This is a genomic window from Litoreibacter roseus (genome assembly GCF_009811795.1).
In the GTDB taxonomy this organism is placed as follows: domain Bacteria; phylum Pseudomonadota; class Alphaproteobacteria; order Rhodobacterales; family Rhodobacteraceae; genus Litoreibacter; species Litoreibacter roseus.
In genome coordinates, this window is the sequence record NZ_BLJE01000006.1 from 1 (window position 1) to 216,870 (window position 216,870).

Consider the following 216,870-nt stretch of genomic DNA (forward strand, 5'->3'; position numbering starts at 1 on the left):
CAACGACAATCCAAACAGGTGGTGGAACAACGATCGCGGTTTGCCGGATCGTGTTGAGTGATCCATCTAGATGTCCCGAAAGGGGAAACTGGAGCACGTGCAGCGAACTCATGCTTTGTCCCGCACACCGGACAATGAGCTTGGTGAATGCTGCGACGGCGGCTCCGCGAGACGAAGCTGCCTCTCGCTGCGCCATGCGCCAACAGCTTCACGGGGCCGTTGATTGCTCAGTTCGTAGAGCGCCTCGCAAATTCATCCAGGTTAGGGGAGCCTTGTCTGGCTTCTTCATCAACCTCCCTTTGCATACTAAACCCTCGAATGGTTGGAGGCTGACTTGCCCGAGCCTGAGTCTCCGGTTGGTAGATCGAAAAAATGTGGCATAGCGTTGGCTCTGCTACTCGGCGCAGATGGATGTCAAAGCCGCCCATTCATCCTCGGTGAGGATCGGGTCGTCGGAGAATTCCTTACTTTCGCTTGCGGCCAGTGCGGCTTCGATCCTTCCGTCGTGTGCCGGATGGGTGTGCAGATAGGTCAGGATGCCGGATTGTTCGAGCGTCATCGACTGCATGAGGGTGAAGGCTTCGGCCAGGTTTATAGGGCTGATCCCTGCCTCAGTCAGAATCTCGTGGGCGAATGCGTCAGCTTCCCGTTCCGATTGCCGCCCGAACGAGGAAGCTTGGAGGTTGCTGGTGAAATCCGCGACGACCTGTCCACCTGGGAACGTAGCTAATAGCAGGTCGCCTATCCCGGTCGAGGCTGCGTTGCGCAGGGCGATCGCGGTCATGTGCTTTGCATAGACGTGTCCGACCTCGTGCGCCATGATCGCAGCGAACTGCGCAGGCGTCTCGGTCGCGTCGAACAGCCCCTGATAGACCAGAATGCGGCCTGCAGGGAAGGCGACTGCGTTGGTACTGCGGTTGTCGGTCACTTTGACGTCCAGCTCGAACGGAAGTTCGAAATTGCCGAAAACTCGTACAAAGACCTTGTCCAGCGCGGCGTCCCCTTTGGGCGTCGAGCAGAAACGCATCGGCGCTTCCTGCCTGGCGCTAATGTTGGCGATCCACTTGTCATAAGGTAGATCGGCGATGCGCCTTTCTGCCTCGGCTGACATTATGCCAGCAAGGGAGCGAGACAGATACGGCAGCAGGACCGTTGCGGAAACGGCAACGGCCACGCTGGCTGCGGCTAACCACCCGACATATCGCAACGGGTTGGCAAGCGCAGGGCGCGCATGCAGGTTCGGACATGCCCGTCGCACCGCGGCGACAAGGGCGGAATCGGTCACATGAAGTCGTGCGGCGTCGTCTCGGATGCTGCTGAGCAAAAGCGCGTCTTTGGCACCAGCCTTGCTTTGTGACCGGATATCGGCCAAGGGCCATTCCGCGCGAGGAACGCCATTGACTGAAATCGACAAGCTGTCGGTCTCGATTCTGGCTTGTGCTTCTTGGCTGACAGCCGTCTTTCCATTGAAATAGAACACACTCATATCCCCATCCCCATATCCAGCGCCTCAAACAACCCGCTCGCGCCGGTCTGTGCCTCACCCTCACGCTGTGCAACCCGTGCCATCAACTCGGTGTTCTCCAAGATCACGCTGTCAGCAAAGAGCCGGGTCATCGGCACAAGGACAAAGACGTGGTTTAGGATGCTCCAGACCAGATAGATTACGGCAGTGGTCAAAAAGATAGTGCTCAGAACAATCCACTGGACGGCATTATTGGTAACGAAGTCCATGTATTCCGAGAACTTGAGCCCTGCGAACCCTTGAGTGAAACCATTTGTCACGGCTGCAACTGCAAGCGCCCAGAACAGAAAGACAATCGTGTTTCCGATCATGAACGTGCGAACGATTTTTGCCGTTGGTGGTGCGGCTGCGATCTTCATGTCGCCAGCCTGCTTGCGGTTCATCAGTTCCCGGAAGCTTTCAGCGCGGAAGTAAAGAAAGCCAGCCAGCGCAATCGGGATCGTGCCCCAAAGCCCATACAGAATATGTGGATCCGCAAGGCGGCCCAGCGCGATCACCAGGACCGATGCCACAATGCCGATGAAGAAGTATCGCACATGAGGGAGCAGCATTCTCCAATCGCCGCCTTGTTCCAAATTGACCGAGCCATACCAGGTCCGGTCGGTGAGGTATCTCTCGCGCTGAAAAACCATCCATGGCAGCAGCAGACCCAACGTCGCTACGCTGGCCGCAAGACCCGCAAGCGAGCGCCAAACGAATCCACCGGCCCCGTCTTCCAGCGCGAACCGAATGCCGCGCCAGCGTGTTCGAGAACAGAGATAGGCCCGCGCGCGATATTGCGCATAGAAGGCGAGCGGTAAGAGACCGATGGCTGAGACAATCGCACCGCCATGTTCGGAGTAAACCAGGCTGAAGCTCAGATACATCAAGATGACGTTGACCACGCAGATGTAGAACGCCAGAAATGCAACCGCCATCATGAAACCCAGAAACTTCTCGCTCCCCAGCCCGGTATATTCCAGCGGTTGATCGCCGATCCGGACCGACGACCAGTACCAGCGCCGCAGCCGTGTCTTCATCCACGACTTGTAGAGGCCGGCGGTGAACAACGTTAGCAACGCAGTGATCGACACCTCCTTTGCGAGTTCGGCGCGATTACCGCTGAATTTCACCTTGTATGATGTGTTTTCCAAATGTGCTCCTGCATTCATGTCGGTCCGTTCCAGGCTCTGCTTTACGTCTTAGCTGGCCGCGGTCTTCTGGTCCGCCCGAACGTTGAAGAAGATGGTATATAGCGTTGGCACAACGATCAGGGTCAGGATCGTGGCGAAACTGAGCCCGCAGATGATGACGACCGCGAGGGATTGAAAGAACGGGTCCCACAGCAACGGGATCACACCCAGAACTGTTGTTAGAACACCAAGCGCGACGGGCCTGACCCGGCTGACGGCGGCGTCCACGATAGCCTGCATCGGTCTTTTGCCATCCGCGATCTGGCTGTCGGTCTCGTCGATCAAGACAATCGCGTTTTTGATCAACATGCCTGTCAGTGACAGGATGCCAAGGATGGCCATGAATTCCAGCGCGGTCTGTGTGACGACCAGACCCCATACGACGCCGATCAAAGCAAGGGGCACGGTCAGCCAGATGATCAGCGGCTGGCGTACCGCGTTGAACAGCAGAATGACGACGACGATCATCGCGCCAAAGCCGATGGGCATCGTTGTTGCCAGACCTGCATTCGCTTCCCGGCTGTTGCCGAATTCGCCTTTCCATTCCATCGAATAGCCGGGCGGAAGATCGATCGCCTCGATGGGCGCGCGCACGGCATTGAAGAGATCACCCGAAAGCACATCCGGAGCGTTGTCCGATTGGGCGGTAATGGCTAGCGCCCGGTCGATCCGGCGCAGATTGCCGGCCTCAAAGACCAGCTGAAAATCATCGACGACCTGCGAGATCGGGACATAGCTGCCTGTCACCTGCGAAAAGACCTGGATGTCCCGCAATCCAGCGATGTTGTTGCGGTCCACTTCGAACGGGCGCATCACGACGTTCATCAATTCGTCGCCCTCGCGGTAGACGCCGATCGAAGTGCCGGTCAAATGAGCATAGATCGCGTTCGATATCTCGCCCTGGGTCAGACCCAGCCGGCGGGCGTTTTCGGTGTTTATGAGCGGGCGCATCACTTTGACCTGCTCGCGCCAGTCATTCTTGATCGCGACTGCACCTGCCTGCGCCATTATGGCCTCAGCTGTGCCCGACAATTCGCGCAAGACCGCCGGATTGGGGCCAAAGAACCGTGCCTCGATCTTTGATCCGCCCCCGGGGCCGAGGACGAATTGCCAAACCTTGGAGTTCGAGTCCGGATAGGTCTCGTCAATCCAATTCTGGATTGCCGGGCGCAGATCCGCGATGCTTTGATAGGTATCCACATCCACCAGGATTTGCCCATAGCCGGGGTTCCGATCTTCGGCGGCATAGATCAGCATGAATCTAGTATGGCCGCCGCCCACGACCGTGTTGGTGCCCGTCACCCCGTTCAGCCCGCGAATGTGCTCGGATAGCTCCAGCAGGTCCCGCTCAGTCCGTGCGATGTAAGTGCCTTCCGGCAGGAAGTAGTCCACGACGAACTGCGCCCGAGTCGAGGCGGGGAAAAACCCGGCTGGCACCAAACTGAACCCCAAAACAGCAGATGCGAACAACGCGACCACCAGCGCGACGGTCAAATACCGGACCCGGATCGCGGTGTGCAAAAGGTTGCGATAGCCATTGAGGACGGCGTTTTCCTTGGGCGACTGGCCCTCGCCGGGTTTCAACAGCAGCGTGCAGAAATACGGTGTCAGCCAGATCGCCACTAGCCAAGAGAACAGCAGCGCAATCGTGATCGTATAGAACAGACTGCCGGCATATTCGCCTGTGGAGTCGGGCGAAAATCCGATGGGCGAGAAGGCCAGAAAGCCAACAATGGTGCCGCCCAGAAGCGGCCATTTGGTTTGGTTGACAACAGCGACAGTTGCCTTTGCCGTCTGCTCGCCCCGTTGGACTCGTACCAAGGTGCCCTCGACCACGACGATGGCGTTGTCGACCAGCATCCCAAGCGCGATGATCAAGGCGCCTAGCGAGATACGCTGCATGTCCAGTCCGAAAATATACATGCCGAACAGCGTGCCTGAAACGGTCACCAACAAGATCCCGCCCATCAGCAGCCCCGACCGCAGGCCCATGAAGATCAGAAGTGTGCCGACGACGATGACCAAAGCCAGAACGACATTCATTACGAAGTCGTTGACCGAAGCCTTCACGCTGGCCGACTGATCCGAGATCGGCAGGATGTCTATCCCGATGGGCCGATCCACGGTCAGCGCGTCCATGCGCGCCTTCACGGCGTCGCCCATTGCGACGACATTACCGCCTAAAACGTTCGAGATGCCGATGCCAATTGCCGGTTCTCCATCGCGAAAGAGTAGGTTGGTTGCCGGTTCTCTCAGACCTCGCGAGACGGTCGCAATATCCGATAATCGAAACGATGCTCCGGTCTGGGCGCTGGATATGACAAGGTTTTCGATGGCCGCAGTCGATCCAATCGCCCCCTGTGCGCGTACCGCAATCCGGGTGTCGCCCACGGCCAGCGATCCGCCCGCCGTGACAAGGTTTTGGCCTTCCAGAACGTCGGCGATCTGAGCGGGCTGAAGGCGCAGCTTGATCAGACGCGCGGGCGAGTATTCCACATATATGACTTCATCCTGAACGCCCGTCAGCACGACTTTCGAAACACCATCGATCAGCACCAGTTCACGTTGCAATTGCTTGGCGTAGTTATGCAATTCGGGTAGGGAAAAACCTTCGCCGGTGATCGCGAAATAAAGCGCATAGACATCACCGAAATCGTCATATATTTGCGGGGGCTGGGCATTCGGCGGTAACTGACTCGCACTGTCGTCAATCTTGGCACGCATCTGGGCAAAGCGCTGATAAAGCTGGGGAAAATCTGGAGCCGATGAGATGGTGAATTCAACCGTCACTGTGCTCAGGCCGGGGGAAGAGACGGATTTGATCTCTTTCACGCCCTGTAGCTGCTGCAACGCGCCTTCGATTGTGTCGCTGACCTCATTGGCCACTTCCTCGGCACTGGCGCCCGGGTAAGGTGTGATGATCTGTGCCTGGCGGATGATGAATTCCGGATCCTCGAACCGGGGCAGCGCTGTATAAGCGAACACGCCGGCGGCTAGAATAAGAACAGTGGCCAACGCCGAGATCAGACGTTTTTCCAGCGCAAATCGTGCAAAATCCACGCGCTCAGCCCTCGACTTCGTTGATCGGCCGGATGACCATGCCGTCCTGCAGGCGGGTCACGCCCGCACTGACCACTGTATCGCCGGCCTCAACGCCTGCGGAGACCTGCACATCGCTGCCCTGCACATCGCCCAATGTAACGGGGGTCTTTGCCACTGCGCCGCTGGCCGTATCGACGACCCAGACAAACGGCGCGCCATCGGCATCGGCGTCAACGGCACTCAGCGGGATTTTCGTCACCATCACTTGATCGTTCGTTGCCGTGGCGATGACGTTGCCCACCATGCCCGGCAAGATGTTTGCCCCTTCCGGCAAGGTAACCGCGACGCGCCCGCGATAGGTCTGTGTGGCGGAGTCGGCCTGGGTCGAGAATTCGACCAACTCGGCGTGAAGGAGTTCGTCAGGCAAGGCAGTGAAACTGACGTGCGTATCGACATTCCCGGTGCCCGCAAACGACAGAACGTCGGGGCCGGGCACATCGAAGACCAGATTAACAACCGACAAACGCTGCAAAAGGACGACGTCCTGTCCCGCCTGAATGTTGGTAAAATTCTCCACTTCGCGCCGTGCGATGATGCCGTCAAAGGGAGCACGCAATGTCGCATCCTCCAGATTGTCGCGCGCGGTCTTTATCTGCGTTTCAAGCCCGCGAATGGCCGCCTCGGCCGCTTCGATGTCTTCCGCGCGCCCGCCTGAACGGCCAATCGACAGTTGCTGCAACGCGGCCTGCAACTGTGCTTCGGCGACGCGCTGCGCCGCCCTGTCTTGCTCGACGCGGGCTTCGGCGACAACGCCGCGCTCGGCCAGTCCTTCACTGCGCTGCGCCGCTTCCCGTGCTTGGTCGGCCTGGGCCTGCGCCGCGTCCACGTCCGCTTGAAACGCGGCAATTTCCTCGTCCCGGGCGCCGGTCCGCAGCGCGCTCAGCTCGGCGTTGGCCTGATCCAACTGGCTGGTCAGTTGGGTGATCTGCGCTTCGAAGTCTCGAGGGTCAAGACGCGCAATCACATCGCCGTCAGTCACGAAATCAGACGCCCGCACAGGCAGTTCGATAACCCGGCCTGAGACGCGGAACGATAGAACGGCCTGCTGTGACGGCTCGACAATGGCAGAGTATTGACGTCTGAGCGTGTCTTCTGCCGCCTCAACGATGACCACCTTGGCGGGGCGGGGCGGGGTGTCCTTACTTTGGCCCTGTGACGCGAAAGCGTACATGATCATGCAGCACGACAGGGTGCACCGTCTAAAAAGCATGCGTTTTGCCTCCGCTATGTCTTTTCCACTAAGGAGAATCTATGGCTTATTCGCACCGGTTGGTAAACATAGAGGGTGTTGGGCGATGACGCTGATAGGGCAGATAACATCGGGAACGCTGCTCCTGGTTCTGTGCGCCTTTGCCCATGTGGGCATTATCGTTGGCAGTGTTCCTTGGATCGCAAGACTGGCGCGCCTGGCGGATATGCGGGTGCCCAGAATCAAGGTCGCGCTGCTTATCGGGTTTGCGTTCGTGATGATTGTCTTTGCCCATACACTTCAGGTCTGGGTCTGGGCGGTCTCGTTGCTTTACCTTGACGCCTTGTCGGGGTTCGAAAACGCGCTCTATTTCTCGTTGGTCACCTATACGACGCTGGGCTATGGCGATGTCGTTCTGGCAAAAGAGATGCGTCTTCTGGGGGCGTTTGCGTCTGTCACGGGGCTTCTGACATTCGGGTTGAGCACCGCGTTTCTAGTCGCGCTGGTCACACGGGTCTTGCCGAATTCTCTGGGCGGGGATTGAGCACAATCAGGATTGTCCGCCGGACATGGAGCGTATATATCGTAGCCCGAAAAGTGGTTTCAACGGTCCGGCTCGGCGCACAGCTTCATAAAGGACCACGCTGATCACTACGGCTGATACCACCAGCAAGATATACGACAGAACGGCCGGGATTGCGATATCGCCAGCAAAGCAGCAACGACGTTGTGGACCGGATAATGCAGAATATAGTGTGAAACGGCATGCAAAATTGACCCCGTTGAGGGGGTGATCGGCGTCCAGAAGTGATCACCCTGATAATTCTGTTCAGATGCTTCCCAAAGGGATTGTTGCGTTAAGCGCCAACGTCGGCACATGATCGAGCTTCTGATTGAGGATCATGGGGACTTTTGCGTTAAATTGTTTGGCATCGAATTGCCGATGCATTCTGGCAGGTCTCATGCTGCCTCTTTGAACAGGCTGACCACAAAGCGCACTTCGCCCGCGACGCCCGCTTCCCTGCCGACAACATGCCCTCGCTTGATACTGCGAACAGCCTCGATCCCCTTGAGCGTGTCCTTTGCGGCGCTGAGCGATTTGAAGCCGCGCGCCGGCGTGACCAGTTTCTTGAGCGCGGCATGATCGCTTCTGATCCGGTTGTTCTTCCATTTGCGATCAACGTGCCGGATTTCCTCACCCGGGAACGACCAACGGTTCATCTCGCCAATGACCTTGGCGTAGCTATGAGCCTTGTCCGTGACGATCGTCATCGGCTGGTATAGCCGGGCGTTGTCGCACGCTTGTCGAAAGAACGCCCGGGCCGCTTTTGCATCACGCCGCGCAGTAAGACGAAAATCAATCAACCGGCCATGTTGGTCAACCGCTCGCCAAAGGTAGCGCCATCTGCCGCCGACCCGAACGTAGGTTTCGTCGACGTGCCAGATCAGGCTGCGGCAGGACTTGTGTTTGAATGAGCGTTTGGCGATCTCGGGTCCAAACTTTCGGACCCACCGGTAAATCGTCGCCGCATCGACATGAACGCCGCGCTCCTCGAGCAAATCTTTCACGTCGCGATAGGACAACGCGAACCGGCAGTACCAGCGAACGGCTTGCAAGATGATATCCTTTGGAAAACGGTGACCTTTGAACGGGTTCTTCGGTGCTGGCATGGCATGATCCTCTGTCAGATGCTCGATCATGTGCCGACGTTGGCGCTTAACTCAACAATCCCCGAAGAACGGTTTTACCGCACTCACCCAACCATCTGCCGCCATGGTCTGCAGACCGCCACCAAGCGAAGCCGTAAAGTCCATCTGGATTTCGTCCGTGAATACCGAGCGATGCAGGTCCCAATCCTGCATATCAAAGGCCAACCCGTAATTCGTAATGACCTGGCGGATTTCTTCGCGATCCAGAAGGTTTTGTAGTTTGGTTTCGGTGCTGCTGGCCGGTTCCGCGATCGGGGCTTGCTGTGCGGCGACAAAGGTTGGCAACATGGATGCGGCAACAAGTGTAGCAATGCGGTTCATTCTAACTCTCCTTGGGTGTTTGTTGAGCGATGCGGCGCGGCACAATTGGTGCCGCGCTGATCTATCCGTTTCGGCACATCACCGGGCCAGAAAGCCGCCGTTGATGAACAGGGTCTGCGCGGTCACCCACTGGCTGCTGTCAGAGGCCAGAAAATCAATCAGCGGGACGATGTCGGTGATTTCACCCAGCCGTCCGGCCACGCTCATGTTGCTGAGGTAGGCGGTTGATTGCTCGGTCTCTTCGCCGTGGAAGAATTCGGTATTGATCGGACCAGGAGCAACGACGTTCACCGTCACACCCCGGCTGCCGATTTCCTTCGCCAATGCACGGCTGAAGTCTTCCAGCGGAGCCTTGGACCCGGCATAGACGCCGTACATGCCCGTCGTGGCCCCCAGTAATGTTGTGCCCATGTTGATGATCCGGCCGCCGTCTTCGATGTGTTTGGCCGCTTGTTGCATCGCGAAGAATGCCGCCTTGGTGTTGATACCGAAGGCGCGGTCAAAGTCGGCTTCAGTGATCTCGGTAAAGGGCTTCTTGATGACGACGCCCGCATTGTTGATGACGATGTCGATGCGCCCGAATGCGTCCTTAGCGGCGGCAAAGATCGCGTCGACCGCTGATGCGTCGGACAGATCACCGCTGGTGATCAGGGCGCGCACCCCATGTTCCTGCACGAGGCGAGCCGTTTCTTCGGCGTCTGCTGCCGAGCTGGCTGCGTGGTGATGCACCACGATATCTGCGCCACGGGCCGCAAGGCTGAGCGCAAAGGCGCGGCCCATGTTGCGGGCAGAGCCGGTGATTAGTGCGACCTTACCGGTAAGGTCGCGACCGTAGTTTGCGGATGTGTTTGTTTCGGTTGTCATTTTCTTTCTCCATCTGGTTGGAGACAGGATCATGCCTGTCTTGCCGATGAAGATGGCGCGGCAGCCAATTTTCATGTAGACAGAGATTTGTCATTCACTGCATGCGAAAATCGCAATTTATGTTTGAGACAAATGAACAGCTTTTCCTGCGCGTCGTCGATGCGGGCACCCTCAAAGCCGCTGCGGAACAGATAAACGCCGATCCCTCAGCCGTGAGCCGCAAGATTGCCGCTCTGGAAGATCGACTGAGCGTCAAGCTGCTTCAACGCTCTACCAAGCGCTCAAGACCGACCGAGGAGGGTACTCAGTATTACGAGGGCATGCGGGCCTTGATCGAACAGCAATCAGCGCTTGAGGCCAGGATCGCGGGCACAGCGGACACGCCGACGGGCATGCTGCGTGTCACCGCACCCGTTGATTTCGGGGCCGAGTTTGTCGCGCCGGTCCTCAGTAAGCTTCAAGAGCAAGCACCGAACTTGAAAGTCGAGTTGCTACTCGGGAGCACGTTCTCGGATCTCTTGGAGCAAAACATCGATGTGGCGATCCGTATCGGACGTCTGCCGGACTCCAGCCTTATTGCGCGGCGGCTCGGATCCGTGCCACGGGTCATTGTCGCGTCAAACAGCTATGTGGAGGCCAATGGCATGCCGATGACACCTGCACAGGCAGAAAAGCACCGATTCATCATCTACCGGCCCGAACAGAACAATACGTCAATAAAGATGCGCCAGAACGGAAAACAGGTAACGATGCCTATGTCAGGCAACCTGACAGTGAACAGCGTGGCAGCCATTCGCAAGCTGATCTCAGCGGGCAAAGGTCTGCACTTGGGCCCAACATGGGTATTCAAAGACGGTCTGTCCGAAGGGTCAATTGTACGGGTCCTGCCTGAATATGAGTTGGAGGCCTTTCCGCTACACGCTGTCTATGTACCCTCGAATTATGTGCCAGCCAAAGTGAGGGCCTTCATTGATCTCATGAGGAGGTCCGTTCGGTCCAACACAGCAATTACTGACTGAGCCCAAATCCGTAACGTGCGGTGCGGCCCGAAAGCTGATTTTCAATAATACCAGCTGAACAGCGGCAAAGTCCCACGAACTGTGAATTCTCCATCCCTTGATTTCGCGGTTGCAACGAATGGCCGATCTGCTGCGCCGCACCGCAGCACGCCGACCGGTGGTTGAATGGCCGGTTTGGGCCGTCACCGATGGTCATTCGGAGCCTTGCATCATTCTTTAAAAATCGAGGGTTCGACCCGTCATAGCTGTAACTTGCCGCAACCGCAGCGGATGAATGTTCTGATCCATGCTCTGTTAATCAACCGTCAATTATTCTCGTTTGCTATTTCAAACGTGTTACCGCACCACCCGGGCCAGTCGATGTGGTGCTACCTTTCTGAGAAGGATTTTCTGAGGGTCGTATCGATGGGTTTCAAGAAGTAAGCGAGGACGGTCTGTTCGCCGGTTACAATCTCAGCGACCACAGTCATACCGGAGCGAAGAGCACGCACCTGTTTCTCTTGACCTATAACAGTCTGGTTCAGGCCAATAGCGGCACGAAAGTAGTGCTCACCCGTGACCTCATCAGTAATGGGTACGGGCGACAAGGATAGCAATTGCCCGGTGACCCTGCCAAATCGCCGCGGGTCAAACGTATCTACGCCGATAGACACAGGCTGAGCCATGTCGATATGTCCGATGTCATTGGCGGGAATGCGCGCCTCGACGACCAACCCCCTTTGAGCGGGAACAACTTCGAACAATGTCTCGCCAGGCTCAATTACTTCTCCCAGATTGGGGAAAGCGACAGATTGAACGACGCCGCTTTCGGGGGCCACGACTGACAAGTCGGCATGACGTGCGGTCGTTTCGGCCAGTGCTGCGGCCAGTTCCACCAATGCGTCACCCTTGCTTTGAATTTCGTCACGTGTCCGTTCCCGCAGGTCCAGGTGCGCTTGGTCCCGCTCAGCGGTCGTGCGCGCCAGTGCGCCACGCGCTTCGGCCAGTTCGACGCGCGCAGCGTTCGTCGCCACCTGAAGTGCATTCAGTTGCTCTTGTTCCACCTGAAATTGACGTTCGGTCATTAGGCCCTGTTCGCGTAGCGTGCGTGTTGTATCCATCTGCTTTGATTTGGCCGCGACACGCTGTTCATTGAATGCAAGTGCGGCGGCAAGGACGCTGATCGTTTCGGACTGCCGATCAATTGCAAGTGTCCTGACCGTCTGGTTTTGCACATGCAGGTCGAGCTGGTCGGCCGCACTGTCAAACCCACCGCTGCGCAGGACGTCGACACTGTTCGATGTGAGTGGCGCGCCGGAACTCAACACTGTTTTCAAAGCCCGCAGGTTTTCGAGGCGAAACCGTTCATGTTGTTCCTGCGCGCTCAGGGTCGCGATGTTGCGCAGGAGGTCAGGCTGTTTCAAATCAACCAAAGGGGTGCCTGCGGCCACAAGTTCCCCTTCCACCACATGAATGGCGTCGACAATGCCGCCTTCAAGGGTTTCAACCTGGCTGTAGTTGCCTTGTGGCAGGATTTCGCCAGGTGCGCGCGTCACGTTTGGCATGTTGGTATTGGCGGCCAAAACAATCAGCCCAATGAGCATTGCGCACAAGCTGAACGCGATACGCGCGGCGAGGCGCGGCTGGCGGATCAGCTCTTTTTGCTTTGCGCGGTCTATCGCACCTTTGGCGTGCGGAGGTCCTGTTCTACGTTTCATGACAAATCCTCAAGATTATTTAAAACAGCCATGACTTTTTTGAGCCCTTGTGCGCCCGTGTCATTCACCACAAGCCTTCCCTCATCAAGAAACAGAAAACGATCAGCAAGGTGCAGAAAGGATCGATCAGACGTGGCAATGTATAGGGTGCGCGCGCCTTTCACTTGTTCCACCCATACCTTGAAACCCTTGCGACCTTGATCGTTCAGACCTGCGGTTGGATCGGCAAAAAGATGGATCGGGGCAGACCGGGCGATACTGCGCGCAAGCGACAGCGCCTTGAGCCAATGCTCAGGCAGCGCGCTGGCCGCATCGTCGCGCAATCTGGTTTGGAGGCCCTCTGGCAACTCCTCAAAGTCGCCCTTGAGGCCGACATGCGCTAGGGCAGCTGTCATCTCCGCTTCGGACAGGATTGGGGTGCCGAGACGGAAGTTCTGTGCGACTGTGCCGTAGAAAAAAGCGCTGTTCTGGCGCGCTGACGTCACAGAACGCCGCAATTCGTCCCGCGCGAGTTGGCGCATATCAATGCCATCGATTTCAATTGTTCCAGCCTGAGGCACATAGAGCCCACCAATGAGGTCGAGCAGCGCTGTGCGGCTCGTCCCGGTTCCCATGACCACAACCAGTTCACCGGGTTTGCTGCCAAAGCTGACTTGGTTGAGTAAAGGACTCGTCAGTGGGTCGGGGCGGTATGTGACACCCGAAAACTGAATGGCACCCTCTAGAGTCATTTGATGTAAGGCCGCATGCCCCTGTTCAAACTCCTCAGTCAGGGCAAGCACACGGTCCGCTTGTTTCTGGCTTTTCAAGAACATCAGGATTTGAGGGATATTTGCATGTAGGGCGTGCAAAGGAGCGATGACCTTGGACACCAAGGCGATTACTGCGATCAACCCGCCGAAACTCAAATCGCCCGCCAGCACGGCCTGTGCGCTCAGCACAATTGCAGACACGGTCGCTAATGCCGTCGCGGTCTGCGCGAGCGACTGCATTGATGTCCGGAATTGATGCGCGCGGCCTGATGCCCGTTCAGACACTTCTGTCAAGGGCACACTGCGCAAGCGCCAGATCTCGGCCAGACCCAGATTTACAATTGCACTCTGGTGGTTGATTGCGTCCTGCAAGACCGCCTTGCTGGCCTCGGCTTCGGCGCTGGCCTTGGCATCCAGCCGCTTCTGTATGGGCAACGCCACACAGCTCAGAACAACGAAAAAAGCAATGACGCACAAGGTGAGCACGCCCACTGGAATACTGATATACATAAGGACCGCCAAAAAGATCAGTGCAAAAGGCAGGTCTAGAAGACCGCTCATGACTTGGCCCGTAAACACATCGCGCAGTGCTTCAAATTGGCGGAACCGCGACAGTTGCTGATTGACGCTAGACTTTTGCAGTTGCTGCAAAGGCAGCGCCATAAATTTGCGGAACAGAGCAACTGACAAAGACTGCTCAACCTCGCGTCCCACATAGGCAATGGCGGTGCTGCGCGCAGAGCGAAGGCTGAAATCTGTCGCTAGGATGACGCCCACCCCGATGGCCATCGACACCAGCAGATCAACCGAGCCCGCCGGGATGACGCGATCGTAAATCGCCATGATAAGCAGCGGGGTCAACAGGCCAAGCGCGTTGGTCAGAAACGAAGCGAGGATCAGCCATGGCAGCATGGGTCGTAGCGCGCCAAGCGTTTCGGACACATTTGTTGCGCGCCGGTCTACGCTTTGGCGCTGGTGTGGCTCAATCCGAAGGACCTGCACGATGCGGCGTGTGGCAGAGTGTGTTCGCCGACCTGACGGTTTAGCGCTTTCGATCAAAAGGCCACTGGCTGTCTGATCCAATGCGACGTAAACTGATCCCTTGTCCGGTATCACAAGTGCCGGACATTCAGCTTGTGTGATGTCCGTTTCGCGGCACCGCACCTCCGAAAAGGGAATGCGCATGTTGTTGAGCGTCTGGCGCAGTTCGGCCGGATGCAATTCTTGGGACATGTGCGGAAACGCTTCGAAGACAGTTACGTCATCACTGCGCCAGCCGCCCGCCAACAACACCGTTTGCAACAAAGCGTTCGCCTGTTGGATCGCGATGCCGGTCATGCTGCACCTGCTTCAAGTCTGCGTGCCGCCTGCGCATCGGCCCGTGCGTCTGCATCCCATGCGGCCAAATCCGCTTCATTTGCGGGTCCAATCGACAGAATATCGTCAGCGAGACGTTTCATGCGGGGGTCTAGGCTGGCCATCAATATGGTCGGGCGCGATGGCAGGCTGGCGAGGCACTTGCTGAGCGCTTCGCGTTCGGGTGTTTCCAAAAAACTGGTTGGCTCGTCCATCAGCAAGACCTTGGGTTGCAGTGCCAGCACGCGCACCAGCGCAATCAATTGCCGATTGACGCGGTCCAGTTCAAAAATATTGCTGGTGTTCAACTCGGTCAGATACCCGGCCGGTTGCCGGAAGATTCGCCGCTCCAGACCAAGCTGTCGTGCGAAGCACTTGGCCCGCTCGATCTGTTCGGCATCGCCAAAGGCACTGATATTGTCCAGCACAGTGCCTGTGAAGATCGCTGGCGCACGCTCCAGCACGACCAACGCAGATGCACCGCGTTCTGACAGCCGGTCGACAGCCATCAACTCGTCAATAAGAATGCTGCCGCCGTGGGGGGAGGCCTGACCTGTGATCGCATCAATCAGAGATGCCATGGCCCATTCTTGTTGCGGCTCGACCAAGACAGTTGATCCTGCCGGGATAACTTTGGAGATCGGCGCTGTGCTGCCAGCTTCGCCCAAAACAACTTCTCTCAAGACAATGTCGCCCCGCAAGGGTTGCACCGGACGCTCGGGCGTATGCGGGCTTTCCAAAGCGTCCATCTTTTCCAGCATGCGCCGCGACACAGAGATCATCTCTGATTGAACGCGCAGCGTAACAAGCCGCGTAAGCGGTTGGATGATCCGGCCATTCAGCATCATGCAGGCTGCCAGCTCAGCGATGCCAATGGATCGCTGAATAACCAGAAAGGCTCCGAACAAGCCAATGCCGGCAATCGACAATTGCGAAATGATTGATCCAAAGCTCTGTGCAAATCCTGAGAACAGAATCAGCTTGTGGCTGGTTTCAACTGTCTGACCCTGCAGCCTTTCGAACCGGCGGGTCATCTGCGGCTCCATCGTGTTCGATTTGACTGTCGCGATCTTGGACAACACGTCTGATAGGAACGAATAGCGCCGTTCATCCAACGCTTTGCGATTGTCAAAGATAGAGCCCTGCGCGGACTTCATGATGGCGGCAAAGACCAGCACCGCCAGAAGACATGCCAGCGGAACCATGACCAGCCACCCGCCAATCAGAGCAACCATTGCAAAGAATACGGCGGTGAATGGCAAATCTATCGCAAGCGCTTGGTTCTGGCCGGAAAAGTGGTCACGCAATCGGGTAACCGCCCCGTATCGCTCAAGGTGTAAGGCCGCGGGAATGTTGGCAAATTTGCGCACGTTGGCCGCGCTGACCCGATTGAGAAATCGCATATGGTTGTCAACCGCCGCCCGCTCTGCGGCTGCGTTCAGAACGACCGATCGTGACCAGCGCAATATAAATTCCAACCCTGTAGACGCGCACAGCAACAAGGTCAGCAGACTAAGTGTTTCATAAGACTGAAACGGGATAACGCGGTCAAAAATCAGCAAGATTGTCACGGGCGTCAGCAATGCAAGGGTATTGAGCGCCAAAGACGCTGCAATAATAGGACCATCTATGCGGAGGCCACCAACGCGACCTCTCCATGTGTCATTGAGCATGTTTGCAGAGCCACCTTAGAAACACCCTTCACTTGGCACGCTGATCATTGCTCGATGGTAAATTCTCAAAGAAAAGATCGACAGTATTTCAATCAATTGCTTCGGAATAAAGAAACGGATCGTCAACGATGTCCTGATAGCCCGAGATTCATTCAGAGTGAATATTTTAGTGAGGGTCGCCGTGATGAAACCATCTGACAACGTTTTTGGAGAAGGTCGCACCGAACAGGACAGGCCCGACGACAAAGAACAACTCGCGGATGCGTTTTCCAGAGCGACGACAGTGACGGAAGAGGATCAGACGCGTAGCGCCCTACACTATGGCAGCGAAGAAAACGGCACCCTCGGTCGCAGCGGACAACCCGGTGCCCGGTCCTCGGGGAACGAGCCATGGGGTCGCATTACACCCGACACTAAGAACAGTGAAGGAGATGGCGGGGACAGCTTCCCAGCCCGTCATCAGAGCAGCACCAACGATGGCTCAGAGCCAGGCGCGGCCCAACAAATTCCTACAGAGATTCCGGTTCAAATCGACGCTCCTGAACCCGCGCAAGAGCGTGGACAGCCTGAAAGTGTTACGCCTGCGGATAGTCTCGCAACGACGGGTTCGGACATAACTCAATCGGCACCAAATGCTCAAACCGGCGCATTGGGTTTCGTTTCCATTGAACAACCAGCTTCTGATCCACAACAGATCGACGATGCCGAAAACACTCCTAATCGCGCGCCTGAACAGATCGAGCTTTCCAACATGGCGGTGGCCGAGAATGCCAGTGGCGCTGTGGTCGGCACGCTGTCGGTCATTGATCCCGATGCGGATGATCAACACAGCTTTGACGTGTCCGATGATCGCTTTGAAGTCGTAGACGGCGCATTGCAGCTCAAGCCGGGGATCAGCCTTGATAACGAAGATGCCGCCCGGATCGAGGTCGAGGTCACCGTCACCGACAGCGCTGGCGCGTCCCTCACCCAGAGCTTTGCCCTTGAAGTTTTGGAAGTGCCAGATGTCTCGATCATGTCTGGCTTCGAAGCTGAGTATTTTGACGTTGACCACAGGTTGTCCGAGTTAAATGACATTGACTGGTCCGGCCCACCGACCCATCAGGAGGTGACATCGGAAATCAACTACACCAACGGGCGCGGCTCCTTTTGGGACGGTGGATCCACTGACACGTTTGGCGTAAAAATCTCAGGCAACGTCGAGGTTGAGGAGGCCGGAAGCTTTACTTTTTTGCTGGGCGGGGACGACGGGGCGATGCTTTTTGTCAACGGCGAGCCTGTTGTGAACAACGACGGATTGCACGGGTTCAGGACACGTACGGGCGAGATCGAACTCGAACCGGGCACCCACCACATCGAGGTCCGTTACTTCGAGAACTATGGCCGTGCTGGTCTGAAGCTGGAGTGGGAAGGCCCTGGGATTGACGGCCGCGAACTTGTGGCTTCACCTGATCAAGATGCTTTGCAAACGATTGGCGGGATCCCTTTGACTGTCGATCTGGATATTGATCAGGCCGCCTTAGGTCCCGAGGACACGGTCAAGCTTACAGCGCTTCCCGAAGGCACTGTTGTGTCAGCTGGCGACATATCGATCACGGTGGACGATGCGGGTGTGGCCGACCTCACAGGCTTGGACACGCACATCATGTCCATCACCCCATCGCCAGATTTTGTCGGACAGATTGACGCCGAAATTATTATCACCGTGCACGACGTATCCGGCCAGTCCGCAAGGTCCGCACATCCGCTGACCTTTGACGTCAACGAAGCCAACTTGAACGCTCCAGAGGCCACGATGGTTGGCGGCTTCAAGGCGAGCTACTTCGATGTCGATCACAGCTTGCGCGAGATCGCTGACATCGATTGGGACAGCGATCCAACCCATCAGGAATTTGTGCAGGACATCAATTATGTCAACGGCAAGGGGTCATTCTGGGCCGGCGGATCTACCGATACGTTCGGGGCAAAACTGGAAGGGCAGATTACTGTCAAAGAGGGGGGTGACTACACATTCTTTGCTGGCGGTGATGACGGTCTGATCGTTTACATCAATGGAGAACCGCTGATCAACAATGATGGGTTACACGGCTTTCGAACCCGCTCTGGCGAAATTGATCTGGAACCCGGCACATATGACATCGAAGTCCAATACTTTGAAAATTACGGCCATGCCGGACTGAAGCTGGAATGGGAAGGTCCCGATACAGAGGGGCGTCAGCTTGTCACCTCCGACCTCGATACCGCTGTTGACGAAAACGCTACACTCGAGGTCGGGCTTGATATCGGCGATGCCAGCGATGCGGCAATGATTTCAATCGACGGGCTTCCTGCCAATACAATTTTGCACATTGGGGACGTGTCCATCGTAACGGATGGGAAACCTGCAGACTTGACAGGTCTAGACGTGGAGGTGCTGGAAATTTCGCCTCCCCCAGGTTTTGAAGGTGTCATCGAAGGACACATTTCGCTGACCGACAAAGCGTTCAACGGGGCAGAAGTAAGCACACACACACCCTATTCGCTGACTGTTGGCGATGCTGAAATTGCTTCTGAACAGCAAAATCAGGATGACGATCTTTTGCAGCAAAGCGGCGCGAACCAACAGGGTTGGGACGCCGAGATGGACCAAAGTGCTGAGGGTTTTTTGGAGGGCGATGTGATGTCAGAAAGTGTGCCGCAACATTCAAGCGACGAGATCGCTGCAGTCAGCACTGATACCTATGAGCGGGTCGATTGGTAGCTATTACAGATCTGTCGTACTAAGGTGGCGCGTCACATTGGATTGGCAAGTCAAGACGTGGTGGGTTCGGCGGGCCATGTCGTGCGGGTTCTGACAGCCGCGATGTTCAAAGGGAGTGAGGTACCCAATATCGCAACCTCCGCCGCAATACTAATTGCGGGTCGTGCTACATTCGCTTGCTCTCATACACCGGCATTTCCTCCACCCAGATCCTTGAGTCCATCTGTGAATCACGCTGTGCTCGCTAACATCGCGGCTGTGCTTTTGATGCCTGTCGTTGGTAGGTTAAAGACCCACCCTGAACGGCGCTTTCTTGAGTGTACAAATCGAAGTTTTTGAGCGATGAATTCGCCACATCATACATTCCAACAAGTTCTGAGTCGCGGCAGAGAGCGTCTATAAACAGCGACATAGACGATCAGTGATTTTGACGATAGCCGGCATCCATGTCGGATGTTTAAATTACTGGTTTTGTCCGTAGACAGTCAGTTCGCTGGCACATCATTTCCGCACTGCAGCGAACGTCTCCTTCGGCGGGCCGCGCCGCAGCATAGCCGAGGGTAGGTCAATGGCAGCTATGGGCCGGGCTTGAATGCGGCCAGAGTCGCCTGCCGCATGGATGCTGCGGTTGCTCCGAGGTCGGCACAGAGCCCTCTTTACCTGATGCTGCACTTCGCACGAATGTCCGAATGGTGGGCATAACTCTACGTGCCCGATTTGATGCCTGAATTGAGAAGCCCCATCTCTATTGCCCAGTCTGAAACCACTTTGATATGGCCGAGATGGGGTGTTTCGTCTGCTTTCAATACCGAAAGGTAGTTATGAAGTATCTTCGAAGCTTCTTCATCATCCCCTCGGGCTGCCAAGATGCAGACCGCTAGAAGAGGCTTTGGTGTTTCAAAAAAGAAATGTGTGTTTTCTGATGTTGATAACGGCTTTCGGGCGTCAAATCTTCCACTTAGTGGCGTGACGTCTAATATGGGATCATAGCTTTCGAAGAGTGCTAACATCTCCAGCGCAGTGTTCAGATGTGGGATAATCAAGTCAAGATTAGCCGCAACCGTTCTAATGCTCTGATAGTTCTGGGGAAATTGTCCGCGAACTGCACAAAGGTAGTCCGGCACCCATTTCGGATCGATTACATTCTTTCGATAGAGTTCTGCTTCCGGAATGTAGCAACCAGCGTGAACGTAGAATTTGCCGTGATCGCATGAATAAGCCCCAACAGAGAAAATTGAAAGTTGGTGGATCAAGCCATTCTCCAGCCTCCGATTGAAGCCGTTGCGTCGTTTTTTATACCCAAGAGGTTTAAGGGTTTGCGCCATGAAGGCTGCTATTTTCTTTGTATCTTCTGCAAAAGAAGCTGGTTGATCGAAAAGGGTCAATTGCGCCTCTTTCATTCTAATCGCAGAGCTGACGTACTCTGCAACAGAGCATGCACTACTTGCCTATCCTTTGTAAAATTCGATCTTCCGAACCAGACATTGGCGCAGCCGCAGCGAAGGTCCGAAAAGTCCCGCAGACTGTCAGTTCGCTTGTGCTGAGATCTTGCAATCGTAGCGAACGGCTGGTTCGACGGGGCCGCGGCGCAGCATCTGATATCGTCAACGGACGGCGGCTTTGGGCCGTCCCCGCCTACCGAGAGCCGCAGACCGAGCTGATGCCGCGGCTGCTCCGATGACAGCAACGAGCCCCAGGAGGACTGTGAAATGGTGTTGCGCTTTCTTGTTGCTCAATTCCGCGATCTTGCAACAAGGTTTTGACACATTGCATCTTCAGGCGGACATGTTGGTTCGAAGCCATTCAATCTAAGAAGAAAAGCGATTACAGAGACTTACAAAACCTCACTATGCCACTCAGTATTGCGCAACCGGACGTTTTCGCACGGCCCACTATCTCAATAGGCTCCAGACCAAGCATTGCTGCTGTTCCGAGAGGTCACACCCGCCGCATTCGGCACGCTCAAGCCGTTTCAGACCGACGTGCCGCTAGCCTGCACCCATCTGATCGATCACTCCATGGTGCGTGCGCGTCCGGCCACCCGCACCGCCGCCCCGACCTTCGCGGTCAGCCTCACGTCAATCACCGAGGGCGCACCCATGTCCTCGCCCTGGCGGATCGTGAAGCGACCCCCGTGGGGCCATCCGAGGTCGCGCAAATAGCCCGCGAAGGCTGCCGCTGCCGCGCCGGTGGCGGGGTCCTCAAGTACACCGCCGGACGCGAAGGCGTTGCGGGCTGTGAAGGCCTGATCACCCTCGACATGGACCAGCATGATCGTCACCAATCCGTGCCGCCGCATGATGTCGCGCCCAGCACCCAGATCGTAGTCCATCGCCGCAAGCGTAACGCGGTTGCTCAGCGCGAGCACGACGTGGTCCGCGCCGCCGTGGATGCGCGCCGGGGGCAGGCGATCGTCCAGATCCGTCTCCGCCAGACCGAACAGGGCGAGCGCATCGTCACGCTCCTCGGCGGTCGCCGGGCGGCTACGGGTTGGCGGAGAAGTCAGGGTCGCCGCCATGCCCGTCGCAGTCGCCTCCGTATCGACACTGATGGCCGCGTCGTTCAGCGTTAGCCGATAAGTCCCGGGGCCGTACCGCTCTCCCAAGACCGCGCCGAGCGCAATGGTTGCGTGGCCGCAGAACGGCACCTCGGACTCGGGCGAGAAGTAGCGCACGCGCCAGTCGTCTGTGCCGTCGCCCTGCCGCGCGGCGAAGGCGGTCTCGGAATAGCCGACCTCGGCGGCGATGCGCGCCATCTCGGCCTCGGCGGCCGGTGCGTCAAGCAGGACGACGCCTGCCGGGTTCCCGCCCCGACCGTCTTGAGCGAAGGCGGCGATACGTTGGACGTCCATAGTCTATCCTTTCGTTTTCGGTTGACGAACAGCATAGGCGCCGTCGGTATGGCCGTACCGGCGATACTGAAGGCCGAGACGACAAATGGTCTTTCCTTCTGCCGGTCAAAGCGGCAACCTGCCAGCATGTCAAAGCCTCTCGATCAGATCGACCACGCGATCATCGCCGCGCTCGACGCCGACGGCCGCGCGAGCTTGGCGGAGATCGGGAAGCAGGTCGGCCTGTCCGGCCCGTCGGTCGGGGAACGGTTGCGCCGCCTACGCGACGACGGCGTGATCGAGGGGTTCGGCGTCCGCGTGGACCCGGACGCCCTCGGCTACACGCTGGAGGCCATCATACGGATCAAGCCGCGATCCCGGCAGATGCACCTGGTCGAGCAAATGATCCGCGACGAGCCGCGCTTCACCGCTTGCGACCGCGTGACAGGGGAGGATTGCTTCGTCGCCCGCCTCGCCCTCCTCAGCGTGGCGGAGCTGGACGCCATCCTGTTGCCTCTTCACGAGCGGGCGGAGACGCATACCGCCGTCGTCAAGTCATCCCTCCTTCGCGGCCGGATGCCCGAACTGGCGCCGCGGCGCCGGGACGAGGCTGCGCGATGACCTCAGATTCTGCTCCGCTCTTCCGACCGCTCGAACTGCCCTGTGGCGTGGTCCTTCCCAACCGGATCGCGAAGGCTGCCATGTCGGACTCACTTGGCGACGGGCGGGGCAATCCCACGGCGACGCAGATGCGGCTGTACGAGCGATGGGCCGCGGGCGGGATCGGGCTGTCGATCATCGGCGAGGTGCAAGGCGACCCGCGCCATGCCGAGAAGCCGGGCAACCTCGTCCTGGGCGACCTATCCGACCATACGGCCTTCCGCGAACTGGTCCGGCGGGGGTCGGCGGATGGCACGCACCTGTGGGCGCAGCTCGGCCATGCGGGGGCGATGACGCATCCGCCCATCGGCACGCCGAAGGGGCCGAGCGCGCTGGACCTGCCCGGCTTGACCAGCGTGGCGCTGACGGCGACGGAGATCGCGGCCCTTCCGGACGCCTTCGCGCGTACCGCCCAGCTGGCACGCGACCTGGGCTTCGGGGGCGTGGAGGTCCACGCCGCGCACGGCTTCCTGCTCAGCCAGTTCCTGTCCCCGCTCTTCAACCGCCGGACCGATGCCCATGGCGGCACCATTGCCAACCGGATGCGGCTATTGCTCGACGTAATCGCGGCCGTGCGGTCTGCCGTCGGAACGCGCTTTCCCATCGGCGTCAAGCTAAACGCGACGGACCAGTTGGAGGGCGGGCTGACGCCCGAGGACGCGCTGGAGGTGGTCGCCGCCCTCGACAGTGCGGGGATCGACCTGATCGACGTGAGCGGCGGCACCTACTTCCCCGGTGCGCGCGCCGTCTCCGACGCGGGCGGGTCGGGCGCCTACTTCCTCGACTTCGCGCAGGCCGCCCGGGACCGGACGGACGTGCCGCTGATGGTCACTGGCGGGTTCAAGACGCGCGCCGCCGCCATCGACGCCGTAACCGGCGGCGGTGCCGACGTAGTCGGCCTGGCCCGTGTCCTTGTGCTCGATCCTGACTTGCCCGAGCGGTGGCGCGGCGGTGGCGATTTCGACCCGATCTTCCCTCGCTTCCCCGATCCGCCTGAGGGTGGCATTACGGCTTGGTACACCATGCAGCTGACCGCGCTTGGGGAAGATCGTGAGGGGCCGGAGTGCGATTTGAGCGTAGCCATCGCTGCCTACGAGACGCGGGATACGGATCGCGTGACCCGGTGGAACGAACGATTCTCAGCAGTGCGGTAGGGCCGTTCCTAGAGTTCGTTTCACGAGTATGTCCATCCAGAACGACTTGTTGCGAAAACCAGCGAAATCGCGCGAGCGCCACGTAGTCTCTATCTCCCTGCCATGTCCGCGACGGCACCGCGCCGAGACAGCAACTTTGGGTTGGCGATGGCGAGGACAGACACGAGGATCAGCACGCAGCCGATGACTGCAGCGACGGTCGGAACTTCCGCGAAGACTGCGACGCCCACGATGATCCCGAACACTGGCTGTAGCGCGAGGAGGTTGTTCGTCACCACGCCTTTGAGCTGCGGGATGGCGTAGTTGGTGCCCAGGAGGAAACCGATATTCGCTAGCCCGGCGGCAAGACCGACACCGAGGAGGTAGATCGTGAGGCCCGGCACGCGTCCCGTCCAGAGGCACCACGCGGCGGCTGCGAGCGCCATGACAATTACGGCGACCATTAGCATCAGGAACGTCGTTTCGTAGTTCGTCAGGTGCGGCGATTGCCACTTCCGCGCGAGGATGCCCCAGGACATGAACAGCGTTGCCAGAAGCGCGCAGAGCATCGGCCAGTCAAGTATCAAACCAAGCGCGGCACCTGCGCCTGTCCCGGCCAGGATCGTCAGAGCCGCGCCGACGAAGGCGAGCGTCACGAACATCCCGTCCCGCACGGACATCCGCTCTCCGAACATCACCACACTCAGGACGGCGGGGGTTGGGAGGGCCATAATCACGGCAGCGGAAGCGTAATTGCCCTCCACGAACGCCACCGTTCCAAGAGAAATCGCGATCACGAACATCGCGACGGCGCGGGCGGCCGTCAGGCGAAGGTCCGATCTCGGCGCGGTGCGGAATTTACCGAAGTCGATGATCCGCCAGCACACACAAAGAAGGACAACCGCTCCTATCAGCGACCGAAGCGCGACCTGTTCAACAACGTTGAGGCCTGTGGCCAGCTCCCGCGCGAAGACACCCATGATCGAGCCAATAAACGCCGCGCCGCCCAGCGCGAGCATGGGGAGCGTCTTTGGCGGTTCGGGTGCTGTCTTTTCCACGGTAACCTCAATGTCGGATGCTGCCGAGGCGCAGGTTTCACCCTTGCGCTTGGCTTCAAAACCACTCATATAGTCACTTAGCGAAGTGTAAATGTAAAGCGGCGATTATCCGACTGCGCTATGCTCGCTTCGAACCACAGATGAGCAACTTCTAGATGTCAGATCAGATCGTCGCCGTAGATCGAGCCACCCAGATCAAAGCGCTGTCCAGCGAAGTACGGATGAAGGTGCTCCGACTTCTGGCCGATCCGAAAGGGAACTTCCCCGATCAATGGTCCGCTGACCCGGCCACGGAAGGTGTGTGCATGTCGCTGATAGCAGAGGCCATCGGGGTGGCCCAACCGACCGCCAGCCGCCATCTCGATATTCTGCGACAGGCCCGCTTCGTCACTGTCACCCGCATTGGAAAATGGGGGCATTGCAAGCGCGACGACGCGGCGATCCGCGACTACCTCACATGGGTTGAGGAGGAGTTGGAGCTTTAGGTTTTGAAGCTCCATTGGCGTTCCTTTTGTTTAAAGGATGCCGTTCGCTCTGCAATCTGTTGTACAAACCAGCGATTTGGCACCTCTGAGAATTGCTGGATTGCTATCCGTCCCTCGAACCAGCTTTGAATGCCCGGTCCGATGACGCTCGACGCGAAGGTAAGGTAGCCGTTCCTCAAGCGCGCAGGCCAAGTGTTGAAAAATGCTGGGTTAGCTCAGTGATCGGTTTTCCCGCTGGCTGTAAGTTCGAATGGATCAAGATCTCGGAAGTGCAGCCAATGGCTGGTTCGGTGGGCCGCATTGCAGCATGGCTGACGTGAGGTCAGTGGTGTGGGCCGAGTGCGCCGCTTCTGGCGCTCGTAGGCGACCGCCCCAGCGAGACTAGGAAAGTGTCTGTGGTTTCGCCTCGATCAGCATATCGTTGATCGCGCTCCGTCGAGTTTGTCGGTCAAGTGTGTAGGTGTTTCGCCTGAACTCGACCCCCTCAAGAAGAGCCTTCACGTAGCCTGACACTGTGTCGGCGGCCATGATCAAGGTCGAGTCGAGCGTGTGAACATACTTGCTCGTGACCGATCCCTTGGCATGACCGATCAGTGCGGCGATGGTAATTTCGGTAAAGCCAAGGTCGTTGGCGATACTGGCGAAGCTGTGCCGAAGGACGTGGGGCGTAACATCCCAAAGCGGCGTTTCCGAGAAGAGCTTCTTCCAACTCTGAGGGAAGTTCCCGACGGCGTTGTCGTCACCTTGGCCGGGAAAGACATAGGTCCCATCCCGTTTCAAACGTGCGGCCTCGAGATAGTCGACAACCGGAAGGCCAACTGGGCGCACGGAAGCGCCTTCTTTGCTGTCTTTCAGTCGCAGACAGCTTCCTTCAATGTCGACCTCGCTCCACCGCAGGCTAATGATCTCGCCTCGCCGGCAGCCGGTCAGCGCAATGAGACGTAGGATCTCGGCGTGGATGCCGTAGTGGTTGTCATATTGCACGTCCTTTAGCAGGCGACCCAACGTCCGATACTCTGCTTCACTCAATCGGCGGTCCCGAACCTTGTACCTAGGTTTCTTGAGGCCGTGCGTCGGGTTCTGGTCTATGATCCCGGCCTCTATCGCGTAGGTGAAGATGCCGCCGAGAAGTCCCATAGTGCGGATCGCGGTGCCGCGGCCGCCGCGCACGATCGCCTTGCCGCGTAGCTTCTCCGTTTTCATCACAACGCGCGTCTTGCCAGCAATGATGTCCTTCATCAGGTTGTTCATGTCTGGCTTGGTGATGTCCTTGATCCTACGCGTGCCGAGCAAAGGAATGATGTGCCGGCGAATGCGGCCTACGTCAGTTGCAACAGTCGTCGCTTTCTTGGGACGGCCACCTTTCCCAAGAACAAGACCGGCCTCCATGTCGGCGATATACTGCTCGCACAGTTCCCGAACGGTCGCCGCGCGACGTTCCTCCTCCCGCTCGGCTGCAGGATCCTCTCCCTGAGCGATCTGGCCAAGAAGCGCCTTCGCTTCCCGGCGTGCAGTCTCCGGCGTCCAGACGCCATGGAGTCCAATCGTGTAGCGTCGCGAGCGACCTTTGGCCCTGTACTGAACGAGGTAGCTTCGCTTTCCAGAAGGGTAGACACGAAGCCCGAAGCACGGCAGTTCATCATCCCAGATGACATGGCCTTTGCTTTTGGGGGCCACGGACTCGACAAATCGTTTGGTCAGTTTGCTCATGCTCCGTTCCTTCGAAGGCCCGATTTCACGTAAGCACAGCGCAAGCACGCGGGCGGAAATCAAGGCGTATTCTCGGATAGAGACGTCGGAGCGATGATTTGAAAAATCCAGTTTTTTCAGCCATCTAGCGTGCTCTGGCGTATCCTATCGCGCAATTAGGAAAGGTCATTTGACCAGCTCCGAAGGCAGAGGTCTCAGGTTCGAATCCTGATGGGTGCGCCAATCAGCCTAAAGATGGCAGACAACAGGCGGTGTTGTCGGGCGCTTTGGACAGTTCCAAAGTCCGGTGTCGTGAAAGATAAGCGCTGGCTAGATCGCACTCAGCGTATCGACGATAATGATGTTCATCCGGCGTTCGAACCTGCGAGATCGTTGAGTATCGGGCAATCGGGTCGGTCGTCGCCGTGACAGCGCGTCACAAGGGTCTCCAGCGTTGATTTAAGCGCCTCAAGTTCGTCGATCTTTTTGGCGATGCGCTGCAGATGGTCCGCGGCAACGGCCTTCACGTCGGCGCTTGCGCGATTTCGGTCTTCGTAAAGTGAAAGAAGGGTTCGACAGTCTTCAATCGAAAACCCAAGCGATCGTGACCGCCCGAGAAACGTTAGTTTATGCACATCCTGAGCGCTGAAATCACGGTATCCATTGCCACCACGCGCGGGCCTGACAAGATCAATATCTTCATAGTATCTGATCGTTTTCGGCGGCAGCCCACTGGCGCGCGACACTTCTCCGATATTCATACTCTCTTGCCCCCTAAATCGGGATGGACAAGTCCCGCCCACCGGAACGCTGGTAGCACATTATCCCTTGACCTTCCAGCGACTGGAATCTCCATATTGTGGTTTCTAGCCAATTTCAGCGACAAAGAGCGTCCCATGACCACGAAGCACCAGACTGCGAAATCGGTCACATTTCCCATAGAGGGGATGACCTGCGCCTCCTGCGTGGGTCGGGTGGAGCGTGCGTTAAAGGCGGTGCCCGGCGTTGTTGGGTCCAATGTGAATCTCGCGACCGCGCGCGCAGATGTTCATCTGGATAAGCCGGTCGACCAAGCCGCGCTTATCAGGGTGGTAGAGGATTTGGGGTATCGCGTACCTGACCAGACAATCATTTTTGCGGTGGAAGGGATGAATTGCGCCTCCTGCGTGGGTCGGGTGGAACGCGCATTGAAAGCCGTGCCCGGGGTTGCCGAAGCCAGCGTGAACCTCGCCGCAGAGCGGGCAACCGTTAGCACGATCACCGACGCAGCGGCTTTGATTTCGGCCCTCAAGGACATTGGCTACATCGCACGCGAGACCACGTCCGACATCTCACCGCAAGCGACGACGTCCGAAAAAACCGCCGAAGAGGTGCGCAAGCTCAGACGCAGTGTGATGATCGCCGCTGTTATGACTCTGCCTGTTTTTCTGCTGGAAATGGGCGCGCACCTTATACCCGGATTGCATACACTGATCATGACCACCATAGGCATGCAGGCCAATTGGTTGATCCAGTTAGCATTTACAACAATCGTGCTCTTTGGACCCGGGTTGCAATTCTACACCAAGGGTGTTCCGGCACTCTTTAAGGGTGCGCCTGATATGAACAGCCTCGTCGCGGTGGGAACCTCGGCGGCCTATCTGTTCTCAGTCGTGGCAACCTTCGCGCCGGGCCTGCTGCCGAAAGGCACGGTCAACGTCTATTTTGAAGCCGCCGCTGTCATCGTGACGCTGATCCTCGTCGGCCGTTGGATGGAAGCACGCGCAAAGGGGCGCACCTCAGACGCGATACGGCGTTTGGTCAACCTTCAGCCAAAAACAGCCCGCATCCGGCGCGATGGGACGGTCGTGGAGATATCTATCGCTGACGTTTTGATCGATGACATCCTAGAGGTTCGGCCGGGCGAGCGTTTGCCCGTAGACGGAGAAGTGATTGACGGGGCCAGTTACGTCGATGAGAGCATGATCAGCGGCGAGCCAATCCCTGTGGTCAAGAAGGTCGGCGCGACCGTGGTGGGCGGCACCATCAACCAGACCGGCAGTCTCGTCCTGCGCGCGACAGCCGTGGGCGCCGACACGATGCTTGCCCAGATCATCCGAATGGTTGAGGCGGCCCAAGGTTCCAAGCTGCCGATACAGGCGATGGTGGACAAGGTGACGATGTATTTTGTGCCCGTCGTCATCGCGCTCGCCGTACTGACATTCATCGTCTGGTTCGCCTTTGGGCCGGATCCGTCACTGACATTTGGTCTTGTGAACGCTGTTGCGGTTCTGATCATCGCGTGTCCCTGCGCAATGGGCCTTGCCACACCAACGTCTATCATGGTCGGCACGGGGCGGGGTGCCGAGATGGGCGTCCTGTTTCGCAAAGGTGAGGCGCTGCAACTGCTGAAAGAGGCCCGTGTTGTTGCGCTCGACAAGACCGGGACGTTGACCGAAGGCGCGCCGCGCCTGACTGACCTTGAAGTGATACATGGCTTTGAGCGCACGGACGTTCTTGCGCGCATCGCTGCGGTGGAAGCAAAGTCCGAGCATCCCATTGCTCGCGCCCTCGTCGCAGCGGCCCGTGACCAAGGTCTCGCCCTGCCGGATGTGACCGCATTTGAAAGCGTCACTGGCATGGGGGTCGCCGCCGCGGCAGGGGGGCTAAGGGTTGAGATCGGGGCGGACCGGTACATGAGCGAGCTTGGTCATGATATTTCGGCCTTTGCCAACACCGCCCGTCGGCTTGGGGATGAGGGCAAGTCGCCGCTCTATGCGGCTATCGATGGCAGGCTCGCGGCTATCATTGCCGTAGCAGACCCGATCAAGGAAACAACGCCCGCCGCGATCCGCGCGTTGCACGATCTGGGTTTGAAGGTTGCTGTGATCACGGGTGACAACCATCGCACGGCCGAGGCGATTGCCCAGCAGCTTGGCATTGACGAGGTCATCGCAGAGGTGCTGCCTGACGGCAAGGTGGCGGCGGTGAGGGCGCTCCGCGCGGCGCATGGACGCTTGGCCTTTGTGGGCGACGGGATCAATGACGCTCCGGCTCTTGCCGAAGCGGATGTCGGAGTGGCTATTGGGACGGGTACGGATGTGGCGATCGAGGCGGCAGATGTCGTACTGATGTCGGGCTCTCTCAGGGGCGTGCCGAACGCCATTGCACTATCGAAAGCGACACTCCGGAACATCAACCAAAACCTGTTCTGGGCGTTCGCCTACAACACGGCGTTGCTGCCCGTCGCGACGGGAATCCTGTACCCCGCATTTGGCCTTCTTTTATCACCGATCTTTGCAGCTGCCGCTATGGCGCTGAGCTCCGTGTTTGTTCTCAGCAACGCCTTACGGTTGCGAACATGGCACGCACCGATGCAAGACGAACGGCGTCCCGCCTCGCGAGGTCCGGCGTCAAGTGCCGTTCCTGCCGAATAGCGAATATGCGTCAGCGCCGCCATCTTTCTGGACCTCATGCCGCTGTTTCTTGTTCGTTGGGAATTTCCAACGACACGTCCCTACCGACGCGCGCCCAATGGGACATCTCCGCAAGCACGTCGGATGCGTGGTCCCGGACGCAGTCAATAGCGTCGCTTCCCAAAGCCAGCCGCAGCGGCGGCGTGTCCGCGGCAATTGCGGTGGCGATGGCGCGCGCGGCTTTCGCGGGATCACCGTTTTGCGCACCATGCATGCTGTAGGCGAACCGCCGGGTTGGTCCGACGATGCTTTGATAGGCCTCTGTCTCTGGCAGATGAACCATTGTGCCGGGTGCTGCGAAGTTTGTCCTGAACGCGCCGGGCTCGACAATCATGAGCTTCAGACCGAAAGGGGCAATTTCTTGAGCAAGCGCTTCGGACGCGCCCTCTAGTGCGAATTTAGAAGCGGAATACGCGCCAAACCCGGCAAATGACATTTGTCCGCCCATGGATGACATCATCACAATCGCGCCGGTGCGCTGCCTGCGCATAAGCGGAAGGGCGGTGCGGGTTACGGTCATGGCCGCGAAAAAATTGGTCTCCATTACGCGCCGCAGGCTCGCGTCGCTCGTTTCTTCGACCGCACCAACCATACCGAAGCCCGCGTTATTCACCAAAACGTCGATCCGGCTGAACCGATCCGCCACAGCTTGAACGGCATTTTCGACGTCTTCGACCTCTGTGACGTCAGCTGCAATCGCGACAACACGATCGGGCGCCTGAGCGACCAAGTCTTGCAGGCTTTCGGTGCGGCGGGCAATCCCGACAACGTTGTCCCCTTGTGTGACCACATATTCTGCGATGGCCCGACCAAATCCTGACGACGCGCCTGTGATGAACCATGTTTGTGCCATAGGAGTAAGCCTCTCAATTTATGCGTATGATCAGTTGCGTGAAGCCGCGCGCCCCATGGCTATGCAGACCGATATGCCGCCCCAGTTTACCAAGGGGCGGCATATGGAATGGGGTGAACCGGGTTAGCTGGCTTGATCTGAGGGGGCTGCGAAGTGGTCCGCAATCGTATCCGCAGCGCGGGTCACGTCCTCGGGATTGTCGTAGAAGTCGAACTGCGTGACCTCTTCCAGCATCTTCAGCGTGGCATCCCCGGTGAAACCTTCCAGAAAGGTGCGCACGCCTTGCGGGATAGCAGCGGCTTCCGAATGGACGATGGCCAGCGGTTGCGTGAGACGGTTGGGATTGTCGGCGGGATGATAGGTGAGCCAGCCTTCCCAGCCCGCGTTGTTCCACTGGTTGTCATAGGCCGGGATCGCCCCCCGCTGAGGATCGACATAGTATCCATCAAAGGGCATCAACACGCCTTCCGTGCCTGTCGGTCCGGCTGCCGGAATGATGTCACCACCGGCTGCTTCGGCAGCGCGACTGACGTCGATCAATCCGTTCACGCCGTCTTCGCCACCGTAGACGGCGTTCACGATCTCCTCGTTTTGCAACCATGGGGCGACGAGGCCGATGCGGTTCACCAAATCATTGCCCGCGACGGCATCCACCATGTAGCCAGCGGACGCGCAAATGCCGAGACCGTTGATCTGTGCCTGATCAACTTCGGGCAGCGTTGCGACGAATTCGAATGCGGCTTCGATGTCACTGATCTTGGCCTCGGGGCTTTCGACGAAGCGCGCATTTTGGGCCAGATCTCCGGACTTGCCCCAGCCGCGGAAATCAAAGGTGAAGGCGGCAAATCCACGCTCGACCATTTCCTCGGCATAGATGGCTGGCATCTGCTCTTCCACCGTCGTCCATGCGCCCGTTACGACAACTGTGGGCAGGGCAGAGCCATCATGACCTTCTGGCAGATAGAGCGTCCCGGACAATGTTGATCCTTCGTTTTCGAAGGTCACGGTGCGGGTTTCCATTTGAGCGATGGCCGCCGTTGAAGTCATCAACACCGCGGCAGTCGTGAGGGCTGTTATCTTCATTGATCTATCTCCCGATGAGTCCGTTGGGCGTGTTGCCCGATGACACAAGAGATACGGCGCCGCTGTCCCGATAACTTGAAGAGGCGTCCAGAGTTTTTGAATATTCTTGCTTTGAACTCTACGCACGCGCCCGATCAGCAACGTTATGGTGTGGGGTGGCTGCTTAGTCTTACGTGGTGGGCTGCAAGTTCGACCGATGTGCTGAAGGCGTGGTTCCCGTGAGTTGCTTGAACGTCCGCGTGAAATGCGCCTGGTCCGCGAACCCGCAATCAAGCGCTATCTCGCCCAATGACAGGGATTGGTCCTCCATGCGGCGCATGGCTTGCTCAACCCGGTAGGACAGCACAAATTGCATCGGAGATTTGCCCATCACCTCTTTGAAAACTCGACTGAAATGAGAACTCGACATGCCGACTTCAGCCGCCAGGTCATCCAGCACAATAGTGCGATCAATGTTGGCGCGCACAAAACCGAGCACCTTTTGATAATGGACCGATGTAAAGCGCGCCGACAAGGCGATCTCCTCGGGCCGACGCTGGCCGTACTTTTGCAGAAGCTTGACCAGGAAAACCCGCGCCATGGCTTCGAACATAACAGCCGAAGACATATCACCGGCCGCTATACTGTCGCGCAGCATTACGCCGGCGGCACATAAATCTGCATCTGAAAACTGCGGAAGATCCTCGAACTGCTTGTCGGACAGCAGCATCCCAAGCTCTCGCTCGGCAAAGCGTTGCACCTCCGCGGGTTCCAAGGTGACGACGATAACGTCTGATTGCGCAAACCAGCGCCAGCCCGACCGCACACCCGCTGGTGTGAAGATGATATCGTTTTTGCGGAACTCAAAGTCACGCAGTTCGCCATTGCGGCGATTTTGCACCCGATGAGGGTCCTCTTTCAAGTTGAGCAGAAGATGATGCTCGGCAAAAACATCCTCGGGCATTGAGTCTGGCGGGGCCTGAAAATACTGCACCGACATGAGGCGGGCTGCAGAGACGTGTTCGATACCTTCGCTGTCTATGAGCGGGAGGGACGGATAAATGTCTCTATAGCGCTGTGGCATGTTTGACGTAGATCCTTTGTATGGCAGGCTGAATGTAGGCGTTTTAGCCGTCGTTCATAGGTTTATCACTTTGTAGATCGAGAAGCCCCAAAAGCGAACGGTAACGCAGATGCCGAACCGGATCTGAATGCGACGGGTAATCATCGGACCCGCTACAACTGATACGTTGCGATTAGGTCAGACTCTGGCGGCTTCCTACGCTAACGCTGCCGTATCCCGGACGTTTTTACCGACCGTACGCAGGTGACCCGCACAATATGAACGCCTGAGTTTCTTTCGATGCACTCGGGGGCCAAGGCACTGCCATGCTACGGCAACATGGCATTCTTGAAAGCGTTGCTTGGTGCGGGAACGTTGGCGGTGGTGACTGGCTTTCTTGAGCGGTTTTCAAATAGTAAAAAGGGGCAGGCGCGGGCCTACCCCCTTTGATCTCTACATGCGCCGGCCGTCATCCGTTGATTGCTTCGATAATCGCCGTGGCGCTTTGCTCGGTATTGGCGGTGCCACCCAGATCTGCGGTCTTTGTCTCAGGCGCCTGCAACGTCGCTTCGATTGCGGCTTCAAGCGTCTTGGCCGCCTCGGTTTCACCCAGATGTTCCAGCATTATCGCGGCGGTCCAGACTGCGGCGACCGGGTTGGCAATGCCTTTGCCTGCAATATCAGGGGCCGAGCCGTGGACGGGTTCGAACATTGATGGGAACACTCCCTCGGGATTGATGTTCGCAGCTGGCGCAATCCCGATGGACCCGGCAACGGCAGGACCCAGATCAGACAGGATGTCGCCAAAAAGATTGGAGCCGACCACCACGTCGAACCAGTCCGGATGCTGAACGAAATGCGCCGTGAGAATGTCGATGTGGTACTGAGATGTCTCTATTTCGGGGTGACGCTTCCCGGCCGCTGCGAACCGTTCGTCCCAGAACGGCATCGTGTGAACGATCCCGTTGGACTTCGTGGCGGATGTCACGTGCTTGCGTTTGCGCTGTTTTGCGACCTTGAATGCGTAATCCATGATCCTGTCGGTGCCGCGCCGTGTGAACATAGCTTCCTGAACAGCCACCTCATTTTCAGTGCCGCGGTACAGCCTTCCGCCGATCTCGGAATACTCGCCTTCGACATTTTCTCGGACGACGATGAAGTCGATTTCTTCAGGTTTACGATTGGCCAAAGGGGACTGCACCCCTTTGAGCAAGCGGACCGGACGCACGTTCGCGTAGAGATCAAGCTCGCGTCTCAAAGGGATCAGTAGACCCCAGAGCGAGACATGGTCTTCCACCGTCGGCCATCCGACAGCGCCCAGATAGATCGCATCATGTTCCTTGACCTGAGCGATACCATCATCGGGCATCATCTGGCCTGTTTCCACGTAGCGTTCGCACGACCAGTCGAATTCTGTCCATGTCAGGCTGAACCCGTGCTTGGCTGCCGCAGCTTCTGCTGCGCGCTGACCAACGGGTATGACTTCCTTGCCGATGCCATCCCCGGGGATGGAGGCGATTTTGTAGGTTTTGCCGCTGGCCAAGTGCTTAATCCTTCGCGAAGAAACGGTTAAATTGGGTTATGATTTCGTCGGGCAGCTCTTCGGCCAGATAATGTCCGGCGGGCAGAGCCTCGCCCTGGACCTCACGGGCGCGCATCCGCCAGAGTGCAAGGCAGTCAAAATGTGCCTCGATTGCGCCATGGACACCCCACAGAGCCAAAACCGGGCATTTCAGCTTGAAATCGCCATCTTCATTGTCGTGCTTGATGTCGATCGTTGCGGCCGCGCGGTAATCTTCGCAACTGGCGTGGATCGTTTTGGGATTGCGGAACGCGGCAAGATAATCGTTCATCGCATGTTGGGTAAATGGCGTCAGTCCTGCCACCCCTGATCCGCATTTCTTCTTCCAGTACGCGTCCGGATCAGGCTCGATCATGCGCTCAGGGAAAGGCGCCTTCTGGATGAGGAAGAACCAGTGCCAATAGGCGCGCGCGAATGCATCGGTGGTATTCGCATACATTTCGCGGGTAGGGGCGATGTCGAGCACCGCCAGCTTTTCGACCCGATCCGAGAAATCAATCGCAAGACGGTGAGCAACCCGAGCGCCACGGTCATGGGCGCCAACATGGAATTTGAGAAACCCGCGACCCTCCATAAGGCTTGCCATATCCTTAGCCATAGCCCGTTTCGAATACGGCGCATGGTCGGATGTCGTCTCGGGCTTGGAAGATCGTCCATAACCTCGCAAATCAGCCGCGACTACCGTGAAGCTTTCGGCAAGCTTCGGGGCCACCTTGTGCCACATTGCGTGGGTCTGAGGATAGCCGTGCAGAAGCAGAAGGGGCGGGCCGTCGCCACCGATGACACCGTAGATTTGGGCTTCACCGCTGTCGTGGGTGAATGGATGGAAACCTTCAAACATATGCCCAGATAAGGTGTTCCAGTTGGGCTTGTCCAATCAGTTTAATTGAGACACATTTTTGATTAATCCGGGTGATCGGGCACACATTCGAGGAAATCCAGGGCCGGTTTCATACCCTCACCAGAGCGCCACGCGACGTGAACATCAACAAGCGGACAGGGCTCGCTGAGGGGAAGGTAAACGACATCATCGCGTTTGAATTGGCTGACCCATTCGGGGACCAGTGAGACACCCAGACCGGCCGCGACCATTGCAATGATCATGTGCCGTTCATTCGCCTCTTGCAGGATATGTGGTTCGATCCCGTTATCACGAAAATGCTTGTGAATAACGTCAAAGAGAATGGGCCTGTGGGACCGCGCGGGGATGACCAATGGCTGCCCCGCAATATCATGGAGCGATACGGAGCTTTCTTTTGCAAAGGGACTATCGCCCGGCAACGCAACGACGATCGGCTCGCTGAAGACCGCCCTCGACTCCAAATAGCTTTCCTTCGGCGGAATGCGCACGAAAGCGACATCCAGCGATCGGTTTGCAAGTGCATGAATTGCGGGCGCAGAAAGCATCTCAAAAATTTTGATTTCGGTCTGTGGATACCTACTTCTGAACCGGCGCACGACTTCAGGCAAAAGGCCGACAGTTGCCGAATCGACGCCGCCCACTTTCAGGAGGCCCATGCCATCGTCGCGCACGGATCGTGCCGCAGTTACGGCGGCATCTGCTTGCGCAAGGGTGGCTTTCGCCTCGGGCAGAAATGTCTCGCCCGCCCGTGTCAGGCTTACGCTTCGCGTTGTGCGCTCAAACAATTTGACGCCGAGGCGCTCTTCCAAGTTCTTGATCTGAGCAGATAACGCAGGTTGCGCCATATTCATTGCCTCAGCCGCGCGACCGAAGTGCAGTCCGTCTGCGACGGCAAGAAATATACGCAGCTGCTTAAGCTCCATGGCGGGTGTCTCCTTGTTTGAGATGTTTTATTTATAACAATTCCATCTCAATCAATTGAATTCGTCAGCGTTATGGTGGCGTCCGGGAGAAACATCAAAAAAATATTTAACTTGGAGGAGATCCACATGAAGAGATTCCTGACAGCCGTTGCGACGACCGCAGCTTTGGTCACCGCAACAACCAGCTTTGCCGCCGATTACCCAACCAAGCCAGTGACGTATATCATTCCCTACAACCCGGGCGGTGAGTCCGACGTGACGGCCCGCTTTCAAGAGGCATATTTCAGTGACGTCGCCGGGCAAGACGTAGTTATCCAGTACAAGCCAGGGGCAGGGGGCGCGACCGCGTGGGCCCAGCTGAATACGCTTGAAGCCGATGGCTACACCATCATGAACGTGAACTTCCCGCACGCGATCCTTCAGCCCGCGATCAAGGATGTCGGTTACCAAACTGAAGACGTTATCCCGGCGTATATCTTCCACTACACGCCAGACGCCATCGTCGTGCGTGCGGACAGCCCCTATCAGACCTTGCAGGACATGATCGACGACGCCAAGGCCAACCCTGGCTCGTTGACGTTCGGCGGATCCGGAACCAATTCGGCCAACCACTTGGCAGCCGTGCGGTTCGATCAGATGGCAGATGTCACATCGACCTACATCCCGTTCAAAGGATCGTCGCCCGCCATGGCAGCGCTTCTGGGAAATCAGATCAAGGCTGCGATGACTTATACGACTCAAGGTATCAAAGCGGGCGACCAGGTACGGGTTCTGGCCATTGCTACGGACGAGCGTGTGCCATCCTTCCCGGATGTTCCAACCTTCAAAGAACTTGGCTTTGACTATGTTGCCGGAGCCTATCGCGGCGTCACACTGCCAAAGGACACGCCCCAAGACGTTCGTCAGAAGGTTTCGGACATCATCGGCGAGATCAACGCAAATCCTGAGTTTCAGCAAAAGCTGATCGAGAACGGCTATGTTCTGGTAGACATACCCACCGATCAGATGGCTGACTGGATCGAAGAACGCCGCGCCGAGTATGCCGAAGGCATCGAAGCGCTCAAGGCAAACTGAAGATCTGAAGCTGAAGAGGAACGCTGATGTTAGAGTCGCTCTGGTCGGCCCTGTCGCCTTTCAATCTGACATTGGCGTTCTTCGGCGTCATCGCGGGAACTTTGATCGGGTCACTGCCCGGTCTTTCCGCGACGATGGCCGTCGCTGTTCTGGTGCCGTTTACCTTCGCGATGGATCCGGCCTCTGGCCTGATTGCGTTGGGGGCGGTTTATACAGGGGCCATCTACGGCGGAGCCTATTCCGCAATTTTGGTCAATACACCGGGAACACCCGCTGCCATTGCGACCGCAATGGACGGGTTTCCGATGGCCAAGCGCGGTGACGGTGATCTTGCGGTCACGCTGTCCTGCATAGGGTCTGTCATCGGTGGTCTCGTCGGCGCCCTTGCGCTGCTGTTTCTGGCGCCGCCGCTGTCGACCATTGCTCTGGCCTTTGGGCCCGTGGAATACTTCTGGCTCGCGATATTCGGACTTTCGCTGATCGCCACCCTATCCAAAGGAAATACATTAAAGGGGCTCATCGGCGGCGCGATCGGGCTTTTGCTTGCCTGCGTCGGATCCGCTGTCGTAGGTGGCGATGTGCGCTACACCTTTGGCCAAGTGCAGTTGCTGGGCGGGATACCGGTCATTCCGGCACTCATCGGGCTCTATTGCATCCCCGTGCTGATAAACCTCGTCGTCAAACCGGACGATCACTTGGAGCGTCGGACTGCGCAGGTCAAAGGTTTTCGCCTGCTTGAGGCACTTGGCTTGATGTGGCGCTCTAAAGTTAATGTTCTTCGCTCGTCTGTTCTCGGAACAGCCATTGGTATCTTGCCCGCGGCGGGCGGATCTGTGGCAGGCCTTGTCGCCTATTCTGAAGCCAAACGTACATCGAAGACGCCAGAAGAGTTCGGCAAAGGTGCAACGGACGGCATCATCGCGTCAGAGACGGCGAACTCCGCCACGGTCGGGGGTGGCTTCATTCCCACACTTGTTCTTGGTATTCCCGGAACGCCGCCCGACGCAATCATCCTTGGCGCGCTTTTGGTTCAGGGCATCCGGACCGGGCCGCAGCTTTTCACCCAGCAGGCTGATATTGTCTTCACCTTTGTGATGGGGCTTCTCATCGCTACAATCCTGATGCTTCCCGTGGGGCTTGTGATGGGGCGCTATGCGTTTAAGTTGATCATCAATATCCCGAAAACTGCCCTCACACCTGCGGTCGCCTTGCTGACTGTCATTGGCGCCTTCGCGATCGAGGTGAACACGGTACACGTTCTGATCATGATCATTCTTGGCATCATCAGTTGGCTCATCGCCCGGATCGGGTTTGAGGCATCGCCGATCGTCTTGGGTCTCATCTTAGGGCCAATCGCCGAGGCCGGGTTTGTCCAGGCGTGGTTGATCGGTGGCGCGCAGGGCAACATTCCCGCGATGTTCTTCACGCAACCCATATCGTTGGCCATCATTGCGATGACTGTTCTAACGCTTGTCACGCCCTTCATCGCGGAGCGACGAAAGCGGATGAAAGGGGTAAAAACATGAGCGGGCAGGGCGCATCACGATCCATAGCTCCAGATCTTGCCGGCGCGCTTCTGGCTGTCTGTCTCGGCGCCTATGCGATATACGAAACCAAGGATATGTCAGATCTAGGGGCGGTTTTCCCGACGGCGGCCGGCACGCTTTGCATTCTCGGTGGCGTTGCTCTTACGCTGCTGGCCTTCAAAAACAGATCAAGACCTTCGGATCTTACATTGGAACGTCCGGACTGGCCGCGAATGGTCGCCTTGTCCGTCGTTTTGCTGGCTTGGGCGGTTCTGCTGAAACCGTTGGGCTTCATCATCTCCTCCCTCGTGGGCATGACGGCGGTGGTTTGGCTGACGTGGCGGGGTGCGGCGACCGTCAAAGCCGTGGTTGTTCACGCGGTGGCGCTGGCGATCCTTATGGTAGGGTTCTACAGCCTGATGGTCTTCGTCCTGAGAATAGCGGTTCCCTGAGCCAGATCTGAAGGCGTCGGCCGTTCAGTAGAACATGCGGGCGACGAAACGGTTTGCGTTCACGCCACGCGATGATATCGATTTTCGCGGGGGCCGGGATACGGGCATCGGATACATCATGACTTCTTCTTTTCTTCGGCATGCGGCTGTCATCACGTCCGTGCTGGCGGTTGGTGGATGCTGGAGCACCCCGGAGCCGGTCGATCTGCTGTCGTTGGAATTTGGTCAGCCCGCCGATGAGGTGCTGGATCAAGAGCATGATCAGATCATCGCCATGACGGACACCCTTCAGGCGGCAGGTACCTTGAATTTGTTGGTCCGTCAGTCCGACCGCTTCACATTTGCCGGGGTCCCGCTGATCTACAAGGACGATCCAGACTACCTGGAAAACCCAGATATCATGTTCCTTTTCTACTCGGAGACGGTCATGGAAGAGATCGCACAGCGGATTGCATCCGGACTGGGTGGGGCCAGCTTTAGTATCAAAGCAAGGCCAGAGCAGCCGGTCAGTTTTGCGGAGCGTCTGAAAACCCTCGGCGCACTGGACGCTCTAATTGGCATCGCGGTGACTTATCACGACGAGGAGTTTCTAGCTCAGATTGACACCAATCTGTCTGAGCGTTTTGGCCAAGGCACGCCGATAGAACACATAGATGACGGGACTTTCTGGAAAGACGGTGGGCGCTACATCATGTTTGCCGCGGAATACGGTATACTCGGTATCTATCCCGACGCGCAGGCTTGGAACGGGTGTCTTTATGCGGGACCAATTGGCGTGGTTGATGTTGGCGGGTGTGACCGTGAGGGTCATGCGGCAGAGTGGCCGACCAACATGAGAAAACGGCCTGATCTATAGCGCGTTCACCGTTCTGTCTGTCTTGAAAAAGACCCGCAGGCGGGTCTGACAGGCATTGCTTAACTCAAGTGGGGGTTAACGACCCCAAGTCCGAACAGGACCGCAATCCATGTGAACAAAATTCGAGCCAGAGTATTTACCCACACCACCTGCAGAACAAGAAGCCGCCGCGCGGGCGATCTGACTGACGGAGCGGGAGTTCAGCCGAAGGTCAGCGGCCTGACCTTTCATATGAAGGGAATTCTTCGCAACACCGCGGGAGCGGGAGCGGAGCATCGCGTTTGTCTGAGGCGAGCGGTAGCCGGACAGAAGCAGATAAGGCTCATCAACGCCCATTAGGTTGTGAGCGGCCGCCATGATATCGATGGTGCGGGTGTCCATGCTGGTGGTGGAGTTCTGACGCCAATCGCGCATCAGGTGGTTTACCTCTTTCAACCCTTCACGAATGTACTCGCCTTCGATCCAGTAGACCATGTCGAGTTTTTCGCCAGTCCGTGCAGAGTGCATTTGTATGCGCCGGATATCGCCCGCACCGCGCAGAAATCCGAATACGCCGGAGTAGACCGGTGCGGCGGAGACTGCGGTTGCAGCGAATGCGCCCAGCACAGCACGACGCCCAATAGAAATAGAGGTAGAATTGCCCATTTGCCTGTCCCAAGTGTTGCTGCATTCGCAGCTATTGTTTCTTATCCCCGCAGAATTCTTATGACATGAGTTGATTCTCTGACCAACCCCACGTTGCGCGGATACCCTTAAAAAAACACAAAGTAGGCAAAAAATTGCGCACGGAACGGAACTTTTTAAGTGACGCTATTTCGACACAATCAAAACTCAGGACTTGCGGTGATTTTAAGGCAACGGCGTGAAAAAAAAGCCACATTCTTAGGGTTGTGATTAGACTTCCCAATCAGACCATTGAATGGGTATTGTCCATGTCTCCGTGTTCCGAGGTTTTTGATGACCAACAAGTTTAACCGTCGCTCTACTCTTCAATTGCTTGCCGCGGGCGCCGCATCCACCGCGCTTCCGTTTTTTGGGGCAGGGCGCGCGAATGCCGCCGTGACAGCTCTCAAACAGTCGATCGCGGAGCAGGCGGCGAAAGACAAAGGACTGGCGGAGTTTTATCGCGGGCGTGGATTTGAACCTATTTTTGTTGGCCGCAGCGATGGTCGGCGGCGCAATGCGCTTCTCAAAGCTTTCGCGTCCGCGCAAGACCATGGTCTTCCAGAGGCTCGCTATGGCGGCGGTGAACTGAAGGCGCTTTTCAAGAAACGCCTCGATGCGCGCAGCGCGGGTCAGGTCGAGATCATGGCGGCGCAGCGCATGTTACAGTACGCTGATGACATGAGGTCGGGCGCGATCAATCCACGCAAGGTTGACAGCACGATTGTTATTGACGTGGCTCGGTATGACCGCGCCTCGACGCTTGATGCATTTGCGGGTTCCAACCCTTCGTCTTTCCTCAAGAAATTGTCACCGCGGTCGCCTGAATACCTTCGCCTGCAGAAAGAAAAAATCCGGCTTGAAAAGCTGATTGGCCGTGGTGGATGGGGGCCAAAAGTTCAGGCAAAATCCCTGAAGCTTGGTCAAAGCGATGGCGCTGTTGTTCAACTGCGCAACAGGTTGATCGCCATGGGATACATGCGCCGATCCGCGTCCAAAACCTATGACGCGAAATTGCAGAATGGTGTTGCCCAGTTTCAGGTGAAGCACGGCCTGAACCCCGACGGAATAGCCGGCAAAGGCACGCTGGCCGAGATCAACAAGCAGGCGCCGGACCGACTGGCCCAGATCATCGTTGCGATGGAACGGCAGCGTTGGAACAATCGCGCGCTTGGCAAGAAATATGTCTGGGTCAACATCCCGGACTATCACGTGGACATCATGGAAAACGGGAAGTCCACGTTCCGCAGCCGCGTTGTTGTTGGCAAGAATACGTCTGATCGCCGGACACCGGAGTTTTCCGATACGATGGAGTTTATGGTCATCAATCCCAGCTGGTATGTGCCCCGGTCCATCGTGACCAAGGAATACCTGCCTTTGATGCAGAAAAATCCGAACGCGCAAAACCAATTGCAGATCATTGGATCCAACGGAAAGCCGGTATCACGTTCGGCTGTCAATTTCCGTCAGTATAATGAAAAAACCTTCCCTTACTCGATGAAGCAACCACCGTCGAAAGGGAATGCCTTGGGGCTTGTTAAGTTCATGTTCCCCAACAAGTATAACATCTATCTCCATGATACGCCTGCGAAAAAGCTATTTGGTCGCGAGACGCGGGCGTATTCACATGGCTGCGTTCGGGTTCACAAGCCGTTTGAATTCGCCTACGCGCTATTGTCGGCGCAGGAACGTGATCCGGAAAGTTTCTTCAAGAAGATGCTCGGCACCGGGAAAGAGCGTACGGTTAATCTTGCAAAGCCACTCCCCGTGCATCTGTCTTATTACACGGCTTGGGTCGATGCGAAGGGCCGGGCGAATTACCGGCGAGATGTCTACAACCGGGATGCGAAAATCTTTGCAGCACTGCAAGCTGCCGGGGTTTCGCTTCGCGCGGCTAAGGGCTAAGTCCTGTCTGAAAACCAAGCGCTCGGCCTGCGTGCCGGGTGATTTTTTGGATCAGGGGGCAACATGGCTGTCACATATACCGTCTCCGACATTGCCGCCGCGCTTTCCGCATCCGCTGTAGGCAACGGCGATATAGAAATATCGCGGATATCCGAACCCGCTACGGCTGACCGAGACGCCTTGGCGCTCGCTATGAATCCGAACTACGCCGAAGGTTTGAAGTCTGGACAAGCAAGGGCTGCCATCCTTTGGGATGGCGCAGATTGGCAATCTCTGAAGCTTGAGGCCGCGATTTACGTGCCACGGCCAAGATACGCGATGTCGGATTTGACACGCATGATGGACCCTGGTCCGGACATTGCAAAGGGTATCCATCCCAGCTCTATTGTTCATCAATCGGCAACAATAGGTGACGGGGCTGCCATCGCGCCCTTCGTGATGATCGGCGCGGATGTGAAGATCGGTGCGCGGGCCCGGATCGCATCTCATGTCAGTATTGCCGAAGGTGCCGTTATTGGTGACGACGCCATGATCATGAACGGTGTGCGCATTGGCGCGCGTGTTCAGATCGGAAATGACTTCATCGCACAACCTGGCGCGGTCTTGGGGGCAGATGGGTTTTCCTTTGTGACCCCGGAAAAGGGGGCCGTTGAAAATGTGCGGGATAGCCTTGGCGATCGCCAGGACGCAGTCGCGCAGGAATGGACCCGTATTCATTCGCTCGGGGCGTTGCGGATCGGGGATCGGGTTGAAATCGGGGCGAACGCCACCATCGACCGGGGTACGATCCGTGACACCTCCGTCGGAAGCGGCACAAAGATCGATAACCTCGTGCAGGTTGGCCATAACTGTCAGATCGGCGAAGATTGTCTGTTGTGTGGTCTGGTGGGCGTCGCGGGTTCGGTCAAGATCGGGAACCGGGTTGTGCTGGCGGGTAAGGTCGGGGTCAACGACAATATTTTCATCGGTGACGACGTGGTTGCCGGGGGTGGATCCAAGATCTTTACGAATGTTCCGGCGGGCCGCGTTGTTCTTGGACATCCGGCTGTGAAAATGGAAACGCAGATGGAAATTCAGAAGGCCGTGCGCCGCTTGCCCCGGCTTATGGCGCGTCTGAAGGATGGAAAATAGCCAGTAGCAAATCGCGCCACGCGGTCTTAAATGTGCCCCTGAGAGGAAGTTCGAGGGCGGGCCATGACCAAATCAACGAAAGAGCAGGTGGTCGACATCATCGCAGAGCAGGCCGTGTTGGAGCCGTCAGATGTGTCGATGGATCAAACGCTTGAGGATCTGGGGATCGACAGCTTGGGCCTTGTCGAAAGCATCTTTGCGATAGAGGAAGCGTTCGATATCCAAGTGCCTTTCAACGCAAACGAACCCGAAGACAGCACATTTGACATCTCCAGCGTCGCGACGATTGTAGATGCTGTCGAGAAGCTCGTGGCCGAGCAGAAAGGCTGACCCATGCGCAGGGTCGTTATCACCGGACAAGGGTCGATCAACGCGTTGGGTCGAACTGTTCCGGAAACGCTTGAGGCTTTCAAAGAGGGGCGTTGTGGGATCGCGGAGCTTGATATTCGCGATGTCGACAGGCTCGCCATCCGCATCGGCGGGCAGGTGCGAGAATACGATCCCCATGAGCAGTTCAACCGCCAGCAAATTGCGCTCTATGACAGGTTCACGCAATTCACGCTGATTGCTGCAGCCGAAGCGATCACCCAGTCGGGTTTGAGTTTTTCCGGCGAGTTGGCCGCGCAATCGGGCGTTGTCCTGGGCACCTCTGGTGGGGGTCTGAACACGCAGGACGAGAATTACCGCGCCGTGTACGAAGACGGGAAAAACCGCGTGCATCCGTTCGTTGTCCCGAAACTGATGAACAACGCCGCCGCCTCCCATGTGTCGATGGAGCACAACCTGAAGGGACCATCGTTTACGGTGGCCACCGCATGTGCCTCTTCCAATCATGCGATGGGCCAGGCCTTTAATCTGATCCGGTCGGGTATGAGCCGGGTGATGATAACGGGCGGATCAGAATCAATGCTGTGCTTCGGCGGGGTGAAAGCGTGGGAGGGTCTGCGGGTGATGTCGAAGGATGCGTGCCGCCCGTTCTCTGCAAATCGCAACGGGATGGTGCAGGGCGAGGGGGCCGCGATCTTCGTGTTTGAGGATTATGAGCATGCGAAAGCCCGTGGCGCGGAGATACTGGCGGAGGTCGTCGGTTTCGCGATGACATCTGACGCAGCGGATATTGTCATGCCCTCAAAACAAGGTGCCGCGCGGGCGATCACCGGGGCGATGAAGGACGCTAAGGTAAACCCGTCCGAGGTGGGTTATATCAATGCGCACGGGACCGGCACCGCAGCAAATGACAAGACCGAATGCGCCGCGGTGGCCGCTGCGTTTGGAGCAGACGCTGATCAGTTGATGATGTCCTCAACCAAGTCCATGCACGGGCACGTGATCGGTGGCACAGGCGCAATCGAGCTTCTGGCCTGCATCATGGCGTTGAAAGACGGGGTGATTGCACCGACGATTGGCTACGAAGAGCCCGACCCGGAATGTGCGCTTGATGTCGTGCCGAACGAGGCGCGGGATGCAAAGGTCGATGTGGTGCTGTCGAACGCGTTTGCGTTTGGGGGATTGAACGCCGTTCTGGCGTTGAGATCTGTCTAGCCTAGCCGCGAAGTGTTGTGTCGCGGGGTCTGAACTGCACCACGTTTGTCGCGCGCCGAAATGTCAGATGCTCGACCGTCACACGGCGAGGCACAATTGTCCGCTTGCTTACAAATTCGGGGGACGTCTGGCGCACAGTTGAAAAGATCGGCGTCTTCGCGTCCGGGGTATCGTGTTTCGAATGGTCCATTTTTTACTCCACAAAATCAGTGGGTTCATATCGTTCGAAAAACATGGCCTCTGCATGACCAAAGCATGTCGTATGGTAAAAAATCTATGAAGCGGTGGTTATACGGGCCGCATGAGCGCCACGCTCGCGATAGGGCGTCGTGTCGTAATGGGATCTGTAGCATTTCGAGAAGTGCGACGGAGAGGCAAAACCGCAGGCCAGCGCAACATTTATCACGCTCATATCCGTCTGCATCAGCAGGTTGCGGGCCTTTTGAAGCCGGATTTCCATATAGTACCGTTTGGGACTGCGGTTGAGATAGCGCCGAAACAACCGCTCAAGCTGGCGGGTCGACATGCCGACCTCCTTTGCCAGCAGGGATGGGCTGATCGGATCTTCGATATTAGTCTCCATGATCTGGATCACGCGGCTGAGTTTTGGATGCCTCACACCTATACGTGTCGGGATCGACAGGCGCTGCTGGTCCTGATCGGTGCGGATGGAGGAATAGATCAGTTGATCTGCGACAAGGCTTGCAAGATCCTCGCCGATATCGGTCGCGATGATCTTCAGCATGAGATCGATGGACGAGGTGCCACCGGCTGTGGTCATGCGATTGCCGTCAATCACGAAAACCGATTTGGTCAGTTCGACGTCATCGAACTCTTCCGCAAAACTGTCCTGATTTTCCCAATGAATTGTGGCGCGTTTGCCGTCCAGCAGACCCGCGCGCGCCATGGCGTAGCTGGCGGTGCACAGCCCACCGATGGTTGCCCCGCGGCGGGCCTCGCGTCGTAGCCAGTTCAGCAGCCGCTTCGTTGTCGCGTTCTGAACATCCATGCCACCGCATAGAACTATCGTGTCGTCGCGACCGACCTCCTCGAAGTCCATGTCCAGCTTATAGCTTATGCCTGCTGAACAGGTGGCGTAGTCGCCGCCCTCACCTGCAAGGGACCAAGTGTAAGTTTCACCACCAATCCGGTTCGCAATGCGCAACGCCTCTACTGCGCCAGCAAAGCACAGCATGGTGAAATCTTCCATCAATACGAACACGAAACGACGCGGTTTGACACCGGCACCGGTTCGTGCGGCCAGTCCATCGTTCAACGGCTTCTCCCTTAGTCCCTAAGTTGACCCTTGCGCAGGTTTTGCGCATTGGCAAGCCCAGTTCTGACAGGCTATAAGCGCGCTCTGAACGTATTTCCAAAATGTGATCTTCTAAGGGACGGAGCAGACAGATGGCGCAACTGGCAAACACCGACGGGACGACCCACAGCTGGAGCAAATCCAGCTGGCGGGCCAAGCCACGGGTTCAAATGCCTGATTATACCGATGAGGCGGCCTTGAACGCGGTCGAAGCGCAGCTGTCCAAGTATCCGCCCCTTGTCTTTGCAGGCGAAGCGCGCACTCTGAAAAAGTCGCTTGCTGCGGTGTCCCGTGGCGAAGCTTTTCTGCTGCAGGGGGGCGATTGCGCGGAAAGTTTTGCCCAGTTCTCGGCTGATACGATCCGCGACACCTTCAAGGTGATGTTGCAGATGGCGATGGTGCTGACGCATGGCGCTAAGGTTCCGGTCGTCAAGGTGGGTCGGATGGCAGGTCAGTTTGCGAAGCCACGCTCGGCCCCGACCGAGGTCAAAGATGGTCAGGAGTTGCCCAGCTATCGGGGCGACATCATCAATGAATTGGAGTTCACGCCCGAGGCGCGGATCCCCGATCCGAACAAGATGCTGCAGGCCTACACGCAGGCCGCGGCGACGCTGAACCTGCTGCGCGCATTTTCAACGGGAGGTTACGCGGACGTTCATCAGGTCCATGCATGGATGCTGGGCTTCACGGACAGCGAAGAGGCGGAGAAGTACCGCGCGATGGCAAATCGCATCGGCGACACGCTCGACTTCATGCGGGCGGCCGGGGTCAACCAAGACACGGCCCATACTCTGCAATCGGTGGATTTCTACACCAGCCACGAGTCGCTGTTGTTGGAATATGAAGAGGCGCTGTGCCGGATTGATACAACCTCCGGCCTGCCTATCGCGGGTTCAGGCCATATGATCTGGATCGGCGACCGGACTCGGCAGCCCGACGGTGCCCATGTGGAATTTGCTCGTGGCGTCCAGAACCCCATCGGTCTTAAATGTGGGCCGACGACCACTGCGGACGATCTGAAGGTTCTGATGGAGAAGCTGAACCCGAACAATGAAGAGGGGCGTCTGACACTGATTGCCCGATTTGGTGCGGGCAGCGTTGGCGAACATCTGCCGCGGCTTGTGAAGACGGTGCAGGACGAGGGTGCGAATGTGGTCTGGTCCTGTGATCCGATGCACGGCAATACCATCAAATCGGTGAGTGGATACAAGACGCGTCCGTTCGATTCCGTCCTGCGTGAAGTCCGGGAGTTCTTTGACGTCCACAAAGCGGAGGGCACCGTGCCGGGTGGTGTTCATTTCGAGATGACGGGACAGGATGTAACCGAATGTACCGGCGGCGTTCGTGCCGTCACGGACGAGGATTTGTCAGATCGGTATCACACGGCCTGCGACCCCCGGCTGAATGCAAGCCAAGCGCTTGAGCTGGCTTTCCTGGTGGCCGAGGAATTGGGCGATCGCGTAGCGGAAGCGCGCGCCGTAGGCTGAAAGTTCCAAGTTATAGAAAAGAAGAAGCCGGATCATCAGGTCCGGCTTCTTTTGGTTTTGACTATAATTTTAGATAACGGGGCTGCTAAATCTCGCGCAGGTCCGATTTGACCAACCGCAGAAACGGCTTGCCGTCCTCGGTCTTGGGCGCATCCGGCGGCCCTTTGTAGACGACGGGCTGTTCGCCGAAGCCCGCCAACTGTGGCTGACGCCCCGGCACCATGATCTCTTGCACGTTGCGCCCGGTGGTCAGCGATGTTGCCATTGTCTCGGTGATCCGGAAGCGGCGTGGAGGGACGCCAACATTTCCTTCCGTAGAGATACATCCGATCGCACGGTCCACCTGACCTTGATCGCTTTTCAGAGGAAGAAGCAACATTCGCGCGATCAACGGTGGTCCGCCGGGTGTGTCAGAGATCAATTGGTATTCATGCACTTCGGGTGCGTCGAATACGTTCTCAAGTCTTGCGGCAAAATCCGCTCGTGCGGCCGGTGCGATGAAGGACCGAAGTGGCATGCCGCGCACTTCCATTCCCATCAAATCGCTCAGATGCATCCCGGCCAGTCGAAACCGAACGGCGCCCGGTGCTGTTCGTTCTACGATGAAGCCACATTCCAGTGCCGATGCAATCGCTCGTGGATCGATCTCGGAGCGCAGGGGAACAAGTCGGCCGGCTCGCAGCTCTTGCCAGTAGTCCCTGAGCTCTTTGATCGGTGAATTCTGCATCTTCGCTTTACGGTTCCAGAGTGGCACGATCTCCGCCGTGTTCGTGGTGTTGTCCGTCATTTCTGCCTCACGCCTCAGTACAAGCCCCCACGACCTGTCCTTATATTGCCGCAGCGTTCAGGTATTGTTAACCTACACTGCAAATGGTTACGAATTTCTTAATCAGGGTATGACATATCTGCTTCCATTTTGGCAGTTACTAAAGTCTTAAAGGGTTAATCCATGGTCCAATCTATGACGGCCTTCGCGGCAGGTACCGGCAACGCAGAGGGCGCGAGTTGGACCATTGAGATGCGTGGCGTGAACGGGAAGGGTCTGGATATCCGGTTTAGGCTGCCCGAACGCATGCTATCTCACGAACAAGCATTGAAAGCGCGGCTTCAGAAGCTCGTGGCCCGCGGGACAATAAATGTCGGTATCCGCGTGGATCGCGCGGCAACCGGTGCCGCTATTGCCTTGGACGAAGATGTTGTCAAAGCCTATCTGTCCGCTGCTATTCAGATCAGATCACAGGCCAAGAACCTCGGCCTGAAGTTGGAGCCTTCGCGGGCTTCTGATTTTCTGGGCCTGCGCGGTGTTGTGATGTCCGGGGACGATGTGGCGGGCCTGCCCGAGGCGGATATCTTGCGAAGCTTTGACGAGGTCGCAGCCTCTTTCGTTGAGATGCGCGCGACAGAGGGCGCGGCCTTGCGCAATGTCCTGCTGGCTCAGTTGGAGACGCTCTCTGATCTGACCGTCAAGGCAAGCACATTGGCAGAGGCCCGCAAGGACCAGACAGCAGAGAACCTGAAAACCAATCTCGCCGCCGTCTTGCAGGGTGCGTCCGGGGCTGATCCGGATCGCGTGGCACAGGAACTTGCCCTTATTGCGGTGAAGTCCGATGTCACTGAAGAGATCGACCGTCTTGGCGCACATGTTGAGGCGACCCGAACTTTATTGGGCGAGGACGGCGCGATTGGCCGAAAGCTCGATTTCCTGATGCAGGAGTTCAACCGCGAGGCGAACACGCTCTGCGCCAAGTCCGGCTCGACCGAGCTGACCCGCGTGGGTCTTGACCTCAAAGCCATCATAGATCAGATGCGCGAGCAGGTTCAAAACGTGGAGTAGCCCATGCAAGCGCGCAGGCGGGGTATCTTGATCATTCTGTCCTCGCCATCAGGGGCCGGGAAGTCCACCTTGGCAGGCCGCTTGATGCGATGGGACGATGCGCTCAGCTTTTCGGTGTCTGCGACGACCCGCGACCCACGCCCGGGCGAAGAAGATGGTCGCGAATATTATTTCCAGGATCGCGCTACGTTTGAAGCGATGGCCGGGGCCGGTGAAATGCTGGAACATGCCGAGGTGTTTGGTCATCTCTACGGCTCACCCCGCGCGCCGGTGGAGGCTGCGATCAGCCAAGGCCGCGATGTGATTTTTGACATCGACTGGCAAGGCGGGCAGCAGATCAGAAACTCCGGTCTTGCCGAGGATGTGGTGTCGATCTTCATCTTGCCACCATCCATTGCGGAGCTTGAAAGCCGTTTGCGGTCCCGTGCACAGGACAGCGATGACGTAATTGCCAATCGCATGCGCAAGAGTCGCGACGAGATTAGCCACTGGGCCGAATACGACTACTGCCTCATCAATAGGGATCTAGATATCGCTGAACGTGAATTGCGCGCGATCCTGATTGCGGAGCGGCTCAAGCGATCCCGGCAGCCGGGTCTGATCCAACTGGTGCGCAATTTGAACTCGGAATTTGAGGAGCGGACCACATGACCCTTTACACACTTGATACCCTAGGGCCGGATTTGCCAGAGGGCGATGACTTCTGGATCGCACCGGACGCCAATGTGATCGGCAAAATCCGGGTGGAGACCGCTGTATCCATCTGGTTTGGCGCAACCCTGCGTGGTGATAATGAATGGATCACCTTGGGCGCTGGTACCAATGTTCAGGAAAACACTGTGATGCACACCGATATGGGCTTTCCGCTGACCATCGGCGCTGGATGCACGATCGGGCACAAGGCGATGCTTCATGGATGTACGATTGGCGAGAACAGTCTGATTGGCATGGGCGCGACCGTTCTCAATGGGGCTAGGATTGGCGCAAATTGTTTGATTGGCGCGGGTGCATTGATCACAGAAGGCAAGGACATTCCGGACGGAAGTATGGTGATCGGTGCCCCGGGAAAGGTGGTGCGTCAGTTGAGCGACGCCGAGATCAGTGGCCTGAAGGCGTCCGCATTGCACTATCAGGACAACATGCGGCGCTTCCGCGATGGGCTGGCTCTGCTCAAGCGTTAGTAGCGCAGCGAGACGGCGGTGTCGGAATGGCCAACCTGCGCGGTTTTCCCCGTGTCGTTCAAGGCGTCCCGAAGCAGGGCAAACTGCACTTGGCTGGAACGGACCGAGGCACCTTGATGGGGCCCTTGCACGACGGACCAGACCTCGGGATCAAATCGGATTTTAGTACCGTAGGCATGCAGATTCCACGTCCCACGATCTGACCCGATGGTCACGTCACCGCCCATGGGAAGTGACGCTTCAAGACACAGCAACCCCAGCATCGCAACTTTGGCCTCTGTGCGGGTCGGATCTGCCGTCATGTCCCAGCGGATCTTGATCCTCGTGTTGTTGTAGCAATCGCCCAGGAGTTTCATGACATCGGCCCGCGCCATGATCTGATTGCCCGTCGCAGCCCCGAAGGCGACCCGGAAGAACCTGATCCTCGCATTTGCAGCGGCAATGCTTTCTTCAATCAGTGTCAATTCGGGGGAGGATGCCGCGCCTGACATCGCCAGAAGCTCTAACCCATTGCTGATTGCGCCCAAAGGGCTGATAAGGTCATGACAGATGCGCGACCCCAAAAGTGCGGCGTTGTCGTTCAGATCATTTGTCATTCGGGATATTTCGAGGATTTGCTGCATGGCGAACGAATTGAACTCCTTGTTGGAACCGGGGATGCTGGTGCGCCATCCCGCTCAGCCGGACTGGGGCCTTGGACAAGTTCAATCCAACATTAATGGTAAAATAACCGTTAATTTTGAGCATAATGGAAAAGTCACAATCGATGGGGCACATGTGGCGCTTATGCTGGTATCCCAGTCATGACATGTAACGGGGAAAAAAATATCGTAAGAACCCCCATGTTGACGCCGCGCCAGATCACTGGCAACGGATTTCTGCAGTCCGCAACGTAACGACCTCATCGCGCTGAAAACTTTGTAACTCGACACCATGAACGACATCGCCAACCAGAACACCTCTCTGTCCGTCAGGTTAGCTGCCTCAGATTCGGATTTGCAGGGCGCATGGCGTTTGCGTTACACAGTTTTCTGCGAGGAGCTGGGCGGTGACGGGGCGCTTGTCGATCATGACGCACGGTTCGAGCGTGACGCATTCGATCAGTTTTTTGAACATTTGATCCTTGTGGACGCGCGCAAATCGGTGGACCGGCTGGAGCATGTGGTGGGCGTGTACCGCGTCATGGGTCTGGCACAGATGCAAAGGGCCGGGCGCTTTTACGGTGAGGATGAGTATGATCTGGACCCGCTAAAGGCCAGCGGTCGCAATCTGTTGGAACTCGGCAGATCGTGCGTTCATCAGGACTACAGAGGTGGGCTCGCCATGTATCACCTTTGGCAGGGCCTCGCGAATTACGTAGAAGACCACGAGATCGAGGTGCTGTTCGGCGTTGCCAGCTTCCACGGCACCGACCCGCAGGCCATCGCGCAACCGCTGGCCAATCTCTATCACGACCATCTGGCACCTGCCGATCTGCGCCCGCGGGCACGGGTGTATCAGCCGATGGATCTGGTGCCTGCGACAGACATCAACAAGCGGGCGGCAATGCGGGCGACGCCATCCCTGATAAAGGCCTATCTCAGACTGGGCGGTGTCGTTGGGGACGGCGCCTATATAGATCATGATTTCAATACCGTAGACGTCTGTCTTGTCATGGACACAGCGCGCCTGTCAGCCCGGCATCGCGAAATTTACACGAGGCCGCGTGCAGGATGAGCACTTGGGATGACGGCACCCGCCCGGCGCCGGTTCAGCTGGGACTGGGGGCGTGGGCACGTATCCTGAGGCGCGGCATTCCCTTGGCGCTGGTGGTTTTCGGCGGGCTGGGGTTGCTCTTGCTACTGAGGCTGATCGAACGTCCGCTTCATGGGCTCAACAGACCTTGGACACCCGCCATAACGCAGGCCGTCTGTCGAATGTCGTTGCGCATTCTCGGCCTTTCGCTGCATGTCACGGGCGCACCGATGACGTCACACGGGGCGATGGTCGCCAATCATGGCTCGTGGCTCGACATCTTCGTTTTGAATGCCCACGCGCCAATCTACTTCGTGTCAAAGTCCGAGGTCGCTGGCTGGCCTGGGATTGGCTGGCTCGCCCGCGCGACCGGAACCGTGTTTATCAATCGCGACCGGCGCGACGCCGAACAACAGAAACAGGTCTTGGAGACGCGGCTGACCGCCGGTCATCGACTTTTGTTTTTCCCGGAGGGAACCAGCAGTGACGGCGCGCGAATTTTACCCTTCAAATCAACGCTCTTCGCGGCGTTCCTAAGCGGTGGGGTGAAGCATGACATATCTGTGCAGCCGGTTACAGTAAGTTACACAAGCCCGCTGGAACAGGATGAACGGTTCTACGGCTGGTGGGGCGACATGGAGTTCGGCTCGCATATGCTCAAGGTGCTGGCGACCAAGCATCAGGGCCATGTTGAGGCGATCTATCATGAGCCGTTGAAGGTAGAGAACTATTCTGATCGCAAGACGCTTGCCCGGGCGGCGGAACGCGCAGTCCGAGAGGGGTTCTCGCCTAGTGGAGCGGTGCCAGAAGTGCTTTGAGTGCCGTTGACGGGTCGTCCGAAGACCAGATTTCTGGACCGACGGCGAAAAAATCCGTCACGCCTGCCAATTGTTCGACGATCTCTACGGTCAGCGCGCCTTCAGCCACCACGGGAAGCTCGATCATCTGGGACCACCATTCGAAGATATCGAACTCTGCGAGGGTTCCGTCGCCCAGACCAGTGTCCGTCATTGGCCCGAACGAAATGTAGTCGCATCCGATCTCACCCGCATTGAAGCCTTCATGGCGCGACGCGCCGCAGAAAGCGCCGATAACTGTATCCGCCCCAAGTTCTTTGCGGACGGCCCGAACCGAGCGGGCACCGTCTGTCAGGTGAACCCCGTCGAGCCCCAACCGCTCGACCAGCCGAAAATGTGTGTCGATAATCAACGGGATATCGCGGTTGTGGGCGTCTTCGCGGATCAGGTCCGCCGTGCGGCTGATTGTGTCCTCGTCCTTCGCGGCAAGGCTCAGGCGCAAGCAGGCGATGTCAGTGCTGTCCAGGACCCTGCCAAGTGCTGCGGGAAAACTGGATAGCTCCACCTCGGGCGGGGTGATCAGGTAAATCTGCGGCGTTTCCTGCTGCGGGTCGTCGGACATTGGGTCAGCCTCTTCTTGTTTCGCCCGTCTTAGCCAAGCCTGTGTCATGTCACAAGACCATTGCAGAGCGGTCAATCGCTGCCTAAACCGCCCAGCAATTGCCAATGAGGGAAGTCCACATGTCTGGAACCGATCACGCGCATCAGGACGACTGGACCGGCCCGCAGCCTGTGTTTGTGCTGGTAGAGCCGCAGATGGGTGAGAACATTGGGGCTGCAGCCCGCGCCATGTGGAATTTTGGACTGGAGCATATGCGGCTTGTTCACCCGCGGGACGGCTGGCCCAATCCGAAGGCCACAGCCATGGCATCCGGGGCGTCCCGGGTTCTCGACAGGCTGGGCGTCTTCGACACGACGGCCGAGGCGGTGGGCGATCTGAACTATGTCTTCGCCACGACGGCGCGGGCGCGGGACCTGACCAAGCCCGTGGTCACGCCCGAACGCGCCATGGAACAGGCGCGCGCGATGACCCGGGACGGAAAGCGCGTCGGCATTCTCTTTGGACCAGAGCGCGCCGGTCTGGAAAATGTCGATATCGCGCAGGCCAACGCGATCATCTCGGTCCCGGTCAATCCGGGGTTCGCCTCACTCAACCTTGCGCAATGTGTGCTGCTGACGGCCTATGAATGGCGCAGGCAGACCGGTGATGACGTACCTGAAGTGGTTGCGATGGCCAAAACCCAGTTCGCTACCCAGCTTGAGATGGACAAGCTCTACGAGCATTTTCTGGAACGTCTTGATACCGCCGGCTTCTTTTTCCCCGAAGCTAAGGCGGAGGGCATGAAAACCACCTTGCGCAATATGCTGTCTCGTATGCCGATGACTCAGTCTGACACGCAGATCTTTCACGGCATGCTGCGTCAGTTTGCGCGGTGGAAAGAACGGGGCGATTGACTTGTCCACACCCGCGTCCGGTCTTAGGTTGCGCGGAATAGTTTGAGGGCGGGTATGGCGAAGCAACGCAGCATTTTCGAAGAGGTCGAGACGGCGGAAAAACCGACCGTTCAAGCCGGTGCCATAGATCGCGCCAAGCGCACCGGTGCGCGTGGGGCGATCCGTGTCTGGCTGATGATCCTGTTTGCTCTGGTGGTGGTTATGATCGCTGTCGGCGGTCTGACCCGTCTGACGGATTCGGGCCTTTCGATCACCGAATGGGCGCCGGTCACGGGGGCAATCCCTCCGTTGTCTGCTGCCGACTGGGCGTCGGAGTTCGAGAAGTACCGTTTAATCCCGGAGTACCAGCTTCAGAACGCCGGTATGAGCCTTGAGGAATTCAAGGTGATCTACTGGTGGGAATGGGGCCATCGCCAATTGGGTCGCGTCATCGGGCTGGTCTGGGCCCTGGGCTTTCTTTGGTTTCTGCTGCGCAAACAGATTCCGGTGGGCTGGACAGGGCGGATGTTGCTTTTGGGCGGTCTTGGCGGCCTGCAGGGCGCGATCGGGTGGTGGATGGTGTCCTCTGGTCTGGAAGGCACGCGGCTCGATGTGGCGTCCTATCGCTTGGCGATCCATCTGGGGCTGGCCTTCGTGATCCTCGGTCTCATCGCGTGGTACGTGTTGAGGCTGGGCCGGTCCGAGGCTGATCTTTTACAGGCGCGACGTGCGGCTGAGCCGCGCCTGAAATCCATGGTGTCCGGCCTTTTGCATTTCAGCTATTTGCAGATTGTCGTGGGTGCGCTGGTCGCCGGTATAGACGCCGGGCGCACCTATACGGACTGGCCTTTGATGGGGGGGGAGTTGTTTCCTTCATTGGCCTTCCAACTCAGCCCGCTCTGGACGAATTTCTTTGAGAATGAAGCGCTTGTTCAGTTCAATCACCGGCTGCTGGGCTACATTCTACTGGCGTACGCCATTGCCGTTTGGCTCAAATCCCGAAAGTCGGCAAACACGTTCACGCGGGGGGCGTTCTCAGCAATGATGATGATGGTTCTGCTTCAGATGGTGCTGGGCATCGTGACTGTGATGTACGCGGCACCGTGGCAGATCGCGATCGTACATCAGTTCGGCGCCGTGGTTCTGGTCACGTTGATCCTGCGGGCCCGATTCCTGACGATGTATCCTGTCGCACAATCCGTGAGGGCCTGAGATGACTGCCTACGAGGAATTGATGGCGTTCGACCGGGTGACGCAGGCGTTATCGTCGGTTGCGGGCCGCACCGGCTGGGATCAGGAAACCGTCATGCCCGAAGGCGCGGCCGAGATGCGGTCCGAGGAAATGGCAGCACTTGAGGAGGTGCTGCACGCCCGGCGGACGAACCCGCGGATCGGGGAATGGCTCGAGAAAGCCGCACCCGAGACCGAAGAAAGGGAGGCCAATCTGCGCCATATCCGGCGGTCTTTCGAACGCGCGTCGAAGGTGCCCGCCCAGCTTGCGACTTCCATTGCGCGCCACACGTCCCGCGGGCAGGGGATCTGGGCGAAGGCACGGGCGGAGGATGATTTTGCGGCTTTCGCGCCCAGCCTGACAGAAATGATCGCGCTGAAGCGGGAGGAGGCCGGATATCTCGCGGATGGCGGCGATCTCTACGATGCGCTTCTGGACGGATACGAGCCGGATATGACAGGCGCCGAGTTGCAGGCGTTGTTTGACCGGATGCGTCCGCGTTTGGTTGATTTGCGCAAGCGGGCTCTTGATGCCGACGCCCCGCCCGCACTGGACCATGAATTTGACGAAGCCGGACAACTTGCGCTGTCGACACAGCTTGCGCTGGCCTTCGGTTACGATCTGCACACAGGCCGGATTGATAAGGCCGTGCATCCGTTCAGTTCCGGCTCTGGCACGGATGTCCGGATCACGACACGCACCAGTCTGCGTGATCCGTTCAACTGTTTTTATTCGACAATTCATGAGGTTGGCCACGCGTGTTATGAGCAGGGCATCAAGGACGTCTATGCGCTGACGCCGTTGGGATCTGGCGTGTCGATGGGGGTCCATGAAAGCCAGTCGCGCATTTATGAGAACCAACTTGGACGCAGTCGCGCCTTCACCGGGTGGCTGTTCGGTCAGATGAAGGATCAGTTCGGCGATTTCGGCGTCGCGGATGCCGAGACCTTTTATAAGATCGTTAATCGGGTCAGCTCGGGCTATATCCGCACCGAGGCGGATGAATTGCAATACAATCTCCATGTCATGCTGCGCTTTGATCTGGAACGCCAGTTGATCGCTGGCGACCTTGAGGTCACCGATCTTGAAGAGGCGTGGAACACGCGGTTCGCATCTGATTTCGGCTATGCGGTAGATAAGTCGTCAAACGGTGTTTTGCAGGACGTGCACTGGGCCTTTGGGTTGTTTGGCTACTTCCCCACCTATTCGCTGGGCAACGTTTACGCAGGGTGTCTCTATCAGGCGATGACAGCGGCTGTTCCTGATCTGGAGGGGGCGCTGGCCAAGGGGGATACCACCCCTGCGACGACGTGGCTGCGCGAGAACTTGCAGCAGTACGGTGGGCTCCGCGCACCGAGGGAAACGATTGAACACGCGGTCGGCGTACCGCCAACGGAAGAACCTTTGCTGACTTATCTGGAAGACAAGTTCGGTGATCTCTACAGCGTCTAGGCCGTTGCTTCCTTGGCTTTGTCCTTCGCCCAAGACCGCAGAGTGTCCATGTCGCCGTGGTTGAGTTTAGGAATGATGCGGTAACCACTGTTCACAAAGCAAAAAACCGCGAAGGCCAGAAGTCCGAGGCAACATGCCGTAACCATAAGCTGCCCGTAAACTTGCGTCGCCAGCATGTCGAAGACGTCACCCATGCCACCTGCATCACCTGCGTTCGCGCTGTAGGCCGCGCGGGCCAGAAACGCGCCGATCATCAGGACGACGAACCCTTGGGCCGCGATACCGGCCTCCAGAACAAGGTTCCAGTTCCGGGTGATTTCGCAGGAGCGTAGCGTTTTCTGATAATCCCGCGTGATTGCTTTCTTCAGATAGTAGCCGCCTGCGATGACCGTAACAATGCCAGCGGCGCCAAGGATCACCCAGCCCATTGGCATAGCGATCACCTGTGAAGCTATCTTTTCGATTGATCCACCGCCGTCACCTTTTTCGTCCACTGTGAAAGCCGCAATGGCTGCAACTGCGCCCAACCCCAAATGGATGGTACCGGTGGTGATCTGGCCCCCGCGCGCGATCAAGCCTTTGATGTCCGTGCCATAATCCTCAAGGTCATAAACCGCGCAAACCACGCGCCAGACGAAATACGCGGTCATTCCTAAGGCTATGAGCATTAGGACAGCGTCGCCCCAAAAACTTCGGCCGAGGGCGTCGAACACCTCACCGGGACCTTCGGCTTGCCGCCCGCGCCACAAGGCATAGAGCGAAAATCCAGCGACGGCGACATAGGCAATCCCACGCCCGGCGTAGCCTGCCCGCATACAGGGGATGGTCCAGTTGAGCCCGTCATTCGCCATCGCGATCACCTTTGGTTTGATTGGGGGTCAACGTGGCGCAGGGCAGTGGGTTCCGTCAGCGACCCTCTGGTCCATCATACTGGCGCTCAACCTTGGAGATGCGCAGAATATAATGATTGTACCAAGCGGATTTGCCCATCTGCTGGGCAATCAGGTGCTTGGCGTCGGCTTTCCAATCGAGAATATCGGCTTCCGTCTTCCAGTAGCTGACCGTGATCCCGAAACCGGTTTCGTCCCGTGTGGTTTCCATCCCGATGCAGCCGGGATGGGCTTGGGCCATCTCAGACATCTTGGCAGCCATTGCGGCATAGCCGTTGTCGCCTGATGTGCGTTGCGCTGTGAAAATCACCGCGTAGTAAGGCGGGTCTGGCAGGGCCGCGAACGGGGTATTGGTGTCACTCGGCGGCAAGGGTGATCACAGGCTCCATCCCCTCCAACGCCTCTTGCGACAGGTGGCATTTGATTTGATGCCCACCGGCCAGCATGCGTTGGGGCGGCACCTCTTTCTCACACAAGCCGCCTGGCACCTCGGACTTCCACCGGCACCGGGTCTGGAAAGGACAACCTGGTGGCGGGTTCATGGCAGAGGGCACGTCGCCTTCAAGCACGATATGTTTCTTGGCGATCCGCGTGTCAGCAATGGGCACCGCAGAGAGAAGTGCCTCGGTGTAAGGATGATAGGGCGGCGCAAAAACCTGATCTGTTGTTCCCAGTTCTACCACGTGGCCAAGGTACATTACCATAACGCGATCAGATAGATAGCGAACAATGCTCAAGTCGTGGCTGATGAAAAGCAGCGTCGTTTTGTTCTTGCGCTGGATCTCCATCAACAGGTCGGTCACGGCGGCTTGCACGGACACATCAAGGGCCGATACAGGTTCATCCGCCACCACAATTTTCGCGTCGCCAGCAAAGGCACGAGCGATGCCGACGCGTTGTTTCTGACCGCCGGAAAGTTGGCGGGGCATGCGACCTGCAAACTCCCGAGGAAGTTTAACAAGATCCAAAAGTTCGAGCATCCGCTGTTCGCGGGCGGCTTCGGTGTCGCCCACCCCAAAAATTTCTAACGCGCGGATGATCTGGCGGCCCACGGTCATGGACGGGTTCAGGGTGTCGAAGGGGTTCTGGAACACCATCTGAACATTAGAGATCGTCTTGGTGTCGCGTTCCTCGATTGGGACGTCTTGTATCTCGGAATTGTTAAGGATGATTTTACCATCCGTCGCGGTCTCCAACCCCATCAGGACCTTGGCGAAGGTCGACTTGCCGCAACCAGACTCGCCCACGATGGCCAGCGTCTCGCTTTCATGGGCCTCGAAGCTGAGTGTCTCATTGGCCTTGACCACCTTCTTGCTTCCGCCGCCAAAGAGCGCATTCGCCGCGACCTCGTAGTATTTCTTCAAATCCTCCATGCGAAGGACGACATCGCCGGGCTCTGACTTCTCGGTCTGGTCGCCCCCCAGAGGCAGCTTAGACCAGTCGATCTCGGTCGTGCGCAGGCAACGTGTGTCGTGACGGTCGTCGCCTTCGACACCGACCATCGGGATATCTTTTGCATCACAGCGACCCGCCTCGAAATAGTCGCAGCGCGGGCCAAAATTGCAGCCGTTGGGCCGTTCGTGGGGCAGGGGGAAATTGCCCGGAATGGCAATCAAAGGCTTGGAATTCTTGTCCGCACCGGGCAGAGGGATCGACCGGAACAGCGCCTGCGTATAGGGGTGGCGCATCTTGTCGAACACGTCGGTGATCGATCCGGTTTCGACCGTTTCACCGGAATACATGACGCTGATCCTGTCGCAGGTTTCCAGCACAAGTCCCAGATTATGCGAGATAAACAGCATCGAGGTGCCGTATTTCTTGCCCAGATCCTTGACCAGTTCGACCACCGCCGCCTCAACGGTTACGTCCAACGCAGTGGTGGGTTCATCAAGGATCAGAAGCGACGGCTTGGACATCAGCGCCATGGCAATCACGATGCGTTGCTGCTGGCCGCCGGACAACTGGTGCGGATAGCTTTTGAGAATACGTTCGGGGTCTGGCAGCTTCACGTCCGTCACGACTTCCAGTGCGCGGGCATAGGCCTCTTTCTCGGAGGTGCCGTAGTGTATCATCGGCACTTCCATCAGCTGCTTGCCGATCTTCATCGCCGGGTTCAGGGAGGCCATGGGTTCCTGATAGATCATCGCAATCTCAGAGCCGCGGATGTCGCGCAGCTCCTTGTCGCTCATCTCGTTCAGCTTGCGGCCCTTGAATTTGATGGAGCCGCCGACGATGCGTCCGTTGACGCCGAGGTCCTGCATGACGCCCAAGGCCACGGTGGATTTGCCGCAGCCGGATTCGCCCACCAAGCCCATCGCTTCGCCCGGTTGTACGGTGCAGGAGAAATCCATCACGGCCGGGATTTCCCTGAGGCGCGTGAAAAACGAGATGGAGAGGTTTTCGATCTCTAGGATCGGGCCGTCATAGGCTTGGTCATCCGCCATGGGCGCGACCTCCTTCGGTCAAGATATTCTTGTTTGAGGCATGGCCCGACACGGTTTCGGATTTGCGTCGGACTTTTATCGGACTTTCGTCGGACCGGTGATCCACGGTCTGCCGGTTCGCTACATCGCACGCGGTGCGTTTTTGGAAAAAACGCACCGTTAGTCCTTCAGGCTTTCTTCACGCAGACCGTCCGCCAAAAGGTTGAGCCCCAGAACAAGGCTCATCAAAGCGAGGGCCGGTGCGATGGCCGGGTGCGGGAAGATGCTGAGCAAGCGGCGGCCTGCGTTGATCGTGGTGCCCCAATCGGGGCTTTCCGAACTGAGACCCAGACCGAAGAAGCCCAATGTGCCCAGCAGGATGGTGGTGTAGCCGATGCGCAGGCAGAAATCGACGATCAGCGGTCCGCGTGCGTTAGGCAGAATTTCCCATAGCATGATGTACCACGGGCCTTCGCCGCGGGTCTGGCCCGCCGCCACATAGTCGCGGGTCTTGATGTCGAGAACGAGGCCTCGCACGATCCGGAAGACGGTGGGCGCATTCACGAAGACGACCGACACGAACACGATCAGGATTGCGGGATCGACCGAGACGACGCCCAGCGGGTCCGCGTCCCATGCCAGCCCCAGATAGAGCCAGCCGCCGACCACCAGCGTAACCGCCAGAAAAAGGTTCCGCTTGGCGGGCTGGGTAAAATAGCGCGAGTTCCAGAGGATCACCAAAAATACGATCGGGAACGCGAACAGCAGCGAGGCCATCATCGTCGGGATGGTCCAGCGATAGCTGCCGATGTCTATGCCCGCTTCCCGGATTTCCGGGGTGACCAGCAGGAAGAACAGAAGGATCACCGGAAAGGCCAGCACAAGATTGGCGATGAAGCTGAGGACGGTGTCCAAACGTCCGCCATAATAGCCCGCAGGCAGGCCCAGCGTGATGCCCACCATGAACGCGAACAGCGTGGCGGCCGGTGCGATGATCAGCACGACCTGACTGCCCTGGATGACGCGGGAAAACACGTCGCGGGCCAGATTGTCACCCCCCAGCAGGTAGTGGGGATAAGCGCCCTCGGGCGCACCGGCCAGCGGTGTTCCGGGGACCTTGTTTTTCATTCCCGAAACCTGGCTCAGTGGCTCGTGGGTCAGGATCAGGTCGAAGGCTGCGAAGAATGCGGCGAAGACCCAGAACATGACGAGCGCAAAGCCAACCATGCCGATGGGGCTGTCAAAGAGTTTGCCGTAAAGGCCCAGCTTGCGCTTGAAGGGGATAGAGATGGCGAAGGTCGCGGCCAGCGCAATCCAGACGGGGGTGAGGCGCGCGCCAATCTCGCCCAGAATGCCGCCGGTGCCGTAGGGCGTAACCACCCCGCTGAGAGGGTAGATCGCCACAACAACGACAAGCGCCATGAAAAGCAGATTGGTGATCTTGCCGGTGGTGTTGGCCAAGCCCGGTTTCATGGCCAGCGTGCCGTCGGGGTTGATCTCCACCCCCTCGGCGGGGGCCACGAAGGACAGGATGAAGGTTGCCAGCAAAGCAATCGCCAAAAGCGCGATCAGGCCGAAGAAGATTGGGTTGAGAACGCCGCCGAGCATGCCGGTCCAGGTTAGAGGATCCATCAGTTCAGCCTTTCTTTGGTGGTGCTGTCGGAGAAGACCGCCGTGCCGTTTGCGGCGTATCCGGTCTCGAAGACATGTGTCTGGGTCTCGGTGGTCCATGCGCAGGAAATCACAGTGCGCACGGTTGTGGCGTCCGTGGTCGCGGGATCAGGGGGCGTGGCTGTGCAATCGGTGCGGGCAAGTTCCAGATCGCTCTGGGCAACCCTGTGGGCCAGATAGGCACCGTAGCCTTGGTCCAGCAGATCCTGATCGCTGGGACGGTTGATTTGCCCTGCAAGCGCGAGGCCCGCGGCGAACCCTATGCCGAGATAGAGCAGCCTTGGCCATGTCACGATCCGGCGAAGTATGGAGCGCCCGGCCATCAGGAAATCCGGATCCGTGGGTTCAGGAACACGTAGCCGATGTCGGAGATCAGCTGCGTGACCAGCACCACGAAGACTGCGACGACGGAACAGCCCAGAAGCAGGTCGATGTCATTGTTCGAGGCCGCTTGCACCAGCGTCCAGCCGAAGCCTTTGTAGTTGAACAGCGTCTCGGTGATGACGACGCCCGTCAGCAGGTAAGGGAACTGCAACATGATGACGGTGAACGGTGCGATCAGCGCATTTCTGAGCGCGTGTTTCAGGACGATATTGCCGAAGCTGACCCCCTTCAGGCGGGCGGTGCGGATGTATTGCGCGGTCATGACTTCCGTCATGGAGGCGCGGGTCATCCGGGCGATATAGCCCACGCCGTAAAGCGCGATGGTCATGACGGGCAGGGTGAAGTTCGCGAAGGTCGCGTCCTCCATCGCTGACGTGGCCGAACCTTTGAACCATTTGAGCCCGAACGCCGAGGAGGCGAAGACCGCGATGAAGATCACGCCAGAGACGTATTCCGGCGTGGCCGAGGTCGCGATGGCGAAGGTGGACAGGCCTCGATCCGCCTTGGACCCCTCACGCATACCGGCAATGATGCCGATGATCAGCGCCAGCGGGATCATCACGGCGAAGGCGGCGGCGGCCAGCTTGCCGGTCAACGCCAGACGCTTGCCGATGATCTCGCCCGCTTCTTCCTTGAAGACTGTCGAAAAGCCCCAGTAGCCCTGAAGCACGCCGCAATAGCGCGCGGCCTCTTCGGGCGGGGTCTGGGGATCTATGCAGCGCCCGGTGATCTCGCCGGTTTCGGGATTTTCATAGCGAAAGCCGGGCAGCACCCCCAGCCATTGGCCGTAGCCTACAATCTGCGGCTCCAGATATCCCTCACGTTCCAGATAACGGGCGACGGCCTCGTCCGACATGCGGAAGTTGCCTTGGGTTTTCGCCAGCTTTTCGAGGTTGGGATAGAGCGTCGTCATGAAGAAGACGATGAAGGTCAGGCATAATGCGGTCAGCAGCATTACACCAATGCGGCGCAGAATGAAAAGTGCCATAGGGCCCCTTTTATGTGTCCATGTCGGGCTCTGCCGGTGCGCTGTTTTCAGCGTCTATAGAAACGGTTGGCAGAGGTTTGAAAGCGAAAGGGCCGCGCTGGTCGGCGCGGCCCTGACGGGATTTTGTTAAGCGGCGTAGCCGATCTTGTAGATCTGCGGCAGATACGCGATGTGCATGTCGCCGCCCACGATGCCTTCCTTGGAGTGGCGGTAAAGCGAGCGCCAGTAGGGCTGCAGTGTCACGCCTTCGTCGCGCATGATCGCCTGAAGCTTGGCCATCACTTCGCGACGCTTGTCGACATCCGCGATGGAGTTGGCTTCGGCGAGAAGGGCATCGAACTCTTCGTTGCTGAACGCGCTTTCGTTCCACGCTTCGCCGGAGCGATAGGCCAGGCCCAGGATCTGGGTGCCCAGCGGACGGTGATTCCAGTTGGTCGAGCTGAACGGATATTTGGTCCAGTCGTTCCAGAAGGTGGAGCCGGGGATGATCGTCCGCTTCACGTTGAAGCCTGCATCGCGCAACTGGGCGCCGACCGCGTCGGTCGTGTTCTTGCGCCAGTCATCGTCGATGGAGATGATCTCGAACTCGAAATCCGCCATTCCGGCCTCTTCCAGAAGAGCCATGGCACCCGCCGGATCGTGACCGATGCCTTCAAGCTCGGCGTATTCGGGGTGCATCGGGCCCACGTGGAAGTTGTGACCCACCTGACCGCGCCCGGCATAGCCCAGCTCAAGGCAGACAGCGTTGTCGCAGGCCATGGCGATGGCCCGGCGTACGCGCACGTCCGCATAGGGCTTCTTGCCGTCGACTTCCGCGTCCTGGTTCGGACGGATTGCGATGGTCGCACCGGAGGGCACTTCGGATTTGACCCAGCCCAGACCGTCGAAGACGTCGACGAAATCGCCAACGGTTTCGTAGATCATGTCGACCTCGTCGGCCTCGGCGGCGGCGGCCCATGCAGCAGGGTCTGTGCCGTAGTCGATGTATTCGATGCGGTCCAGATAGGCGCCTTTGCCCGCGGCATAGCCCCACCAGTCGAAGCCTTCGTTGCGCACGATCACGCCTTTGACACCAACCTCAAGGGACTCAGGCATATAAGGCCCGGTGCCGATGGCGTTGGACATCATCGCGTCCTGCGAAGGATCGAAGCTGGAATGCACAATGGCGGCCGGATAGTCGGACATGCCCGCGATCAGCGTGATATCCGGGCTTGGCAGGTTCAGTTTCAGGGTGTGGGTGTCCACAACCTCGATCGAACCTTCCACGGCTTTGTTGGTGTTGGCGTCGATCAGTGTGGCGAAGCGACCGGCCATCGAGTTGCCTTCGACATCCTTGTCGCACCAGCCTTCGATATTGCGCGCCACGTCCTCGGCGGTGAAATCGTCGCCGTTGTTCCACTTGACGCCCTGACGGACATTCAGCGTGTACTCGGTGGCGTTTTCGTTGATTTCCCAGCTTTCCAGCAGCATCGGTTCGAAGGAACCGTCGGAGTTGTACTCAACGAGATACTCCAGCCAGCCGGCGGTGAAATAGGCGATCTGCGTCCAGTCATAGGTGCGCGGATCTTTCAGAGCGCGGACTTCCATCTGCATGCGAAGCGTTCCGCCTTGCTGCGCGTGGCCTGCCGCGTGTGCGGGCGCTGTCGCGCCAATCAGGCCATAAGCTGCGGCGGTGGTGACGCCGAAGGCCGTGGTCCGGGCCAGAAATTCGCGGCGGTCAATTTTGCCCGCCTTGCATTCGTCCGCATACATCCGTGCCGCCGGATGAATCGGCGCTCCGGTTAGCGTGTCTTTCGTCATATCTTTCTCCCTGTAGACGTGGTGACGTCTTAATACTTAGTGCCAAACCGCTTGCGGTCCGGTATTTCCGAAGGGTCAGTTAGGTGTGTCCGGCGCCTCCCCTGCGCGCTGTGAACCCATGACGCATCATATCGCGCATGAGGTCAACGGCTGGAACCGTCATGCAAAGCAAAAAAAACGACACGTTCATAGTGCAAAAGCGACGTGTGGGGATTTACCTAGGGGAAGCTTCCACAACGCGGGCATTCGCCTTCCGGAAGTCCGTCGGGTTCTTTCCGGTCTGCGTTTGGAAGGCGCGCGTGAAGTATGCGGGGGAGCTGAAGCCCAGCTGTTCGGCGATTTCGCGCACGGTTGTGTTGGTGTGAACCAGCGCATCACAGGCCGCATTTATGACCCGTTCCGTCACAAGTGCAGAGGCCGGTTTTCCGACGCTGCCTTGGGTCAGCCGGGTCAGATGAGTGGGTGTGATCTGCATTTCCGCGGCAAAATCGCTGAGGCTTTTGCCGGTTTCCGGATCGTGGCCAACCACATGGCTGAACTGGCGCAGTGTCTTCTCGGATTTGCCTGCGGCCACGGGGGGCTGTTCTGCCAGAAGCCTGTCAAGCCAGACGCCTAACAGCATGACATGGGCCCGAAGTGCACGGTCTCGCCCGATTTGATCGGTTTTCGCGCCGATTTCACGCACGATGGCGTCGATCAGTGCGGAAATCTCCGTCTGGTGCTGCACAAGGTTGGAGCGCAGAACCGCAGTCTGTTGCGGCAGGGCGTCGCCCTCGCTGTCCGGCAGAGAGATCACCATCCCCTGCGGTTGGGCAAACATCTCGTAGCTGAAGAGCGTATGCGCAGGCAGGAAAACTGCCGTATGGGGACCGACGCCACGCATCTTGCAATCGACCATAAACCGGCCCTGACCGCGGGTGATCCAGAACAGGATCGGATGCGGCAACGTGCGGGCAGTGTCGCTGCGCCATGTCTCGCATCGCTGGAACGCGGCAAGCGTTTCAATACGCGGCAAGGTGGGCGAGGCCGTGAGGGTGGCGGGCATGTCGGGGTCCGTGGCAGTGCGTGGTTAACGTCATACTGATGAAATGGTGAAAATAGTCTTGTCAAATCGTGATGTCATAAAATCGTGAGTTTATGGCTGATTGCCGCTTATCCGCACCGCGTGCCAATTTTTCATACGCGCCCTGAACCACGTCCGCTGGCGCTTGGCATATTGTCGGGATGCGATGATCGCCCGCTCGCGCGCCGTGGCCAAATCGATCTGGCCATTCAGGAAGGCCATGAGCTCTGGCGCGCCGATGGCCTTGGCCGAGGGCAGCGTGGGATCCCAGCGATCCTGCATCGCGCGAACCTCGTCCAAAGCGCCTTTATCAAGCATATCGTCAAACCTGTGCGCAATGCGGGGCGTTAACCAGTCCTTGTCCGCGTCGATCACAATGGGGACGGCTGTCTCACACGGCAACAGCGGTGGCCGGGTGCTCGCTTGCCAGTCGGTGATGGTCCGCCCGGTGGCGCGCCAGACCTCCCACGCACGCTGCACGCGGGCGGGGTTGGCCGTGTCAATGCGCGCGCGGGTCTTATCGTCGAGTTCGTCCAGCATGTGATCATGGGGCAACGCGTCGGCCTCGGCGCGAATCTCTGGCGGGGTCGCGGGGATGTCGGCCAGCCCTTCGGTCAGGGCTGTCAGGTTCAGTCCGGTGCCCCCAACGATGATCGGTCTGTCCGAGGCGTGCAGAACGGGGGCGACGTCGCGCAGCCAGTGGCCGGTCGAGTAGGGCGCGTCCCATGGCACATGGCCGTAGAGCGTGTGGGGCGCGCGCGCCAGATCCTCGGCCGGGGGACGGGCGCTGAGGATGGTCCAGCAGTCGAACACCTGCAGCGCGTCTGCGTTGACGATCACGCCGCCTTGGTGCTCTGCGATCTCAAGGGCCAGCGCCGATTTGCCCGACGCCGTGGGGCCGGCGATCAGGACGGGCGTTTCCGGGGCAATCCGGGACAGAAGATCGGGCGGAAACATGGGTCGCGGAGCCTTTTGGCAAGCCGTGGGGCAGGACTCTGAAACACGGCGTTGAAACTCTGGCGCTTTTCCGACATTTTGCCGCCAATTTGCAACCCAGCCCCTTATCCCACCAGACCGGAGTATCGCCATGACCGAGACGACGCCAGAAAAGACGACCTACAGCCGCGTTCTGCTGAAGATTTCCGGAGAAGCGCTGATGGGCGATCAGGGCTTCGGACTGCATCCCCCTACGGTCGAGCGGATCGCGGCGGAGGTCAAATCGGTCCACGATCTGGGCGTGGAGATCTGCATGGTGATCGGGGGCGGCAACATCTTCCGCGGGCTTCAGGGCTCGGCCCAAGGGATGGAGCGGACGACGGCGGACTATATGGGTATGCTCGCAACAGTTATGAATGCGCTGGCGATGCAGGGCGCGCTGGAGGCGTTGGGCATCCACACACGGGTGATCTCGGCCATCACCATGAACGAGGTGGCGGAGCCCTACATCCGCAGGCGGGCGGTGCGACATCTGGAAAAGAAGCGGGTCTGTATCTTTGCCGCCGGGACGGGGAACCCCTATTTCACCACCGACACTGCTGCGGCGCTCAGGGCCAATGAAATGGCGTGCGAGGCGATCTTCATGGGCAAGCAGGTCGACGGGGTTTACGACAAGGATCCCAAGAAACACGACGACGCGGTGCGCTTCGATCACATCAGCTACGACGACGTTCTGGCCAAACGGTTGGGGGTCATGGACGCCTCGGCGATCGCGCTGTCACGGGACAATAATCTGCCCATCGTGGTCTTCTCGCTGGATGAGCCGGGCGGGTTCCGGGGCATTCTGGCGGGCGAGGGGACCTATACGGTCGTCAAGGACTGATCGCGCGCCTTCCCTGCAAGCTGAGAGTTTTCGCGCAAAGAATAACGCAGAGCGACTTTGAACGCTTTGCAGGATGGCGCGAATGTTCGCGGAGCAGTCTGAACGTTTGCGCCATTCGGATAAGCAAAGATCGGTTGAAGTAAAAGCGACAGTGTCTTGACTGACGCGCACACCGGGAACGGGTCTACAGTGTGCCTTCAAGATCCTTTGGGTACTTGCTGCCCAACAGTGCTGAAAGCGCGGTAACAAGCATGTGCCCCGTCGTCATCGGCGGGTCCGATTGCGTGCAGATCTGATCCTCGTTGTGAAGGATCACGAACCCGTGGATCAGGCTCCAAACGGCATTGATCCGCACGTCGAATTCTGGGGCACGCTGGGTCACATCAGGCAAGGTTGCACGGACAGCTTCCTCAAGAAGAAGATAGGCCCGACGCGACTGACTGGTCGGATCATGCGACTTCGGCGGTGCGGTGTCCTTGTCGAACATGACACGCAACATCACCGGATAAGCAACGCCAAACTTCAAATAGGCAATCGCCATATGACACAGGATGTCCGTCGGCGAAGGCGATGCGCCTGCCTTTGCGGCCTCAAGCGCATCTGACAACTCTCGGAAACCATCTGATCTGCATTCTGCCAAGAAGGCGCTCAGCGTCTTGAAGTGATGAACGGGGGCGGCGTGCGACACCCGCGCTTTCCGCGACAAAGCTCGCAATGAAAACCCGCGCAGACCATCGGCCTCAAGCATCTCGCGACCCGCTGCGATCAGCACGTTGCGAAGGTCTCCGTGATGATACGGAGCGCGCTTATCGGAGAGGTCTGACATCGACATACCGCATCTTACCATCAGACTTGTCATTGACAAGATGGGTTTGAGCCCCATAACTTGTCACTGCAAAGATAGAAGGAACTGATCGATGAAGTCTACGCTCACACTCGCCTGCGCCCTCGCGTCTCTCGCCGCAGAATCCCCCTCGACAGCTGAAACGACCCAAACCGATCTGATTGGTGTTTGGCAAACCGGCCTGTCCGAAGAACAGGCGCCCGGCGGTGGCCCGAGCGCCTATTTGCGGCAGACGACGATCTTCACGGAGACCCGGCAAGACATTCGCGCCGAGATTTTTGCCGACGCGGACGGCCAGATGCCGATATTCACATATGCGTCTTCCGGTCCCTACACGCCTGTCGGTGCCTCGGATATTGTCCCCGGTGCATTGAACCTGGAATTGGTCAACGAGACATCGGAGGTGACAATCTACATGGACGTTCCGGATTTGATGGCGGCCGTTGGCATGGGGGACTGCGATCTGATCCTCAATCAAGCAGTGGACGTCAGGGACTGTATCTCGGGCCCACCGTTTCTGGTGACGGACTGTACCGACCTGGATCTGGTGCTGGTGGATGAGGGCGGTTCACGTCTGCGATTTGGTGATCAGAGCGTCGACCGCTGCATCTCAAGACCGACAGAACTCGACGACGCGCAGTTCTTCAAGGTCGAGTAGATAAGTGGGCAATTATGCATACCTGATCGTGGGTCGGGCTCGAGTCTGACATACGAAGCTATGTGCTGAGCTTATCCATCCTATCCCGCCCGCTAAGGTCAGCAAAGCGGGACGAAGCATGGGTAATCGGGCTGACCGGGTTGATGGGTCAGGCTCTTGATAGAGTTGCAGGATGTTTCTGCAATTTGAGGAGAACGAAATGGATTACTATGCGGGTTTGGATGTGTCGTTGCGGTCGGTGGCTGTCTGTGTGGTTGACGCTGATGGCAAACACATCTTCGAGCGTTCTGTCGCTTGCGAGATTGAGGATATCTTGGTCTGCTTGCGTGATGTGCCCGCTGGTCAGTGTCGGGTTGGATTTGAGTCCGGTGCAATGAGCCAATATCTTTACTTTGGCCTGCAGGCCGCTGGCTTTGATGTTGTCTGTATGGAAGCACGACAAGTGAACGCCGCCCTTTCAGCCATGCGCAATAAGACCGACAAGACGGATGCGCGTGGGATTGCACAGGTGCTGCGGTCAGGATGGTACGGCAAGGTCTTTATCAAGAGCCGCGAAGCGCACGCGCTAAGAGCGCTCCTGAGCAGTCGCAAGGCGGTTCAGAAGAAATGCATCGACCTGGCCAATGAAGTTCGTGGCTTGTTCCGGGTCTTTGGCTTGCGCTTACCACCCCGTGTCGATCAGGGGTCATTCGATGAGCGGGTCCGTCCGTTGATCGAGGCAGACCCGGATTTGTCTCATGCACTTTTACCACTGCTAGATGCGCGGGCTGTGCTTTACAAAACCTATCGCGAGTTGGACCGCCGTGTGAAGCAGGCGGCAAGTCATGACGAGATCTGTCTGCGCTTCATGGCGATCCCCGGTGTCGGCCCGATTGCGGCCCTGACGTTCCGTGCGGCTGTCGATGATCCAGCGCGGTTTACCAGCTCTCGCACCGTTGCCGCTCACTTCGGCCTAACCCCGCGACGATATCAATCCGGGGAGATGGATAACCCAGGCCGCATCTCGAAGGCAGGCGACAGAGATGTACGTGCGACGCTCTATGCTGCGGCCAATGCGATGATGATGCGCTCTGTTGCGAGTTCCGAAATCAAGAGCTGGGGCCTACGCCTGATGCGCCGCAAAGGCCGCCGCCGTGCTCTGGTCGCCGTTGCCAGAAAGCTGGCCGTCATCATGCACCGCATGTGGGCTGACAACACCGAGTTCCGTCATGGGAAAATGGAGGGAATTGCATGACCTGATACCCCTTCCTGAAGCCAAAGACGGGATCGTCCCTCACCGGACGAGGTCTGTGCCCTCTCGGGCATCTGAACATGCCCTGCCTGGTAATAGATGACGCCGAAAAAGCTCACTGCGCAACTTGAAGCGCGAGACTAAGTGGGGCGCTCCATACCCAATCCGACACATGCATGCAGCGGTCCAACCGAACCGGACCATCAATGACTGCGAAGAGAAGTGTGACCCGGATGAGAGACAACAATCCCTACAGCACGGAAATGAAAAGATGAAATGAACTTGACCCAAACGCCCGATTAGAGAAGCGGGCTTTCAACCGGGCAAGGTCAATGGCTGCTTCTATGCGATACCCAAAAGTCTACGCCGCGAATGCAATCCATCGTCCGGCCACGAGCCCGGCACACCATAGGCAAATTGATAGCGAGGCGGTCACCGGACGCATGCTCTTGAACGCAGCGAACAGCGCGGCGTTTGCGCCTGCCAGTAGGATGAGAGCAAACTTGATCAGAACAGCGGGGTTTTCAGCGTAGCGAGTGGCTTGAACAGCAAACAACAGCACGCCCGTGGTTGCTGCTGCGCCGAAGCCAAGTAGCGCAATGCGGCTGAGCTTCACCACCGCATCGTCGGTCCTTTTCAACCTCATGACCCGCAAGTCGGCCAGGATGATCGGCGCGATCAGAAAGCTAATTGAAAGGATATGCATAGCCGAGATGAGCGGGTAGATTGGTCCGCCGACCCAATCCGCAAGTGCTGACGCCTCCAGCCATGCAAGCACAGGCGTCAGCTCAAGCACCCGGCATCCTCTGTCTGCATTCGTCCACGACGGACAATGGCCTCGCCGTCCGCCAGACGCAGCCACTGACCGCGCAATTGATGCGGGGGACGGCAGTTTTGATAGACGATGGTTTCGATCCTGCCGCCGACCCGGATGCGACCTTGAAGGTTGAAAAATAGACGGATCGGTGGGTACTCCACGTCGATGATCCGACCCAAGTCTTCGGCACGAACATCAAGAATATCGGCAAACTCTGCACCCTCCCGCAAATCAGTGGGAGGTCTGAGTTCCGCATCCACCCGCATTTCGATCACCGGGTGTGGACGGCGGAACGACGCATCGATGACGTCACCAGCGACATAGATCGGGCGTGCGCTGTCATAAGATCCAGTGAAACCATGGTGGGCCGGGCTGGGCCTTGGAAAAGCCGTAACCCCGATCAGCCCACCGGCGAATGCACGTCGTGTCAGTATAACGTGGTCTAACCAATTTGAGCGGCGCATTTTCGACCGTCAGTCGGTCAGGAACGCATCTAGCGCTGGCCGGAACACATCGGGTCGTTCCTGATACGCTGGATGTGTGGCACCGGGCACAACAAGCAAATGTGCAGACACCATTTGCCGTCGTGCTTCGTCCGCATCCGCCACTGAAATGAATGGATCGTTGTCCCCAACCGTCACGAGAACGGGGATGGCGATCTCTCCAATCCGACCCTCCGGATGCCCGTCGGCGCTGCTGTCTTTCCACATTGCGGCAGCCTGGGTCACCATGCGATCAAAGTCGCCATCGGGGTTCAATCGGTCATAGTCCTCGACGATGAAACGGAAATCCCCTGAGCCAAGCGACTCTCGGTTCCAGGTGTCGAATGTGCCCCACATCCCGCGGCCATTCTCTGCCGACCATCGCGCACCAATAGTTACCAGTTTCGAGACGCGCGGTGAAGGGCGAGCCGCCATCCGGTAGCCCGTGATCCCGCCATCCGAGAATCCAATCACAGGGCAGGTTTCAATCGCGAGGGCATCCAACACGGCGTGGGCATCATCTTCCTGTGCGGCGTAGGATAATGGGATGTCACCGAGGGACGATCTTCCCATCCCCCGCGTATCGACCAGCACAACCTGGTAACCGCTAGCAACGAGATGATCCCGCAGCCCGTCAAACCAGCCGGAATGACCAAGCCCTCCATGCAAGAGCAGGATTGGTGGGCCTTCCCCGTGCGTCTCGTAGTATATGTCGGAGCCCGCACGGGAAACGGTCGCTGTCTTCTGCGCCAGGGCCGTGCGCCCCGCCATAAGTGCCCCTGCGGTTGTCGCCACCCCGAGCGCTAGAAGGTTTCTGCGATTGAATTCCATCATTCACTCCTTCTTCAATCGGCCATCACATCATCGCGGCGTTGCGCGATCACATCGAGGAATGCGGGAGCGTCGATATTGGCAATGGGCAGACGACCCGTTGCGGGACGCCGAATGTCGAAGCTTTCCACATGCGCGATCAGGTCCGCATTCTCAGTCGGCGCGCCTTCGGTGTTGTAGAGCTGGAAGTTGGGGTAGATCGGGGCCACGCTGTCGTAGTCGGCATAGGCAGTGAGACCGACGTTCAGGACCAGCGGCAGGTCAGGGCGAATGATCTGCTCAACCACCTCCCAGTTTTCACCTTGTGGGCGGGTCAGCAACGTGAAGATTTCGCCATGGCGAGCAATACGCAGGTCGACCGGGCCGGTCGGCGCAGGAAGGATCTGCAGTGTCGATAGCGAATTGGTCGTTGTTTTCAGCTCGTAGTGTGGCTCACCGGCTGGGGCCGCCGTACCGATTGAAAAGAACAGCCAGTTTTCCTGCCCCGGTATCCATGTGGCAGCGGAAACCTCACGCGGCGCACGAATGAACAGCCCTGCAAGCGAGAAGGAGGTCTGCGGCAAGTCGGCCTGGGTGCCGGTCACCTCGATCCGCGTGGTTGCGATGAAATCACCGCTGATCTGGTGGTAGAGATGACCGGCTTGATTATCTTCGAACCAGCCAGAGGATACCGGTTGCAAGACAAGCCTGCCGCCCTCGACCCGCGGCTCTTGCCATTTGCGCGTAAAACCATCGGGCAGATGTTCCGACCAGGCATCGAGTGCCGAAGCGTCATCAAAGGTCGTGCTCAGGTCAGCGATGTCATCAGCCAACGACGCAGTCGCCGACGCGCAGAGAGTTGCGGCGAGCGCCGCCGCGGAAATTAACTTCATGGGAGTCTCCAATCATATAGAAAAGGAAGGGTTGGCCATTCGAACAGCCGCCCCGCCGCGGATCAGTTGTTCACGACAACAAGTGAGTGAGCGCCGGGTCCGGTCTCAACCGCGTAACCGGTCGGCACCAAGCGTGGAGCTTCGCCCACATCACGCTGCACCCGCCAGAACTCCAGCGCGCTCGCGCGCGGCTCCGGCCCTTCGTACTCAAATATACCAGCGACGACGTATCGGTCGGACGCATCGAACGCGACGCCCTCTGGCAAGATGCCCAGCATCTCCCAGTCACCGGCGTGCTCCATCAGGCCGGTGACTGCGTCAAACTCCACCAGTGTCAGGCTCGACAAGGAGTGGCCTGGCTCACCTTCAGGGATCCAGGTCTGGCCAAGATTGAGTGTCACAATCATCGTGCCGTCGTTGGAGAAGGCGATGCTTTCTGCATGTTGCGGTACGCTGACACCACCCATGCTGAAGTGCCGCGGTTCTGCATCTTCCGGCCCAGCAAGCCGGATAGAAGTTAGGGTTGATGGCGGTGCATAAGTGCCGTTCCGATCCGGCCCAAGATCAGGACCCCATCCCAAGTCATTGGTCACGAAATGCCGCCCATCTCGCGAAAACTTGCCGGACATTGGCCATTTGTTTGTGGCCACCGAGTTCCCCCACTGGGAGATCCCCGAAACGCTTCCGTTCTCGGTACGATCAACGCGATAAAACTGGACCTGATTGCGCAGGTTAAGCGTGACTGCGACGACATCTTCGGTGGGATGCCATTCGGCGTGATGTGGCAGTTGTCCTCCGTCGAACAGCTCGGGCATCTCGGATACGTTCTGAAGCGGGAATTGCTGCGCCTCGCCGAATTGGCCATCTGAAAAAGTCACAAAGGTCAGTGGGCTCCCTCGTGTCTTGGTCGCCAGCACGAGCGTCCGGCCATCCGGGCTGACAGAGACACCAAGGGGTCGGTTTCCGACTTCGACCTCATCAATCACCCGTGGGGCCGAAAGATCGCTTACATCAATCGCGCGCAAAGTCGTGCCAGGTTGCAGATCACGGATGGTGACATCGGCCTCTTCCTGAGGGGTCGCTGTCTCGGCCACAAAGATCGTATTTCCGTCGAGGCTATGCGCGATGGAGTAGACCGGATTGATGACCGAGTTGGATACTTCGATCCGCCCCGTTGGTTCGGTTGCAACCAAGGGTAACCCAATCAATGCCAGCTCGTCCGAGCCGCGCTTCTCACCAATCTGCCCGTCAATATAGGCATAGGCACGCATGTCCCCGTCCGAGATCGCGGCGATGTAGCGTCCCTCAAAATCGGGCGGCTGCTGCGCATAAGCAGGCAGTGCAAGAATGGCGCCTGCAATGCTGGCCGTAAGTGGGAAGCGGGTCATGGTGTCCTCCTTGACGAAATGAATATGCACGACAAGTTGGGTGATGAATGCGCCCCGACAATGTTGGTTTTCGATATGTTCTATAAGGAAAGGTTATAGATGTTTTCGGTGATGGATTATCGCTGTGTGGTCGCTTTGAGTGAGGAGAAGAGCTTCTCTCAGGCGTCCGAGGTCCTGGGCCTCTCGCAACCCGCGCTGACCGCGCGGCTCCGGCGTATTGAGGAAAACCTTGGTGTTCGCCTGTTCGAGCGTGGCAGGCGCGGAGCCGAGGCGACGCCGGCGGGTGATGCCTTCACCGAAGCCGCGCGGCGGATCATCGACATGGCTGATCGCTCAGTCGAGGTGGCACGGGATGCAGATCGCGGCCTTGGCCAACATCTGCGGATTGGAATGACCCAAATCGCCGCTGTTCAAGTTGTTGTTCCAATCCTGAAGGCGTTTCGGGAAGAGAACGCCTTTGCCCGTGTAAGATTGACCGAGAGCATATCTTCCACATTGGAAGCGCAGGTTGAACAGAACCTGATCGATGTCGCTTTCCTTCATCCGCCAATACATCAAGCTGGGCTTTCCGAACTCCCGCTTATGTCACAACGCCTTGTGAAATACGATGCGATGGCCTCGCCCCATGATCGGCCACCCACCATTCGATATACGCGGCGCGATGCACCTGTTTTGGTTGCAGAGCTTGATCGTCATGAGCCGGGTGGCGTCGAAGCGGATGCATTGGCGGAAGTGGATACAGCGATCGGCGCTATCGTGATGTCCCATGCAGGATACGGACCGTTCGTCGTACCTGAAGGTTTCCCCAGCCCATTCAAACGGATAGAGACTTGTCTGGAGGGCGCGCCACTCAAAACAGAGCTGGGGACGAGCATCGTTTGGCGCAGCCTCGATCGCCGTCCAATGGTGCGGGCACTGATCGAGATCTGCAGAAGGTCGTGAAGCTAGGGCACCCAGTTGAGGTCAACAAAACTGCCGTTGGTGAATTGTGCAGCATCTGTTGGAATGGGCTCTCTACGGACATTCTCCGCACCGCCGCACCTGCCAAACTCGATTGCTTCGGGCAGGCCAGATGGGAGGTGTTCTGACTGGTCCTGCATTGGCGTCCTCGGTCCATGCTGCACTGCGGCTTCACCGACTCGGTGAAATCGTGTAGGTTAACCTCGTTTAAGAGTGTTATTTTAGGAGGTCGACATGGACGCTGTCCGTACGCTTATTGCCCAAAACTCATTGATTGCATCGCGCTTGGGCGCAATCGAAAATCTTATTGTAAATCGCGGGATCGATCTTGGTCCGGTAACGGATCCTTCGCCGGATGGTGGGCTTGGTGGCATCGTCACCGGCGGGTTCGGCGGGATCCTGGGTGGGGGCATTGGTCCGATTGCGGACCCGTCGCCCATTGATCTGGGCAAGCTCAGCCGCGTGCAGCTTGAGACTCGGTTGGCCGATGTGGAGCTCACCCGCAAAAAGCTCGATGCGGTGGAAGGCATGTTCAAGGAAGCGCTCGACAAACTCTAGGGCGTCTCAGGCCCGTGGGGTTCCGACCCTGCGGGCCGTTTGTTTTATCAGTTTCAGTTTTAGAAAGGCGGGCTTATGTTTGATGCGCCGCACCCGAAGTCGTTGACGACGCTTTTTGTGGGATTTCAGGATCAGGACAATCTGGGGCTCCGATACCTCATGGGGGCAGCCAAGGCGGGCGGTCACCGGGTCGGGATCGAAACCTTTTCAACCGATGCCGACGCGTTGGTCGCCCGTGCGCTGAAAGAGCGGCCGGATTTCATCGGCTTCTCCCTGATTTTTCAATACATGACTGGCCAGTTCGCTGAGGTCATAGACGCTTTGCGCAAGGCGGGCGTCACGTCTCATATCGCGGTGGGCGGTCACTTCCCGAGCTTTGATTATGAGACCGTACTTTCTGTGGTTGAGGGTGCGGACAGCGTGATCCGGTTCGAGGGCGAGGCCACGCTGATGGATTTGCTCGACCGGTTGGGGCAGGGGCAGGACTGGCGCGATCTTCCCGGGCTGGTGGCGCGGCTGGAGGACGGCAGCCTCAAGGCCAACCCCTTGCGCAAGCAGATCATGGATCTTGATACGGTGCCATGGCCCGAGCGCGCCGATATCAGCTATGAGGCCGCGGATCAGCCAACGGCGGCGATCCTGGGATCGCGCGGGTGTCCCTGGAATTGTGACTTCTGCTCGATCCGTCCGTTCTATGAGGCGCAGGAGGGCAGCTTGCGGCGGCTGCGCAGCCCCGAGGACGTTATGGAAGAGATGCGCCATTTGTACCATGCGCGCGGTGTGGCGCTGTTTTTATTTCAGGACGATGATTTTCTGGCGACCGGAGCGCGGGCGCGCAAATGGGCCGGTACGCTGTCGGATCTGATTGTCGACAGTGACATTGGCGGGAAGGTCGCGTGGAAGATGTCGTGCCGGTCCGATGAGTTGCGGCCCGATATCATTGCCCGGATGCTGAATGGCGGTCTGACCCATGTCTATATGGGCGTGGAGAGCGGCGACGTTCAGGGGCTGAAGAACATGAAGAAGATGATGTCGCCGCAAAAACATATCGAGGCGGGGAACATGCTGCGCGCTGCGGGGCTGTCCTTTGATTTCGGTTTCATGCTGATGGATCCGTGGTCCGATATTCGCATGATCCGCTCCAACATCGCGTTTCTGGATGACTTCGTGGGGGACGGCTGGGCTGTGGCCGGGTTCTGCCGGATGCTGCCCTATTCCGGCACGCCGGTGGAGCGTAAGCTGAAGGCCGAGGGGCGCCTGACGGGAACGGGGTTTGAGCCGGATTACCGTTTCCTCGATCCCAAGCTTGATCGGTACTACGCTTGGCTGCTCGAGACGTTTCACACGCGCAATTTCACAAATCAGGGCCTTGCGCATTTGTTGCGGGGGATGATCTTCGAAAGCAGGCTGCAGTCGCCCCAGACCCGTTGGATGACCGAAGAGGAAACGCGCTGGCTGCAATACATCACCGCACGGGCGAACCAATCGGCGTTCGTGACGCTTGGGCAGGCGTTGGATTACATCGATCGCACGCCGCTGGACGAGATCGTGACCTATGGCGGCTTTTTAGGGGATCTGACTCAGCGCGAACTGGCAGAGCAGCACCACCTGACCCGGCAGCTTGAAGCCTTCTGGTCAGAGCCATCCCGCCAGATCCGCAGACGGGCGCGTCACGATGCGTGGCTGGGCGGCGGGTTCGAACGCAGTTGGACCCATGCGGAGCCCAGTTGGGAGACCCAAGGGATCGGCGTGCGCTGACAGGCGCCTGCACGCCATCTGCACAAAACGGCCGATGCGCGCGATAGATGATACTGGTATGCATCCGGAAACGCCGATATAGCCCTTGGGCAGGGACAAAAAGATAAGAGCATACGTAATGGCCGACGATTTCATGATTGATACCGACGACTTGCAGCGCCGGATGGATGGGGCCATGGCCTCACTGCGCAGCGAATTTGGCTCTCTGCGGACCGGGCGCGCCTCGGCCTCTATGCTGGAGCCGGTGATGGTGGATGCCTATGGCTCACCCACGCCGATTAACCAAGTGGGCACCGTGAATGTGCCCGAGCCGCGGATGGTGACCGTCAATGTCTGGGACAAGGGTCTTGTGGGCAAGGTCGAAAAAGCGATCCGCGAAAGCGGACTGGGGATCAACCCGCAACTCAATGGCACGATCATTATGTTGCCGATCCCCGAACTGAACGAAGAGCGTCGCCGCGAGCTGACCAAGGTCGCGGCGCAATACGCCGAAAGTGCCCGCATCGCGATCCGCAACGTGCGGCGCGACGGGATGGATCAGATCAAGAAGGCCAAGGCGGATGGGATGTCGGAAGACGACCAGAAGCTGTGGGAGGATGAAGTACAAGAAATGACCGACGCGCAGATCAAGGCCGTCGATCAGGCGCTTGAGACCAAACAAGCGGAAATCATGCAGGTCTGACGGCGCATCCGTTCGGACCCCCACACAAATGGCACCATGAGGCAGATCACATGAGCATAGCGACACTCCCAACGCCGAAATCCGGCGGGCTGGAAGGCGGTCCGAAACACGTTGCGATCATCATGGATGGCAATGGGCGCTGGGCGACCCATCGCGGAAAGCCCCGGCTGTTCGGACATCAGGCGGGCGCCAAACGCGTGCGGCAAGTGGTGAAATGTTGTCCTGATCTGGGGGTGAAGTACCTGACGATCTTTGCCTTCTCGACCGAGAACTGGAAGCGGACGCAGGCGGAGGTCTCAGGGCTGATGGCGCTCTTCCGGCGCTATATCCAGCGCGAGGCGAATTACCTGCATAAGATGGGTACCTGTGTGCGTTTTATCGGCGACCGTGACCGGCTGGATGACAAGCTGCAGGCGCTGATGGACTATCTGGAGCGTCTGACAGAGGGCAACGATGAGACGCATCTGACGATTGCCATCAACTACGGTTCTCGCGATGAGGTCACGCGCGCGTCCCAAAGGATGGCCGTCGAAGTGGCCGCGGGCCGTCTGGACCCGGCCGATGTGAACAGTGAAGTGCTGTCGCGCTTTCTGGACACCTGCGTGCTGCCCGATCCCGATCTGGTGATCCGCACCAGTGGCGAAGCCCGGATTTCCAACTTCCTGCTGTGGCAATCTGCTTATGCGGAATACGAATTTATCGACACCCACTGGCCTGATTTCACGCCGGATGTGTTCGAAGCCGTCGTGCGGCGCTATGGTCAACGCGACCGCCGCTTTGGTGCGGTCTCGACGGAGTAGCGTGATGCACGCAATCCAACTGCACAGGACACGCCCCCTTGGCGGGTGACGGCCACGTCCCCCGGACGGAAAAATGGGGGGATCTCGCGGTGCGTATGTCGTCAGGCGCGGCGATGGCTGTGGTCGGACTGATCACCATGTGGGTCGGCGGCCTGTGGTTTCTGGGGCTTCTGGCGCTGCTCTGTGGTGCCTTGGTTTGGGAGCTTGTGCGGATGCTGGGCGGCGGACCCCGGCGCGCGCTGATGCTGGCCGCTGGTGCGGGGACTGCGCTGTTGGCCGCGCGACTGCTGCCTGTGGGCGTCGGACTGCCGTTTATCTTGTTGCCCGCGATTGCGGGGATCGGTCTGCTGGAACGCAACCGGACGCTCTATCTTATCTTCACCTCGCTGATCGTGATTGCGGCCTATGGACTTGTCGTTCAGCGCGAGGATTTCGGCTTCATCTGGATGCTGTGGCTGGCGTTGATCGTGATTGCCACGGATGTGTTCGGCTACTTTGCTGGGCGCTTTCTGGGCGGGCCTAAGTTCTGGCCGCGCGTCAGTCCCAAAAAGACGTGGTCCGGCACCATTGCGGGCTGGATCGCGGCGGGCTGTGTTGGCGCGTACTTCCTGCGTATTCCTGGTGTGGGGCCTGAGGTAATTGGGATTTCCATCGCGATCTCCATGGCCTCCCAGATCGGCGATATCGGCGAAAGTGCGATGAAGCGGAAGATGGGTGTGAAAGACAGCTCCAACCTTATCCCGGGCCACGGGGGCGTCTTTGATCGCTTTGACGGGATGCTGGGTGCGTCCATCTTTCTGTTGCTGATCGAACAGCTTGTGGCGTTCCCGCCGCCTGTCGGATGAGCGCTGTGCGACGGGTTTCGGTTTTCGGGGCGACGGGGTCCATTGGCGAGAACACCGTCGATCTGATCGCGCGTGCGCCCGAGGCCTATAACGTCGTCGCGCTGACTGGCGGACGCAACGTCGCGCGGTTGGCCGAGCAGGCGAAGGTGTTGAACGCGGATCTTGCCGTGACAGCCTTTGAGGAGTGTTACGCAGATCTTGCCGCGCATCTTGAGGGGTCGGGCATTGAGGTGGCCGCAGGGCAGGCGGCCATCGCCGATGCGGCGGACAGGCCCACAGACTGGGCGATGTCGGCCATTGTGGGGGCGGCCGGTCTGGTGCCCGGCCTTCGCACTTTGCGCCACGGGGGCATTCTGGCGCTGGCAAACAAGGAATCTCTCGTGACCGCCGGTCCCTATCTTTTGGCGGAGGCCAAGCGCCACGGCGCCACGATCCTGCCGGTGGACAGTGAGCATTCTGCCGTCTTTCAGGCGCTGGTGGGCGAGGACAGCGCAGCGGTCGAGCGGGTGATCATCACCGCCTCCGGTGGCGCTTTTCGGGACTGGCCGTTGGAGCGCCTGAGTGAGGCAACCTTGGCGGAGGCCTGCTCTCACCCCAATTGGGATATGGGGCAGCGGATCACCATCGACAGCGCGAGCCTCTTTAACAAGGCGATGGAATTAATCGAGACGAAGGAGTTCTTCGGGTTCACTTCGGATCAGATCGAGACGGTGATTCATCCCGAAAGCCTGATCCACGCGCTCGTGGGGTTTCGCGACGGTGCGTTGATGGCCCATCTTGGACCCCACGACATGCGCCACGCCATAGGCTACGCGCTGCACTGGCCCGAGAGGGGACATGTGCCCGTGGACCGGCTTGATCTGGCGGCGATTGGGTCCCTGAATTTCCGCACCGCAGATCCCGAAAGATACCCGGCCTTAACCCTGGCACGCTACGTGATGGAGACAGGCGGGCTGTCCGGCGCCGCGTTCAACGCCGCGAAGGAAGCGGCCCTTGATGCGTTTATCGGCGGCAAGATCGGATTTTTGGATATGGCGCGACTGGTTGAGACTGTTTTGGAGCGGCTGGCGGGCGACAATAGCCTTAAATGTGACAAACTCACCCTTGATAGGGTGCTAGATATGGACCATGTCGCTAGAAAGATCGCGCAGACGATTGTAGACGGCGATCGCCTCAGGCAGTCCGGGGCAAGCTAGGCAGTAAGGGTTTAATGCATGGATATTCTGGCGCTGATGCCAACATTCGGTGGTTTTCTGGGCACCGTCGTGGCGTTTGTCGTGGCGCTCAGCATCATCGTGGCGATCCATGAATACGGTCACTATATCGTGGGCCGGTGGTGTGGCATCCATGCGGAAGTGTTCTCGCTGGGCTTCGGGCCGGTAATCTACAGCCGCGTCGACACGCGCGGTACGAAATGGCAACTGGCGCTGCTGCCTTTCGGTGGCTACGTGAAGTTCCTCGGCGATTCCGATGCTGCCAGTGGCAAGGATGGCGAAGCGATCCGCGAACTCAGCGATGCGGAGCGCAAGCGTACGATGCATGGCGCAGATCTGTGGCGCCGCGCGGCGGCGGTGGCAGCGGGTCCGATCTTCAATTTCATCCTGTCCATTCTGGTATTTGGCGCGATCTTCTTTTTCTCGGGCACGGCCACGGAAGAGCCCGTGATCGGCGAGGTCAAACCACACCCGGTCGACGTGTCCGCCTTTCAACCGGGTGACCGTATCCTGTCGATCAACGGCGTCGAGACGCCCGATCTGACCACATTTTATCAGGTTGCGCGCGCCATGACCCCGGCAGAGACGGTGGACTACACGGTCGAGCGGGACGGGGTGCGGGAAAGTTTCGAAGGCGTCTATCCGTTCCCACCCATTGTTGATGTTGTGCAGCCCCGGTCCGCTGCGATTGACAGCGGTATGCGTGTCGGCGACGTGATCGTTTCGATCGACGGGCAACCTGTTTACGCAATGACCCAGGTGCAGGACATCGTGCGGGAAGGTGCCGGTGCGACAATGCAGTTAAGCATCTGGCGCGATGGTGACATTTACGACGTCACGCTGACCCCGCGCCAACGGGATCTGCCCACGGATGGCGGGTTCGAGCAACGCTATCTTATCGGGTTTTCCGGCGGTCTCTTCTTTGAGCCTACGCGCGAAACCCTTGGCCCGTTCTCTGCCCTTTGGGGCGGCGTTGTTCAGACATGGGCCATCGCGATGAACAGCCTGTCGGGTCTTTGGCACATGATCACGGGCGCAATCTCGTCGTGCAACATGCAGGGGCCGATCGGCATCGCGCAAACGTCGGGCGATATGGCGTCGCAGGGCGCGCGGGAGTTCGTGTGGTTCGTGGCAGTACTGTCCACAGCCGTGGGCCTTCTGAACCTCTTCCCCATACCCGTTCTCGATGGCGGCCATCTGGTGTTTCACGCCTACGAGGCCGTCCGGGGCCGCCCACCCAGCGACCGTGCGCTGAATTATCTGATGACCGCGGGGCTGGCGCTGTTGCTGTCCTTGATGGTTTTTGCCCTGACGAACGACCTTTTTTGCACCTGAATTCGTCTCATTTCCGCCCAACTTGACCGTTAACCTATGTCAACAGACTTAGAGAAAGGGTTGAAACATGCGGATTATTCAAGAGGGCGTTGCTGGTCTCAAGCTGGTTGCCATGTTGAACTCGGACCGTATTTTGTGGCCCGCAGCCATTGCAACATCGCTGGTCGTCGGCCGCTATTTCGCAGGCCTCTGAGGCCACGACTGGCCCGTTAAACACCGTCTCTGCGAGGATTTTCGCGACCCTCGCTTTAGGCTTTTGTTCATTTTGACAATGCCTGACAGACGGTCTACCAAGACACCGAATTAAGTGTCATAGCGAGACCAGCACATATGAAGATCGCCCGCGCGACGCCGATGTTCGGCGACTTCTCCCGAACATTTCTGGTCATTCTGAATCTAAGTTTTGCCACAATGCTGATCGCTGCTCCAAGCGGTCCCGCGCAGGCGCAGACCTATCAAATCACAACGGTTGAAATAAACGGCAACGAGCGGATCGAGGATGCAACGATCCTCAGTTTCCTTGAACTGTCGCCCGGGCAGGGTACGACCGCTGCGCAACTCAACGACGCTTTCCAGCGCCTCCAGCGATCCGGTCTTTTCGAGACGGTTGAACTTGTCCCAGCGGGCAATCGGCTGATTGTAAACGTTGAGGAATTCCCAACGATCAACCGGGTTAATATCGAGGGCAACGAGCGGCTCAACGACGAGGCGTTGCTGACCGTCGTACAATCTCAATCCCGTCAGGTTTACAGCCCTTCGCGGGCGGAAGCGGACGCCGCACAAATCACAGACGCCTATGCCCAGTCAGGGCGGATCACAGCAACAGTACAGCCGCGGATCATCCCCCGTTCCAACAACCGTGTCGATCTGGTTTTTGAGGTCGCTGAAGGCGCCGTGGTTGAGGTTGATCGGGTCAGCTTCGTCGGCAACCGGGCTTATTCTGATCGCCGGTTGCGGCGTGTCATCGCCTCGAAACAGGCGGGCCTCTTCCGGGCGATCATTCGCAGCGATACATTCATCGCGGACAGGATCGCCTTTGATCGCCAGCTGTTGCGCGATTTTTATCTGTCGCGGGGCTATGTCGATTTTGAAGTTCTGAGTGCCACGCCTGAACTGACGCGCGAACGGGACGCATTTTTCATCACCTTCAATATTCAGGAAGGCCAGCAGTTCCGCTTTGGCGAGATCACGACGACCAGCGACCTGACCGAGGTCGATCCTGATGAGTTTCAGGAGGTCAACCGGATCCGTCCCGGCATGGTTTACTCACCCGAGGTGATTGAGACGATGATCACGCGGATGGAACGTCTGGCAGTTGAAAAGCGGCTGAATTTCATCCGTGTCGAACCGCGCATTACCCGCAACGACGCGGATCTGACCCTTGATCTCGAATTTGCCGTTATACGTGGCCCGCGCGTCTTCGTGGAGCGGATCGACATCGAGGGCAACGCGACCACGCTGGACCGGGTGATCCGTCGCCAATTCAGAACTGTGGAGGGGGATCCGTTTAACCCGCGTGCGATCCGCGATGCGGGCGAACGTATTCGTGCGCTGAACTTTTTCAGCACATCGGACGTCAACACCCGCGAAGGCAGCGCGCCAGATCAGGTAATCGTGGATGTGGATGTAGAAGAGGCACCAACCGGCTCGCTCGGATTTGGGGTCAGCTACGGTGCAGAGGCAGGTGCCTCCTTCAGCATCAACTTTTCAGAACGTAACTTTCTGGGTCGCGGCCAGCTTTTGTCATTCTCCATCGATACGGGATCGGACAATCAGGACACGAATCTGAGGTTCGTCGAACCTGCGTTTTTGGGCCGCGATCTGGCCCTTGGCCTTGCGGCGCGTTTCGAGACGACCGATGCGCAATTCGCGGATTTCGACACCGAAGAGATCTCGTTCTCTCCCTCTCTGGAATTTCCCGTCAGTGAAAATGGTCGGCTGCGGCTGTCCTACCGAATTGCGGAAGACACATTGTCGGATGCAGATGATGACCTATCACCTATCATTCGCCGGGATGTCGGGTCCCGCATCACGTCCGCTTTGGGTTACACGTATATTTACGACACGCGGGCAACGGGTCTGAACCCGAATGCGGGCGTGCTGTTCCGCTTTGGGCAGGAATTCGCGGGCGTCGGCGGCGGTCAGGAATACATCCGGACGACCGGTTTGGTCTTGGGCGAGCGCCGGGTGGCCCGCGAAGAGGTCACGCTGCGCGCGGCGTTTGAGTTTGGCGCGCAGGAGAGCCTGTCGGACAATAGCCGGATCACCGACCGCTTCTTCCTCGGGTCCCGCCGGATGCGGGGCTTTGACGGCGATGGCGTGGGCCCGCGCGATCTTGACAGCGAGGACAACGATGCATTGGGCGGCAACTATTTTGCTGTGGCCCGGTTCGAGGCGTTGTTCCCGGTCGGTCTGCCCGAGGAATACGGCATCACGGGCGGTGTGTTCCTTGATGTGGGCTCGGTCTGGGGGCTGGACGATGTCAACGGCACCGTGGGCGAGGATCAACCGGACGGGATCGTGGATGACGAGTTCAAGCTGCGGTCCACCATTGGTTTCTCGGTCTTGTGGGACACGGCCCTTGGTCCGCTTCGGTTCAACTTTTCCCGCGCTTTGATCAGCGAGGATTTCGACCGCGAGCGAAGTTTTGATCTGACGATCTCGACCCAATTCTAGGCGATGTGGCGCGCGGCCCTTCTTCTGATCCTCTTGCTGGCCCCAGCGCTTGGGGTCGCACAAGAAGCGACGCAGAGTCCGGTTCTGACCCTCGACCAGGAACGCTTGTTTGAATCCTCGGCATTCGGCCAGCGGGCCCTGGCGGACCTACAAAAAGCCCGCCAAGAATTGCGCGCCGAGAATGCACGCATTCAGGAAGATTTAATCACTGAGGAAGAGCGGCTGCGGGATGAGCGCCCGACCCTTGAGCCAGCGGCGTTTCAGAAGCTGGCCGCGGATTTTGACGAGCGCGTGACGGCGATACGGGCGGCGCAGGATGAGAAAGGCACGACCATTCTCGGCACGCTTGAGACCGAAAAGCAGCGGTTCTTTGAACTGGCCTTTCCAGTACTGTTCGAGCTGGTCGAGGAAACCGGCGCTGTGGCGATCCTGAACGATCAGGCGGTTATTTTTTCCGTCCGCCAGATCGATATCACCGAGGCCGCGATTGCGCGTGTCAACCAGCGCATCGGCGCCGCGCCGCGCCCGCTTGATCCCCGCCAAAGCCCGCGCCCGCGCCCGCAACCGGAGACAGAGCCCGCCGAGGCCGGTGCGCCTGCGCCACTGCCAATGCCGGACACCGAAAGCGAGAGCGATTGAGCCGTATGCTTGTGCCGTTCTGAGCGCACTGGTAGGCACAGCAAAACCTGACGTCGAGGACCATATGACCCAGACCACTGCAGACATCGATCTGATCAAACGTATCATTCCCCACCGCTACCCGTTTTTGCTGATCGACAAAGTCGTGGATATCGAGCTTGGCAAATCCGCCGTCGGCATCAAGAACGTGACGTATAACGAGCCGCACTTTCAGGGTCATTTTCCTGCGACACCCATCATGCCCGGTGTCATGATTGTTGAAGCGATGGCGCAGACGGCCAGTGTTATGGTTGCGCTGACCCTTGACCTTTTGGACAAGAACGCTCTGGTGTATTTCATGTCGATCGATAACTGCAAATTCCGCCGCAAAGTGGTGCCCGGTGATGTGCTGAAGCTGTCGCTGGAGGCAACGCGCGGCAAGGTGGGCTCCAAGGTGTGGAAGCTGCGCGGCGTGGCCACAGTGGATGGTCAGGTTGCGGCAGAGGCAGATATCTCCGCGATGATCGACGCACCCACGGAATGAGTGGACAGGTTCATCCCACAGCGCTGGTCGAAGAGGGCGCAGAGGTTGCTGAGACGGCGACGATCGGTCCATTCTGCGTGGTCGGACCTGAGGTCTCGATCGGCAGCGGCGTCAAGCTAAAATCCCACGTTGTTATCACAGGCAAGACCAGCATCGGTGAAGACACCGTCGTATTCCCGTTCGCGACGCTGGGCGAGATCCCGCAGGATCTGAAATTTGCCGGTGAAGAAACGCGTCTGGAGATCGGCGCGCGCAACCGGATTCGTGAGGGTGTCACCATGAACACCGGCACCGATGGCGGGGGCGGTCTGACCCGTGTGGGAGATGATTGCCTCTTCATGACGGGCGCGCACGTGGCCCACGACGCGTTCGTGGGCAATCAAGTTGTGGTGGCCAATCAGGCGGCGATTGCCGGGCACTGCATCATTGCGGACCGGGTTATCATCGGTGGGCTTTCGGGCATTCATCAGTTCGTGCGCGTGGGGCGCGGGGCCATCATTGGTGCTGTGACAATGGTGACGAACGATGTCATTCCCTATGGTCTGGTGCAGGCGCCGCGTGGTGATCTGGACGGGCTGAACTATGTGGGGCTCAAGCGGGCTGGGGTGTCGCGCGCGGATATCACAGCGCTGCGTGCGGCCTATCAGATGTTAAAGCAGGGCGACGGCGCGTTTCAGGATCGGGCCCGTCGGCTGGCCGACGAGACCGACAGCGATCTTGTGCGCGAAGTGACCGATTTCATTCTGTCGGACAGTGACCGTCATTTCCTGACGCCGAGATAGAGGATGACACTTGCGCTGATCGCCGGGGAAGGCCGCCTGCCCACCGCCTTGATGGCCGCACTTGATGCCTCAAGCACGTCCTTTTTGCTGTGCGAACTGGCGGGCCATCCTGCTGAGGCACGCGATGGACGTCCGATCCTACGGTTCCGGATCGAAAAGCTGGGCAGTTTTCTCAAGGATCTGAGATCGTCTGGCGTGGACCGCGTGTGTTTCGCAGGCCGGATCGGACGACCAAAGCTGGACCCGTCGCAGATTGATGCCGAGACGATGCCGCTGGTGCCACGCATGATGGTGGCGCTGCAGGCGGGCGATGACACGGCCCTGCGTGTGGTTTTGAAGTTCTTTGAGGAAGTCGGCATCGTGATCGTCGCCGCTCAGGACATTTTGCCCGCTCTGATGCCGGGCGAAAGCGTTCAGGGCACCAAGGCCCCCAGCGAAGCGGATGAGCGTGACGCGGAACGCGGCGCCGAGATCATCGCGGCGATGGGTGCGGTTGATTTGGGTCAGGCGTGCATTGTGGCAAACGGTCAGGCATTGGCGGTGGAGACTATCGGCGGCACCGATTGGATGATGCGCTCCTTGTTGCGGACGCCTGAGGGCGCGCTGACACAGGCCCCACCCAGCAGTTGGGACGACCCCTTGGGATACGCCGCGGACTGGTTGACGGGGCCGGTACAAGATCAACCGTCCAGACTGGAGCGCGATCCGGAATTGCCTGAGGGTGGCCTTCTGATCAAAGGGGCGAAGCCCGATCAGGACATGCGTGTCGATGTTCCAACCATCGGACCACAGACTTTCTTGCGGGCCGCTGAGGTCGGCCTGCGCGGGGTCGTCGTGAAGGCGAGGGAGGTTCTGATCTTGGATCAGGCGACCTGCGTCGAGATTGCGGATCGCCAGAATCTACTGTTCTGGGTGCGCAGTTGAAGCTTTACCTCATTGCGGGGGAGCCATCCGGCGACAGTCTTGGCGCAGCGTTGATGGCGGGTCTGAAGCAGCTCCGCCCGGATGTCACGTTTATCGGCATCGGGGGGCCTTTGATGCAGGCCGAGGGTCTGACCAGCCTGTTTCCCATGGACGAGCTCAGCGTGATGGGGCTGGCGGAGGTTCTACCGCGCCTGCGGCATTTGTTCCGGCGGCGCAATCAGGCGGTAGCTGACATCCTGAAGCAGATACCGGACGCGCTGATCACAATCGACAGTCCCGATTTCTGCCTGCGAGTGGCGCGCAAGGTCAAGGCGGCCTCAGATATCCCGACGGTCCATTATGTTGCGCCAACAGTCTGGGCATGGCGTCCGAAGCGTGCGGCCAAAATGGCGGGCGTCATCGACCATGTTCTGGCGCTCTTCCCGTTTGAGCCGCCCTACATGCAGGCCGCCGGGATGACGTGTGATTTCGTGGGCCATCCTATTGTGGCAGAGCCGGTGGCTGACGCGACTGATGCCACAGCGTTTCGTGCGACCCACAGCATCGGGGAGGCACCTCTGGTGATGATTTTACCCGGCTCCCGCGTGGGCGAGGTCGGGCGTCTGTCGGAGCGGTTCGGTGCGGCGTGGCAGATCGTACTCGGACGGCATCCCGACGCGCGCGTGGTTGTCCCCGCCGCAGGGCCGGTCTTCGACATCGTCCGCGAACAGACGGCGCGCTGGCCGGGGGACGTATTGGTTTTGGACCCGAATGCGGCAGAGGCCAAGGTGGCAAAGCGCGCGGCTTTCAAAGCGGCGGATGTCGCCTTGGCTGCGTCCGGCACTGTGTCGCTTGAACTGGCAGCCAGCGGCACGCCCATGGTTATCGCCTATGACATGAATTGGCTGTCGCGCAGGATGATCAAGCGGATGCTGCTGATTGATACGGTCACGCTGGTCAATCTGGTCTCGGAGACGCGCACAATTCCTGAATTTTTGGGCGATCGGTGCAGGCCCGACCTGATTGGCGGGACAATTGCGGATCTTTTGCAGGACGAGGCGGCGCGGGCCGCTCAGTTGCAGGCTTGTGCTGTGACGATGGAACGCTTGGGGCGGGGCGGCGACGCGCCGGGGCTGCGCGCGGCGCGATCGGTTCTGGATGTGATCTCAGCCGGTGAAGTCTGAAACGACCCCATCTGTCATTTGTACCAACTGATCGGGCGTCAACTCAACGATATGATTGGGCGTGCCTGCGGCGGCCCAGACGGTCTCGAATTCCAGCAGGCGGGGATCGATAAAGGCCCGGATTGGGGACAGATGTCCGACCGGGGACACGCCCCCGATTGCAAATCCCGTTTGCGCTCGGATCAGCGCCGCGTCCGCTTTGCCCAGTGCCTCCCCTGCAAGAGAGGACGCTTTGCCGGCGTCTACCTTATTGCCGCCTGCAGTGACGAAAAGGATCGCCTGCTCCGAGGTTTCGCCCCGAAAAATGATGGATTTTGCGATCTGATCGACGGTGCATCCGGCAAAATCTGCGGCCTGCTGGGCCGTGCGGGTCGAGGCGTCGGTCTCAACCACATTGGCGTCGATCCCGGCATCGGCGAGGGCGGCTTTCACACGTTTCAAACTCTTGCTCATGGGGTCTGGCTAACGCGACTGCAGGGGGGCGGCAAGTGCGATTGACCCGGTCCGCTGTCCCGCCCATTGTTGATGACATGGACTTTGCATCTGGGATCACGCGGGCGCCGCTGCCCTATACCGCCTCGCGGGGCGAGGACATGGTGGCGCTTTATCCCGATGCGTCCGAGGACTTTGCGGCGCTTGTTCGGGGGACCGGGGGGTGCAGCCCCTACCTCGCGTCGCTTTTGGAAAAGGAAGCGGACTGGTTGCGGGATCTTCCGCACCGGGACCCTGAAGCGATGAAGGATGAGGTGCTTCAGGGCATCAAGTATCTACAGGGTGGTGATCTGAAGCCGGGGCTGCGACAGGCGAAGCGACGTCTGGCGGCGCTGACGGCCTTGGCCGATCTGGGGGGTGTTTGGTCGCTGGAACAGGTGACCGGTGCCCTGACCGAGCTTGCGGACCGGGCGCTGCAGCGTGGTCTGACCCATCTGATCGAGGCTGAGATTGCCAAGGGAAAACTGCCGGGATTGACCGAAGATGACATCGCCGACGCAGGGGGTATGTGCATTCTGGCCATGGGCAAGATGGGCGCGGGGGAGTTGAATTATTCCAGCGATATCGACCTGATTTGCCTGTTTGACGAGACCCGGTTCAACTCCGACGATTACAGCACGGCGCGCGCAGCGTTCGTACGTGTGACCCGCGCATTGATGGCCTTGATGTCAACAGTCACAGAAGATGGTTACGTATTCCGGACCGATCTGCGCTTGCGCCCGGATGCCTCTGTCACGCCGGTCTGCATCGCGATGGAGGCGGCGGAGCGCTATTACGAAAGCGTCGGACGCACGTGGGAGCGGGCCGCCTTCATCAAGGCACGGCCGTGCGCGGGCGATATCGCTGCAGGTGCGGCGTTTCTCGACCGGCTGACGCCCTTTGTCTGGCGCAGGCATTTGGATTTCGCTGCTATTCAGGACGCTCATGATATGCGTTTGCGCATCCGGGACCACAAGGCGTTGAGCGATCAGATCACCTTGGAGGGCCATGACATGAAGCTCGGCCCCGGCGGCATTCGGGAGATCGAGTTTTTCACCCAGACGCGCCAGTTGATTGCGGGCGGGCGCGACACCGGGCTGCGTCAGCGCGAAACTATGCCCGGACTGTACGCGCTTGCGAATGCGGACTGGATCCCGGCGGACCTCGCCCAAGGCTTGTCGACGCAGTACCGCGCCCATCGGGAGGTTGAACACCGTTTGCAAATGCTCAATGACGCGCAAACCCATACACTGCCCACATCGGCCGACGGATTTGACAGGTTGGCTCGGTTTTCTGGTATGGCAGACACGGCGCGTTACCGGGCCGACCTGCTGGCGCGACTACACGATGTCGCCGAGAAGACGGAAGCGTTTTTTGAAGGTGACAGCCCCGGTCGGAACAACGCCACGGGGGAGACGGACACCTATCTCAGCAAGTGGCGGCAACTGCCCGCGCTGAGGTCGCCCCGTGCGGTCCAGATTTTCAGCCGTGTGTTTCCCAGCATCCTTTCGCAACTCAAGGGCGCGGCCCGCCCCGAAGAGGCGATTGCCGAGTTTGAGCAGTTCCTGTCTGGTCTGCCCGCGGGCGTTCAATTGTTTTCGTTGTTCGAGGCCAATCCAAAGCTCACGCAATTGATCGCAGATATCTGCGCGACGGCACCCGCCCTTGCTGCCTATCTGTCGCGCAACGCCGGCGTTCTTGATGCGGTGATCGGGGGCGGGTTCTTTGCGGCATGGCCCGGGCGCGCTGCGCTGACCGACGATCTGACTGGACAACTGGCGCAGGCGGGGGATTACGAGGCTCAGCTGGACACTGCGCGGCGCTGGCAGAAAGAGTGGCACTTCCGTATCGGCGTCCATCACCTGCGGGGCCTCACTAAGGCAGCGGAGGCGGGGACGCAGTACAGTGATCTGGCGAGGGCGGTCTTGGCCGCGCTTTTGCCTGTCGTGCTGGCCGAGTTCGCCCGCAAGCATGGGGCAGCGCCCGGGCGGGGCATGGCCGTGCTGGCCATGGGGTCCCTTGGTGCCGGTCGGCTGACGGCCCAGTCGGATCTGGACCTGATCGTGATCTATGATGCAGATGGGGTGGAGACGTCGGTAGGGCCGAAGCCGCTGGCCGCACGGGCCTATTATGCGCGCGCCACGCAAGCCCTGATCACCGCCCTTACGGCTGCGACGGCGGAGGGTAAGCTATATGATGTGGACATGCGGTTGCGGCCCTCGGGCCAAGCTGGGCCGGTTGCGACGTCCTTGGGTAGTTTTCGCACCTATCAGATGGAAGAGGCTTGGATCTGGGAACATCTTGCCCTGACACGGGGGCAGGCCGTCGCCGGTGATGCTGCCTTGCGCCAAGATATTGAGACGGTGCGCCATGATGTTCTGGGTGCGCCTCATGACAAGCACCGGATCGTGAAAGAGATGCAGGACATGCGCCAGCGACTGGCGGATGCGGGCCGCGATGGCGCGCCGTGGGACTGGAAGCTGGGGCCGGGCGGCGCGCAGGACATTGATCTTCTGGTGCAGGCCTTGGCGCTGGTTCATGGTGGTCTGTCGCGCGATGTTTTCACGCAAATCAGCGATGTGGCAGAGGCTCACTTGCTGTCACAAGATGATGCGGCTGTCCTGACCGAGGCTCGTGCGCTTTTCGCGGCGCTCGCTCAGGCGATGGCCCTTCTGGTGCGGGAGGCGCGCGCGATAGAGACCTTGGGTCGGGGCGCTCAGATGATGATCCTGCGTGAGACGGGCCAGACATCGGTCGAAGATCTGACAAATCACGCGGATGAATGTCGCAAAAACGCAAGGAAACTGATCGAAACGACCCTTGCGGCTTTGTCCTGACATGCTAGCTGCGGGGAAACGGGCTGCCAGGCGCAGCTTCAGCTGGAGTGTTTATGAGCGTTTCTGTGAGTGAGATCGATCCAAAAGGTCTGATGGCCGACGCCTACCAGATCGACGGGATCGGCATCAGCGAGTGTCGGACCATTTTTCTGGATTGGGCGCTTGGTGTTCCGGCGGGCCAAGATCCCCGCGCGGCAATCGAACAGCTGCTGGTGTTTTACGGCACCGATGCGCCGGATCACCCAATGACCGAAGTGTTGAAGGCCGGGTTGGCCGAGCAACCCGAAGCCCGCCGCCGGGGCGGTCGGGCTGCACGTTTGAGCGATCGGCAAGGCTGAGTTTCAGCCTCGCAGATCCGTTCAGTTTTCCAGAGCTTTTGTAACGGCTTCGAACCCGGCGGTGAACCCGCTAAGCGAGACCGTCAACTCGACCCGCTGATCAGGGGCCTGCGCGGGAACGACTGTGATCTTGCCTTCGCGCCCGCGCTTGAATGTCGCGATGTCCGCATCAGTAAAGCCCACGCGGGCAAAACATCCGATCTCGGTGCAGAATGTGAAAGGATAGACTTTGGCCTGACTGCCGTCCACGGACAGGCGCACCTGCTGGGTCAGTAGGGTTTGCAACGGTGTGACAATGGTCGCGCCTGCAACCAGCGTGTCTTCTGGTGGAAGGGCGAACAGGTTGATCTCGGCCACTGAATTGCCGTTCTGATCTTCAAGAAGCTGGTAAAGCTGGCATGGTTCCTGCTGGCCCTCGGGCGCACGGATACAGCGCAGTTCCCAATCGCCATGCGTGGACAATCTATAGGTCTGGCCGACCTCGATCTCGGCCGAGCCGGTCGATAATCCGTCTGCGCGTTCCGTCGTCTCTGCCGGAGCGGCGCCATCCGAAGCACCAGGCGCCTCTGTTTCAGAAGTCTCTGGGGTGGGGGCTTCTTCGGCCGGTGTTTCTTCGGTGGGTGTCTCGGTTGTGTCTTGAGAAAATGCCGGGGCGGCGGCCATCATCGCGGCGACAATCAGAACAGATTTCAAAAGATCAGACATCTCTTTTCCATTTCTTATATTGGCTCTCGGGATGATCTAGCACGAGCCCTTCAGGGTGTCAGTGCGAAAACGCATGGCGGACGTGGCATCGGCAGCTTTTGCAATGGACGCTTGTGGGGTCGTGATTGCCGGATCCATTGCGCGCTAAGGAGGCTATTCTGTCCCCTGAATTAGAAAAAGGGCTCACGACGTGAACCCTTTCTCAAATTATTATCTCCCCATCGGACTGGCCGACTTATGCAAGGACGCTAGGACACCGACCGTCCCCGGTCAACTAGGTTTCTCGACTTTAGTCGATATAGCTCAAGCTCACTGGATAAAGCCGGTCCTCCGGGCAATGTGCATGGGGATTGAGCAAAAAAGAGGCCGTGTCAGATGACACGGCCAGTCGACAGGGAGGAAGTCATGCGCCTCCATAGACCATGAAAAAGCGCGCAGGTTAGTTCTGGCATAGAAAGGTTAACAAGCTATTGTGCCACAAAAGAATACGGCGCGATGTGCTGGTGGAGGGACGAGCGATGACACAGACAGATCGGATTTTCGTGGGCGGCGGTGGTGAGGGCTATGGCGCCCCCCAAACCATGCTTCTCAAATATGCCAACCGCCATGGCCTGATCGCCGGGGCGACCGGGACCGGTAAAACGGTGACACTGCAAATTCTGGCGGAAAGCCTGTCGGCGCAGGGCGTGCCGGTGTTCATGTCGGACGTGAAAGGTGATTTGAGCGGGCTGGCCGAGGCTGGGTCACCCGATTTCAAGCTGCATGATGCCTTCATGGAGCGCGCCGCCAAGATTGGCTTTGACGATTACAGCTATTCGGCATTTCCGGTGACGTTCTGGGACCTGTACGGCGAGCAGGGCCACCCGGTGCGGACCACCGTTTCCGAGATGGGGCCGCTGCTTTTTGCGCGCCTTCTGGAATTGAGTGAAGCGCAGGAAGGTATCCTCAACATCGCCTTCCGCGTAGCCGATGAGGAGGGGCTGCCGCTGCTGGATCTCAAGGATCTCCAATCGCTTCTTGTCTGGATTGGGGAGAACGCCAAAAAACTAGCGCTGCGCTACGGGTTTGTGTCGTCACAGTCCGTCGGTGCCATTCAGCGCCGCCTGCTGGTGCTGGAAAACCAAGGCGCAAGCGAGTTCTTCGGGGAACCCGCCCTTGATCTTGAAGATATGTTCCTGACCGATGCGGACGGGCGCGGGCGGATTAATATTTTGGCGGCCAACAAACTGATGGGTGCACCTCGTCTTTATGCGACGTTCCTCTTGTGGCTTCTGAGCGAGTTGTTCGAAACCCTGCCCGAGATCGGTGATCCTGATAAGCCGAAGTTCGTCTTCTTCTTTGACGAGGCGCATCTGCTGTTTGACGGCGCGCCGAAAGCGTTGGTCGATAAGGTCGAGCAAGTGGCGCGTCTGATCCGTTCGAAGGGCGTTGGGGTTTACTTCATCACCCAGAACCCGGCCGATGTGCCGGAGGATATTCTGGGACAGTTGGGCAACCGCGTGCAGCATGCCTTACGCGCCTTCACGCGCCGGGATCAAAAAGACCTGCGGGCCGCTGCGGAAACCTATCGTGAGAACCCGCGGTTCGACGTGGAGGACGCGATCAAGGAGGTTGGCGTGGGCGAGGCTGTGACCTCTTTTCTGGAAGCGAAAGGTGCGCCGGGCGTGGTGGAACGCACGCTCATTCGCCCGCCATCTTCGCAGCTGGGCCCGTTGACCGAAATTGAACGAAAATCGGCGATGATGTCGTCCCCTGTGGCTGGCAAATACGAAGCAGAGGTTGATCGCGCATCGGCCTTTGAGATGCTGGCCAAGCGGGCGGACGATGCGGCGAAAGCGGCCGAAGAGGCTGAGCGCAAAGAACAGGACATGGAAGTGCGCGAGCGCGAGTACCAGACCGGGCGACGCTACTCTGGTAACCGGGTGGGGCGGTCGACAACAACCCGCAAACGGTCCCGGCGCGGCGACAGCGTGGGCGAGGCGTTCGCTAAATCCATGATGCGATCCATTGGAACCAAGGCCGGTACCGCAATTGTGCGCGGGGTGATGGGCAGCCTGTTCAAGGGGCGCTGACAGCGGGTGGGATGTGGACGCCTCCGGCGGGAGTACTTGAGCCAGAAAGAAAGGCGGCGCGCTCTAGTCAGGGCAGATGCGGGCCTCTGCTTTCACGGCATCCCAAAGCGCGTCCATCTCTTTTAGGTCTGAGTCCTCTGGCCGCTTGCCCATGTCTGATAGCTTCCGTTCCACCGCTTCGAACCGTGCGGTGAACTTGGCGTTGGTGGATCGCAACGCCTCTTCGGGGTCGATGTCCATATGGCGGGCGAGATTTGCCATGACGAAGAGCAGGTCACCGAATTCGTCCAGCATATCGGTCTTGGATTTGTTGTCGCGGGCCTCAACCAGTTCGCGCGTCTCCTCCTGCAGCTTGTCCAGCACCTCGTCGGTGCTGGGCCAGTCAAACCCCACTCGGGCGGCGCGTTTCTGGAGCTTCACCGCGCGGAGAAGTGCTGGCAGGTTCAGGGCAACACCGTCGAGGGTGCCCGCCTGGGCTTTCTTCGCCCGCTCGGCGGCCTTGATCTTTTCCCAATCGGCGGTTTGTTGATCCGCTGATTTGTCCCGGCTTTCGTCGCCGAATACATGGGGATGGCGGGCGACCATCTTGTCGCTGATCGCGTTGGCCACGCTGTCAAAGGTGAAATGGCCGGATTCGGCGCCGATCTGGGTGTGATAGACAGTCTGGAGAAGCAGATCGCCCAACTCCCCCTCCAGTTCGGACCAGTCATTGCGGGCGATTGCGTCGGCGACCTCATACGCCTCTTCGATGGTGTAGGGCGCGATGGTCTGGAAGGTCTGTTCTATGTCCCAAGGGCATCCCGATTGAGGGTCGCGCAGGCGCCGCATGATTTCCAGTAGGCGGGGCATTGGTTGGCTGGCGTCGTGAATGAGATCGGGCATTGAATGGCTCTGCGGTTGCTGCGAGTCTGCTCGCAGATAAGCACGAAGGATCGACCACATGCCAGTCATCAACCGGATTGCGGGCTTCGCCGCGGAAATGCAGGGCTGGCGCCATTGGCTCCACCGTAATCCCGAGCTGAAATTCGACTGTCACAAGACATCGGCGTTTGTGGTGGAGCGACTGCGGGAGTTCGGGATCACCGAAATACATGACGGCATCGCCGAAACCGGTGTAATCGCGATCATCGAGGGGTGCGGGGATGGGCCGACCATTGGCCTGCGAGCAGATATGGACGCGCTCCCCATCGACGAGGCGACGGGGTTAGACCATGCGTCTGAGACGCCCGGCGCGATGCATGCCTGCGGCCATGACGGGCACACGACAATGCTGTTGGGCGCGGCCAAGTATCTGGCGGAGACGCGCAATTTCGCGGGCCGGGTCGCGTTGATCTTTCAACCCGCTGAGGAAAACGGCGGCGGCGCTGGCGTCATGGTGGATGCTGGTGTTTTGGACCGGTTTAACATCGCCGAGGTCTATGCACTGCACAACATTCCCGGTCATCCGGAAGGGGCCTTCCACACAACGCCCGGGCCGATCATGGCGGCGGTCGATACGTTTCATATTCATATATCCGGCAAGGGCGGACATGCCGCCATGCCCCATGACACCCGGGACCCGGTTATGGCAGCGGTTGGCATCTGCACGGCGATCCAGACCATCGTGTCCCGCAATCACCACGCGTTGAACGACCTGGTCGTCTCTGTCACGCAGATCCACACGGGGAGCGCGGACAATGTCGTGCCGGATACCGCCTATATCTGCGGGACTGTGCGGACTTTTGACAAGGATGTGCAGGCAATGGTCAAGGACCGGCTGGCAGCCATTGTGGCGGGGCATGCGGCATCCTTTGGCGTCACCGCCGCACTTGATTACGAAGAGGGCTACCCGGCGACCGTCAATCACGACGCGCAGACCCGGTTCGCGGCAGAGGTGGCGCGGGATGTCGTGGGCCGCGAAAATGTGGACGCTGCGGCCGCCCGCCAGATGGGGGCGGAAGATTTTGCCTATATGCTGGAGGCGCGGCCCGGTGCGTATCTGTTCCTGGGGCAGGGCCCGGGCGCGGGACTGCATCACCCGGCCTACGACTTCAATGACGAGATCTCTGCCGTTGGGGCGTCGTTCTTTGCGCGTTTGGTCGAGCGGGCGCAGCCCCTGACTTAGTCCTCCGCCACGCGCCGGTAACTGCGGTTTCCGTAAAGCAATGGTGTGCCTGTCTTGGTGTCCACCTGTGCGACGCGGCCGATGATCACGTAGTGGGTCCCGATCTGTTCATGGGATTTCACTTCGCAGTCAAACGACACCAGCGCATCTACCATGCGCGGTGCGCCGGAGGGGCCCTTGTGAAAGACGGTGGCGTCGAACTTGTCGCCATTGGGGGCAGGATGGCGGCTGGCGAAGATGTTGGCGATGTCCTGCTGGTGCTCGTCCAACACGTTGATGCTGAAGCACCCGTTTTCCAGCAGTGGCTTTGCAGCGGACGAGTCGTGATGCAGGCACACCAGAACTGTCGGGGCCTCGCCATCCGCCGAGACGCTTGTCATGGCCGAGACGGTTGCGCCCGCCCGGCCTGCTGAGCCGTCCGTTGTGACGATGGAAACGGACGATACAAGCATGCTCATCGCGTCAAGGAATTGCGTTCTGATGGCCATGATCCGCCTGTTCCGCTGTTGTGCACCGGGAGAAGGTGAGGCGCCTTCATGCCCCGGCGGGCCGTCCTGCGCAAGCCTTGCAAATTGAAGCGCTGCCCCTCAGGGTGTCGCCATGAAGGACACCCCCAAGGACCTCGACCCACAGCAGTTGGATCGCCGACACCTGTTGCACCCCTGGACCCATTTTGACAGTTTTGCCGCCGACGGGGCGCTTATGCTGGACCGTGGCGAAGGTTGCTACGTCTGGGACACGGCAGATCGGCGATACCTGGATGCCGTGGGCGGGCTGTGGTGCACGAATATCGGACTGGGCCGCAAGGAGATGGCCGATGCGATTGCAGATCAGGCTCTGCGGCTTGCCTTCTCCAACACGTTCGTTGACATGGGCAACACGCCCTCGGCAAAACTTGCGGCGAAGTTGGCCGATCTTGCGCCGGGGGATCTGAACCGGGTGCATTTCACGACCGGTGGCTCGACCGCGATCGACAGTGCTTACCGGATGGTTGCGTTCTATCACCGGGTGATGGGGCGGCCCGAGAAGACCCATGTGATCGCACGCGACCAATCCTACCACGGCGCGACATATGCCAGCATCTCGATAGGCAAGCGTCCAGGCGACAAGGTGCCGGAGTTCGCTTACGCGCAGGACGGGATCCATCACGTTTCAGCCCCGGACACCTACCGGATGCCCGATGGCTTTGATGAAGCGGTACTGTCAGACCGGCTTGTGGCGGAGTTCGAGGCCAAGATCAAAGAGATCGGGACGGACAGGGTGGGCGCGTTTTTTGCCGAACCCATTCAAGCCTCCGGCGGGGTGGTGATGCCGCCCGACGGGTATCTCAAACGGATGGCTGACGTATGCCGGAAACACGACATTCTGTTCATCGCCGACGAGGTCGTGACCGGGTTCGGGCGGATTGGACATTGGTTCGCGTCAGAGGATGTATTTGACGTCACGCCGGATATCATCTGCTGCGCCAAGGGTCTTAGCTCGGGGTATCAGCCTATTGGTGCGGTGATCTTTTCCGACCGGATCTACAACGCCATGCAAGGGGATCGCTGGTACGCCTCGGGGTATACCTATGCCGGGCATCCTGTGGCGTGCGCGGCGGCATTGAAGAATATCGAAATCATCGAAGATGAGGACTTGCTGCACCGGGCCAAGCGGGTTGGCGGGTATCTGGAGGCGCGGCTTGGGGCGCTGTCCGACCTTCCGATGGTGGGTGACGTGCGGGGTCGGCGTTTGATGATGTGTGTGGAAAGCGTCGCGGACAAGGAAACCAAAACGCCTTTGCCGGACCATCTCGGCGTCGGCAAGCTGATCTCGAACGCGGCAGAGGCGCATGGATTGCTGGTGCGGCCCATCGGGGCGCTCAACGTGATATCACCCGCGCTTGTCATAACGGAGGCTGAAATTGATTTCATGGCTGAGACTCTGGAGGTGGCGATCCAGGAGGTGGCAGATGACCTGGTTCGGAATGGAGAAAGGATTGCGTGAATGGCGCTGAAAGACGCCGCGAATGATGTCGATAACGCACTGATACGGGATGGATATCGAGGGCTCTCCTACGAGAATGCCTTTGGTGGTGCGCTGAGTTTCATGCGCCGAACCTATACCAAGGATCTGACAGGCGTTGATCTGGCCGTCACAGGCGTTCCGTTTGATCAGGCGGTGACAAACCGCCCCGGCACCCGCCTTGGCCCCCGCGCCATTCGAGAGGCGTCGACATTGCAACCTTGCGATCCGCCATATGGGTGGGACATCAACCCGCTGACAGAGTTCAACATCGCCGACTACGGCGATCTGGCGTTCGATTATGCCAATGTCCCGGCGTTTCCAAAGGCCCTCACGGATCATATCTCGGGTATTCTGGACAAAGGGGCGGGGTCGCTTGTGCTGGGCGGCGATCATTACATCACCTTTCCGATCCTCAGGGCTTATGCGGCGAAGTTCGGCCCTGTGAGTCTTCTTCAGTTCGATGCCCATTCCGACACGTGGCCTGATGACGACATGGATCGCATAGACCACGGGACGATGTTCTATAAGGCCGTGAAGGAAGGCCTGATTGTCCCGGAACGCTCGGTTCAGGTGGGCATACGCACAACAAATGAGGTGGATCTGGGCGTGAATGTCATCGACGCCCGTGAAGTGCATGAAGCCGGGCCTGCGACTGTGGTCGAGAAGATCAGGGATATTCTGGGCGATGCGCCCACATATCTGACGTTTGATATTGATTGCCTCGATCCGGCATTTGCGCCGGGGACGGGAACGCCCGTTTGGGGCGGTCTGTCCAGTGGGCAGGCGGCGATCATCCTGCGCGATCTGGCGGGGATCAATGTGGTGGGCTGTGATGTCGTCGAGGTTTCGCCGCCCTATGATGCGGGCAATTGCACTGCGGTTGCGGCCGCCCACGTGGCGACGGAACTCATGTGCCTCTATTGCTACAACAAGCGGGCGCGGGCGTGATGCCCCATCAGCCTGTGTCCGGCAATGATCTGGCGCGTTTTGCAGGCGGCGGCACCTTCATGCGCTTGCCGCGGGTCGAGACGGCTGAGGGGCTGGATGTCGCGTTTCTGGGTGTGCCGATGGATCATGGCTCTAGCTGGCGGTCCGGCACACGCTTCGGGCCGCAACAGATCAGAAACGAAAGTGCGATGATCCGGCCTTACGGCGTTCAAACCGGCGCCGCGCCTTTTGATGTCCTGAACTGCGCCGATCTGGGTGATGTCGCGATCAATACCTTCAACCTGCGCGACAGCCTGAAAATGATTGAGGCTCGGTTTGACGAGGTGCTGGCCCATGATGTCACTCCAATCACCATGGGCGGGGATCATTCCATCACATTGCCGATCCTGCGGGCGATGGCCAAAAAGCATGGCCCCCTTGGTTTGGTTCATGTGGACGCCCATGCGGATGTGAATGATGAGATGTTTGGCGAGCGGGAAACCCACGGCACCGTCTTTCGCCGTGCCTACGAGGAGGGATTGTTGCGTCCCAAGGATGTCTGGCAGATCGGTTTGCGGGGCACAGGTTACACCGCTGAGGATTTCGATGAGCCGCGCGATTGGGGGTTCAATCTGGTCTTGGCGCAAGACCTCTGGCACCGCTCGACGGCACCCTTGGCCAAGCAAATCCGCGCGGCCATGGGGCCGGGGCCGGTTTATCTTTCATACGATATCGACAGTCTTGACCCTTCTATAGCGCCGGGGACCGGCACGCCCGAGATCGGCGGCCTCACGACACCACAAGCGATGGAGCTTGTCCGGGGACTGCGTGGGATCCCCCTCGTTGGCGCAGATATGGTCGAAGTGTCACCACCCTATGATCCGCATGGCAATACGGCGTTGACGGCAGCGAACCTGATCTACGAGATCCTCTCCGTCTTGCCGGGTGTGCCCTACAGGTAAGCTGCGGCATCACATCATGTCATAGCACACATATTTTTCTGGATCGGTGAGGGATCGCCCATTAGAAAGCCGCCCATCGGGCAAAAGCGCTTTTTACAGGGACCCGCAGGAGATATCTGAACCGTGAGACAGGCCGTCCGGGAAATCAGTTACGCGCATTCTGCCCAATCCAAATCGGGCCGCGCGCTTATCCGAGTGATGGAAAACGCGACAGGCCGTATCCGTCTGATCCGTCGGGCGCGGGGCTATGAAGACGAGGTGTCACGCGGGGCTAATTTCTGGCGCGTCATGACGGAAAGATATGGTCTGACACTCGACGTTGTCGGCGGGTCCTTGGCCAACATTCCGCAAACGGGGCCGCTTATCACGATTGCCAATCATCCCTACGGTATCCTCGATGGGTTGATGATGGGCCATATCCTGAGCCAGACCCGGGGCGATTTCAGAATTCTTGCCCATAGGGTTTTTCGCAAAGCGCAGGAGATCGAGAAGGTCATTCTGCCGATCAGCTTTGACGAGACGAAAGAGGCGGTGGCCCAAAACCTTGATACCCGGAAAACTGCGCTGTCCTACATGGCGGAGGGTGGCGCGATCGGAATCTTTCCCGGCGGAACCGTATCCACCTCGGCCACACCATTTGCGCAGCCCATGGATCCCGGATGGCGGACGTTTACATCGAAGCTGGTGTCCCGGTCGTCGGCACAGGTGGTGCCCATCTACTTTGACGGCAGCAATTCCCGCCTGTTCCAGCTTGCCAGCCACGCGCATCAAACGTTGCGCATGGCGCTTTTGATAAATGAGTTTCGCCGCAGAACCGACGAGCCGGTGCGCGTTGTTATCGGAGAACCGCTTGCCCGTGAAAAGCTGGAGCCTTTTGCCCGCGATCCCAAGGGGATGATGGACTTCCTGCGTAAGGCCACCTATGACCTCTCTCCACAGCCAGTGAAGTCGCTGGCCTACGGATATGAGTTCGAGGAAAAGCACCGATAGGGTCATGGCAGTTGGCATTTTTGACAGTGGATTGGGCGGGTTAACCGTCTTCAACCGGGTCGCGCAGCGGCTGCCGGACTTGCCGTTGTGCTACTTCGGTGACAATGCCCATGCGCCGTACGGCGTGCGGGATGCGGACGACATTTACGATCTGACCTGTAAGAGCGTGGAACGTCTGTGGGATGTGGGCTGCGATCTAGTCGTTTTGGCCTGCAACACCGCTTCGGCGGTGGCATTGCGCCGGATGCAGGAAAGCTGGGTGCCGCAGGACAAGCGTGTGTTGGGGGTCTTCGTGCCATTGATCGAAGCCATGACGGAACGGCAATGGGGCGATAACAGTCCGCCACGGGAAGTGGCGCTGAAGAACGTGGCGCTTTTTGCAACGCCGGCGACCGTATCGTCGCGTGCATTTCAGCGGGAACTGGCGTTTCGGGCCATCGGCGTCGATGTGGAGGCGCAGCCGTGCGCCGGTGTCGTGGACGCAATTGAGGCCGGCGACGAGGTGCTGGCCGAGGCCTTGGTTCGGTCCCATGTGGACGCGTTGAAACGGCGAATGCCGCATCCGCAGGCGGCTGTCTTGGGCAGCACGCATTATCCACTGATGGAAAAGACCTTTCAGGCGGCCTTGGGCCCTGATGTGAAAGTCTACAGCCAAGGCACGCTTGTGGCTGACAGTCTGGCCGATTACCTCGACCGGCATCCCAACATGCGGGGACCGGGTGAAGATACGGTTTTTCTGACCACGGGCGACGCGGCGCGTGTCTCCGACAGGGCCACCCAGTTTTTGCGACGAAAGATCGAGTTCCAGGCCGCGTGATTGCGGTGGCTCATTCAGTCTTCTAAACGTCTCAAAACTTCGCGGAGCTTTTTCCATGTCCAAGTCCATCGCCATCCTTGGTGCGTCCGGCTACACCGGCGCCGAGCTTGTCCGGCTCATTTCTACCCATCCTGATATGACCCTCACAGCCCTCAGCGCCGAACGTAAAGCGGGGCTCGCAATGGGCGATGTCTTCCCGCATCTGCGTCATCTGGATCTGCCGAAACTGGTTAAGATTGATGAAATTGATTTTTCGGATGTGGACTTGTGCTTCTGTGCCTTACCGCACAAAACATCGCAGGACGTGATCGCCAAGCTGCCGGAAAGCTTGAAGATTGTTGACCTTAGCGCTGATTTCCGGCTGCGCGATGCGGCTGCTTATGAGGCGTGGTACGGCAATCCGCATACGGCCTTGGCGCAACAACAGGAGGCCGTGTACGGTCTGACCGAGTTCTATCGCGAGCAGATCAAGACAGCCCGCCTTGTTGCTGGAACCGGCTGCAACGCGGCCACGGGCCAATATGCGCTGCGGCCCCTGATCGAAGCGGGCGCGATTGATCTGGACGAGATCATCATTGACCTGAAAACCGGGGTATCCGGGGCAGGGCGGGCGCTTAAGGAAAACCTGCTCCATGCGGAGGCATCCGAAGGGGCCGCGCCTTATGCCGTTGGCGGCACGCACCGTCATTTGGGTGAGTTCGACCAAGAGTTCTCTGCCATTGCCGGGCGGGAGGTGAAGGTTCAGTTCACGCCGCACCTTTTGCCGATGAACAGAGGGATTGTCGCGACGATCTATGTGAAGGGGGATCCGCAGATCGTCCATGACACGCTGTCGACTGCCTACGAGGACGAGCCGTTTCTGGAAATGCTGCCCTTTGGTTCGGTCCCGTCCACCCACCATACGCGCGGATCGAACTTCGCTCATCTTGGTGTGACGGCCGATCGGATTGACGGTCGGGCCATCATTGTGTGTGCCCTTGATAACCTCACGAAAGGCTCATCGGGACAGGCCTTACAAAACGCCAATCTGATGTTAGGTTTGGAAGAGACTGCGGGTCTAATGCTTGCGCCGCTTTTCCCATGAGGACGCGATGAAGGGTTTGAAGAAGAAACGTCGGATCCAGATCATTCTGGTGGCCGTGGTGGCACTGGCGGTGTCGACTGGTTTGATCGGTTACGCCATGCAGGACGGGATCAACTTTTTCCGCTCGCCCTCGCAAGTGGCGGAGGCGCCGCCAAGCCAGACCGAGACCTTCCGCATGGGCGGTCTGGTCGAGGAAGGCAGCCTGCGGGTGGAGCTTGACGACAGCATTGTCTTTAATGTGACTGACGGTGGCGCGACGATCCCCGTCAGCTACAAAGGTCAGCTGCCAGACCTGTTTGCAGAAGGGGAAGGTATGATCGGCACCGGAAAATACATCAACGGTGTCTTTCAAGCCCATGAAATTCTTGCGAAACACGATGAAACCTACATGCCCGTCGAAGTGATCGACGCGCTGAAAGAGCAAGGCATTTACCAGGCACCGAACGCATCGGATAGCTGATTTTAAGACAAGCCCGGCAGGTTTCCCGCGATAGAGCGGGAGAATGCCATGAAGACTGTTCAGGAAATTGCCGAAGAGATCGTGCGCCGCGAAGGCGGCTTTGTAAATGACATTGATGACCCGGGTGGGGCCACGAATTTCGGCGTCACCATCCACACGATGCGCAGGCTCGGCCTTGACCTGACAGGGGATGGGGAAGTCACGATCAGTGACGTGAAGCAGCTGTCCAAGGCCGATGCGGTCCGGATCTTTGTGGATCATTACTTTCACGACCCCCGTATCGATATGTTGCCCGAACCGCTGCACGCAACAGTGTTCGATATGTATGTCAACGCCGGGTCCAACGCGGTCCGCATCCTGCAGCAGCTTCTTCTTGATATGGGGTACGACATTGATGTGGACGGCGTGATCGGTCCGTTCACCGCCCGCACCTGCTACGCCGCAATGTCCGAAGGGGCCGATCACTTCGTTGATGCCTATGGCATCGCGCGGCGCAGCTATTATTACCGTCTCGCAGATCGGCGCCCGGCGTCCCGAAAATACGCCCGCAGCCGCAACGGCGGCAAAGGAGGCTGGATCAAGCGGGCGGAAGAGTTCATCTCGCATCACTATCATTTGTCCCAGTCGGCCCATCTCGAAAGGACGTCGGCATGGGGTTGATCCGCGCAATCTTCGGCGGCGGCGCGCAGTCCGTTGGAACCGCGATCACGAATGTCGCGGAGGTGTTCACGCCGAATGCAACGCGCCAAATGGAACTCGGGCACGAGCGCTATGTGGCTGCGTTGGACCAGCATGGGACCGAGTTTGAGCATGGTAGGCTGGGTCTCTTTGATCGTTTGATGAATGGGCTCAACCGTCTGCCGCGTCCGATGCTGGCCCTCGGAACGCTTGGCCTCTTTGTTTACGCGATGGTCGATCCCGCTGCATTTTCCGCACGGATGCAAGGACTTGCCTACGTGCCCGATCCGCTTTGGTGGCTTTTGGGAGCGATTGTCAGCTTCTATTTTGGTGCCCGTGAAATGTACTACCTGCGCGGTGGTACGGATAAGACACCCGCGCCGAAGGCCGCACCTAAGCGCCCAACAAAGCCGACAGCTGCGCCCGCTCGGAAACCTGCCCGTTCATCCGGGTCCGATAACCCGGCACTGACGGCGTGGCGGGCAGGCCGGAGCCACCAAAAAAAGTGACGTGACCCCGCGTTTCCCTTCCCTCCAAGGCAAGTGCGGGTATTCTTTGCGCAGAACAGCCAGAGGATACCCGGATCAATGCAGTACGAGACCATACGTCTGAGCGTCAGCGACAATGTCGCGCTGATCGAATTCACGCGCGCAGACGTGATGAACGCGTTGAACACCCAGATGCGCGCCGAGATCCTGCACGCCGTTAAGGCGGCGGAAGAACAGGCCCGCGTTTTGGTGATGACGGGAACGGGCAAGGCATTCTGCTCGGGCCAAGATCTGGGGGACCGTGTCAATGTCGCATCCATTGATCTGGAACGCACTTTGCGGGACGAATATGTCCCGATGCTTATGGCAATCTACAATTGTAAAATCCCTACGATCTCCGCCGTGAACGGCCCGGCTGCCGGGGCAGGGGCCAACCTTGCGCTCGCAGCTGACGTGGTCATTGCTGCGGAATCAGCGATGTTTTTGCAGGCCTTCACCCGGATCGGGCTAATCCCGGACGCCGGTGGTACCTATTTTCTTCCCCGTCAGGTCGGCCTGGCCAAGGCCATGGGCGCTGCGCTGTTTGCGGAGCCTATGACAGCAAAGGACGCCAGTGCGTGTGGTATGATCTGGGAGGCGATTGCCGACGACACGTTCGAGGCGCACTGGAAAGCGCGTGCCACCTATCTGGCGAACGGGCCAACGGCGGCTTACGCCCGGGTGAAGGAAGTGATGCGCTCAAGCTTTGAGAATGATCTCGAACGGCAGCTAATGCTTGAGGCCAAACTTCAGGGGGAGTGTGGCAAGACCCACGACTTCAAGGAAGGGGTCTTGGCCTTTTTGGAGAAGCGTAAGGCAAATTACGAGGGGCGGTAAGCGCCGCCCTTTGGTTCTTTGGACTGCGTTTTCTGGTCTTGAGCATCGGACGACGCGACGATTTCATTGGCGAACCGGTGATTTGTGTCGCGGTGTTCTGCCTCGTCCGCGCGGATCACGATGACAACCTCGCGCAATCTGGCATCGTCCGGAAGGTTCCAATAATCTTTCGCGATTTGTGGGGCTGGGACGTTCTCGACTTTGCCCGCATCAATTTGCTCAAGATATTGCGTGTAGCTGACGACAGCTTCTTCTTCCAAGTAGCCCACCACGCGGTGCGCGATGCGCGGCGCAAAAAGGTACAGAAAGAAATAGAAGTTATAGAAGATTGCCTGCGTGACCATGATCAAAATCCGCTCGAACCGGCTTGGTTCCGCGATGTGGATGAAGGTCATCAGGTGCATGCGCTCGTTGTCGGCCTCGTCGATCAATTCCTTGATCCAACCCTGGTCATCACGGATGTGCCGAATGGCTTTCAGGTGCTGAAGCAGACCCCCGACCATTCCGGGAACAGCGGCAACTGTCTCCAGAACCACGGCGCGGTGTCCGTACCGACCGGCAAAGAAACGATCCGCAAACACACGCAGAAACTTCACGAATTTCAGGGCGAATTTATCGCGCCAATCCTGAGGCTCGTGGTGTGTAATGTCAAATTCCTCGGTGCGCTCTTCCAAGCTTTTCATCTGCTCAATCTCCTTTCGCTAAAACGGAGATATGTCCAAACTTGACCGTTTCACTGCGACATTTCAGTCCGTGCAAGAAAAAAGCCGCCCTGCTGTGCAGCGCGGCTTTTCTATTTATATTTCGGTGTCTTAGCGGTCTTCGATGTCCACATAGTCCCGCAGCGTTTCACCTGTGTAGAGCTGACGGGGGCGACCGATCTTCATGGTCGGATCGCCAATCATCTCTTTCCATTGGGAAATCCAGCCAACGGTGCGGCTTAGCGCGAATATGGGTGTGAACATCGAAGTGGGGAAGCCCATTGCCTCAAGAATGATGCCGGAATAGAAATCGACATTCGGGAACAGCTTTTTCTCGGTGAAGTACGGGTCCGCGAGCGCGGCTGCTTCCAATTCCTTGGCAACCTGAAGCGTTGGATTGTTCTCGATCCCAAGTAAGTCCAGAACCTCATCGGCCGACTGCTTCATGACCTTCGCGCGGGGGTCGAAGTTCTTGTAGACCCGGTGCCCGAAGCCCATCAGACGGAAAGGGTCATCCTTGTCCTTGGCGCGGGCGATGAACTCTGGAATGCGGTCAACGGTGCCGATTTCCTGCAGCATTTCCAAGCAGGCCTGGTTTGCGCCGCCGTGTGCGGGCCCCCAGAGGCAGGCGATGCCTGCTGCGATGCAAGCGAATGGGTTCGCGCCGGAGGAGGAGGCAAGCCGCACGGTCGAGGTCGAGGCGTTTTGTTCATGGTCCGCGTGCAATGTGAAGATCCGGTCCATTGCGCGGGCCAGGATCGGGTTCACCTGATAATCCTCGGCAGGAACGGCAAAGCACATGCGCAGGAAATTCGACGCATAGTCGATATCATTGCGCGGATACACAAAAGGCTGCCCGATCGTATATTTGTAAGCCATCGCAGCAATTGTTGGCATCTTCGCAATCAACCGGATTGAGGCGACTTCACGCTGCCATGGATCGTGGATATCAGTCGAGTCGTGATAGAAGGCAGACATTGCCCCAACCACGCCGGTCATGACAGCCATTGGATGAGCATCGCGGCGGAAGCCACGGAAAAAGTTCATCATTTGCTCGTGGAGCATTGTGTGATTGGTTACACGGCTTTCGAAATCCTCAAGCTGGGCGGCAGACGGCAACTCGCCATAGAGCAGCAGATAACACACCTCAAGATAATGGGATTTCTCGGCAAGCTGGTCGATTGGGTAGCCCCGATGCAGCAACTCGCCCTTCCCACCATCGATAAATGTAATGGTGCTTTCGCACGCCGCGGTGGAGGTGAAGCCTGGATCGTAGGTGAAGACCTTGCCCTGTGCATAGAGCTTGGTGATGTCAATTACGTCAGGGCCCGCCGTGGGGGAATGGACGGGCAAGTCCAGTTCCACATCGCCGTAAATCAGTTTCGCGGTTTTTTCAGACATGGCGTGTCCCTTTCAAATGACAGGGCCACACGCGGTCGCGGGGCCCCTTTAAGCATGGCATAAGTGCCTGATCTCAGTGTTTTAAGACGCTCAGGCTTGCAGATCGCCCAAGCGCGCCAGTGTTTCTTCCCGTCCGATGACGAGCATCATGTCGAAGACGCTGGGTGAAACGGCCCGCCCTGATAGTGCAGCCCGCAGCGGTCCCGCAAGTTTGCCGAGCTTTAGATCTTTTGCTTGGGCAAACGCGGCGACAGCTTCCTCCAATCTGTCCCGCTCCCAGCTAGCATTTTGCAGGTGCGGCGTCAATTCCTTCAGTATACCAATGGATACCGGATCAAGGGCCTTTGCAGCCTTCTCATCGGGTGTAAATGGCCGTTCTCCCAAGACAAAATGAGCTTTTGCAAGCAAGTCGCCGAGCGTCTTGGCGCGATCTTTCAGACAGAAAAGCGCGGTCTTCAACGCAGATTGCTGCGTTGCAGAGAGTTTTGTGGCGTCGTTTTCCGCTACGTATGCGTCGATGTCGCGCATCAAAGTTGCATCATCGGCCATGGCAATCTGATTGCCGGAAATGCTTTCCATTTTCTTAAAGTCCAGGCGGGCAGGGGCCTTGCCGATTCCGTCGAAATCGAACCATTCGATGGCTTGCTCGGTGGTGAAGACCTCATCATCGCCATGGCTCCAGCCAAGACGTGACAGATAGTTGCGCAAGGCCGCGGGGGTGAATCCCATCGCCCGATATTCCTCGACGCCCAACGCCCCGTGACGCTTGGACAGCTTTTTGCCGTCTGGCCCGTGGATCAATGGGATATGGGCGAACACGGGGATGTCCCATTCCATCGCTTCATAAATCGTGATCTGTCGCGCGGCGTTGATCAGATGATCATCGCCCCGGATCACGTGGGTCACGCCCATATCGTGGTCGTCGACGACCACCGCCAGCATATAAGTTGGCGTTCCATCAGAGCGCAGCAGAACCATGTCGTCAAGCTCGGTATTTGCCACAATAACATCGCCTTGCACGGCGTCTTTGATGACCGTTTGACCCTCCTGCGGTGCTTTGATCCGGATCACATGCGGCGCATCGGGATGATCGGCTGCATCCGTGTTTCTCCACGGGGACCGAAAGAGGCTGGAGGTGCCGTCGGCGCGCGCCTTTTCACGGAATGCTGCGATCTCCTCCTGTGTCGAGAAGCATTTATAAGCGCGACCCTTATCCAGCAGCGCGTTTGCGACCTCTGCGTGGCGCGCCATGGCCTCATGTTGGCTGACCGCGTCGCCGTCCCAGTCCAGCCCCAGCCAACTCAGCCCGTCCAGAATGGCCTGCGTCGCTTCCTCGGTTGACCTTTCGCGATCCGTGTCTTCGATCCGCAACAGAAACTTACCGTCCCGACCGCGGGCGTAGAGCCAGTTGAACAGCGCCGTTCGCGCGCCGCCGATATGGAGAAAGCCCGTAGGCGATGGCGCAAAACGGGTCACAACGGGTGTCGTCATTGGGCAGCTTAACCTTTTGGAAACCAAGAGTGGGGATCAATGGAGTTCTACCTCTAGGCAAAGAAACCCATGGAAACAAGCCTCGCCCCTCCGGTCGCTCGCAGGCGGGTGACCTTGCCCCCTTTTGGCGACCTGCTGGCCCGCCAGCGGGGACATCTTTTCACGTGGACGCCTGTCATTTTCGGCGCCGGCATCGGGTGGTTCTTTACGCTGAAAATAGACCCTAACAAGGGAATAATGCTCAGCTTGGCGATCTGCGTCCTTGGGGTCTGGGTTTGTCGGATCCTCGCAGGGTCGTGGCTCGTACCGCTGGCGGCGGCAGTCACGATCGGGGCGTCCGGCTTTCTGCTGGTCACTTTGCGGGCGGAAAGCGTCGCGGCCCCAGTGTTGGAGTTCCGCTATTACGGCCCGATTGAAGGCCGCATTCTCAAGATCGACAAATCCGGATCCGACAAGCCCCGCTTGACGTTGGATCAGGTCGTATTGGATCGGATGGCGCCGGATCGGACACCTTACCGGGTCCGCGTCTCTTTGCATGGGGATCAGCCGTTTTTGACGCCCGAGCCAGGCATGACGGTCTTCATGACCGGCCACCTGGGCCCGCCTGCTGGGCCAGTTGAACCAGGTGGCTACGATTTCCAGCGTAAGGCGTGGTTTGATCGTCTGGGCGCCCTTGGGTACACGCGCAGTCCGGCGTTGGTCCTTGAGCCCGCCGTGCAGGACACGTTTTGGCTTAAGCTGACCGCGTTTCGGCAGGTGTTGTCCGATGTCATCAAGTCGAGGATGAGCGCGCGGGAGGGCCCGTTTGCTGCCGCTATTCTGACCGGTGATCGAACCGAGATAGATCCCGTCGCGCTGGAGGCCTTGAGGGCATCGAACCTTGCGCACCTTTTGGCGATCTCAGGTTTGCATATGGGGCTTTTAACGGGGGTCATCTATACGCTGGTGCGCTTCGGTCTTGCGCTGGTGCCGCGCTATGCCATGCGGTGGCACCCCAAGAAATGCGCGGCTCTGTGCGCGCTGATCACCGCGTTTCTCTACCTCGGAATATCGGGCGCGAATGTTGCCACGCAGCGCGCCTTTGTGATGGTTGCTGTCATGTTGATCGCGCTGTGTCTCGACCGCCGGGCTTTGACCCTGCGAGCCGTTTCGCTCGCTGCGCTTTTGGTGCTCGTGATCAAACCGGAAAGCCTGATCGGACCGGGCTTTCAGATGTCATTTGCCGCGACGACAGCACTGGTGGCTGTGTTCGCGTGGTTACGGGATGTGCAACTTATGCAGCGGTTTCCGAAATGGTCACGACCGGTCACCAGCCTGCTGCTGTCATCCGCCATCGCGGGGTTGGCCACGGCCCCCTTTGGTGCGGCGCATTTCAATCAGGTCGCGCATTACGGTCTGGTCGCAAACCTCCTGTCCGTACCGATCATGGGGATTGTGGTCATGCCTGCGGCTGTTCTGGCCTGCGTGCTTGCCGTTATCGGGTTGGAGGCCGTGGGGTTCTGGTTCGTCGAACTTGGGCTGAGGTGGATCTTGTGGGTCGCGGAAACGGTCAGCGGATGGGACGGTGCTGTGTCGAAGATCGTGGCACCTGATCCGGTCGTGTTGCCGGTCATTGCTTTTGGTGGGCTGGTGCTTTGCTTATGGCAGGGGCGATGGCGGTTGTCTGGCTTTGCCATCATCGCCGCAGGCTTTGTTGTGTGGGGACAGGCCCAGCGGCCTGATATTCTTGTCGCGGAGTCGGGCCGTCTCATCGGCATTCTGACGACAGATGGCCGCGCCTTGAACAAGCCCAAAGGCGATGGCTTCACGGCGAAAAACTGGTTGGAAAACGATGGCGATCCGGTCACGCAGGAAGAGGCCGCCGCGCGTGGGTTGTCCGAGGCCAATTTGGTCCGGTTTTCCGATCGCGATGTGTCAGTCGTGCTCGACGCAGCCAAGGATATATCACCCGAGAAGATGAGGGATTATTGCACTGATATGGATGTAATCGTTGTCGCACGCTTCGAAGGGAGCGCCTCTTGCGATATATTTACCGAAGAAAGTCTACGGCACAGCGGCAGCTTGGCTGTTCATATACGAGACACCGGATTTCGCGTTGAAACCACGCGGCATCGCCGCGGGGTACGGTATTGGACGGATCAAGACGCGCGGGCGCGACTGCTCAGTAAGAGCGAATGAGCCCAACCAGGCGACCTTGGACTTTCACCATGTGATCGGGCAGAACACGCGTCTCGTAAGCCGCGTTTGCGGGCTCCAGCGCGATGGAAGAGCCGTTTCGCCGGAACCGCTTCAATGTTGCTTCCTGACCTTCCACAAGCGCCACGACAATATCGCCGTTGTCCGCTGTGCTGGTTTCCCGAATGACGACGACGTCGCCATCGTTGATACCTGCCTCAATCATCGAGTCGCCCTTGACCTCAAGCGCATAGTGATGACCCTGACCCGTAAGCATTTGTCCCGGGACCGCCACATGGTGTGACACTTGGCTGATCGCTTCAATCGGCGTACCAGCTGCAATGCGGCCCATAACAGGCAGCTCAATTGCATGGATCGCCTGAACCGGCATGGCTGCCGCAGGTGGGTCAGTTTTGTCGCCTTCGATTACGGTAGGCCTGAAGCCCCCGTTGTTTTCCAAAGCGTCCGGCAACTTAATGATTTCCAAAGCCCGGGCCTTGTGAGCCAGCCTTTGAATAAAGCCGCGATCTTCAAGGGCAGTGATCAATCTGTGGATGCCGGATTTGGATCGGAGATCAAGCGCATCCTTCATTTCATCGAAAGACGGCGGAACCCCGTCGCGCTGCACGCGCTCATTGATGAATTTCAGCAAGTCGAGCTGTTTCTTTGTCAGCATTTTCCCGTGACCTCCTGTCGCGTAAATTGGCTGTGCCCGCGTGGACATGTTCGCAGATGTTCTACCCACGTTCCCGTTTTGTGTCAACAGGAGGCGTCAGAGACGGATGATATCCACAGCTTCACCTGCCTCACGGGCCGGATCATGGGGCGGTCTGATTAACAGAGCGTTAGCCCTGGCAAGGACAGTCAGGAGGGAGCTGTCCTGCCGTTCAAAAGGTTTCACTGTGTTGTCGCAATCGGACCAGATGGCGCGCATGTAGTGTTCCCGGCCCGCGTTGGCTGCGATGGGCTGACTAAGCGTTGCCCTATGCCGGGTGCGCGGACCGGCGGGCAGGCCCAGCATCTTATCGATCAGCGGGCGCAGGAAGATCTCACCGCACACCATGGACGAGACGGGATTGCCCGGAAGCCCCACCATCGCAGCTGTGCCCATCCGGCCTGCCAGCAGGGGCTTTCCGGGCCGCATCGCGACTTTGTAGAAAGCTCGCTCAAGCCCCATCTCTGCCGCGACATCGCCGACCAGATCGTGATCACCAACCGAAGCTCCACCAATGGTCACAATCAGGTCTGCGTCCGCTGCCATCTCCAGCACTGTCGTCAGAGACTGGACGGTGTCCTTCGCTATGGGCATCAAGCGGGCCGTGGCGCCGGCGTTTTCAAGCATCGCCTTCAGGCCGAACGTGTTCGATGCGATGATCTGATCGGCGCGTGGCGTCTCGCCGGGCATCACAAGCTCGTCCCCCGTCGCGATCAACGCCACGACGGGTTTCTTCGAAACCGACAACGCAGCAGATCCCATGGACGCCGCGAGGGCGATATCCGACGGGCTCAAGCGGCGCGGTGCATCAAGCGTGTCACCGGGTTTGAAGTCACCGCCAGCGGGCCGGATATGCGTGCCGCCCTCGGCAGCGCCGGTCATCGTGATTGTGTCACCTTCGCGCGCGACATCTTCCTGCAAAATGACCCGGGCCGTCCCTGGAGGGACGGGGGCGCCCGTAAAGATGCGCACAGCCTCGCTGTTTGCCACCGATCCGTCGAAGCCATGACCTGCAGCGGACGTTCCAACGACGTTGAATGTGTCCTCTATTTTCGGCGTGCGGTCTGCGATCGCGTAGCCGTCCATGGCGGATGCAGCAAAGGGTGGCTGTGCGTGCGCGGCGATGACAGGCTTTGCCAAGACACGGCCGGAGGCTTCTGCCAGCGAGACCGTTTCGGCTGGCATCGGAGTTGCAAGCGCCACCACCTTTTCCAAGGCTTCAGCGGTTGAGATCACGACCCCGCCTCGAACCGTCCTGATTTGCCACCATCTTTGAGGACAAGCTTGATATCGGTGATTTCCATGGTCTTTTCAGCGGCCTTCACCATGTCGTAGATTGTCAAAGCGGCGGTGCTGACGGCGGTCAGGGCCTCCATTTCAACGCCGGTCTGACCCGTGGTCTTCACAGTCGCTTCAATTCGAACGCCGGGCAGATCCGGGTCAGGGGCAAGCTCCACCGCGACTTTGGTGACGGGCAGGGGATGACACAACGGGATCAGCGCGGCCGTCTGCTTTGCGCCCATGATGCCTGCCAAACGCGCGACGCCCAGAACATCGCCCTTCTTTGCGCGCCCCTCGGATATAAGCGCGAGCGTTTCAGCCCGCATGCGGACGACGCCTTGGGCCACTGCGACCCGTGACGTGACGGCCTTGTCCGAGACATCGACCATATGGGCGTGGCCGTCGCTGTCGAAATGAGTGAGGTTCGCCATCTAAAACCCTACGACATTTGGTTTTTCGCTGAGAATGTGCCGCGTCGCGGCCGCCACATCAGCTTGCCGCATCAGGCTTTCGCCGATCAGAAAAGCCCGCGCGCCGTATTGCGCAAGATCCGACAAATCGCTGGGTTCAAACAAACCGCTTTCCGAGACGATCAATCTGTCCTCGGGCGCGCGCCGAGCCAGTTTTCGGGTGGTGTCCAAAGACACTTCGAAGGTGTTCAAATCGCGATTGTTGATGCCCAGAAGGGGCGAGGATAACTGCTCGGCCCGCCGCATCTCTGCCTCGTCGTGGATCTCGATCAACACATCCATGCCGTACTCTTTGGCTGCCGCTTCAAGATCGGCGGCCAGCGCATCTTCGACACAGGCCATGATAATGAGAATGCAATCGGCGCCGAGTGCGCGAGACTCCGCGACCTGGTAGGTGTCGAACAGAAAATCTTTGCGCAGAACCGGCAGGTCGACAGCTTCCCGGGCGGCTGTCAGAAACGCGTCATCCCCTTGAAAGGACGGCGTGTCTGTCAGAACGCTCAGACATGTCGCGCCGCCTTCCGCATAGGCCTTGGCCAGCGCGGGCACGTCAAAATCCTCGCGGATCAGCCCCTTCGACGGGCTCGCCTTCTTGATCTCTGCAATAAGACCATACTCAGCCCGTGCCGCGTTCGTGAGCTGTTCGGCAAATCCACGCGGTGCACTGGCCTCGGCTGCGCGGGCTTCAACCTCCTCTAAAGGACGCTCCGCCTTGCGGGCGGCGATCTCTTCCAGCTTGTAGGCTTTAATCTTCTCAAGAATATCTGACATTTCAGTTCCTTAGTGCGCGATATTCACGCGACACGTGTCATCCGGGCAAGTGCTTCGACTTTCGCCTTTGCCGTACCGCGATCAATGCTTTCCCGCGCCATTTCAACGCCCTCCGACAACTTGGCCGTCTTGCCAGCGATGACAAGGGCCGCGCTTGCATTCAAGAGAACAGCATCACGATAGGCGCCCGGCGCGCCATCCAACAAGGCGCGGAACGCGGCACCGTTTTCCTCGGGCGTTCCGCCCAGAATATCCTCGAATGGATGAGGAGTCAGGCCCGCATCTTCCGGGGCGATCTCTGTCTCCTCCAGCGTTCCATTGTGGAGCATCACGACCTTTGAGGGGGCTGAAATCGACAATTCGTCCGTGCCATCGCCGCCATGAACGAGCCATGCATGCGTGCTTCCCAGGGCCTTCAGCGTTTCGGCCATAGGGCGGATCAGATCTGGGGAAAACGCGCCGGTCAGTTGGCGTTTCACACCGGCTGGGTTCGTCAATGGACCCAGAATATTGAAGATCGTCCGTGTGCCCAGTTCAGCCCGTGTCGGCATAACATGGGCGATGGCTGGATGGTGCATCGGCGCCATCATGAAGCCGATGCCGACCTCAGCCAACGCCTGTTCGACAACAGGTGGTCCGACCATCACGTCGATGCCCATTTGCCCAAGCGCGTCTGCTGCGCCGGATTTAGAGCTAAGGTTACGATTGCCATGCTTGGCCACTGGCACATCGCACCCGGCCACGACAAAGGCCGTCGCGGTCGAGATGTTCAAGGTCCCTTTGCCATCGCCGCCCGTGCCCACGATATCCATCGCGCCGTCGGGTGCAGTAACGGCCTTGCATTTTGACCGCATCACGCTTGCAGCGGCCGCATATTCATCGACCGTTTCGCCTCGTGTGCGCAGCGCCATCAAAAATCCGCCGATCTGGCTTGGCGTCGCGTTGCCCGCAAAAAGCACTGAAAATGCTGTTTCCGCTTCGGATCGTGTCAGGGGACGATCTGCCGCAATTCCGATCAAGGGTTTGAGATCGTCGCTCATGCGGGGACTTTGACGTGATCGAGAAAGTTTTTGATCAAAGCATGACCGTGCTCTGATGCAATGCTTTCGGGATGGAACTGGACGCCGTGCATTTCCTTTTCGCGATGTCTCAAGCCCATGATCGTGCCGTCTTCAAGCTCGGCTGTAATCTCAAGAACGTCTGGAAGGGTGTCGCGGTCGACCACAAGAGAGTGATACCTCGTCGCTTCAAAAGGGGAGGGCAAGCCCTTGAAAACACTTTTTTCTTTGTGTTTGATTTGCCCCATCTTCCCGTGGACGATATCACCATGTTGAACAACCTTGCCGCCAAACGCTTCGCCGATGGCCTGGTGGCCTAGACAAACGCCCATCAGGGGGATATCCGCCTCTGCCGCAGCAAGGGTGAGGGCCACACATATTCCAGCTTGTGACGGATCACAGGGACCGGGGCTGAGAACAATGCCCTCAGGCTTCAGGGCCATGGCCTCCTGCACGTTGAGCGCATCGTTTCGCTCGACCCGGACATCGGCCCCAAGCTCGCCAAAGTAATGGACGAGGTTATACGTAAAACTGTCGTAATTATCTATCAGTAGAAGCATTTATCGTCTGATCCGTGACCCCATATTGGAAAAAGGTTTCGGCACCCTCATCCGCGCTGTATAAATGGTCAGAGCAGCGCACCGGGGTCAAGGCCCGCTTTGGCGGGAATATAAAAGAGTGCGAGGGAAGAATAAGAGAGGCCGAGCATGGGCAGAGGTTTGTTTTCAGGCGTTTTCTGGGGAAGTTGTGCAAGCGGATTGGTGCTTGCGATTTTATCACTCTACGTTCCACTTCCGGATGCAGCTTTGGAAGAGGCGGGCATCACGCCAATGCCGGACACTCCGGCGGAGCAGAGTGAAGTCGCGACAGAGGGTGACGAAGCCGTCGCGCCAGCGGAAGCCACATTAGCGCCAAGCACCACTGTGCCACAGGCTTTACCGGACGCTGCACGGTCGACCGAGGCGACGAATTCAGACGCGGCAGAACCATCCACTGCACCAGAGGGAAACGGCGCGGTTGAGGGTTTGCAGATGCTGCCTCAGACCGACAGTTCTGCGACAGATACGGATACGGATCGTCCGGTGAACAGCGTGTCTGAGGCGGTTGCTGCATTGAACGAAGCTGTGGCCGCGGAAGAAGCTCCAGAGGAGCAAATCGAAGAGATCACGCCGACGCTGGCCCCTCAGACGCCCGCAGTGATCGAAGAGGAGGCGGCTGTCACGGAATCTGAGCCTGCGGAACCTGAATTTTCCAACGTCGCGCCGACGATAGACCCGGTCGCACCTGCGGAATTCGCCGCGGCGCCCCAACCCACCGACACCCGCGGATTCATGATTATTGCGCCGCCCGTTGACAAAGCGCCGAACCTCAACGCCGCGCCGACACAAGTCAGCCCGCCTGCACGGACGGCAACCGCGCCGACCATCGATCCAAGTGCTGGTGAGCGGCCACAGGTTGCGATTTCCCTGACGCAGGAGGCGATCGCCCCGAAGGCAATCTCCCCAGAAGAGGCGAGCGAGGTTGAAGAACTGACCCAGTCGGTGCTTTCCGGCCTCAAAAGCCGTGAGCCCATTTTGTTGACCGAGACGCCGCCCGTTGCAGAAACGGACGTTGAACAGCCGCCGACGCCAACCGTACGCGAAATCGTGAGCACCGCACCGCAAGAGGACGAGGTGGGGGCAGAGGTCACGCGGCCTGAGACCACCCAGCCGGTGGAAGACGAACGCGAGGAAACCCAGATTGCTCAATTGACAACGGATCGCACGCCATCGGTGATCACCAATAGGCTCCCGTCGATCTCGGCGACCCCGACAGTTGTTCAGACTGAGGAAGAGCCGGTAGAGGCACCCGAAGCAACACCGGAAGAGACGCCAGTCCCGGAAGATGCTGACGTTGCAGCGCCCCTTGAGGAAACACGCGCATTTCAGGCTCACGCGGTGCCGACTGAAACGTCCGCAGAGGACGCGCTTATCGCGATTGTCTTGATTGATGCAGGGGAGGCGGGTGCGCCGGTTAAGGACATCCTTGCGCTTGATCTGCCGTTCACGATGGGCCTCTACCCGACAATGGCGGGCGCTACCGACGCGATGGCCGCCTACCGTGCGGCTGGCAAGGAAATCGTCGCAATTCCCAATGACCTTCCGCCAACAGCTTCGCCTGCGGATGTTGAGGTCGCGATTTCCGGTTACTTCGCAATTCTCGATGAAGCGATGGCTGTTATGGATCCGCTGGATGGGCGCATTCAAGGGGACCGCAATTTGCTGCGGCCCGTCCTTGGGGTGCTGTCATCCACCGGCCACGGGCTTTTGACCTATGATCGCGGGCTCAACACCGCGCAGCGCGAGGCGCTGCGGGAAAATGTCCCCGCCGCAACGGTCTCCCGGATACTCGACGCAGAGCTTGAAAGTGCCGACGCCATCAAACGCGCACTGGATCGCGCGGTGTTTGATGCCAATCAGGACGGGAGCGTCATTCTTGTTGCGCGCAATTTCCCGGAAACGATGAAGGCCATTTCAGACTGGAACGCAGCACGGGATGCGAGCGGACCGATCCTTGTGTCCGCGTCGACAATCATGGCCAAAAGCGTCGAGAACTAAGCCCTAATTGCTGCGGCCTGCGTTCAGGAACAGCGCGGCTTCTTTTGCGGCGGTTACAATGGCCTTGGACTTGTGAACCGTTTCTTCGAATTCGGCGTCCGGGTCGCTGTCATGCACGACGCCACCACCGGCCTGGATGTAGAGCTTCTCGTCCTTGATGACGGCAGTGCGCAGGGCGATACACATGTCCATATCCCCATTGGCCGAAAAATAGCCGCACCCGCCGCCATAGACGCCGCGTTTTTCGGGCTCTAGTTCGTCGATGATCTCCATCGCGCGGACCTTGGGCGCGCCTGATACGGTCCCGGCTGGCAAGCCAGACAACAGCGCTGACAACGCGTCTTGGTCGTCCGCCAACTCTCCCACGACGTTGGAGACGATGTGCATCACGTGGGAATAGCGCTCGATGATGAACTTTTCAGTGGGCCGGACGGTCCCGATCTTGGACACCCGCCCCGCATCGTTGCGCCCCAGATCAAGCAGCATCAGGTGCTCGGCGCATTCCTTTTCATCGGCTAGCAGATCGATCTCCAGCGCGCGGTCCTCATCGGCCGTCGCGCCCCTGTGCCGTGTGCCCGCAATCGGGCGGATTGTGACTTCTTTCCCAAAGACACGCACTAGAATTTCCGGACTGGCGCCGATGATTTGGAAGCCTTCGAAGTTGAAGTAGAACATGAAGGGCGACGGGTTGGTGCGCCGCAACGCCCGATAAAGAGAGAAGGGTGGCAGAGTGAACTTCTGCGTCCATCGCTGGGATGGGACGACTTGGAAAATGTCGCCCGCTTTGATGTAGTCTTTCGCCTTGGCCACGGCTTTGAGGTAGGCCGCGCGCGTGAAGTTTGATGTGGATTTTTCGTCCTTCGGTCCGTCTTCCGCAAAGTCGCGCGAGGCCGACGGGATGGCCCGGTCGAGGTCGCGCACGGCGTCCATAACCCGTTCTGCTGCCTGCGCGTAGGCCGCCTTCGCAGACAAGCCGGACCCGGCCCACGCAGGGCTGACCACAGTCACGTCGCCCTTCACACCATCGAGAACCACGATCACAGAGGGCCGGATCATCACGGCGTCGGGCAGTCCGATAGGGTCAGGGTTGATATCCGGCAGCCGCTCGACCAATCGGATCATGTCGTAGCCAAGATATCCGAAGAGACCGGCTGCAGCTGCGGGCAAGTCTGCGGGTATGTCAATTTTGCTCTCGGCAATCACCGCGCGCAGGGCCGACAACGGGTCGCCGTCGCAGGGGGAGAACGCGTCGCGGTCAAATCGCGCGTCACGGTTTATATCCGATGAGGTGCCGTTGCAGCGCCAGATCAGATCAGGCTTCAGTCCGATGATCGAGTAGCGCCCGCGCACCTCGCCGCCCGTGACGGATTCCAGAACAAAGCTGTCGGGCTGCCCGTCGGCCAATTTGAGCATCAGCGATACAGGCGTATCCAGATCGGCTGCGAGCCGGGTGTAAACCAGCTGATTTTTGCCGCCATCAAAGGCAGTCTCGAAACTTTGAAATGACGGCTCCAGCTTCATCGCGGTGCCGAACCCTCGGCCAGTTGGCGTTCGATCAGGGCAACGGCTGCCGCATCGATTGACACTTCGTGGCGCGCGCGGACGGCGTCCCCAAAGATCTGAAACACGTCTGATGCAAGGCTTTGGCTCGCCTGCTGATTGAACTGTGCCAAGAACCCTTGTGCCAGTGGATCATCCGGGTCCGGCTCGCCAATGTTCGTGAGGTTGACCAGTGCCACCTGCGTCTGATCAGCGGCGACCAGCGGTCCAGTGTCTGTGGCACCAAAGATAAGACTAACAAGGGTCGACGGCGCGCCAGCGAGGGTGGACATGCGGGAGGTCTCGGCTTCGACACGCGGCTCAAGGCCAAGATCCTCAAAGCTTTCCCCGGCCTCAAGCCGATCCACAAAGGAGGTCGCGAGCTCTTCCAAGCGGGTACGGGTTTGGGTTGTGTTCCACGCCTCCGCGACGTCATCACGGATCTCATCAAGGGGCGGTACGGTCGGTGGTACAATTTCATCAAGTCGCATAGCGAAGATGCTGCCGTCGCTGAGGCCGATCACTTCGGGGAAGTCGTCTTCCCGCGCCTGAGTGGCGGCGCGGCGGAACTCGGCGTAGCCTGAAATTCGCGCTGTGGAGTCCGCGCTATAGTCAATGGTTTCAACCTGCATGTCGGTTTCTGTGGCAAGTTCCTCAAGGGTCACGCCGCCGGCAAGAAGGTCGTCAATCGCCTCGACTTCGCCCTCAATGGCACGCCGTGCGCTGTCCAATGAGGTTTCTGCCAGTAACTCGTCCCGCACATCTTCAAACGACCGCGAGGTCGCTTCCAACACCGCGTTGACGCGGTAGAGCGCTGGACCAAAGGAGGTCTCGATCGGATCGGTCAGACCCGGTTCGGTCAGACCAAAAACCGCATCTGCAACCGGGCTCGCCAGATCCGAGCGGGCCACTTCCCCCTGATTGACGTCATTCAGCGTCAGGCCCCGTTCTTCAACCAAGACTTCAAATGTTGTCTCACCCGCCTCAATCCGGGCCTTTGCGTCAGCCGCGGCTTCGACATCAGAGAACCCCAACCGTTCCACCAACCGGCGGGCGGGCTGGCTGTATTCACTTTCCCGATCCTCGTAGATGGCGCGAAGCTCTTCCTCGGGAACGTTGACCTCGGGCAGCAGCATCTCTGGCGTCAGCCATGCGTAGGTGATGCGTCTGATTTCCGGGCGTTCGAACCGGTCGCTGTTCTCCTCGTAGTACTCGGAGAGATCCGCGTCGGTCGGCTCGTCGTTTGGTGTGTCGAGCAAATCGGCGCCGAGCGGGGCCCATGTAAAGCCGCGACGTTCGCCGATGAATTCATAGAGGGTTTGGGCATGGGTTGGGTTTGCCGTCAGCCCGCCTGCGACTGCCTGCTGCAAAAGATCACGCGCGGCGGCGTTGCGCAGATTGTCTTCAAACTCGCGCGGGGTGAGGTTGTTTTGCTGGAGCGCAAATTCATAGGCATCGCGATCAAAACCGCCGCCCGGTCCCTGAAGCTGCGGAACCAGCTCCAGCTGACGCCGTACTTCTTCGTCGCCAACGGATAACCCCATCACACGGGTCTCTTCAATTAAGGTGGCGTCCGCAACAAGACGGCTGCGGGCACGCCGGTCGATGCCCAGAGCCTGAATATCAGCCGCAGAAACAGGCTGTCCGATCTGCTGTTGGGTCAAGGCGATTTCCTGACGCAAGGCCCCCACATACTGATCGACAGAAATCTTTGTCTGACCGACGGATCCGACGCTGGAGATTGTTCCGCCAAGCCCGCTTGCGCCAAAGCCTGCAAGGCCCAGAATAAGTAGCACAAGGATCACCCAGACAAATGCTTTGGATGCGCTTTTGCCTTTTGGTTTACCGGTGTCCGTTGCCATGATCTCGCCTCTCCCACGTGACGGCTTTTACGCCTTGAGGGGTGGTAAACTTTTGTCCCAGAGGGGGCAAGGCTAACTGAGCGTTTCCAGCCGTTTGTAAAGCGTCTCAATCCCGTCCGTGTCAATGTTTGCAAAGGCAATGCGCAAGGTGGCTGGCCCCGTTGGATCATCGGGGGGCACGAACATCGTTCCCGGCAGGCACAAAACGCCGATGTCACGGACCATGCGTTGCGCCAATAGGTTGGACGCTTGCGCGAATGGATGTCGCATATAGGCGAAGTATGCGCCGCAGCCATGAAGATGCCAGCCGCGCTCGGTCAAAGCTGGAAACCCGCTTGTGATCGCGTCGCGGCGGTTCAGGATTTCAGTGCGCTGCTCTGCCACCCATGGCCCAAGATTTTGCATACCCCAAAGCGCTGCCCGTTGGCCCAGCTGGTTTGGACAGATAGTGACAGTGTCCAGAAACTTTTCGGCCTCCGCCAGCAGGTTCGGGGACGCGATCAAAGCACCAACCCGATGACCGGTCAGGCGGTAGGTCTTCGAGAAGGAATAGAGGTGGATCAGCGTATCGTCCCAATCGTCTTGGAACAGCGTGTGTGGTGCGCCGTCCCGGCTGTCGAAATCCCGGTAGGTTTCGTCCACGATCAGGGCGATGCCACGGGTGCGGCACAGATCGCGAAACTCTGTCAGGACCTCGGCAGGATATTCCACGCCGCCGGGATTGTTGGGGGAAACCAGCGCGATGGCGCGTGTTCTTGATGTCAGCAAGCGCGCCGCGTCTTCTGCCGAAGGCATCAGGTTTTGATCCGTTGGCAGCGGCACAGCGGTCACGCCGCTCATATCGAGCCACATCTTGTGATTGAAGTACCAAGGCGTTGGCAGGATCACCTCATCCCCCGGCGCCGCAAGCAAGGCTATGGACGCGGCAAAGGCTTGATTGCACCCTGACGTAATTGCGACCTGATCCGTGGAGATCTTGCCACCATATGCAGCGGACCATGTTTCGGCGATCTCGGTGCGCAATGCCTCCAGCCCCAAAACCGGGCCGTATAGATGCGTGCCGTCGTCCTCCATCACCATTTCGGCCATCGCCGCCCGCAACGGTGCCGGAGGCGGGTCAACGGGTGCTGCTTGAGACACGTTCAGAAGCGGTGTGTCGGCGGAGAACTCCACCCCTTCAAGCCAACGCCGCGCCTCCATCACAGGAGGCGCGAAGGTCGCGGCCATGTTCGGGTTCAGGGATGTCATGTCCCGCGGTAGGGCTCGACATATTGCAATGCCATGTCCCACGGGAAAAAGATCCACGTGTCCTGCGACACTTCCGTGATGAACGTATCCACCTGCGGACGCCCCTTTGGTTTGGCGTACACCGTGGCGAAATGAGCCTTGGGATAGATCTCGCGAACAACTTCGAGCGTTTTGCCACTGTCTACGAGGTCGTCGATGATCAGGATCCCGGTGCCGTCGCCCATAAGCGTGTCATCGGGCCGCTTGAGAACCTTCGCCTCGGACTGAGTCTGGTTGTCGTAGGATTTGATCGAGATCGTGTCGACCGTGCGAATGTCCAGTTCCCGCGCAGCGATCATCGCAGGCGCCATGCCGCCCCGCGTGATTGCCACGACTGCGCGCCAAGCGCCATTGTCGGGCCCATGGCCGTCCAGTCTCCAGGCCAGCGCGCGGCTGTCCCTGTGGATTTGATCCCAACTGATGTGGAAGCCTTTTTCGTGGGGCAGGCGGTCAGTCATCGGAGGCTCCTCAAGGTAGTGCGATGCGGGCGCCAAGCGCCATGACAATGCCGCCGAACAGACGGTCCAGCCAGCTCTTTGCCCGGGCATAGGCTCTGCGTGGTGCCGGACGCGAGAACACCAGCGCAAGCGTACAATACCATGTGAATTCAATCGCGAAGATCACAAGTATGATCAGGGCGGCCCACCCAAGCGATGCGTCCGCTGGCATGATGCCCGTGAACACCGCCGCGAAATAGGCCAGCGCCTTGGGGTTGGCGATGTTGGTCCAAAGACCAAGGCGGATCAGGGCCAGGGGGCGTTTCACGGCTGCCGCGGACACGTCCGGCATCGGTTCTTTCGCGTGACGCCAGAGTGTGAACCCGATCCAGATCAGGAACGCTGCGCCCACGATGCGCAATGCGGTTTGCAAGAATGGTGCGATCTCGAATAGCAAAGACAGCCCGGCCAATGCGGACACCGCCCAGATGACAATTGCGATGGCCAAACCGAGACTGAGCAGAATGCCAGCGCGCGCGCCATCCGCCGCGGCGGTCTTGATAGTAAGCACGCCTGCCGGCCCAGGGCTCATTGCGATGAGAACTTGCAGACCCATCAACGTCAGAAGTGCGGCTAGCGTCACTTCTCGATATCCGGTGCGTCTACGGCCTTCATGCCGACCACATGATAGCCCGCGTCCACATGAAGCACTTCACCCGTGACCGCGCTGCCGAGGTCAGACAGGAGGTAAAGCGCCGAGTTGCCAACTTCCTCCTGCGTCACCGTCCGGCGCAAGGGGGCGTTGTACTCGTTCCACTTCAGGATGTAGCGGAAATCGCCAATGCCAGAGGCCGCAAGTGTCTTGATCGTCCCGGCACTGATCGCATTCACGCGGATGCCGTCCTTGCCCAGATCTTCGGCCATGTACTTGACGGACGCCTCCAATGCAGCCTTCGCAACACCCATAACGTTGTAATGGGGCATAACTTTCTCGGCCCCGTAATAGGTCAAGGTTAGCAGGGAACCCCCGTCGGGCATCATCTTTTCGGCTCTTTGTGCAACAGCCGTGAAAGAATAAACCGAAATGTCCATCGACATACGGAAGTTTTCGGGGGATGTATCAACATACCGACCCCGTAACTCGTTTTTGTCAGAAAAACCAATCGCATGCACGACGAAGTCAAGTTTCCCCCAGTCGGCGGCCAATGTCTCGAACAACGCGTCTATCGAGGCGGGCGTGCCGACGTCGCACGGCAGCACGTGCTTGGCACCAATACTGTCGGCCAATGGACGTACGCGCTTCAGCAAAGCTTCGCCCTGATAAGAGAATGCAAGCTCGGCGCCTTGATCCGCGCAAGCCTTCGCGATGCCCCAGGCAATCGACTTGTCGTTCGCCACGCCCATGATCAGGCCACGCTTGCCTGCCATCAAACCATTTGCCATTTCGCCCCTCGGACCCATCTTTATGTTTGGTTTCCGGTCTATGCGAAACAAGTTTGGGCTTCAAGGCGGCGTCGTAGGGTCGAATTGAATGCAAGGTCGCACTTGTTTCGTGGCAGCGGCTTGGTTGGTGAGATGTTTCGCGTTTTGGGGGTGTGATGAGCGACAGAACTGGCATTTTTGCGGGCGAAGATCCGTTTGTGATCGTCAAGGATTGGATGGCTGAGGCCGAGGCGTCCGAACCGAATGATCCCAATGCGATCGCTTTGTCGACCGTCGATGATGATGGGATGCCTAACGCCCGGATGGTGCTCTTGAAGGGCATCGAAGAGGACGGGTTTGTGTTCTACACCAACTACGGCTCAGTTAAGTCACGTGAATGCGGGACTGCGGGCAAGGCCGCTTTTGTGATACATTGGAAATCTCTGAGGCGGCAGGTTCGCGTCAGGGGGCACGTGACGAAAGAGGATGGACCTAAGGCGGATGAATACTATGCGTCTCGATCGCTGAAAAGCCGGTTGGGGGCCTGGGCTTCCGAGCAGTCCAAACCGATGGCGTCGCGGGCAAGTCTGATGGCCAAAGTTGCGAAGGTGACTGCGGAACATGGGACGAACCCGGCACGGCCGCCCTTCTGGGGTGGCTTTAAGATCACGCCGGTGGAAATAGAGTTCTGGGCAGACGGTGCATTCCGCCTGCACGATAGGTTTCGATGGACCCGTCCATCAAAGGATGAAAAGTGGGCAGTATCTCGCCTAAACCCATAGGAAAAGCCTGGATTTGGGCGAATACAGGAAACACTTACTTTCAATGAACGTAAAACCGTGAAACCTTTTTTGAATGTAGCATGACGAGGTTGCCATGGGCAGGCATGGAGGCGTCGATGAATTCGGCGCAATTCTAATGAACGAAACAACGAGTGTGTCAGAAAGCGATTTCTGTATTGTGGGCCGCGTAAAGTGGTTTGATGCAGTGAAAGGCTTTGGATTTGTCGTCGCCGATACTGGCGGGCCAGACATCCTTTTGCATGCGAATGTGTTGCGGAATTTCGGACAGGGTTCTGTCGCGGATAACAGCGAGGTTGAGCTTCGGGTCCAGCAGACAGATCGCGGTTTGCAGGCTGTCGAAGTTCTGTCGCTGACACCGCCGACACTTGACCCAGAAACCAGCGCTTTGCCCATCATGGACGTCAACCTTGACGGCATCGGCCTGACACCGGCCCGGGTGAAATGGTTCGACAAGGCAAAAGGTTTCGGCTTCGCAAATGCCTACGGCACGTCTGAGGATATCTTCCTCCATGTCGAAGTCTTGCACAGATGTGGTCTCGCGGACCTGCAATCCGGTGAAGCCGTGTGCTTGCGGATTGTCGAGGGTGACCGGGGTAAGCTTGCTGCCGAAGTGCATGCGTGGGATTACGCGACCACCAACACCTGAACTATGACCTTCAGAATTTCTACGACGGCGACGATCTTTGCGCTGGCTTTTTTATCGGGGCCAGCGTTTGCGTCTTGTCAGCCGGACCGAGTGTCTTTGAAAGGCGATTGGGGGCAGGCGGACTTTTCTGTCGAGATTGCCGATGAGCCGGACGAGCGCAGTCTCGGGTTGATGAACCGCCCCGAGATGCCGCAGCAGGCCGGCATGTTGTTCATTTATGAACGCCCGCAAAGCGTCTCATTTTGGATGCGGAACACATTGATTCCTTTGGATATGATCTTCATCGATGAAGACGGCCAGGTGCAAAAGGTGCACGAAAACGCCGTTCCGCTGGATGAGACGCCTATTTTTGGGGGGGCGGACATTCTCGCCGTTCTCGAGATTAACGGGGGGCTGGCCAGCAAACTCGGCATTGCTGAAGGGACCTTGGTGCGCCATCAGGACCTTCCGCAGGACAGCGCCGCGTGGGCGTGCGAATAATGCGGCGGCCCATAGTTCAAAAAGCCGTTTTTGCACTTTTCAAACCGCTCAACACTCGCTAGGAACGCCGTCACAGATGGACGGGGCGTGGCGCAGCCTGGTAGCGCACCTGTTTTGGGTACAGGGGGTCGGAAGTTCGAATCTTCTCGCCCCGACCATCTGGTGATTTCCCACACATTCTCAAAAGATGATGCTACGATACGGCTCATGACCGCAACGTTTGAGCCGTTTGATGGTATCAACGCGAAGCAGTCTGTGACGGGCACAGGGTATTTATGTCGCTGGATAAGAAATTTTACGACTTTATAAATATCTGCCAACAATCGAATGATGTCCGCGACGTTTGGATGGGGCTTGTCGACTTTCTGTTTTGCCGCGGCATGAAGATGGTGTCCTACCACCATTACGATCCGCAGCTGGCGGGCGACGCCACGATGATCTACGCCGAGGGGTTTCCCAAGGACTGGGTCAACACCTACATCGCTCAGAAACTCTACCGCATTGATCCGATCCCAGGCCTTGCCGCAACGCGATCTTCGCCTTTTCGATGGTCTGAAATCCGCAAGCTGACGAAGCTGCTGGAGGATGAAGACAAGTATATGAAGGATCTTGAGGCTGCGGAGCTGGGCGATGGTCTGGCAATGCGTGTCTTCGGACCAAGTCAGCGCACCGGATATGTGGGCATCGGATTTGGGTCAGATGTGCGCAGCACGCCATCCGCGCTGGATATTCTGGAATTTCAATGTGCGGCCCAGATTGCGCATCTACGCTATTGCGAGATTACGACCGAGGAGCGCGAAGAGCGCCCCACGCTCTCGGCCCGCGAACGGGAAATTCTGCAGTGGATCGCACGTGGTAAGAGCAACTCGGTCATTGCTGAAATTCTCGACCTGTCGCCGCACACGGTTGACACGATGCTGCGTCGGATTTTTGAAAAGCTGGAAGTGTCTGACCGGACGACCGCTGCCATTCGTGGGTTGGGGGCGGGACTTTTGAACTACGAGCGACTCGGTCGCGACTAGATAAGGGGTCAATGTCGCCTTCTTATAGGGCGCCGAACTATATCTGGTGGCGGGTATGGCAAAAAAGACAACATCCTGAAGTCGTTAATTCGAATCTCTCGCGGCTTCACGTAAACCACCAATTTCGGCAGATAACCGCCTGCGTTTTTTTCATTTTTCCCGGACGTGTCTGAGCCTGCTGCAGTTAACACTTCCGAGGATCTGTACAGACCCACCGAGCGGCGTTTTCAGTCAAGTCGGAAAATTGCAAAATCTCGGTAAAAAATCCGTTGACCCAGAGTGAGCAAATACGTCAAGTTGTGTGGGCTGACGGGTTCGACACCATATATGGGGTTGCACCCTAGGGACGGGACACAAAATACCGAAGATGACAGAGCATCGAAAGATGCCGAGCTGTGCTGCTGTTGGCGGTGCAAGCGGTGGAGTTCTGCGCCTGATAAAGGCAGCGGGTCGTGCGGAGGCAGGCCAAGACGAAAGACATGCGCACCGGCGTTGGACGCCAACGCTACAAAGGATGGGACAACCGTAAGATGAAGATTGATCGCAAGCTGACCGTTGCAGGAAAAGACGCCTACGACGCCCTGGAATTCACCACCACCGCATCCGAGATCCGGAATCCGGATGGGACGATCGTCTTTCAACTGAATGAGGTGGAAGTCCCGGCTGGCTGGAGCCAGGTCGCCAGCGACGTGATTGCGCAAAAATACTTCCGGAAAGCGGGCGTCCCTGCACGCACCAAGAAAGTTGCAGAAAAGGGTGTACCGTCCTTCTTGAATCGCTCGGTTCCCGATGAGGCCGCGCTGAAGAAACTGCCTGAAGATCAGCGTTTTGGCGGCGAAACTTCCTCCAAGCAGGTCTTCGACCGGTTGGCAGGGGCATGGTGCTACTGGGGTTGGAAAGGTGGTTACTTCTCCACCGAGGCCGACGCGCAGGCGTATTTCGACGAGATGCGCGTCATGCTGGCCAAACAGATGGCCGCGCCGAACTCCCCCCAATGGTTCAACACGGGCTTGCATTGGGCCTACGGCATCGATGGTCCTGCGCAGGGCCATCACTACGTCGATTACAAGACCGGCGTTCTGACAAAATCAAAATCGTCCTATGAACATCCCCAGCCGCACGCCTGCTTCATCCAGTCCGTGGCCGATGATCTGGTCAACGATGGCGGTATCATGGATCTGTGGGTCCGCGAAGCACGCCTGTTTAAGTATGGCTCCGGCACCGGTACCAACTTTTCCAGCCTGCGGGCAGAGGGCGAGAAGCTGTCCGGCGGTGGCAAATCCTCGGGTCTGATGGGCTTCCTGAAAATCGGTGACCGGGCAGCGGGCGCGATTAAGTCCGGCGGCACCACACGGCGCGCGGCCAAGATGGTCATCGTCGACGCAGACCATCCGGATATCGAGGAATTCATCAACTGGAAGGTGCTGGAAGAGCAGAAGGTGGCGTCCATCGTCGCAGGCTCCAAAATGCACGAGCAAAAGCTCAACGCAATTTTCGCGGCAATCAAGGGCTGGGATGGCAAGACCGAAGATGCGGTTGATCCCAAGTCGAACCCGCAACTGAAAGACGCGATCCGCGACGCAAAGAAAGTCGCGATCCCGGAAACCTACGTGAAGCGCGTGCTGGACTACGCCCGCCAAGGGTATGACAGCATCGAGTTTCCGACATACGACACTGATTGGGACAGTGAAGCCTACAACTCGGTCTCGGGCCAGAACTCCAACAATTCGATCCGGGTCACGGATGCCTTCCTGAAGGCCGTCGAAAATGACGATGATTGGGAGTTGAAAAACCGCCGCGACGGCACCGTGTCCAAAACCATCAAGGCCCGCGATCTGTGGGAGCAGGTCGGCCATGCGGCATGGGCCTGTGCCGACCCAGGCATCCAGTATCACGACACGGTAAACGCGTGGCACACATGCCCGGAAGACGGCGCGATCCGCGGATCGAACCCATGTTCCGAGTACATGTTCCTTGATGACACGGCGTGCAATCTGGCCTCCATGAACCTGCTCACGTACTTTGCGGACGGCAAGTTCGACGCCGAGCTTTACATGCACGCCACGCGGCTCTGGACGCTGACGCTGGAAATCTCGGTTATGATGGCGCAGTTCCCGTCGCCAGCGATCGCACAGCGGTCCTACGACTTCCGCACGCTGGGTCTGGGCTACGCCAACATCGGCGGTCTGCTGATGAACATGGGGCTGGGCTACGACAGCGCCGAAGGCCGGGCTTTGTGCGGTGCACTGACCGCCCTAATGACGGGGGTCAGCTACGCGACATCCGCGGAAATCGCGAAAGAACTGGGGCCGTTCCCCGGCTACGAGAAAAATGCGAGCCACATGTTGCGGGTGATGCGCAATCACCGGAATGCAGCATATGGCAACAGCGACGGGTACGAAGCGCTGGACGTCAAGCCTGTCGCGCTTGATATCGACGGCTGCCCGGACGACACGCTTGTCGGACTTGCGCAAGCCGCGTGGGACGAGGCGCTGGATCTGGGTGAAAAGCACGGCTACCGCAACGCACAGGCCACAGTGATTGCGCCGACAGGCACCATCGGTTTGGTCATGGATTGTGACACCACCGGGATCGAGCCTGACTTTGCGCTGGTCAAATTCAAGAAACTGGCCGGTGGCGGATACTTCAAGATCATCAACCAGTCGGTGCCGGCTGCCTTGGAAACCCTTGGCTACGGTTCCGCCCATGTCGAAGAGATCGTGTCCTACGCTGTGGGCCACGCAACGCTTGGCAATGCGCCCGGGATCAACCACACGTCGCTGGTTGGACACGGGTTTGGCGAGGCGGAACTGGCCAAGATCGAAGCAGCGCTTCCGTCGGCCTTCGACATTCGCTTTGTCTTCAATCAGTGGACGCTGGGTGAAGAGTTCTGCACCGGCACGCTGGGTATCCCAGCGGCCCAATTGAATGACCCGAGCTTTGACATGCTCAAGCATCTCGGCTTCTCGAAAGATCAGATCGAGAGCGCGAACGACCATGTCTGCGGGACAATGACCTTGGAGGGCGCGCCCCATCTGAAGGAAGAGCACTACCATGTGTTCGACTGTGCCAACCCATGCGGGAAGAAGGGGAAGCGCTTCCTGAGTGTCGACAGCCACATCTATATGATGGCCGCGGCGCAAAGCTTCATCTCCGGCGCAATCTCCAAGACGATCAACATGCCGAACGACGCGACTATCGAGGACTGCCAGAAGGCATATGAACTCAGCTGGTCGCTCGGTGTGAAGGCCAATGCGCTCTACCGTGACGGCTCCAAGCTGTCGCAACCCCTTGCCGCGGCGTTGGTCGAGGACGATGAGGATGCGCAAGAGGTTCTGGAAAGCGGGACGAACACCGAAAAGGCGCAGGTTTTGGCCGAAAAGATCATCGAGAAGGTGATCGTGAAGGAAATCGTCCGCTCGCACCGGGAGAAGATGCCGGAGCGCCGGAAAGGCTACACGCAGAAGGCCGTTGTCGGAGGACACAAGGTTTACCTGCGCACGGGTGAGTACGAAGATGGCCAGTTGGGCGAGATCTTCATCGACATGCACAAGGAAGGCGCGGGCTTCCGCGCGATGATGAACAACTTCGCCATCGCAGTGTCCGTCGGGCTTCAATACGGTGTACCGCTGGAAGAATTCGTGGATGCGTTCACCTTCACCAAATTCGAGCCGGCCGGGATGGTGCAAGGCAATGACAGCATCAAAAACGCGACCTCGATCCTCGACTACATCTTCCGGGAACTTGCCGTGTCCTATCTGGACCGCACCGATCTGGCCCATGTGAAACCAACGGGCGAGACCTTTGACGATCTTGGTCGGGGCGAAGAAGAGGGTGTGCGCAACTTTGACGATGTGTCCGAGACCGCTGCATCCAAATCCCTCGAAGTGCTCAAGCAGATCAGCTCCACGGGATATCTGCGCAAACGCGTTCCGCAAGAACTGAAGGTCTTGCAGGGTGGCATGTCGGGCGTGACGGCAATGGGGGCAGTCGCCTTGGACGGCGCGGTTGATCCGGTGGGCGCGCTCCAGACACTGGTGCCCGAAGTGTCAACGGCACTTTCAAGCGGAACGGTCAGCCTGACCGCCCGCGATAAGGCCAAGATGCAAGGGTACGAGGGCGATCCGTGCGGCGAATGCGGCAACTACACGCTGGTGCGCAACGGTACCTGCATGAAGTGCAACACCTGCGGCGGTACGAGTGGCTGTAGCTGATGAATACCGTTGCTAGAAGAATGAAAGGGAAGATTTCAGGCCTGTATCCGTTAGACAGTTTTGTTGATCAGGATGCCTGGCGAATTCTAATGCTACCCTATCTCAACCAGCCATGTTCGCATTGCGGAAGCTATACGCTATCGAAAGAGGATGCGATTTCCTTCTGCAATCATTGTGGAGAAGAAGAAGTCTTAGCCGAGGAGGGTTTGGACTGGGGGTAGTATCGCGCTTTCTAGCATATGGGTTGGACTCCGCAGGTTTTCTTTAAAACCAACTTTGTCCAACGCGGCGTATCTTTCTTCCAGAAAGATACGCCGGAGTTCCGGGGCGGGTGCGCTCGCCCTAGACGCGGATCAGGCCGCAGGCAAAAAAACTAACGGGCGGTAGAATGATGAGCCTGATCAGCGAAACTAGGGGTCCCTTCGGGGGCCCTTTTTTATGGCTGTTTCGCGGGCGGCAGACGGCCCGACGGTGAGTATTTTCGCCAGAAAGAAATCAACTGTCCCGTCCCTGTGCCACCAGCCGTGATTTCAAACCGGCGAACCGGGGATCGCCGATTTCCAATGCATAGACATACGCGTGGGTCAGGTAGAAGGCCTGCGCGTCGGAGGAGGGTGCGCAGTCTGCTGCCTCTACATAGAGTGTTATGAGGGCATCCAGATCATTTGCGCGGTGGGCCGCCAAAAGTCGCGCGTCCAGATCGCTCATTCGGCGGTGCGGCTGTGTCCCTGGCGATGTGCAAGGATCTGATCGGCCAACCAATCGTGGAAGCAATGGGTCGGGCCATCCATGGCAGGTGAAAACCGCCCGCCGTCAAATCCCGGTGAATGGCGCCCGCGTTGCATCCCTTCAACGACAAAAATGTCTTCTTCGAAGACGCCGCGCCAGAGTTCTGTGTTACGCGCCAGCATATCCGGGGCGACTTCGGGGGTGGCATAGTAGATGTGGACATGCTCAGACGTGTGAGCGAGGCTCTTCGGTTCCAGAATAATGGCGTAGCTGTGATCCCGCTGGGCCGCGAGAAGTACATTCGGATAAAGTGCGATGTACTCCGCGCCTTCGTCCCATTTCTTCGAAAGGTCGGCGAAATCTGCGAAGGTCGCCCCGGTTGAGCTTTCGAATTGCCGGTAGACCAAAGTTCCCTGACCGGAATACTTGCTCGGTTCCACAATGTTGTAGTGATCCTCCAGCCGGGAGTAGCTGTTGAGACCGGGATGGACCCACGGCAGATGATAGCTCTCGCAATAGTTCTCAACCGCGAGCTTCCAGTTGGTTTCAGCCTTCAGCGTAAAGGTGGCCTTGGGGCCGCCATGGTAGATGGGTTGATCGAATTCGCGCCAGCGATCGATAAGATCGGCGTGAACCTCCTCGAAGGGGGCGGCGTTACCTGAGACGTTGATAAATACGACATCGCGCCAGACATGGCTTCGAACTTCGAGAAGACCGAGCGTGTCGCGATCCATATCTGCGTGGCTGTTTTGTCCCGGCCCACCTACGTGAGGGGTCGCGACAAGTTTGCCCTCGGTCGAGTAGCACCAGGAGTGGTAGGGGCACCGAATTGCGCCTTCGATTTTGCGGGGTCCATCAACCAGGATCATACCGCGGTGACGGCAGATATTCTGAAAGACGCGCACCTGACCTGTCCGGTCGCGCAGGAGCAGAAAGGGCAGCCCCAGAAATTCCACAGGTTTTGCGTCACACGGCTCGGGCAGGTCAGTCGCAACCGCAAGACCGGTCCAGTTTGCAAAGAGGACCGCGTGCTTTTCTTCCTCAAACACCGTCGGGTCCGTGTAATGGGCATTTGGCAGGCCATTTGCCTGCGCCAGAGGGCGCTTGATGGCGGACAAATCAGTACTCATCGGGGCCTCCTTTGCGTCAGTCTTTTGTCAATCTTGGAAGATTCGGAGCGTTTCGACCCGTTTCCCCGCGACATAGAAAGTTCCGCCATGTCGCTCTGATGCTGAAAATCGGTCACCTCCCGCCGATTGTGTGCGTAGACTTGGGAAAGCTTTCGCCGATTTTCGCGGGTTTCGGATAAACAGGTTTGCGCGGGCGGGCCGTCGCCTGTGGCTGAAATCTGTTCTAGCGGAAAACGGCAGCTTTTCGGCCTGATTGCCTGACCCCCTGCACACCCGCGCGGTGCACTGCCATGTGTATCTCCACGCCAGACACGTAGTCGGGCGTCACATCTCACTGAAGGAGACCATTATGAAGAAAGTACTTATCGCGACTGCAGCTACACTTTTCGCAACAGCTTCATTCGCCGCCGTTGCAGACATGGATACAGACGGTGATGGCGTCGTGTCCTTCACCGAAATGCTGGCAGCTTACCCAACGCTGACAGAAGACGGCTTTGCAGCCGTTGACACAAACAGCGACGGTGTTGTCGATGACAGCGAAATCACTGCTGCTGAAGAAGGTGGGTTGATCCCGACTTCTGACGGCTAAAAGCACTTGCGCGCGGGCCGGAACTCGAGCCTCCCCTTACGCGATACCGGACCGCGCCACATGCTCCCCCGCCTTTGATCGGCTGCCTCTCGGTCGGATTAAGGCGGGGGTTTTCTATTTCGGATCAGGTCTCGGCCGGTCCCCGGGCAAGCGCGGCGACCCCGGTGCGCGCAAGTTCTTGCAGCCCAAGCGGGCGCATCAGGTCGGCGAAGGCGTCAATCTTCTCCGACGTACCGGTCATTTCGAAAACAAAGCTTTCCAGTGTGGAATCCACGACATTTGCGCGGAAGATATCCGCCAGCCTGAGGGCTTCAACACGCTTGTCCCCGTGACCTGCGACCTTGAACAATGCAAGCTCCCGTTCCACGGAAGGGCCTTCTTCGGTCAGGTCGTGGACCTCGTGAACGGGCACCATCCGACCGAGCTGCGCCTTGATCTGCGTGATCACCGCAGGCGTTCCGGTCGTTACAATCGTAATCCGGGACGTGTGACCTTCATGATCTATCTCGGCGACGGTCAGGCTTTCGATGTTGTAACCTCGGCCGGAAAACAACCCGATCACCCGCGCGAGAACGCCCGCCTCGTTCGTCACGATGACTGTCAGCGTATGCGTCTCTATGATATCGGCATTGGGGTCCTTGAGATCATAGGCCGAATGCTTCGACGTGCCTTTTTTGATTTTCAGCGTGGACATATGCGTCTTACTTTCCTGCGGCGGTCTGAGTTGACTGTTATCACACCAAAACCGCGCCTTTCGTGTCGATGGCGTCCTCGGTCGAGGCATCGCCCATCAGCATTTCGTTGTGCGCCGCGCCAGACGGGATCATGGGAAAACAGTTCTCATGCTTTTCTACAAGGCAATCGAACACAACCGGTCCGTCATGGGCCAGCATGTCGCGGATCGCGTCGTCCAGATCAGCTGGGTCGGAACAGATAATACCCTTGGCGCCGAACGCTTCGGCCAACTTCACGAAATCGGGCAAAGCCTCTGACCAAGAGTGGGAATAGCGGTTGGCGTGCAGCAGTTCCTGCCATTGGCGCACCATGCCCAGACGCTCATTGTTCAGGATGAATTGTTTGACCGGCAGGTCGTATTGCCGCGCGGTGCCCATCTCCTGCATATTCATCAGCCAGGAGGCTTCGCCCGCCACGTTAATAACCAACGCGTCCGGATGGGCCACCTGAACACCAACGGACGCGGGCAGGCCATAGCCCATCGTTCCCAAGCCGCCCGATGTCATCCAGCGGTTTGGTTCATCAAAACCAAGATACTGCGCGGCCCACATCTGGTGCTGACCCACCTCAGTCGTGATATATCGGTCCTTGCGATCTTTCGTCAGCGCTTCCAAACGTTGCAGTGCATATTGCGGTTTGACTACGGTTTCCGAATTTTTGTAGGAAAGACAGCGCACTGCACGCCATTCTTCAATCTTCGTCCACCACTTTGCCAAACCCTCCTTGTGGGTCTTGCGGCCCCGCGATTTCCAGATGCGCAGCAGATCCTCCAGCACGTGGCCGACATCGCCGATGATCGGAATATCCACGTGGATCACCTTGTTGATGGAAGACGGATCGATATCGATATGTGCCTTCTTGGATTTCGGGCTGAACGCGTCGACGCGGCCGGTGATCCGGTCGTCAAAGCGTGCCCCGATATTGATCATCAGATCGCAGTCATGCATCGCCATGTTGGCCTCGTAGAGCCCATGCATGCCCAGCATTCCCAGCCATTGCGGACCAGAGGCCGGATAACACCCCAAACCCATGAGTGTCGAGGTGACGGGAAAGCCCGTGGCCTTGGCCAGTTCGCGCAGCAGCTGCGTCGCAGCATCGCCGGAGTTTATGACCCCGCCGCCGGTATAGAGGATCGGGCGTTGCGCCTTCTCCATCAGCTCGGCCAGGGCGGTGATCGCGTCTATGTCGCCCTTCACGCGCGGGGCGTAGTGTTTGGTGTCCGCTTGCTGCGGCCCGACATAGGAGCCCTTTGCGAACTGAACGTCCTTCGGGATATCAACCAGAACGGGACCGGGCCTGCCATTTGTGGCCACATGGAACGCCTGATGGATCGTATCGCCCAGCTTGTCCGTCTCTTTGACCAGCCAATTGTGTTTCGTACAGGGGCGCGTGATACCGACGGTGTCCGCCTCCTGAAAAGCATCGTTGCCGATCATGAAGGTGGGCACCTGTCCCGACAGAACGATCATCGGGATCGAATCCATTAGCGCGTCGGTCAGACCAGTCACCGCATTGGTTGCACCTGGTCCAGAGGTAACCAGAACCACGCCAGGTTTGCCGGTGGCGCGGGCGTAGCCCTCTGCCGCGTGGGTCGCGCCCTGTTCGTGGCGGACGAGGATATGCTTGATCTCCGTCTGCTGAAAAATCTCATCGTAAATCGGAAGGACAGCGCCGCCGGGATATCCAAAGATCGTATCCACGCCCTGATCGATCAGAGCCTGAACCACCATTTGCGCACCTGTCATTTGACGTGTCATCTGTTTGTCTCCGCTGACGTCTTCGTCCGTTTCCCACAAAAAAGCCCCCGATCCTGCTGGGCGGGGGCGCATGGTTTCCGATATGGATGTCGTTTAACGACCCATGCACCACTTCTCCACAATGACGACGAGGATAGGCATTTTCCTCAAGCTCCTTTGCAAGTGCAGCGACATTAGCAAAGGAAAAGTGGGCGTCAACAGCCAAAGTATAAATTTTCTGTCGCTGGGCGGTGCTTTTGCGACTTTTTCTTTCGCAATTCGGGTCAGGCTCGGAATTTTCGAAATTTGTGCGCTTTAAGTTGTGTATCGCGCGCCCCTCTTTCATCGTGGCGCTGAGCGAATATAGGAAAGGTGCGGGCATGGCGAAGACGCGGATGGTTCATCAGTTCGGGATGGGAACATCGCTGCGGCGAATGGATTATACGGAGGCCGCTTGCCGTGCGGTGCGGGACGCCTTGTGGCACAATTCGCTGAGCGTCGCAGAAGCGTTCGGCGTCGAGAAAAGCGCAATGATCATTGAGGCCGAGATTGGAGTGCAAAATCCAGACGCGGTCGATCTGGACAAGGTGCGCGCGATCTTTCCCTACGGTCAGGCGAAGGTCTCGGTTCGGGCAGGCGGGCTGGATGTTCCAAAACCGGATAGCGACGCGGTGACGGTTATTGCGAACGCCGCCATCATCGTTTCGTTTGATATGGAGCCTGCATCATGAAGCGGATCATTCTTGAGATGGGGACCGGCAATGACCTGTATGGAATGGACTATACGAAAGCCGCCAGGCGGGCCATTCAGGACGCGCTGCACCATTCCTCGCTGGTGATGTTCAAATCCCTCGGTCTGGATCATGTGCAGATGAGCGTTCGCGTGACGGTTGCCGTGCAAGACCCTGCCAAGCTGGACCTTGAGGCGCTGAAGGCCGAACTGCCGCGGGGCAGGGCAGAGGTCAAAGCCGTCAAGGGGGGGCTGAACGTGGAAGATCCGGACAACGCCACCACCCATGTCATCGCAACCGCGGCGGTCGAGGCTTTTTTGCCGGTCGACGCATCCGACTGGCGGATATCCGGCGGCTAAAGTGCGTTGCCTGTTCCTTGCAGTACACCATGTTCCATTGCATAGCGGGTCAGGCCTGCGGTCGAGGTGATCCCAAGCTTGCGCTTGATATTCTTGCGGTGCGTCTCGACTGTATGGACCGAGATATCGAGATCGCGCGCGACTTCCTTGTTGGACTTCCCCTGCGCCAGCTGCAGCAGAACGGTCTGTTCGCGGGCGGTGAGCATTTCCCGTCCACCTGTGTTCAACGGCTCGAGCGCCGTCGTCGCACCGGTGCAGAGATAGGTCTGTCCCTTCATCACCGTGGTGATCGCGGTGTAAATCTCTTCGATGGGTACGTCTTTCAGAACATATCCGCGGGCGCCGTGGCTCATCGCGGTCGAGACGTATTCCGGGGCATTGTGCATGGACAGGATCAGAATTCGGGTCTCTGGATTGCGTTCAAGCAATTGTTCCGTGGCCGACAGCCCGCCCAGCTGCGGCATGTTCAGGTCCATCAGGATGACATCCGGCGCCAGATCCGCGACGTTGTCGAGCGCGTCTTGTCCGTTTCCGAGCAGACCCACGACTTCAATCTCGTCATAGGTGTCAAGGATGGCGCGGATCCCCTCGGCGACCATGGGGTGGTCATCGACGATCAGAACGCGAATTGTCATGCGGTTTTCCTTGTGTCTGACCGGTTGATGGATTGTTCCGGCGGAAGCATATGGCTGAGCGGGACGGAGGCTTCAACCATTGTGCCTTTTTCCGAGGACAGGACGCGGAGCGTGCCGTTCAACTGATCGATCCGCTCCTGCATGTTCCGCAGCCCCAGACCGCCGGATCCGCCGCCGGGAGTCGTGAGACCCCGCCCATTGTCCTGAATTCGGAGGGTCGCGCCCTTGCGGTGGCCGAACACATCGACCTTCACTTCGGTTGCATCAGCGTGCCGCTCCACATTGGTCAGAGCTTCCTGGGCGATGCGGTAAAGCGCGATCTTGGCGTCATCGTCCAACCTGTTGCGGAACACGACCGTTTCAAAATACGTGTCGATCCCTGTTCGTGCGCGAAATGCATCGATCAGCGATTTCAACGCAGGACCAAGGCCCAGATCATCTAGCACGCCGGGACGCAGATCCGCCGAAATGCGCCGCACTTCGTGGATCGCGCCGGTCAGTCCGTCAATGCCTTGATCCAGATTGTCCGACGCGCCCTGATCGCCTGATTTCAGTCGGCGGCGGGCCAGCTCGAGCGTATAGCGCACGCCGATCAGAATTTGGCTGATGCTGTCGTGCAATTCGCGCGCCACGCGGCCCCGTTCTTCCTCTTGCGTGTCCAGAATGCGTTCGGTCAACGCTTTGAGCTTGGTGTCGGCCAAGCGCCGTTCCCGTAGGTTCAGAAGAAGTCCGGTGACGAAAACGGCGACAAGTGCGGCGATGGTAATGAGCACGATGATTACGAAGGTCTCGCGGATCCGCGCCGTGGTGTCGGCTCGTGCTGTGCTGACGGTTTCTAGCACATCGTCGATAAAGATACCTGTGCCCAATGCCCATCGCCAGTCCTGCAATCCGATCACATAGGTGACCATGCGGGCCGTCTCCCCGGTGGATGGCTTGGTCCAGTCATAGGTGTGATAGCCGCCGCCCGACCGCGCGGTCTCAATGAGGGCGTCCACAACCGGAACACCGTTATGGTCGCTGAGACCGGACCAGTTTTGGCCAATTAGAGAGGTTTGGCGCGGGCTCACCAGATTGTTGCCGTCATAGTCGTAGACGAAAAAGAAGCCGTCCTGACCGTACAGCATAGCACTGAGGACCTGCGTCGCCTCAAGCTTAGCCCCTTCATCAAAGGGAGAAGCGTTGCCGTAGATCGACCCGATCGCCGTGCGTGCAAGCGACAGGTAGTTTTTCAACTCTGCCCGCTTGGCCTCAATCAACTGTGTCTCAAGTTCCCGGATTTCCGTCTCGGCCAGAATGCGCGACTGATTGGTCACCACCACGGCAATCGCGCCGACAGCAAGAACAAGCGGCAGGGTGGCCAGCAGAAAAATCTTCTGGCCGTAGCTCAGGGTGCGCCGGCGCACAAATTTTGTCTTCAACAGGGTCACTACCCGAGCTTACGCCTTCGAATCGCCAACGGAGGCAGCCGTTGGCCGCAGATATGTGTACTCCGCTTGGGCGAAAACGTGCAAATTGGTAAATTTTGTTAACAAATCGGGACCGTCTACCGGCCATTGGGTATTTCACCTTATCCCGCGTCTCGCTACAAACAGCGCACTGTAAACGATCCGGGTCGTTCCAATCGCACGTGGAACGAGTCGAATATTTGGGAGGAGACACCTATGGATCGTCGTTCATTCTTGAAAAATTCCGCATTGGGCGGAACCGCTGCAGCGGCAACCACTCTGGCCGCACCAGCGTACGCACAAGGCAACCGCACACTGACCATGGTCACCACGTGGGGCCGTGGTCTGGCTGGTGTGTTCGACAGCGCACAAAAAGTCGCTGAAGACATCACTTCCATGTCCGACGGTCAGTTGACCGTTGATGTGAAGGCCGCCGGTGAGCTGGTTGGCGCATTCGAAGTTTTTGACGCCGTGACTGCAGGTCAGGCCGATATGTATCACGCGGCTGACTATTACTTCGTAGGTCAGCACCCAGCCTATGCCTTCTTCACGTCCGTACCGTTTGGTATGACCGCGCAAGAGCTGGTCAACTGGTACCACCACGGCAACGGTGCGGCCCTGCATGACGAGTTGGGTCAGATCTTCGGTCTGAAATCCTTCCTTGCCGGTAATACGGGCGCACAGGCCGGTGGCTGGTTCCGCAAGGAAATCGCAGGCCCAGAAGACTTCAACGGTCTGAAATTCCGCATGCCCGGTCTGGGCGGTAAAGCCCTTGGTAAACTGGGCGCATCCGTTCAGAACCTTCCCGGCGCGGAAGTGTACCAGGCGCTGGCCTCCGGTGCGATCGACGGCACCGAATGGATCGGCCCTTGGGCAGATGAAAAGGCGGGCTTCCAGGAAATCACGAAGACTTACTACACCGCTGGCTTCCACGAGCCGGGCGCGGGTCTGTCCCTTGCGACCAACCGCGACGTCTTTGATAGCCTGACACCTGCACAGCAGAAAATCATCGAAATCGCATCTGCCAGCACACACCAGTGGAACCTCGCACAGTTCCTCAATAACAACGGTGCAGCGCTTCAACGTCTGCAATCCTCCGGTGTGAAAACGCTCGAATTCCCTGACTCCGTCTGGGATGCCTTCGGCCGCGCCTCGCAGGAAGTCCATGACGAGAACATGGGCGACGAGCTCTACAAGAAAGTCTATGACGACTACCAAGTGTCGCTCAAGGCGTCTTCTGGCTGGATCGTGAAGTCCGATGGCGCATACCGCGCACAGCGCGACCGCGTTCTGGGCTAAACCTTCGGGCGTTTCGTCGCCTTTAGAAAACCGGGTCTGCCCATAGCGTAGGGCAGACCCCACCGCTTATCCCGGCCTGATGTGTCGCACCACAGAAGGTCAGACGGGACAGGGCAATCTGCACCAAACGTGCAGGAATTCTACGCAGGGGGAGTGACCATCATGGATGGGATCGTCTGGTTTTTCACCAACATCGCTATGGCGTTTTACAACCTGTTCTACGCCATCACGCATCCGATGCTGTGGCTGGACTGGCTGACATGGGCCAACACCACTGAAGACAAAGAATCCCTCATGCGGGTGATTTATTACGGGGGCTCGGTCGAGTTCTTCTTCGTGATCTTCACGGTCTTCCTTGTGCTGACGATCTTTGGCCTCATTTACAATAGGTTCATGTGGGGCTGTGTGCAGGTGCTGGAAGGTATCGCCAATGGCATTGGCCGCTTCTTTGCGTGGGCCGGCCTTCTGATGGTGCTCCAGCAGATCGTCATCATCTTCATGCAACGTATCTTCACCCGGGCGGATATTTCCCTTGGGTTCGGGATGAGTTTTGCCAAAGACATCAGCTGGTGGGCCGAGGAACTGAAGCTGTATAACGCGCTCGTCGTGACGCTTTGTTGTACCTACACGTTTGTGCAAGGCGGCCATGTGCGGGTCGATCTGGTCTATTCTGCCGTCAAGTATCGCACCAAGAAGGTTATCGACATGTTTGGGTCGGTCTTCTTCATGATGCCAGCGGCGGTCCTGACGTGGATGTATGGCTGGTACTTCCTCTGGCGTCATCTCGTGGTTCCGAAGCCATCGGCCTCGGACACATTGGACCGGCTGCTCTTGAAGGCGCGGGCTGTGCGCTGGAACGTCGAGACAATTGGCTTCTCACCGAACGGCTTCAATGCCTACTTCCTCTTCAAGATCCTTCTGTGTGCGTTCACCGCCTTGGTGTTCCTGCAGGCCATCGCGTTCCTCTACCGGTCGTATCTGGAGTGGAAAGAAGGCCCCGCCGCCGAAGGCGACTACCTCGATAAAGACGTGTTGGGCGATGAAAACGCCGAACGCGTCGCAGAAATTCACTAAGGGACGAGAGCGATGTTGTTTGGACTTGATGGCGTCGAGATCGGCCTGATCATTGTGTTTCTCTGCCTGTTCGCGGGCATTCTGTCTGGCTTCCCTGTGGCATTCGCCATTGGCGGCTCGGCGGTGATCTCCTTCGGGATCATCGCGGCGCTCGACAGCTCTGGCCTGCTTATTCACCAGGCCATTGATACAAGTTCCGCACAATACGCGGCCTTGTTGTCAGAAGGGCTGAAGCCGGAAACCATATCCATCTTCCGATACCCGGATTTGCCGAGGATCGGGGAGCCTGTCTTTGTTCAGGGCTGGGAAATGGCGCTGGACCGGAACGTTTCGTTCATTGTGAACCGGATCAACGAGCGTGTTCTGGCAGGGCAGTCCATCGAAACGCTTCTGGCCGTTCTGATGTTCGTTCTCATGGGCATCACGCTCGAACGCTCAAAGATCGCCAATGATCTGCTGACAACCATGGCGCGTGTCTTCGGTCCACTTCCGGGCGGCCTGGCTGTGTCGGTCGTGGTTGTGGGGGCTTTCCTTGCGGCGTCTACAGGGATCGTCGGAGCCACGGTTGTGACCATGGGTCTGCTTTCCCTGCCAACAATGCTGCGGAACAACTATTCCCCCGAACTGGCAACCGGCGTCATCGCGGCGTCGGGTACATTGGGACAGATCATCCCGCCGTCTATCGTGATTGTTCTGCTGGGAACGTTGGCCGGTGACCTCTATTCCGCCGCGCAGGAAGCGCGTGCGCAGGAGGTTGGCTGTACGGATGCGTTGACGTATCTGGGCGAGCCTGCCGTTGTGTCCGTGGGCACGTTGTTCCAAGCGGCGCTGTTGCCGGGCATTCTGCTGGCGGCCCTCTATGCGGCCTATGCGTTCGGCTATGCTGTTGTGAACCCGTCCAAGGCCCCCGCGGTTGAAATGGGTTCGGCCAATGGTGAGCCGATCCGGCGGGGCGAGGCGCTGACATGGTTCCTCTTCGCACCGATTGGTTTGATCGCGGGTTTCTTCCTCCTGATCCAAGTGGGACTTATCGGCTCTCAGAACATCACGGTCGACAGCTTCTCCGACGCGGGTCAGAGTGCATCGTTGCGGACGAATGTTGCGCCGGATTGCGCGGAAGCGATGATCGAACTGCACGGACAGCAGGCCTGGGATGCCGCAGTGGCCGAGCAAGAGACGATCAACGAAGCCGGCGGCGTTGCCCAGAGCGTCAGGCTCACACCGGAAGAGTATGAGGCCGCTGTAATCGCCAAGATCGAGAACGCGGCGCCTATTGGCACGGGTATCGCAGTCGGATTTCTGCTGATCGGTCTGATCTTGACGACGGCGCGCGGGGTTTCCCCGTCTGCCAACAGTTCGGCGCTGCTGATGGGGGCTGCAGGCATCGGGCTTGGTCTTTTGATCGATGCGGTCTTTATTTCGCCCCTGACAACGCCGGGGACGACGGTCCTGCTGATGCTGGTACCGCTAATCTTCATCTACGTGGGCGGCAAGTTCGCCGCGCGGCTTCTGGGCCAGAACGAGCTTTTGCGGGTGGTGTTCCCGCCGCTCATGCTGATCGTGGCGGTGTTGGGATCGATCCTTGGCGGGATCACGAACCCCACGCCCGCAGCGGCGCTTGGGGCAGGGGGGGCCATCCTGCTGGCGGCCTACCGGAGATTGAAGGACGAAAACAAGTCCGGCCGGATTATCATTCAGGCAACCTTTGCGATCCTTCTGATGATCCTTGTGGGCGTGAACTTCGATCTTCGCGTAAACACATCAGATATCTCGTTCGAGAACCTCGTCGCGTTCCTCTTCGCCAAGGGCATGTACCTGTTTGCGATGTTTGGCATCCTCTACGCCTGCTGGACGCTGTTCGCCTATGGGGTGCTTAGTCCGGTGGTGCGGGAAACGGCCAAGGTCACGTCGATGGTATTCACCATCCTCATTGGTTCGCAACTTCTGAACCTTGTGGTGATCAGCTTCGGCGGGGAACACTACATCCAGCAGTTCCTCAGGAGCTTCGACAGTGAGTTCAAGGTCTTCATTATTGTGATGCTGGTCTTGTTCGTCTTGGGCTTCGTGCTCGACTTCCTCGAGATCATCTACATTGTGATCCCGATCGTTGGGCCGGTTATCTATGGCGGCACGATGGACCCGAAATGGGTGACGATCATGATTGCGGTGAACCTGCAGACGTCGTTCCTGACGCCGCCATTCGGATTTGCGCTGTTCTATCTCAGGGGCGTGGCACCGAAGGAGGTCACGACAGGACATATCTACCGCGGGATCATACCATTCGTGTTGATCCAGGTGGCAGGACTGGGGCTTTTGGCCCTGTTCCCCTCCGTGGTGACGATCTTACCGAACTTGATCGGAAACTGATGTGAAGAAGGGGGCATCGGCCCCCTTTTTTTCTGGCATCTGGCTCAGGTGAGCTGAAGCAGGTCCCAACGGTTGCCCCAAGGATCGCGCCACACAGCGACCTTGCCATAGGTCTCTGTCCGGGGGGCTTCTTCAAAGACCACGCCCTTGGCCAGCATCGCCTTGTGGCTTGCGTCGAAATCATCTGTATGCAGGAAAAACCCGACCCGACCGCCTGTTTGATTGCCAATCGCCTGCGTCTGGTCCGGACCATCCGCGCGGGCCAGCAGAATGCGCGTACCAGCGGCAGCGTCCGGCGCAATCAAAACCCAGCGTTTCGTTTCGCTCAGGCTTGTGTCTTCGACTAAGGTGAACCCGGCCTGATCCACATAGAACGCGATGCCCGCGTCATAGTCAGGCACGAGAATGGCAAACGCATGGATGTGCTTGCTCAAGGGGTCGTTTTGGAGGGGATGTCCGTGACCCGCTTCGGGTCGGTCGGTCGGGAGTCTGGCAGACTGATACGTGCAACTTGCTCTGCAATCGGATCAACCGACAACGGGTGGGTGTCGGCGGAATAGTCTTCCACGTCGCCAAGATCCTGCCACGTGCCGCCCCGGAAAATCTCGAGCGGGTTGAAACTGGCCTTGTAGCCCATCTTGGAGGATTGCGGCACCCAGTAGCCCAGATAGACATAGGGCAATCCAGCTTCCTGCGCGATGCGAACATGGTCAAGGATGATATATGTCCCCAGGCTTTCACGGGTGCGCAGAGGGTCATAGAACGAATAAACCATGCTGAGACCGTCATCGAGCACATCGGTCAGGCAAGTTGCGATCAGTTCCGGCCCTTCAGGCAGGGTTCGGTCCCAGTATTCGATGACGCGACTTTTGACCGGTGTCTCCTCGATCATCGCCGCAAACTCGAAGATATCCATATCCGCCATTCCGCCATCTGCATGACGACTGTCGAGGTAACGGCGGAACAAGTGATATTGCTCTTCAGTGGCCCAGGGCGATGTCGCTTCGCGTTCCAGCACGGCGTTCCGTTTCATCACCCGGCGTTGACTTTTCGACGGTTGGAAGTCTGCGACACGGATTCTGGCTGACAAGCAGGCAGAGCAATCGGCACAGGACGGGCGATACAGCACATTCTGAGAGCGACGGAAGCCCTGTTTGCTGAGTGTGTTGTTCAGAGTGTTTGCGTGTTCTCCTTGCAGCGCAGTGAACAGCTTCCGTTCCCGCCGCCCATCAAGATAGGGGCAGGTCTGAGGCGCGGTCACATAGAATTGCGGCGCAATGGGAAGGGTATGACGCATTTTTAATGTTCTTAGCTGCTATTCCGAGACAAGCTAGCAAGCCCCGCCTGCTACGTGCAAACTCTTTTTCATAGAGGTTAACAATTGCTTAAAGGGACACCGGATGTTGACCCGGTGTCCCTTTAAAAACAGGTTGAATATAGAATTGTGGCTTTATTAGTACCGTGCGGGGCGATTGATTGCGGCCGTGCCAATCAGAAGGTCGTGCAGACCTTGCCCGCGTCCACCCAGAAGCATCATCAAAAGAGAGATCATCTGCGGCAGGAAAAACGCGCTGGCAACCAGATATCCGATAGTGTGTAGCGCTGCGGTTCCTCCATCAAGGCGCGCGCCTTGATGATCTCGCAGTTCAATGTTGAAAAGGCGCATACCTAAAGTTGCGGATCGGGCTGAAATGGTGGTCACCCGGTAGACGACAGCGATCCCCAGATAGATGATGGGAAAGAAAAACCATCCGATAAAAAGGGGAAGCGTTGCCACGATCGCAGACAGTGTGCCGATCAGAATGACATCGACAATCCATGCCAGAAATCGCTTGAACGTGACCCCGACGTAGAACTCGGGCTGGGCCACCGGGTCGGGCAGCGCCGTTGTTGAGGCGGTCGTCTGTGGATCGAAATTCGTCATGAGACTGGACATGGGGCTCCTCTCGGGCGCTGTAAAGGGGGATCCGCCCGATGGAACCGGGCGGGGATGTTTATCGCGGGCAATCAGCCTTCGTCAGATCGCGTTTTCTTGGCGGTATCTGCGCGTTCGTTCATGAAGGCGTCAAATTCTGACTTGTCTTTTGCTTCACGCAGCCGTTCGAGAAAGGCCTCAAAAGCTTGCTGCTCGTCTTCAAGACGCTTCAGCATATCGGCCTTGTAACTGTCGAAGGCGGAGTTGCCGGACGACTTGAAAGCCTGTGGGGACGAAAAGCGACGACGGGACGTGCAGGGGGCGGAAAACATGCGTTTACTCCAGATCATATAGGCGAGAAGGGCGAGACCGACGGGCCATACGAAAATAAAGCCCAAAACCATGGCGGCGATCCATGCACCCTTTCCACGTTCATCCAACCATGCTTCGCTGCGCGCGAACCATGATCTGTTTGTGCTGGCGATAGTGTTCATCAAATGCTCCTCACTGTGTTGCGTTCATGTGAATGTTATTCACATTTACATAGATGGAGATGACGGTTTTGTGTTTCAAGATAAAAACATCCGATTTACGTAAAAATCCGAAAATGCATCGATATAGGCAAAAACTGCAATTCGTGGTACATTATATAGGGGCCTGGACCCCATTTGTTGATGTTTATTGAGTGAGGTATTGCCATGTTGTCGCGAACAGCCGCCGTTTTTCTTTGTGGATTTGGATCTCTTTCGATGGGGCCGCTGCCCGCAATCGCCCATGATTACCAAACCTGCATGTCCTTCCATCTCGCTGATTGTCAGATGTCCGGCGGAGGGGATCCCCTTGGCATCTGTCAGGCACAAGCCGACGCATTTTGCTCGAACCACGGGCATGGCGGGGGCGGGGGCTTTGATCCGTTCGACGAGCCGGTCCTGGCCATCGAAGACCGCGATGATCAGTTTATCGTCACGTATACTTTCTCGGTTGAAAGCCTGCCGGATGACAGCCGCAGGCTGCTGATGCAGACTATCAAGCAAAAGTCGCAGGGGATCGCGCGGGATGTCGCGCTACGGAACATGAGGTTCCGGCACTTCTCAAGCCGCACGGATCCTTAACGCAGCGGTAAAAAAGGCCCGCGTTGCGGCGCGGGCCTTCTGCTTCTTATGGTAAGCGCCTTAAGATGATATGTCGTAGGCCCGCTCGCCGTGAACAGTCAGGTCGAGGCCGGTCCGCTCCGTCTCTTCATCCACGCGAAGGGGCGTGATCAGAGCTGTAGTCTTGGCGAGAACGAAGGTCACGACCACCGTAAAGACACCGACGATGGCGAGGCTTCCAAGTTGTGCCGCCCACGCGCCTTGCCCGAAAGCTGCAATCATGATGGTGCCAAAAATCCCGCCGACGCCGTGAACAGCGAACACGTCCAGGGTGTCGTCGATTTTGAAGGTGTTCCGGATGAGGTTCACCGCCTCCTGGCAGAGTACGCCCGCGACCGCGCCGATGATCAGTGCCTCAACCGGGCCGACAAAGCCGGATGCGGGCGTAATTGAGGCGAGACCCGCGATTGTCCCGGTGACAAGTCCGACAAGAGAGGCTTTGCCGTATTTGATCCGTTCCCACGCAGCCCATGTCAGCGATGCGGTTGCCGCAGAGATATGTGTGACGGTCAGCGCCATCGCCGCACCCCCATCTGCGGCCAATTGCGAGCCACCGTTGAAGCCAAACCAGCCAACCCACAACAGTGCTGCGCCGATCATGACCAGACCGGGGGAATGTGGTGGCTTCGAATGATCGGACCGGGCGCCCAACATCACAGCCAGAACAAGTGCGGCCAGACCTGCGGTCTCGTGAACAACGATACCGCCCGCGAAATCGCGCACCCCCGTCTCGCCAAAGATACCTCCATCCGCCAGCATCCCGCCGCCCCAGACCCAATGGACAACCGGCGCATAGCACAAGAGCATCCAAAGCCCAGAGAAGATCATGACAAAGCCAAAGCCGATCCGTTCGACATAGGCGCCGACGATCAAGGCCGGGGTGATGATGGCAAACGTCATCTGAAAGGCGAAGAACAGAACCTCAGGTAGGGTTCCACTGAGGCTGTCAGGGGTGACGCCGCTGAGGAACATCTTGTCCAGACCGCCCCAATAGCCGCTTGTTCCGCTGCCAAACGCGATGGAATAACCCGCGATCAGCCACAGCAGGCTCATGAGGCACGCGATGGCATAGCAGTGCATAAAGACGCTCAGCACATTCCGCGCGCGCACCAGCCCGCCATAGAACAATGCCAGACCTGGCAGGGTCATCAACAAAACCAAGGCCGTGGCCACGATGATCCACGCGGTGTCCGCTCCGTTCATCTTTCTCTCCGTTTTTTTCTACTGTCCCGATCGGGTCAAAAGCGGAAACAAGATGCCGGGAAAAGATGCAGGCGTTCGAAAAACCGCACATCAAATAAGCAAAATAAGATTTGCGCGGTTTTTGCACACCTTCCAGTCAGGGTGCGCAATTTTTAATCTAAATAGAAATCATCTGGGACAACAGCATATCGAACGCGTGCTTCACGGTTGCCGCGCGAACGTGCGATCTGCCAATCGCGCCGAACTCCACTGTTTCCAAAACCAGACCTTTCGGACCAAGACAGCCGAAGCAGACGCGCCCTTCAGGCTTGTGCTCTGATCCGCCGGGGCCTGCGATGCCTGTGACAGAAACGCAAAGCGACGCGCCTGACATTTTTGCCGCGCCTTCCACCATCTCCTGCGCCACAGCTTCCGACACTGCGCCATAGGTTTCTAGGGTGTCAGACGACACATGCAGCATCTGCATCTTTGCCGCGTTAGAGTATGTGACAAAGCCGCGGTCGACCACGTCCGAGCTTCCGGCGATCTCTGTCAGCGCTGCAGTGATCAGTCCACCAGTGCAGCTTTCTGCCGTGGCAAGTGTAAGCCCTGCCGTTCGGGCAGCATCCAACACGTCGCGGGCGCGCGCATCAAAGTCCATGGGCGATCCACGCACCGGCCATCACACAAAGTGCTGCGCCAAACCCGGCAATAACATCGTCAAGCATCACCCCAAGCGCGTCACCGCGTCTGTCGGCCCAACCGACCGGGCCGGGCTTCCAGATATCGAACAAACGAAAGGCAATAAACGCGGTGACCACGCCGGGCCAGAGCTGCCAGAACCCGGCTTGCGCATGGGTCGCCCCAATTGCGACCGGCAAAAGGGCAATCCACTGGCCCGCAAGTTCGTCGATTACAATGTAGCTGGGGTCTTTGTCGGTTCCGGACTGGGTCAGCTTGAGGGTCGCCCACCAGCCGATTGCAAATGACGCGACGCATCCGACAGCCAGCGCCAACCAGCCGCCCGCAAGAAACACGAGCCACGCCAAAGGGATCGCTGCAAGGGAGCCCCATGTACCGGGGGCAGGCTTTATCAGCCCGACATAGCCGACAGTGGCAATTGCGCGGATCATGGGCGCACCAAAGTTGCAGTCGCCATGCAGGCAATGCCCTCACCGCGCCCGGTAAAACCTAGTCGCTCGGACGTTGTTGCCTTGACGCTTACACGGTCAACCGGGATCTCAAGCAGCGTCGCCACGTTTTCCCGCATCGCGGTTGCATGGGGGCCGATCTTTGGGAGCTCACAGATCAGCGTGCAATCCACATGGGTCAGACGAAACCCCGTTTGCCGGGCCAAATCGCGGGCATGTTCCAGAAACACATGGCTTGCGGTGCCTTTCCATTTGTCATCAGAGGGCGGAAAGTGTTGGCCGATATCGCCTTGGCACAAAGCGCCATAAATTGCATCGGTGATCGTATGCAGGCCGACATCCGCATCGGAATGGCCTTGCAGACCGCGATCATGGGCGACCTCGATCCCGCACAGCATCACGTGATCGCCAGGGCCAAACCGATGCACATCAAATCCGTTGCCGGTGCGTATGTCGGGAAGAGTTGCCATGGTTCCGTCCAAAATCCGTTCGGCCCGCTCGAAATCCTCGGGCAGCGTTATCTTCAGATTGTCCTCCGAGCCGGGCACGATGGCGATGGTCAGCCCGGCGCTCAGCGCAACCTCTACGTCGTCTGCAGCTACTTCGGAATAAGTGTCATGGGCCGCAATGATCTTATCAAGATGGAAACCCTGCGGCGTTTGGGCCCGTGCAAGGTGGTCGCGGCTCGTCTTGCCCGTCACTTTGGTGTCGCTGACAGTCCAGAGTGCGTCCGTTACGGCAAGCCCGGGGGCCGCGCCGTCATGGGTCTTCAACGCGGCGATCACGTCACCGATGATCTTCTGGCTGACGCACGGGCGGGCCACGTCATGTATCAGGACATTCCTCGTGGTCGGATCTACGGCAGCAAGTCCGTTACGGACCGAGCCCGCGCGATCTGTGCCGCCATCCACCAGCTTGACGCCAGCATCCGAGAAGCCGCTGGCGTGTGCAGTGTCATCCGGGTGAATGACCAGAATGATCTCATCGATCTGCGGCATCGTTTCAAAAACGGAAACAGTATGAGCCACAACACTCTGCCGACCGATCTTTTGCCATTGCTTTGGCAGATCGCCGCCAGCTCTGGTCCCGCGACCCGCCGCGACAATGAGCGCGGCTGTCTTGATAGGCTGCTCGGGATAGTCCTGTGTATTCATGGTATTCGTCTAAGGGATGGGATGATCGCCTACAATGGCTCGCCGCCACGTGACTAAAAATTAGGCAGTTGCGGTTTGGCGCCGATTTACGCCCCCCGTAGAATTGCAAAATTGTCCATATAGCGGTAGCGCTTTACCCGATTGCACAAGGATTAATCAATTGACCATCCGGTTGGCAGATCATGTTCTGACACCTCCCGTTTTTCTGGCACCCTTGGCCGGAATTACAGATTTGCCGTTCCGCAGGCTGGTGTCCCGTTTTGGGGCGGGGCTGGTGGTCAGCGAAATGGTGGCCAGTCAAGAGATGGTGCAGGCTAAACCGGGCGTGCGAGAGCGGGCGGAGCTTGGACTAGAATTTGCCAACACTTCTGTACAGCTTGCGGGCCGGGAAGCCGTCTGGATGGCAGAGGCCGCCCGGGTCGTCGAGGCAAAAGGCGCCCGGTTCATTGATATCAACATGGGGTGCCCCGCGAAGAAAGTCGTGAATGGCTATTCTGGGTCCGCACTTCTCAAGGATCTCGATCATGCGCTTGGGCTGATCGAGGCGGTCGTTGGGGCTGTTTCGGTTCCGGTGACGCTCAAGACAAGGCTGGGCTGGGACGATGCGTTGATGAATGCGCCAGAGTTGGCAAAACGTGCGGAAAACGCTGGCGTTCAAATGATCACAATCCACGGGCGGACCCGTTGCCAATTTTACAAGGGGCGTGCGGATTGGGCGGCGATCCGGCACGTCAAGGACACGGTAGATATTCCGGTGATTGCCAATGGCGATATTACGGATGAGAAAACGGCCCAAGCCGCCCTCAAGCTGTCGGGGGCGGACGGTGTCATGATCGGTCGGGGCGCGCAGGGTAGGCCGTGGCGTCTCGCCCAGGTCGCTGCTTCGCTTTATGACTCGTCAGCGCCCACCGTTCCCGAGGGAGATGCACTCTCTGACATGGTCATTGCCCATTACGAGGACATGCTGTCTTTCTACGGAACCATGCTTGGCCTTCGCGTCGCACGCAAGCATCTTGGGTGGTACATGGATGAGGTAGGCACACCGCCCGACATCCGGCGCACCGTGCTCGTGGAGCGTGATCCGAGCCGTGTTATAGCTCTTCTACCTGGTGCGCTTGCGGGCAGCGCGGCGATCGCTGCATGACCGGATCCGTCTTCGACACTCTGTGGGCTTCGCTGCCCATTCCGGCGCTCATCATTGATGGGGACGATCGGATCTGCGAGGTGAACCCAAGCGCAGAGACGTTTCTCAACAGTTCCACGAAGCATCTCAAAAATGCACCGGTGTGGGACAGGCTCTACGTGAACGCACCTCTGGAAGAAGCGGTCATTCGCGTGCGCCGCGACGAAGCCCCGCTATTTGTGAATACGGTCGACGTGGGCTCGGGTGAACGCCGGCCCAAGCTTTGCAACATTCAAATCTCTACGTTGGCCGACCAACCGGGCTTCGTTCTTATCCTGCTGGAACCCCGTGAGATCGCGGACCGCATGGGCCGTGCAATGCAAACCAAGACTGCCGCCAAATCTGCCATCGGGATGGCCGAAATGCTGGCCCATGAGATCAAGAACCCGCTCGCAGGGATTACGGGTGCCGCGCAGCTTCTCAGCATGAGCCTGAGCGGTGACGACATCGAATTGACCGATCTCATCGTGACCGAAACCCGCCGCGTGGTGAAGCTGTTGGAACAGGTGGAGCAATTCGGCAATCTGCGACCGCCTGCACGCAAGCCGGTGAACCTGCACGATGTTCTGGATAGGGCGCTGAAATCAGCCGCTGTGGGCTTCGCTGCACATATGAGGATCGTTGACTCCTACGACCCGTCGTTGCCCCCGACATTTGCCGACAGTGATCAGTTGTTGCAGGTGTTCCAGAACCTCTTGCGAAACGCAGCGCAGGCGTCGGGCGGGCAGGACGGTACGATCACCGTGCGCACCTTCTATGAGATGTCGTTGCGGGTGGAGCGCCCGGACGGGTCCCGCGGCGCAGTCCCTCTTCAGGTCGAAATCGTCGATGATGGACCGGGTCTGCCGCCCGATCTGGCGTCAGAGGTCTTTGAGCCTTTCGTGTCAGGGCGTGAAAACGGAACCGGGCTTGGCTTGGCGCTGGTCTCGAAAATCATTGCGGAACATGATGGCTGGATTGCCGTGGACTCGGTCCCCGGACGAACCGTCTTTCGCATATCCTTGCCTGTCGCGCCGAAGGACAGCATCCCCCAAGATACCCCAAAAAGCGGAGATTAACCGATGGACGGAACAGTTCTTGTCGCAGATGACGACCGCACGATCAGGACCGTGTTGACCCAAGCGCTGACACGGGCCGGGTGCAAAGTTCACGCGACCAGTTCCTTGACGACGCTCATGCGGTGGGTCGCCGAAGGGAAGGGCGATCTCGTGATCTCTGATGTAATCATGCCCGATGGAAATGGTCTCGACGCCTTGCCAGAGATCTCAGCACAGCGCCCATCTTTGCCAGTCATCGTTATCTCTGCGCAGAATACCATCATGACGGCCATTCAGGCGACCGAGGCCGATGCCTACGATTACTTACCCAAACCCTTCGACTTGCCAGACCTGATGAAGCGCGCCTCCCGCGCGTTGGAGAAGAAGCGGGTCGTGCGCGCGCCCAAGGAAGAGGTGGCGGTCGAGACCGGGGATGATCTGCCGCTGGTCGGCCGGACGCCTGCGATGCAGGCTCTCTATCGCTTGGTCGCGCGGGTTATGAACACGGATTTGTCGGTCATGATCACGGGCGAGAGCGGAACGGGCAAAAGCCTGATCGCGCGGGCAATCCACGATTTTTCCGATCGTCGCAACCTTCCATTTGTCACAGCGACCCCCTCTGACCTTGCAACGATCGAAGGACCAGCGACAGTTCTCAGCCGGGCGCGGGGTGGGGCGATCCTGTTTGACAAGATCGGCGACATGGATGCTGAGGCGCAGGCGCGCATCGTCCGGATGCTGGACAGCTTCACCGATGATGCCCCACGGATCCTTGCCACCAGCCAGCAGGATTTGATGGAAAAGATGGAAAGCGGCCTCTTTCGTCAGGACCTGTTCTACCGGCTTAGCGGCGTGACCATCACCGTGCCATCTTTACGGGAGCGGGTTGAAGACATCCCGCTTCTGACCGAGCATTTTCTGCTGCGGGCTGAACGGGACGGCGCGCCGGGACGCAGGTTTGCTGGCGACGCGATGGAGATGATCCGCGCTTACAGCTGGCCCGGAAATGTGCGCCAGCTGGAAAATACGGTCAAACGGCTGATCGTGACCAGCCCGGAAGAAGAAATCGGCCGTACTGAGGTTCAGCAGGTGCTGGGCAATCAACCCGAGATCGAACCGCTGATGGGCGGTGGTGATACCGAAAAGCTGTCCGCCTCAGTCTATAAACACCTGCGTCGATACTTCGATCTGCACGGCGGAGTGTTGCCTCCGCCGGGGCTATATCAGCGGATTCTGCGCGAAATTGAGCTTCCACTTATCGAGATCTCGCTGGAGGCGACGGGGGGTAATCAGGCTAAATGTGCTGATTTACTTGGGATCAACCGCAATACGTTGCGGAAAAAAGTCAGTGACCTCGATATTCACGTGACACGACGCCGCAAGTTGATGTAAAACCGCCACAGTCACCGTGGCGAATGGGCGTCAATGCCGTCCTGAGATCACATAAACAAGAAGTGGCATGGCGGTAGTAAGCAGATGAACACCCGAACGCGTCCAGCGTCTTGGGAGCGGTTGAACCAGTGGCGCAGGCGCCGCCGCGTGCAAAACGCGGCGACGTTGGGGCTTGTGGCACTCGGTCCCATTCTGGCGGTCCTGACCTATATTGGTATGGGCCCGTCCGAGCTTGATCCCTCGTCTCGCGGTATTCGCCTGATCCTGCTCGCTGACCTTGTCTATGCGCTGGTTGTCTCCAGTCTCGTGGCGCAGAAGATCGCCCGGATGATCGCCGCGCGGCGTGTACGCTCAGCCGGGTCCCAGTTGCACTTGCGCCTGACTGGTGTCTTTGCCCTTGTGGCGTTGATCCCGACGGTTCTGGTTGCCATTTTCGCCGTCATCACCCTGAACTTCGGGCTTGAGGGATGGTTCTCTGAACGTGTCCGTGACGTTGTCGGCTCTTCCTTGTCGGCAGCGCAGGCCTATGAGGAAGAACAGCGCGAAGATCTACGCGACGATACTGTCTTGCTGTCCCGGTACATTGATGCAGCGCGACAAAACATTGCTTTTGTTCAGGATTCTGATTTTCGGCAACTGCTTAGCCAAGCTCAGGCACAGGTTCAGCGTGGTCTGAAGGAAGCGTTCATCATTGATGGCGCAGGTGCCCTCAAGACACGCGGGGATCGCAGTTATCTTTTCGACTACGAGACGCCGAGCCCCGAGGATTTGGCGAATGCTGCAAACGGCAAATTGGTTGTCATTGAAGACTGGGCCAACAACGAATTCCGGGCGTTGCTGCGCCTTGCCGATTTTCCGGACCGCTATCTCTATATCAGTCGGGAGGTCGACGGGGAGATCCTGAGCTTGCTGGATGATACGCAGGAAAATGTACGGCTTTACGAACAATTAGAAGATGATCGCGGGCGGCTGCTGTTTGAATTCGGACTTCTCTATCTGGGGTTCGCGGTCATTCTGATCCTCGCGGCCATCTGGCTGGGACTTTGGTTCGCTGAACGCTTGTCCCGTCCCGTGGGACGGCTGGCGGGCGCGGCGCAGCGTGTCGGCGCAGGCGATCTGGATGTCAGGGTGACGGAGTCGCGTGGCGATGATGAGATCGCGATGTTGGGGCGCCTCTTCAACCAGATGACACAGCAATTGAAGGCGCAGCGCACCAGTCTCATTCAGAACACCGAGCAGATTGAGCGGCGGCGGCGACTTTTTGACTCAGTCCTGTCATCTGTGACCGCAGGTGTAATCGGCGTCGACACGACGGGACAGGTGACCTTCGTCAACCGTGCAGCGGAACGTCTTTTGAGCTTACCCAAGGACGATCATACGGGCGAGCCACTCGGCCAGATCGCCCCCGAGTTCGTTGATCTTTTTGAAAAGCAATGCATAGGCCACCGCGATACGGCGCAAGATGAGATTAGGCTGGTCCGGCGGGGTAAACTGGAGACGCTCCTTGTCCGGATCGCCACACGACGCGCGGATGATGATGCCAGAGAAGGCTATGTGATCGCCTTTGATGATGTGACCGATCTGGTCTCTGCCCAGAAGATGGCTGCATGGGGCGATGTGGCACGGCGGATTGCCCACGAGATTAAGAACCCGCTGACGCCGATCCAGCTATCGGCGGAACGGCTCAAGCGGAAATTCATGCCGTTGGCAGGGGACGAAGCAGAGGCGCTGGAACAATACACTGGCGTCATTATCCGGCAGACCGGCGACCTGCGGCGGATTGTAGACGAGTTCTCAAAGTTTGCCCGGATGCCAGAGCCGGAACGACGCCCGGCGGATCTGATCAATCTCGTCAGGGACGCCGTGATCTTGCAACGGTCCGGCCAACCGGACGTCACCATCTCGCTGGAGACAGATGTTGACGCGCTGACTTTGGATATCGACCAAACCATGCTGAGCCAGGCAATGACAAACTTGATCAAGAATGCCGGGGAAGCGACTGAAACGTATCAGGAAAAGTATACTATCGCCGACTATCATCCGGCAATTAGGGTTGATGTCACGACAACTGACATCGCGGTGGAAATTTCGATTGCAGACAATGGCACGGGGCTTCCCGCAGACCGGGCGCGCTTGTTTGAGCCCTATGTGACGACCCGCGAAAAAGGGACAGGGCTGGGGCTGCCCATCGTGAAGAAGATCATCGAAGAACACGGGGGCACACTGGCCTTGATGGATGCCCCTATTTTTGACGGAAACACACATCATGGGGCGATGGCGGTGATCTCACTGCCCCGCCTGACCACCGAAAAACAAGATACCGAAAACGTGGCGGCAGCCGCTGAGTAATTGAGGGAGCAAGGACATGGGCGACATTCTGATCGTTGACGATGAGCGGGACATTCGGGAGTTGATCTCCGATATCCTGAAGGACGAGGGCTATACGACGCGACTGGCGGGCACGTCCGACAAATGCATGGCCGAGATCAACGCAGAGGCGCCCGCGTTGATGATCCTCGATATCTGGCTCAAAGACAGCAACATGGATGGCATCGACATCTTGAAATGCGTCAAGCGCGATAACCCGGACGTGCCGGTCGTCATTATCTCGGGTCACGGCAATGTCGAGATTGCGGTCGCGGCGATCAAGCAGGGGGCCTACGACTTCATCGAGAAGCCGTTCAACATTGACCAATTGATGGTTGTGGTCCACCGCGCCATGGAAACCGCACGTCTGCGTCGCGAGAACAACGCCCTGAAACGCGGTGACGTCGCGAGTGCCGAGATGATCGGGGAAAGCACCGGTTTCAAAGCGCTGCAAGGTCAGTTAGACAAGGTCACGGGCTCCAACGGGCGGGTCATGCTGACCGGTCCCGCCGGTTCGGGCAAAGACGTTGCGGCGCATTACATTCACGCCAATTCGAACCGATCCCACGCGGCGTTTGTGACCGTGAACTGCGCCACCGTAGAGCCGGAGCGGATGGAAGAGGTCTTATTTGGTCGCGAAACGGCGGATCGAGGGGTCGAACCCGGTCTGCTGGAACAGGCCCATGGCGGGATCATCTTCTTTGACGAGGTTGCGGACATGCCGCTCGGAACCCAGTCGAAGATATTGCGCGTTCTGGTTGAGCAGCAATTCCAGCGGGTCGGCGGTAATGATAAGGTTCGTGTGGATCTCCGCGTTATATCCAGCACAAACAGGGATTTAACAGATGAAATTAAAGAGGGTCGCTTTCGGGAAGAGCTTTACCACCGGCTGAACGTTGTCCCGATTGAGGTGCCCAGCCTTGAGGAGCGCCGCGAGGACATTCCGAAATTGGCCGAGTTCTTCATCGCCAGCTTCAACAAGTCCCAAGGACTGCCTGCCCGTGACCTGTCGGATGAAGCGATCACGCTTTTGCAGACGATGCAGTGGCCTGGAAACATAAGGCAGCTTAAAAACGTGATCGAGCGGGTTTTGATCCTTGGTCCTGAGAAGGGCGAGGTCAGCGCGAAGGAACTGCCGCAATCCGAAAGCGAAACAAGCGGCGATGCGGTGAAGATCGGAGGCAATCTCGCGACGTTGCCGCTTCGGGAGGCGCGCGAGCTCTTTGAGCGCGAATATCTCATGACCCAGATTAATCGGTTCGGAGGCAATATCTCCCGTACGGCAGCGTTCGTCGGGATGGAGCGGTCTGCGTTGCATCGTAAGCTGAAGTCTCTGGGCGTCGTGACGTCCAGCAAGGCAGGTGCGCGCGTGGCGCGTGTCGAAGACGAAGAAGGGGAAGATATGATGGAACAGTCTAAAGCGTCCTAGGCGGCGCTGCGTGCCGCTTGAATCCGCTTGCCGCTCATGTCATTCACCGTGGGTCTCGGTCCTTCGTGAGTGACGGGGACAGCAGCAGCGCAAGGCGAGGCAGATGAAAGTCATCATATGTGGGGCGGGTCAGGTTGGCTGGCAGATTGCCCGGCACCTGTCCGGCGAGCAAAACGATGTGACCGTCGTTGACAATAATCCCGAACTCGTGCGCCGCGCAACGGACACGCTTGATGTACAGGGCATCACCGGTTTTGCCAGTTACCCCGACATTTTAGACCGTGCAGGCGCACGGGACGCGGACATGATCATCGCCGCGACCTTCTCGGACGAGGTCAACATGGTCACCTGTCAGGTAGCCCATTCGGTTTTTGCGATCCCGCGGAAGATCGCCCGACTGCGCAGCCAATCCTATCTGACAGCGATCTACTCTGACCTCTACAGGCGCGATCACATGCCAATTGATGTCGTGATCAGCCCCGAGAAGGAGGTTGCTGAAGCTGCTCTGCAAAGGCTCGCGGCGCCAGCCGCGTTCGATACGGAAAATTTCCTTGCGGGCAAAGCGCAGGTCCTTGGTATCGTTCTGGACGAAGATTGTCCGGTTCTGAACACACCGTTGCGCCAGCTGACCGACCTCTTCTCAACGCTGCGCGCGATTGTTGTCGGTGTACGGCGGGAGGGAACGTTGTTCGCACCGGATGCGGGCGATCAGCTTTTCGCCGGCGATCAGGTCTACCTCTGCACCCATCGAGAAGATGTCCCGCGCGCGATGGACATCTTCGGCAAAAAGCAACGCAAACAGGAACGTGTCGTGATCATTGGCGGCGGCAATGTGGGGCTTGCCGTGGCCCACGCACTTGAGGCCAGCCCAGAGCGGATCCGGGCCAAGGTCATCGAGAAGAACCGCAAATGCGCGGAACTGGCTGCGAATGCCTTGGAAAAGACCATCGTCTTGAACGGCGACGGGTTGAACACAGATCTTCTGGCCGAGGCGAGTATCTCCCGCGCGGATGCTGTTCTCTGCGTGACGGATGACGACAAGACGAACCTTCTGTCGGCCGTCCGCGCAAAGGCCAGTGGCTGCCCGATGGCAATCTGTCTCGTCAATGATCCGACCCTTGTGCCGTTGATGGGGCCTTTGGATATCGATGCCTATATCAATCCGCGGGCCACAACGGTCAGCTCGATCCTGCGCCACATTCGGCATGGGCGTGTGCGGCAAATTTATTCTATCGGCGATGCCGAAGCGGAAGTGATCGAGGCGCAGGTTCTGTCGACCTCGCCTATCGCCGGCCAAACCATTCGCGATATTGATTTTCCCGAAGGTGTGCTTGTCGGCATGTTGGAAAAGGGCGGCAAGGCTGTGCGGCCCACCGGCACGACCCGGGTGGAGGAGGGGGACGTGATCGTCATCTTCTCCATGGCGAATGATGTTCCTGAGGTTGAGCGGCTCCTGCAGGTGTCGATCGACTTCTTCTGACGGGGAACTTTAATGTCTTGGCTGCGCCGCCTGCCTCTCTTTGTGATCTTGATGGCGATTGCCTCACTGGCGATGGTGGTACCGAGCATCCACGCCACAGCCGTTGACGCTCACCGCGTCGCTCAACCATTCTTCTATGGCGCAGTCCTCTTTGGAATTCTGAGCGCGCTTTTGGGACTGGCCACGCTGGACTACACGCCGCGCAATACCGCCCGCAGCCATCTTCTGACACTGGTCGCGGCCTTCGGTCTGCTTCCCCTGATGCTCGCCATGCCAATGCGGGAGGCGATTGCCGACACCACATTGATCAACGCCTATTTCGAGATGGTCTCAAGCCTGACAACGACCGGGGCCACCGTGTTCGACGGAGCAGACCGTCTGCCTGAAACGATCCATCTGTGGCGGGCTCTTGTGGGTTGGCTGGGCGGCTTTCTTATTCTGCTGTCGGCCATCGCGATCCTTGCGCCGCTGAACCTTGGTGGGTTTGAGGTCCTGCAGCCGGCGATACCCGCCATTGATGTGGGGCATGCAACCCAATCCATCGATCCTGGGACGCGGGTTCTGCGGTTCGCGCAAAGCCTATTTCCGCTTTACTTCGGGGCGACGATGATCTTGTGGCTTGCTCTGATCCTGTCCGGCATGACGCCATTCGAGGGCATCTGTCTTGCCTTCTCGACCATGGCGACAAGCGGCATCACCCCTGGCGAGGGCCTACAGACGAATGCAGTCGGTTGGGGTGCCGAGGCTTTGATATTGGTCTTCTTGCTGCTCGCGATGTCGCGGCAGATCCTATCGCGCGATGGGCGCGGTTCTTTCTTCGGTCGTATGTCACATGACAAGGAGATTCAGATCGCCCTTGTGATCATAGCGGCGGTCACAGTGGCGCTTTTCGTACGTCACTGGATCGGGGCGCTGGAGGTTGACGAGGAAGGCAATCTTATCGCCGCCGCCCGAGCTCTCTGGGGCAGCGTTTTCACGACTGCCTCTTTTTTGACCACGACCGGGTTCGTCTCGGCGGACTGGGATACTTCACAAATGTGGTCTGGCCTGTCCACACCGGGCCTTCTTCTGGCGGGGCTTGCGATTTTCGGCGGCGGCGTGGCGACGACGGCGGGTGGCGTGAAGCTCTTGCGGGTCTACGCGCTCTACAAGCACGGATTGCGGGAGCTGGAACGCCTGGTGCGCCCGTCATCCATAGGATCCGGCGGGGGCATGGGGCGATCACTTCGCCGCGAAGGGGCTTTTGTGGCTTGGATTTTTTTCATGCTGTTCGCCATTTCGATTGCCGGTGTCATTCTTGCCCTGACGCTGACCGGGATGGATTTCGATGCGGCTATCATCTTTGCAATTGCCGCGCTCAGCACCACCGGGCCTTTGATCACCGTGACGGCCGAAAACATCGGAACCTACGGCGATCTGGGGTCGGCCGCAAAATCGATCTTGATTGCCGCTATGGTTCTGGGACGGCTCGAAACTCTGGCAATGATTGCGCTGTTCAACCCTGATTTCTGGCGGGCGTAGCGACAGATCGGCACCCTGATGCCGATTTCGACCATTTCGGGGCTGGAAACTTTCTCAATCCCAATACATAGTCCCCCCCAAGCTGGGACAGGGCACCGGATTACAGGTGCGCAGGAACAAAAAAGGCAAAGAAAAGAATGGCCTCCGAGAAGCAAAATTTGCAGGATGTATTTCTCAATCACGTCCGGAAAGAGAAGATTCCGGTAACGATATTTTTGATCAATGGTGTGAAATTGCAGGGTGTCATCACGTGGTTCGACAACTTCTGTGTTCTTTTGCGCCGCGACGGACAGTCACAGCTGGTCTTCAAAGGGGCCATCTCGACCATTATGCCATCGCAACCGATCAGCCTTTACGACGGTGACGCCTAATTCTTGAGACTGAACAGGCCAGCACGACCCGCGCATGGGTGCTGCATCCGGATCTGAAAAGCTCTGACAAGACCCGCGGCCCGCAGCATGCGCTGGCGGAAGCCATTTCGCTTGCCGATGCGTTACCCGGGCTTGAGGTCATTGGCGCGGATGTCGTGCCGCTGCCGACAGCGCGCCCGGGCACGTTGTTTGGTACGGGCAAGCTTGACGAACTCGCGCAGATTTTGAAGGCGGAAGAGATCGAGCTGGTCTTGATTGACGGACCGGTGACACCGGTTCAGCAACGCAATCTTGAGCGGGAATGGAAAGTTAAAATCCTTGATCGAACCGGATTGATCCTTGAGATCTTTTCGGACCGTGCTGCGACCCGAGAGGGCGTGTTGCAGGTCGAACTTGCGGCCCTCAGCTATCAGCGGACACGACTGGTTCGGGCATGGACGCACCTTGAGCGGCAGCGCGGCGGGTTGGGCTTTGTCGGCGGGCCGGGCGAAACCCAGATCGAGGCGGATAGGCGTGCTATCGATGACGCGATCACCCGCATTCGCCGCCAACTCGGCAAAGTGGTCAAAACGCGAGAGCTTCACCGGGCGGCCCGTGCGAAAGTACCTTACCCGGTGGTTGCGCTGGTGGGCTATACCAATGCAGGCAAATCGACGCTGTTCAACCGCCTGACTGGGGCCGACGTGATGGCGAAAGATATGCTCTTCGCGACGCTTGATCCAACCATGCGATCTGTGACACTGCCGGACGGGATCGATATCATTCTCAGCGACACCGTGGGCTTCATCAGTGATCTGCCCACGCAGCTTGTCGCCGCATTCCGGGCAACATTGGAAGAGGTGCTGAGCGCCGATCTGATCGTCCATGTGCGCGATATTTCTCACCCCGAAACGGATGGTCAGGCGCGGGATGTCGCGAAGATCCTCGCCGATCTGGGTGTGTCGGAGACCACACCGCAGCTGACCGTATGGAACAAGATGGATCAGGTCACGGGTGAAGCATCCGAGACACTGAAAAACATTGCGGCGCGGGACGATGCGATCTTCATGACCTCTGCTGTGACCGGCGAAGGGCTTGATGCACTGTTGGACGAGATCTCTGCCCGCGTACAGGCCGAGCGAGCGCAGGAAACACTTGAGTTGCCGTTTTCCGCGGGCAAAGCGCGTGCATGGCTCTTTGAGCAAGAGGTCGTCGAAGACGAAAAGCAGACCGACGAGGGGTTCGTACTCACGGTCAACTGGACCGCTCGACAGAAGGCGCGGTTTGCGAAGCTGTGAACCAAACGGTGCATGGCTGCGTTGAGGCCTCGTATATCGAAGGAATATCCCAATGCTGCCGTTAGTCATCGCCTATGTCGTTACCGTCGTCGTGTTCCTTGCCGTCGATTTCGTGGGGCTCAGTTACATCGTGAAGCCCACATTTGAGCGCTACATCAGTGACTGGCTGCTTGAAGATCTGAGGCTTGGACCGGCGCTGGCATTCTATCTGTTTTTCGTGATTGGCGTGATCTGGTTCGTGTCTGCGCCGGCGATTTTCAACGATAAGACGCTTGTTTGGGTCTTTCTGAACGCAGCCTTTCTTGGGGCGCTGGCCTATGGAACCTATGAATTCACCAATCTTGCCACATTGCGAGACTGGAGCTGGACCATGGTCGCGACAGATCTGACCTGGGGGACGTTTCTGACGGGGTTTTCGGCGACGGTCGGTGTGGCCGTCACCCGTGCGCTGACCTAGTTTCTTGGGATCAATGTCGTGATGCCGACGGCGGCCGCCCGCGCCAATTGCGGGTCGAGTGTCATCGGGATGTACTCGCCCCTACGCCACAGCACCCCAAGATTGTCGTAGTGCCGCGACAGCGGATGGCCCGACTGCCCCGTTGAAATCACAAAGACCGAGCTATCGGGATCGGCGAAATCATAGACCCCTCGGTAGCCAGCGGCGTGAACGTTATGAAATGGATGTTCGCCGCTTCCTTTGGTGCGTCCACGTAGAAGCGTGTTGTCGCCGCCGCTGGTGGACTGGCGGATATTCACGATCCAGCTGAGGATCGGAATTTGTCCCAGAACCTGATGGTCATGCGTTGCCTCATGGGCGTCGCCCCAACGCCAGCTTTCGATGGTCTGACCATAGCGTTCCTCCAACCACAAAAGCGCGTCGTCCAAGGCAGCCCGACTGACGTCCGTGCACGTTTCCTTGGGCGCTGATTGCTGGACATCACACCACACCGCGGCCCCATCAACGTCGCGATATACCCGCTCGATGAAGAGCGGCTCTACATGGGTGAATTCGCTGGTCAGCGGCCCCAGATCATCCCGGATCAGGCGGTTCTGCAGAGCGCGCAGCCATGCTGCATAGATCAGCGGTTCAGGCAGATGCTCTGACATTTCGCCGTTCCATTCGGCCATCAGAGCCAAGGCGCGTTGCCGCTGGCGCTCGCGGGTCCCTTCTGGCGCTGCTTCCCCCGTGAACCACAAATCCGCTGCGATAAGCGGCAAGAGTGAGCGCGCCGTGTAGCTGACCGTGTCCAATTGCGCCTCGATAAAGCTGTCGCGCGTGTGGACCTGTCGGTTCTGCATCAGCCGCTTCCATCGTTGGACACGCTGTGTGTCGCCATAGGTGAAACTGACGTGATCGGGAAACGGGCGGCTGACGGTCTTGTTGTTCGTATTGCCAACGATGCCACCGTCTGGTCCGCGAAACTCCGGATTGCTGGCGTAGGGCATGATGCCCCGCCATTTGTTTTCCGGGATCCACCCGGGGGCAGGGATGCGGCCTTCGGATTGGTGCAGCGGATGCCGACGGGGCACATGGCCGATGGTTTTCATGGCGATCATGTCCTGATCGGCGATTGTCAGGTTCTGGGCGGGCGCCACGTAGTCTTTCATCGCTTCCAGAACATCGTCCACGGACTGGGACCGCATCATCTTGAACCCAGCCTGCAATGACGTGTCGTTGGGTGTCAGCACGGTCCAAGACAGGCTGGCCACATGGCCGGGCGGGGTGATGGTGCCAAGGTTAAAGTGCTCGCCGGGCAGGACCGGGCCGTTCTCTGTCCATTTCAGATCAATCGTAACAGGATCGCTACCTTCCACCTGGATGATCGAGCGTTGTGCGCGGAAAGGTTTGTAGCCATCGGGGGTGAGATATTCATCCGGGTTTTCGGGGTTTACGCGCTCAATGTGGATGTCCTGATCATCAACATAAGCGGTGGTCAGGCCCCAACCCACCTTATCGCTGCGCCCGGTCAGGAAGATTGGCATTCCGGGGATGGTGCCCCCAATAACTCCGCCGCTTTGTAGCTGAACACGGGCGAGATACCAGATCGCCGGTGCGCTCAGGCCGAGATGCGGATCGTTGGCCAGAAGGGTTCCCCCCGCAGCAGAGCGTTCGGGCGCCGCGGCAAATGCATTTGATGCGCCCGCGAGTTCCCGCGGCTTGACGGGCGACAAGGGATCAAGAGGGGGTGATGTATTGGCCGCGAACTGAGGCAGATCCTTAAACAGCCCCGCGTAATCAAGTGCGGCTGTTCCCAGCCCCGGACTGTCAGGCAGGATATCCTTTATGCGGTCCTCATCCAACATCAGTGACGTGCGCGCGCGGATAACTTCTTCGCTGACGTGACCGGACAGCTGGAGGCCCATAACCTTTACGATGGCGATGCTATCGGCTGGCTTCCAGGGCGCGATCTCGGGCGAGAAGAGAAAGAACTCCGGTGCGCCGCGGCCAAGGGCCTCTTCATTGACTGTGCGCAGCCAAGCGTTCACGCCGCTGGCATAGGCCTCAAGCGCCGCCTTCGTCTCGTTGTCCTGCGCCGCTACAGATCGCTGTGCCAATCCGTAGATGTCCAACCTCCGAAGAAGTTTGTCTATCTCCAGCGTCCGTTCCCCGAACAGTTCGCTCAGGCGCCCCTGTGCCGTTCGACGCAGCATTGTCATTTGCCACAACCGGTCCTGAGCATGGACGAAGCCGAGCCCATAATAGGCATCGTTGTCTGTTTCCCCGAAAATATGGGGCAGGTTTGAGTTGTTCCGGACAATTTCGACGGGCGCTGTCAGGCCTGGCACTTGGTAGCTGCCGTCGTAGTCGGGCAGGGATCGTCCCGCGAGGTAGTACACAGCCCACAGCGCAAGGCCTGCCAGAATGACAAGCCCGAGGAACAGCCTGAGTGTCCATCTGAAAATCAATGCCATGGTCGCAGCCCTACATTGCTTGGACTGTGGGGTACAGTTACCGCGCGTCTAGGGCAAATCGGATTTGCCTGTCTGACGCAGCGGCAGTCCGTCATGGGTCCCTACGGAATGATGCGGGTGTACTTGTTGCCTTCGATCGTGGCGCCTGCAATCAGGCCAGCCTGACCAAATACGATGGCAATCACGGGTGACAGGGCTGTTGTCGTGTCGACGCTCAGATTGCCTGCATCGTTTGCCACAGCGTAGCGGGCATCTGCGCCGACTGACCAGCCCGGTGCGCGGCGGAAATCGCTGAGTGCCGCGGGTGTCATGAAGAACAGCGCGTGGGCGTATTGTTGCGCGCCAATCTGTAGACCGAAGGATGCTGCGGTCGTGTTGTAGTAGTCCACCGTGACATCGTTGACCCGCAGTGCGCCACGTCCGTAAGAACCGCCGAACCCAAACCCGGCCTCAGAAACCAGAGGCATGATCAACACGCCAGAGGCTTTGTCAGCCAGTTCCCGGGTTCCGCTGACGTTATTGTAGAGAAAATCGAGTGCCTGATCTGCACGTGCGTCAATCTTTTGCCCGCCCTGCGAGCCGACGCCATTGCCGCAAGCCGCCAAGGCCCCCGTGCTTGCGCCCACCGAAACGAGAAAACCGCGTCGCGTAAAACTGCTCATGATATCCGCCTGTATCTTGTATGTGTTACTTGCTCGACCCCTGTATATCCGGGGCTATTGCGTTAAACATACGTCAGTTTACGGACGGTGTCACGTCGTTATGCGGCGTGCCTATTCATGAAGGGCGCGGGCCACGCGCGGCGCAAAGTAAGTCAGAATGCCGTCGCATCCGGCCCGTTTGAACGCCATCACGCTTTCCATCATCACCGCATCTTCATCGATCCAACCTTGAGCACCTGCAGCCAGAGCCATCGCGTACTCACCGCTGACCTGATAGGCGTAAGTGGGGGCGCCAAATGTCTCTTTCACCCGGCGACAGATATCCAGATAGGGCAGTCCGGGCTTGACCATCACCATATCCGCACCTTCCTCCAGATCTCGGGCGACGAGACGCAAGGCTTCATCGGAATTGCCGGGGTTCATCTGGTAGGTCTTCTTGTCGCCAACCAAGGCGCCGGAGGCCCCGACAGCGTCCCGGAACGGACCATAGAACGCAGAGGCATATTTTGCGGCGTAGCTCATGATCGTCACGTCCTTGTGACCTGCCGCCTCAAGCCCCGCGCGCATGGCGCCAATCCGACCGTCCATCATGTCGGATGGCCCGAGAATGTCAGCCCCTGCTGCCGCCTGCGCCAAGGCCATACGTGCGAGCGCTTCGACACTTTCATCGTTTAAAATAACGCCGTCTCGCACGATGCCGTCGTGCCCGTTAATGTTGTAAGGATCGAGTGCCACATCCGTCATCACCGCAATGTCAGGCACGGCGTCTTTTATCGCGCGGACAGCGCGGTTGGACAGGTTATCGGGATTCCAGGCCTCTTCGCAGAATTCAGTCTTCAGCTTGGGGTCCGTATAGGGAAAGATGCAGACCGCTGGGATATCAAGAGCTTGGGCCTCTTTCACCTGATCCACCAGCTTGTCGATGGTCAGCCGTGATACGCCCGGCATAGAGGGCACCGGCATCTCCTCCCCTTCGCCGTCCATGACAAACATTGGCCAAATCAGATCGCTTGGGCTCAGCACGTTTTCCTGGGTCAGCGCCCGCAAGGCGGCCGTGCGACGCGCGCGCCGAAACCGGGTGATCGGGTGGGGACCGGGCTTGGGATACATGAAACTCTCCTTTAACACGTCGCAGGTTACGTGGTGGCATGGACGGCGCAGGTTCTCAAGGCTGGCCTTCCCCGAAGACGAGCGCTAGGTTGCGCCGAAACGAGAGCAGAGGCCGCGGGCGTTGAGTTTTTATCAGACTGTTTTTGAACTGATCGATTTGCGGTCTTTTTCCAACCTGTGGTTCTGGATCATGCTTGCGGTCTTGTGGTCGACGGCCAGCCACTTTGTCATCGGCGTACCATTTGATATGGTCACACGGGCCAACCGTGTAGGCGGGCAGGCCGAGACCGACTTGCGGGATCTGGTGCGGATCAATGCGAACCGCCTGACCTACATTGCCGACACCGCTGGCAGTTGGCTGACAGGCTTTGTCTTCTTCATTATCAGCGGGCTGATCATCCTCGGATTCTCCTATGAGGTAGAGTTCTGCCAAGCGCTTACTTTCATCTTCGGACCAATGGCACTTGTCTTTGCTCTTTCGATCCGCACAGCGCGACGGGTACATGGACAGGAGATAGCAACTATAAAGACCCGCCTGAAACGACATAGGCTTTCGGTTCAGATCATTGGTCTCTTTTCGATCCTCGCCACCTCCATGTGGGGGATGTATTTCAACCTTACGACAAGCTCGCTTGGCGGCTAGTTCCGCCGTCATGGCTGAAGGTTGACAAGCGCGCTCCACGGCGTAGGTCATGCGCGGATGACGAACACCTCCCACATTACAGTCAGCGGCGCGCCCGAGGGCTTCGACGCCAAGCTTTTGATCGACGAAGTTCGATCGAATACAGGCGCCGTCTTGCATGTTGCGCGTGACGACAAGCGGCTGAAAGCGATGCGGGGGGCGCTTGAGTTCTTCGCCCCTGACATGCCTGTGCTGGAGTTTCCGGCCTGGGATTGCCTGCCTTATGATCGCGTGTCGCCAAACGCGGACGTCGCGGCGGCCCGGATGGCAACGCTGGCGGCCCTCACCAAGACAATGCCATCCGCATTTGTGGTGCTGACCACACTCAACGCCGCGACACAGCGGATCCCGGCGCGGGAGGTTCTGGCGCAATCCAGTTTCACGGCGACGGTTGGTCAGCAAATCGACGAAGCGGCACTGCGGGCGTTTCTGGTTCGGATGGGGTTCACGCAGAGCCCAACCGTGATGGAGCCGGGCGATTACGCCGTGCGTGGTGGGATCATTGACATCTTCCCGCCGGGTGAAAGCGGTCCGGTGCGGCTTGATCTCTTTGGCGATGTGCTGGACGGCGCGCGGCGGTTTGATCCGGCGACACAGCGGACGACCGAGAAGTTGGGCCGAATTGAATTGGCGCCCGTCTCGGAGGTCATTCTTGATGATCCAGCGATCACCCGGTTCCGGCAGAACTACAGGATCGAATTCGGCGCGGCTGGAACGGATGATCCGCTCTACGAGGCTATAAGCGCGGGCCGCAAGCATCAGGGCATTGAGCATTGGTTGCCGTTTTTTCATGAAAAGCTGGAAACTCTGTTCGACTACCTGCCGGACTCAACCGTTTCGCTTGATGATCAGGTCACGCCTGCGCATTTGGCGCGGTGGGATGGCATTGCGGATCAGTACGACAACCGGCGGGAGGCGATGACGCAGAAATCCCGCCTTGATACAGTTTACAAGCCTGTTCCCCCGGCGCTTCTGTATCTTGACTCCACGGCCTTGGATGCAGCTCTGAAAGGCAAGCGTGTTCTTCAGCTGTCACCCCTGCCGCAGGCAACTGGGCCGGGCGTTATCGACGCCAGCGGGCGGATCGGACGGAATTTTGCACCGGAACGACAAGCCGAAAATGTAAATATATTTGAGGCGTTGGCCGATCATGTTCGCGCCGAGCGGAAGCGACACAACGTGGTCATCGCAAGCTTCTCAGACGGCGCGCGGGACCGGCTGCAGGGACTGTTGGAAGACCAGGACATTCACGACGCCCGCCTGATCAAGACAGCAAAGGACATTTCACAGGGAACCGGCGGTGTCTTCCTGTCAGTCTGGGCGCTGGAGCAAGGGTTCAGCGCGCCGGGGCTCACAGTCATCTCCGAACAGGATGTGCTGGGGGACCGCTTGATCCGCGGAGCGCGCAAGAAACGGAAGGCCGAGAACTTCCTGACCGAAGCACAGGGGTTGAGCCAAGGTGATTTGATCGTCCACGTCGATCACGGGATCGGGCGGTATGTCGGCCTTGAGACGGTTACAGCTGCCGGCGCACCTCACGAATGCATCTTGCTGGAATACGCGGGCGGGGATCGGTTGTACCTGCCGGTCGAAAATATCGAACTGCTCAGCCGCTACGGCCACGAAGAAGGATTGCTCGACAAACTCGGTGGCGGTGCGTGGCAAGCCAAGAAGGCGCGACTGAAGCAACGCATTCGCGATATGGCCGACAGGCTCATCCGGATCGCTGCGGAGCGCGAGCTACGCAAGGCACCAATTCTTGAGGCGCCCGACGACATGTGGGACGCCTTCTGCGCGCGCTTTCCCTACGAGGAAACCGAAGACCAGTTGGCAACAATCGAAGCGGTGCTGGATGATCTGGCGATGGGTCGCCCGATGGACAGGCTCGTCTGCGGCGACGTGGGCTTCGGTAAAACCGAGGTGGCCATGCGGGCCGCGTTTGTGGCTGCGGCCTCTGGCCTGCAGGTCGCGGTGGTCGCGCCGACGACACTTTTGTCGCGGCAACACACGAAGTCCTTTGAAGACCGATTTCGGGGATTTCCATTGAGTGTCAGACAGTTGTCCCGGTTCGTGAATGCAAAGGATGCTGCGTTGACCAGAGATGGGTTGCGTGATGGATCAATTGACATCGTCGTGGGCACCCATGCGTTGTTGTCCAAGCAGGTCAAATTCAAGAACCTCGGTCTTCTGATTGTCGATGAGGAACAACACTTCGGTGTGCAGCATAAGGAGCGATTGAAGCAGATGCGCTCGGACGTGCACGTCCTGACTCTGTCGGCCACGCCGATCCCGCGGACCTTGCAGCTGTCTCTGTCCGGCGTGCGCGAGTTGAGTATCATTGGAACCCCGCCTGTGGATCGCCTGGCCATCCGGACTTATGTCAGTGAATTTGATGCGTTCACCGTCCGGGAAGCACTCTTGCGGGAACACTATCGCGGCGGTCAAAGCTTCTACGTTGTCCCGCGCGTCGCGGACTTGCCCGAAATCGAAGAGTTCCTACGCGAGCAGGTGCCAGAGATCACCTATGTCGTCGGCCACGGCCAATTGGCACCGGGCGATCTCGATCAACGCATGAACGCGTTCTATGACGGGAAGTACGACGTCCTTCTGGCAACAACCATCGTGGAGTCCGGCATCGATATTCCGACGGCAAACACGATGATCATTCATCGGGCCGACATGTTCGGCCTCAGCCAGCTCTATCAGATCAGAGGCCGGGTGGGGCGTTCGAAAACGCGGGCCTATGCGTACCTGACAACCCGCCCGCGGCAAAAGCTGACCGCGACGGCAGAGAAGCGTTTAAGGGTCTTGGGCAGCATAGACAGCCTGGGCGCTGGCTTTAACATCGCGAGCCAAGACCTTGATATCAGGGGCGCCGGCAACATTCTGGGAGAAGAGCAGTCGGGCAATGTCCGTGAGGTCGGCTATGAGCTTTACCAGTCCATGCTGGAGGAAGCGATTGCCAAAATCCGCTCCGGTCAGATCGATGGGTTGACGGACGATGACGATCAATGGGCGCCAACCATCAATCTGGGCGTGCCCGTTTTGATTCCGGAAGACTATGTGCCAGATCTGGACGTTCGGCTTGGCCTCTATCGCAGGTTGTCCGGTTTGACGACAAAGGTAGAGCTTGAAGGGTTTGCCGCGGAACTGATCGACCGGTTTGGAGCGCTGCCCAAAGAGGTGAACACGCTACTTCTGGTCGTTCGGATCAAGGCGATGTGCAAGCGGGCCGGGATCGCAAAGCTGAACGGCGGTGATAAGGGCGCCACGGTCGAGTTCCATAACGACAAGTTCGCGCGGCCCGAGGGATTGGTCGAGTTCATCAATGACCAGCGCGGTTTGGCCAAGGTCAAGGACAACAAGATCGTCATCAAGCGCGATTGGGCCAAAGACAGCGACAAGATAAAAGGGGCATTTGCGATTGCTCGGGATTTGGCCGAGAAGGCCGGAACGTTCAAACCCAAGGCTAAGGCTGCGGGCGCTTAATCCCGCGACATCCCAAACCGGATGATCAAAACTCCGAGTGCCGACAGGACAAGTGTTCCGAAGGCAAGGGGCAGGGGTGTGCCGTTGAACGCCAGACCGATGGGAACGGCGATGCATACGCCGAGAACGGTCGCGACGGCGCCAATCACCGAGGCTGCAAGCCCCGCAATATGGCCCAAGGGCTCCATCGCGAGCGCATTGAGGTTGCCGATGACCATTCCGGCCATGAAGAAGATGCTGGTTGTCCAGATTAGATACGGAAGGAACGGAACATCAATGACTGTGGCAAGGGCGACGATACCGACCGAGAAGGTCAACTGCGCAACGAAACCCGCCATAATCATCAATCGCATACCAAGCAGGAGGACGAGCCGGGCGTTCAGAATACTTCCTGTCCCGGCGACAAGCGCGATGCCAGCAAACCAAAGCGGAAAGCTGTCCCCGCGGCCATATACCTGGTCAAAGATCTGCTGTGTCGAGCTGAGGCACCCGAACAGCATGCCGAAGCTCAGGGCTTGGGTTGCTGTTGAGAGAACAAAGATGCGGCATCTGAAGCACTCTATCACTGCTGCCTTCAGCGCTTTGATCCGAAACGGTCGCCGCGCTTCTGGTGGCAGCGTTTCGGGTTGGCGCAAACTGATCCAGACGACAAGAATTGCAGCAAACAGGACGAAGGCCGCAAAGATCGCACGCCAGCCTGCAAGGTTGATAATGCCCAGGCCAATCAGGGGGGCGACGGCCGGAAAGAGTGTGAAGATCATCATGGCGTAGGACATGATGCGCGCCATCTGCCGCCCTTCGTAAAGATCACGGATTATCGCGACGGCAACAACCCGGGGACCTGCAGCGCCCAGCCCTTGCAGCACACGTGATGCGATCAACACCTCGATGGTCTGAGCCTGCGCTGCCAGTATGGCCCCCGCAACATACAGTGCCGCGCCGCCCAAAATCACCGGCTTACGTCCCAGACTGTCGGACAAGGGGCCGGTGAAAAACGTGCCGATGCCCAAACCGAAAACAAAGCTCGTCAGCACGAGCTGGGCATTATTGACGTTCTCAGGTGAAATCTCGGCGGCGATATCGGGCAAGGCTGGCAACATCGCATCGATAGAGAACGCGACCATGGCGAAGCTCATCGCAATCAGGGCGATGAATTCCGGAAGGGGCAGGCGTTTTGCGGGGGCGGTGGGCGCGATATCGGCGTTGCTCATTACCTCGCCGTATCAGCTATTTCGCCGCCCCGCTATAGCCCATGTCGAGGTGTTTTAGCTTTGGGCAGACTGAGCATCCAGTTGCGTTTGGATCTCGCCAATCACCTGTTTCCAAAGCTCCGGTTGTTGCGCGCCCGGAAGCACATGCTGGTTCGCCACAACGAATGTCGGCACACCTGTCACACCCCGCTCGCGCGCATGAGCGTCCCGCTCGGCAACATCTGCTGCATCTGCGTCGCTGGACAACAGACGGGCGGTCATCTCACGGTCCATACCAGCGGTTTCGGCGATGGTCAGAAGGACATCCGCATCGCCAATATCCTTGCCTTCCCTAAAATAGGCTTTGAAGAGCATGGACACCACGGCTGTTTGACGCCCCTCTAATCCTGCCCAATGGATCAGTCTATGGGCATCCAGTGTGTTTGGCGTCCGCTGTATCGCGGCAAAGTCGATCTCCAGCCCGGCTGCCTGCGCGGCTTCCGCGATCTGAGCATAGACCCGCACGGCGTTGTCTTTCCCACCAAATTTCGTTTCGAGATATGTCCGGCGATCCATGCCGTCCTTGGGCATGTCGGGGTTCAATTGAAATGGATGCCATTCAATCGCGAAAGGATGGTCCGGATTAACCTCGAGCGCACGGTCCAGATGGGCCTTACCGATATAACACCAAGGACAGATCGGATCGGACAGAATATCAAGTTTGACCATGTTCAGCCTCGTAGTCTCGCGCAAGGGCACGCCGGTTCAGTTTTCCATTCGGCCCTTTAGGCAGGACGTCCTTGCGGATGTAAAGGCGGGGTCGCTTATAGGTCGCAAGATGGGTTTCGGCGCGATCTGCCAGATCGTTTGCAGGGCCGGTATGGAAAAGAGCGATGACTGTGACGTCCGCCTTCACGGTGACAGCGGTGGCGGCGACGTCCCCAACGGAAGGATGATCGGCGAAGGCCGCCTCGACCTCCAGCGGGGAGACACGGACGCCGCCCGCATTCATCATGTCGTCTGCGCGTCCCAAGTAAGTGACATCTCCGGTTGCACTCATCGAGACAAGATCGCCTGTCATGAACCAATCGCCAGTCAAATGTGCGCCTTCCGGCTGGTTCAGGTATCCGATCATCAGTCCCGGGTCGTCCTTATGGACAGCAAGTTCGCCCGCGGTGTTGTAACCAACCGGCTTACCGCCCTCTAGGACGGCAACGCGGCGGCCCGTCTGCGGCCTGCCGCTTGCACCGTCGACAAGTGCCACCCCAGGTGCGCCGGAAATAAATGTGGAGCATTCCGACATGCCCAACGCCTCGTGGACATCGGTCCCGGTCGCGCGGACCCAGGCAGCTCGGGTGCGGGCAGGCATCTTTTCACCTGCCGACAGGCCATGACGAAGCTGATCTGCGCGAATGGTCGGGTTGTCTGCGAGCATCTGGCGATAAACCCCGGGGGCTGCGGCAAAAATCGTGACATCATGCGTGCCGAGCAATGTCGGCAAATCCTTAGCTGGCGTACCTGCTGCCGGGATCAAAGCGGTCGCCCCGATTGTCCACGGATCTACAAGTCCCGTACCAAGGGTGTAGGTCCAGTTGAAGGCGCCTGCGTGCAACAACCTGTCGGAGGACTGCAGACCATACCAGCCTTCGAACATTATCTGACGGGCCCAAACGGCGCGATGGGCGTGACGGACACCGCGCGGCGTGCACGAGGTGCCGGAGGTGAAGATCGTATACGCGTGGGCGTGTGGCGTGCTGCGGCGCGGTTCAAGATCAGACGGTATATTCTCCATGTTCAAATCACTGACCGAAAGTACCGGGCAATCGATCTTCTCCGGCAGCGAGACGCCTGGGCTGTGCAGGATCAAGCGGCCACCGACCATGTCCGTGACCACAGTGACCTCGCGCGATGTCAGTTGCGACGAGAGCGGGACAGGTACGAGACCAACATAGATGCAGGCCAGATAAGCGATGGGGAACTCAACGCAACTGTCGAGGCGGAAGAGAACGCTGTCGCCAGGCGATAGCCCGATAGACAGCAGCTGCCCCGCCATTGATCGAACCGCGTTCCGCAAAGCGCCGTGGGACATTTTGCGATCCGATCCAAGGACTTCCAGTGCGATCTTATCCGGAGTTTTTTTCCCGGCCTGCAAAACATATTCCGCCATATTGAATGGGTTCGGGCAGGTCGGAGGTGGGCCATGATCAAAGACAGATACCATGGGCCCGTCGCTATGCCGCGATGCGTCCTATTGCAAGCCTTGGGCGAGGTCAGTAGGACAGAGGCCATGTCCGATTACGACGAACCGAGCCTTATTCGCCTCGCGCGCGCCAGCGGGGACAGCAGCCATGTGGAGCCTCTGAACCTAGGGCGCCGCGTGCGTGAATTGCGCAAGGCCCGCGAATGGACATTGGAACGCGCGGCGCAGGAGGCTGGTCTGGCGCGGTCCACCTTGTCCAAGATCGAAAACGAACAGATGTCCCCGACCTTCGAGCTAATGAAAAAGCTGGCGGACGGGCTGGGCATCGATATGCCTCAACTGTTTACACCACCCCGCAAGGCTCAGGTGAACGGTCGCATGGACGTGACGCAAAGCGATGGCGGCCAGCCTCATGTCACGCCGACCTATGAGCATGAATTGCTGAACGCAAACCTGACAAAGAAATCGATGCTGCCCTATCGGGCGCGGATCAGGGCGCGGTCTTTTGAGGAGTTTGATGGCTGGGTGCGCCATGACGGGGAAGAGTTTCTGTATGTACTGACCGGGGCCGTCCGACTTTATACAGAGTTCTATGAACCCGTAGAGATGAAGCGCGGCGACAGTGCGTATTACGACGCCTCGATGGGCCACAATGTGATCTCGGTCAGCGCAGAGGATGCGCTGATTTTGTGGGTCACATCATTGGTTTGACGGTCGATCCTGATGTCTTGAGAAGAGCCAGTTTAGCCCCAGCATCCCAAGAACGGTTGCGGTGACCTGCATCGTGACGAACATGGGCACGTGGGCGGGTGAAATCCCCGAAAAAGTGTCAGTGAATGCCCGCGCGATGGTCACCGCCGGGTTGGCGAAGCTGGTTGAGGCGGTGAACCAGTAGGCACCCGTGATGTAGAGCGCGACAAGTGTGGGCACAGCTTCTGCCCTGTGCCGCAAGCCGCCAAAGATCACGAAGAGCAGGCCGAAGGTCGCGACACACTCTGCGATATACTGGGCCGCGCCTGTGCGACTTGTGTTTGAAAACTGGAAGAGTATTTCGCCGAACATCAGGTGCGTGATCCACACCCCGATCACACCGCCCATTATCTGTAGGATCACGTAGATGGTCGCGCGGCGGACAGCGATCTCCCCGCGCATCAGAAAGGCGAGCGTCACCGCCGGATTGAAGTGCGCGCCGGAAACAGGCCCGAGTACGGTGATCAGAACGTAGAGCATGCAGCCGGTTGCGATTGCATTTGCCAGAAGCGCAATCGCGGTGTTTCCAGCCGCCAGGGTTTCGCCCATAATGCCAGAGCCCACCACGCTGATCAAAAGCAGGGCCGTTCCCAGCATTTCCGCGACGTAGGCCCTTTTCATGAAATTTGACCAATTTCCGAAAGGGTTGGAGGACTGATTTGATCTTCTGGCAGAGCTACAAACGCCCGCGCGCGATTTTGCAACGTTTGAAACACGGCCTCAAAGGCGTGGTCTTGCTCTGCACAAGGCTCGGCGGCGGGATCATTTACCCCCCAATGCGCGCACCTCGGTGTTCCGGGCCAGATCGGACAGGTTTCCCCCGCGGCGGTCGCACATACCGTGATCACCAGATCCATCTCAGGTGCATCGTCTCCCCCGAACTCATCCCAGCTTTTTGACCTTGGAGCGGTCGCTTCGATTTTGTGTCTCGCCAAGGTCAAAAGCGCAACTGGATGAACCTGACCCGTTGGTTGAGATCCTGCGGAAAAAGCGTTGAACCCAAGATCCTGCAGGATCGCTTCAAGCAGAATGGATCGGGCAGAATTGCCGGTACACAAAACCAGAATGTTCAAGAAAAAGCCCCCATCGCATGTGCTTGGGGGCTTAAGAACGGAGTGTAACGGTTTTATGTCAGTGGCTAGGCGCGACCAACCGGATTTTCCAGCTTGTTGTCGTCGCCAAAGGTCTTGTCGTCATCCAAAGGACCTTCACCCTCAGGTATCTCTTCGGCGCTGCGCAAAATGGCCATATTGTCATTGTGCTCGTCGGCCATGACGTCCGCTGGCATTTCGCTATTGAGCCATTCCGCAATTTCCTCGTCGGCCTCGATTTCGGATCGGGTGTGTTTGTCTGCGATCTCTGCCGCCAGCAATCTGCGGTCACCCGCAATATTGATCAGACGGTTCTCGTCAAGTTCTGGCCATCGCTGCAGGATGGGGGCCGAAAATGCGGTCCAATTGTTGGAAACCTGGGTCCATGTCATCATCAGTCTGCTCCTTCTTCTGCTTGCAAGGACAATGCAGACTGACAGGGAGCGGTTCCCTTCAGGCGAACATAGAGGCGAGATTGATGCTGCTGCAGTCGTTCAGATCATCAAAATGGTCTGTCAGAAACTTCTTGGCCGCTCTATGCCCTGCCTCTTTCAACTCACCCAAGACATAACTGTTCGGAATCAGCTTAGTGGCGACGGACAATTGCGTCATCAGTGCATCGTCAGAGATCATGTGGACGAGCACCTTTTTCATCGCATCTTCTGCGATCTTGTCCTGATCAATGAGGCGCCCTACGAACTCGATTGCGCGCAATTCACGCAGCAGCGAGCCGTTGAAGCTGATCTCATTGATCCTGTTCTGGATATCGGAGGCCGATTTTGGAACAGCGTCACGGTAGAGCGGGTTGATATTCACAACAACAATGTCGTCCGGCAAGTGCTTGTCAAACAGCGGGAAAAGGGCAGGGTTTCCCATGTAGCCGCCGTCCCAGAATGCTTCGATGGCTCCCGTTTCTGGATCGTGGAACTCGACAGCTTTAAAGATGGTCGGGAGACATCCGGACGCAAGAATGGAATCCGTCGAGATTTCACTTCCCTTGAAGATCCGGATTTTACCTGACCGCACATTCGTTGCGCAGACATAGAGATCGGGGCCCTGCAGCGCGCAGACGCGGTCATAGGAAAACTGTTCTACAACACGCCGCAACGGATTTTCATAGAGCGGGCCAAAGGCGTAGGGGCTGGCGATCCGCGAAACCGCGTCAAGGGTCATGTAGTAGGGCGACAACTCCAGCGACTTGCTCACATCTGCAGGGGTCAAACCGGTCATCCACGGCAGCATGGTTGGGTGAGACGTCGCGCCTATTTCAGACCAGAGCCAGTCCAGCTTTTTCATCGCGCCTTCATTGCCGCCCTCCAGCATGCCGGATTTGAGCGCGGCACCATTCAGGGCACCGGCCGAGGTTCCTGAGATGCCCGCGATCTCGATCCGGCCATCGCCCAACAACGTATCAAGGACACCCCAAGTGAATGCGCCGTGCGCCCCGCCGCCTTGCAGGGCTAGATTGATCTTTTTGGCGTTCTTCTTGAGCATTCGGATTACTCCAAGCTGGTATTAAAGCGCCGTCCAGCCGCCATCGACGCTGATTGTCGTTCCCGTGATCTGAGCCGCAGCGTCCGAACACAGGAACGTTGCCACGCCACCAAGCTGTTCGGTCGTGGCAAATTCCTTGGAGGGCTGACGCTCCAGCATGACCTCCTTGATCACGGTTTCCCGATCCATGTCATACTCTTTCATGGTTTCGGGAATTTGGGCTTCGACCAGTGGCGTCAGTACATAGCCGGGGCAGATCGCGTTGACTGTGATCGGTTCCTGCGCCGTTTCCAAGGCCACGACCTTCGTCATCCCCACGACGCCGTGTTTCGCCGAGACATAAGCCGATTTGTAGGGCGAGGCGGTCAATCCATGGGCGGAAGAGATATTGATCACGCGTCCCCAGCCGGATTTCTTCATCATCGGGATGGCCGCAGCAGTGGTGTGAAAGACGCTGGACAGCATGATCGCAATGATCGCGTCCCATTTCTCGGTCGGGAAGTCTTGAATGGGGGCGACGTGCTGGATGCCGGCATTGTTGATCAGGATATCAACATCGCCAGCCTCTTCGATCAGACGGCGTGCGTCATCGCCCTTACTGAGGTCCGCTTTGATATAGCGCGCCTCGTTGCCGGTGACGTTCGTGATCTCTTCGGCCAGCGCGTGATCTTCCTTTCGATCGGTGTAGGAATTCAACACGACCTGTGCGCCTGCCTTCGCCAGTTCCTGTGCAATCCCAAGCCCGATGCCGGAGTTGGAGCCAGTGATGACGGCGGTTTTACCGGACAGCGGAGAGGGGAGAGACATGGCAGAGCACCTTTCTATTTCGCATGCGCAGCAATTTAGAGCGTGCACCCCGCAAGGGAAGCAAAAACGCACCCATTCAGGTGGTGAGCGGTCCGCTGCGGATCAGATGCCTGCGATGGCACTGCTTGCTGGAAAAGGATCCTGATGGCGCACAAGTTTATGGGTCCGTTTGATGTGCCTCAAATGGGCGGCAAAAAGCACATAAGCCAGCTGTGTTTCGATAAGGGACAAGGCTGCCACTTTGCGCGCAGAAAACGCAAAAACTTGTGCAAACCCCGCTTGCCGCAAGCGCTTGTCCACACCGACCCTGCAGAGACCCGCGCCATAGGCATCTTCCCGTGTGACGGAGAAGTGCGCGCCGTTCAATAAGACGTCCAGCCGCAGGACCGCAACGTCTTTCCAGCGAACGCCGATCTGTCGTCGAGCAAACCAAGCGCTGCGGGCCTCTTCCATAGCATCATTCGGATCGACCGCAGCAGAACTGTAGGCAAACCGTTGTTCAGGATGTGCTACCGCCCAGATCAGCTGTCCGTCGTCGGTGATCGCGCGCCGCGCCGTTGTGACCCCGTGATCATGTTCCACGTGATTTGCGGTATCTATCCAGCCCTGAACACCCTCTGCCTGGAAGCGCTGCAGCGCATCTTCGTCCGGATGATCCAAGGTGTTGGACACGGCAAACTGGCGCTGGAGAACCAGCCGGTCCTTAAGAAATTCTGCTTTGGGTTTCGAGGTCAAAACCATGACGATATCCTACTCATTAAACTCCACGCGGACGCTGCGCGGTTCGAACACAAAAAGAGGGGCAAGGGGAAACGCAGGAAAAACGCGTCAGAAACCAAGCACACCAAACGAGCAAGCCAAACATTGGCCCGCACGAAAAGGATGCCGCAAAGCGGAGAATGGATCAAGTTTGGTAGGTTGTTTTTGGAGCTCTCAGGCCAAAAAAAACGCCAGCACGAAGCTGGCGTTAAGTTATTGAGGCAGGTTTCATACAGGCAAGAAACCTATCGAGCAGTGGTTCCTTTATAAGCAATGCGCCGCCTCAGGCCAAGCTAAAAGTTTGTATAAACAGACACTTCGGATTATCGTTAACATCAATAATAATAAGGGCACGGGGCATTGTTGCTGATATGAGACCGTATATTTTCCATGAGCTTAAATGGCTTCTTGGTGCTTTGAGTGGCGCGCTGATTCTCTTTGCCTCGCAACTGCTGGCGGAGCCTCGGCATGGCATAGCTATGTATGGAGAGCCCGCGCTTCCACCTGATTTTGTGTCGCTGCCCTACGCCAACCCGAACGCGCCCACGGGCGGAACGTTCATCGCAGGTGAAGTCGGCAGCTTTGATTCGCTCAACCCGCACATCCTCAAGGGGCGGGTTCCATGGCAGTTACAGTATCTCGCCTACGAAAGTCTGATGGGCCGGTCTTATGACGAGCCCTTTACCCTGTACGGCTTGCTGGCCGAATCGATTGAGACCGATCCCGATCATCAATGGGTCGAATTTGTCCTGCGGGAGGAGGCACGATTTTCCGACGGAACGCCCGTCTCGATTGAAGATGTGATCTGGTCCTATGAGACGCTCGGCACCATTGGCCATCCGCGGTACCTCGGCTCGTGGAAGAAAGTGTCCGCCGCAGAGCAGACCGGCCCCCGCAGCGTCCGGTTCACATTCACAGAGCCGGACCGGGAACTGGCGCTTATCATGGGACTTCGACCGATCCTGAAAAAGGCGCAGTGGGATGGCAAAGACTTCGCGCAGAGCGGCCTCAGCGATATCCCGATTTCCACGGCGCCTTACGTGATCACCGATTTTGATCCGGGCCGCTTCGTACTTCTGGAGCGTGATGAGGACTATTGGGGCAATGACCTTGCCTTTCGAAATGGAACCCATGTCATTGATCGTATTCGGATGGAGTTTTTTACCGATGAAACCGCGTGGTTCGAGGCGTTCAAGGCCGGCGAGTTAAGCACAATCCGTGAAACCAATCTTGGCCGCTGGAACACGCGCTATGACTTTCCACGCGTGCGGCAGGGCGAGGTCATCAAATCACTGATCCCCCATGGCAGGCCTTCGGGCATGACCGGGTTCGTCATGAATACCCGCAATCCGCTCTTTGAGGACTGGCGGGTTCGCGAGGCGATGATCCAGGCTTTCAACTTTGAGTTCGTCAACAACACTTTGAATGGCGGGGAGCTTCCTCGGATTACGTCCTACTTCTCCAACTCGATCCTTGGCATGGAAGAGGGTGAGGCGACGGGTCAGACACGTGAATTGCTTGAACCGTTTGTCGATGACCTCCCACCAGGGGTGTTGGAGGGATACAGTCTGCCTGTCTCCGATGGGTCGGCGCGCAACCGTCGCAACATTCGCAGCGCCACGGCCTTGCTGGAAGAGGCCGGGTGGGTCGTTCAGGACGGCGTCCTGACAGGAACAGATGGCGCGCCCTTCGCATTCGAGATCCTTCTCAGTGCTGGCAGTGCCGAAAATCAGGCCATTGCCAACATCTATAAGGAAGGGTTGGAACGGCTGGGTATCTTCACAACAATCAGCGTGGTGGACGCCGCACAATATAAAGAGCGCACGGATGCGTTCAGCTTTGACATGACCTATTTCACACGCGGTCTGTCACTGAGCCCCGGCAATGAACAACTGGTCTACTGGGGCTCCGAGGCGGCCGATATTCAAGGGTCGCGCAATCTGATGGGGGTGAAAAGCCCCGCAGCGGAGGCGATGATCGCCACAATGGTGAACGCGGACAACCTAGAGACATATCGCAGTGCCGTGCGCGCGCTGGACCGTGTTTTGACAGCCGGACGCTATGTCATCCCCTTCTGGTTCAGCGACAAGTCCAGACTGGCCCATGATGCCGCACTCAGGTTCCCGGATACGATCCCGGTCTATGGGGATTTTCTGGGCTTTCAGCCAGAGGTGTGGTGGTTCGAAGAGTAGCGGAACTTTTTCCAGAACACCGGGTTATGTCATCGGACATAGAGCCGTCCCGGCACTCTGCCGCGACATGACCAAAGAAAAGGATAACTTATGACCCTTCGTATCACAGCACTTCTCGTGACACTTCTTGCCGTTTCCGCATGCAACACATTGGATGGTGTCGGTCGCGACGTGGAAGAGGGCGGCGAAGCTATTCAAGACGCTGCAAGCTAAGCACCGCAGCACACTAAGCGGAATTGACGGCGCCTTCGGGCGCCGTTTCTCGTTTCAAGCCAAAGATTTACTGAGCTGCCAAGGCCGGCGGTTCACTAGGGTCTTCGCGGTTCGGGTAGACCAGACCCGCTGAGATAACCAGCTTCGCTGCGTCCTCGACGCTCATATCCAACTCGATGACGTCAGATTTTGGCACAAACAAAAGAAAGCCCGAGGTGGGGTTCGGGGTCGTCGGCAAGAAAACAGACACCTTATCCACCTCATCGGGGACGCGTCGCGCGATTTCGCCCTTTGCGTGCGTGGAGATGAACGCGATGGCCCAAAGACCCTTACGGGGGTATTCGATCAGACACGCCTTTTCGAACGATGTTTCCCGCTGGGAAAACACCGTCTCTGAAATCTGTTTGAGGCCGGTATAGATTGATCGCACGACCGGCATCCGCTCGACAATGCTTTCACTCCATCTGAGGAAAGAGCGGCCCAAAATACCTTTGGTGACCCACCCGACGATGACGGTGAAGAGCAAGAACAACACGACGCCCACACCACGGATGTTCACCGAGACATCCTCGCCGAAGTAACGCTGGATCAGAACTTCGGGATGGTATGGATCCGGCACGAACGGCAGAACGAACCCATCAACCCAGCCAACGACAGTCCAGATCAGGTATGCGGTCAGTCCGATCGGCGCGATAACGACAAGTCCGGCTAAAAAATTGCCGCGCAATCTTGCGAAAAGACCGGGTTTGCGATGCGGACGCGCCGCTTCTTCTAGGGCATTTCGGTCTGGCATAAGATTTGAGCTGCTACTTTATATGATTAGGTAGAACCAACGTTCTATCTATGGGGAAGGTTTCAACCTGACAAGACAGCGGGCGCGGATCGGGTCACATTCCGGGCGCAGACATATCATTCCTTGCACAATTCTGTAGCAATCCTGCTGGCAAGACGGGCATTGTTCAAAACGAGCTGAATGTTCGCCTCCAGCGATTTGCCATCGGTTAACTCAAAGATACGCTGCAGCAAAAATGGCGTGACGGACTTGCCCGTGATCTTTGCCGTTTCGGCCTCGGTCAGCGCCTGTTCGATCAGGGGTGAGAGCGTATCGTGGGGGATCTCATGTGTTTGCGGGATCGGGTTGGCGACCAGTTGACCTCCGGGAACACCCAGTGCCTTTCGCGCTTGGTGAGCCTTCGCGATGTCCTCGGCGGTGTCCATCCGTAAGGGCGCGTGAAATTCGGACGTCGTGGACCAGAAGGCAGGCAGCATGTCTTGCCCATAGGCAATGACGGGTACACCCAGCGTTTCCAGCACCTCCCATGTTTTTGGCAAGTCGAGGATGGCCTTTGCGCCTGCCGCCACGACAGTCACGGGGGTCTGAGCCAATTCCTGAAGGTCCGCGGAGACGTCAAAGCTCAACTCTGCGCCCCGATGAACACCACCGATGCCGCCCGTGGCAAACACCGCGATATCGGCGGCGTGCGCAGCGATCATGGTGGCGGCGACTGTGGTGGCGCCGGTTCCGCCGGACGAGATGCAAGCGGCCAGATCCGCACGGGATAGCTTGGCCACGCCCTCAGCCTGACCCAATTGATCAAGTTGATCCGTCTCCAGCCCAATACAAAGCGTACCGTTGAGCACCGCTATCGTGGCGGGAACAGCGCCTTCAGTTCGGATTGCAGCCTCTGTTCGTCGCGCGGTCTCGACATTTTGAGGGTAAGGCATGCCATGTGTGATGATCGTGCTTTCCAAAGCTACAATCGGCACACCGCTTGCTTTTGCCGCTGTGACTTCGGCTGAAAAGACCATGTCGATCAATAGCTCTCTCCAGAGATGTAGATGGCAGTGGCATCGAGGGCCCGGGCGAGGGCGGCTTCTTCGGCCAGCCCCTCGGCTTCTGCCGCGATATGGGCTGCCATGAAGGTATCGCCCGCACCGGTGACACGCGTGACAAGCACCTCACGCGGAACAAGGGTCAGGACGTTGTTTCGGCTGGCCGCAGTGGCAGGATTGGGGCCGTCCGTGACAAGGCACCGGTGCAAGCCGCTGTCCAAAAGCGCCAAAGCTGCATCTTTCGAAGTTTTGTAGGATCGGTGAAGCAGAAGACCTGCTTCCTCCAAATTTACATAGAGCGTCGCGCGAGGGTGGGACAGAAAGGGGGTCAAACGCTCCGCTTTGCCTGGCGATGCCGGTGCAATCCGAAGGTCAGCGGCGGCAAACGCCGGATCGTGGGCGATGTCCTCAAGCAGTGATAGTGTCAGATTTCCGTCCAGCGCGATCAGACCTGACCACCCTGACAAGTCACCCCCACGCAGTGGACGCAATATCTTGTCACCCGCAGCCTCGAGCGAATGAGCATCGGCAATCGCTGCAATCAGACCGTTCCCACCTTCAACGGCCATATATCGGTCCGTTGGCAAATCGTTGGAGCGATAGACATGATCCATATTCATGCCAAGGCGCGCGCAAGCGCCTTGCAGTTCAGTGCCTTCCTCATCGCTGCCGATGACCGACAGGAGGGCAGGGTACATACCGTAGGCCTTGAGCGCCATCGCAATGTTCAGTGCGACGCCGCCGGGATTGCGGGTGATCCGGCCGGGCACGTCGCTGCCCTTGTTCATGTGGGACGTTGCACGACCGATGATGTCCCAAAGGACGGCACCGATGCAGATGATATCGGGTCGTTGTGTCATGGCGCCTTATTGGCGCTCGATCTGTCCGGTGACAAGAGCTTGCGCGGCTCAGTGCGCCTGAGGTTGAAAGAGCAGCTTCACATAAGATCGGAACATCCGCACCTGTCTGCCTGTCGCTTCGGGATCACTGAGGGACTTCGACAAAACGATGCCACCTTCAACGACGGCCAGTAGCATGTCGGCCAGATCATCCAGATTGACGGGATCCCGTGGAGGTGAGAAGGCCGCAACATCGTCAAACATCTTACGAAAAAAGAATCGCCAGCGGAGCATGGCGTTTTCATTCAGTTTCCGCACATCCCGGTTGAACGCGCGCTCGTTGTAAGCGGCGGCGGCAACAAGACAGCCCGGATGGCCATTGGGAATGTCTTCCAAGACCTCCGCCAGCATTTTCAGCCCAACAAGCATTGCCTGGAGAGGATCATCCGTGAGCTCCCGTGCGCGTCCGAAGATATCGTCGAACAGCTGGTCCTCAGCGTCGATGTAGCGTTGTAGCAATGCCAGCGCGAGCGCGTTCTTGTCGGGGAAGTGGTAGAAGAAACCGCTCTTGGTGATATGCGCACCGGCCACGATCTCGTCGATCGAGGTCGCCTCAAACCCTTTCGCAAGAACGGCGTCCGCCGCGATATCGAGCAGACGTGTGCGCGTCTCGTTTGCCTTTGCCATCGGCCAGCCCCCAAATTCGCTGTACCGCAAGTACAGTTTTTCCCGGATTTCCAGAATGCCGCATGTCAGCGCGCTGCGTAATCGGCTGATTTTAAAAGAAATTCCGTAAGCGCATTTGAGTATACCGCAAGCGCACTGGTTCTGGAAGGGCCGCCTGCGACATACCAGCGCTGTATAAATTTGGAGAGTAGATATGACTTTGACACCTAGACTCAACGCCTTGATCAGAAGTGAGCAGCCTTACCTGACAGATGGCGGGTTCGAGACCTCAATGCTGTTTCATGAAGGGTTTGACCTGCCGCATTTTGCCGCTTTCACCATCATGGGGAAGGCCGCTGGTCTCGCGGCGATGGACCGGTATTTCACCCGGTTTGTCGAAATCGCGGCCAAGCACAAGCGCGGCTATGTCCTTGATACCAACACCTGGCGCGCCGGTGCGGCGTGGGCCCCCGCGCTTGGGCTCAGCACGACCGAGATGAAATCTGTCAATGCGGATGCTGTGTCTTGGGCGCGGTCGTTTCGACTGCGGTGGGAAAGCCGGACGTTGCCCATTGTGATTAACGGCATCGTGGGCCCCGCAGGCGACGGCTATATTGCAACCGACGCGCTGTCGGCAGGTGCTGCACAGGACACGCACGCACCCCAGATCCATGCATTGGCGGGGGCGGGGGTGGACATGATCTCTGCGCTGACGATCACCAACGCGCCGGAGGCGGTCGGCATCGTGCGCGCTGCGGCAGCCGCTCATATACCGGTGGTGATCTCGTTCACCCTCGAAACGGACGGCAGGCTGCCATCGGGGCAGACGTTGGCTGATGCGATTATGGAGGTTGATGAGGCGACCAGGAAGGGTCCGCTTTACTACATGATCAACTGCGCGCATCCGGATCATTTCAGCGACGTAGTCTCCGAAGACGCGGCTTGGCTGGCGCGGATCGGGGGTGTGCGGGCCAATGCCTCTCGCCTCAGTCACGCCGAGCTGGACGCATGCGAGACATTGGACGACGGGAACCCGGAAGAATTTGGACATCAGCACGCTGAACTGGCGCGTCTGTTGCCCAGTCTGAAAGTGGTGGGCGGCTGTTGCGGCACCGACCATCGCCATGTGGGCTGCGTTGCAGACCACCTCAATGCGCCCAAGGCGGCGTAATTCCAAACCAAGCAAAGGAAGATTTACAATGTTTACGAAATTTATGAGTACGGCCTCATTGATCGCCATGATCGCAACGCCGGTTTTTGCCGACCCGCCACATGATGCGTTCGATGTGGCGGAAGATCACACGAGCTTCTCCTTCGCGCCGGCGCCTGTCGATGCCGATGGGATGCCAGCCCACGGCAACCCGTTCGTCACGCAAGGCTACATCTACCCCGCGGGCACGCTGAGTGGTGGTGAGGCCGGTGTACTGGAAAACGGAGATCCGGCCTATCCGGCGAAAGTTCTTGGCACATGGACGTGTGACGGATGGTTTGTGGGCGACGCCATGCGGACCACATCTGGCACATGGCTGATCAGTCGTCAGGTCTTCGAATTCAAGGACGGTGATATCCTGATCAGCCAAGGTCCTGAGAAGGCGGATATCGGCGAAAGCTACGAGCGCCCAATCACGGGGGCCACTGGCGTGTTCGCCGAGAATGACGGAGATGTCACCCAGACGCTTCTGGGATTTACGGAGTTCATGGGCGTCAATGTCCGGTTCGAACTGGGCGATACCCAACATTCAGCGCGGATCGCATCGGAAAAGCATATGAGCACTGGGGGCTAATATCTCATCACTGAAACGGTGTTCGGCCAAAGGCGGGGCGGGGTAAGGCGCCGCCCCGCTTTTTCTGCCGTAATTCGAGGCTAAACCTTCTGCGCGGGTTCGGTCAGAATAGGCTTGCAGGGCAGGGCCAACTGCCCTATACGGCGCGCACTTCACAGGCGGGGTCGGGCCCTCGCGGGGAGACATCCCGCAGACGTCCACCGGTTGAGCGCATGCTCTGAAAGCCCCGCCGAGGCATAAACCGGAAAGGAAACGGATAATGGCGCTGCCTGAATTCTCGCTGCGTCAGCTCTTGGAAGCTGGCGTTCACTTTGGTCACCAGACCCAACGTTGGAACCCCCGGATGGAGTCGTATATTTACGGCGCCAAGAACGGTATCCACATCATGGACCTCACTCAGACGGTTCCGATGCTCGATCAAGCGTTGCAAGTCGTGCGTGACACCACCGCGAAAGGCGGCCGCGTTCTGTTCGTCGGCACCAAGCGTCAGGCGCAACGCCCGGTCGCAGATGCCGCCGAGAAGTGCGCGCAGTATTACATGAACCACCGCTGGCTGGGCGGCACGCTGACCAACTGGAAAACCGTGTCTAACTCCATCAGCCGTCTCAAGCAGATTGATGAGGCGATGGAAACCGGCGCGGAAGGCCTGACCAAGAAAGAGCGCTTGGGCATGGAACGTGATCAGACCAAATTGCAGGCATCCCTTGGTGGGATCCGCGAAATGGGCGGTATTCCGGACCTGTTGTTCGTTATCGACGTGAACAAGGAAGATCTGGCAATTGCGGAAGCCCGCAAGCTGGGTATTCCCGTGATCGCTGTCGTGGACAGCAACTGCTCGCCTGATGGTGTCGATTATATCATTCCCGGGAATGATGACGCTGCACGCGCCATTGGTCTTTACTGCGACCTTGTCGCCCGTGCGGCGCTGGACGGCATGTCCGCGCAGATGGGTGCGGCTGGTGTTGATATCGGTGCCATGGAAGACGCGCCGATCGAGGAAGCGATTGAAGAGCCTGCAACTGTGCAAGCCGATCAGCCGATCTCCGACGAGGCCGTGTCCAACGACGTTGTCGGCAAAGAAGGCGTGCTTGATATCGAAAGCACCAAAGAGACCAAAGCTGACGCATAACTGTTACCCGGGGCTGGTTTAGCCATCTCCGGGCACATTCCAGACAAGACAGGAGACCATAGGATGGCGATTACCGCTGCAATGGTGAAAGAACTGCGTGATACGACTGGCGCAGGCATGATGGATGCCAAAAAGGCACTGACAGAAAACGACGGCGACATGGACGCAGCGGTTGACTGGCTGCGCACAAAGGGCCTTGCGAAAGCGGCGAAGAAATCCGGTCGCACCGCAGCTGAAGGTCTGGTTGCTGTCAAGGTTGAGGGCGGCAAGGGCGTCGCGGTCGAGGTGAACTCCGAAACAGATTTCGTGGCCAAGAACGCTGAGTTTCAGACAATGGTTTCGGACATTGCCGATGCCGCGATCAAGGCAGACGATGTCGAAGCCCTGAAGGCCGCTGACATGGGCGGGAAGTCCGTTGAGGCCACGATCACGGATAAGATCGCTACGATCGGTGAAAACCTGTCTTTGCGCCGCATGGCAACGCTCGAAGGTGCGTCGGTGGTGTCTTACGTGCACAATGCGGCAGCGCCCGGTATGGGCAAGATCGGTGTCCTGGTCGCGCTGTCCGGGGACAACGAGGCGTTCGGCAAGCAGGTCGCGATGCACGTGGCCGCTGTTAACCCGGCGTCTCTCAGCGAAGACGATCTGGACCCTGCGCTGGTCGAGCGTGAGAAAACCGTTCTGACCGAGCAGGCCCGCGAAAGCGGCAAGCCTGACGCGGTGATCGAAAAGATGATCGTGGGCCGGATGAAGAAGTTCTTGGGCGAGGTTACTCTTCTGGGACAGTCTTTCGTCGTCAATCCCGACCTAACCGTTGAAGCGGCCGCGAAAGAGGCAGGTGTTGAGATTGTTGGCTACACCCGTCTCGAAGTGGGTGAGGGGATTGAGAAGAAAGAAGAAAACTTCGCCGAGGAAGTGGCCGCACAGCTAAGGTGAGGTAGCCGCTTTAGGCATCGAAAATTTAGCGCCGCCCTTATGGGCGGCGTTTTCATGTCCGATGAGTGTTTCGCGAAGACGTGTGTTATGTACTGAAGTTCTACATAGGCAAGTATTAGCCTTCTCAAAGTCTTCGAGCCGCTCTGAGGCACGTATACCGTTCAAAACCTTTCTTCGGACCACTTAATTTCACTCAAATCTTCGAAATTCAGTCGTTGAAATCCCATGCCTTGGTCATGATTACGCCACGCCTAGACCTTATCGTCCCTTACTTACGTCTTTGTAGGGTGATTGGTTCGTGCCGAACTATGACATTTACATTCTGCCAGAATCCGACATTACGATCAGTGGCGGTGAGCAACTTGACGGCGTAACGCAAGGCGACGGGTCCCACCTTGTTGGTGAAGTCATAACGCTGAACACCAACAATTGGCGGCCGATCAATATCACGGACAACAACACGGACTTTGCGGACAGTCAGGGCAGCAACCAGACGATCACAAACACCGAAACGATCGATGGCCAGACATTCGGGGCCGGAACGAATGTGGAGGCCGAATACGCCATCGTGGTATCGGATGGTACGAACACTTATACCGTGATTGCCTTCAACTTTTCGACCGGATCACCGGCATATGCCACAGTTGAGGCGTTGGCTTTCATCGGTCCGGTCGGGGGCTTTCCACCGGTCGGCGTCCCGCTCACTGTCATTTCCAGTCAGGAAGGGCCGAGCAACCCGGCCGAAGCACACGCGTCGCCCCCTTGCTTTACAACCGATACGCTCATCCAGACCCCTGAAGTTCCCCGATTTGTGCAGGATATCCGGGCCGGTGATCTGGTCGAGACGCAGACAGAGGGCCCCCAGCCCGTGCGGTGGGTCGGACGTGGGACATATGCGGCGCGTGGTCGGTTTGCGCCGATCTGTTTCAAGGCGGGGGTTTTGGGGAACACACGCGATCTCATTCTCTCTCCCCAGCACCGTATTCAGTTTGTCGGCTGGCAAGCGGAGTATCTTCTTGGCGAACCGGCCGGACTTATTCCGGCCCATTGCTTTGTAAACGACGACAGCGTTCAACGAGTTGAGGGCGGCTTCGTGACTTACTTTCATCTGATGTTCGACGCGCATCAGATCATTTTCTCCGAAGGTGTCGCGACCGAAAGCTATTTCGCCAGAGGTAAGGCGACAGCGCTCGGGGCGGCACAGGTCGCGGAGGAGTTGGCGGACCTCTTCCCGGAATGCTGTAAATTTATTGTGAGCGGGAAAACCATTCTTCCCAGCCTGAAGCCCTATGAAGCACGGGTCCTCCTGTCTTTGGCGTCATAAGCGCGAACGCGTAAGTATCGATATGTCGCGCGATGTCCGTGTCCGCCCCATTGACCGCTGGTGGGTCGTAAACTTCCAGTCAGATTAAACCGCCAGAGTGCCTTCAGCTTTTGAAACAGGCAGGAGAAGCGCTATGACAGACTTGAAGATAGATCCAAACATCAGCGGTCTCTCACAATTGGTTGTGGACGGTCTGACCGATGGGACACGAGGTACGCCATTAGCAGCGCGATTGGCAAGATCTCACTTCCTGAGGGCTAGGCGACGTTGACCTCGCCGCGGTGGCCTCTTGGCGGTGCCCCTGTGGGCAATCCCCGACGATCAACTATCGCCGAGCTTTTCGAACAGCCCTGACACCCACCTAGTGCCGAGTGTAACTGCCGTCCCTACGGGGGCGGCATTTCTCTTGCGGCACGACCTATTCACCGTAGCGTTCGGTCATTTCGTTCAGCATCCGCTTTAGTTCGCCCGTTCTACTTATTGTCACCGACTCAAGTTCGCTGAAAAATACGTGCGGTGCCATGGAGCCTCCGTCAAACTCTGCGGCGGCAAATTCGGCTTGGGACTTGGCGTAGCTTTCCCAATTTTGTTGCGTAACTTTCAAAGTCGCAGCCTGCCGTTCATCCATCCAACCTGACTGCTCAAGTGCGATTATAGCACGTTCCATTTGCTGTCGCGCGACACTCGCCCGCTTTTCCGCTTCTAAATTCATTTCAAGCTGTGTCATGTGAGTGCTGTCGACCACTTCAACAGCATTATCAACAAATGCCTCTTGCTGGGTTGTGAGAACGCGCAAGAACTGCTCGGAGCCGTCGCGAGCGTGCTTCGCAAGGTTCGGGTTTTTGCCAAGTGACTCGAGCCGTTCCATTACTTCTAGGATGAGTATGTTTTCTTCGAAGTTAGCTTTCCGTCTGGCAGCGGGTAAAAACCTATTAAGCCATTCTGTGCTTGCAGGCATGAACACTGACCGAAATAAGTCAGCGACGAAACCTAGGATAAACCCAATCAACCATTCCATGTAACAACTCCGACAAGAAGACTTCGGGAAAATACTGGATCAGCTTTTCGGGGGCAACGCGTTGCAGGAAGCGCAGGCGACGGGCGGCGGCGCCGGGTGCGACATTTGCTAACGTTTCCGTGATCGAAAGGCGAGTCGTTTGTCCACCAGAATCCAAAGGCTAGTTAGGTGCAGAACGTGGACAGAACTTCGAGAATCTGGACCAGAAAATCCATAACTATTTGAAATTTCTATATAATATTGATTTATCGTGGCGGAGAGACAGGGATTCGAACCCTGGGTGGGCTTGCACCCACAACGGTTTTCGAGACCGCCCCGTTCGACCACTCCGGCACCTCTCCGCACCGCTGACATGTGATCAGGTGGCCGGGGTTTAGCGGGGGGCGGGGTGTCGTGCAAGCCCAAGAAAAGGGCCCAATGATCTATCCGTGTCATAAATCGGCAGATCACGGAGAATTTCGGACCTTTGGATTGCCTGAACGCGCACAGGGCCTTACGTTTCGGATAGGTTCAGGAGATCCCCTATGCGTTTCATTTTCGCCCTAGCGACCGCTTTTGCGCTTTCGACATCCGCAAGCCTTGCAGATGCGGGCAGTATTACAGAGCGGTATTTCAAGGCCCTTCAGATGGAGGAGGTTTTCGAAATCCTTCAGGAAGAAGGCATCGCAGGCGGTGTGGAGATGGCAGAAGGGGATCCCGAAATTACATCCTCGCCCGCATGGATCAGCCGCTTGGAGGCGGTCTATTCGAAGGACGCGATGAACCAAGCGTTCCGTGATGCAATGGATGAGGTGGCTCAGGTTGAGCTGGCCGAAGATGCTGTGGCATTTTTCGAAACGGATCTGGGTCAGCGGATCGTTCGGATCGAGTTGGATGCGCGGACTGCGTTAGGCGACGAGGCTGTCGAAGAGGCCGCGCGCGAAACGGCCAAGCAGATGGTGCGCGAGGATCCTATCCGCGTCACGCTCTATGACAAATTCATCAATGTGAACAACCTGGTCGACAGCAATGTGGCGGGCGCCTTGAATGCCAATCTTGCATTTTACCGCGGGCTGGCGACATCGCCTACCTATGCGGAAGGAATGACCGAAGGCTTCATACTCAGCACCGTTTGGGCGCAAGAGCCTGAGATCCGCGCTGACATGGAAGACTGGACCCGCAACTTCTCGACCCTCGCGTATTCTGCGCTTACGGACGCTGAATTGAAGGAATATATCGCGATTTCAGAGACCCCATCCGGGCAGAAACTGAATACGATCCTTTTCACCGGGTTCGACAAGGTCTTCGAGCGTCAAAGCTATGAACTGGGTCGTGCCACGGCAGAGTTCCGGGCGGGCGAAGACACCTGAGTAATCCCTGTTGACACAGGCGCTGTTCTACCGCATACGCGCGCTCTCGACATGATGTCGACCAGATGAAACTTCGTCCCGATCCGGGGGCGCGCTGTCCGAGGTGGCTACGGCCGAAACACCCAAACGGGGACCGCAGGATGCGAAAAACGAAAAGGTAAGCGATATGTTCGCGGTTCTGAAAACCGGCGGCAAGCAGTACAAGGTCGCGGCAGGCGACATTCTGCGGGTCGAAAAACTGGACGCCACCGCCGGTGAGAAAGTCCAGTTCAACGAAGTTCTGATGCTGGGTGGCGACAATCCTGTGATGGGTGTGCCGCTTGTGGATGATGCAGGCGTTCAGGCCGAAGTCATTGACCAGATCAAAGGCGAGAAGGTTATCCATTTCGTCAAGCGCCGCCGGAAGCACGGCTCCAAGCGCACGAAGGGCCATCGTCAGCAGCTGACACTGTTGCGGGTGACGGATATCCTTGAGAAGGGCGCTGGCAAGTCCGGCATCAAAGCCGCGGTTGGCGGTGCAGGTCTGGCCTTGGCAAGCGTGACGGACGGTCGCTACGCGAAGAACAGGTCCGAGCAGGCCGAGATGAAGAAGCGCGTCGAAACCGGGGAAGCCCCTGAGAAGTCAGCGACCAAAACAGCCGAGCCCAAGAAGGCTGCTGCAAAAAAGGCTGCGCCAAAGAAAGCGGCGAAGGCCGATGAGGGTGCAGACGATCTCAAGAAGCTGTCTGGTGTTGGCCCAGCCCTTGAGAAGAAGCTGAATGAGGCTGGCGTAACCACGTTCGCCCAGATCGCAGCATGGACCGAAGACGACGTTGCTGCTATGGACGAGAAATTGTCATTCAAAGGCCGGATCGAGCGCGAAGGCTGGATCGATCAAGCCAAAGATATGGCTAAAGGCTAAGGAGAGAGCGAGATGGCACATAAGAAAGCAGGCGGTTCCTCCCGCAACGGCCGCGACTCAGCTGGTCGCCGCCTTGGTGTAAAGAAATTCGGCGGCGAAGCCGTTATTCCAGGTAACATCATCTGCCGCCAACGCGGCACGAAATGGTGGCCGGGCGAGGGTGTTGGCATGGGCAAGGATCACACAATCTTCGCGACTGTCGATGGTTCCGTCAAATTCCACAAAGGCCTCAAAGGCCGCACCTTTATTTCGGTTCTCCCAGTGGCGGAGGCCGCTGAATAAGCCGAAACCCAGAGGTTAGCACATTCAGGGATCGGCGAGACCGCCGGTCCCTTTTCTTTTTTGTAAAGGACGCTGAAACATGGGCGTCGCAGTCTTGAATTTCTCGATTTTCGCGGCCTCTCAGGTGGGAACACCGGGACCCGCGAATATGGCTCTGCTTGCAACCGGCGCACGCTATGGGTTGCGGGCCGCTTTGCCATTCGTCGCGGGCGTTGCCTTGGGAAAGCAGTTGATCATCTGGCCCATCGGGCTGGGCCTGATGGAGCTGGCAGCGCGCGCGCCTTGGATTTTCGAGACTCTGAAATGGATTTCGGCGGCCTATATCATCTGGTTGGCGTGGCGTGTGGCGAACATGCGCTTGTCAGTCGGCGAGGTTTCGAGCGCACCGGGGTTCTTTGCCGGCCTCATCGTACATCCGCTCAATCCGAAAGCGTGGGCCATGATTACAGCGGGTTTTACAGGTTTTGTCGAACCCGGAACGCCCGCTTTGCAAGCCACCGCCACAATAGCGGCAATATTGTTGGCTAGTCAGGCGCTGCTTCATCCGATTTGGACCTATGGCGGGGAATGGATCGCCGCCACCGTCGCAGGGACCGGGGCGGAGCGGTATTTAATGTGGACGCTGGCGGGGTTAACCGTCGCGAGTGTCTTGTTTGTGCTTTTCGCAGGAGGACTATCATGAGCTTTGAGAACGTCATCAAACAGGCAACCATCCCAGTCGATGGATTTGTGCTGCGACCGCTCCAACGCTCTGATGCAGGCCCGATCAGCCTATATGCCGCCGATGAACGTGTCGCGCGCGCCACGACCAGCATCCCGCATCCTTTACCGCCGGGCAGCACCGAAAGCCTTATTGCGCGGGCGCTCGCGGCGGACCGGACGGAAGATATCTGGGCGATAGATTCCTCAGACGATCAGTCGGAAGTTCTGGGTGTGATCGGTTTGAAGCGGATGGATCGCGAACAGTCGGAAATCGGCTATTGGGTGGCTCCGCTTTTGTGGAACAACGGCATCGCCTCAAAGGCAGTTGAGGCCATAGTCGGCGCAAACCCGCAAGCATGTCGGACGATCTTTGGATCGGTCTTTCAGGACAATCCGGCATCGGCCAGAGTTCTGACAAATGCTGGGTTCAGCTACATCGGCGACGCCGAGGCGTTTTCGGTCGCCCGAGATGCGACGGTGCCAACATGGACATATCTGAAGAAAATGGACTGACGTTTCCAACCCATCTCAGGACGCAGCGCCTTTTGCTGCGCCCCTTGGTGGCTGGCGATGCGGACGCTTTGGTGGAAGCGATCAATGACTTCGAGGTCAGTCGTTGGCTGACCCATGTGCCATACCCATATACGCCATCGGACGCCGATGAGTTTATCCACGCCATTGGTCCCCAAATGGGCGCGCTTTGGGCGATTGACCACGGCGACACGTTCTGTGGCGTGATCAGCATCGGCAAGGAGCTGGGCTACTGGCTTGCAAAAAGTGCGTGGGGAAAAGGCTTTATCACCGAGGTCGGGGACGCGGTTGTCGATGCGTGGTTTGGGAACCCGGATGCGGCTGATCTGAAGTCGAGCCATTTTGTAGAGAACACGCGGTCGGCCCATGCTTTGCAGAAGTTGGGCTTTGTCGACATTGGGGGACATGTCCACCACTCCATTGCGCAGAACGCAGATGTCCCGGGCCGCAAGATGCATCTGACGCGAGACCGTTGGCAGGACCGACGCAGGTTTCGAATTGAGACGGACCGGTTGATCCTGCGCGAACTCCATCCTGAGGACTGGCGCGACCTTCAGCCGATCGGCGGGCATCCCAGGGTCGCGCCGATGATGATGTCCTGCCTGTCGCCGTGGCCTGAGGCTGATGTCAAAGCGTGGATAGCACGGGCCAGATTTCGCGGACGTCCTGGTTTCACGCTGGCGGCTTGTACCCGTGATGGCAAGATGATTGGCGCCGTTGGCTTGGGCGGCAAACCTCTGTCCACCTTGTGGATGATCGATCCAAGAGAAAGTGGGCAAGGCTACGCGACCGAAGCTGTTGGCGCATTTTTTGATGCCTGCTTCGCGCTGTTTGATCTGGGTGAGGTAGTTTCCGATCACTTCGTCGACAATCCTGCATCGGCTCGGGTTCATGAAAAGATCGGCTTTGAACGGATAGGAGGTGGGATGGGTCGGTCACGCGCACGGCTTGAGCCTGCGCCCATTACCCGCTATCGCCTGACGCGATCACTTCGGGATGCGAAAAAATGAAATTTCTTGACCTTGCAAAGGTTTATATTCGCTCCGGTGCGGGCGGCGGCGGAGCAGTAAGCTTCCGGCGTGAGAAATACATAGAGTACGGCGGTCCTGACGGGGGCGATGGTGGGCGCGGCGGTGACGTGCGTATCGAGGTGGTCGACGGCCTGAACACGCTGATTGATTTTCGCTATCAACAACACTTCTTCGCCAAAAACGGCCAGCCGGGCATGGGCAAACAGCGCACGGGCAAGGATGGTGATGACATCGTGCTGCGGGTCCCCGCGGGAACAGAAGTACTGGACGAGGACGAAGAAACCGTTTTGGCTGATCTCACCGAGGTCGGGCAGGAGTTTGTTCTGGCTAAAGGGGGCAATGGCGGCTTCGGAAACCTGCATTTCAAATCCTCCACCAATCAGGCCCCCCGGCGCGCCAACGCCGGTCAGCCTGGCGTCGAGCGCACGATCTGGTTGCGGCTGAAACTCATTGCGGATGCGGGCCTGCTTGGTCTGCCCAATGCGGGGAAGTCGACGTTTCTGGCGGCCACATCCAACGCGCGACCCAAGATCGCGGACTATCCCTTCACAACGCTGCATCCGAACCTTGGGGTTGTCGGCGTGGACAATGCGGAGTTCGTCATCGCGGACATTCCCGGGCTGATCGCAGGCGCGCATGAGGGTAAAGGGATCGGCGACCGCTTTCTTGGCCATGTAGAGCGCTGCTCAGTACTGCTTCATCTCGTCGACGGTACATCTGACGACGTCGTCGAGGACTATCAGACTATCATCAGTGAGCTAGAGGCTCATGGCGGGGTTCTGGCGGACAAACCGCGTGTGACGGCACTCAATAAGATCGACGCGCTCGATGATGAGGAGCGTTTAGAGAAACGTACGGCGCTGGAGGCTGTCGTGAGCGAAAAGGTGTTTGAGATGTCCGGTGTCAGCCGCGATGGCGTAACAGATGTCTTGCGCGCGGTCCGGGCACAGATCGAAGATGACCGTATTCGGGAACGCCGCCTCACTGAAGATCCTGAGCCATGGCGGCCCTGACCCCCAACCTAGAGTCTGCGCGCCGTGTCGTCGTCAAGATTGGGTCTGCTTTGCTGGTGGACCGCAAAACGGGCGCGCTGCAGGAAGACTGGCTTCGCTCTCTGGCGAACGATGTCGCGGACCTCAAGCAGCGCGGGCAGGACGTCGTACTGGTGTCCTCAGGATCCATCGCATTGGGTCGCGGCGTCTTGGGGCTGGGGCAGGGGACATTGGCACTGGAACAATCGCAGGCTGCCGCAGCCGTGGGCCAGATCCGTCTCGCGCGGGCCTATGAAGACGCACTGGCCCCGCATCAGATCACCACGGCACAGGTTCTGGTGACTTTGGAAGACAGTCAGGATCGCAGGCGATACCTTAATTCCCGCGCGACACTCGCCCATCTTCTGAGCCTTGGCGTCGTTCCGATTGTCAACGAGAATGACACCATCGCGACCGACGAGATTCGATACGGCGACAATGACCGGCTGGCCGCACAGGTCGCCGTCACGGTGGGCGCTGATCTGGTTGTGCTCCTGAGTGACGTCGACGGGCTCTACACGGCAAACCCCACGACAGATGCCCATGCGACACGTCTCGAACGGATCGCTGAGATCACACCCGAGATCGAAGCCATGGCGGGGGATGCGGGTTCGGGCCTCAGCAAAGGCGGCATGAAAACCAAGGTGATGGCAGCGAAGACAGCGACATCCGGCGGGGCCGCGCTTGTGATCACGGAAGGCTCGCAGAACCATCCGCTGCGCGCGTTGGAAAACGGCGCGAACGCCACATGGTTTGATGCGCAGAACACGCCGCAGGCCGCGCGGAAGAACTGGATCGCCGCGATGAAGCCACAAGGCAGTCTGACACTTGATGACGGTGCAGCCCGTGCCCTGCGCGGCGGGAGTTCCCTTTTGCCAGCTGGTGTCACGGCGGTCGAAGGCCGTTTCAGCAGGGGTGATCCCGTTGTTCTCAAATCAGCGGATGGCATGACGTTGGCCCATGGCCTGGCACGCTACACCGCGGAAGAGGCGCAGAAGATCAAAGGGCGGAAATCGTCAGAGATCGAAGACATCGTCGGCTATCCTGCGCGCGCAGCGCTGGTGCACCGGGATGATATGGTGCTGTAACCTCCGATCTGCTGAGACTATACTGACTGCAATCCACATCCTCTAAGGGTCCTGATAATGAAAGACATGGACAACATCCCCGCCGTGATGCGCGAGATCGGTCAGCGCGCGAAGGCCGCTGCCGAGATCCTGTCCTACGCCAGCGCCGAGCGGAAGCACGCAGCCCTGATCGGCGCAGCAGATGCTGTCTGGGCCGCGCGTGATCGAATTATAGAAGCGAACCTGCTCGATCTTGAATACGGGCGCGACAAGGGCCTGTCCGACGCCATGATGGATCGGTTGATGCTGAACGAGAATCGCGTGCGTGCGATTGTGGACAGTCTGAGAAGTGTCGCTGCGCAGAAAGATCCCGTAGGCGAGACGATAACCGAATGGGATATGGCCAGTGGGCTTCATATCAAGCGCGTCCGGACGCCTCTGGGCGTTATAGGCGTGATCTACGAAAGCCGTCCGAATGTGACCGCGGACGCAGGCGCACTTTGTTTGAAATCCGGGAATGCGGTCATTCTGCGCGGCGGATCCGAGAGCTTCCATTCCTCTCAAGCTATTCACGGCGCAATGGTCGAGGGTCTGACATGCGCCAATCTGCCAGAAGATGCCATTCAGCTCGTTCCAACCCGCGACCGGGAGGCCGTGTCTGAGATGCTGAAGGCGACGGAGTTTATTGATGTGATTGTGCCCCGGGGTGGCAAAGGGCTTGTCGGGCTCGTCCAGCGCGAAGCACGCGTGCCGGTCTTCGCCCATCTTGAGGGCATCGTTCACATCTATATCGACAAGGATGCAGACCCGGAGAAAACACGGCGTGTTGTCCTCAACGCAAAAACACGGCGAACTGGCATCTGCGGCGCGGCGGAGTGCCTTTTGATCCACGAGGACGTCGTGGACACGATCGGTCAGGATGTCATCCGGGCGCTGCTGGAAAAAGGCGTGACGGTCGATGCGGATCTGAAGTTGCAGGATATCGATGGTACCGTTGCCGCAACAGCGGACGATTGGGGCAAGGAATATCTGGACATGGAGATTGCGGCGAAAACCGTCAGCTCCGTCGAGGACGCGATTGCCCACATTCGAACCTATGGCTCGAACCACACCGATTGCATCATGACCGAAAACCAGAGCGCCGCGGACCTTTTTATGACGCGGCTCGACAGCGCGATCCTGATGCACAACGCCTCGACGCAATTCGCGGATGGGGGCGAGTTTGGCATGGGGGCCGAGATTGGAATCGCGACGGGTAAGATGCATGCCCGTGGTCCTGTCGGCGCCGAACAGCTGACAAGCTTCAAATACATCGTGACAGGCGACGGAACCATCCGACCATGACAGCAGACATTCCCGCGAACCTCGTGCGCCGCACCGCATTCCCAAGCAGTGTAAGCCGTTCGGTTGTCACGCCCCTGCAACCGTCTGTTGTATATGCGTCACCCGATCCCGATGCGCTTGATGATCAATACGAAGGCCGCGCGTTCGGATACACCTATTCCCGGGAAGGTCATCCCAACGCGACGGTTCTGGCGCAGAAGATTGATGCGCTTGAAGGGGCCGAAGGCGGCTGGATCACCGCCTCTGGCATGGCCGCTGTTACAGCGACGATGCTTGGACTTCTTAAACAGGGCGACCACATCGTCGGCGGCGACCAGCTTTATGGTCGTTCGTTGCGGATGCTGACCCAGGACTTGCCGCGATATGGAATAACGGCGAGCTTCGCGGATCCCACCGATGCAGCGGCGGTTGAAGCCGCCGTGACGCCCAGCACCAAGCTCATTTTGGTGGAGGTCGTGTCGAACCCAACGCTCCGTGTCGCGGATATGGAGGCCATCGCCGAAATTGCAAAGCGCCATCGGCTGGTTCTCGTTGTGGACAACACCTTCACAACGCCCCGGGCGTACCGTCCATTTGACCATGGCGCGGACGTCGTCATTCACTCGGTGACAAAGCTTCTTGCGGGGCATTCCGATGCGATGCTGGGCTATGTGGCGGCCAAAGACGCTGATCATCGCGCCGCGATTGACGGCACGATTGTCACGCTGGGTCTTACGCCAAGCCCCTATGATTGCTGGATGGCTGAGCGCGGTCTCATGTCTTTCCATCTTCGCTACGACCGGGCCGAGGAAAACGCGGCCCTTCTGGCAGAGCATCTAGCCGGATTCGAAAAGGTCGCCCGTGTGCTCTATCCCGGACGGCCGGACCACCCCGATCACAACCGTGCAGGCGTTTTGCTGGGGCCGCGGTTCGGCAACATGGTGAGTTTCGAGGTTTTAGGTGGACGGGATGCGGCCAATGCGCTGACCCGTGCGATGCCCGACATGGCCTTCGCCCCGACCTTGGGCGACATCGGAACCACCCTCAGCCACGCCGCGTCATCCTCTCACAGGGGACTGACGCCGGACGGACGCCAGGCTTTGGGGATCATGGAAGGGTTCTTCCGTATCTCTGTTGGGGTGGAGGACATCACCTTGCTGCGCGAAGAGTTTTCGCGCGGACTGGCGGCACTGGCCTAGATCAGCGCCCGGGACACCGGCGCAAGATCTACTATCATGCCCTTGGCATATGCCTGCAATTCGCGCTCCACGATCTGCGGGCGGGGCAAGCATGTGCTGAGCACGCGCAGAACGCCGTCGAATTCCAGCGCCGTCAAGACTTTCGCAACATCGACGGCGTCGGAATTGTCGTCATGGTTGATCAGAGGCACGACAACGATTTCTGGTGCAAGATGCGCAATCAACTTGCGACACAGTTCCGCAGGCTTCGCAAAGTGCAAAGCACCGTTTGGTGGCAGATTTGCACTGGCAAGCGTGCCGTAATCTGATGGTGAGAAATTCACGATCAGTATGTTCGGTGCAGTCCAAATGTGAGGGGAAACAAACTCCGGCGCTGCGGCCGTTTGAATATGGGATACGTGTGAAATGGTATCGTCCTTCGCGTGGCAATCCGAAATACTGATCGTGAAAGAGATGCCCATCGCAGGTCTGCTTAATTTCAGCCTCAGGCATCAGCTATACATATCTGTTAAATTTCTGTGATGAAGCAAACAACGCTGGTTTCCCTTACCTTTGCCGCGATATGTGGGGGAAATTCACATCTTGGTTCCCCTCGACGTAAGGTCAACTTGAGTGCCGTCATCTCCTGATCTCAAAACCGTGCTCTCTGGCCTGCCGTTGCCTGTGCTGATCATCGACGAGGCATATCGGATTTCCCATGCGAATCCGGCGGCGATCGAGATGTTTGGCGGCAATGCACTTGGGCTCAACGCGGTTACACTTCTGCGCCAGGCGCCGGTTCTTGCGGCGATAGATGGGGCGATCCGCGATAATAGAGAGGCTGAAGCACGGTTCCTCTATGCCGGGCTGTCGGGGGAGGTCGCCTACAGGTTTCGGGCGCGTCCTATTGAAGATGGTTCCGGGCAGAAATGCGGTGCGGTGCTCAGCTTCGAAGATCACAGCCGCGTTGAAGAGTCCGAAAACATCCGCCGCGATTTTGTGGCCAACATCAGCCATGAGTTGCGGACGCCGCTGACGGGCTTGACTGGCTTCATCGAAACGCTCCGCACAACGGCGCGTGATGATCCGGCGGCCCGCGATCGGTTTCTTGAGATCATGGAGGCCGAGGCCCGCAGAATGGGGCGCTTGGTTTCTGACTTGATGTCGCTGAGCCGCGTCGAGGCCGATGAGCGGGTGCGTCCGCGCGATCTGGTTGATGTCTGCGCCGTTCTGCGATCAGTTGTGGCCACGCTCGAGGGGAAACTTGCAGAGGCGGATGTTTCGGTCGAGACCGCTGGGATCGACAAATCTCATCAGGTGTTGGGCGACAGGGACCAACTGATCCAGTTGTTTCTCAATCTCATCGAAAACGCGATCAAATACGGCAGCGCAGGACGCGTCATTCATCTGTCTGTCGTCGCCGTTGCGCGCGATCATACTTTGCGATGCCCTGCCGTTCGGATTGACGTACGTGACGAGGGGCCGGGAATCGACCCGTTGCACTTGCCGAGGCTGACCGAGCGATTCTACCGAATTGACGACCACAGATCGCGTGAAATGGGCGGAACCGGACTGGGCCTTGCCATTGTGAAGCATATAGTCAATCGGCACCGGGGGCGATTAAAAATCAATTCAAAACAGGGTGTTGGAACGACATTCTCCGTGATTATTCCGGCTGGCTGACGACGAATTTAGGATTTGTCGAGCGGTGTCATAAAACTCTTACAAAAGCGTCACAAAAGGCCAGTGCACAGGCGATAGTCCGGCGCTGTGATGCGCACCGCGGGGGTGTGCAGATTAGCAAATGACCAAACAGGAGTGACTTATGTCGTTCGTAAAAACCGCTGCATCTGCTGCAATTCTGGCTGCTACAGCCGCCACTGCCGCTGACGCTCGCGATCAGATCCGTATAGTTGGATCGTCTACAGTTTTCCCTTTCTCGACGGCTGTTGCGGAGCAGTTCGGCCGCACCACCGATTTTCAAACCCCTGTTGTTGAATCCACCGGATCCGGCGGCGGTCTGAAACTGTTCTGTGCTGGTGTTGGGACAGATCACCCCGACATCACCAACGCATCGCGCCGGATGAAGTCCACCGAATTTGAGATGTGCCAGCAAAACGGTGTCACGGAAGTAACGGAAGCCGTGATCGGCTATGACGGTATTGTTGTGGCGAACGCTAAGGGCGGTCCCGAGTTCTCGGTCACGCGCGAACAGCTTGTGGTTGCATTGGCCGAGCAAGGGCCCAAGCCATCAACTTGGGACGAGGTTGACCCGTCTTTGCCCGCGATCAGCATCGAAGTGCTTGGTCCGCCCCCATCCTCCGGAACGCGTGACGCGTTTAACGAACTGGTTATGGAAGAGGGCTGCGAAGGCGCTGGCATCGAATGCGAGGGCATCGAAATCCGCACGGACGGTGCGTACATCGAGTCCGGCGAGAACGACAACTTGATCGTTTCCAAACTGGAAGCCAACCCGAACGCCTTGGGCGTCTTTGGTTTCTCGTTCCTCGATCAGAACGCCGACGCGCTGCAAGGCTCTATGGTTGATGGCGTTTTCCCAACGTTCGAAAACATTGCGTCCGGTGACTACCCAGTGTCCCGCTCACTCTATTTCTACATCAAAAACGCGCATGTGGGCGTCGTTCCTGGCATTCAGGAATACGCCAACGAATTCCTGTCCCCGGCCGCTGCGGGTGAGGACGGCTACCTTGTTGACAAAGGTTTGATTCCGCTGCCAAAGGATCGCTTTGAAGAGGTGTCCGGCAACATCGAAACGCTGGCGCCGATGACAGGAAACGAGTGGAACTGATCCGCTTGATCTAGAGTGAAACAACCAAGGGTGGCTGTCACGGCCGCCCTTCTGCTTCGGGCGCTCCGCAAACGTCCGTAAAACTATTCTGATCTTGCCGGGGGCATGATGCTTTCATTTACGTTTGTCCTTGTCGCGGTGGTGTCGGCAGCGTTTTTCGTCCTGGCGCGACAGCGTGCGCAGTCCATCGCCGGGGGCACGCCTGCGGTGCTGCATTCCCGCCCGAACTACCATGGTCTGTATGCGCTGCTGGTCTCCGCTTTGGCGGGCATGGCAGTCCTGTTTCTTGTGGGCGTCACTTGGTCTGTGATGATCGAGCGTGGTCTGACGGCTGATATTCGTGAAGCGGGGCCGGACCTTTCACCGATTGAGATCGAACTTGTTCTAAGCGACGCTCACGCAATTGCGGACGGACGGCTTGCATCCCGCACGGATCCGTTGCGGGAAGAGATTGCAGCCAAGATATCATCGCAAACGACACTCCATGATTATGGCACGCTCATTTTGGCGCTTGGGGCCGCTGCCGGGATGGGGCTTTGGTGTTTGAGATCCGCGGACGCCGGGTGGCGCGCGCGGAACCGGGCCGAAGGGATCATTCGACGTATCCTGATGGTGATGGCCGCGATCGCGATCGCGACGACAGCGGGGATCGTGCTGTCCCTCATCTTCGAGACCATCAATTTCTTCAACAACATCGGCTGGCAGATCCACAAGTTTCTCTTTGGAACGACGTGGTCGCCTCTGTCTGGCGTTTCGGCCGGGCAGCTGGATCCGAACCGCGTCGGCGCCATTCCTCTGTTTGCCGGCACGCTGCTGATTACGGTCATCGCAATGCTGGTGGCTGTCCCCATCGGACTGTTTGCTGCGATTTACCTTTCGGATTTTGCCAGCAACCGCGTTCGGTCCTGGGCCAAGCCAATGTTGGAAATCTTGGCTGGTATCCCGACGGTCGTGTACGGCTTCTTCGCCGCGATCACGTTGGCGCCTTTCATTCGTAATTCGGGCGAGAGCATTGGTCTGACAATTGCGTCTGAGTCCGCCTTGGCTGCCGGCATCGTCATGGGGATCATGATCATTCCGTTCATCTCATCGTTGTCCGACGATGTGATCAATGCAGTCCCCCAGTCCTTGCGAGACGGCTCTTACGGGCTTGGCGCGACGAAAGCGGAAACCATTCGCCAAGTTGTGTTGCCAGCCGCGTTGCCGGGCATTGTCTCGGCTGTTTTGCTTGGGATTTCGCGCGCGGTCGGCGAAACGATGATCGTGGTGATGGCCGCAGGGCAGGGGGCGAACCTGACCCTGAACCCGCTTGAGGCTGTTACAACCGTCACGGTCCAGATTGTGATGCTGATCACAGGCGACACCGAAGCCGCAACGGCAGCAGGTCCGGCCTTCACACTCGGCTTCACACTCTTCTGTGTGACGTTGCTCATGAATGTCGCGGCGCAGCGCATCGTGCGCAAATACCGCGAACTGTACGATTAGGGGCACGAGACAATGGTGGATATGACAGCCCTGACGGACATGCATTCCGGTGATGCGGCCAAGGCTCGGGTCAGGAAGCGACGCGCGGCAGAGACGCGTCTTCAGGCATACGGAATCCTCGCGATTTTTCTCGCGGGTGCGGCGCTTGTCGCGTTGCTCAGTTCCGTGGTTGGCAAGGCCGTGGGGGCTCTAAGCGAAACCTATATCACAGTGCCCGTGACCATCAGCGCACAAGAGATTGATCCTGACAACTTGCGCGATCCAAAACAAATCCTGCGGGCTGATTTCAACGGCCTGACGCGGGATGTGCTGCGCAATATATTTCCGCAGGTAAGTGGCCGCACCGAGCGGCGGCAGCTCTATGATCTGTTGTCGTCCGGCGCGTCGTTTGAACTAGCGGCTCATGTATCGGAAAATCCCGATCTTGTGGGGGAGACGATCAACTTCCCACTGTTGGCCTCTGACGTCACAGACCTTTACCTGAAGGACGATTTCGGTCGGTTGGTCGAAAAGGAGACTTCGGGCAATCTGACACTGACCGCAACTGACACTGAAGGGGAATACGCAGTATCCTCCACCGAGGGTGATTTTGAGGCAGCATTGGACCGCGTCAAGGAAGGTCTTGTCGTCGAGGCGCGCCAATTGCGGCGCCAGGCTGATCGGCAAGAGGCCGGAGTGATCGAGTTCAATCGCCGCGCCGAAGTGGCTGAGACGGAGGAAGAGCGCACCCGTAATCTTGATCTTGCGGCCCAACGCGCCGCGAACCGCGACGATCTCGAAGCGCAGGCAGATGATCTGATCCGCCGCTCCGAACAAGAAGGCGGCGACGAGGCGCTTGGTGACGATAACCGCACGGTGCTGATCAATGTTGCAGGCGGCTGGCTTAAGATGACGCGTATCACGCCGCAAGGGGGTGTTGCAGAGGCCGTAGTGCCAATGGAGCGTGAAGTGAACGCGTCCAACACATGGGAGCTTTACACAACCGATCTTCCACAAGCGGCCCGGAAGGTAACCGACAATCAAATCATCTGGATCGAGACTCTGAAAGAAGAGGGGGGGATCGAGACGGTCTTCAATTCGCGGTTCTTCACGGCAGGGGACAGCCGGGAACCGGAATTGGCCGGTATCTGGGGCGCTGCCGTCGGGTCGTTCTGGACGATGATCGTGACCTTCTCGCTCGCCTTTCCCATCGGCGTGATGGCGGCGATCTACCTTGAAGAGTTCGCGCCCAAAAACAAAATCACGGATTTCATCGAGGTGAACATCAACAACCTCGCCGCCGTACCGTCCATCGTTTTTGGTCTCTTGGGGCTTGCGGTGATCTTGCCGATGGTCAGTGAGCTTGCGGACAGATCCCTGCGCTCTGCACCCCTCATCGGCGGTATCGTTTTGGCGCTGATGACATTACCAACGATTATCATCGCATCCCGTGCCGCGATCCGCGCCGTGCCACCGTCCATCAGAGATGCGGCGATCGGCTTGGGCGCATCAAAGCTGCAATCCACTTTCCACCACGTCCTGCCCTTGGCTATGCCGGGTATCTTGACTGGGACGATCATTGGCATGGCGCAGGCCCTCGGGGAAACCGCGCCGCTGATCATGATTGGCATGGTCGCGTTCATTGTCGATATCCCGACTGGTGTAACCGATAGCGCAACTGTGCTACCCGTGCAGGTCTATCGATGGTCAGACTTCCCTGAACGCGCGTTCGAGGCGCGCACAGCGGCGGCGATTTGTGTGCTTTTGCTGTTCCTTGTGGTCATGAACGCGCTGGCTGTGTTCCTGCGCAAGCGCTTCGAGCGGCGCTGGTAGAAGGGTGAACGATATGAATGATATGCGAGTGACGGAGCGTCCAATGTCCGATGAAATCAAGATCGCGGCCAAGGGTGTCGATGTCTTCTACGGCGACACCCATGCGATCAAATCGGTCGATGTCGAAATCGATGACAAGGCGGTGACATCCTTTATTGGTCCTTCAGGCTGCGGCAAGTCTACTTTCCTACGCTGTATCAATAGGATGAACGACACAATTGATGTTTGCCGGGTGACAGGCGACATCCGCCTTGAGGGGCAAGACATCTACGATAAGGACGTCGATCCGGTGCAGTTGCGGGCGCGTGTCGGTATGGTGTTTCAAAAGCCAAACCCCTTTCCCAAAAGCATTTATGAGAATGTAGCTTACGGCCCGAAAATACATGGGTTGGCGAAGGACAAGACTGAGCTGGATGAAATCGTCGAGAAGTCACTGCGCCGCGCTGCCATCTGGGACGAGGTGAAGGACCGCTTGGATCAGCCGGGCACCGGTCTGTCCGGCGGTCAGCAGCAACGCTTGTGTATCGGACGGGCCATCGCAACGGCCCCGGAAGTTCTGTTGATGGACGAGCCGTGTTCGGCACTTGACCCCATTGCAACGGCGCAGGTGGAGGAACTGATTGACGAACTCAGGGCCAGCTACACGGTCGTTATCGTGACGCACTCGATGCAGCAGGCGGCCCGTGTGAGTCAAAAGACGGCGTTTTTTCATTTAGGTGAATTGGTTGAGTACGGTGAGACGGATCGGATTTTCACCAATCCCGTCGACAGCCGAACCGAAAGTTACATAACAGGCCGGATCGGCTAGGGACACAGATATGCAGGATAATGCACACATCGCGTCGGTCTTCGATCGAGACCTTGAAGGCGTCCAGGCCAGCATCATGAAGATGGGCGGCCTGGTTGAGACTGCAATTGCGGATGCTGCCAAAGCGTTAGATCGACGCGACACCGAACTGGCGGACGCCGTCCGCAAAAACGACAAACTGATTGATGCCCTTGAGGAGACCGTCAGTGCGGACGTGGCCCGGATCATCGCGAAACGCAGCCCGGCGGCGGGTGATCTGCGCACTGTTCTGACTGTGCTCAAGATCAGCGCCAACCTCGAACGTATCGGGGACTATGCCAAAAACCTTGCAAAGCGCACGTCGGTTCTGTCCGAAATGCCGGCCGTCGAAGGGGCAGGTGGGTCGATCCGGCGGATGACCAAAAATGTGGGTCTGATGCTGAAGGACTCGCTAGACGCCTACATTCAGCGGGATGTGGATTTGGCTGAGGACGTTCGCCAGCGCGATGCCGAGGTCGACCAGATGTACAACGCGCTCTTCCGGGAATTTCTGACCCATATGATGGAAGATCCCCGCAACATAACCGCCTGTATGCACCTGCATTTCATCGCGAAGAATATTGAGCGGATGGGTGACCACGTTACGTCCATCTCGGAGCAGGTCATCTATCTCGTGACGGGCGAGATGCCTGACGATGAACGGACCAAAGAAGACAGAACCCCATACGCAACGGCACCGGACGAGGCCTAAGATGCCTGCAGAACCCTTTGTTTTAGTTGTCGAAGATGATCCTGCCCAACGCGAGGTATTGGCCTATAATATTCGGGCTGAGGGCTACCATGTGGACACAGCGGAAAACGGCGACGAGGCGCTGCTGAAGGTTAAGGAGACAACGCCTGATCTGGTGGTGCTGGACTGGATGTTGCCCAATGTCTCGGGCATCGAGATTTGTCGCCAGTTGAAGGTTTCCACGGACACGCAACGCATCCCGGTGATCATGCTGTCCGCCCGGTCAGAGGAAACAGATCGCGTGCGTGGTCTGGAGACCGGGGCCGACGATTATGTCGTCAAGCCATATTCAGTCGCTGAGCTTTTAGCTCGTATTCGTACGCAGTTGCGGCGCACGCGGCCTGCTGCTGTCGGGCAGCGGCTCGAATATGACGACATCATGATGGACATGGAAGAACATCGTGTGTTCCGGAAAGATGCAGCCTTGAAGCTCGGCCCGACCGAGTTTCGCCTGCTTGCCACCTTCATGGAACGCCCCGGGCGCGTTTGGAGCCGCGAGCAGCTTTTGGACCGCGTCTGGGGGCGTGACATCTATGTCGACACCAGAACAGTTGATGTTCACGTGGGACGCTTGCGGAAAGTGCTTTGCAGTAGGGGCGGGGAAGATCCACTGCGCACCGTACGCGGCGCTGGATATGCCCTGGGATAAGCTACACAACCTTAGCGTTAGTCGCTAAGTCGCTTAGGGCAAAAGGTTTTTCAGTTCTTCATGCGGGAATTCCCGTGATACGGTCACGGCATAAAATGGCTCTGTGATATCCAAGTCAAACGGCGCTGTGGTCACCCGTCCGCTGGCGATCTCATCTGCCAGTACGACGGAAGGTGCGATCGCAAGGCCGGCATCCTCCCGAGCGAGCAAGCGGACCATGGCCATATCGTCCACATAGGCCGCGATCCGCGGACGTATGTCGAGTTTGGCAACGAGGTTTTCAAAACCCGCTCTGATCACGCTTTCGGTCGGAAGAATGAGGGGTTCATTGGCAAGCATCGACTTGAGTGAGCGATGGCCCATCCGGGCGGGTGAACCGTGAATTCCAACAGATTGCTCAGTGATCCGCTGTGCTGCAAAGGTCGATGTCAATCCTGTCTGCGGCACCTCTGTCGTCAGGACCACATCGAGAGCGAACATCTCAAGGTCTTTGAGCAGCGTCTTCGTATTTCCTGACCGTAGAACGATACGGCATGCGTCAGAGGCGAGCAGGGGGCGTAAAAACTGAAGTTGAAAGTTGCGCGACAGCGTCGAGAGGGCGCCCACACGCAGCGGTGGTCTGGCAGCTGCGTTCTGCTGCAAACTTGCCAGCAGGTCTTCTCCGACGGAGAAAATACGATCAGCGTGATCGAGCGCGATCCGACCAGCGGCCGTCAACACCAAAGTTCGTCCGACCCGATCAAATAAGGGATAGCCGAGGCGGTCCTCCAGAGTGCGGATCTGGATCGATAGGGCGGATTGGGACAGGTTCAACCGATCCGCCGCACGCCCGAGATGGCCCTCAACGGCCACTTCTCGAAAGTACCTCAGATGGTGATAATTCAATTGGTTCATCGTTCTATTTTATAAAACTATATATTTATAAAGATATATTTTTTTATCATTCAAGTTTCCACTAAGTCGCTTCTTGAACATCAAAGGAGCCGCAGGATGGATCTTGTCCTCACAATTCTCGGAACGCTTGCCGAACAGTTTCAGAAGCCGACCCTTTCATTCCTGATTGCAGGCATGCTTCTTGCCGCGCTTGGCAGCAAGTTCGAGGTGCCGGAGCCGGTCTATAAGTTTATCGTCATACTGCTTCTGCTCAAGGTTGGCATAGGGGCAGGGATCTCGGTCCGCGATGCTAACTTCGTGCAGCTCCTGGTTCCTGCGATGGGTGCCACCATCGTTGGGATTGCGATTGTGTTTCTGGGAAGTCGGACCTTGGCCCGGTGGCGTGGCGTGTCAGAGGTCGATGGACTGGCCACGGCGGGCCTGTTCGGGGCGGTTTCCGCTTCAACGCTCGCTGCGGGCATGGCGATACTGGACGATGGCGGCATTCCGTACGAGGGTTTCATCGGCGCGCTTTACCCGTTCATGGACATCGCTGCACTTGTGACAGCAATCGTTATGGCAAAGCTGAGTGCGGCTCGGCGTTCGGCGGCAGAGTTGTCGGGGGCAGGGGATGGCGCGCTCGTCGTCGGAGGTGGGTCCGGCCACCGCACCGCAAAATCTGGCGCTATCGAGGATGGGTTACTGCGTGGTATTCTGGTAGATACATTTCGCAGCCCGGCCATTTCAGCCTTGCTGATCGGGCTGGGCCTCGGCCTCTTCGCGCAGCCGGAGTCTGTCTATCAAAGCTTCTATGAACCACTTTTTCGGGGACTTTTGTCTATCTTGATGCTGATCATGGGGATGGAGGCATGGGCGCGATTTTCTGAACTGCGCAAAGTGGCCCATGCCTACATTGTCTACGGCATTCTCGCGCCGGTTGTTCATGGTCTCATCGGCTTCGGGGTCGGATACGTCGCCCACGAATTGACAGGTTTCTCTGCGGGGGGCGTCGTCTTACTTGCTGTCATGGCCGCGTCCAGTTCGGACATCTCCGGCCCGCCAACCCTGCGTGGTGCATTGCCCGAAGCAAACTCATCGGCCTATGTCGGAACTTCGACGGGTATCGGAACGCCTGTCGCAATTCTGAGCATTCCGCTGTTCATCGCGTTGGCAGACGTACTGATCGGATGGTAAAAAATTTCTTGAGGATCGGCGCTGGCTTGCCCTTGATAGGTATGCGTGTAAAGCACATGCGTGCCTATCAAATCGGAGTGTCAAGTGTACCCAACCGCGGCGAAGACAGAGCGTATTGCTGACGGTGCAGTACACGCAGTAGGGGTATTGGCTGCTGTTAGCGGCGCCGTCATTATGATGTGGCAATACTCTGGTCTTGCATCTTCCGCACAGCTGACAGCGCTCGCAATTTACAGTGCGACTTTGATAGCCACATTTGTGGCCTCGGCGGCCTACCATCTGCTTCCTTGGCATGGTGTGCGACCGCTTCTGCGTCGGATCGATCATGCCGCGATTTACTTGAAGATTGCAGGAACCTACACACCATTGGTGGTCATGATCGGGTCTACATTTGCGTATGTAATCCTCGTGGTCGTCTGGACACTGGCTGTGATCGGCATAGCTGTAAAAGTGTTCTTCTGGGATAAGCGCGGTCCATTCGGTACGGTACTTTATCTAACAATGGGGTGGTTGAGTGTCGGATTGATCTCGTCGATCTGGCCGATCGTCCCAGGCAGTGTCGTTGCACTGATCGCCATCGGCGGTCTGACCTACACGGCCGGCGTGATCTTCTACACCAGTGAACGAAAGTTTACGACGGCAATCTGGCACGGGTTCGTGGTCGCAGCGTCTGGCTGCTTCTGGGCCGCAATAACGATCGGAGCGATGGCAACGATTTAAACCTATCTTCCCGCGCATGCTTGCGATTACAGGGGATGCCACTGGCTACAATGAATGTAAACACCATTCAGAAATGTCACCGGGTTTGCAAAGCAGAAGTGTCACCGCCGGGTGCTTCGGTAGCAAGGCTTAGCGGCCCGGAGACCGCAAACATCGCAGGGCTGAAAAGCCTTGCG

The 216,870-nt window shown here is 58.3% G+C and carries 203 protein-coding genes, 2 tRNA genes and 2 pseudogenes; 112 read left to right on the forward strand and 95 right to left on the reverse strand.

Annotation, left to right across the window (positions count from 1 at the left end; all coding sequences use genetic code 11):
* Window positions 1–394: 394 nt before the first annotated feature.
* Genes KIN_RS18965 through KIN_RS18980 form a run of 4 tightly spaced genes read right to left on the reverse strand, consistent with a single transcriptional unit; the run spans window position 395 to window position 7,009 of the window.
* Window positions 395–1,486 (reverse strand): M48 family metallopeptidase, encoded by a 1,092-nt coding sequence (locus KIN_RS18965; protein ID WP_159810072.1) that lies wholly within the window; start codon window positions 1,484–1,486, stop codon window positions 395–397.
* Window positions 1,483–2,658: a DUF898 family protein gene (locus KIN_RS18970; protein ID WP_159810074.1), complete on the reverse strand. Its 1,176-nt coding sequence runs from the start codon at window positions 2,656–2,658 to the stop codon at window positions 1,483–1,485. Before KIN_RS18970 ends, KIN_RS18965 begins: the two co-directional genes overlap by 4 nt.
* Window positions 2,659–2,706: 48 nt before the next feature.
* Window positions 2,707–5,757 carry an efflux RND transporter permease subunit gene (locus tag KIN_RS18975; protein WP_159810076.1) on the reverse strand — a complete coding sequence of 1,017 codons (3,051 nt, stop codon included), beginning with the start codon at window positions 5,755–5,757 and terminating at the stop codon, window positions 2,707–2,709.
* A gap of 4 nt (window positions 5,758–5,761) precedes the next feature.
* Entirely contained in the window at window positions 5,762–7,009 is a 1,248-nt protein-coding gene (locus KIN_RS18980) for an efflux RND transporter periplasmic adaptor subunit (protein ID WP_159810078.1), read from the reverse strand.
* 85 nt (window positions 7,010–7,094) lie between these two features.
* Between KIN_RS18980 and KIN_RS18985 the strand changes: the two genes are divergently transcribed.
* Window positions 7,095–7,532 (forward strand): ion channel, encoded by a 438-nt coding sequence (locus KIN_RS18985; RefSeq protein WP_159810080.1) that lies wholly within the window; start codon window positions 7,095–7,097, stop codon window positions 7,530–7,532.
* A gap of 416 nt (window positions 7,533–7,948) precedes the next feature.
* Here the strand turns inward: KIN_RS18985 and KIN_RS18990 are convergent, their stop codons facing one another.
* The 3 genes from KIN_RS18990 to KIN_RS19000 form a co-directional block, all read right to left on the reverse strand.
* Window positions 7,949–8,659 carry an IS6 family transposase gene (locus tag KIN_RS18990; protein ID WP_159810082.1) on the reverse strand — a complete coding sequence of 237 codons (711 nt, stop codon included), beginning with the start codon at window positions 8,657–8,659 and terminating at the stop codon, window positions 7,949–7,951.
* A 51-nt stretch (window positions 8,660–8,710) separates the two neighbouring features.
* On the reverse strand, window positions 8,711–9,019 hold the full coding sequence (locus KIN_RS18995; RefSeq protein WP_159810084.1) for a nuclear transport factor 2 family protein: 309 nt from the start codon (window positions 9,017–9,019) through the stop codon (window positions 8,711–8,713).
* Between the two features lie 78 nt (window positions 9,020–9,097).
* Window positions 9,098–9,883, reverse strand: a complete 786-nt coding sequence (locus KIN_RS19000; protein WP_159810086.1) for an SDR family oxidoreductase — start codon at window positions 9,881–9,883, stop codon at window positions 9,098–9,100.
* Between the two features lie 119 nt (window positions 9,884–10,002).
* Here KIN_RS19000 and KIN_RS19005 point away from each other — a divergent pair, with 119 nt between their 5' ends.
* Window positions 10,003–10,902, forward strand: a complete 900-nt coding sequence (locus KIN_RS19005) for a LysR family transcriptional regulator (protein ID WP_159810088.1) — start codon at window positions 10,003–10,005, stop codon at window positions 10,900–10,902.
* A gap of 368 nt (window positions 10,903–11,270) precedes the next feature.
* Here the strand turns inward: KIN_RS19005 and KIN_RS19010 are convergent, their stop codons facing one another.
* The 3 genes from KIN_RS19010 to KIN_RS19020 are packed head-to-tail and all read right to left on the reverse strand — an operon-like array spanning window position 11,271 to window position 16,380.
* The gene (locus tag KIN_RS19010) at window positions 11,271–12,599 is read right to left on the reverse strand and encodes an HlyD family type I secretion periplasmic adaptor subunit (RefSeq protein WP_159810090.1); all 1,329 of its coding nucleotides are present in this window, start codon (window positions 12,597–12,599) and stop codon (window positions 11,271–11,273) included.
* Window positions 12,596–14,689 carry a peptidase domain-containing ABC transporter gene (locus tag KIN_RS19015; RefSeq protein WP_159810092.1) on the reverse strand — a complete coding sequence of 698 codons (2,094 nt, stop codon included), beginning with the start codon at window positions 14,687–14,689 and terminating at the stop codon, window positions 12,596–12,598. Before KIN_RS19015 ends, KIN_RS19010 begins: the two co-directional genes overlap by 4 nt.
* Entirely contained in the window at window positions 14,686–16,380 is a 1,695-nt protein-coding gene (locus KIN_RS19020; protein ID WP_159810094.1) for an ABC transporter transmembrane domain-containing protein, read from the reverse strand. Before KIN_RS19020 ends, KIN_RS19015 begins: the two co-directional genes overlap by 4 nt.
* A 184-nt stretch (window positions 16,381–16,564) precedes the next feature.
* Between KIN_RS19020 and KIN_RS19025 the strand changes: the two genes are divergently transcribed.
* Entirely contained in the window at window positions 16,565–19,120 is a 2,556-nt protein-coding gene (locus KIN_RS19025; protein WP_159810096.1) for a PA14 domain-containing protein, read from the forward strand.
* 704 nt (window positions 19,121–19,824) lie between these two features.
* Here the strand turns inward: KIN_RS19025 and KIN_RS19030 are convergent.
* Window positions 19,825–20,520, reverse strand: coding sequence for a DUF4304 domain-containing protein (locus tag KIN_RS19030; RefSeq protein ID WP_159810098.1), 696 nt, complete (start codon window positions 20,518–20,520; stop codon window positions 19,825–19,827).
* Window positions 20,521–21,131: 611 nt separating this feature from the next.
* Window positions 21,132–21,971, reverse strand: coding sequence for a PhzF family phenazine biosynthesis protein (locus KIN_RS19035; protein WP_159810100.1), 840 nt, complete (start codon window positions 21,969–21,971; stop codon window positions 21,132–21,134).
* Window positions 21,972–22,019: 48 nt separating this feature from the next.
* Between KIN_RS19035 and KIN_RS19040 the strand changes: the two genes are divergently transcribed.
* Both KIN_RS19040 and KIN_RS19045 read left to right on the forward strand, forming a co-directional pair.
* Window positions 22,020–22,571 carry an Lrp/AsnC family transcriptional regulator gene (locus tag KIN_RS19040; RefSeq protein WP_243144980.1) on the forward strand — a complete coding sequence of 184 codons (552 nt, stop codon included), beginning with the start codon at window positions 22,020–22,022 and terminating at the stop codon, window positions 22,569–22,571.
* Window positions 22,568–23,764, forward strand: coding sequence for an NADH:flavin oxidoreductase/NADH oxidase family protein (locus tag KIN_RS19045; protein ID WP_159810102.1), 1,197 nt, complete (start codon window positions 22,568–22,570; stop codon window positions 23,762–23,764). The genes KIN_RS19040 and KIN_RS19045 overlap by 4 nt, the downstream gene beginning before the upstream one ends.
* A gap of 89 nt (window positions 23,765–23,853) precedes the next feature.
* Here the strand turns inward: KIN_RS19045 and KIN_RS19050 are convergent, their stop codons facing one another.
* On the reverse strand, window positions 23,854–24,870 hold the full coding sequence (locus tag KIN_RS19050; RefSeq protein WP_159810104.1) for a DMT family transporter: 1,017 nt from the start codon (window positions 24,868–24,870) through the stop codon (window positions 23,854–23,856).
* A gap of 86 nt (window positions 24,871–24,956) precedes the next feature.
* Here KIN_RS19050 and KIN_RS19055 point away from each other — a divergent pair, with 86 nt between their 5' ends.
* Window positions 24,957–25,286 (forward strand): ArsR/SmtB family transcription factor, encoded by a 330-nt coding sequence (locus tag KIN_RS19055; RefSeq protein WP_159810106.1) that lies wholly within the window; start codon window positions 24,957–24,959, stop codon window positions 25,284–25,286.
* A gap of 381 nt (window positions 25,287–25,667) precedes the next feature.
* On the opposite strand, the gene KIN_RS19060 is transcribed toward KIN_RS19055, so the two are convergent.
* Window positions 25,668–26,996 (reverse strand): tyrosine-type recombinase/integrase, encoded by a 1,329-nt coding sequence (locus KIN_RS19060; RefSeq protein ID WP_159810108.1) that lies wholly within the window; start codon window positions 26,994–26,996, stop codon window positions 25,668–25,670.
* Between the two features lie 344 nt (window positions 26,997–27,340).
* Window positions 27,341–27,736 (reverse strand): Cu(I)-responsive transcriptional regulator, encoded by a 396-nt coding sequence (gene cueR, locus KIN_RS19065; protein ID WP_159810110.1) that lies wholly within the window; start codon window positions 27,734–27,736, stop codon window positions 27,341–27,343.
* Window positions 27,737–27,871: 135 nt separating this feature from the next.
* On the opposite strand from cueR, the gene KIN_RS19070 reads away from it, so the two are divergent.
* A complete protein-coding gene (locus tag KIN_RS19070; RefSeq protein WP_159810112.1) occupies window positions 27,872–30,391 on the forward strand; it encodes a heavy metal translocating P-type ATPase in 2,520 nt (839 codons plus the stop codon).
* 34 nt (window positions 30,392–30,425) lie between these two features.
* Here KIN_RS19070 and KIN_RS19075 read toward each other — a convergent pair whose 3' ends face one another.
* The 6 genes from KIN_RS19075 to KIN_RS19100 form a co-directional block, all read right to left on the reverse strand.
* Entirely contained in the window at window positions 30,426–31,283 is an 858-nt protein-coding gene (locus KIN_RS19075) for an oxidoreductase (RefSeq protein ID WP_159810114.1), read from the reverse strand.
* Window positions 31,284–31,406: 123 nt separating this feature from the next.
* The gene (locus KIN_RS19080; protein WP_159810116.1) at window positions 31,407–32,366 is read right to left on the reverse strand and encodes an alpha/beta hydrolase; all 960 of its coding nucleotides are present in this window, start codon (window positions 32,364–32,366) and stop codon (window positions 31,407–31,409) included.
* 169 nt (window positions 32,367–32,535) lie between these two features.
* The gene (locus tag KIN_RS19085) at window positions 32,536–33,429 is read right to left on the reverse strand and encodes an AraC family transcriptional regulator (RefSeq protein ID WP_159810118.1); all 894 of its coding nucleotides are present in this window, start codon (window positions 33,427–33,429) and stop codon (window positions 32,536–32,538) included.
* Between the two features lie 448 nt (window positions 33,430–33,877).
* Window positions 33,878–34,951 carry a tartrate dehydrogenase gene (locus tag KIN_RS19090; RefSeq protein WP_159810120.1) on the reverse strand — a complete coding sequence of 358 codons (1,074 nt, stop codon included), beginning with the start codon at window positions 34,949–34,951 and terminating at the stop codon, window positions 33,878–33,880.
* Window positions 34,952–34,955: 4 nt separating this feature from the next.
* The gene (locus KIN_RS19095; protein ID WP_159810122.1) at window positions 34,956–35,831 is read right to left on the reverse strand and encodes an alpha/beta fold hydrolase; all 876 of its coding nucleotides are present in this window, start codon (window positions 35,829–35,831) and stop codon (window positions 34,956–34,958) included.
* A gap of 62 nt (window positions 35,832–35,893) precedes the next feature.
* Window positions 35,894–36,775, reverse strand: coding sequence for a LysR substrate-binding domain-containing protein (locus KIN_RS19100; RefSeq protein WP_159810124.1), 882 nt, complete (start codon window positions 36,773–36,775; stop codon window positions 35,894–35,896).
* A 126-nt stretch (window positions 36,776–36,901) separates the two neighbouring features.
* Between KIN_RS19100 and KIN_RS19105 the strand changes: the two genes are divergently transcribed.
* From KIN_RS19105 to KIN_RS19120, 4 genes are all read left to right on the forward strand, one after another.
* Window positions 36,902–37,849, forward strand: coding sequence for a tripartite tricarboxylate transporter substrate binding protein (locus tag KIN_RS19105; RefSeq protein WP_159810126.1), 948 nt, complete (start codon window positions 36,902–36,904; stop codon window positions 37,847–37,849).
* Window positions 37,850–37,875: 26 nt separating this feature from the next.
* Window positions 37,876–39,375, forward strand: a complete 1,500-nt coding sequence (locus KIN_RS19110; protein WP_159810128.1) for a tripartite tricarboxylate transporter permease — start codon at window positions 37,876–37,878, stop codon at window positions 39,373–39,375.
* Window positions 39,372–39,827, forward strand: coding sequence for a tripartite tricarboxylate transporter TctB family protein (locus tag KIN_RS19115; RefSeq protein WP_159810130.1), 456 nt, complete (start codon window positions 39,372–39,374; stop codon window positions 39,825–39,827). Before KIN_RS19110 ends, KIN_RS19115 begins: the two co-directional genes overlap by 4 nt.
* A 118-nt stretch (window positions 39,828–39,945) precedes the next feature.
* A complete protein-coding gene (locus KIN_RS19120) occupies window positions 39,946–40,683 on the forward strand; it encodes a hypothetical protein (protein WP_159810132.1) in 738 nt (245 codons plus the stop codon).
* Window positions 40,684–40,758: 75 nt separating this feature from the next.
* On the opposite strand, the gene mepK is transcribed toward KIN_RS19120, so the two are convergent.
* Window positions 40,759–41,328 (reverse strand): peptidoglycan L,D-endopeptidase MepK, encoded by a 570-nt coding sequence (mepK, locus tag KIN_RS19125; RefSeq protein ID WP_159810134.1) that lies wholly within the window; start codon window positions 41,326–41,328, stop codon window positions 40,759–40,761.
* Between the two features lie 312 nt (window positions 41,329–41,640).
* On the opposite strand from mepK, the gene KIN_RS19130 reads away from it, so the two are divergent.
* From KIN_RS19130 to KIN_RS19145, 4 genes are all read left to right on the forward strand, one after another.
* The gene (locus KIN_RS19130) at window positions 41,641–43,251 is read left to right on the forward strand and encodes a L,D-transpeptidase family protein (protein ID WP_159810136.1); all 1,611 of its coding nucleotides are present in this window, start codon (window positions 41,641–41,643) and stop codon (window positions 43,249–43,251) included.
* Between the two features lie 63 nt (window positions 43,252–43,314).
* Entirely contained in the window at window positions 43,315–44,382 is a 1,068-nt protein-coding gene (locus KIN_RS19135; protein ID WP_159810138.1) for a UDP-3-O-(3-hydroxymyristoyl)glucosamine N-acyltransferase, read from the forward strand.
* A gap of 63 nt (window positions 44,383–44,445) precedes the next feature.
* On the forward strand, window positions 44,446–44,712 hold the full coding sequence (locus tag KIN_RS19140) for an acyl carrier protein (protein WP_159810140.1): 267 nt from the start codon (window positions 44,446–44,448) through the stop codon (window positions 44,710–44,712).
* A gap of 3 nt (window positions 44,713–44,715) precedes the next feature.
* Window positions 44,716–45,924, forward strand: a complete 1,209-nt coding sequence (locus KIN_RS19145; RefSeq protein WP_159810142.1) for a beta-ketoacyl-[acyl-carrier-protein] synthase family protein — start codon at window positions 44,716–44,718, stop codon at window positions 45,922–45,924.
* A 1-nt stretch (window position 45,925) separates the two neighbouring features.
* Here KIN_RS19145 and KIN_RS19150 read toward each other — a convergent pair whose 3' ends face one another.
* Together KIN_RS19150 and KIN_RS19155 are read right to left on the reverse strand one after the other, a co-directional pair.
* The gene (locus KIN_RS19150) at window positions 45,926–46,114 is read right to left on the reverse strand and encodes a hypothetical protein (RefSeq protein ID WP_159810144.1); all 189 of its coding nucleotides are present in this window, start codon (window positions 46,112–46,114) and stop codon (window positions 45,926–45,928) included.
* A gap of 84 nt (window positions 46,115–46,198) precedes the next feature.
* Complete coding sequence (locus tag KIN_RS19155; RefSeq protein ID WP_243144981.1) at window positions 46,199–47,200, reverse strand: GlxA family transcriptional regulator; 1,002 nt, start codon at window positions 47,198–47,200, stop codon at window positions 46,199–46,201.
* Between the two features lie 131 nt (window positions 47,201–47,331).
* Here KIN_RS19155 and KIN_RS19160 point away from each other — a divergent pair, with 131 nt between their 5' ends.
* A complete protein-coding gene (locus KIN_RS19160) occupies window positions 47,332–48,726 on the forward strand; it encodes a class II 3-deoxy-7-phosphoheptulonate synthase (RefSeq protein WP_159810146.1) in 1,395 nt (464 codons plus the stop codon).
* Between the two features lie 85 nt (window positions 48,727–48,811).
* Here KIN_RS19160 and KIN_RS19165 read toward each other — a convergent pair whose 3' ends face one another.
* The gene (locus KIN_RS19165; protein WP_159810148.1) at window positions 48,812–49,513 is read right to left on the reverse strand and encodes a PAS domain-containing protein; all 702 of its coding nucleotides are present in this window, start codon (window positions 49,511–49,513) and stop codon (window positions 48,812–48,814) included.
* A gap of 162 nt (window positions 49,514–49,675) precedes the next feature.
* Between KIN_RS19165 and KIN_RS19170 the strand changes: the two genes are divergently transcribed.
* Genes KIN_RS19170 through KIN_RS19180 form a run of 3 tightly spaced genes read left to right on the forward strand, consistent with a single transcriptional unit; the run spans window position 49,676 to window position 51,741 of the window.
* Window positions 49,676–50,560 carry a YicC/YloC family endoribonuclease gene (locus KIN_RS19170; RefSeq protein WP_159810150.1) on the forward strand — a complete coding sequence of 295 codons (885 nt, stop codon included), beginning with the start codon at window positions 49,676–49,678 and terminating at the stop codon, window positions 50,558–50,560.
* A gap of 3 nt (window positions 50,561–50,563) precedes the next feature.
* Entirely contained in the window at window positions 50,564–51,211 is a 648-nt protein-coding gene (gene gmk / locus KIN_RS19175) for a guanylate kinase (protein ID WP_159810152.1), read from the forward strand.
* Complete coding sequence (locus tag KIN_RS19180) at window positions 51,208–51,741, forward strand: gamma carbonic anhydrase family protein (protein ID WP_159810154.1); 534 nt, start codon at window positions 51,208–51,210, stop codon at window positions 51,739–51,741. The genes gmk and KIN_RS19180 overlap by 4 nt, the downstream gene beginning before the upstream one ends.
* On the opposite strand, the gene KIN_RS19185 is transcribed toward KIN_RS19180, so the two are convergent.
* Complete coding sequence (locus KIN_RS19185) at window positions 51,738–52,337, reverse strand: histidine phosphotransferase family protein (RefSeq protein ID WP_159810156.1); 600 nt, start codon at window positions 52,335–52,337, stop codon at window positions 51,738–51,740. The two genes, KIN_RS19180 and KIN_RS19185, sit on opposite strands and share 4 nt — an antisense overlap.
* A 25-nt stretch (window positions 52,338–52,362) precedes the next feature.
* On the opposite strand from KIN_RS19185, the gene KIN_RS19190 reads away from it, so the two are divergent.
* The 3 genes from KIN_RS19190 to olsA all read left to right on the forward strand — a co-directional run bounded on the left by KIN_RS19190 (window position 52,363) and on the right by olsA (window position 54,293).
* Window positions 52,363–52,548, forward strand: coding sequence for a DUF3553 domain-containing protein (locus tag KIN_RS19190; protein ID WP_174239147.1), 186 nt, complete (start codon window positions 52,363–52,365; stop codon window positions 52,546–52,548).
* A 135-nt stretch (window positions 52,549–52,683) separates the two neighbouring features.
* Complete coding sequence (olsB, locus tag KIN_RS19195; RefSeq protein WP_373281684.1) at window positions 52,684–53,457, forward strand: L-ornithine N(alpha)-acyltransferase; 774 nt, start codon at window positions 52,684–52,686, stop codon at window positions 53,455–53,457.
* Window positions 53,454–54,293, forward strand: a complete 840-nt coding sequence (gene olsA / locus KIN_RS19200) for a lyso-ornithine lipid O-acyltransferase (protein ID WP_159810160.1) — start codon at window positions 53,454–53,456, stop codon at window positions 54,291–54,293. The genes olsB and olsA overlap by 4 nt, the downstream gene beginning before the upstream one ends.
* Here olsA and KIN_RS19205 read toward each other — a convergent pair.
* Window positions 54,265–54,894 (reverse strand): thiamine phosphate synthase, encoded by a 630-nt coding sequence (locus tag KIN_RS19205; protein WP_159810162.1) that lies wholly within the window; start codon window positions 54,892–54,894, stop codon window positions 54,265–54,267. The genes olsA and KIN_RS19205 overlap by 29 nt on opposite strands.
* 119 nt (window positions 54,895–55,013) lie before the next feature.
* On the opposite strand from KIN_RS19205, the gene KIN_RS19210 reads away from it, so the two are divergent.
* The 3 genes from KIN_RS19210 to KIN_RS19220 are packed head-to-tail and all read left to right on the forward strand — an operon-like array spanning window position 55,014 to window position 58,449.
* On the forward strand, window positions 55,014–55,787 hold the full coding sequence (locus KIN_RS19210; protein WP_159810164.1) for an RNA methyltransferase: 774 nt from the start codon (window positions 55,014–55,016) through the stop codon (window positions 55,785–55,787).
* Window positions 55,788–55,841: 54 nt separating this feature from the next.
* Window positions 55,842–56,978: a heme A synthase gene (ctaA, locus tag KIN_RS19215; RefSeq protein WP_159810166.1), complete on the forward strand. Its 1,137-nt coding sequence runs from the start codon at window positions 55,842–55,844 to the stop codon at window positions 56,976–56,978.
* Between the two features lies 1 nt (window position 56,979).
* On the forward strand, window positions 56,980–58,449 hold the full coding sequence (locus KIN_RS19220; protein ID WP_159810168.1) for a carboxypeptidase M32: 1,470 nt from the start codon (window positions 56,980–56,982) through the stop codon (window positions 58,447–58,449).
* Here the strand turns inward: KIN_RS19220 and KIN_RS19225 are convergent.
* The 9 genes from KIN_RS19225 to miaA form a co-directional block, all read right to left on the reverse strand.
* Window positions 58,446–59,300: a DUF1206 domain-containing protein gene (locus KIN_RS19225; RefSeq protein ID WP_159810170.1), complete on the reverse strand. Its 855-nt coding sequence runs from the start codon at window positions 59,298–59,300 to the stop codon at window positions 58,446–58,448. The two genes, KIN_RS19220 and KIN_RS19225, sit on opposite strands and share 4 nt — an antisense overlap.
* Window positions 59,301–59,355: 55 nt before the next feature.
* Window positions 59,356–59,709, reverse strand: coding sequence for an antibiotic biosynthesis monooxygenase family protein (locus tag KIN_RS19230; protein WP_207710156.1), 354 nt, complete (start codon window positions 59,707–59,709; stop codon window positions 59,356–59,358).
* A complete protein-coding gene (locus KIN_RS19235; protein WP_159810172.1) occupies window positions 59,696–61,783 on the reverse strand; it encodes a dipeptide ABC transporter ATP-binding protein in 2,088 nt (695 codons plus the stop codon). The genes KIN_RS19230 and KIN_RS19235 overlap by 14 nt, the downstream gene beginning before the upstream one ends.
* 159 nt (window positions 61,784–61,942) lie before the next feature.
* Window positions 61,943–63,394, reverse strand: a complete 1,452-nt coding sequence (locus tag KIN_RS19240; RefSeq protein WP_159810174.1) for an ABC transporter permease — start codon at window positions 63,392–63,394, stop codon at window positions 61,943–61,945.
* Window positions 63,394–63,756, reverse strand: a complete 363-nt coding sequence (locus KIN_RS19245; RefSeq protein ID WP_159810176.1) for a hypothetical protein — start codon at window positions 63,754–63,756, stop codon at window positions 63,394–63,396. Before KIN_RS19245 ends, KIN_RS19240 begins: the two co-directional genes overlap by 1 nt.
* Entirely contained in the window at window positions 63,756–64,805 is a 1,050-nt protein-coding gene (locus KIN_RS19250) for an ABC transporter permease (protein WP_159810178.1), read from the reverse strand. The genes KIN_RS19245 and KIN_RS19250 overlap by 1 nt, the downstream gene beginning before the upstream one ends.
* Window positions 64,806–64,931: 126 nt before the next feature.
* Window positions 64,932–66,605: an ABC transporter substrate-binding protein gene (locus KIN_RS19255; protein ID WP_159810180.1), complete on the reverse strand. Its 1,674-nt coding sequence runs from the start codon at window positions 66,603–66,605 to the stop codon at window positions 64,932–64,934.
* A gap of 214 nt (window positions 66,606–66,819) precedes the next feature.
* Entirely contained in the window at window positions 66,820–67,650 is an 831-nt protein-coding gene (locus tag KIN_RS19260) for an AraC family transcriptional regulator (protein WP_159810182.1), read from the reverse strand.
* Window positions 67,651–67,740: 90 nt separating this feature from the next.
* Window positions 67,741–68,625, reverse strand: coding sequence for a tRNA (adenosine(37)-N6)-dimethylallyltransferase MiaA (miaA, locus tag KIN_RS19265; RefSeq protein ID WP_159810184.1), 885 nt, complete (start codon window positions 68,623–68,625; stop codon window positions 67,741–67,743).
* Window positions 68,626–68,755: 130 nt separating this feature from the next.
* On the opposite strand from miaA, the gene pyrH reads away from it, so the two are divergent.
* A complete protein-coding gene (gene pyrH / locus KIN_RS19270) occupies window positions 68,756–69,487 on the forward strand; it encodes a UMP kinase (protein WP_159810186.1) in 732 nt (243 codons plus the stop codon).
* A gap of 184 nt (window positions 69,488–69,671) precedes the next feature.
* Here pyrH and KIN_RS19275 read toward each other — a convergent pair whose 3' ends face one another.
* Window positions 69,672–70,313 carry a TetR/AcrR family transcriptional regulator gene (locus tag KIN_RS19275; protein ID WP_159810188.1) on the reverse strand — a complete coding sequence of 214 codons (642 nt, stop codon included), beginning with the start codon at window positions 70,311–70,313 and terminating at the stop codon, window positions 69,672–69,674.
* Window positions 70,314–70,404: 91 nt separating this feature from the next.
* Here KIN_RS19275 and KIN_RS19280 point away from each other — a divergent pair, with 91 nt between their 5' ends.
* Both KIN_RS19280 and KIN_RS19285 read left to right on the forward strand, forming a co-directional pair.
* Complete coding sequence (locus KIN_RS19280) at window positions 70,405–70,989, forward strand: hypothetical protein (protein WP_159810190.1); 585 nt, start codon at window positions 70,405–70,407, stop codon at window positions 70,987–70,989.
* Between the two features lie 199 nt (window positions 70,990–71,188).
* Window positions 71,189–72,223, forward strand: coding sequence for an IS110 family RNA-guided transposase (locus KIN_RS19285; RefSeq protein ID WP_159810192.1), 1,035 nt, complete (start codon window positions 71,189–71,191; stop codon window positions 72,221–72,223).
* A gap of 358 nt (window positions 72,224–72,581) precedes the next feature.
* Here the strand turns inward: KIN_RS19285 and KIN_RS19290 are convergent, their stop codons facing one another.
* From KIN_RS19290 to KIN_RS19310, 5 genes are all read right to left on the reverse strand, one after another.
* Window positions 72,582–73,016 carry a hypothetical protein gene (locus KIN_RS19290; RefSeq protein ID WP_159810194.1) on the reverse strand — a complete coding sequence of 145 codons (435 nt, stop codon included), beginning with the start codon at window positions 73,014–73,016 and terminating at the stop codon, window positions 72,582–72,584.
* Window positions 73,004–73,501 (reverse strand): hypothetical protein, encoded by a 498-nt coding sequence (locus KIN_RS19295; RefSeq protein WP_159810196.1) that lies wholly within the window; start codon window positions 73,499–73,501, stop codon window positions 73,004–73,006. The genes KIN_RS19290 and KIN_RS19295 overlap by 13 nt, the downstream gene beginning before the upstream one ends.
* Window positions 73,502–73,510: 9 nt before the next feature.
* Entirely contained in the window at window positions 73,511–74,350 is an 840-nt protein-coding gene (locus KIN_RS19300; RefSeq protein ID WP_159810198.1) for an alpha/beta fold hydrolase, read from the reverse strand.
* 14 nt (window positions 74,351–74,364) lie between these two features.
* Window positions 74,365–75,222: a DUF1349 domain-containing protein gene (locus KIN_RS19305; protein ID WP_159810199.1), complete on the reverse strand. Its 858-nt coding sequence runs from the start codon at window positions 75,220–75,222 to the stop codon at window positions 74,365–74,367.
* 62 nt (window positions 75,223–75,284) lie between these two features.
* The gene (locus tag KIN_RS19310; protein WP_159810200.1) at window positions 75,285–76,610 is read right to left on the reverse strand and encodes a YncE family protein; all 1,326 of its coding nucleotides are present in this window, start codon (window positions 76,608–76,610) and stop codon (window positions 75,285–75,287) included.
* Window positions 76,611–76,709: 99 nt separating this feature from the next.
* Here KIN_RS19310 and KIN_RS19315 point away from each other — a divergent pair, with 99 nt between their 5' ends.
* From KIN_RS19315 to lpxB, 15 genes are all read left to right on the forward strand, one after another.
* Window positions 76,710–77,552 carry a LysR family transcriptional regulator gene (locus KIN_RS19315; protein WP_159810202.1) on the forward strand — a complete coding sequence of 281 codons (843 nt, stop codon included), beginning with the start codon at window positions 76,710–76,712 and terminating at the stop codon, window positions 77,550–77,552.
* Window positions 77,553–77,804: 252 nt separating this feature from the next.
* The gene (locus KIN_RS19320) at window positions 77,805–78,128 is read left to right on the forward strand and encodes a hypothetical protein (RefSeq protein WP_159810204.1); all 324 of its coding nucleotides are present in this window, start codon (window positions 77,805–77,807) and stop codon (window positions 78,126–78,128) included.
* 75 nt (window positions 78,129–78,203) lie between these two features.
* The gene (locus KIN_RS19325) at window positions 78,204–79,886 is read left to right on the forward strand and encodes a B12-binding domain-containing radical SAM protein (RefSeq protein ID WP_159810206.1); all 1,683 of its coding nucleotides are present in this window, start codon (window positions 78,204–78,206) and stop codon (window positions 79,884–79,886) included.
* 118 nt (window positions 79,887–80,004) lie between these two features.
* Window positions 80,005–80,568 carry a ribosome recycling factor gene (gene frr / locus KIN_RS19330; protein WP_159810208.1) on the forward strand — a complete coding sequence of 188 codons (564 nt, stop codon included), beginning with the start codon at window positions 80,005–80,007 and terminating at the stop codon, window positions 80,566–80,568.
* A gap of 50 nt (window positions 80,569–80,618) precedes the next feature.
* A complete protein-coding gene (uppS, locus tag KIN_RS19335; RefSeq protein ID WP_159810210.1) occupies window positions 80,619–81,368 on the forward strand; it encodes a polyprenyl diphosphate synthase in 750 nt (249 codons plus the stop codon).
* Window positions 81,369–81,406: 38 nt separating this feature from the next.
* Window positions 81,407–82,213, forward strand: a complete 807-nt coding sequence (locus KIN_RS19340; protein WP_306439015.1) for a phosphatidate cytidylyltransferase — start codon at window positions 81,407–81,409, stop codon at window positions 82,211–82,213.
* A 5-nt stretch (window positions 82,214–82,218) separates the two neighbouring features.
* Window positions 82,219–83,409 (forward strand): 1-deoxy-D-xylulose-5-phosphate reductoisomerase, encoded by a 1,191-nt coding sequence (gene dxr, locus KIN_RS19345; protein ID WP_243144982.1) that lies wholly within the window; start codon window positions 82,219–82,221, stop codon window positions 83,407–83,409.
* Between the two features lie 18 nt (window positions 83,410–83,427).
* On the forward strand, window positions 83,428–84,762 hold the full coding sequence (rseP, locus tag KIN_RS19350; protein ID WP_159810214.1) for an RIP metalloprotease RseP: 1,335 nt from the start codon (window positions 83,428–83,430) through the stop codon (window positions 84,760–84,762).
* 67 nt (window positions 84,763–84,829) lie between these two features.
* Window positions 84,830–84,955, forward strand: a complete 126-nt coding sequence (locus KIN_RS22590; RefSeq protein WP_279285291.1) for a hypothetical protein — start codon at window positions 84,830–84,832, stop codon at window positions 84,953–84,955.
* A gap of 218 nt (window positions 84,956–85,173) precedes the next feature.
* Entirely contained in the window at window positions 85,174–87,438 is a 2,265-nt protein-coding gene (gene bamA, locus KIN_RS19355; RefSeq protein WP_243144988.1) for an outer membrane protein assembly factor BamA, read from the forward strand.
* Between the two features lie 3 nt (window positions 87,439–87,441).
* The gene (locus KIN_RS19360) at window positions 87,442–88,077 is read left to right on the forward strand and encodes an OmpH/Skp family outer membrane protein (RefSeq protein ID WP_159810218.1); all 636 of its coding nucleotides are present in this window, start codon (window positions 87,442–87,444) and stop codon (window positions 88,075–88,077) included.
* 64 nt (window positions 88,078–88,141) lie between these two features.
* A complete protein-coding gene (gene fabZ, locus KIN_RS19365; protein ID WP_159810220.1) occupies window positions 88,142–88,600 on the forward strand; it encodes a 3-hydroxyacyl-ACP dehydratase FabZ in 459 nt (152 codons plus the stop codon).
* Window positions 88,597–89,382, forward strand: coding sequence for an acyl-ACP--UDP-N-acetylglucosamine O-acyltransferase (gene lpxA / locus KIN_RS19370; protein ID WP_159810222.1), 786 nt, complete (start codon window positions 88,597–88,599; stop codon window positions 89,380–89,382). Before fabZ ends, lpxA begins: the two co-directional genes overlap by 4 nt.
* 3 nt (window positions 89,383–89,385) lie before the next feature.
* A complete protein-coding gene (locus KIN_RS19375) occupies window positions 89,386–90,306 on the forward strand; it encodes an LpxI family protein (RefSeq protein WP_159810224.1) in 921 nt (306 codons plus the stop codon).
* Complete coding sequence (gene lpxB / locus KIN_RS19380) at window positions 90,303–91,469, forward strand: lipid-A-disaccharide synthase (protein ID WP_159810226.1); 1,167 nt, start codon at window positions 90,303–90,305, stop codon at window positions 91,467–91,469. The genes KIN_RS19375 and lpxB overlap by 4 nt, the downstream gene beginning before the upstream one ends.
* Here the strand turns inward: lpxB and KIN_RS19385 are convergent.
* Window positions 91,452–91,922: a YbaK/EbsC family protein gene (locus tag KIN_RS19385; protein ID WP_159810228.1), complete on the reverse strand. Its 471-nt coding sequence runs from the start codon at window positions 91,920–91,922 to the stop codon at window positions 91,452–91,454. The genes lpxB and KIN_RS19385 overlap by 18 nt on opposite strands.
* 77 nt (window positions 91,923–91,999) lie before the next feature.
* On the opposite strand from KIN_RS19385, the gene KIN_RS19390 reads away from it, so the two are divergent.
* Together KIN_RS19390 and KIN_RS19395 are read left to right on the forward strand one after the other, a co-directional pair.
* The gene (locus KIN_RS19390; RefSeq protein ID WP_159810451.1) at window positions 92,000–94,777 is read left to right on the forward strand and encodes a [protein-PII] uridylyltransferase family protein; all 2,778 of its coding nucleotides are present in this window, start codon (window positions 92,000–92,002) and stop codon (window positions 94,775–94,777) included.
* 53 nt (window positions 94,778–94,830) lie between these two features.
* Window positions 94,831–95,115 (forward strand): hypothetical protein, encoded by a 285-nt coding sequence (locus tag KIN_RS19395; protein ID WP_159810230.1) that lies wholly within the window; start codon window positions 94,831–94,833, stop codon window positions 95,113–95,115.
* A gap of 21 nt (window positions 95,116–95,136) precedes the next feature.
* On the opposite strand, the gene KIN_RS19400 is transcribed toward KIN_RS19395, so the two are convergent.
* Window positions 95,137–95,820, reverse strand: a complete 684-nt coding sequence (locus tag KIN_RS19400; RefSeq protein WP_159810232.1) for an invasion associated locus B family protein — start codon at window positions 95,818–95,820, stop codon at window positions 95,137–95,139.
* A gap of 518 nt (window positions 95,821–96,338) precedes the next feature.
* Here KIN_RS19400 and KIN_RS19405 point away from each other — a divergent pair.
* Window positions 96,339–97,892 carry a helicase HerA-like domain-containing protein gene (locus tag KIN_RS19405; RefSeq protein WP_159810234.1) on the forward strand — a complete coding sequence of 518 codons (1,554 nt, stop codon included), beginning with the start codon at window positions 96,339–96,341 and terminating at the stop codon, window positions 97,890–97,892.
* Window positions 97,893–97,955: 63 nt separating this feature from the next.
* On the opposite strand, the gene mazG is transcribed toward KIN_RS19405, so the two are convergent.
* The gene (mazG, locus tag KIN_RS19410) at window positions 97,956–98,774 is read right to left on the reverse strand and encodes a nucleoside triphosphate pyrophosphohydrolase (protein ID WP_159810236.1); all 819 of its coding nucleotides are present in this window, start codon (window positions 98,772–98,774) and stop codon (window positions 97,956–97,958) included.
* A gap of 58 nt (window positions 98,775–98,832) precedes the next feature.
* On the opposite strand from mazG, the gene KIN_RS19415 reads away from it, so the two are divergent.
* Window positions 98,833–99,996, forward strand: a complete 1,164-nt coding sequence (locus KIN_RS19415; protein WP_159810238.1) for a M20 aminoacylase family protein — start codon at window positions 98,833–98,835, stop codon at window positions 99,994–99,996.
* Here the strand turns inward: KIN_RS19415 and KIN_RS19420 are convergent.
* Window positions 99,993–100,484, reverse strand: coding sequence for a flavin reductase family protein (locus KIN_RS19420; protein ID WP_159810240.1), 492 nt, complete (start codon window positions 100,482–100,484; stop codon window positions 99,993–99,995). The two genes, KIN_RS19415 and KIN_RS19420, sit on opposite strands and share 4 nt — an antisense overlap.
* A gap of 112 nt (window positions 100,485–100,596) precedes the next feature.
* Between KIN_RS19420 and KIN_RS19425 the strand changes: the two genes are divergently transcribed.
* The 10 genes from KIN_RS19425 to KIN_RS19470 all read left to right on the forward strand — a co-directional run bounded on the left by KIN_RS19425 (window position 100,597) and on the right by KIN_RS19470 (window position 109,285).
* Window positions 100,597–101,982 (forward strand): aminotransferase, encoded by a 1,386-nt coding sequence (locus KIN_RS19425; protein ID WP_159810242.1) that lies wholly within the window; start codon window positions 100,597–100,599, stop codon window positions 101,980–101,982.
* The gene (gene speB, locus KIN_RS19430) at window positions 101,983–102,951 is read left to right on the forward strand and encodes an agmatinase (protein ID WP_159810244.1); all 969 of its coding nucleotides are present in this window, start codon (window positions 101,983–101,985) and stop codon (window positions 102,949–102,951) included.
* A complete protein-coding gene (gene speB, locus KIN_RS19435) occupies window positions 102,951–103,892 on the forward strand; it encodes an agmatinase (protein ID WP_159810246.1) in 942 nt (313 codons plus the stop codon). Before speB (KIN_RS19430) ends, speB (KIN_RS19435) begins: the two co-directional genes overlap by 1 nt.
* Before the next feature lie 123 nt (window positions 103,893–104,015).
* Window positions 104,016–104,882, forward strand: a complete 867-nt coding sequence (locus KIN_RS19440; RefSeq protein WP_373281682.1) for a lysophospholipid acyltransferase family protein — start codon at window positions 104,016–104,018, stop codon at window positions 104,880–104,882.
* A gap of 4 nt (window positions 104,883–104,886) precedes the next feature.
* A complete protein-coding gene (locus tag KIN_RS19445; RefSeq protein WP_159810248.1) occupies window positions 104,887–105,699 on the forward strand; it encodes a glutamate racemase in 813 nt (270 codons plus the stop codon).
* A 55-nt stretch (window positions 105,700–105,754) separates the two neighbouring features.
* Window positions 105,755–106,783 carry an N-acetyl-gamma-glutamyl-phosphate reductase gene (argC, locus tag KIN_RS19450; RefSeq protein WP_159810250.1) on the forward strand — a complete coding sequence of 343 codons (1,029 nt, stop codon included), beginning with the start codon at window positions 105,755–105,757 and terminating at the stop codon, window positions 106,781–106,783.
* A 7-nt stretch (window positions 106,784–106,790) separates the two neighbouring features.
* Entirely contained in the window at window positions 106,791–107,243 is a 453-nt protein-coding gene (ccmE, locus tag KIN_RS19455) for a cytochrome c maturation protein CcmE (RefSeq protein ID WP_159810252.1), read from the forward strand.
* A gap of 48 nt (window positions 107,244–107,291) precedes the next feature.
* The gene (locus KIN_RS19460) at window positions 107,292–107,903 is read left to right on the forward strand and encodes a holin-associated N-acetylmuramidase (RefSeq protein ID WP_159810254.1); all 612 of its coding nucleotides are present in this window, start codon (window positions 107,292–107,294) and stop codon (window positions 107,901–107,903) included.
* Window positions 107,894–108,430: a holin family protein gene (locus KIN_RS19465; RefSeq protein WP_159810256.1), complete on the forward strand. Its 537-nt coding sequence runs from the start codon at window positions 107,894–107,896 to the stop codon at window positions 108,428–108,430. The genes KIN_RS19460 and KIN_RS19465 overlap by 10 nt, the downstream gene beginning before the upstream one ends.
* A gap of 78 nt (window positions 108,431–108,508) precedes the next feature.
* Complete coding sequence (locus KIN_RS19470; protein ID WP_159810258.1) at window positions 108,509–109,285, forward strand: enoyl-CoA hydratase-related protein; 777 nt, start codon at window positions 108,509–108,511, stop codon at window positions 109,283–109,285.
* On the opposite strand, the gene KIN_RS19475 is transcribed toward KIN_RS19470, so the two are convergent.
* From KIN_RS19475 to gltX, 3 genes are all read right to left on the reverse strand, one after another.
* On the reverse strand, window positions 109,270–109,968 hold the full coding sequence (locus KIN_RS19475) for an alternative oxidase (protein ID WP_159810260.1): 699 nt from the start codon (window positions 109,966–109,968) through the stop codon (window positions 109,270–109,272). The genes KIN_RS19470 and KIN_RS19475 overlap by 16 nt on opposite strands.
* 129 nt (window positions 109,969–110,097) lie before the next feature.
* Window positions 110,098–111,387, reverse strand: a complete 1,290-nt coding sequence (gltA, locus tag KIN_RS19480; RefSeq protein ID WP_159810262.1) for a citrate synthase — start codon at window positions 111,385–111,387, stop codon at window positions 110,098–110,100.
* A 90-nt stretch (window positions 111,388–111,477) separates the two neighbouring features.
* A complete protein-coding gene (gltX, locus tag KIN_RS19485) occupies window positions 111,478–112,878 on the reverse strand; it encodes a glutamate--tRNA ligase (protein WP_159810264.1) in 1,401 nt (466 codons plus the stop codon).
* A gap of 69 nt (window positions 112,879–112,947) precedes the next feature.
* Between gltX and KIN_RS19490 the strand changes: the two genes are divergently transcribed.
* Window positions 112,948–115,056 (forward strand): ComEC/Rec2 family competence protein, encoded by a 2,109-nt coding sequence (locus KIN_RS19490; protein WP_159810266.1) that lies wholly within the window; start codon window positions 112,948–112,950, stop codon window positions 115,054–115,056.
* Here the strand turns inward: KIN_RS19490 and lexA are convergent.
* The 6 genes from lexA to KIN_RS19520 form a co-directional block, all read right to left on the reverse strand.
* Window positions 115,040–115,729 (reverse strand): transcriptional repressor LexA, encoded by a 690-nt coding sequence (gene lexA / locus KIN_RS19495; protein ID WP_159810268.1) that lies wholly within the window; start codon window positions 115,727–115,729, stop codon window positions 115,040–115,042. The genes KIN_RS19490 and lexA overlap by 17 nt on opposite strands.
* Before the next feature lie 96 nt (window positions 115,730–115,825).
* Entirely contained in the window at window positions 115,826–117,004 is a 1,179-nt protein-coding gene (locus tag KIN_RS19500; RefSeq protein WP_159810270.1) for a molybdopterin molybdotransferase MoeA, read from the reverse strand.
* Window positions 117,001–117,480 carry a cyclic pyranopterin monophosphate synthase MoaC gene (gene moaC, locus KIN_RS19505; RefSeq protein WP_159810272.1) on the reverse strand — a complete coding sequence of 160 codons (480 nt, stop codon included), beginning with the start codon at window positions 117,478–117,480 and terminating at the stop codon, window positions 117,001–117,003. The genes KIN_RS19500 and moaC overlap by 4 nt, the downstream gene beginning before the upstream one ends.
* Window positions 117,481–118,290 (reverse strand): indole-3-glycerol phosphate synthase TrpC, encoded by an 810-nt coding sequence (trpC, locus tag KIN_RS19510; RefSeq protein WP_159810274.1) that lies wholly within the window; start codon window positions 118,288–118,290, stop codon window positions 117,481–117,483.
* A 23-nt stretch (window positions 118,291–118,313) separates the two neighbouring features.
* Window positions 118,314–119,330, reverse strand: coding sequence for an anthranilate phosphoribosyltransferase (trpD, locus tag KIN_RS19515; RefSeq protein ID WP_159810276.1), 1,017 nt, complete (start codon window positions 119,328–119,330; stop codon window positions 118,314–118,316).
* A complete protein-coding gene (locus tag KIN_RS19520; RefSeq protein ID WP_159810278.1) occupies window positions 119,327–119,908 on the reverse strand; it encodes an anthranilate synthase component II in 582 nt (193 codons plus the stop codon). The genes trpD and KIN_RS19520 overlap by 4 nt, the downstream gene beginning before the upstream one ends.
* Before the next feature lie 147 nt (window positions 119,909–120,055).
* Between KIN_RS19520 and KIN_RS19525 the strand changes: the two genes are divergently transcribed.
* Window positions 120,056–121,945, forward strand: a complete 1,890-nt coding sequence (locus tag KIN_RS19525; protein WP_159810280.1) for a divergent polysaccharide deacetylase family protein — start codon at window positions 120,056–120,058, stop codon at window positions 121,943–121,945.
* A 3-nt stretch (window positions 121,946–121,948) separates the two neighbouring features.
* Here KIN_RS19525 and trpE read toward each other — a convergent pair whose 3' ends face one another.
* The 6 genes from trpE to fabI all read right to left on the reverse strand — a co-directional run bounded on the left by trpE (window position 121,949) and on the right by fabI (window position 128,513).
* Window positions 121,949–123,466, reverse strand: coding sequence for an anthranilate synthase component I (trpE, locus tag KIN_RS19530; RefSeq protein ID WP_159810282.1), 1,518 nt, complete (start codon window positions 123,464–123,466; stop codon window positions 121,949–121,951).
* A complete protein-coding gene (locus tag KIN_RS19535; protein WP_159810284.1) occupies window positions 123,463–125,346 on the reverse strand; it encodes a peptidyl-prolyl cis-trans isomerase in 1,884 nt (627 codons plus the stop codon). The genes trpE and KIN_RS19535 overlap by 4 nt, the downstream gene beginning before the upstream one ends.
* Before the next feature lie 72 nt (window positions 125,347–125,418).
* On the reverse strand, window positions 125,419–126,594 hold the full coding sequence (locus KIN_RS19540) for an aminotransferase (RefSeq protein ID WP_159810286.1): 1,176 nt from the start codon (window positions 126,592–126,594) through the stop codon (window positions 125,419–125,421).
* The gene (gene gpt / locus KIN_RS19545; protein ID WP_159810288.1) at window positions 126,591–127,091 is read right to left on the reverse strand and encodes a xanthine phosphoribosyltransferase; all 501 of its coding nucleotides are present in this window, start codon (window positions 127,089–127,091) and stop codon (window positions 126,591–126,593) included. The genes KIN_RS19540 and gpt overlap by 4 nt, the downstream gene beginning before the upstream one ends.
* 10 nt (window positions 127,092–127,101) lie before the next feature.
* On the reverse strand, window positions 127,102–127,713 hold the full coding sequence (locus KIN_RS19550) for a LysE family translocator (RefSeq protein ID WP_159810290.1): 612 nt from the start codon (window positions 127,711–127,713) through the stop codon (window positions 127,102–127,104).
* On the reverse strand, window positions 127,710–128,513 hold the full coding sequence (gene fabI, locus KIN_RS19555) for an enoyl-ACP reductase FabI (protein WP_159810292.1): 804 nt from the start codon (window positions 128,511–128,513) through the stop codon (window positions 127,710–127,712). The genes KIN_RS19550 and fabI overlap by 4 nt, the downstream gene beginning before the upstream one ends.
* Before the next feature lie 155 nt (window positions 128,514–128,668).
* Between fabI and pdxH the strand changes: the two genes are divergently transcribed.
* The 6 genes from pdxH to KIN_RS19585 all read left to right on the forward strand — a co-directional run bounded on the left by pdxH (window position 128,669) and on the right by KIN_RS19585 (window position 135,657).
* On the forward strand, window positions 128,669–129,274 hold the full coding sequence (gene pdxH / locus KIN_RS19560; RefSeq protein ID WP_159810294.1) for a pyridoxamine 5'-phosphate oxidase: 606 nt from the start codon (window positions 128,669–128,671) through the stop codon (window positions 129,272–129,274).
* A 136-nt stretch (window positions 129,275–129,410) separates the two neighbouring features.
* Window positions 129,411–129,941 (forward strand): cold-shock protein, encoded by a 531-nt coding sequence (locus KIN_RS19565; protein ID WP_159810455.1) that lies wholly within the window; start codon window positions 129,411–129,413, stop codon window positions 129,939–129,941.
* A 90-nt stretch (window positions 129,942–130,031) separates the two neighbouring features.
* Window positions 130,032–130,421: a DUF192 domain-containing protein gene (locus KIN_RS19570; RefSeq protein ID WP_373281683.1), complete on the forward strand. Its 390-nt coding sequence runs from the start codon at window positions 130,032–130,034 to the stop codon at window positions 130,419–130,421.
* 81 nt (window positions 130,422–130,502) lie between these two features.
* A tRNA-Pro gene (locus tag KIN_RS19575) sits at window positions 130,503–130,579 on the forward strand.
* A gap of 189 nt (window positions 130,580–130,768) precedes the next feature.
* Window positions 130,769–131,443 (forward strand): helix-turn-helix transcriptional regulator, encoded by a 675-nt coding sequence (locus KIN_RS19580; protein WP_243144983.1) that lies wholly within the window; start codon window positions 130,769–130,771, stop codon window positions 131,441–131,443.
* A 530-nt stretch (window positions 131,444–131,973) separates the two neighbouring features.
* Window positions 131,974–135,657, forward strand: a complete 3,684-nt coding sequence (locus tag KIN_RS19585) for a vitamin B12-dependent ribonucleotide reductase (protein ID WP_159810457.1) — start codon at window positions 131,974–131,976, stop codon at window positions 135,655–135,657.
* A gap of 495 nt (window positions 135,658–136,152) precedes the next feature.
* Here KIN_RS19585 and KIN_RS19590 read toward each other — a convergent pair whose 3' ends face one another.
* Together KIN_RS19590 and KIN_RS19595 are read right to left on the reverse strand one after the other, a co-directional pair.
* A complete protein-coding gene (locus KIN_RS19590) occupies window positions 136,153–136,365 on the reverse strand; it encodes a hypothetical protein (protein ID WP_159810300.1) in 213 nt (70 codons plus the stop codon).
* A complete protein-coding gene (locus KIN_RS19595; RefSeq protein ID WP_159810302.1) occupies window positions 136,362–137,516 on the reverse strand; it encodes an aromatic ring-hydroxylating oxygenase subunit alpha in 1,155 nt (384 codons plus the stop codon). Before KIN_RS19595 ends, KIN_RS19590 begins: the two co-directional genes overlap by 4 nt.
* A 349-nt stretch (window positions 137,517–137,865) precedes the next feature.
* Here KIN_RS19595 and KIN_RS19600 point away from each other — a divergent pair, with 349 nt between their 5' ends.
* Entirely contained in the window at window positions 137,866–138,105 is a 240-nt protein-coding gene (locus KIN_RS19600; RefSeq protein ID WP_159810304.1) for a penta-EF hand family protein, read from the forward strand.
* A gap of 124 nt (window positions 138,106–138,229) precedes the next feature.
* Here the strand turns inward: KIN_RS19600 and ilvN are convergent, their stop codons facing one another.
* Together ilvN and KIN_RS19610 are read right to left on the reverse strand one after the other, a co-directional pair.
* Complete coding sequence (gene ilvN / locus KIN_RS19605) at window positions 138,230–138,799, reverse strand: acetolactate synthase small subunit (RefSeq protein WP_159810306.1); 570 nt, start codon at window positions 138,797–138,799, stop codon at window positions 138,230–138,232.
* Between the two features lie 40 nt (window positions 138,800–138,839).
* A complete protein-coding gene (locus tag KIN_RS19610; RefSeq protein ID WP_159810308.1) occupies window positions 138,840–140,597 on the reverse strand; it encodes an acetolactate synthase 3 large subunit in 1,758 nt (585 codons plus the stop codon).
* Between the two features lie 359 nt (window positions 140,598–140,956).
* Between KIN_RS19610 and KIN_RS19615 the strand changes: the two genes are divergently transcribed.
* Together KIN_RS19615 and KIN_RS19620 are read left to right on the forward strand one after the other, a co-directional pair.
* Complete coding sequence (locus KIN_RS19615; RefSeq protein ID WP_159810310.1) at window positions 140,957–141,307, forward strand: Lin0512 family protein; 351 nt, start codon at window positions 140,957–140,959, stop codon at window positions 141,305–141,307.
* Window positions 141,304–141,666: a Lin0512 family protein gene (locus KIN_RS19620; protein WP_159810312.1), complete on the forward strand. Its 363-nt coding sequence runs from the start codon at window positions 141,304–141,306 to the stop codon at window positions 141,664–141,666. Before KIN_RS19615 ends, KIN_RS19620 begins: the two co-directional genes overlap by 4 nt.
* Here the strand turns inward: KIN_RS19620 and KIN_RS19625 are convergent.
* Entirely contained in the window at window positions 141,663–142,301 is a 639-nt protein-coding gene (locus KIN_RS19625; protein WP_159810314.1) for a response regulator transcription factor, read from the reverse strand. The genes KIN_RS19620 and KIN_RS19625 overlap by 4 nt on opposite strands.
* Window positions 142,298–143,707 carry a cache domain-containing protein gene (locus tag KIN_RS19630; protein WP_243144984.1) on the reverse strand — a complete coding sequence of 470 codons (1,410 nt, stop codon included), beginning with the start codon at window positions 143,705–143,707 and terminating at the stop codon, window positions 142,298–142,300. The genes KIN_RS19625 and KIN_RS19630 overlap by 4 nt, the downstream gene beginning before the upstream one ends.
* Window positions 143,708–143,965: 258 nt before the next feature.
* On the opposite strand from KIN_RS19630, the gene KIN_RS19635 reads away from it, so the two are divergent.
* The 3 genes from KIN_RS19635 (at window position 143,966) to KIN_RS19645 (ending at window position 148,489) form a co-directional block, all read left to right on the forward strand.
* The gene (locus tag KIN_RS19635; protein ID WP_159810318.1) at window positions 143,966–145,048 is read left to right on the forward strand and encodes a TRAP transporter substrate-binding protein; all 1,083 of its coding nucleotides are present in this window, start codon (window positions 143,966–143,968) and stop codon (window positions 145,046–145,048) included.
* A 162-nt stretch (window positions 145,049–145,210) separates the two neighbouring features.
* Window positions 145,211–146,122 (forward strand): TRAP transporter small permease subunit, encoded by a 912-nt coding sequence (locus KIN_RS19640; RefSeq protein WP_159810320.1) that lies wholly within the window; start codon window positions 145,211–145,213, stop codon window positions 146,120–146,122.
* 12 nt (window positions 146,123–146,134) lie between these two features.
* Complete coding sequence (locus KIN_RS19645; RefSeq protein WP_159810322.1) at window positions 146,135–148,489, forward strand: TRAP transporter large permease; 2,355 nt, start codon at window positions 146,135–146,137, stop codon at window positions 148,487–148,489.
* 44 nt (window positions 148,490–148,533) lie between these two features.
* On the opposite strand, the gene KIN_RS19650 is transcribed toward KIN_RS19645, so the two are convergent.
* The 4 genes from KIN_RS19650 to KIN_RS19665 form a co-directional block, all read right to left on the reverse strand.
* Window positions 148,534–148,923 carry a VOC family protein gene (locus KIN_RS19650; protein WP_159810324.1) on the reverse strand — a complete coding sequence of 130 codons (390 nt, stop codon included), beginning with the start codon at window positions 148,921–148,923 and terminating at the stop codon, window positions 148,534–148,536.
* Window positions 148,920–149,786, reverse strand: a complete 867-nt coding sequence (locus KIN_RS19655; protein ID WP_159810326.1) for an arginyltransferase — start codon at window positions 149,784–149,786, stop codon at window positions 148,920–148,922. The genes KIN_RS19650 and KIN_RS19655 overlap by 4 nt, the downstream gene beginning before the upstream one ends.
* Before the next feature lie 156 nt (window positions 149,787–149,942).
* A complete protein-coding gene (locus KIN_RS19660) occupies window positions 149,943–150,425 on the reverse strand; it encodes an RDD family protein (protein ID WP_243144985.1) in 483 nt (160 codons plus the stop codon).
* A gap of 71 nt (window positions 150,426–150,496) precedes the next feature.
* Complete coding sequence (locus KIN_RS19665) at window positions 150,497–150,898, reverse strand: DUF2852 domain-containing protein (RefSeq protein ID WP_159810328.1); 402 nt, start codon at window positions 150,896–150,898, stop codon at window positions 150,497–150,499.
* A gap of 204 nt (window positions 150,899–151,102) precedes the next feature.
* Between KIN_RS19665 and KIN_RS19670 the strand changes: the two genes are divergently transcribed.
* Complete coding sequence (locus KIN_RS19670; RefSeq protein WP_159810330.1) at window positions 151,103–151,516, forward strand: hypothetical protein; 414 nt, start codon at window positions 151,103–151,105, stop codon at window positions 151,514–151,516.
* A 60-nt stretch (window positions 151,517–151,576) separates the two neighbouring features.
* Here the strand turns inward: KIN_RS19670 and KIN_RS19675 are convergent, their stop codons facing one another.
* From KIN_RS19675 to KIN_RS19690, 4 genes are all read right to left on the reverse strand, one after another.
* Window positions 151,577–152,758 (reverse strand): ammonium transporter, encoded by a 1,182-nt coding sequence (locus tag KIN_RS19675; protein WP_159810332.1) that lies wholly within the window; start codon window positions 152,756–152,758, stop codon window positions 151,577–151,579.
* 157 nt (window positions 152,759–152,915) lie between these two features.
* On the reverse strand, window positions 152,916–153,398 hold the full coding sequence (locus tag KIN_RS19680; protein WP_159810334.1) for a CinA family protein: 483 nt from the start codon (window positions 153,396–153,398) through the stop codon (window positions 152,916–152,918).
* Entirely contained in the window at window positions 153,388–153,870 is a 483-nt protein-coding gene (locus tag KIN_RS19685; RefSeq protein ID WP_159810336.1) for a phosphatidylglycerophosphatase A family protein, read from the reverse strand. Before KIN_RS19685 ends, KIN_RS19680 begins: the two co-directional genes overlap by 11 nt.
* Entirely contained in the window at window positions 153,867–155,042 is a 1,176-nt protein-coding gene (locus KIN_RS19690; protein ID WP_159810338.1) for a bifunctional 2-C-methyl-D-erythritol 4-phosphate cytidylyltransferase/2-C-methyl-D-erythritol 2,4-cyclodiphosphate synthase, read from the reverse strand. Before KIN_RS19690 ends, KIN_RS19685 begins: the two co-directional genes overlap by 4 nt.
* Before the next feature lie 160 nt (window positions 155,043–155,202).
* On the opposite strand from KIN_RS19690, the gene dusB reads away from it, so the two are divergent.
* The 10 genes from dusB to KIN_RS19740 all read left to right on the forward strand — a co-directional run bounded on the left by dusB (window position 155,203) and on the right by KIN_RS19740 (window position 167,556).
* Window positions 155,203–156,186: a tRNA dihydrouridine synthase DusB gene (gene dusB / locus KIN_RS19695; protein ID WP_159810340.1), complete on the forward strand. Its 984-nt coding sequence runs from the start codon at window positions 155,203–155,205 to the stop codon at window positions 156,184–156,186.
* Window positions 156,183–157,283: a two-component system sensor histidine kinase NtrB gene (locus tag KIN_RS19700; RefSeq protein WP_159810342.1), complete on the forward strand. Its 1,101-nt coding sequence runs from the start codon at window positions 156,183–156,185 to the stop codon at window positions 157,281–157,283. Before dusB ends, KIN_RS19700 begins: the two co-directional genes overlap by 4 nt.
* A gap of 3 nt (window positions 157,284–157,286) precedes the next feature.
* Entirely contained in the window at window positions 157,287–158,654 is a 1,368-nt protein-coding gene (locus KIN_RS19705) for a response regulator (RefSeq protein ID WP_159810344.1), read from the forward strand.
* A gap of 84 nt (window positions 158,655–158,738) precedes the next feature.
* Window positions 158,739–161,003 carry a sensor histidine kinase NtrY-like gene (locus KIN_RS19710; RefSeq protein WP_159810346.1) on the forward strand — a complete coding sequence of 755 codons (2,265 nt, stop codon included), beginning with the start codon at window positions 158,739–158,741 and terminating at the stop codon, window positions 161,001–161,003.
* A 16-nt stretch (window positions 161,004–161,019) separates the two neighbouring features.
* Complete coding sequence (ntrX, locus tag KIN_RS19715; RefSeq protein ID WP_159810348.1) at window positions 161,020–162,450, forward strand: nitrogen assimilation response regulator NtrX; 1,431 nt, start codon at window positions 161,020–161,022, stop codon at window positions 162,448–162,450.
* 103 nt (window positions 162,451–162,553) lie between these two features.
* Window positions 162,554–163,930, forward strand: a complete 1,377-nt coding sequence (gene trkA / locus KIN_RS19720) for a Trk system potassium transporter TrkA (protein ID WP_159810350.1) — start codon at window positions 162,554–162,556, stop codon at window positions 163,928–163,930.
* Window positions 163,931–163,942: 12 nt separating this feature from the next.
* A complete protein-coding gene (locus tag KIN_RS19725) occupies window positions 163,943–165,451 on the forward strand; it encodes a TrkH family potassium uptake protein (RefSeq protein ID WP_159810352.1) in 1,509 nt (502 codons plus the stop codon).
* Window positions 165,452–165,588: 137 nt separating this feature from the next.
* Window positions 165,589–165,822 carry an RNA chaperone Hfq gene (hfq, locus tag KIN_RS19730; RefSeq protein ID WP_159810354.1) on the forward strand — a complete coding sequence of 78 codons (234 nt, stop codon included), beginning with the start codon at window positions 165,589–165,591 and terminating at the stop codon, window positions 165,820–165,822.
* 38 nt (window positions 165,823–165,860) lie between these two features.
* Entirely contained in the window at window positions 165,861–167,099 is a 1,239-nt protein-coding gene (hflX, locus tag KIN_RS19735; protein WP_243144986.1) for a GTPase HflX, read from the forward strand.
* Window positions 167,100–167,151: 52 nt separating this feature from the next.
* Window positions 167,152–167,556: a DUF2177 family protein gene (locus tag KIN_RS19740; RefSeq protein ID WP_306439016.1), complete on the forward strand. Its 405-nt coding sequence runs from the start codon at window positions 167,152–167,154 to the stop codon at window positions 167,554–167,556.
* Here KIN_RS19740 and KIN_RS19745 read toward each other — a convergent pair.
* The 3 genes from KIN_RS19745 to hemB form a co-directional block, all read right to left on the reverse strand.
* A complete protein-coding gene (locus KIN_RS19745; RefSeq protein ID WP_159810356.1) occupies window positions 167,553–170,012 on the reverse strand; it encodes a penicillin acylase family protein in 2,460 nt (819 codons plus the stop codon). The genes KIN_RS19740 and KIN_RS19745 overlap by 4 nt on opposite strands.
* 101 nt (window positions 170,013–170,113) lie before the next feature.
* On the reverse strand, window positions 170,114–170,674 hold the full coding sequence (locus tag KIN_RS19750; RefSeq protein ID WP_159810358.1) for a lipid-binding SYLF domain-containing protein: 561 nt from the start codon (window positions 170,672–170,674) through the stop codon (window positions 170,114–170,116).
* Between the two features lie 111 nt (window positions 170,675–170,785).
* The gene (hemB, locus tag KIN_RS19755) at window positions 170,786–171,784 is read right to left on the reverse strand and encodes a porphobilinogen synthase (protein ID WP_159810360.1); all 999 of its coding nucleotides are present in this window, start codon (window positions 171,782–171,784) and stop codon (window positions 170,786–170,788) included.
* Between the two features lie 121 nt (window positions 171,785–171,905).
* On the opposite strand from hemB, the gene KIN_RS19760 reads away from it, so the two are divergent.
* Together KIN_RS19760 and mfd are read left to right on the forward strand one after the other, a co-directional pair.
* Window positions 171,906–172,427, forward strand: coding sequence for a component of SufBCD complex (locus KIN_RS19760; protein ID WP_159810362.1), 522 nt, complete (start codon window positions 171,906–171,908; stop codon window positions 172,425–172,427).
* 57 nt (window positions 172,428–172,484) lie between these two features.
* Window positions 172,485–175,955, forward strand: a complete 3,471-nt coding sequence (gene mfd / locus KIN_RS19765) for a transcription-repair coupling factor (protein ID WP_159810364.1) — start codon at window positions 172,485–172,487, stop codon at window positions 175,953–175,955.
* Here mfd and KIN_RS19770 read toward each other — a convergent pair.
* The 3 genes from KIN_RS19770 to KIN_RS19780 are packed head-to-tail and all read right to left on the reverse strand — an operon-like array spanning window position 175,952 to window position 179,366.
* Window positions 175,952–177,166 (reverse strand): multidrug effflux MFS transporter, encoded by a 1,215-nt coding sequence (locus KIN_RS19770; protein WP_159810366.1) that lies wholly within the window; start codon window positions 177,164–177,166, stop codon window positions 175,952–175,954. The genes mfd and KIN_RS19770 overlap by 4 nt on opposite strands.
* Before the next feature lie 54 nt (window positions 177,167–177,220).
* Window positions 177,221–177,874 carry a DsbA family oxidoreductase gene (locus KIN_RS19775; protein ID WP_159810368.1) on the reverse strand — a complete coding sequence of 218 codons (654 nt, stop codon included), beginning with the start codon at window positions 177,872–177,874 and terminating at the stop codon, window positions 177,221–177,223.
* Window positions 177,861–179,366: a class I adenylate-forming enzyme family protein gene (locus KIN_RS19780; RefSeq protein WP_159810370.1), complete on the reverse strand. Its 1,506-nt coding sequence runs from the start codon at window positions 179,364–179,366 to the stop codon at window positions 177,861–177,863. Before KIN_RS19780 ends, KIN_RS19775 begins: the two co-directional genes overlap by 14 nt.
* A 66-nt stretch (window positions 179,367–179,432) precedes the next feature.
* Between KIN_RS19780 and KIN_RS19785 the strand changes: the two genes are divergently transcribed.
* Window positions 179,433–180,056 carry a helix-turn-helix domain-containing protein gene (locus KIN_RS19785; protein WP_159810465.1) on the forward strand — a complete coding sequence of 208 codons (624 nt, stop codon included), beginning with the start codon at window positions 179,433–179,435 and terminating at the stop codon, window positions 180,054–180,056.
* Here KIN_RS19785 and KIN_RS19790 read toward each other — a convergent pair.
* The 6 genes from KIN_RS19790 to KIN_RS19815 form a co-directional block, all read right to left on the reverse strand.
* Window positions 180,045–180,716, reverse strand: a complete 672-nt coding sequence (locus tag KIN_RS19790) for an aquaporin (RefSeq protein ID WP_159810372.1) — start codon at window positions 180,714–180,716, stop codon at window positions 180,045–180,047. The genes KIN_RS19785 and KIN_RS19790 overlap by 12 nt on opposite strands.
* On the reverse strand, window positions 180,713–181,168 hold the full coding sequence (locus KIN_RS19795) for an arsenate reductase ArsC (protein WP_159810374.1): 456 nt from the start codon (window positions 181,166–181,168) through the stop codon (window positions 180,713–180,715). The genes KIN_RS19790 and KIN_RS19795 overlap by 4 nt, the downstream gene beginning before the upstream one ends.
* Window positions 181,169–181,233: 65 nt before the next feature.
* A complete protein-coding gene (locus KIN_RS19800; protein WP_243144987.1) occupies window positions 181,234–181,581 on the reverse strand; it encodes a hypothetical protein in 348 nt (115 codons plus the stop codon).
* A gap of 58 nt (window positions 181,582–181,639) precedes the next feature.
* A complete protein-coding gene (locus KIN_RS19805) occupies window positions 181,640–182,680 on the reverse strand; it encodes a patatin-like phospholipase family protein (RefSeq protein WP_159810376.1) in 1,041 nt (346 codons plus the stop codon).
* 21 nt (window positions 182,681–182,701) lie between these two features.
* Window positions 182,702–183,487, reverse strand: a complete 786-nt coding sequence (locus tag KIN_RS19810) for a 3-hydroxybutyrate dehydrogenase (protein WP_159810377.1) — start codon at window positions 183,485–183,487, stop codon at window positions 182,702–182,704.
* A gap of 102 nt (window positions 183,488–183,589) precedes the next feature.
* Window positions 183,590–184,228 carry a hypothetical protein gene (locus KIN_RS19815; protein ID WP_159810379.1) on the reverse strand — a complete coding sequence of 213 codons (639 nt, stop codon included), beginning with the start codon at window positions 184,226–184,228 and terminating at the stop codon, window positions 183,590–183,592.
* A 389-nt stretch (window positions 184,229–184,617) separates the two neighbouring features.
* Here KIN_RS19815 and KIN_RS19820 point away from each other — a divergent pair, with 389 nt between their 5' ends.
* Window positions 184,618–186,438: an extracellular solute-binding protein gene (locus tag KIN_RS19820; protein WP_159810381.1), complete on the forward strand. Its 1,821-nt coding sequence runs from the start codon at window positions 184,618–184,620 to the stop codon at window positions 186,436–186,438.
* A gap of 90 nt (window positions 186,439–186,528) precedes the next feature.
* Entirely contained in the window at window positions 186,529–186,651 is a 123-nt protein-coding gene (locus KIN_RS19825) for an entericidin A/B family lipoprotein (RefSeq protein WP_159810383.1), read from the forward strand.
* A gap of 67 nt (window positions 186,652–186,718) precedes the next feature.
* On the opposite strand, the gene KIN_RS19830 is transcribed toward KIN_RS19825, so the two are convergent.
* The 4 genes from KIN_RS19830 to KIN_RS19845 form a co-directional block, all read right to left on the reverse strand.
* The gene (locus KIN_RS19830; RefSeq protein ID WP_159810385.1) at window positions 186,719–187,444 is read right to left on the reverse strand and encodes a DUF502 domain-containing protein; all 726 of its coding nucleotides are present in this window, start codon (window positions 187,442–187,444) and stop codon (window positions 186,719–186,721) included.
* A 116-nt stretch (window positions 187,445–187,560) separates the two neighbouring features.
* Complete coding sequence (locus tag KIN_RS19835) at window positions 187,561–188,469, reverse strand: pseudouridine-5'-phosphate glycosidase (RefSeq protein WP_159810387.1); 909 nt, start codon at window positions 188,467–188,469, stop codon at window positions 187,561–187,563.
* On the reverse strand, window positions 188,466–189,344 hold the full coding sequence (locus KIN_RS19840; protein WP_159810389.1) for a PfkB family carbohydrate kinase: 879 nt from the start codon (window positions 189,342–189,344) through the stop codon (window positions 188,466–188,468). Before KIN_RS19840 ends, KIN_RS19835 begins: the two co-directional genes overlap by 4 nt.
* 48 nt (window positions 189,345–189,392) lie before the next feature.
* Window positions 189,393–190,010, reverse strand: a complete 618-nt coding sequence (locus tag KIN_RS19845) for a TetR/AcrR family transcriptional regulator (protein ID WP_159810391.1) — start codon at window positions 190,008–190,010, stop codon at window positions 189,393–189,395.
* A gap of 193 nt (window positions 190,011–190,203) precedes the next feature.
* Between KIN_RS19845 and KIN_RS19850 the strand changes: the two genes are divergently transcribed.
* From KIN_RS19850 to KIN_RS19870, 5 genes are all read left to right on the forward strand, one after another.
* Window positions 190,204–191,160 carry a homocysteine S-methyltransferase family protein gene (locus KIN_RS19850; protein ID WP_159810393.1) on the forward strand — a complete coding sequence of 319 codons (957 nt, stop codon included), beginning with the start codon at window positions 190,204–190,206 and terminating at the stop codon, window positions 191,158–191,160.
* Between the two features lie 28 nt (window positions 191,161–191,188).
* Entirely contained in the window at window positions 191,189–191,773 is a 585-nt protein-coding gene (locus tag KIN_RS19855) for a hypothetical protein (protein WP_159810395.1), read from the forward strand.
* Between the two features lie 259 nt (window positions 191,774–192,032).
* Entirely contained in the window at window positions 192,033–192,902 is an 870-nt protein-coding gene (gene rpsB, locus KIN_RS19860; RefSeq protein WP_159810397.1) for a 30S ribosomal protein S2, read from the forward strand.
* 63 nt (window positions 192,903–192,965) lie between these two features.
* Window positions 192,966–193,838: a translation elongation factor Ts gene (gene tsf / locus KIN_RS19865; RefSeq protein WP_159810399.1), complete on the forward strand. Its 873-nt coding sequence runs from the start codon at window positions 192,966–192,968 to the stop codon at window positions 193,836–193,838.
* Between the two features lie 298 nt (window positions 193,839–194,136).
* Window positions 194,137–195,162: a Hint domain-containing protein gene (locus KIN_RS19870; RefSeq protein WP_159810401.1), complete on the forward strand. Its 1,026-nt coding sequence runs from the start codon at window positions 194,137–194,139 to the stop codon at window positions 195,160–195,162.
* Window positions 195,163–195,580: 418 nt separating this feature from the next.
* On the opposite strand, the gene KIN_RS19875 is transcribed toward KIN_RS19870, so the two are convergent.
* Window positions 195,581–196,180, reverse strand: a complete 600-nt coding sequence (locus KIN_RS19875; RefSeq protein ID WP_159810403.1) for a lysozyme inhibitor LprI family protein — start codon at window positions 196,178–196,180, stop codon at window positions 195,581–195,583.
* A gap of 251 nt (window positions 196,181–196,431) precedes the next feature.
* Window positions 196,432–196,521, reverse strand: a tRNA-Ser gene (locus KIN_RS19880).
* A 183-nt stretch (window positions 196,522–196,704) separates the two neighbouring features.
* Between KIN_RS19880 and KIN_RS19885 the strand changes: the two genes are divergently transcribed.
* The 10 genes from KIN_RS19885 to KIN_RS19930 all read left to right on the forward strand — a co-directional run bounded on the left by KIN_RS19885 (window position 196,705) and on the right by KIN_RS19930 (window position 205,596).
* The gene (locus tag KIN_RS19885; protein ID WP_159810405.1) at window positions 196,705–197,529 is read left to right on the forward strand and encodes a DUF2059 domain-containing protein; all 825 of its coding nucleotides are present in this window, start codon (window positions 196,705–196,707) and stop codon (window positions 197,527–197,529) included.
* Window positions 197,530–197,695: 166 nt separating this feature from the next.
* Window positions 197,696–198,430, forward strand: a complete 735-nt coding sequence (locus KIN_RS19890; RefSeq protein WP_159810469.1) for a 50S ribosomal protein L21 — start codon at window positions 197,696–197,698, stop codon at window positions 198,428–198,430.
* 12 nt (window positions 198,431–198,442) lie between these two features.
* Complete coding sequence (gene rpmA / locus KIN_RS19895; RefSeq protein ID WP_159810407.1) at window positions 198,443–198,712, forward strand: 50S ribosomal protein L27; 270 nt, start codon at window positions 198,443–198,445, stop codon at window positions 198,710–198,712.
* Window positions 198,713–198,791: 79 nt separating this feature from the next.
* On the forward strand, window positions 198,792–199,394 hold the full coding sequence (locus KIN_RS19900) for a LysE family translocator (RefSeq protein WP_159810409.1): 603 nt from the start codon (window positions 198,792–198,794) through the stop codon (window positions 199,392–199,394).
* The gene (locus KIN_RS19905; RefSeq protein WP_159810411.1) at window positions 199,391–199,927 is read left to right on the forward strand and encodes a GNAT family N-acetyltransferase; all 537 of its coding nucleotides are present in this window, start codon (window positions 199,391–199,393) and stop codon (window positions 199,925–199,927) included. The genes KIN_RS19900 and KIN_RS19905 overlap by 4 nt, the downstream gene beginning before the upstream one ends.
* Window positions 199,900–200,955, forward strand: a complete 1,056-nt coding sequence (locus tag KIN_RS19910) for a GNAT family N-acetyltransferase (protein WP_159810413.1) — start codon at window positions 199,900–199,902, stop codon at window positions 200,953–200,955. The genes KIN_RS19905 and KIN_RS19910 overlap by 28 nt, the downstream gene beginning before the upstream one ends.
* Window positions 200,952–201,989 carry a GTPase ObgE gene (gene obgE, locus KIN_RS19915; RefSeq protein WP_159810415.1) on the forward strand — a complete coding sequence of 346 codons (1,038 nt, stop codon included), beginning with the start codon at window positions 200,952–200,954 and terminating at the stop codon, window positions 201,987–201,989. The genes KIN_RS19910 and obgE overlap by 4 nt, the downstream gene beginning before the upstream one ends.
* On the forward strand, window positions 201,977–203,095 hold the full coding sequence (proB, locus tag KIN_RS19920; protein ID WP_159810417.1) for a glutamate 5-kinase: 1,119 nt from the start codon (window positions 201,977–201,979) through the stop codon (window positions 203,093–203,095). The genes obgE and proB overlap by 13 nt, the downstream gene beginning before the upstream one ends.
* Before the next feature lie 57 nt (window positions 203,096–203,152).
* Window positions 203,153–204,418 (forward strand): glutamate-5-semialdehyde dehydrogenase, encoded by a 1,266-nt coding sequence (locus KIN_RS19925; protein WP_159810419.1) that lies wholly within the window; start codon window positions 203,153–203,155, stop codon window positions 204,416–204,418.
* Window positions 204,415–205,596 carry a trans-sulfuration enzyme family protein gene (locus KIN_RS19930; protein WP_159810421.1) on the forward strand — a complete coding sequence of 394 codons (1,182 nt, stop codon included), beginning with the start codon at window positions 204,415–204,417 and terminating at the stop codon, window positions 205,594–205,596. Before KIN_RS19925 ends, KIN_RS19930 begins: the two co-directional genes overlap by 4 nt.
* Here the strand turns inward: KIN_RS19930 and KIN_RS19935 are convergent.
* The gene (locus KIN_RS19935) at window positions 205,593–206,057 is read right to left on the reverse strand and encodes a hypothetical protein (RefSeq protein ID WP_159810423.1); all 465 of its coding nucleotides are present in this window, start codon (window positions 206,055–206,057) and stop codon (window positions 205,593–205,595) included. The two genes, KIN_RS19930 and KIN_RS19935, sit on opposite strands and share 4 nt — an antisense overlap.
* Window positions 206,058–206,208: 151 nt before the next feature.
* On the opposite strand from KIN_RS19935, the gene KIN_RS19940 reads away from it, so the two are divergent.
* The 8 genes and pseudogenes from KIN_RS19940 (at window position 206,209) to phoB (ending at window position 213,907) form a co-directional block, all read left to right on the forward strand.
* Window positions 206,209–207,258 (forward strand): ATP-binding protein, encoded by a 1,050-nt coding sequence (locus KIN_RS19940; protein ID WP_159810425.1) that lies wholly within the window; start codon window positions 206,209–206,211, stop codon window positions 207,256–207,258.
* A gap of 142 nt (window positions 207,259–207,400) precedes the next feature.
* Complete coding sequence (locus KIN_RS19945; RefSeq protein WP_159810427.1) at window positions 207,401–208,384, forward strand: substrate-binding domain-containing protein; 984 nt, start codon at window positions 207,401–207,403, stop codon at window positions 208,382–208,384.
* A gap of 108 nt (window positions 208,385–208,492) precedes the next feature.
* A complete protein-coding gene (pstC, locus tag KIN_RS19950) occupies window positions 208,493–209,869 on the forward strand; it encodes a phosphate ABC transporter permease subunit PstC (protein WP_159810429.1) in 1,377 nt (458 codons plus the stop codon).
* Window positions 209,870–209,908: 39 nt separating this feature from the next.
* Window positions 209,909–210,358, forward strand: a pseudogene (locus KIN_RS22715) (DUF3333 domain-containing protein); the annotation flags it as partial.
* A 519-nt stretch (window positions 210,359–210,877) separates the two neighbouring features.
* Window positions 210,878–211,681 (forward strand): annotated as a pseudogene (gene pstA, locus KIN_RS22720) (phosphate ABC transporter permease PstA); the annotation flags it as partial.
* A gap of 13 nt (window positions 211,682–211,694) precedes the next feature.
* Window positions 211,695–212,489, forward strand: a complete 795-nt coding sequence (pstB, locus tag KIN_RS19960; RefSeq protein ID WP_159810431.1) for a phosphate ABC transporter ATP-binding protein PstB — start codon at window positions 211,695–211,697, stop codon at window positions 212,487–212,489.
* A gap of 10 nt (window positions 212,490–212,499) precedes the next feature.
* On the forward strand, window positions 212,500–213,219 hold the full coding sequence (phoU, locus tag KIN_RS19965; protein ID WP_159810433.1) for a phosphate signaling complex protein PhoU: 720 nt from the start codon (window positions 212,500–212,502) through the stop codon (window positions 213,217–213,219).
* A 1-nt stretch (window position 213,220) separates the two neighbouring features.
* Window positions 213,221–213,907, forward strand: coding sequence for a phosphate regulon transcriptional regulator PhoB (phoB, locus tag KIN_RS19970; RefSeq protein WP_159810434.1), 687 nt, complete (start codon window positions 213,221–213,223; stop codon window positions 213,905–213,907).
* A gap of 33 nt (window positions 213,908–213,940) precedes the next feature.
* On the opposite strand, the gene KIN_RS19975 is transcribed toward phoB, so the two are convergent.
* Window positions 213,941–214,801 carry a LysR family transcriptional regulator gene (locus tag KIN_RS19975; RefSeq protein WP_159810436.1) on the reverse strand — a complete coding sequence of 287 codons (861 nt, stop codon included), beginning with the start codon at window positions 214,799–214,801 and terminating at the stop codon, window positions 213,941–213,943.
* A gap of 96 nt (window positions 214,802–214,897) precedes the next feature.
* Between KIN_RS19975 and KIN_RS19980 the strand changes: the two genes are divergently transcribed.
* Window positions 214,898–215,974, forward strand: a complete 1,077-nt coding sequence (locus KIN_RS19980) for a sodium-dependent bicarbonate transport family permease (protein WP_159810438.1) — start codon at window positions 214,898–214,900, stop codon at window positions 215,972–215,974.
* A gap of 84 nt (window positions 215,975–216,058) precedes the next feature.
* Window positions 216,059–216,694 (forward strand): PAQR family membrane homeostasis protein TrhA, encoded by a 636-nt coding sequence (gene trhA, locus KIN_RS19985; RefSeq protein WP_159810440.1) that lies wholly within the window; start codon window positions 216,059–216,061, stop codon window positions 216,692–216,694.
* Window positions 216,695–216,870: the final 176 nt, after the last annotated feature.

What these genes read in the sequence shown, in the direction of transcription:
- KIN_RS19120 (WP_159810132.1), top strand. Translation starts at nt 39,946, where the DNA reads ATGACTTCTTCTTTTCTTCGGCATGCGGCTGTCATCACGTCCGTGCTG.
- gltX (WP_159810264.1), bottom strand. Translation starts at nt 112,878, where the DNA reads ATGACGACACCCGTTGTGACCCGTTTTGCGCCATCGCCTACGGGCTTT.
- KIN_RS19725 (WP_159810352.1), top strand. Translation starts at nt 163,943, where the DNA reads ATGTCTTGGCTGCGCCGCCTGCCTCTCTTTGTGATCTTGATGGCGATT.
- KIN_RS19050 (WP_159810104.1), bottom strand. Translation starts at nt 24,870, where the DNA reads ATGAGTGGTTTTGAAGCCAAGCGCAAGGGTGAAACCTGCGCCTCGGCA.
- KIN_RS19095 (WP_159810122.1), bottom strand. Translation starts at nt 35,831, where the DNA reads ATGTTTGAAGGTTTCCATCCATTCACCCACGACAGCGGTGAAGCCCAA.
- KIN_RS19885 (WP_159810405.1), top strand. Translation starts at nt 196,705, where the DNA reads ATGCGTTTCATTTTCGCCCTAGCGACCGCTTTTGCGCTTTCGACATCC.
- KIN_RS19185 (WP_159810156.1), bottom strand. Translation starts at nt 52,337, where the DNA reads ATGACAAATGATCTGAACGACAACGCCGCACTTTTGGGGTCGCGCATC.
- KIN_RS19615 (WP_159810310.1), top strand. Translation starts at nt 140,957, where the DNA reads ATGGCGAAGACGCGGATGGTTCATCAGTTCGGGATGGGAACATCGCTG.
- KIN_RS18995 (WP_159810084.1), bottom strand. Translation starts at nt 9,019, where the DNA reads ATGAACCGCATTGCTACACTTGTTGCCGCATCCATGTTGCCAACCTTT.
- argC (WP_159810250.1), top strand. Translation starts at nt 105,755, where the DNA reads ATGTCCAAGTCCATCGCCATCCTTGGTGCGTCCGGCTACACCGGCGCC.
- KIN_RS19855 (WP_159810395.1), top strand. Translation starts at nt 191,189, where the DNA reads ATGTTTACGAAATTTATGAGTACGGCCTCATTGATCGCCATGATCGCA.
- KIN_RS19360 (WP_159810218.1), top strand. Translation starts at nt 87,442, where the DNA reads ATGTGGCGCGCGGCCCTTCTTCTGATCCTCTTGCTGGCCCCAGCGCTT.
- KIN_RS19035 (WP_159810100.1), bottom strand. Translation starts at nt 21,971, where the DNA reads ATGGACGTCCAACGTATCGCCGCCTTCGCTCAAGACGGTCGGGGCGGG.
- KIN_RS19205 (WP_159810162.1), bottom strand. Translation starts at nt 54,894, where the DNA reads ATGTCCGACGACCCGCAGCAGGAAACGCCGCAGATTTACCTGATCACC.
- KIN_RS19780 (WP_159810370.1), bottom strand. Translation starts at nt 179,366, where the DNA reads ATGGTATCTGTCTTTGATCATGGCCCACCTCCGACCTGCCCGAACCCA.
- KIN_RS22590 (WP_279285291.1), top strand. Translation starts at nt 84,830, where the DNA reads ATGCGGATTATTCAAGAGGGCGTTGCTGGTCTCAAGCTGGTTGCCATG.
- KIN_RS19655 (WP_159810326.1), bottom strand. Translation starts at nt 149,786, where the DNA reads ATGCGTCATACCCTTCCCATTGCGCCGCAATTCTATGTGACCGCGCCT.
- KIN_RS18990 (WP_159810082.1), bottom strand. Translation starts at nt 8,659, where the DNA reads ATGCCAGCACCGAAGAACCCGTTCAAAGGTCACCGTTTTCCAAAGGAT.
- KIN_RS19130 (WP_159810136.1), top strand. Translation starts at nt 41,641, where the DNA reads ATGACCAACAAGTTTAACCGTCGCTCTACTCTTCAATTGCTTGCCGCG.
- KIN_RS18980 (WP_159810078.1), bottom strand. Translation starts at nt 7,009, where the DNA reads ATGCTTTTTAGACGGTGCACCCTGTCGTGCTGCATGATCATGTACGCT.
- KIN_RS19385 (WP_159810228.1), bottom strand. Translation starts at nt 91,922, where the DNA reads ATGAGCAAGAGTTTGAAACGTGTGAAAGCCGCCCTCGCCGATGCCGGG.
- KIN_RS19225 (WP_159810170.1), bottom strand. Translation starts at nt 59,300, where the DNA reads ATGGCGAATGACGGGCTCAACTGGACCATCCCCTGTATGCGGGCAGGC.
- trpC (WP_159810274.1), bottom strand. Translation starts at nt 118,290, where the DNA reads ATGTCAGATATTCTTGAGAAGATTAAAGCCTACAAGCTGGAAGAGATC.
- KIN_RS19700 (WP_159810342.1), top strand. Translation starts at nt 156,183, where the DNA reads ATGACCGGATCCGTCTTCGACACTCTGTGGGCTTCGCTGCCCATTCCG.
- KIN_RS19900 (WP_159810409.1), top strand. Translation starts at nt 198,792, where the DNA reads ATGGGCGTCGCAGTCTTGAATTTCTCGATTTTCGCGGCCTCTCAGGTG.
- KIN_RS19665 (WP_159810328.1), bottom strand. Translation starts at nt 150,898, where the DNA reads ATGAACACTATCGCCAGCACAAACAGATCATGGTTCGCGCGCAGCGAA.
- phoB (WP_159810434.1), top strand. Translation starts at nt 213,221, where the DNA reads ATGCCTGCAGAACCCTTTGTTTTAGTTGTCGAAGATGATCCTGCCCAA.
- pstC (WP_159810429.1), top strand. Translation starts at nt 208,493, where the DNA reads ATGCTTTCATTTACGTTTGTCCTTGTCGCGGTGGTGTCGGCAGCGTTT.
- rpmA (WP_159810407.1), top strand. Translation starts at nt 198,443, where the DNA reads ATGGCACATAAGAAAGCAGGCGGTTCCTCCCGCAACGGCCGCGACTCA.
- KIN_RS19875 (WP_159810403.1), bottom strand. Translation starts at nt 196,180, where the DNA reads ATGGAATGGTTGATTGGGTTTATCCTAGGTTTCGTCGCTGACTTATTT.
- KIN_RS19280 (WP_159810190.1), top strand. Translation starts at nt 70,405, where the DNA reads ATGAAGTCTACGCTCACACTCGCCTGCGCCCTCGCGTCTCTCGCCGCA.
- KIN_RS19180 (WP_159810154.1), top strand. Translation starts at nt 51,208, where the DNA reads ATGACCCTTTACACACTTGATACCCTAGGGCCGGATTTGCCAGAGGGC.
- KIN_RS18965 (WP_159810072.1), bottom strand. Translation starts at nt 1,486, where the DNA reads ATGAGTGTGTTCTATTTCAATGGAAAGACGGCTGTCAGCCAAGAAGCA.
- KIN_RS19925 (WP_159810419.1), top strand. Translation starts at nt 203,153, where the DNA reads ATGAAAGACATGGACAACATCCCCGCCGTGATGCGCGAGATCGGTCAG.
- KIN_RS19080 (WP_159810116.1), bottom strand. Translation starts at nt 32,366, where the DNA reads ATGAAGATAACAGCCCTCACGACTGCCGCGGTGTTGATGACTTCAACG.
- KIN_RS18985 (WP_159810080.1), top strand. Translation starts at nt 7,095, where the DNA reads ATGACGCTGATAGGGCAGATAACATCGGGAACGCTGCTCCTGGTTCTG.
- KIN_RS19100 (WP_159810124.1), bottom strand. Translation starts at nt 36,775, where the DNA reads ATGGAGCTTAAGCAGCTGCGTATATTTCTTGCCGTCGCAGACGGACTG.
- frr (WP_159810208.1), top strand. Translation starts at nt 80,005, where the DNA reads ATGGCCGACGATTTCATGATTGATACCGACGACTTGCAGCGCCGGATG.
- pstB (WP_159810431.1), top strand. Translation starts at nt 211,695, where the DNA reads ATGAATGATATGCGAGTGACGGAGCGTCCAATGTCCGATGAAATCAAG.
- KIN_RS19105 (WP_159810126.1), top strand. Translation starts at nt 36,902, where the DNA reads ATGAAGAGATTCCTGACAGCCGTTGCGACGACCGCAGCTTTGGTCACC.
- KIN_RS19165 (WP_159810148.1), bottom strand. Translation starts at nt 49,513, where the DNA reads ATGACGGACAACACCACGAACACGGCGGAGATCGTGCCACTCTGGAAC.
- KIN_RS19445 (WP_159810248.1), top strand. Translation starts at nt 104,887, where the DNA reads ATGGCAGTTGGCATTTTTGACAGTGGATTGGGCGGGTTAACCGTCTTC.
- KIN_RS19635 (WP_159810318.1), top strand. Translation starts at nt 143,966, where the DNA reads ATGGATCGTCGTTCATTCTTGAAAAATTCCGCATTGGGCGGAACCGCT.
- trpE (WP_159810282.1), bottom strand. Translation starts at nt 123,466, where the DNA reads ATGAAGCTGGAGCCGTCATTTCAAAGTTTCGAGACTGCCTTTGATGGC.
- KIN_RS19020 (WP_159810094.1), bottom strand. Translation starts at nt 16,380, where the DNA reads ATGCTCAATGACACATGGAGAGGTCGCGTTGGTGGCCTCCGCATAGAT.
- KIN_RS19425 (WP_159810242.1), top strand. Translation starts at nt 100,597, where the DNA reads ATGAAGGACACCCCCAAGGACCTCGACCCACAGCAGTTGGATCGCCGA.
- KIN_RS19010 (WP_159810090.1), bottom strand. Translation starts at nt 12,599, where the DNA reads ATGAAACGTAGAACAGGACCTCCGCACGCCAAAGGTGCGATAGACCGC.
- KIN_RS19420 (WP_159810240.1), bottom strand. Translation starts at nt 100,484, where the DNA reads ATGGCCATCAGAACGCAATTCCTTGACGCGATGAGCATGCTTGTATCG.
- KIN_RS19285 (WP_159810192.1), top strand. Translation starts at nt 71,189, where the DNA reads ATGGATTACTATGCGGGTTTGGATGTGTCGTTGCGGTCGGTGGCTGTC.
- KIN_RS19670 (WP_159810330.1), top strand. Translation starts at nt 151,103, where the DNA reads ATGTTGTCGCGAACAGCCGCCGTTTTTCTTTGTGGATTTGGATCTCTT.
- KIN_RS19295 (WP_159810196.1), bottom strand. Translation starts at nt 73,501, where the DNA reads ATGCGCCGCTCAAATTGGTTAGACCACGTTATACTGACACGACGTGCA.
- pyrH (WP_159810186.1), top strand. Translation starts at nt 68,756, where the DNA reads ATGACCGAGACGACGCCAGAAAAGACGACCTACAGCCGCGTTCTGCTG.
- gmk (WP_159810152.1), top strand. Translation starts at nt 50,564, where the DNA reads ATGCAAGCGCGCAGGCGGGGTATCTTGATCATTCTGTCCTCGCCATCA.
- KIN_RS19640 (WP_159810320.1), top strand. Translation starts at nt 145,211, where the DNA reads ATGGATGGGATCGTCTGGTTTTTCACCAACATCGCTATGGCGTTTTAC.
- KIN_RS19820 (WP_159810381.1), top strand. Translation starts at nt 184,618, where the DNA reads ATGAGACCGTATATTTTCCATGAGCTTAAATGGCTTCTTGGTGCTTTG.
- KIN_RS19910 (WP_159810413.1), top strand. Translation starts at nt 199,900, where the DNA reads ATGGACATATCTGAAGAAAATGGACTGACGTTTCCAACCCATCTCAGG.
- trkA (WP_159810350.1), top strand. Translation starts at nt 162,554, where the DNA reads ATGAAAGTCATCATATGTGGGGCGGGTCAGGTTGGCTGGCAGATTGCC.
- KIN_RS19745 (WP_159810356.1), bottom strand. Translation starts at nt 170,012, where the DNA reads ATGGCATTGATTTTCAGATGGACACTCAGGCTGTTCCTCGGGCTTGTC.
- KIN_RS19565 (WP_159810455.1), top strand. Translation starts at nt 129,411, where the DNA reads ATGAACGAAACAACGAGTGTGTCAGAAAGCGATTTCTGTATTGTGGGC.
- olsA (WP_159810160.1), top strand. Translation starts at nt 53,454, where the DNA reads ATGAGCACTTGGGATGACGGCACCCGCCCGGCGCCGGTTCAGCTGGGA.
- KIN_RS19810 (WP_159810377.1), bottom strand. Translation starts at nt 183,487, where the DNA reads ATGTCTCTCCCCTCTCCGCTGTCCGGTAAAACCGCCGTCATCACTGGC.
- KIN_RS19595 (WP_159810302.1), bottom strand. Translation starts at nt 137,516, where the DNA reads ATGAGTACTGATTTGTCCGCCATCAAGCGCCCTCTGGCGCAGGCAAAT.
- rpsB (WP_159810397.1), top strand. Translation starts at nt 192,033, where the DNA reads ATGGCGCTGCCTGAATTCTCGCTGCGTCAGCTCTTGGAAGCTGGCGTT.
- ntrX (WP_159810348.1), top strand. Translation starts at nt 161,020, where the DNA reads ATGGGCGACATTCTGATCGTTGACGATGAGCGGGACATTCGGGAGTTG.
- KIN_RS19490 (WP_159810266.1), top strand. Translation starts at nt 112,948, where the DNA reads ATGGAAACAAGCCTCGCCCCTCCGGTCGCTCGCAGGCGGGTGACCTTG.
- KIN_RS19405 (WP_159810234.1), top strand. Translation starts at nt 96,339, where the DNA reads ATGACACAGACAGATCGGATTTTCGTGGGCGGCGGTGGTGAGGGCTAT.
- KIN_RS19975 (WP_159810436.1), bottom strand. Translation starts at nt 214,801, where the DNA reads ATGAACCAATTGAATTATCACCATCTGAGGTACTTTCGAGAAGTGGCC.
- lpxA (WP_159810222.1), top strand. Translation starts at nt 88,597, where the DNA reads ATGAGTGGACAGGTTCATCCCACAGCGCTGGTCGAAGAGGGCGCAGAG.
- KIN_RS19045 (WP_159810102.1), top strand. Translation starts at nt 22,568, where the DNA reads ATGACCTCAGATTCTGCTCCGCTCTTCCGACCGCTCGAACTGCCCTGT.
- tsf (WP_159810399.1), top strand. Translation starts at nt 192,966, where the DNA reads ATGGCGATTACCGCTGCAATGGTGAAAGAACTGCGTGATACGACTGGC.
- KIN_RS19935 (WP_159810423.1), bottom strand. Translation starts at nt 206,057, where the DNA reads ATGGGCATCTCTTTCACGATCAGTATTTCGGATTGCCACGCGAAGGAC.
- KIN_RS19325 (WP_159810206.1), top strand. Translation starts at nt 78,204, where the DNA reads ATGTTTGATGCGCCGCACCCGAAGTCGTTGACGACGCTTTTTGTGGGA.
- KIN_RS19140 (WP_159810140.1), top strand. Translation starts at nt 44,446, where the DNA reads ATGACCAAATCAACGAAAGAGCAGGTGGTCGACATCATCGCAGAGCAG.
- KIN_RS19315 (WP_159810202.1), top strand. Translation starts at nt 76,710, where the DNA reads ATGTTTTCGGTGATGGATTATCGCTGTGTGGTCGCTTTGAGTGAGGAG.
- KIN_RS19250 (WP_159810178.1), bottom strand. Translation starts at nt 64,805, where the DNA reads ATGGCACTTTTCATTCTGCGCCGCATTGGTGTAATGCTGCTGACCGCA.
- KIN_RS19000 (WP_159810086.1), bottom strand. Translation starts at nt 9,883, where the DNA reads ATGACAACCGAAACAAACACATCCGCAAACTACGGTCGCGACCTTACC.
- KIN_RS19685 (WP_159810336.1), bottom strand. Translation starts at nt 153,870, where the DNA reads ATGATCCGCGCAATTGCCACTGTCGGCTATGTCGGGCTGATAAAGCCT.
- hfq (WP_159810354.1), top strand. Translation starts at nt 165,589, where the DNA reads ATGGCCTCCGAGAAGCAAAATTTGCAGGATGTATTTCTCAATCACGTC.
- obgE (WP_159810415.1), top strand. Translation starts at nt 200,952, where the DNA reads ATGAAATTTCTTGACCTTGCAAAGGTTTATATTCGCTCCGGTGCGGGC.
- KIN_RS19645 (WP_159810322.1), top strand. Translation starts at nt 146,135, where the DNA reads ATGTTGTTTGGACTTGATGGCGTCGAGATCGGCCTGATCATTGTGTTT.
- KIN_RS19905 (WP_159810411.1), top strand. Translation starts at nt 199,391, where the DNA reads ATGAGCTTTGAGAACGTCATCAAACAGGCAACCATCCCAGTCGATGGA.
- KIN_RS19580 (WP_243144983.1), top strand. Translation starts at nt 130,769, where the DNA reads ATGGGGCTTGTCGACTTTCTGTTTTGCCGCGGCATGAAGATGGTGTCC.
- KIN_RS19415 (WP_159810238.1), top strand. Translation starts at nt 98,833, where the DNA reads ATGCCAGTCATCAACCGGATTGCGGGCTTCGCCGCGGAAATGCAGGGC.
- lexA (WP_159810268.1), bottom strand. Translation starts at nt 115,729, where the DNA reads ATGCTGACAAAGAAACAGCTCGACTTGCTGAAATTCATCAATGAGCGC.
- speB (WP_159810246.1), top strand. Translation starts at nt 102,951, where the DNA reads ATGCCCCATCAGCCTGTGTCCGGCAATGATCTGGCGCGTTTTGCAGGC.
- KIN_RS19150 (WP_159810144.1), bottom strand. Translation starts at nt 46,114, where the DNA reads ATGGACCATTCGAAACACGATACCCCGGACGCGAAGACGCCGATCTTT.
- KIN_RS19815 (WP_159810379.1), bottom strand. Translation starts at nt 184,228, where the DNA reads ATGGTTTTGACCTCGAAACCCAAAGCAGAATTTCTTAAGGACCGGCTG.
- KIN_RS19750 (WP_159810358.1), bottom strand. Translation starts at nt 170,674, where the DNA reads ATGAGCAGTTTTACGCGACGCGGTTTTCTCGTTTCGGTGGGCGCAAGC.
- mepK (WP_159810134.1), bottom strand. Translation starts at nt 41,328, where the DNA reads ATGGGCAATTCTACCTCTATTTCTATTGGGCGTCGTGCTGTGCTGGGC.
- KIN_RS19620 (WP_159810312.1), top strand. Translation starts at nt 141,304, where the DNA reads ATGAAGCGGATCATTCTTGAGATGGGGACCGGCAATGACCTGTATGGA.
- gpt (WP_159810288.1), bottom strand. Translation starts at nt 127,091, where the DNA reads ATGACTGACCGCCTGCCCCACGAAAAAGGCTTCCACATCAGTTGGGAT.
- KIN_RS19395 (WP_159810230.1), top strand. Translation starts at nt 94,831, where the DNA reads ATGAGCGTTTCTGTGAGTGAGATCGATCCAAAAGGTCTGATGGCCGAC.
- KIN_RS19275 (WP_159810188.1), bottom strand. Translation starts at nt 70,313, where the DNA reads ATGTCAGACCTCTCCGATAAGCGCGCTCCGTATCATCACGGAGACCTT.
- KIN_RS19235 (WP_159810172.1), bottom strand. Translation starts at nt 61,783, where the DNA reads ATGGCGGATGACCAAGCCTATGACGGCCCGATCCTAGAGATCGAAAAC.
- speB (WP_159810244.1), top strand. Translation starts at nt 101,983, where the DNA reads ATGGCGCTGAAAGACGCCGCGAATGATGTCGATAACGCACTGATACGG.
- KIN_RS19005 (WP_159810088.1), top strand. Translation starts at nt 10,003, where the DNA reads ATGTTTGAGACAAATGAACAGCTTTTCCTGCGCGTCGTCGATGCGGGC.
- proB (WP_159810417.1), top strand. Translation starts at nt 201,977, where the DNA reads ATGGCGGCCCTGACCCCCAACCTAGAGTCTGCGCGCCGTGTCGTCGTC.
- KIN_RS19540 (WP_159810286.1), bottom strand. Translation starts at nt 126,594, where the DNA reads ATGACATCCCTGAACCCGAACATGGCCGCGACCTTCGCGCCTCCTGTG.
- KIN_RS19300 (WP_159810198.1), bottom strand. Translation starts at nt 74,350, where the DNA reads ATGGAATTCAATCGCAGAAACCTTCTAGCGCTCGGGGTGGCGACAACC.
- KIN_RS19060 (WP_159810108.1), bottom strand. Translation starts at nt 26,996, where the DNA reads ATGAGCAAACTGACCAAACGATTTGTCGAGTCCGTGGCCCCCAAAAGC.
- ccmE (WP_159810252.1), top strand. Translation starts at nt 106,791, where the DNA reads ATGAAGGGTTTGAAGAAGAAACGTCGGATCCAGATCATTCTGGTGGCC.
- trpD (WP_159810276.1), bottom strand. Translation starts at nt 119,330, where the DNA reads ATGAGCGACGATCTCAAACCCTTGATCGGAATTGCGGCAGATCGTCCC.
- KIN_RS19585 (WP_159810457.1), top strand. Translation starts at nt 131,974, where the DNA reads ATGAAGATTGATCGCAAGCTGACCGTTGCAGGAAAAGACGCCTACGAC.
- KIN_RS19770 (WP_159810366.1), bottom strand. Translation starts at nt 177,166, where the DNA reads ATGAGCAACGCCGATATCGCGCCCACCGCCCCCGCAAAACGCCTGCCC.
- KIN_RS19030 (WP_159810098.1), bottom strand. Translation starts at nt 20,520, where the DNA reads ATGAAAGAGGCGCAATTGACCCTTTTCGATCAACCAGCTTCTTTTGCA.
- KIN_RS19520 (WP_159810278.1), bottom strand. Translation starts at nt 119,908, where the DNA reads ATGCTTCTACTGATAGATAATTACGACAGTTTTACGTATAACCTCGTC.
- KIN_RS19245 (WP_159810176.1), bottom strand. Translation starts at nt 63,756, where the DNA reads ATGGCCGGGCGCTCCATACTTCGCCGGATCGTGACATGGCCAAGGCTG.
- moaC (WP_159810272.1), bottom strand. Translation starts at nt 117,480, where the DNA reads ATGGCGAACCTCACTCATTTCGACAGCGACGGCCACGCCCATATGGTC.
- KIN_RS19805 (WP_159810376.1), bottom strand. Translation starts at nt 182,680, where the DNA reads ATGCTCAAGAAGAACGCCAAAAAGATCAATCTAGCCCTGCAAGGCGGC.
- KIN_RS19890 (WP_159810469.1), top strand. Translation starts at nt 197,696, where the DNA reads ATGTTCGCGGTTCTGAAAACCGGCGGCAAGCAGTACAAGGTCGCGGCA.
- KIN_RS19460 (WP_159810254.1), top strand. Translation starts at nt 107,292, where the DNA reads ATGAAGACTGTTCAGGAAATTGCCGAAGAGATCGTGCGCCGCGAAGGC.
- KIN_RS19170 (WP_159810150.1), top strand. Translation starts at nt 49,676, where the DNA reads ATGGTCCAATCTATGACGGCCTTCGCGGCAGGTACCGGCAACGCAGAG.
- KIN_RS19675 (WP_159810332.1), bottom strand. Translation starts at nt 152,758, where the DNA reads ATGAACGGAGCGGACACCGCGTGGATCATCGTGGCCACGGCCTTGGTT.
- KIN_RS19110 (WP_159810128.1), top strand. Translation starts at nt 37,876, where the DNA reads ATGTTAGAGTCGCTCTGGTCGGCCCTGTCGCCTTTCAATCTGACATTG.
- KIN_RS19740 (WP_306439016.1), top strand. Translation starts at nt 167,152, where the DNA reads ATGCTGCCGTTAGTCATCGCCTATGTCGTTACCGTCGTCGTGTTCCTT.
- KIN_RS19075 (WP_159810114.1), bottom strand. Translation starts at nt 31,283, where the DNA reads ATGGCACAAACATGGTTCATCACAGGCGCGTCGTCAGGATTTGGTCGG.
- hemB (WP_159810360.1), bottom strand. Translation starts at nt 171,784, where the DNA reads ATGTATCCCAAGCCCGGTCCCCACCCGATCACCCGGTTTCGGCGCGCG.
- KIN_RS19055 (WP_159810106.1), top strand. Translation starts at nt 24,957, where the DNA reads ATGTCAGATCAGATCGTCGCCGTAGATCGAGCCACCCAGATCAAAGCG.
- KIN_RS19240 (WP_159810174.1), bottom strand. Translation starts at nt 63,394, where the DNA reads ATGGATCCTCTAACCTGGACCGGCATGCTCGGCGGCGTTCTCAACCCA.
- KIN_RS19790 (WP_159810372.1), bottom strand. Translation starts at nt 180,716, where the DNA reads ATGAAAAGGGCCTACGTCGCGGAAATGCTGGGAACGGCCCTGCTTTTG.
- KIN_RS19690 (WP_159810338.1), bottom strand. Translation starts at nt 155,042, where the DNA reads ATGAATACACAGGACTATCCCGAGCAGCCTATCAAGACAGCCGCGCTC.
- KIN_RS19390 (WP_159810451.1), top strand. Translation starts at nt 92,000, where the DNA reads ATGGACTTTGCATCTGGGATCACGCGGGCGCCGCTGCCCTATACCGCC.
- KIN_RS19400 (WP_159810232.1), bottom strand. Translation starts at nt 95,820, where the DNA reads ATGTCTGATCTTTTGAAATCTGTTCTGATTGTCGCCGCGATGATGGCC.
- KIN_RS19680 (WP_159810334.1), bottom strand. Translation starts at nt 153,398, where the DNA reads ATGGACTTTGATGCGCGCGCCCGCGACGTGTTGGATGCTGCCCGAACG.
- KIN_RS19525 (WP_159810280.1), top strand. Translation starts at nt 120,056, where the DNA reads ATGGGCAGAGGTTTGTTTTCAGGCGTTTTCTGGGGAAGTTGTGCAAGC.
- KIN_RS19590 (WP_159810300.1), bottom strand. Translation starts at nt 136,365, where the DNA reads ATGAGCGATCTGGACGCGCGACTTTTGGCGGCCCACCGCGCAAATGAT.
- KIN_RS19600 (WP_159810304.1), top strand. Translation starts at nt 137,866, where the DNA reads ATGAAGAAAGTACTTATCGCGACTGCAGCTACACTTTTCGCAACAGCT.
- mfd (WP_159810364.1), top strand. Translation starts at nt 172,485, where the DNA reads ATGACGAACACCTCCCACATTACAGTCAGCGGCGCGCCCGAGGGCTTC.
- KIN_RS19705 (WP_159810344.1), top strand. Translation starts at nt 157,287, where the DNA reads ATGGACGGAACAGTTCTTGTCGCAGATGACGACCGCACGATCAGGACC.
- KIN_RS19475 (WP_159810260.1), bottom strand. Translation starts at nt 109,968, where the DNA reads ATGAAAAGCTTGGAAGAGCGCACCGAGGAATTTGACATTACACACCAC.
- fabI (WP_159810292.1), bottom strand. Translation starts at nt 128,513, where the DNA reads ATGGCAAATGGTTTGATGGCAGGCAAGCGTGGCCTGATCATGGGCGTG.
- miaA (WP_159810184.1), bottom strand. Translation starts at nt 68,625, where the DNA reads ATGTTTCCGCCCGATCTTCTGTCCCGGATTGCCCCGGAAACGCCCGTC.
- KIN_RS19160 (WP_159810146.1), top strand. Translation starts at nt 47,332, where the DNA reads ATGGCGCAACTGGCAAACACCGACGGGACGACCCACAGCTGGAGCAAA.
- KIN_RS19135 (WP_159810138.1), top strand. Translation starts at nt 43,315, where the DNA reads ATGGCTGTCACATATACCGTCTCCGACATTGCCGCCGCGCTTTCCGCA.
- KIN_RS19800 (WP_243144987.1), bottom strand. Translation starts at nt 181,581, where the DNA reads ATGATGACATGGACCCAGGTTTCCAACAATTGGACCGCATTTTCGGCC.
- KIN_RS19710 (WP_159810346.1), top strand. Translation starts at nt 158,739, where the DNA reads ATGAACACCCGAACGCGTCCAGCGTCTTGGGAGCGGTTGAACCAGTGG.
- KIN_RS19660 (WP_243144985.1), bottom strand. Translation starts at nt 150,425, where the DNA reads ATGTCCAGTCTCATGACGAATTTCGATCCACAGACGACCGCCTCAACA.
- fabZ (WP_159810220.1), top strand. Translation starts at nt 88,142, where the DNA reads ATGACCCAGACCACTGCAGACATCGATCTGATCAAACGTATCATTCCC.
- KIN_RS19320 (WP_159810204.1), top strand. Translation starts at nt 77,805, where the DNA reads ATGGACGCTGTCCGTACGCTTATTGCCCAAAACTCATTGATTGCATCG.
- KIN_RS19115 (WP_159810130.1), top strand. Translation starts at nt 39,372, where the DNA reads ATGAGCGGGCAGGGCGCATCACGATCCATAGCTCCAGATCTTGCCGGC.
- KIN_RS19375 (WP_159810224.1), top strand. Translation starts at nt 89,386, where the DNA reads ATGACACTTGCGCTGATCGCCGGGGAAGGCCGCCTGCCCACCGCCTTG.
- KIN_RS19535 (WP_159810284.1), bottom strand. Translation starts at nt 125,346, where the DNA reads ATGGCAACGGACACCGGTAAACCAAAAGGCAAAAGCGCATCCAAAGCA.
- KIN_RS19310 (WP_159810200.1), bottom strand. Translation starts at nt 76,610, where the DNA reads ATGACCCGCTTCCCACTTACGGCCAGCATTGCAGGCGCCATTCTTGCA.
- uppS (WP_159810210.1), top strand. Translation starts at nt 80,619, where the DNA reads ATGAGCATAGCGACACTCCCAACGCCGAAATCCGGCGGGCTGGAAGGC.
- KIN_RS19220 (WP_159810168.1), top strand. Translation starts at nt 56,980, where the DNA reads ATGACTGCCTACGAGGAATTGATGGCGTTCGACCGGGTGACGCAGGCG.
- phoU (WP_159810433.1), top strand. Translation starts at nt 212,500, where the DNA reads ATGCAGGATAATGCACACATCGCGTCGGTCTTCGATCGAGACCTTGAA.
- KIN_RS19190 (WP_174239147.1), top strand. Translation starts at nt 52,363, where the DNA reads ATGGCGAACGAATTGAACTCCTTGTTGGAACCGGGGATGCTGGTGCGC.
- KIN_RS19945 (WP_159810427.1), top strand. Translation starts at nt 207,401, where the DNA reads ATGTCGTTCGTAAAAACCGCTGCATCTGCTGCAATTCTGGCTGCTACA.
- KIN_RS19025 (WP_159810096.1), top strand. Translation starts at nt 16,565, where the DNA reads ATGAAACCATCTGACAACGTTTTTGGAGAAGGTCGCACCGAACAGGAC.
- KIN_RS19825 (WP_159810383.1), top strand. Translation starts at nt 186,529, where the DNA reads ATGACCCTTCGTATCACAGCACTTCTCGTGACACTTCTTGCCGTTTCC.
- KIN_RS19845 (WP_159810391.1), bottom strand. Translation starts at nt 190,010, where the DNA reads ATGGCAAAGGCAAACGAGACGCGCACACGTCTGCTCGATATCGCGGCG.
- ctaA (WP_159810166.1), top strand. Translation starts at nt 55,842, where the DNA reads ATGGCGAAGCAACGCAGCATTTTCGAAGAGGTCGAGACGGCGGAAAAA.
- bamA (WP_243144988.1), top strand. Translation starts at nt 85,174, where the DNA reads ATGCTGATCGCTGCTCCAAGCGGTCCCGCGCAGGCGCAGACCTATCAA.
- KIN_RS19830 (WP_159810385.1), bottom strand. Translation starts at nt 187,444, where the DNA reads ATGCCAGACCGAAATGCCCTAGAAGAAGCGGCGCGTCCGCATCGCAAA.
- KIN_RS19040 (WP_243144980.1), top strand. Translation starts at nt 22,020, where the DNA reads ATGGCCGTACCGGCGATACTGAAGGCCGAGACGACAAATGGTCTTTCC.
- KIN_RS19260 (WP_159810182.1), bottom strand. Translation starts at nt 67,650, where the DNA reads ATGCCCGCCACCCTCACGGCCTCGCCCACCTTGCCGCGTATTGAAACG.
- gltA (WP_159810262.1), bottom strand. Translation starts at nt 111,387, where the DNA reads ATGTCTGAAAAAACCGCGAAACTGATTTACGGCGATGTGGAACTGGAC.
- KIN_RS19625 (WP_159810314.1), bottom strand. Translation starts at nt 142,301, where the DNA reads ATGACAATTCGCGTTCTGATCGTCGATGACCACCCCATGGTCGCCGAG.
- KIN_RS19470 (WP_159810258.1), top strand. Translation starts at nt 108,509, where the DNA reads ATGCAGTACGAGACCATACGTCTGAGCGTCAGCGACAATGTCGCGCTG.
- KIN_RS19775 (WP_159810368.1), bottom strand. Translation starts at nt 177,874, where the DNA reads ATGGTCAAACTTGATATTCTGTCCGATCCGATCTGTCCTTGGTGTTAT.
- KIN_RS19210 (WP_159810164.1), top strand. Translation starts at nt 55,014, where the DNA reads ATGTCTGGAACCGATCACGCGCATCAGGACGACTGGACCGGCCCGCAG.
- KIN_RS19145 (WP_159810142.1), top strand. Translation starts at nt 44,716, where the DNA reads ATGCGCAGGGTCGTTATCACCGGACAAGGGTCGATCAACGCGTTGGGT.
- pdxH (WP_159810294.1), top strand. Translation starts at nt 128,669, where the DNA reads ATGAGCGACAGAACTGGCATTTTTGCGGGCGAAGATCCGTTTGTGATC.
- cueR (WP_159810110.1), bottom strand. Translation starts at nt 27,736, where the DNA reads ATGAATATCGGAGAAGTGTCGCGCGCCAGTGGGCTGCCGCCGAAAACG.
- KIN_RS19785 (WP_159810465.1), top strand. Translation starts at nt 179,433, where the DNA reads ATGTCCGATTACGACGAACCGAGCCTTATTCGCCTCGCGCGCGCCAGC.
- rseP (WP_159810214.1), top strand. Translation starts at nt 83,428, where the DNA reads ATGGATATTCTGGCGCTGATGCCAACATTCGGTGGTTTTCTGGGCACC.
- KIN_RS19305 (WP_159810199.1), bottom strand. Translation starts at nt 75,222, where the DNA reads ATGAAGTTAATTTCCGCGGCGGCGCTCGCCGCAACTCTCTGCGCGTCG.
- KIN_RS19840 (WP_159810389.1), bottom strand. Translation starts at nt 189,344, where the DNA reads ATGACACAACGACCCGATATCATCTGCATCGGTGCCGTCCTTTGGGAC.
- KIN_RS19980 (WP_159810438.1), top strand. Translation starts at nt 214,898, where the DNA reads ATGGATCTTGTCCTCACAATTCTCGGAACGCTTGCCGAACAGTTTCAG.
- KIN_RS19015 (WP_159810092.1), bottom strand. Translation starts at nt 14,689, where the DNA reads ATGACCGGCATCGCGATCCAACAGGCGAACGCTTTGTTGCAAACGGTG.
- KIN_RS19085 (WP_159810118.1), bottom strand. Translation starts at nt 33,429, where the DNA reads ATGCCACAGCGCTATAGAGACATTTATCCGTCCCTCCCGCTCATAGAC.
- mazG (WP_159810236.1), bottom strand. Translation starts at nt 98,774, where the DNA reads ATGCCCGATCTCATTCACGACGCCAGCCAACCAATGCCCCGCCTACTG.
- KIN_RS19465 (WP_159810256.1), top strand. Translation starts at nt 107,894, where the DNA reads ATGGGGTTGATCCGCGCAATCTTCGGCGGCGGCGCGCAGTCCGTTGGA.
- KIN_RS19255 (WP_159810180.1), bottom strand. Translation starts at nt 66,605, where the DNA reads ATGACGAAAGACACGCTAACCGGAGCGCCGATTCATCCGGCGGCACGG.
- KIN_RS19610 (WP_159810308.1), bottom strand. Translation starts at nt 140,597, where the DNA reads ATGACACGTCAAATGACAGGTGCGCAAATGGTGGTTCAGGCTCTGATC.
- KIN_RS19070 (WP_159810112.1), top strand. Translation starts at nt 27,872, where the DNA reads ATGACCACGAAGCACCAGACTGCGAAATCGGTCACATTTCCCATAGAG.
- KIN_RS19930 (WP_159810421.1), top strand. Translation starts at nt 204,415, where the DNA reads ATGACAGCAGACATTCCCGCGAACCTCGTGCGCCGCACCGCATTCCCA.
- ilvN (WP_159810306.1), bottom strand. Translation starts at nt 138,799, where the DNA reads ATGTCCACGCTGAAAATCAAAAAAGGCACGTCGAAGCATTCGGCCTAT.
- KIN_RS19850 (WP_159810393.1), top strand. Translation starts at nt 190,204, where the DNA reads ATGACTTTGACACCTAGACTCAACGCCTTGATCAGAAGTGAGCAGCCT.